This window comes from Parasphingorhabdus sp., from assembly GCF_039968395.1.
Classification (GTDB): Bacteria; Pseudomonadota; Alphaproteobacteria; order Sphingomonadales; family Sphingomonadaceae; genus Parasphingorhabdus.
The window spans coordinates 1-230,012 of sequence record NZ_JBDVPV010000003.1 but is presented as its reverse complement, the minus strand read 5'-3'; the positions used below and the strand labels follow the sequence as shown (position 1 = coordinate 230,012).

Sequence of the window (230,012 nt, the reverse complement as noted above, 5' to 3'; positions counted from 1 at the left end):
ATTGCTCAAGCAGGGGAACGGCACCCAGACGCGCGTTTTTTTCCGCATCTGGCGCTGGAGAACTGGAAGGCAAAATTTTGTTCATGTTCGGACTATTCTATATCTCATATCTGTTCTGGCGCGTGACCGGCCAGGGATCATGTTTGAACGTTGTCAGGGACGGGTGAGGACCAGTAGCGGGGTCGTAATCAAAGAAGATCCCTGAATGATATCCTTGAAAATTCGGCGGGCCTGAGAATCTCCTACAACAACAACATCATTGGCAAAAACCTCAGGATCTTCGTAATTCCCGCGCCGGATGCCTTTCAGATTGTACAGACCAACGAGACGCTGGCCATCCACTTCGCGAAAAATCACGACATCATTCAGCTTTGCGAATTCCGCAGTGCCTCCGGCCGTCGCAACCGCGCGCATCAGTGTCATTCTGCCGATGACAGGATAAAGGCCGGGTCGATCGACCTGGCCATCCACCGTAATCACCTGACTGACGGTTTCTTCAAGATTGACGGTAACTTGCGGGTTTTTGACATATTGTCCCTGCAGTCGCTGCTCAAGCACGCCGGCCAGCTCGCCTGGAGTCAGGCCCGCTGCTTCGACAACCCCGATCAACGGGAAGGACAAACGCCCACTGGCATCAATCTGGACTTCTTTCTGCAGCTGCTCGATGCCAAAGACATCGATTCTCAGCTTGTCAAAAGGGCCAATCAGATAAGACCGATTTGCAGCGAGAAGATCCGCACGCGATGGCGCGGGCAGTTGCTCCGATGAAATAACGGTAACGGACGGACTGTTGCCAATCACCTTACTGCCCGAGCATCCTGCAAGAAAACAAAGAGAAAAAAGACAAATTACAGCCAGACGCATAGAAATTTATTCCACCAGTTTTCGCAATATTTGGACGTTATCAGGTTCGTCGCTTTGCGTTACAGAAGCCGAGTTGAGAGGTAAAGGGAAACTTCGCCAACCCGGGCGCGATGCGCGGCGTTATAACTATTGTTTCTGATCGGCGGATGAACGAGCCAGACGAACCACACAAAAGGCCATGAGCACCATGATCGTCGGCACCCGCAGCGGATAGTCAACGATGCTTGCCATCGCAATTATTGCGATAATAGCAAGGCACATGTCGGTCTGAGAGGTCTTGCGGACAGAGCCGGACGAATAACCCCGCCAAACCGCGATTACCAGCCAGACAAGGAAACCCAAGGCAATCAGAATGCCGCCCAGACCAGCCTCAATGACATATTGCAGCCAGTCGTTATGGGCATTGTTGAGATAGTTGGGTTGCAACAAATCCTTGGTTTCATAAGCACGATACACATTTTCAAAAGAACCAAATCCGGTACCAAAGACCAGATGCTCTTTGGCCATGGACAGCAGCACGGGAAACACGTCGGCGCGCAGATCTTCAAAGAATTTGGCCGATACCAGGCGCCGGATCGCGAGGGAATCGGAGAACAGCAACACCAGCAAGGCAACCAGCGCAACAATTGCGACAATGGTGATTTTGGTGCGATGAGCTGCGATAAACTTTTCAACGGCCGAACCCTTTTGGGAGTCCGGTGTGACATAACCCCGGTAAAACACCATCAATCCTGCTGCAAAAACCGCTGTCGCGCCGACAATGATGCCCAGTCTTGATCCGGTCAGAACAATCAGGGGCAGAAACAGCAACGGACTCAGTGCCGCTGCAATCCGGGCCCATTCAAGATTTCGGTTCGGCATCTGACGAAATGAAACAAAATACCACGCGGCCATCAGCACAGAGCTGGCTAGCAGAACCGCCTGATGGTTACGGTTGGCCAGCAAACCGACGGGTGTATCAGCATTGGTCACGCGATAGAGATAGAGCGCAGACTGTCCCGAACCTGCAAGCTGCAGCGCGCCAAGCAAAGCGCTGAAACTGCCAAGGAGAATCAGCACGCCGACGATGCGCCGGCCATGCTGCGGGGCTTGAATTGCGCACAGCAGCAAAGCTGCGAGCGGTACGCTCAGTGAAAACAGGCTGTTCAGTGTGCGTGAAGGGACCATCGAAATTGGGCGCCACAACTCGCCCATTCCCGCTAGTTCCGCGATTTCGGCTATGGGCTTTCGACTCGGCAGCTGTTCCCAAAATGCCTGCGGCATCGGCAATAGCTGAACGAACATCAAAAGGCCCAGCAATCCAAGTAAAATCAACGGAATTTTGAGCGGTTTCAACTCTTCCCGGGTGGCAACAATCAATGCATAGGCAATGAATCCGAACGCCAGTGGCCGCAATATCACAAGAGATTGTATGTCAGGACGGGAACCACCGCCCATCAGGAACACGATGATCAGAAAACCGGTCAGCGCAAAAAATCGTCCGTTCGGGGACGTCAGGCTGGACAGCAGGCTTTTGATCGACATCGACATCGGTTCTCAATTTACATGGTTGCGACACACAGGCAATTCCCGCCAAGTAGCGGTATATCCCATCGGGTCAACTTATTTTTCCCGACTACAAAGGCAAAAATGTTGTTTAGCAACGCGTAGAATTTCTTACCAGCTTTTGTATGCGGGTTGCGTTAGGAGCATCATTCATCTGATGCGATTGCAACACCCCGAAACTGCGCTTATCGTCGCCGTTGTGAAAGACCGATTTTTATGACTTTGACCCACCTTCAACGCCTTGAAGCGGAGGCTATTCATATCATGCGTGAGGTCGTGGCCGAAACGGATCGGCCCGTCATGCTCTATTCGGTTGGCAAAGACAGCGCCGTCATGCTGCACTTGGCAAAGAAGGCGTTTTTCCCTTCTCCGCCCCCCTTCCCCTTGCTTCATGTCGACACGACATGGAAGTTCAAGGAAATGTATGCACTCCGCGAAAAAGCAGCCAAAAATGCAGGCATGGAGCTTCTCGTCCATCAGAATCCGGAAGCCATCGAACGCGGTATCAACCCGTTTGATCATGGCGCGCTGCACACCGACATCTGGAAAACCGAAGGGCTGAAGCAGGCGCTGGACAAATATAAATTTGATGTCGCGTTCGGCGGTGCCCGGCGAGATGAAGAGAAAAGTCGGGCCAAGGAACGAATTTTTTCGTTCCGGTCTGCCAATCACCGCTGGGACCCAAAAAACCAGCGACCTGAACTCTGGAAATTATACAATGCGCGCAAAACCAATGGTGAAAGCATAAGGGTTTTTCCGCTCTCCAACTGGACGGAGCTGGACATCTGGCAATATATCCATCTTGAGAATATCGAGATTGTCCCGCTCTATTTCTCGGCATCCAGGCCCACGGTGGAACGCGATGGCATGCTGCTGATGGTGGATGACGAACGGTTTAGGCTGGAAGACGGCGAAGAGCCGGTTGATCGTTCGATCCGGTTCCGGACGCTGGGCTGTTATCCGCTCACCGGTGCCGTGGAAAGCGAAGCAACAACACTGCCGGAAATCATCCAGGAAATGCTGCTGACCACCACATCGGAACGACAAGGCCGGGCGATTGATCATGATCAGAGCGCTTCGATGGAAAAGAAAAAGCAGGAGGGCTATTTCTGATGGACAGTCCTGAAAAAGTCTACGAAACCGACGCGCTCATCGCGGAAGATATCAATGCCTATCTTGACCGGCATCAGCACAAGTCGATGCTGCGTTTCATCACCTGTGGATCGGTGGATGATGGCAAATCCACGCTTATTGGGCGGCTACTCTATGACTCGCGGATGATCTTCGAGGATCAGCTGGCGTCGCTTGAAGCAGACAGCAAGAAGCTGGGCACACAGGGGCAGGAAATCGATTTTGCGCTGCTGGTGGACGGACTTGCGGCAGAACGCGAACAGGGCATCACCATCGATGTCGCCTATCGGTTTTTTGCGACCGAAAAACGCAAATTCATCGTCGCCGATACGCCGGGTCACGAGCAATATACACGTAACATGGTGACCGGTGCATCGACCGCAGACCTTGCCATCATCCTGATCGATGCCCGGCAAGGCATTTTGACTCAGACCCGCAGACACAGCTATCTGGCGCATTTGCTGGGAATCAAACATCTGGTCGTGGCGGTGAACAAGATGGATCTCGTCGGCTATGACCAGCAGACCTATGACAGCATCATCGCCGAATATGCGAAATTTGGCGAAGATATCGGAATAGAATCCTTTACCGCTATTCCCATATCGGGCCTCGCAGGTGACAATATTGCCCGGCGCTCGGAAAACATGCCCTGGTATGATGGCCCTTCGCTGGTTGAGCATCTTGAAACTGTAGAAGTTGCGGTGACGGCCAATCAGCAAAAGCCGTTTCGCATGGCCGTGCAGTGGGTCAACCGGCCCAATCTCGACTTTCGGGGCTTCAGCGGACAAATAGCTAGCGGATCCGTAAAACCCGGGGACAGCATTCGGGTTTTGCCATCCGGAAAAACTTCTACCGTCAAAGCCATTGTGACAGCAGATGGGGAACTGGACATGGCCGTCGCCGGCCAGTCGGTCACGCTCACGCTCAAAGATGAAATTGACTGTTCACGCGGCGATGTAATCGCGACTGCAGATGACCCGCCACAAGTGGCCGATCAGTTTGAATCCACCCTTGTCTGGATGGACGAAGACGGCCTGCTTCCGGGCCGGAGTTACTGGATGAAGACCGGCAGCCAGATGGTCAGCGTCACGGTCCAGCCTCCCAAATACCAGATTAACGTCAACAATATGGATCAGCTGGCCGCCAAAACGCTGGAACTGAACGACATTGGTGTGGTGGAAATTTCAACCGACCGACCAATTGTGTTCGAGCCATATGCCGACAATCGTGATCTGGGCGGATACATTCTGATCGACAAGATCAGCAACGCGACCGTTGCAGCCGGAATGCTGCATTTTTGTCTTCGGCGCTCACAAAATGTGCACTGGCAGGATGTCGATATCGACCGCGAGGCTCACGCTTTGCAAAAGCGTCAGGAACCGCGGGTCGTGTGGTTCACAGGCCTGTCCGGTTCTGGCAAATCGACAATTGCAAATATGGTCGAAAAACGGTTGCACGCATCAGGAAAGCACAGCTTTCTGCTCGATGGCGACAATGTCCGCCATGGTCTCAACAAAGATCTGGGCTTTACCGATGCCGATCGCGTTGAAAATATCCGCCGGATCGGCGAGGTCGCCAAGCTGATGGCCGATGCCGGCCTGATTGTTCTCACGGCGTTTATCTCTCCGTTCCGTGCAGAGCGATCTCTTGTCCGTTCAATGCTGCCCGAAGGCGAATTTATCGAAATCTTTGTCGATACGCCCCTGGAAGTGGCCGAAGAACGCGATGTCAAAGGGTTGTACAAAAAGGCTCGCGCTGGCGAATTGAAGAACTTTACAGGCATTGACAGTGACTATGAGATTCCGGTCAATCCGGAATTGCGGATCGACACGACCAAAATGAGTCCCGAAGAAGCCGCAGAGCTGATTGTTGACAAGATAACCGGTGCATGGGCCTATACGATATGACCGATGGCGATCTGGCCTGCAAACTCGCAGAAGATGCGGGCCGTATGTTGGTCCGGCTGAGAGAAGACTCCCGGCTGACCGGCAAGAAACTGGGAAAGGCCGGGGATGAGACGGCAAATGAAATGCTCGTCGCTGCCCTGCGCGAAGCCCGGCCGGATGATGGCCTGCTTTCGGAAGAAAGCAAGGATACCAAAGATCGCCTGACACAGGACCGCGTCTGGATCATTGATCCCGTTGACGGAACCCGTGAATATGGAGAAGCACGTTCCGACTGGGCAGTACATGTCGCGCTGGCTGTTCGGGGTCAGGCTGTTACCGGAGCGGTTTCCCTCCCTGATCTGGGTGTGACTTTACGCAGTGATCGACCTGGAACGGAACCGATCCGTCAGGACCGGTTGCGCATGGTTGTCAGCCGCTCACGTCCGGCCAAAGAAGCGCTGCATGTGGCCAAAAAACTGGATGCAGAACTTATTCCCATGGGCAGCGCCGGAGCGAAATCCATGGCTGTCGTCAGGGGTGAAGCCGACATCTATCTCCATTCCGGCGGTCAATATGAATGGGACAATTGCGCTCCCGTCGCGGTTGCGCAGGCGCACGGCCTGCACTGTTCTCGCATTGACGGTGCACCGCTGATCTATAACCAGAGTGAAACCTGGTTGCCGGATTTGTTGATCTGCCACAAAGAAGACGCCGCACAAATTCTGGCCATTGTCGCTGCGTTATAATCAATCAGTGAAGGCTGCGCTTTCAGGACGCCTGTTCGACACTTGCGCTGCCAGGATTGTCCCGCTCATGTTCAAATTCGGGAACCAGAATTTTCAGTAGCCGGGTGACGTCTTCGGCATCGCGGCTTGTCCTGAAGCTTTGAAGCAGGTTTTGCAAATCACCCCATCCCATATGGCCTTCCCGCGCCATCATGATCCGGTCATGCACGGTCTGCTTGGGATTTTCGCCGATGATCAGCTCTTCATACAGCTTCTCACCAGGCCTCAACCCGACTTCTTCAATTTCTATGTCACCGTCGGGATCATCTTCGCCTCTGACCGTCAAACCGGACAGTCGAACCATCGTTTTGGCGAGATCCATGATACGGACAGATTTACCCATGTCGAGCACAAACACTTCGCCACCCTTGGCCATGCCGCCTGCCTGGATGACCAGTTGTGCCGCCTCGGGGATTGTCATGAAATAGCGCGTTACATCACGGTGCGTGAGGGTGATCGGGCCACCCACAAGAATTTGCTGACGGAACAGCGGTACAACCGAACCACTCGATCCGAGCACATTGCCGAACCGGACCATGGAATATCTGGTGTCCCCATCCTTCTCGGCAAAGGCCTGCACAATCTGTTCGGCCCCGCGCTTGGTCGCCCCCATCACATTTGTCGGGCGCACGGCTTTGTCGGTACTGATCAGAATGAAGTCGTCGACATTTGCTTCGAAAGCTGCGTTCGCGGTTTCATATGTCCCCAGAATATTATTGCGAACGCCCTCGACCGGATTGGCTTCCACAAGCGGGACATGCTTGTACGCAGCAGCGTGGAAAACAGTTTCGGGGCGTTGCTGTTCGAAAACCTCCTGCAACCGGCTGGCATCTGTCACGGATCCCAGGACCGGGATAATTTCAAGATTTGCCGCACGCCCTTCACGCTTTAACTGCTGCAGCTCTTTCTCGATCGAGTAGAGAGAAAATTCGGTCAGTTCGTACATGATGATGCGCCGGGCTCCGGAAATTGCAATTTGCCTGCACAATTCACTGCCAATCGAGCCGCCGGCGCCGGTCACCAGCACGGCCTTGCCAAATATCGTCCGGCCGAGCAGCAATTCATTAGGTGCCACCGGTTCACGCCCGAGAAGATCCTCAATATCCAGTTCCCGGATATCATTGAACGAGACCCGCCCGTCCATAATCTCTTTCATATTGGGCAAAGTCTGAACATGGACTTTGAATTGCTGAATCTGGCCAACAATCTGACGGCGCTTTGACCGGGTAATATTGGGCAGCGCCAGCAATATGTCGGTGATGCCATATTTTTCAATGATCCTGGGTAGCTCATCGCTGAAGAACACCTTGTCTCCATCCAGCTTCTGACCATCCAGTCGCCGGTCATCGTCAACATAGCCGTGCAGCTGCATTGCGGGTTCTGACCGCATCGAGGCCGCCAGTTGCTGGCCAGCGTTACCGGCACCATAGATCAAAACCGATTTAACCTGCCCGCCAAACTGGTTGCGGCCCAGAATGTCGACCATCAGATAACGCGCGGTCATTCTCGCGAAACCAACCAGAATGAAGAAAATTATCGGCTGAATTCCGCCCAGTGTCCTGGGTACACCTGCAACGCCGACAATCGAGAACAGGATGATCATGGGCACCGTATAAATGGCAAACGCACGCACCAGGGTCTTCATCATGCCCGAGCCCGCATAGCGGAATATGGCGCGGTAAACGCCCATCATGTAGAATATCGGGAGCATGAACAGCAGTGCCCCAAGGACCACTTTCTGGATTGCGATATCCCAATAGACCCACACGCCGATCCGCAAGGAATAGGCAATCCAGATTGATTGCACGCACAGGATCATGTCCAGAAAGACGACAATGAGTTGCTTCTGCCATCTCGGGAAATCGGCGATACGACCCAATATCGACACGATGACCGATGTCAGGGGACCGGCATTTCCGGTTTTTGGCTTTGCGAAGCGGCTCATAAGCAAACCGTTAGTGCATTAATATCATGATTTCCAAACTTTTCGATGTAACGAATTCAAAAAATCAGTTTCAGGACCCGATCGGCGCCGTTTCTGCTCGCCGGAACCGTGCGCTTTCTGCTTTCTCCAACCAGAAATTCTGCTATTGACCCGAAAAATGATCCAATCCGTTAAACCACCGGCAATACAGGGCCGAACTGGCGGAACTTGACCCGATCAGTCGAACAGGCCAGAAGCGTCGAGTGGCTTGGCTCTGGCGGGTAACAACATAATATAATCAAAGGACAAACATGAAAATTGCAATGATCGGCTCGGGTTATGTGGGCTTGGTTTCGGGTGCCTGTTTTGCCGATTTCGGACATCAGGTGATCTGCGTGGACAAGGAAAAGTCCAAGATCGACAAGCTCGACAATAATATCATGCCAATTTACGAGCCTGGCCTCGCCGGACTGGTACAGCGCAACGTCGAGGCAGGACGCCTTTCGTTTTCGACCAATCTCGGGGAATCGGTAAACGATTGCGATGCCGTGTTTATCGCCGTGGGCACACCATCGCGGCGCGGCGATGGCCATGCAGATCTCAGCTACGTCTATGCAGCCGCCGAGGAAATTGCAGATGCAGTGACCAAACCAACGGTCATTGTCACGAAATCAACGGTTCCGGTCGGGACTGGAGATGAAGTGGAACTGATCCTCTCCAGGAAACTGCCGGCCGATCAATTTGCCGTCGTTTCCAATCCGGAATTTTTGCGGGAAGGCGCGGCGATCGATGATTTCAAACGCCCGGACCGTATTGTGATAGGTGCAGAAGTCGAGTGGGCAAAAGAGGTCATGAGTGAAATCTACCGCCCGCTGTTTCTCAATCAATCGCCAATCCTGTTTACCGGGCGCCGTACAGCAGAACTGATAAAATATGCTGCCAACGCATTCCTTGCGACGAAGATCACCTTCATCAATGAAATCGCTGACCTGTGCGAGAATGTCGGCGCGGATGTTCAGGAAGTTTCACGTGGCATCGGCCTGGATAATCGCATTGGCGCGAAATTTCTCCACGCCGGACCCGGCTATGGTGGAAGCTGTTTTCCCAAAGATACACTGGCCCTGCTCAAAACGGCACAGGACAATGAAAGCCCGGTTCGTATTGTGGAAGCCGTTGTGCAGGTCAACGATCAGCGCAAGCGTGCAATGGGCCGAAAAGTCATACAGGCGCTTGGCGGCGAGGCCCGTGACAAGAAAATTGCGTTGCTAGGCCTGACGTTCAAACCCAATACAGATGACATGCGCGACGCACCGGCCATTGCCATCGCCCAGACGCTGAATGATGCCGGAGCACAAGTGGTTGCATATGATCCCGAGGGCATGGCCGTTGCCAGCGAAATCATGCCCGACGTTGAAATGACCGAAAGCAGCTATGATGCAGCCAAAGATGCAGATGCAGTGGTGATCGTGACGGAATGGGATGCGTTCCGCGCGCTCGATCTTGAACAACTGAAGGCGACTATGGCAGGCGATGTTCTTGTCGATCTGCGCAATATCTATCACCCGGCGGACGTTGCGAAGACTGGTTTGAGATATACCAGCATCGGCAGAAATGCCTGAAGCGGCGGTCGGCGCATGAAGCTCAAACGAAAATTCGTAGCCAAACCATGGGGGCAGGACAAACTGCCACAGCCTTTTGCCGGGGACAGGTCATCTCGGATCGGAGAAATCTGGTTCGAGCCGCCGACCGGCGTCACGCCCCAGCTAATGGTCAAATATCTGTTTACGAGCGACAAACTATCGATCCAGGTCCATCCCAATGACCGGCAAGCCCGCAGGCAAGGGTTTCCGCACGGCAAAGAAGAATGCTGGTATATTCTTGATGCCGAACCGGATGCGAAGCTCGGGATTGGACTGACCAAATCCGTCAGCACGACCAAGCTTCATGCGGCCGTGGCGTGCGGACAGATGGAAAACCTGATCGACTGGCGACCGGTACAGCCCGGGGATGTCTTTTACGTTCCGGCCGGGACCATCCATGCCATCGGTCCCGGAATCACGCTGGTCGAAATTCAGCAGAATGTCGATGTCACCTATCGCCTTTATGACTATGGTCGGCCTCGTGAACTCCATCTGGAAGAGGCGATCGAAGTTGCAACCCCTGCGCCTTATGATCTGAAACACCAAAGCCGGGCAGAGGCTGACCAATCTGCGAAACTGATTGATGGTCCGCAATTCAGACTGTTCCAGGTTATTGGTGATGATCCGGACATCTTCCATCAAATCCAGGCCTCGGAATGGCATGTCGTCCCGCTGGAAGGTAAAGTGACGGTGCGCGGAAAACTGATTGCGTCCGGTGAATGCGGACTTTGTACCCGCAGCAGCGAAATCGACCTGAAGAAAAATGTCAGGTCGCTTGTCGCTTGCACGATGAAACCAGGGGGGAAATAATGCCTGAAAACGACCTCGTCACCCCCGTCATATTATCAGGCGGCTCGGGCACCCGTTTGTGGCCGGTGTCCACGGCTGACCGCCCCAAGCAATTTTTGAATCTTGTCGGACCATTGAGCCTGTTCCAATTGACACTTCAGCGATGCCAGCAGGATAATCTGTTCGGATCACCGATCATTGTCGGTGGAGCCGGGCATGCGCAGCTCGCCGAAGATCAGATGGATGAAGTCGGATCGGGTCCGATGGCGCATATTCTGGAACCTTGCGCGCGCAACACAGCGCCCGCCATTGCGCTGGCTGCTCTCGCCTGCGAGAATCCCCAAACCCCGATATTGGTGATGCCCAGCGACCATCTGATCAAGGACGTCAATGCATTTCAGAATGCCGTCCGACAATCCCTGCCGCTGGCAAAAGCACGCTGGCTGGTGACATTTGGTATCCAGCCGACGGGCCCGGAAACGGGATATGGCTATATTCAACAGGGTGAAGCCCTGGTCGGCAGCGTCAGCAGTTTTGCCACGCGCAAATTTGTTGAAAAGCCCAATCGTGAATATGCAGAACAAATGCTGAGCGACGGCGGGTATTTCTGGAATGCCGGTATATTCCTTTTTCGCGCTGACAGCTATCTGGCGGCTCTGGAGGAACATAATCCGGAAATGCTCCGCGCCGCGACAAAGGCCATGGAAAACGCAGATCGTACGGGTACGCGCATTTTGCCTGATGAGCAGAGTTTCGCCGATGCACCCTCCGATTCCATAGACTATGCAGTTATGGAAAAAGCTGAGAAAGTGGCGGTGACACCGGTTAATCCGGGATGGTCAGACGTCGGGAGCTGGGATTCCCTGTTTGAAGTGCTAACCGCCGATGAGCAGAATAATGTGTTGGCCGGGGATGTACTTGCCGTCAATTCACACGACAATCTGATTCAGACCGACGGCATTCGCGTCGCCACTTATGGTGTGGACAATCTGATCATCGTTTCCCGCGACGATCAGATCATGATCCTGCCGCGCGGGCAGTCCCAGAACGTCAAGAAGATATTGATGGAAATGAACCGGGACGACTAGATCTCGTCTTCCTGCAATTCAGCAGGCAGCAGATGTTCTTCCGTTTTTTGGGTTGTCAGCAACGTTGGCCAGAACCGGGCGATCAGGAATAATCCGGTTGGCAACAACAGCGTGTTCCATATGTCATGCAGGGCGGCTTCCTTGTACAAGGCGATCGATCGTTCGCTTGGCCCGGCTTGTCGAAAGTCGAGATATTCATTTAAAAATGTGACCGCAAAAGCGGCAATCCAGGGCAGCGGGCTGGCCAGCGATCGTCGCAACAGGATCGCTGTCAACAACTGCACCAAAACCGCGCCATAAATATGGAGAGCATCCTTGTCGAGGTTTAGCAGGCTTTCGAGCCATAATTTCATTTCATACCATTCCATGAGCCTAAACTGGCGCAGCCAGTCATAACCGTCAATGAACGAAACAGAAATTCCAAGGTTATCAGATTTTTAGCCAAATGCTGCTATAGGCATGCGCATGAACGAGACGTCAAATCCCGCACCCCGAGTTGTCGTTATTTTCGGAACCCGGCCGGAAGCAATCAAGTTGTTTCCCGTTGTCAGGGCCTTGTCACATCACGAGGCGCTGGAGACGATTTCCTGTGTCACTGCCCAGCACCGGGAAATGCTCGATCAGGTTCTGCAAATTGCTGAAATCACACCGGAATTTGATCTCGATCTAATGCGGCCGGATCAAAATCTCGACGAACTGACGGCAAGACTGCTCCAGGGAATTGGCGCAACACTTGACCAGGTCAACCCGCAACGGGTTGTCGTGCAGGGCGATACGGCGACAGCCATGTGCGGTGCACTCGCTGCTTATTATCGAAAAATTCCGGTCAGTCACGTGGAAGCCGGTCTGCGAAGCTATGATATTTATCATCCATGGCCGGAAGAGGTAAACCGCAAGATCATCGGTACCATTGCCGATCAGCATTTTGCACCCACCGAAACGTCCGCACAAGCTCTGCGCAAGGAGAACATCGCCGGCAACAAGATACATGTAACCGGAAATACCGTGATCGATGCGCTTCTGGTTACCGCGGAAAAGACCGGAAAACAGCTGGAACTGAACGACGAGCTCAAATCCCTGTTGCACCGTTTCTCCGATCGGAAAATCATTGGCGTCACCAGTCACAGACGCGAAAATTTTGGGGATGGCCTGTCCAATATTGCCGGCGCCTTGCGCGAGATAGCAAATCGCGATGACGTGGCTCTGATTTTTCCGGTTCATCTCAATCCAAATGTCCGTGCGATCATGAGCGAAGCGCTCGGTGGTCTGGACAATGTCGCCATGATCGAACCCCTGGATTATCCCAATTTTGTCGGATTGCTGGATGCAAGCACGTTCATGCTCACCGACAGCGGCGGGGTGCAGGAAGAGGCTCCCGCCCTTGGCAAACCGGTTCTGGTCATGCGCGATACAACAGAACGGCCGGAAGGCGTCGAAGCGGGGACTGCGAAACTGGTCGGTACAGATCGCAAACTCATTGTTTCAGAGGCGCACAAGCTGCTGGACAACAAAGAATATTACGAAAATATGGCCAAAGCGCACAATCCGTTTGGCGATGGCAAGGCCAGTGAACGGATTGCCGACATAATTGCGGCAGGCCTGTCCCGTTAAACTGCGGCTCCCGCGCCAGTCGTTACCGAAATATTTACGATCTTCGGCTATCCCGAAAGGGAGAAATTGCGCCATTTTGCGCCCGGGAGATTGATCCGCCATGCTATCTGAAGAAAAACCTGCCGTCTGTGTGCTCGGCCTGGGGTATATCGGCCTTCCGACAGCGGCTGTAATCGCGCGTTCGGGCAGTCACGTGCTGGGCGTTGATGTGACCCGGCATGTCGTGGACACGATAAATAATGGCAAAATTCATATCGAGGAAGTGGATCTCGACGGGCTCGTGCAGGGTGTGGTTGCGCGCGGCACGTTGCGCGCATCCTTGCAGGTAGAGCCGGCAGATGTATTTGTGATTGCCGTACCGACGCCCTTTGGCGAGAACCATGTTCCAGACACAAGCTTCGTAATGGATGCGGCGACCAATGTTGCCGCGGCGCTGAAAGAAGGCGACACCGTAATACTGGAATCGACCTCGCCCGTAGGTACGACTGAAAAAATGCGGGACCTGATTGCCGAACTGCGGCCAGATCTGAAAATACCCGGCAAGACAGGCGACATTCCCGACATTGCGATTGCCTATTGTCCGGAGCGTGTTCTTCCCGGGAAGATACTCGAAGAGCTGACCAATAATGACCGCTGCATAGGCGGGATTACGCCGCGTTGTGCACGAAAGGCACTGGGCTTTTATCGTCGCTTTGTGCGCGGAGAATGCGTGACCACAACGGCGCGCGCTGCAGAAATGACCAAATTGGTCGAGAACAGCTATCGCGATGTGAACATTGCTTTTGCGAATGAACTTTCAATCGTTTCTGATCAGATGGATCTCGACGTGTGGGAAGTCATCCGTCTGGCCAATCGCCATCCGCGGGTGAATATCTTGCAACCCGGTCCCGGTGTCGGCGGGCATTGCATCGCGGTCGACCCATGGTTCATCATCCATGGCGCGCCCGATCACACGCCGCTCATCCGCATTGCGCGGGAAGTGAACGACGGCAAAATCGATCATGTACTGGAGCAAGCGTCCCGGATGATCGACGAACTTCCCGGTGCTGCGATTGCCTGTTTCGGATTGGCGTTCAAGGCGAATATCGACGACTTTCGTGAAAGCCCTGCTCTCAAAATCGCAGCCAAGCTTGCCAGACGGTACGGTGGGCGGATCAAAATCGTGGAACCCTATGCGAGCGAACTGCCTCCTGCATTTGAAGGTACCGGAGCGACATTGATCGACATCGACCAGGCGCTGGAAAGCTGTCCGGTCATGATCACGCTAACCGATCACGACATGTTCAAATCGATACCTCTGGATGAACGTTCGGAGAAGATCGTGTATGACACGCGCGGCATCTGGCCAGACCAGCCTGACAGCTCGCAAGCGGTCAAGGGCCTCAGACTGGCAGGGTAAATGAGGTTGGCTGGTTAGAGATGTCGGCTGTTTCCGGACCATCGAAATCCGCAAACCATAACAGGCGGATCGGTTAACCTGTCGCTGGAATGGCGGCTGTTTTGACCGCAACATTTGACCGCAATCGAAAGATCATCAGAGCGGACACCGTGTAAATGGTGATGGGGAACGTGTAGTATAGAAAATTGTCATACAACATATAGACCGAACCACCCGAGAAATAGGCTAGAGCAGCGAGCTGATGCGGATGTTCGACCTGCATCTGGAAGAGCAGCAAGAAGCGAATTGCCCCGTAAATCAACACTCCGGCGCCGAGGAAGCCGATTGAGAAGAGAACCTGCATGGGCCAGCTATGTGGCCCTTTGAAACCCAGAGTTTTTTCCGGTCCCATTCTTTGAAACTGATCGATACCATGCCCGGCCAATGGCTGGTTCTTGACCAGTTTCATGGTCGATTTCCAGATCTCAATCCGGCCGCTATCACCTCTCTTGAATTCATCCATCGACTGGGCATAGCCCAATATCCGGGCAAGCCCATATTGTGGAATGGGAACCGGCAGAACAGCAGAGAGGCTCACCGAAAGAGTGAAAGTGATCGCTATGTAGCGGAGGCTGATTTTACGGAAGCGCGGCGCGAAAACCAACAGTCCCGCCGCGGAACCGATAATCGCAAGCAATGCGCCGCGAGACCCGGTCCATATGGCCAGCGTCAATCCGAATATTCCAAATATTATCGCCAGAATCCTGATCGGCTTCTCGCTCCGGCCGGCAATGGCCAGACCTGCCGCAAATGTTGCCAGCCAGAAAAAACCGGTCCAGCGGACGTTCGTCACGCCGGGGACATTTCTGGTCCAGTCATCCGGTGCGGGAGGATAGGCAATATATCCGCACACCCACAGCAAGGCATAGACAAACGTTGCCAATCCCAGCGCAATCCAGAAATTCTCCAGATCGCGGTTCTCGCGCGTTGGAATATCCTGATATATGGCAAGAGAAAAGATGATGTGGATATAGAAAATCAAAAGGCCAACGACGGCTGCAAAGCTGAATATCTGGATGAAAAAGCTGGTATAGGCGACACAGAGCCCCAGGATCAGTGCGGCAATTTTGTCGCCGCTGGAAAACCAGTTCAGCTTGAACAATGTCAGCTTGTTCCTGCGCATGATCGATGAATAGACAAGCAGCTGGATTATCGGCGCAGTAAGCGAATAATCGGCCACAACGATCCGGTATGTCGTCTGAACAGGGCCGAAATCCCATGGCAGAAGAACAGCCAATATCGGCGTCAGTGCCAACAAAAAATAGGCCGGGCGCCGGGATATCGGAGCTTTTCCGTTTTCAGTCTGCATCTTCTACCCCCGCTGCACCATGGCTTGTTGTCAGCAATCAGGCTGACACCGAAATTCACGGTAAAAACGCGATAACATCAACATATTGAAAATAGCTTAAGCAAAATTAACCCTGTTCCGATTTGCAGCCCCGGTCAGTTGCGATATACGGCGCAGACATGACCCAGGAAACATACCGCCCCCGCCGTTCTTGCCTCTATATGCCCGCATCCAATGCGCGCGCGCTGGAAAAGGCAAAAACCCTGCCCGCAGACACGATCATCTTCGATCTCGAAGATGCTGTCGCGCCGGAAGCCAAAAAGGACGCGCGCGATCAGGCCTGTGCGGCTATTGCGTCGGGTGCTTATGGTTCCCGCGAGCTCGTTGTCCGGGTCAATGGAATGGACACGCCTTGGTTTGCCGAAGACATGACGCAGATTTGCGGAAGCGGCGCGAATGCCATTCTGGTTCCCAAAATAGTCGATGCAAAAAATATTGTCGAACTCACCGATTTCATGGAAAATGAAAACACGCATATCGAGATGAAGCTATGGGCGATGATCGAAATGCCGCTGGCGATCCTCAATATCGCGGAGATTGCGGCCATGGCCTTGCAAAATCGGCTGAGCACATTCGTTATGGGATTTAATGATCTGGCGAAAGAGATGCGGGCAGAGCAGGATCGCACGCTTTTTACCCCGGCCATGGCGCAGACGATCATGGCGGCGCGCGCATATGACATGACTGTGCTCGACAGTGTCTATAACGACTTCAACGATCCAGCCGGACTGGAAGCGGAATGTGAGCAAGGGCGGAAATACGGGTTTGACGGAAAAACGCTGATCCATCCCTCGCAAATTGAAATAGCCAACCGGGTCTTTGCGCCGAGCGAAGGCAAAATCGCTGAAGCCCGGGCCATTGTGGCAGCATTTGCGGATCCTGCCAATGCCGGCAAAGGTGTATTGACGGTCGAGGGCAAAATGACCGAAGTCCTCCATCTCCGGCAAGCGGAGCAGACTCTCGCATTGGCCTCGGCCATCGCAGCGCGCGCGTCCATCTGACCGCGCGGGTCAGTGCGTTCAGCCTCGACAAACCGGCAAAAACTGTTTTAAGTGGTCAATTGAAACCAATAGGCGGTGCGGGGAGCAACACGCGCCCAAAGATCGAAATAAAGGGAGAGGCAATCATGGAAGCACTGGAAGCAGCAGCGGGCGAAGTGCCCAAGGAAGAAATCGAGAAACTGTTTCAAGCACAGCGTGATGCGTTTCACGCAGAGCTGCCGGTCAGCTATGAAAGCCGGATGGACCGGATCAACCGAACCGCACAGATGATTATCGACAACAAGGATGCGCTTTGCGAGGCAGTCTCGAACGACTTTGGTCACCGCAGTTCCGTTCAGACGGTGATGACCGATCTGATGTCGGTGGTCGGCCATGCCAAGGATCACAAGAAGAACCTGCGCAAATGGATGCGCCCCGAAAAGCGGAAAATGGACTTTCCGTTGGGCCTGCTCGGCGCCAGCGGTGCCGTGGAATATCAGCCCAAGGGCGTCGTCGGTGTTATCGCGCCTTGGAATTTCCCGATCAATCTGGCTTTTGATCCCGCCATTGGTGCTTTCGGCGCCGGCAATCGCGTGATCATCAAATTTTCCGAATTCTGCCCGGAAACCGGCGAGCTGGTCAAGGAACTGGTCGCCAAATATTTTGCGCCTGAAGAAATGACAGTCATCACCGGCGGTCCGGAAACCGGCAAGGCTTTTTCTGAAATTCCATGGGATCATCTCATCTTCACCGGCGGCGGCGGGATTGCCAAGCATGTCATGGCAGCAGCGGCTAAAAACCTGACCCCTGTCACACTGGAATTGGGCGGGAAATCGCCGACCATCATCGGCCCCGATGCCGATGTTCAAAAATCAACCCAGCGCATTGCCATGGGCAAGATGATGAATGCCGGCCAAATCTGTCTGGCGCCGGATTATCTGATGGTTCCGGCGGACAAGGAAGATGCGGTTGTCGAAGGCATAGCATCCAATGTCGCGGAGCAATATCCAACGCTGATTGCCAATGATGATTATACATCTGTGGTCAACGCGCGACACAAGGAGCGCCTGCAGGGCCTGATCGATGATGCAGTGGCCAAGGGTGCCAAGCAGACCGAGGTTAATCCCGGTGACGAGGATTTCGGCAATACCAACAGCAACAAGATGCCGTTGACCGTGCTGCAAAATGTCAACGAGGACATGCGCGTGATGCAGGAAGAAATTTTCGGACCGGTATTGCCGGTCAAGACCTATCGCAATCTCGATGAAGTCGTCGATTATGTGAATGATCACGATCGTCCGCTGGGACTCTACTATTTCGGAGAAACGGAAGCTGACAAGCGCAAGGTGCTGGATCGGACAATTTCCGGCGGCGTGACTGTCAACGATGTAATTTTTCATATTGCCCAGCATGACCTGCCATTCGGCGGCGTCGGACCTTCCGGCATGGGTGCCTATACCGGCCCCGACGGCTTCAAGGAATTCAGCCACGCCAAAGCAGTGTATCGTCAGCCCAAAATCAACATTGCCAAAATTGCTGGTTTCCTTCCCCCTTATGGCGCGGGTACGGAGAAGACCATGAAACAGCAGATGAAACTCTAACGTCAGGCAAATATGGCAAATTTCCCGCTCGCAGGACTAAAGGTCCTGGATTTCTCGCGTGTCGTCGCGGGTCCTTATGCAACCCGCATGATGTCCGATCTCGGCGCAGAAGTGCTCAAGGTTGAACCACCGGAAGGCGATGTCAGCCGCAAGTTCGTGAAGCGGGAAACCGGTGTGGCCGGCAGCTTTTTGCAGCTGAATATCGGCAAGAAGAATATTTGTATTGATCTGAAAGCCGACGGGGCGACCAGCCTGATTCACAAGCTGGCAGCCGAAGCGGATATTGTCGTGCAAAACTTTCGTCCCGGTATCATGGAAAAATTCGGGATCGGCTGGGATGACCTGTCAAAGGTCAATCCGCGCCTCGTGATGCTGTCGATATCCGGCTATGGTCAAAATGGCCCGGAACGAGAAAAAGCAGCCTATGCGCCCGTGCTTCATGCGGAAACCGGCCTGATCGCTCGTCAGGCGCAGATGAGCGGTGCGCATCCGACCGACATCCAATTCGCGATGGCGGATAGCTACAGCTCTCTGCACGGGATCATCGCCATTTTGTCCGCGCTGCGCACACTCGACCAGACCGGTGAAGGTCAGCATATTGATCTGGCGATGCTCAACGTTTTGCATTCAGCTGATGATTATGCCCATTATGCGCTGGACGACATCTGGCCCAAAGCACCGGAGACGCTGGTCTGGGAAGCGCCGGAAGATCGTCAGGTCCTGATCACGGGCGACATGAAATGGATGTGGCTGTTATTCTCGACCAAAGACGGACTGCAAGATCCAACGCCAGAAGGATCCGACATTCCGACTAAAGTACGCATGCGCCGCGAGGCGATGGAGCATCATATCCGCTCGCAACCCAGCTTTGATGCCCTGACGGCGATGCTGGATCGTCTCAACCTTGCCTGGGGCGAAGTCCATCCCTTCGGGCCTGACGTCTATGATCAACCCAGCATCAAATCACTCGGCACAATTGTGGATGTGACCGACGATGCCGGCCAGGCCCGCCGGACAGTCCAGTCGCCCTATCGCTTTTCGAAATCGCAAAGCGGCATAGACAGCAATGCCAAAATCGCGAAACGCGGCGAACATAATGTCGCCGCGCTTCAGGATTGGCTGGATCTGACAGAGGGCGAAGTCGCCGCTCTGTCAGAGGCCGGAACTTTGCTTAAAGATTAAACCGGAGCCTTGCGGGCCTGACGGCGCTTGAACGATTTTGCGCCGTTATTCCAGTGCTTGGGACCACCACTTTTGGAGCCCGGGCCACCACGGCCGGAGCCGTCGCCCGGACGACCCTTGCGCGAGCTGTGCTTGTTCCGTGGCGGGCCGCCGCGGGTCGGCTTGGCACCGTATTTCTTTGGCTTCTGGCCATAAATCCGCGGCGCGACTTCTTCGCGCGGTGGCTCGTCATAGCCGTCCGGCAGAGCAATCGTTTCCGGCTTCACATTGGTCAGCTTGACCACATCGCGCAAAAACTGCCGTTCGTCCGGCGCAACCAGCGAGTAGGAAATCCCGCTCGCCCCTGCCCGTGCGGTCCGGCCAATGCGGTGAACATATTGTTCCGGGACATTGGGCATGTCGAAATTAATCACATGCGTGATACCATCGACATCGATGCCGCGTGCCGCAATATCGGTGGCGACAAGAATGTTGATCTTGCCCTTTTTGAAATCACCCAGTGCGCGTTCACGCTGCGGCTGGCTTTTATTGCCATGGATCGCGGCAGAATGAATGCCCACGGCCATCAGGTTTTTCACAACCTTGTCGGCCCCATGTTTGGTCTGGGTAAAGACCAGCATGTGATCAGGGTTTTCCTGATTGATGAAATCCTTCAGCAAGCGCTGCTTGTCATTCTGATTGATATAGGTGACTTTCTGATCGACCCGCTCGGCAGTCGTCGATTGCGGGGCCACTGAAACCTGGACCGGGTTGGTCAGGAACTGGTCAGCCAGCTGCGAAATGGTTTTGGGCATGGTCGCCGAGAAGAACAGGCTTTGACGCTGGCGGGGCAACATTGGTACGATCTTTTTCAGCGGTACGATAAAGCCGAGATCAAGCATCTGATCGGCTTCGTCGAGCACCAGAATTTCGACTTTTTCAAGGGTCAGACAACGCTGGTCGATCAAGTCGAGCAAGCGCCCCGGTGTCGCCACCAGAACATCAACGCCGCGCGCCAGAACGCGCTTTTGCTTGTTGATCGGCACACCGCCAAAAGCAGAAGTCACGAAAAGACCCAGACCTTTGGAATAGCCGATCATGCTGTCGGCAATCTGCCGGGCCAGTTCGCGGGTAGGCGCAAGCACCAGCATGCGGCACTCGTTGCGCCCCGCCCGGCGCTTGCTGGCCAGCAAATGATGAATGGCAGGCAGCGAAAAAGCCGCGGTTTTACCCGTGCCGGTCTGCGCAATGCCCAGAATGTCCTTGCCTTGCAGTGCGGGCGGTATCGCCTGCTGCTGGATCGGGGACGGTGTGGTGTAGCCGTTTTCGGCCACGCGTTTTTTAATCGGTTCCGCCAATGCGAAATCAGTAAATTGAGTCAAAAATAATACCTTATAATAAGCAGCCCAATGGCAAAAACACCAGACGCAGAGACATTCGAAAGAATGCTGCGAAAAGGGCAAGTCGTTAAGACGACCCGCGTGATCAGGCTGCCGGAAAAATGAAGCATGGGGCGGTACTACCGAAACAAGTCCGTGATACGGAAAGCTTCTCACGCTGATGTACCGCAAGACGAAACTTCGCCTTTGCTGCAATGCAACATAGAGAAGGTGCTTGGAAAGTCAAGCTTTGTGATTACAGTGGAAACCAGAATCCAACTCCTATCCGGATATATTTATGCTCAAAAATCTTTTCGCGCCGCTTGCTTTGACTGCTCTGGCCATATTCCCCGCCCAGGCGCAGGAAAAAACCGCCGGAATTCATCAACCCGCACTTGAAATTGGCGGGGGTGGACGCCCAGTTGGCGAAGCCTGGTCACGCAGCCCGGTCTATGCCGCCAATGGGATGGCCGCGACCGCACATCCTCTCGCCAGCCAGATCGCGATTGAAATCCTGAAAAAAGGCGGCACAGCTGTTGATGCAGCGATTGCTGCCAATGCGGCGCTTGGCCTGATGGAACCGACCGGCAATGGCATTGGCGGTGATTTGTTTGCGATTATCTGGGATCCGAAGACACAAAAATTATATGGTCTCAATGGGTCGGGCAAAAGCCCGATGGGAACATCATACACAAAATTCATGGAGCAACTGGACGGTCGCAAGACGATTCCCCCATTCGGCCCCCTGCCGGTAACGGTACCGGGCACAGTTGATGGCTGGTTTGAAATGCACGGCAAGTTTGGCAAGCTAAGCATGGCCGACATATTGGCTCCGACGATTTCCTACGCGAAACAAGGCCATCCGGTTGCCCCCGTCATTGGCTATTATTACGCCAGCAACCTCAGGCGGTTCGAACAAAGCCTCGACATGATCGGTGAATTTGACAATGCCCGCGCCACATATTTCGCGAATGGCGCGCCCAAAGCCGGCGAGCTATTCAAAAATCCTGATCTCGCCAATACGCTCGACAAGATTGCCAAGGGCGGCCGCGACGCATTTTACAAGGGCGAGATTGCCCGCACCATGGACGCCTATTTCAAACGCATTGGCGGGAACCTCCGTTATACAGACTTTGCCGCGCATAGCAGCAAATGGGTCGAGCCCGGCTGTGTCAGCTATCGCAAAGGCTACGAACTATGCGAGCTTCCGCCGAACAGTCAGGGCTTCGCCGCCTTGCAGATGACAAATATCCTCAAGAATATCGATCTTGCACGATATCCCCGCGGCAGTGCCGAAGTGTTGCACTACATCACCGAAGCCAAACGACTGGCATTTGAAGATGTCGCGCGCTTTTACGCGGATCCGGATATGTCGCCCGCGCCCCTGAAATGGTTGCTGTCAGATGCATATGGCAAAGAGCGTTTTGCCCTGATCCAGCCGGACAAGGCTTCTCCTGCATTTGGCCCCGGTGAACCCAAGCTCGAAGGCGAAGGCGATACCACTTACCTGACCGTCACTGACAGGGATGGCATGATGGTCTCTCTGATCCAGTCCAATTATCGCGGCATGGGTAGCGGTCTGGTCGCCGACGGTCTCGGTTTCATGTTCCAGGATCGCGGCGAGCTCTATTCGCTCGATCCGGGCCACCCCAATGTCTATGCGCCCGGCAAGCGGCCTTTTCAGACGATCATTCCTGCCTTCATGAAAAAGGATGGCAAACCCTGGATGTCATTCGGACTGATGGGCGGAGGCATGCAGCCGCAGGGCCATGTCCAGATCATGATCAACCTGGTCGACTATGGCATGAACCTGCAGGAAGCCGGCGATGCGGCGCGGCTGAACCATGACGGCGGACGGCAGCCAACCGGTGATCTGGCCGGAACCGGCGCTGATCTTCTGGGCACGCTGAATGTGGAACCGGGGATTTCAGATGCTACTGTCGCACAACTCAAGGCCATGGGTCACAACGTCAAACGTGTAAATAACGGTGCGATGTTCGGCGGTTATCAAGCGATTGTTCACGATCCCGAAACCGGCGTCTATCTTGGCGCGACCGAGATGCGGAAAGATGGCCAGGCGCTGGGATATTAGGGGCAGATAACGCCCGTCTGCCCGGGACTGCAGCCACGTCGCCGGGCGCGCTTCATTCCTGCTGCAATTTGTGATAACCTCCTCTGCAGGGGAGGATCGTACGGGCATGTCTCAATTAGTCCGAATGGGCCAAGGGAGGTTCGGAAACTATCGCATTTTGCGACTGAATTCAGATTTGGTTCCCCATGCGCATCCCGAAGCGCAAATAGTGTTTGCGCTGGATCAGGGCATCGAAGACGTCATCTTTGTGAACAATGAGCCGATCAATCTCACATATCGGACAGCCGTTTTCGCAAATCCGATGGAAAAGCATGCGCACCGGGTGTGCTCGCAGAACTGCGAATATCTGGCGCTTTATTTTCAGAAATCGTGGTTGATTGATATGTTCGGGAATCCCGAACACGGCAGGTCCTTTTTGAAAAACAGTATCTCTGTATCCGATACCATTGCAGAGTTGATCGACTGCCTGGTCAGTTCGGCCAAAGGCAATGCTTCCGAAGATGAAATCAGCCTTTGGGTTGAGAAAATTGCCAATCAGTTGCAGGATCATGTGGTGATCGCGGAAGCCCCGGATACGGAGCGGGACGTAAATCACGCGGTGCGAAAGGTGGAAGATGCAGTTTCCTACATGGCAGACAGCCTGTTGGTTCACCGGGATATCAATCTTGTTGCCCGGGAAATCGGGGTCTCCCGGCCGCAGATGTTCAAACTGTTCCGCTACCACATGAAAACCACTCCAAATATTTCCTGGAATGCGTTGCGGATGGACTATGCCAAACAGCAGTTGGAGGAAGTGGATATCAGCATTGAAGAACTTTCTGCGGAACTTGGCTTTTCGGAAGCCGCGAATTTCTCTCGATTTTTCAAGGATCACTCGGGCTTCAATCCGAGCCAGTTCCGACTTGTTGCAAAAACGGAGTCATTTGTGTGAATTGTTTTTGCGTAGGGCTAGTGATTAAGCCGATATGAGCAACCGGCAAGACATACTGGACGAACTGAGGCGCTTGCTGGCAGAACTAGATGCGCGGAACGAAGCCTTGGCCGCGATCCGAATTGCGGAAGCGATCGAGCTGCTGAACTCCGATCACCCGGAAAATGAAGGCGACCAGAAATAGACCCAATGATATGGTAAACAAGACTGGTCCCGGCCATATTCTCATCTCCACAAGAGACAGAGATCCTCATGCCCAGCGATATGGCCGGCCCTTTCGGTCACAAAGACAATCAGGAACACGAGCAAGTCGACAGGTTGCAACTGGCGAAATTGATCCTCCTGTGCAACGACGAGCGGAACAGTTTCATTCCGGAACATCAATGGGGCGAACCATCGTGGGATATTCTGTTGCGGGTCTACATTTCGCAGAATGAGAAATCCGGTTTTGACAAAGTTCGCAATCCGTCAAAGATGATGCAGCATCGCTATGTTGATCTGTTGATGCAACAGGGTCTGCTCGAAGAAATCTCTCCCCCCAATTCTCCGGACGGACCAACATATGGCCTCTCTTCCCAGGGTTGTAAGGCTTTGGAAGACTGGCTGGATTTCTGCGCTGTCAGCAAGAAATAACTGCTGTGGGGTGTAAATTTCGCTTCAATATGAGCGCGGCAGATCCAGGACATGTTCCGCCAGATAGGACAGAATCAGGTTCGTTGAGATAGGCGCAATCTGATAGAGCCGCGTCTCGCGCCATTTGCGCTCAATGTCATAATCTTCGGCAAAGGCGAAACCGCCATGGGTCTGCATGCAGGCTTCTCCGGCTGCCCATGAAGCTTCGGATGCCAGCATTTTCGCCATATTCGCTTCGGCTGGCATAGGCTCGCCGGCATCGAACAATGCCGCAGCCTTGCGCACCATCAGGTCAGCGGCCTCAGTCTGCGCATAGCTCCTGGCTATAGGAAATTGCACGCCCTGGTTCTGACCAATCGGGCGATCAAAAACTTCGCGTTCTTTGGCATAGTGAGACGCTTTCTCGGTAAACCAGCGCGCGTCGCCAATACATTCGGCGGCGATCAAAACGCGCTCTGCATTCATGCCGTTGAGAATATAGCGCAGGCCCTTGCCTTCTTCGCCAACCAGATTTTCTGCCGGAACCCGAAGGTCATCAAAATAGACTTCGGTTGTGCTGTGATTGATCATCGTGCGGATTGGCTCGATGGTGAGACCATTCCCCTCTGCCGCGCGCATGTCGACAATGAACACCGACAGGCCCTCGGTGCGTTTCAGAAGCTGATCTTGCGGCGTGGTCCGGGCCAGCAATACCATCAGATCGCTATGTTCCGCGCGACTGGTCCAGACTTTCTGCCCATTGATGACATATTCGTCGCCATCCCTCACGGCGGTGGTCTTGAGGCCCAGCGTGTTGGTGCCGCTGCCCGGTTCGGTCACGCCAAAGGCTTGGAGACGCAGTTCACCCGTCGCGATTTTGGGAAGATATTGCTGCTTCTGCTTTGCGTTGCCGTCCCTCAGGATTGTACCCATGATGTACATTTGGGCGTGGCATGCGCTGGCGTTGCAACCGGCCTTGTGAATTTCTTCGAGGATCGCAGCTGCGGCGGTCAGCCCCAGGCCGCTGCCACCATATTCTTCCGGGATCAGCGCAGCCAGGAACCCGGCCTTGGTCAAGGCAGCGACAAACTCCGTCGGATATGCCCGTTCGCGATCCTTTTCGCGCCAGTATCTGCCGGGAAAATCACCGCACAGGGCACGGACGGCCGCGCGCATTTGCAAAATGTCGTCATTGTCAGTCAGCATGAATCAGTTTTCCGTCAGAGCCGTTCGGCATGCCAGCGCAGGTGATCATCCATGAAACTGGAGATAAAAAAATAGCTGTGATCATAGCCTTCGCGTTGATTGAGCGTCAGAGGGATAGAGGCTTTATCGCAGGCGTCGACTAGCAATTCTGGCTTGAGCTGTTCTTCGAGAAAATCATCAGCAAGGCCCTGATCGACAAGAATATCACCGACCCGCGCGCCATCCTCGATCAGTGCGCAAGCATCATATTCCCGCCAGGCAGCCTTGTCCTTGCCAAGATAGCCGCCAAGTGCCTTCTCACCCCAAGGGCATTGCAACGGCGAGACAATCGGCGCGAAAGCAGACACGCTTTTATAGCGATCCGGATTACGCAGAGCGATAGTCAGCGCGCCGTGGCCGCCCATACTGTGTCCGAATATCCCCTGCCGCTTCATATCAGCCGGGAATTGTTTTGCGACGAGCGCAGGCAATTCTGTTTCGACATAGCTGCGCATGCGAAAATTGACGGACCAGATTTCGGTTGTGGCATCGACATAAAAGCCGGCGCCCTTGCCAAAATCATAACCGGCATGATCCGGAACATCCTCGCCTCGCGGCGAGGTATCCGGGGCAATAACAATCAGTCCCAGCTCGCTCGCCAGCCGCCGATACTCGCCCTTGTCCATGACATTGGCATGCGTACAGGTAAGGCCAGAAAGATACCAGAGAAGCGGCAATTTTGCGCCGTCGGCATGCGGAGGCACATATACCGCAAAGGTCATTTCCGTACCGGTTTCGGCGGAGTCATGGGAATAGACACCCTGCACTCCGCCAAAAGCCTTGTTGGTCGATAGTGTTTCCATTGTCCGGAACTCAGCCCATGCGATGCAAAGCGCACAGCTTGTTGCCGTCCGGATCACGCAAATAGGCAAGATACAGGTTCATGCCGGGATTTTCGCGCACGCCCGGTGGGTCTTCGATCGACGTCCCGCCAGCATCTACTCCGGCCGCGTGCCAGGCTTGGGCCTGCTCGGGGTTTTCCATCGCAAATCCCACCGTCATGCCATTGCCCGGCGTCGCGCCTTCTCCGTCAATCGGCGGTGTCACCATGAATATGCCCTCATTGTGCATGTACATGAGCCGACCCTTGGGATCGGATATGGCTTCATTACCGCCCACGGACTGGAACAGCGCATCGTAGAATTTTTTCGAACGGTCAATATCGTTCGACCCCACCATCATATGACTAAACAATTCTTTTCTCCTTTGTTGTTTCAGTAAACCACGACGCTGCGGATGCTTTCTCCCGCATGCATCAAATCAAAACCCTTGTTGATGTCTTCCAGTGGCAGTTTGTGTGTGATCATCGGATCAATCTCAATCTTGCCGTTCATGTACCAGTCGACGATTTTTGGAATGTCGGTGCGTCCGCGCGAGCCGCCAAATGCGGTTCCTTTCCAGACCCGGCCAGTGACCAGCTGGAACGGACGCGTGGCGATTTCCTTGCCCGCTTCCGCGACCCCGATAATCACACTTTCACCCCAGCCGCGATGGCAGGCTTCCAGTGCCGTCCGCATCACATCAGTGTTACCCGTGCAGTCGAACGTATAGTCTGCTCCGCCGCCGGTCATCTCCACCAGATGCGCCACCAGATCACCGCTGACATCATTAGGATTGACGAAATGGGTCATACCGAATTTGCGGCCCCATTCTTCGCGGTCGTTGTTGATATCGACGCCAATAATCTGACTGGCACCAACCATCTTCGCGCCTTGAAGGACGTTCAACCCGATCCCGCCCAGACCAAAGACGATCACCGTGGATCCGGCCTCGACATCCGCGGTATTGATCACGGCTCCGACACCGGTGGTAACCCCGCATCCACAATAGCAGGCGCTTTCAAACGGCGCATCGGTACGAATTTTCGCGGCTGCAATTTCAGGAATCACAACAAAATTGGAAAAAGTGGAACAGCCCATATAGTGATAGATGGTCTCGCCCTTGTAGGATAGCCGACTGGTCCCGTCGGGCATCAGCCCCTCTCCTTGCGTATTGCGTATTGCCGTACACAGGTTGGTTTTCTGGCTGAGGCAGCTTTTGCACTGACGGCATTCAGGAATGTAAGCCGGGATGATATGATCATCGACGGCGACAGAGGTCACGCCTGGTCCGGTTTCCCGAACAATACCGGCGCCTTCATGACCCAATACGCTGGGAAATTTGCCTTCGCTGTCCAGTCCGTCCAGCGTGTAGGCGTCGGTATGACAAATGCCTGTCGCCATGATCTCGACCAGCACTTCGCCTTCCTGCGGGCCTTCCAGATCCAGCTCGACAATCTCCAGCGGTTTTTTGGCTTCAAAAGCGACGGCAGCGCGTGTCTTCATGGGTCGGATTCTCCCTCAACAGTCTTTGGTACCTGCTTGGATCAAATGGCCCGCTTATTCAATGTGACGAATCAGTTTATTTTGATCTAGCCGATGATCCACCATCGCAGGATATAGGCGACCACGCCCAGAACCGAGACGCTCGCCAACCAGATCAGCGCCATCCACCCCAGCCTGTGCCTCAGCGGGGTTTCGTCAGGTGAAGGATGTGATCCGGGCTCCATCAATGATAGCCTTCCGATCCGACTTTGCCGCGAAACACCCAATAAGCCCAAACGGTATAGATCAAAATCAACGGCACCGTGATCACGACACCAACCAGCATGAAGACCTGGCTGCTCTCCGGTACCGCCGCATCCCAGATCGTGATCTGGTTCGGGATGATGTAAGGGAACATGGAAATGCCGAGTCCGATCATACCGAGCAGAAACAATCCCAACGAGATGAGAAATGGCAAAGCTTCCTGTTTCTTCGCCAGCCCGCGAAAAAGAAAATAGGTCAGGATCAGCACCAGCAACGGAACCTGCGACGCAAAAATAATATTCGGCATTGTGAACCAGCGCGTCCAGTATTGCGCTTCGAGAAACGGCGTATAGAGGCTCACCACGGCCATCAAAGCGAGCGTCGCGAACGCTGCCGGTTTTGCCAGGCGATAGGCATGGTCCTGCGCCCCGCCTTCGGTTTTCCAGATCAGCCATGTCGCGCCCAGCAGGGCATAGCCCGCCACCGTGCCGAAACCGGTGAGCAATGTGTAAGGTGTGAACCAGTCAAACCAGCTTCCGGCATAGGCCCGGCCATCGACATCAACCCCTTGCAGCAGCGCGCCCAGCACCATGCCTTGCGAAAAGGCGGCCGCAATGGAACCGCTGGTGAACGCCCAGTCCCAAAACGCGCGGTGATCGGGATCGCGCCAGCGAAATTCAAAGGCCACACCGCGGAATACCAGCCCCAGAAGCATGATGATGATCAGCGGATAGGTGGCGGGCAATATGATCGCATAGGCCAGCGGAAAAGCCGCCATCAGACCGCCCCCGCCAAGCACCAGCCAGGTTTCGTTGCCATCCCAGACCGGCGCGATGCTGTTCATCGCCTGATCGCGCTCATCGCCGACATTGAAGACGGGGAAGAGTATGCCAATGCCCAGATCAAAACCGTCCATCACCACATAGGCGAACACGGCAAAAGCGATGATGAAGGCCCAGATGACAGTTAGATCCATCAGTTTTCTCCTTCCGGTTTGGCGGTCAGTCCTGGCGAACCACTTTGCGCCGGCCCTGGCGCGATACCAGCCGTTCGCACCGGTCCGGTCTCGCTGGATGCCACGCCCTTTTCACCAATGGCGGGCGTTTTGCGCATCAGCCGCATGATGTACCAGGTCCCGGTACCGAACACGGCAAAATAAACGACGATGAATGCGATCAACGAGGCCGCCACGGCCGGTGCCGCAAGCGGAGATGCACTTTCCGCGGTCCGCAGCAGGCCGTAAATGGTGAATGGCTGCCGACCCACTTCGGTCGTGATCCAACCGGCAATCACCGCGACAAATCCGGTCGGTGCCATCAGGATCGCAGCCCGGTGCAAAAGCGGCCAGTCATAAAGCTTTTTGCGCATCCGCGCGAACAAGCTCCACAGTCCCAGCGCCATCATCGCAAAACCGATACCGACCATGATCCGGAACGACCAGAAAACCATGCCTACAGGCGGTTCATCCGCATCCGGAATCGTATCGAGGCCATCCATGGGCGCATCGGGATCATGCTTGAGGATCAATGACCCCAGCTTCGGTATCTCAATCTTGTAGTCGATCCGCTTTTCTGCGCTGTTGGGAATGCCGAACAGGATCAGCGGCGCGCCTTCGGGGTGGCTGTCAAAATGCCCTTCCATGGCCATGATCTTGACCGGTTGATGCTCGAGCGTGTTCAGCCCGTGCATGTCTCCCGCAAAAATCTGAACGGGTGCAACAAAAGCTGCCATCCACATCGCCATGGAAAACATTTTTCGGGCATGCAGGTTGGTCTTGTCCTTCAGCAAATGCCACGCTCCGACCCCGCCTACAACAAAGGCGGTGGTCAGATAGGCGGCAATCACCGTATGTACCAGTCGGTAGGGGAAGCTGGGATTGAACACGATGGGCCACCAGCTTTCGCCGGGCACGAACTGCCCGTTGGCAGCGATCTCGTGTCCGGTGGGTGTCTGCATCCAGCTGTTCACGCTCAATATCCAGAATGCTGAAATAAATGTTCCGATCGCGACCATCATGGTTGCGGTAAAGTGCAGTTTCTTGCCGACCTTGTTCATACCGAACAACATGACGCCGAGAAAACCGGCTTCGAGGAAGAACGCGGTCAGCACTTCATAGGCCATGAGCGGCCCGATCACCGGCCCTGCCCGGTCCGAGAAAACCGACCAGTTGGTGCCAAATTGGTAGGACATGACAATGCCCGACACGACGCCCATGGCAAAGGCGACCGCAAAAATTTTCAACCAATATTTGAACAGGTCCATGTAAATCTGCTTGCCGGTCTTCAGCCACAGGCCCTCGAGCACCGCCAGATAGCTGGCCAGTCCGATTGAAAATGCCGGAAAAATGAAATGGAAACTGACCGTAAAGGCAAACTGTATACGCGCCAGTAAAATGGCATCAAACGATTCAAACATAGTCGAACATTCCCCGCTTGTCAGCCAAAGGCCTGGGTGGATCGCATGTAATCAATGTGAATGGTGACATAGCGACAACAGCGCGCTTCCACAATGAACGGGCGCTTGATAAGGTGCGCCCAGCAGTTGCAGAACGTGCAACTTGCAATTCGCGCGCAAAGGAAACAGACATGCAGGTACTAAAAACTCTCTTATTTATCAGCGCCTTGCTTGCAGCAAATCCGGCATTGGCACAGTTAAAGGGGTTTGAGACCGGTCCCGTATTTAAAGATTTTGGTCCGACTGCGGCGGTCGAAACCAGCGCTCCGCTCGCCAAACATGTGCAGTATAAAATCGCATTTGACGTTGCGAAGAAAGCTGATCCTGCAAAACTGAACCGGACGATCGAAAGCGCGGCCCGATTTATCAACATGCATGTCAAAGCCGGCATTCCCGCAGAGAATATCAGGATCGCGATAGTCGTGCATGGCGGCGCGTCGGGTGATCTCGTCAAACAGGAGATTTACGGTGCGCGCAATGATGGCGCGAACAATGGCAGCGCAGCAGCGATTGCAGTCCTGCAGAAACACGGCGTATCTTTTCACCTGTGCGGGCAAAGTGCAGCAGCATATAGTATCAGCAAGGACGACTTGTTGCCCGGTGTTCTCATGAGCCTTTCGGCGATGACTGCCCATGCGTTGCTGCAACAAGACGGCTACACGCTCAACCCGTTCTAGAAATTTGAAGGCACCGAATAGAATGACAGCCAAAATACGCACCATTGCATTTTGGGTTCTCACCGGCTTGATTGTCGCGGCGTTTCTGTTCGACGCGTATCTCAATCTGACGGGCAATCCCGATCTGCAAAAGGAACTGGCAAAAGTAGGCTGGGGCAACGAACAGTTGCCACTCGGGCTCACGGTGCTCTTCTATTGCGTGATGTTTCTGATCCCCTACACGCGAAAAGTCGGCTTCTTGCTGATGAGTGCACATCTTGCGGGTGCAACGGCGCTGGAAATTGCCTTGGGCAATTATCCTCCCTTTGTGCCGGTGGTGATGCTCGTCATGTTGTGGAGCGGAATGTATCTGAAATATCCGGAAATGTTCCGCATGGCACCAACGGCCCACGACCCTGCTACTCGGGGATAAAATCAACGCCGATAAAGCGCGCCAGCCGGCCCAGTTCGGCGTCGAGCTTCTCCTCTCGCGCCTGTGTCCAGCGCACCCCCTTTTCCGGCCAGAGTTTGCGTAATTTCAACCAGCCCGCCTTGCGGTCTGCCTTCAATTCGATCCGGCCCACCATCCGGTCGCCTTCGAGCAGCGGATAGACATAATAGCCCCATTTGCGTTTGGCCGCCGGGACAAAAATCTCGATGCGATAGTCAAATCCGAACAGGCGCGACAGCCGGGTGCGATCGCGGATGACCGGATCAAACGGACTGAGTATCCGCAGCCGTGATGTGGGTTTAACATTTTCGGCCAGCCGGTTTTCAATATCTGCAGGTGCAAAAGCCTTGAACCAGTCACCCTGCGCCGTTTGCAGTTCAACCGGAACCAGCTCGTCGGCCAAGCCGGTCGTCCACGCCTTGACCTCGGCCGCGCTGGTCGCCGCCCAGAAGCGCTGGATATCGCCAGGCGAACCAAAGCCCAACCGGTCCAGTGCATTCCGGCAAAGCCAGTCTATCTGCTCGGCATCACCCTGCTCGGCCTTGCGATGATGTTCCGGGATAACCCGCTCTGTCAGGTCATAATATTTGATGAAATTTTCGCGGTGAGACGTGGTCAGTTCGCCGGCATACCACATGTGATCCAGCGCCTTTTTGTGTGGTGGCCGCGCCCACATCTCTTTCTTGCCGGTAATCTTGGTATCAAACGCGTGGGTTGAGAGCGCACCTTCGGCCTCTATCCGGGCCTTGATCGCTGCAATCTCTTCGGAAGCCAGTTCGGTTCGATAAAAGTCCGAACGGCTAACGCGTTCCCCCAATCGGCGAAATTGGCGTTGCCACATCGGGTAATAGTCCATTGGCAAGACCGAGGCGTCATGCGTGAAATGTTCAAAGACCATCCGATCTTTCGCCAGCAGTCGGTTCAGCATGGGCTCACGATAATTCTGGTTACGGCTCCACAAAATGTGATGATGCGCCCGGGTCACGTTGCGGATCGTGTCGAGCTGCACGAAACCAAGATTTTTGATGATCTCCAACAGATCAAGCCGACCGGTGGGCGCAGCTGCTAGCCCCTGGCTGTTCAACCACAGACGGCGCGCATCGCGATTGAATATCTTCAGCGCCATAACATCAGATCAAGCGTCCAGTCGTTGCAGTAATCCCACCGCGAAACTGTGCAATGTGTCGTCGCGGGCGCCCATGATCACGATCCGGTCTCCCGGTTCCGCCCATTGGACAATCTGGTCGCCGCAGGTATCTCGATTGGCAATATGCCGCGCATCCGGCCCGTTCCTGATCGCATCCACGACGCTTTCGCTGCCGAGGCTGCGGTCAACCGTACCGCCGAAGTAAACCGGATCGCACAGCAAGACCCTGTCATCCTCGTCGAGCAGATCAGCGAACACTTCGGCCAGTTCCGCACCCATTTTGCGGATCGGTCCAAAACCATGCGGTTGGAAGAATGCAATGATCCGACCGGGAAAGGCTTTCATCGTCTTTAACGTAGCGGCGATCTTGTCCGGGTTATGACCGAAATCATCGATCACGCTGATGTCATTGGCGGTTCCGACAATATCAAACCGGCGCGCCAGTCCGACGAAATCGCCGATCGCTTCGACGCTTTTTTGAACCGGCACTCCTGCCGCCGAAGCCGCAGCAACGGCGGCCAGCGCATTTGCAATATTGTGACGCCCGGGAACCCGCATCGAAACATCGAAACGTTCTCCACCGGCATGCAGGACAAACTGGCTACTGACCGGCGCCTCGACAATATCGGTTGCCCGGAAATCTGCTTCTTCGGAAAATCCAAAGCTGATCGCATCCTCGAGCGTCAGACCATTGACCAAAGTCGCCGTTTCAGCATCGTCACAATTCCAGACGGCATGTCGCGCCTTGCCGGCAAAGTCGCCAAACAGCATGCGCAATTCTTCAAGACTTTTGTGATCAAGGCTGACATTGTTGAGCACAGCGATCTCCGGATCGAACAGCGCTATTGATCCGTCGCTTTCATCGACCTCACTGACCATGATCTCGCCATTACCAACGCGCGAACTTGCAAATGGTGCGTCATCGGCGACGAAATTCTTCATCACCGCGCCATTCATGATCGTCGGATCGCGGCCTGCCTCGGTCAATATCCAGCCAATCATGCCGGTTACGGTCGACTTTCCGCTGGTGCCTCCAATTGCAATGCTGCGCGGGGTAGCATTAAACTGTTCCGCCAGCAGTTCTGCACGTGTCATGCGCTTGCAGCCCAGGGCATTGGCTTTCGCCACATCAGGCACCGTGTCTTCAATCGCAGCCGACGCGATCAATATCTGATCGCCGCTGGTTAGTCCGCTGCCATCCTGTGCAAACAGGCCTATGCCTTTGGCTTGCAGCCATTCGAACTTGGCCGCCAGCCGGCCCTGGTCCAGAGCCCGATCAGATCCGGCAACCGCTGCACCATTTTCTCGCACGATCATCGCCAGCGGCAGCATGCCCGACCCACCGATTCCACAAAAATAATAGGATTTGTCTTTACGCATCATCCCCCGCTATTGCGTCGGCAGCATTTTGGCAATTGCAGAAGGGCAAAAAACAATATGACAAGGACGAGGATCGGAATATGTGCGCCATCGACACCGATCTATCCGGAGGAAGTCGAACAGCTGATCACCCTTGCCGCAGCCAGCCATCCCGATGCCGAACTGGTCTTCCATGAACAGTGTTTTGCGATCGCGGGACATTTTGCCGGCGAAGATGATTTGCGGTCAGCAGCTTTTGTCGAACTCGCCAATGACCCAACCCTTGATGCGATCTGGTTTGCACGTGGCGGCTATGGTGCGGCGCGAATTGCAGACACTATCCTTGAGCGGCTGACTCCAGCGGCCGGGAACAAACTTTATATGGGTTATAGCGACGGCGGCAATTTGCTGGGTGCTCTGTACAAGTCCGGCATTGGTACGCAGGCTCACGGCCCCATGCCGGTAGATATTCGCCGCGACAATGGTGACATCGCGGTCCGCAGAGCACTTGACTGGCTGGTTGACCGGAATCCGGCGGCGCTGGAATCCCATGTCCAGCCGAACCAGAGTTACGCCGCATTCAACCTGATGACACTGGCGATGATGGTCGGCACGCCGCTCTTGCCGGACTTGCGCGGCCATATCCTGATGATCGAGGAAATTGCCGAATATCTCTATGCCTTTGACCGCGCGCTGTTCAACGTCACCAGCCATCTCGCCGACGCCGGTTTGTCGGGACTCTATCTCGGACGGGTCAGCGATGTGCCGGAGAATAACCGCCCCTTCGGCGAGGAAGTGGAAGAGATTGTCAGCCGGTGGTGCGAACACACCAATATCCCCTATCTCGGACGCGCTGATATCGGGCACGACATGGAGAACAAGATTGTGCCTTTCGGGAAGCTTTCTGACTAGGAGGGATCAGGCTGTTCCGGTAAAATACCGCGCAACATCTACCACATCAATCGCCAGTGAAATTCCGTTGATCACCAGATAGAGCAGGATATATTTGCCAAACAGCGTGTCCGCCGGCGCATGCTCGGCACGGCGTTTCATTACCCACAGCCATGCGGGCATCCAGAATACCAGATGCGCGAGACCCAGCAAACGAACATAGCCATATTCCGCATAGAGCATGTTCATCATCGTCGCCGATGCAAAAAAAGCGGCCAATATGACCCAAGGCTCGATACGAAGACCCCATGACTTTTCTGTCCGCTTGAACAGGAAAAAGACGGCTGCCATGTTGACAGCACCAAGGCTGTACATCCAGATTTTCAGCCAGGTGGGCTGAAGCGCAATCGCTTCGCCCAAAGTCGCGGGGTCTATTCCATTCACTCGGCGGGTTCTCCTATCTTGTCCTGGGTGCGCAATTCAAAATCACTGGCATCGTGTCGCTCGTGCAGTTGCGTTTCAGGTTCGCCATATGGACGGTTGACCATCATGCCACGTTTGGCTGCGGGGCGCTCACCAACCAGCGCAGTCCAGCGCTGGACGTTTTTATAGTCCTGCACGGACAGAAATTCACCGGCTTCATAAAGTACGCCGCGTGCGAGCCCACCATACCATGGGAAAATCGCCATGTCTGCGATGCTGTATTCGTCACCGGCAAAATATTCATTCTCCGCAAGGTGACGGTCCAGAACATCCATCTGCCGCTTCACTTCCATGGCATAGCGATTGATGGGATATTCATATTTCTCAGGGGCATAGGCATAGAAATGGCCAAAACCACCGCCCAGAAACGGCGCGCTGCCCATCTGCCAGAACAACCAGTTCATGGCTTCGGTGCGCTTGTAATGATCTGTCGGCAGAAATGCGTTAAACTTCTCTGCGAGATAGACCAGCATCGAACCGGATTCAAACAGGCGCGTCGGCGGACTGGTGCTGTGATCCATCAAAGCCGGGATTTTGCTGTTGGGATTGATCGCAACGAAATCACTGCCAAACTGCTCGCCTTCGCCGATATTGATCAGCCAGGCGTCATATTCCGCCTCCTTGTGACCCGCCTCGAGCAGCTCTTCAAACATCATCGTCACCTTCACCCCGTTGGGTGTGCCAAGCGAGTAAAGCTGAAACGGATGTTTGCCGACGGGAAGTTCCTTTTCCTGTGTCGGCCCGGCAATCGGACGGTTAATATTGGCAAAGCGCCCGCCACTCTCGGAATCCCAGGTCCAGATTTTGGGCGGTACATAAGCTGCGGGCGTATTCATTTCGGAATTCCTTTTTCTTTTCAGCGATTCAGGGCGTGTCAAATGACCGCGAAGATCGCTTATCAAAGAAAGGGAAGGACTGGCAAACATACAATTCTTCTTCCGAGCAAAGAATTTGTCAGCAGTGGTTCGGCGGGATCGGTTGTCGGACGCAAAAGATTCAGGGATGAGGACTGCCTGATCACGTCGCGGCTCAATCAACTGATATCCGATTTTCGATATACATAAAGCGGCAAAGAGACCGGGTGTGTTGAGGGTACCCGGTCTCCTTGCCTATGGGAGCGCTTCGACACATGGAGGCAACCATGATAGCGACCCTGTGCTCCCAATTACTGTTTTGCTCTGCGCAAATATTCTGTTTCATGCTGGCCCCTGTTGCTCGAAGCCATTTGCTCCAACTTTTCAGAAGAAACTTGCAGATGGCCTCTATATTTTCTCTATTTTGCCCGTTTATCCAAAGTCTTATATTCGCGGCTGCAAAAATGTATCAAATGCGTTCCGCGCCAGCGACCGCCCTGCTTCCATCGCGTGATCATGGTCGATCTTCCAGTTCACGCCGCCAAAAATTCTGCTGAATCCGCTTTCTTCTGCGATTTGCGTCAGACTGGACCATTGCCGTCGATGTCCTTTCAGGGAGGGCAAATCTATATGGTCGGGTGACTCCTGCTCCAATCGTATCTGGTCTGATCCGGTCAACAGCTTGATCAATTCGGTTACTGTTGCGCCAATGGCAGAATGCGCGGAGATATAGGAAGGATATTCAGGCGTCGCGATAGCGCTACACCAATCCCGATCCGCCAACACCCGGCTATCGGGGTTGGAATAGCCATCGGCATAGATACGAATTGCCGTCTCGGGCCGCATCACGTCGAAAAAATATTTGCTGTCCCATGCGTGGATCGACGCATCACATTGGGCTGCTCCCAATAGTGCAAAAGCCCGGGCGAGGTTCAGAAAATCCAGTCCGCGGTCTTGCAGGGCCTGAATCGCTATGAGCAAAAAATGACCAGATACTGTCAGACCGCGGGGCCCGCCTTGCCAAAACAATATCGAACGGGTCTGGTCCGCTGTTCTGACGCGGCTGTTTACACCGCCGACACTACGCAACAGATCAAAGTCTTCCGCAAATTCGGGGCTGGCGGGGTTGTGAAAGATTCCAGACCGGAATCGCGATCCGGAATTGACTGTCCACGGCCTGATCTGGCCGTGACCCGGAGAAATACCAAGAGAATACATCCGGGAAGCCAGATCAGGAACCCGGCTTTCATTTGGGCTTGGCGACACCCAGCGCATCACATGGTTCAGTCGGGTATACCGGCCAAGATTATAGTTTGCGAGTCCGGGATCCGAGCCATCAGCCTGCCGCAAGGCCAAAATCTTGTGACCCGCATTTCGCCCCCAGACCACCGCCCGGGATTTGCCGTCGCCATCTTCACGATCGTCCAGGTAGCGCAAGGTTTCTGATTGCAATGACCGTCCAAAAAGGTGCTCCGCCACGGTCGCAAATGCAATGGCATATGATATTTCGGGATCCGCACCAGCCGGACCTTCGCCAAGATCCATCGGATCATCATATTGCCCCTCCAACGCGTTGGTTGCCAGAAATCCCGCGATCATCGGCATTGCAAGACAATAGGCGGCCCTTGGAAGGGCAATTTGCTCGCGACGGACCAGCTGCAAGGCGATATCGATCCAGTGAAAGATGCAGTTTTGATGCTGCGGAGCCAGAACCGGCGTCAGATAGCAGGCCGCACTGCCAAATTCGCCCAAACGACCGGAGAAGGGGTTGGTTGCAAACGGTCCATCCCCTATTTCCGCATAATTTGCATTACGTTCAATGCCCACGCCAAGCTGTGCCATAAATAGCCTTTCCGACCACGCCAGATTTCATGGCTGTTGCACAAGCTTTTGGCGCGTTTCATGTCGAGAAGCTTGCAGATGGCCTTCATATTGACGCTATTATCAGGGCTGAATCGGCATTTATGCGAGGTTTGCCGAGGTGCCGCACATATACAGAAAAATGCAGGTCGCGTGCAAGCAATCCGGCGAGTTGTGTCTATGATTGAACCCATCCTGCAATTGTAATGATTGGCGATATGTATTTTGGTCGCACAGGATTGCAGCAACTTTGGTTGCGAAGAAATTCTGCAATGGTACCGGTCATGAATTGATACCCACATTGTTGACAGGTCAACATTGCAGACAAATCAGGTCGACGTCACTGGTCCGGCGATCGCTGATTTAGGAGAGGGTCGCGGGCCTCTGGCCATGCACCCTCTCCATAAATCGGATCACTTGATTCTGGCAGCAGCGATCCAAATGGCCGGATGTGGTGACGGGATTGGTGTAACGGGGTTGGCGTGACAGGTGTGACGCGATCGGGATTTCATCTTTGCGCAATGTTCTCGCCGATATGATCATTGTGCTATTTCGGTCCAACGCCCGCGTTCCCGATATCACGCGGACGAAGTTTTAATTCGGGCGGAAGTGGTTTCGCCCCGTGTTTGTCATGATTCCGGTATGCCGGCCTTGCGCAAGCCGGAAAGACATCGTTGCAACACGCCTTCCTCCTGAAACGGCTGATACATGGCAAATTTTCGCACATTATATTGCGGATTGATCCGCAATATATGCCGCCCTGCATCCAACGCATCTTCTTCGCGATCCAGTTCGGCATATATGATCGCCAACGTACAATATGCGAAGAAATAATCAGGGTCGAGAACAAGACATTCGCGTGCAGCCGCGATCGCGTCATCATAGCGCCTGAGCAACATCAGTATCGCCGCCAGAATTTCGGGATTACCCGCCTTGTAGAGCGGAGCAAGTCGCATCGCTTTTCTGAGCAACGCTTCGGCTGTCGGCAGTTCGTTGCAATACATTTTGATCGCACCAGCGCAGCCAATGGCATAATTGTTGTTCGGTCCGAATTCGATCGCCCGATTGGCCAATTTGCTTGCAGCTTCAAAGTCCCGCAGCGACACCATAATCAGTGCAAGCAATCCCAGAGTACCGGCATTGGATGGATTAATGGCCAATCCGCGCTCTGCAGCTTTGCGCGCTTCGACCAAAGTGAGAACAGGATTGTCCGACCATCCTCCCAACGCTTCGGCCCAATAAGAATAGCCGATCCAGCTCCAGGCCCCGGCATAATTCGGATCGAGCCTGGCTGCCTCGACAGCAAATTTTCGACCTTGCACAACGCTGGGCTGACGATGGGTGAGGCACAGTTCACGTGCCTTAAGAACAGCTTCCCACGCTTGATAGCTTTTCGTTCCGTCTGCCCATAGTCGCGCATCTTCGCCGTCTGCCAGTTGCACCTGCAAGGCCGTGATAATCTCGCGCGCCATGTCGTCCTGCAAATCAAATATGGACTGCATTTCCCGATCATAGCGTTCCGCCCAGACGTGATTGCCATTTACAGCGTCAATGAGTTGAACCGAAACCCGAAAACGGCCGTCAGAGCACCGAACACTCCCGTCCAGCACATGCTGAACATTCAGGCGCTCGCCAAGGACTTTCACGTCCGACAAGTTCGATGCATGTTCGATTCTGGGAACGCGCCCCACGACAAACAAACGCGGAACCTTTGTCAGTGCCGTGATGATATCTTCGCATATGCCTTCGGTAAAATAGTGGTGCTCGGGATCGTCAGACAGATTTTGAAACGGCAGAATGGCGATTGACGACAATATTGCTGACGAAGCGCCATGATGCAAAGGTGCCGTTGCCGGTTCGTGCAATCCGGTGGGTTGGTTCACCGGGGCAGGTCCGCTGTTGTTCATCACGGGATCAATTGCGGTATCACCCGGCCTCCTATTGGGTTCGGAGGACGATATGGTGGGCGGGATCGCAAATCGAAATCCGCGATTGTGCACGGTCTTCACAAGCCTCTGCAATTTGCCATTGTCGTTCACCGCCTGCCGTACAGACCGGATCCTGCTGTTCACGACAGCTTCCGATACAATTCGACCTCGCCAGACAATCGCATTGATTTCATCTTTTGTGACGACGCGGTTGTGGTTGGAAATCAGGAGCTCCAGCAGAGCATAGACTTGCGGCTGCATTCTTATCGCAACGCCGGCGTGAAACAGCTCTTGCAAATCTGTGTTGAGCTTGAAATCCTCAAATTTGTAGATCATGTCAGATCTGCCCTGAGATGATCGGCCGGGAATAAAGGCCCATGGCAAAAATGGCATTGAACAGCTTCTGAACCTGCCAGTTTTTGGTCGGCAGGAAATACAACCTTCTCCCGCCGGCAGGGCGTCCTCTGGATATTGACCTGCCCTGGATCTCCGTATATTTTTGAAAAACTGCGATCAAGACATGCATCCGACACTATGACCGGAATCTGACAAGCGATAATAGCGGGCGAGCGGCCTGATTGTCGTTGACGACTGCACTCCGCCGAACCGGACCCGTATTTTTCGTTTTCCGCACAGATGATCTGGGAAAAATCTTGACGCTTCCCAAACGATAATAACAGATGCGCCGGCGATGATATGTTCTTTTGCCCGCCAGCATCTCGAACAGCCTTCGCACACCGGCACCAATCACTCTGAAGACCGTGACTGCCAGTATTGCTGTTACGCCGACCGGGATCAACGGGAACAAATAGAAGTGTTTGCGGAAGTACAAGGTCAGCTTTTCGTTTCGGCCCCAGCGAACGTATAAAGCCGCCCAGACAAAGGTTGAGACCAGATAGGGTATTGCAATCAGCAATGATCTGATCGCGATATCAGTCATTGTTCCGCCCAGCGAACATGTGATCTTGCCCGATAGTCAAATCACCCGAGTCCTTCGTGCTGGGAAAAACCGGGATAAAGCATCTGACACACTCCTCAAAAAACTACCCCCTGTCACAATGTGACATGATACAATGCTTGTTTGTGCTCCACCTATTATTACATTTTCGGACAAGGCGCTTGCAGATCATCTGAGCAAAATCTCTAGATGGTCGTTATTTTTTGCATTTTTTCTGGATTTGAACAGACCCGGAGCACAGTGCAGGGCCTTTTTTTCGCCGCTCTCCCGACATCATCGCGATGCGACAGGGCCGAATTTGATCTGATAGCGGGTCTCGGTGAAGAAGCATTGGTCGGAGCATGGTTGCCCGGACTGTTAGAGCTAGATCGCTATGGCGGACACTCGACTGATGCTGTTTCATGACAGCGACGATATTATTGCATATGTCGTTCAAAAAGAATGCTGTATGACAAAGACGTTCATCAGGACCGACAATCGTGCAAATGAACAGGATATTGTACTCATCTCCCTGGACGATCTGCATCATAGTCGGGGTCAATCGGTAATCTACCGGCTATTGTGAGACGAACGGCAAGACTGTATGATCTGGCTATGGATATACTCAACGACATTCTGGATACGCTCGATCTAAAGGGCGCGCTATATTTTCGGACTGATTTTTCAGGTGCTTGGTCAGTAGCCGTCCCGGTACTCGAACAGGCGGCACGCTTTCATCTGGTGGTGCAGGGACAATGCCATGTGAAACTTCCCGGCGAGGAAGCCATTGTGCTAGGTCCAGGCGACCTGATCCTGATACCAAAAGGACAAACCCATATTTTGTCGGATAGTCCTGTCCAGGATGCGCCGCCGCTCGAACAAGTCCTCGAGGCTGTAGAATATAACGGGGATGGCGTTCTGGTTGTCGGAGAAGGCAATGATGTCGCGTCGACGCAGTTAATCTGCGGCCATTTCACATTTCGGAAAAATGCGGATCATCCGATATTGCGATCGCTGCCCGATCATTTGCTGACCACCGCATCGATGCGCGCTCAAAACCCCTGGCTCGACGAGATATTGCGATTGATAAACCGGCAAATGTTCTCGGACAATGTCGGGTCGGACGCATCGGTACGTCGGTTGTCAGAAATCATGTTTATCGAATTACTGCGTGCAGGGATTGAACAGCAGGAAGAAATTGGCGCGTTGCTGAAAGGCTTTCGGGATCCGCAAATCGGACATGCTCTGGAGTTGATGCACCGCGAACCGACCACAACCTGGACGGTTGAATCACTTGCACGGCAAGTGGGAATGTCACGTAGCCGGTTTGCCGAACGGTTTGGTGATCTGGTTGGACAAGGGCCGATGTCCTACCTGACGGACTGGCGGTTGCAAAAAGCGCTGTCGATACTGGATCACAGTAACTGCTCTGTGCAGCAAGTGGCAGCGCAAACCGGCTATCAATCACCGGCAGCATTCACCCGCGCCTTTGCCGGAAAGTTTGGCGTGGCGCCTACTTTATACCGTCAAATGCTATAATAGTTTGCACATCGTCCCAGTCAATTGATATATTATCGCTAACTAACCCCATTGTATTGCCATATCGTCTCACTTGAGAGAAATGCGTTCCAACGACATTGAAGGAACGAAACATCAAACGGACAATGTGACCAATCCAAGGGAGACTTTCAGCGCCCCCTTGCTGAATATCTCTTCCCCCCAACGGTCATAATATTTCGTTCGAGATGAATTCCCTGTCGTCAACTCGCGTGACCATTTTGGTTGCAAATTTATCGGGGCAGATTGCTCCATCACACGACTAAACAAAAAAGGAATTATCCATGTTCAAGAAAGTAACTCTCGCCACCACAATCGCATTGGCAACCTTCGTAGCCACGCCCGCAATGGCAGCTGACGAGTATAACGTATCATCCGGCCTGACCGCGGCGGCGGCCCCGCTTGCCCTGCATGGTGTAGACACGGTTGCATTCATCAATACCGGCAACCGGATTGAAGGGTCGGCAAAATTTGCTGCTGTTCATGACGGTGTTGCTTATTATTTTGCCAGTCAGGCCAATTTGGACACGTTCCAGGCAAACCCGGCTCAATTTTTGCCTCAAAACGGCGGTTTCTGCACCTTTGGTGTTTCTGTCGGCAAGAAATTTGACGGCGACCCACGCTGGGCGGATGTTCGCAATGGCAAACTCTATGTTTTCCTGAGCGAAGATATTTTCAAAGCATATCAGAAAGACCCGGAAGGCGCGATCGCCAAAGCCGAAACCAACTGGAAAACAATTCGTCACACAGCGGCGACAGACCTTTAAAAATTGCGACGGGGTGAGCAGGCAATTGGCTCACCCCGCCTCGCGATAGGAGAATCATCATGGAAACTGCATATACGTATCTTGCCCTCAGTGGCATTCTCACGGTCCTGTTGTGGACACCCTATATCGTTGGACGTTTGTTTGTTTGGGGACCAATGAATTTTCTGACCGGCTATCCGGAAAACTTCCCCAAGGAAGAGCCGGAAACACCATTGTGGATGGATCGTGCGAAACGTGCCCACCTCAACATGGTCGAAACCATGCCGGCATTTGTTGCCGTTGTAGCCGCAGCAGGCCTGCTCGGCGATGCATCAATTGCCGGAACCGTAGGCACATGGGCGAAAGTATTTTTCTTTGCCCGGATTGCACATGCAATTGTCTACACGTTTGGCATTCCAGGTCTCAGAACGCCGGTTTACCTGATCTCCTGGGCATCAATTTTGATGATTGGCGCTCAAATCGTTCTTTGACGGGCGTTCATCATTATTCTCTCGAGACCTGCGAAGCCAATTCAGGCTTTGCAGGTCTTGTATTGGCAGAGGATTGTAACAGCATGTCCGCTTTTGCGCCCGTTGCAGATGCCAATGAGCAGTTAACCGCGGCAGTAACCAGGCGAATCGCAGATCGCTGGAACGATATTCCCCCTTGATAACAGCGCGCTAGCAAAGGCTTGCAGACGGTGTGGCTGACTGCACCTCAAATGATTGTTTGAATATTACGACATGTGAGATTTTGGAGGCCCGAGCCGGAATCGAACCGGCGTGGACGGTTTTGCAAACCGCTGCGTGACCACTCCGCCATCGGGCCTATCCATGGGAGGTCGTGTGCGGGCCGCGAAATGCGTGGCTTTGCACCCAATGTCAACCCTGATTCAGTCGGATTTGTTCTGCGACCGGCCAGACAATTGCGGCCATCATCGATTGCAAATTGCACAATGAACCGAATTTCGCCGCAATCCACCTTGGCGATGCTGCGAAGTGCCGCTAGAAGCGGTTGAAAATTCTCCATACTGTATTGCCTTAATAATACAGAGGTGGCATAGAGAAACAACAAAGGTTCAAAGGTGGTATAGTGGGTCACGAAAACTTCAATGAAATGCGCAAGGCCATGGTCGTCAGCCAATTGCGGACAACAGATGTCAGTGATCCTGCCGTGATTGCCGCGATGAGCCATGTCGCGCGCGAGGATTTTGTTCCCGCAGCATCGCGCAATGTCGCCTATTCTGATCGCGGCGTCAGCGTTGGCGAAGGGCGTTCGCTGAATTCGCCTCTTTCTACCGGCCTGCTGCTGACTGCTGCCGAGCTGACGCCGGACGACAATGTGCTGCTGATCGGCGCCGCGACCGGATATACTGCCGCCGTCATTGCCGATATCGTTGCTGAGGTCGTCGCGGTGGAACAGTCCGGCAAACTGGCGACAAAAGCAAAAGCAAATCTTGCCCAAATGCCCAACGTCACTTTGGAAAAGGGCGATCATGCGAAGGGCGCTCCGCAAAAGGGTCCCTATTCTGCGATTATTCTGGACGGCATCATCGAAGACGTGCCTGCCGCACTGGTCGATCAGCTTGCCACTGACGGACGACTGGTCACCGCGATGGCGGACAATGGCGTGACTCGTCTGGCTCTTGGCCGCAAGGCCGGAGATGTCATTGGTTTTCAATATTTTGCCGATTGCGGGGGCGCGACTTTACCAGGGTTTGAAAAAGCGAAGAGCTTTCATTTCTAGAACCATGCCCAGGCGATCTTCCACGAAAGGGAAAATGATGAACAAGCGCATGCTGATTGCAAGTGCTGCCGTGATAGCCATGTTGCCCGCGCCCGCTTCTGCGGACACATTGCGAGAAGCCTTTATCGCGGCCTACCAGACCAATCCCACTCTTTCCGGAGCTCAGGCCGGGCAGCGTGCGCTGGATGAATCCGTGCCAATCGCCAAAGCCGATGGCTTGCCCAACGCTGGTTCGCAGTTTACCTTTCAGGAAAATTTCCTTCGTAGTGCCAACAGCTTCACCGCGCCGTTGCGGCAGGCTTCAGCAGGCGGCAATTTCGAAGTTCCAATCTACTCGGGTGGCGCGGTAAAAAATGCAGTGCGCGCAGCAAAAACACGGGTTTCTGCCGGGCAGAATGATCTGCGTGGTACCGAATCCAGCCTGTTTAGCAGCGTTGCGGCGGCTTATATGGATGTCATTCGCGACGAAGCAATTGTCCGGTTGAACCGCGCCAATGTTGGTGTTTTGTCAGTCAATCTGGACGCGACGAGCGATCGATTTGAAATTGGCGACCTGACCCGTACAGATGTTGCCCAGTCAGAATCGCGTCTCGAAGTCGCCAAAGGTCAGCTGGAAACCGCACGGGCAACTCTGATTGCCAGCAAGGAAAACTACATTGCTCTGGTTGGTTCGCCTCCCGGCGAGCTTGAGCCGCCGCCGCCATTGCCAAATCTGCCGGACACCCCGGACGCGGCTGTGGATATTGCGCTGCAAAGCAACCCGGACCTGCTGGCCGCAAAAGAGCGCAGCGATGCTGCAGAATTCGATATTAAAACAGCGCGTGCGGCGAGCAAGCCTCGAGTTACCACGTTCGCTCAAGGCAGTTATGTCAATTTCTTCGACACGCTTGGTGGCAGCATTGCCAGTGCCAATTTTGTTCAGGAACAATCGACCGCAGAAGTCGGTGTTCGCGCAACCATCCCAATTTATCAAGGTGGTAGACCGGCAGCACAAATTCGTCAGGCGCAGGCCCGGTCGGGTCAGAGCTATGAGCAACAAATAGCCATTGAACGCAGTGTGATCTCGCAGACAAGAGCGGCTTATTCGAGCTGGCGCGCTTCCGAACGGGTCATCCAGTCATCCGAACGCGCCGTCGCTGCCAGTGCTCTGTCGCTGGAAGGTGTGCGCGCAGAAAACAGCGTGGGCAACCGCACGATTCTGGACATATTGAACGCCGAGCAGGAATTGCTCAACGCGCAGGTCAACCTGGTGACTGCGCGCCGCAACAGCTATGTGGCCGGCTTCTCGCTGCTTGCAGCAATGGGTAGAGCCGAGGCGCGAGATCTCGGACTGGATGGCGGCCCGCTTTATGATCCGCAAGTCAATTACAAGCGGGTCAAGGGCATTATCTACGATTTTCACAGCGATCCAAATCCGGAGCCGCAGGCAACCCGTACGGTGGACACGCCTGCGCAGACTGCGGATGTCGAGCCGTTGCCGGATTCTCCCAACCCCAAATAAGGCTCGGTTCGGGCCACTCGCCGGTTGCCCCAAACATGGTTAATCGGCTAAAGGGCTTCAGTTCACAGTTGTTTGCGCGCCAGCGTGTTGGGGGTTTTGCGATATGTCACAGCAAAATAAAGAGTCTTCCATGGAAGAGATATTGTCGTCGATCAAACGCATAATCGCGGAAGACAAGGCGATTGAAATGGATCGCCCCGCGACAACAGAACCCCGAAAAGATGCGGTCGCGGATCAAGCCGAGGCTCCCGAGGAAGTCACAGCGGCTGATTCGGAAGAAATCGCAGGGGAAGAAGAAATTCTGGAGCTGACCAATGAAGTTACGGAAACAACATCTTCCGCTCGCGGTGTTTTTGGCGACCGCCGAAAGAAAGAGCGGCTGATCAACGATCAGAAACTCGATTCGATGCGTCAGTCGCTTTCGGCTTTGGTCGCCATGGAAGGTGCGAACAGCCCTGCCCCGGTCGAGAAGGTCAATGGCACATCACTGGAAGATCTCACCCGCGAAATGATGCGGCCAATGCTGGAAAACTGGCTCAACGAGAACCTGCCACAGCTGGTTGAAGAACTGGTCGCCGAAGAAATTCGCAGGATCAGCCAGAAATAGAAACCCGCAGATCACCGAATTGAAGCGCTGAATTGATCTGGAACAATTGATCTGCCGCGCGGGCGTGCTACACCCCGCCGATGAAAAACAAAACTCAGGCATCACTCGCGGCCCTCATCCTGACCGGTACGCTTATTTCCGCCCCCCTTGCTTCTGCCCGTCCGATGACAGCAGAAGACCTGGCAACCATGAAAAGGCTCGGCGCGCCAGCGGTTTCGCCCGATGGCAAATGGGCGGCCTTTCAGGTTACGGAAACCGAAGCAGACACATATGATCGCGAAACCGGGTTATATTTACTCGACATCTATATGCCGAATGCCAAACCAGTGCGCATTGCAGACAAAGCCGATGCCAGCGAACACGGCCCGGCTTTTTCGGCAGACGGCAAATCCCTGTTCTATCTGAGTGATGCGAGCGGGAAAGAACAATTGTGGCGGATCAGTATCTCGGCCGCTGGAAAAAATGGAGATCCGGTTCAAGCCAGCGATCTGGCTGCGGATATTGCCGGGTTCAAACTGTCTCCTTCAGGCAAAATGATTGCGGTCTGGGGAGATATCGCCAAAGATTGTGCCACATTTGGCTGCGCGGAATCCGGTGACCGCGCCAAACCGGGGCCAGGTACGGGACGGGAATATGACGAACTTTTCGTGCGACACTGGTCCAGCTGGGAAACACCGGGGAATTACAGCCGCATCTTCGCTTTTGATCTTGTTGATGGAAAAATCTCCGGCAGCGGCAATGCCATGGACGGCGATCTGATTGGCGACAGCCCGTCCAAACCCTTTGGGGGCGGCGAGGAAATTGCCTGGACGCCGGATGATGAAGGCGTGTTCTTCACATTGCGCATAGCAGATGGCAACGAACCGAAATCAACCAATCTCGACATATACGGGACGATGGCGGATGGCACCCGGACGAAGAATTTCACCGAAGCCAATAAAGCAACCGATACGATGCCAGCTTTTTCGCCCGATGGGCAGTCGCTGGCCTGGGCGGCCATGGAACGTCCAAATTACGAATCCGATCGCCTCGTTCTCAAAATTCGCGGCAAGGGTGATAGCGCGACGGGCAAGGATGACATTGAACTGACCGGAAACTGGGATCGATCGGTGGGATCGATCAACTGGGCTGCCGACAGCAAAAGCCTGTACGTTACGGCACAGGACGTGCTGGATCATCCGGTTTTTGAAGTCGATGCGGTGACGGGCAATGTCGAGCGACTGACCGGAGCAGGCAATGCTTCCAACGTGATTGCTCTGGGCGGCGGTGCGATTATCTACACCATGAACAGCCTTCAGGGACCCAGTGACCTGTATCGCCGTGATGCGGACGGACAAGTGACCCGGCTGACCAACGTCAACGGCGCCAGGCTCGCCGAAATTGACACGGTTGAAGTCGAGCGGTTCAAGTTCAAGGGTGCGAACGGCGATGACGTCTGGGGACAGATTATCAAACCATCCAATGCCAAAGGTCAATTGCCGATGGCATTTCTGGTCCATGGCGGTCCGCAGGGCAGCTTTGGAAACAGCTGGTCATCCCGCTGGAACCCGAAGGTCATGGCGGCACAGGGATATGCGGTTGTGACCGTCGATTTCCATGGCAGCGTTGGATATGGTCAGGAATTTACCGACAGCATCAACCAGGATTGGGGCGGCAAACCGCTCGAGGATCTCAAACTTGGTTTTGCAGCAGCACTGAAAACCGACAGTCAGATTGACGGCGAGAAAGCCTGTGCGCTGGGCGCATCTTATGGCGGCTACATGATGAACTGGATTGCCGGCAACTGGCCGGATCGGTTTGATTGCATCATCAATCATGCCGGGATATTCGACTTGCGCAGCTTTGCGTTCAGCACCGAAGAGCTCTGGTTTGACCAGTGGGATCATGGCGGGCCCTGGAAGGACAGGCCCAATGCCGAAAAATGGAACCCGCTGAACCATATCGAAAACTGGAAAACCCCGACATTGTTCATTCATGGCGAAAAGGATTTCCGGATTCCCTACACCCAGTCACTCATGCCATTCACCTATGCGCAAGAGCAGGACATACCTTCAAGACTGCTGATCTTCCCGGATGAAAATCACTGGATTAGAAAAGGCAAGAACAGCGTGCAATGGCACCGCAATGTGTTTGACTGGATGAACAGATGGACGAAAGGCGGGCCCAAGTAATGAGCTATTTTCAGACCGAAGATCGCGACGGTACGATCATCGTCACCCTGACCAACGCGGAGCGCAATACGCTCAATCCCGAGCTGCTTGAAGAAGGCGCGACCTTGCTTCAGGAGCTTGGAAAGAACCCGCCGAGGCAAGGCGTGGTGCTGACCGGCGCGGGCGCGCATTTCACCTGCGGGATGGACACAAAAGTCGCGGCGGCGCTGGACGAAGCGGGCCAGGAACGGGCTGTGGCTGGAATCAACGCTTTTTGTGCGGCATTGCACCGCCTGCCCTGCGCGCTGGTCTGCGCGGTCAATGGCAATGCCATCGGCGCAGGCGGGATTATGATGCTCTGTGCTGACTGGATTTACGCTGCCACGGGAAATTACAAGATCGGATTGCCAGAGGCCAAAGCCGGCCTGCCCTTCCCGCCCGTTCCGCAAGTGGTATTGGACTATTGGCTGGAACCTGCATGGCGCAGGCGTCTGGCGCTCTCCAGCATGTTGCTCGCACCCAATGAAGCAATTGGGGCCGGGATGGTCGAAGCAACGGTCATGGCTGACGATCTGATCGACAAGTCGGTTACCAAGGCACAGGAACTTAGCGATCAACCGGGATTCAAGGCCTGCAAACGGCAATTGCGCGCCCGCGCCAATGCGGAGATTGATGCAATTTTGGCGGGTTGAGAATGTTTTGAACCTCAGGCGCCGGGCGTTTTTTTAGAACCTCAGGCGCCGGGCGCGGGCATCCGCCCGCTTGGCTACGCGCCAATAAGGCGCGGCGGCCGGTTGGCCTTGCCTCGGCTATGCCTCGGTTCGGTGTAATCCAGATAAGTTGCACCAAACCGACGCGAAGCGGAGGCAAGCGCGACCGCGCGCCCGAGCTTATGCGAGGATAGGCAAGCGGGCGGATGCCCGCACCCGGCGCTTGAGGCTAAATAAACAACACCCGGCGCCTGAAGTTCCAAAAAACACCCTGTTGTCACACATCAAAACCAATGCCAAAGACGCCTCATGACACTTGATAAAAATTTCGACCCTGCCAGCATTGAAACCCGCTGGTATGAGCACTGGGAAAAATCCGGCCAGTTCCGCCCTGAACGCGGCGATGCAGAACCTTACACAATCGTCAATCCGCCACCCAATGTCACCGGTTCGCTGCATATTGGCCATGCGCTCGACAATACACTGCAGGACATCATCATCCGTCACGAACGACTGAAGGGCAAGGATGCGCTTTGGGTGGTCGGAATGGATCACGCCGGCATCGCCACCCAGATGGTCGTCGAGCGCCAGATGAACGAGCGCCAGCAGAAGCGCACGGACTATTCGCGCGAGGAATTTGTCGAGAAAGTCTGGGAGTGGAAAGAGGAATCCGGCGGGACGATTACCAAACAGCTGCGGCGACTGGGCTGCTCGATGGACTGGTCCAACGAACGCTTCACCATGGACGAAGGCATGAACGAAGCCGTGCTCAAGGTGTTTGTGGATCTCTATAATGACGGTCTGATCTATCGCGACAAACGCCTGGTCAACTGGGACCCCGCGCTGAAAACCGCGATTTCCGATCTGGAGGTCGAGACGACCGACATGAAGGGCAGCTTCTGGCACTTTAAATATCCGCTCGCCGATGATGCAAAACTCGATGATGGCCGCGACTATATCGAAGTCGCAACGACCCGGCCGGAAACCATGCTCGCCGATATGGCGGTTGCGGTACACCCGTCTGACGAGCGTTACAAAAGCGTGATCGGCAAGGACATCCTGCAACCGATTACCGGCCGCCGCTTCAAGATCGTGGCGGACGAGCATGCCGATCCGGAACTGGGTTCGGGTGCAGTGAAGATTACGCCGGGTCATGATTTCAACGATTTCGAAGTCGGCAAACGCGCCGGCATTGCGGCGGGCGACATGCTCAACATGCTCGATGGCGAGGCCAATGTTTGCCAGACGGCAGATGGCCTGGTGCCCGAAGAATATATCGGATTGCACCGGTTCAAGCGTGATGGCGTTGATGGTGCTCGCGAACTGGTTGTGCAGCGGCTCAAGGAGCAAGGCTTCCTGATCCCGCATGTAACCAAAAACAAGGACGGTGAAGAAGTCGAACATGACGCCGAACCGCGCACCATCGCGACCCCGTTTGGTGATCGTGGCGGTGTGGTGGTGGAACCCTGGCTGACCGACCAATGGTATGTCGATGCGGAAACTTTGGCGCAGCCCGCGATCAAGGCGGTGCGCGAAGGTGATATCGAGATTGTCCCGAAAAGCTGGGAGAAGACCTGGTTCAACTGGATGGAGAATATCCAGCCCTGGTGCGTGTCCCGGCAATTATGGTGGGGTCACCGTATTCCGGCCTGGTTCGACGATAATGGAAAAATATACGTTGCCGAAGATGAAACGGCTGCGCAGGAGCAGGCAGGCGCAGGAGTAGCCCTCACCCGCGACCCCGACGTCCTCGACACATGGTTCTCCTCCGCGCTCTGGCCCTTCGGCACGCTCGGCTGGCCGGAAGAAACCGAAGATCTCAAGCGTCATTATCCTAATGACCTGCTGATCTCCGGCTTTGACATCCTGTTCTTCTGGGACGCCCGCATGGCGATGCAGGGGATCCAGTTCATGAAGGATGTGCCGTGGAAGCGGCTTTATCTGCACGGTCTTGTGCGTGCTCCGGATGGACAGAAAATGTCCAAGTCAAAAGGCAATGTCGTCGATCCGCTCGGGCTGATTGACGAATATGGTGCGGACGCGCTGCGCTTCTTCATGGCGGCGATGGAAAGCCAGGGCCGTGACATCAAGATGGATGACAAACGCGTCGAAGGCTATCGCAATTTCGCGACCAAACTCTGGAACGCCTCCCGTTTCTGTGAAGTGAATGAAATCGGCGCCAGCAAAACTCTGCGCGCGCCGGAAGCCACATTGCCGGTCAATCGCTGGATCATCTCCGAGGTAACCGAAACGCTGGCCACACTCGACAAGGCGCTCGGCGACCTGCGTTTTGATGCGGCGGCCAATGCGATTTATCACTTCACCTGGGACCGGTTTTGTGACTGGTATCTAGAACTGATCAAACCGATTCTTCAAGGCGATGATGCAGCGGCGGCAGACGAAACACGTCTGGTGGCAGGCTGGGTTCTCGACCAGATCATCGTCATGCTGCACCCGTTCATGCCGTTCATTACCGAAGAGCTGTGGCATAAAATGGCGGAAGATCATGGCGGTCGGAACTATGATCTGATCGTCGCCAAATGGCCGGAACCCAAAGCCGAAGTGGACGCGGATGCCAAGGCTGAAGTGGACTGGCTGATCCGTCTGATCTCAGCCACCCGGACCGCAAAAGTGGAACTCAATATTCCGCCGGGGACAAAAATGTCCGCATTTGTCCGCGACGGCGACAGCGCTTTGCAGGACCGGATCGCACGGCAAACTCCGGCGCTGGATCGGGTTGGTCGGTTGGAGAATATCTCTTTCGACCCTGCCCCGGAAGGCGCAACAGCACAGATTGTCATTGATGACGCCACCTATGTGCTGCCGCTCGCAGGTGCTATTGACATTGACGCCGAAAAAGGACGTCTGACCAAGGCGCTGGAAGCTTCCCAAAAGGAAGCCAAAAGCCTGAACGGACGCCTGAGCAATCCGAATTTTGTTGAAAAGGCGAAACCGGAAGCGGTGGACAAGGCGCGTTCCGATCTCGCCGAGAAGGAAGCCGAAGCCGAACGATTGCAGGCTGCACTCGATCGGCTGGGCTAGAATTTCCTAGCTGGAATCGCCGTTGCGCATTTTTTCGGCGCCTTCGCGCATTTTCTGCGCGCCCTCGCGCATTTCCTGTGCACCGCGGCGTAGCTCGGGAATTCTCTCGTATAAATCCTGCGCGCTTAAGGCATTGTCGCCCCATTCATTCTGTCTGGCGGCTTCTTTCTTTCTGAACGCGGGATCATTTTCCAGGCGGTTGGCATAGGCGTCCATCTTGTCGGCACCGCGCATCATACGGTCTGCGCCTTTTTCCATACCAACCGCGCCTTTGGCCATACTGGCATGCACTTTGGCGTGAATTCCTTCAGCAAGCTCTTCGGCCCATTTTTTATCAAATTTCTTGTGATCGTCATGGGCCTGACTGGCGGTCAATGGGGCCAGTACGGCAGTTGCTGCGATCGACAGGGCTGCCAATGCACCGGCATAGCGTTTCTTGAGCATGGGTTTCTCCATTCATGGCGGTCACGCCCGATGCGCAACCTTATGACTACGTACGTAGTCGAACAGATCACACGCACCATCGGCATTCGATCAACCAGCGATGGAAAAAGACAAACGGTGGCGGGAGACTAGCGTCCCTGGCTTCTCCAGCGTTTGACAACACGCTGGATAATATCCTCTTCGCCGCCATGTTCGCGCCAAAGCTCTGAGAAGACCGGATCTTCCGAAGCCGGACGCCGTTCCTCGACCAGTGTATCCAGTGATACACGGATCGGAATGGCAACACCCTCGCCGCAACAGATGATCTCGCGGTTACGCAAAGCCGGAATGGAATCGAGAAAACCGCGCGCACCCTCGGGCATCGCCGCTTTCACAAATGCCTGATCTCGGTCATTGTTCAAACGCATGGAAAGGATGGTACCGCACTGTGACAGCACGCCTTCGGCCAGATCTGAAGGACGCTGGGTAATCAGGCCCAGTGAGACGCCATATTTACGACCCTCTTTGGCGATCCGGCTGAGAATATCGCGCACGCTGCTTTCGCCGGCAATATCGTCGTTGGGAATATAGCGGTGGGCCTCTTCACAAACGAGCAGGATCGGACGCTTGGGTTCGTTCTTTGCCCAGATTGAATAGTCAAATACCAGCCGGCTAAGCACAGCCACAACGGTGGGCGTGATTTCCGAAGGCATGGCAGACACATCGATGATTGAAATCGGTTTGCCTTCTGCGGGAAGGCGGAAAATCTTGGTCAAAAAGTCGGCCATGGTATCGCCGACAAGCATTCCGGAAAACATGAAGCTGTATCGCGGATCGGCCTTGATCTCGTCAATCTTGGTCTTCAGCCGCATATAGGGCGCACTATTGGTCGATTTGTCGAGCTTGCCCATTTCGTTCTGAATGATCGTCGTCAGATCAGAGAGCAGATACGGAACCGGGCTGTCTACGGTCAGCTTGGCGACACCTTGCGCTGCCTGACTCTTGGCTTTCGCTGCCAGCAGGCATTTGGCGAGAATGTCACAATCCGTCTGTTTGGCATCACCGGTAGATTGCACAAAGACTTCGCAATGTTCATTGAAATTCATCAACCAGTAGGGAAGTGCCAGATTGTTGACATCAAACAATTTGCCGTTGCCTTTGAAGGCAGCTGAATATTCTCCGTGAGGGTCAATCATCAAGATGTGACCTTCGGGAGCGAGATCACAGATCTTGTGCAGGATCAGGGCTGCCGATGTCGATTTACCGGTACCGGTAGAACCCAGCAGCGCAAAGTGCTTGCCGAGCATCGCATCAACGTACAAAGCTCCGCGAATATCATCGGTCGGATAGACCATCCCGATTTCAACATTGGCGCGGCCGTCGGAGGCATAGACCTGCTTGAGATCAGCTGTGGTTACCGCGAATACCACTGATCCGGGAACCGGATAACGGGTCACACCGCGGCGGAAATTGTAAATATGTCCGGTCAGGCGCTCTTCATCACCCTCTCCGAGAAAATCAATCTCGGCGATGATCAGGCCAGACTGACCTTCATGAAGCCGCTGGGTACGGATATTGGCGAGCAACCAGGTTGCTCCAACCCGGATTTTCACCTGGCTACCCACCTGCCCAGCCATTTTAACCGTCGCATCAGCGTGATCCGCAAGGCCGGCAAGCACAGTGGCGTCCATCACGACGCGCGAAGAAGAACCAGCAATTTCAATAACTTCACCAATCTGATGACCTTCGGACCGCTGCGGAGTAGCCGTCGTACCGGACGGTGCTTCCGTTACAACAGGCCCGGATTCCTTTTCAGCAGTAGGCAGCGGACGTGCCGCAGGAAAATTGTGAGAACCCATATCAGACATGCTGTCTTCATCCTGTGTTGTTTATCAGACAGGAGAGATAGACTTTTATAGTTAAAGAACATTTACTGGTCCGAAAACTTTATGAACTGCTTTTCGGGGCCAATTCAGGCTGATCACATCTTGCGGAACAGATATCCGGCCGCCCATCCCAGAATGACCGATAGCAATACCGCCAACAGCCCGTAAACAAAGCCGTTTTCCTGCGACAAATTGGTGATGAACCGGCCCATTCCGATTTTCTCTATGGTAATGTCCTTGATTTCTGCAGCTTCGACCCGGCCGTCAATGATCAGAAATGTTTCCGCCGAATATTTGCCCACCGGAACGCTTGCCGGCAGATTTATCCGCGCCTTGTAGAGAACCGAGTCCGTGATTTCGACGCTATTGGGAAGGTTCTTGTACAGCCTGCCCCGAGTATTGAGATCAACCAGACCAGTGATGAAACGATCCAGTTCCTTGTTGTCAATCGCACCGGCTGGGGATAGCTGCAAGTGATCCAGTCCCAGTTCGTAAATATCTGCTGTCTTGTCATCGACAATTTCTTCGAGCGGTTTTGATGATGCCACGGCATAATAGCCCGGCGCAGAACGAAACTCGCTGCTCGCTGCGTTGATCCAGATACCTGCGACCTGCTGCTTTTCGCGCAGCACGATGGATTCTGTCGGTCCTTTCAGGACAACGACAATATCTGCGCCTTCCCGATTTTGCGTCCCGGGCGGATAGGTGATCGCCCCAAATAGCAATAGCTGTGCGCCGTTAAAGTCACCCTGAATGCTAATCTTGTCTTGCGAAACGTCCGGCACGAGAACGGGCGTTGCTGCAGTTGAAACGACCAAAATGCACAATGCGCACATCGCCCTGAACAAATCGCGCAGGGACAAGGATGCGGGACTGTTCACAGCAATTGCACCGTGTAGATTTCATCCGGTTGATATCCCAGCCCCAGAATCATGCGAACGGCGACCAGCAATACCATGATTGCCAAAGCCAGCCGCAGGTATTCCGGCCGCATGCGTTGTGCAAACTTGGCACCCAGCTGGGCACCGGTCACGCTGCCGATCAATAGCAAACCCGCGAGCACGATATCCACGGCCCGGGTTGTCATGCTGTGCATCATGGTCGACGCGATGGTGACAAACAATATCTGGAACAGAGATGTACCCACCACAACCTGGGCGCCCATGCCCAGCAAATACAGCATCGCCGGAACCATGATAAAGCCGCCGCCGACCCCCAGCAGCATAGTCAATATGCCGGTCAATATGCCCAAAACAAAGGGCGCAATCGGGGAAATATAGAGGCCGGACCGGTAAAACCGCCAGCGCATCGGCAAATTGGCAACCAGGGGGTGATGTCGGCGTTTGCGCGCCGGAAGCGGTTTGCCGGAACGCATCGCACGTACACTGGTGATAGATTCCTTTGCCATCATCCCGCCAATACTCCCCAGCATCAGGACATAAAGCACATTGATAACCGTATCGATCTGACCCCATCTTTGCAGAATTTGAAACAGAAAAGTGCCTAGGAACGTGCCGACTATACCGCCCACAACCAGCACCGCGCCCATTTGAAAATCAACGCCTTTCCGGCGCATATGGGCAGCGACACCAGAAATACTGGCACCTGTGACCTGCGTTGATGCCGATGCCGCTGCCACCGTTGGTGGTATGCCATAAAATATCAGCAGCGGTGTTGTCAGGAACCCACCGCCAACGCCAAACATGCCGGACAGGATACCGACAAGCCCACCCAGCAGCACAATGACAAATGCATTGACTGACAAGCTTGCGATAGGAAGGTAAATATCCATGTTTCCAAATGACTAATCCCTTTTGCCCGCAGGATAAAGGGACTTGGCACAAGCAACGCGAAGAAAGTTTGATTGTGCGCTAGTTAGGCCCGATCAACGAAGCTAGAATCCGGCACTTACAGAAACCGTCAGCCCCGAACCCGGAAGCGCAGTTCCGGATACCCGCTGGCGCCAATCCAGCCCAACACGGGCCTGAGTCTCGCCCAGCGGCAATATGACCTTCATGCTTGGCCCGACGTCAATTCTGGACACGCCCTTCTGACCTCCGGCCCAAAGTCCCGGACCCGCGGTGACCTGGCCGATATCAGATTTTACAACGTCGCGCTGAACCGTTGCAGCCGCATCGAAAAAATAGCTTGCCCGATCGCCAAACAGATAACCGCCCTGACCATAGGTTTCGAGAGTGAGTTTTCCAGGCAGCGGATCAGGCCCGGTTCCTCCTGCTGCAAAGATGGCTGCACCGCGAGATCTGGCCCTGTCCAGATTGAAACGTTGCTCCGCATGGATCGTCACCGGAATGCGTCGCAGCGGCTTTACTTTTACACCCAACGCGATCTCTTCTTCGCCGGAAGATGCCAGCGCCGTCGATATTCGCGCCGTCAATGAAAGGTTGCGGCCAGATTGCCCCGCGATCCGCAATGCCAGCTGACCGCCCGCCTGGCTCCCGCCATAGGGTTGCCCCGGCGATTGACCGGGCAGCTGAAAGCCCGCCAGGTCCCGTAGCGACGGATATTGTCCGCTACCTTGCCTGGCAACAAGCCAGGCGTAGCCAGTCAACGCCTTGTCTTCGGATAGACTGTTCTTCGACAAAATCATTTGAGATGGTGGTTCGAGCGAGAGCGGTGTCGTGGACGGCACAGATTGCTCAGCCTGTGCGTGGTTGTCATGATTTACGCCTCCACCCATTCGAGCCGATGCCGGTTGAAGTGCTATATTGCTGCCCACCTGATCCTGCGCTCTGCAACAGCTGCTTTCGAAACGCTTTACGCTGACACGGTTCGCCGGAACTGCAGCCTGCAGCGTGTCCACCCGAAAATTTGTGCGTTTCAGAGGATGAACGTTGCGTTGGTGTTCGGCATCACGCAGTTCACTTTGCGATCGGGCAGCCCGCACCGCTACGTGTTCCACGTCGCCAGCAGAGCTGCCCGGGAGCATTGCCCCTTCCCACAACAGCCGACCCAATAGCCAGCACGCGATGAGGAGCATAAACATCCGAAGCGGGGCACCGTTGCCGGGATTGCGGCTATGTTCAACCATCGCCGCGAGCGGATGGGGAAACACGTTTTAACGTCCGAACTTCCGCAGACAGGGGATGAAAATGCTGCGTTTTTTCCCAGCGCAACGGTGATCCGTCCAGACTGCGCATGTAATGAAGAATCGCCCGGCGGGCCGCCAATATGTTGATCCAGTTGGCAACAGCGGTACGCGGAACCGAGAAAAGTGCCTCCGCCAGTCCATAGAGTTGGAACACGAACCACGCCTTGAGCGCGAGGCGCCAGACCAGAAAGCCGGCATTGCCAATAAGCAGCATTTTGAGTTGCCAGGAGAACGGCTGCGGTTGATACATACCTGCCAATCGGGCAGCTTCCAAAAGACCTGTCAGCACGACCGCAATGTAGCCGATTGCCAGCACCAAAGCCGCGAAACAGGCTTTTCTGTCACGTATCCGCATCCAGTTTTCGCGCCAGCATTGCTTCCACCCCAAACGGTCCCAACCAGATAGCGCGATACCGGTAATCCATCTGCTTTTCTGCCGGATCGCATCTTCCAGATTGTCCGGGAAAAACTCCTGGGTTGCCACAAGTTCGCCTTTTCCGTCCTTCAGTCGCGCAAAAATCCCCCGCGCGCGCCCTTCTGTTAAATGCAGGCCCAGTTCATAATCTTCGGTTATACTGGTGGCATCAAATGGTTTGCTGCCGGTTGTTGCGGCGAGCCTGCCCAGGGCATCACGGGAAAAGGCACTGCCCACACCAGCCGATGGCAGTGAAACACCCAAAGCTTCCCTCAACACCATTTGCTTTCCGTGCAATTCTGCAAATTCATCGCCATAGTGCCCAGCAACCCAACGCGAGTTTATCGCCCGCCTAGGAACCACCGGCAGTTGCACCAGTGACGCGCGATCGCTGAGATGATCGAACAGATCCAGTGCGCCGGGATGCACAAGATCTTCGGCATCCTGCAATATGACGGCTTTGAATCGCAAGGATTCTGAAATTTCATCCTGACATAGAGCCTGCCACAGCCGGTTCAGACAATCGGCTTTCGATGTCGGACCATCCTGATGGCATATGACCAGGCGGACCTTCTCCGTGTCAGCAGAAGCCGCCGCAGCGACACGTACAGTTTCGGGATCATTGGGGTAGCAGCCAATGTAAATCCGGAAGTGCGGATATTCCCATTGCTTCAGACACCGCTTTATCATCGCGCCAATGACCGGTGCTTCCTGCCAGGACGGGACGAAAATCGCCAGCGCTCCCGGCAGCTCGTCCGCTTCTGCGCGATTTAGAGATTCAACCGTGGCTTTCGGATATTTTGAATAGACCGTGTATTTCCGTTTCAGGACGTGCGCTATCCACAGTCCGTCAAATGCAATCTCGTCGAGCGCTCCGATGAGGAAACATATGCTGGCAAACAGCAGCAACTCTTTCAGAAGCAGGTCAACAAACGGAAATAGATAGGCAACCAAAATCGGCAAACTCCCTTTTCGGGAAAAAGCCGACAAACAGCACAATCCCGAACCTGTTCGAATGTGCGCCGGGTCGCGTAGCGGAACCAATGACTGATAAAATCAAAGCTGATGTGCATTTTGTTGCAAACCAGTTTCGATACAGACAATCCTCAACACTATGCTAGTATTTTCAAATCCAGAATTGACCAATGCTTCCATTGTTCAAATAAAGACGTGTCAGAGACTTATCCTTGTTTGATGTTAATGTAAATAATGTTCCTTCGCCCATGTGAATTCAATACTGGACAGCTCGCGCCGATCAGGCCATCACGCAAAAAAGAGCTTAGGAGAAAGCATGAACGCATCACAGGCAGCAGCTGCACCCGTTACCAACACGGGTGAGGCTTTCGGAACCAGTGGCTATCGCAATTACGTCATAATTTCCCTGATGCTTCTTTACACGCTGAACTTCATCGATCGCATATTGATCGGCGTTGTAGCGCAACCCATTATCGAGGAGTTCAAACTGCAGGACTGGCAGTTCGGACTACTCTCCGGTTTTGGCTTTGCGCTGATGTACACAATCATGGGAATTCCGATTGCGCGGCTCGCGGAACGGATGAATCGCGTGCGGATCATTGCTGTCAGCGTCATCCTGTGGTCCTTGATGACCGCATTGTGCGGGGTAGCAGGCAGCTTTATCGCACTGCTGGTGTTTCGCGTCGGCGTCGGCATCGGTGAAGCGGGACTGACTCCCGCCGCAAACTCCATCATTTCAGACTATTTCCCACCTCGCAGCCGGGCCCGGGCAATAGCCATTTATACCATGGGCATAACCCTGGGCGGGGTTTTGGCCAACGGATTTGGTGGCCCGATCACCGAGATGTTCTCGTGGAGGGAAGCCTTTCTGGCGCTCGGCATTCCCGGCGTCTTCTTTGGGTTGCTCTTTCTGTTTACGGTCAAAGAACCACCGCGCGGCTATGCGGATCCGCCGACAACCACGAAAGTGGAGAAGGCCAGCCTAAAGGAAACAATGGCGGAACTATCTTCCAAAAAGACATTCTGGTTCAATATGATCGCTGCGGCTTTTGTGGCTTTTGTCGGCTATGCCGTCAGTAATTTTCAGGTCGCGTTTTTTCAGCGCGCCCACGACATGTCGATTGCCGATGCCGCAACGCAAATCGCTGTGCCGCTGGGCCTGGCGGCATCTTTTGGTGCGTTCGCAACCGGATATCTGACCGAGAAGCTGAGCGGGAAATATCCCAATGCCGTGGCATGGCTGCCCGGCTGGATGCTGATTGCCTGCGTCCCGTTTTACTGGATTGGTTTTACCACGGACAATCTGGGCTTCGCGCTTGCCGTATTGCTGATCGGTGCGACGCTGCACTATGGTTATCTCGGAGCACAATATACGATCTGTCAAGGCGTCGCGAGCCCCCGTTCCCGCGCCACAGCCGTGGCGGTGTTCCTCTTTGTCGTCAATCTGATAGGCTATGGTCTTGGACCGCTGGCGATGGGAATATTGAGCGACATACTCATGTCTGCCGATCTGGCTTCTTCGCAATTTGCCGCCGAACTGACAAGCGACATTTGCAAGGGCAGAGCTGAAGATCTGATTGCATCACTAGGGGATGCCAAGGCGCAGGCCTGTCTCACTGCAAGCGCTGAAGGTCTGCGCTGGGCAATGGTTTACATCGTCAGCATATTCATCCTGACCGGCGCCTTGTACGTCTGGATTTGCAGAGGTTTGCAAGAAGATCTCGTCGCCAAAATGAACTGAGCGAACATGGCCAAACCAGAAAACTGGCAGCTGGTTGCTGCAAACTATCCCGTATCCCTTCTGACACCAACGCGGTTTCAGGACATGGATCCCAACCGCCATCTCAACAATGTCGCCTTTGCCGCGATGTTCGAGAATGCGCGGGTCCGGCTCAATCGCGAGCTGCGGCCGTGGGCGGAACGGCCAAAGAACGAACGCAGCATGATGGCGGCCCTCAACATCAACTATCTGCGCGAGGGTCAATATCCCGATGACGTGACAGTCTGTTCCGGCGTCAGCAGAATCGGCACGTCGAGCTATGTTATTTCCCAGGCGATGTTCCAATATGGAAAGTGTATTGCGACCGCTGATGGCGTGATCGTCTGCCGGACCGATGGCGAAGCCAAACCGCTCCGCAAAGAGGTGGTAGCAGAACTTCAGAAAATGCTGATTAACCGGGACTAAGCTCGATCAGTCGACGAAATTTGCTGCGCGCTTCTGCATGAAGGCCATCACCGCTTCAACCTGATTTGGCGTGCGGCTGACTTTGTCCTGTCCTTCGGACTCCATCATCAGAATCTCGTCTTCATTCCTGTCAGGCAATTCGTTGATCAACTGTTTCGCCAGCTGCACAGCCTGCGGATGCTTGCTCGCAATTTCGGTCGCGATTTCCATGGCTCGGGCATGCGGATCATCAGACAGGTGTGTGACAAATCCCAGTTCCTTGCCTTCCTCACCGGTAAAAATCCGGTTCGTATAGGTCAATTCGCGCAAGATATCATCGCGAACAAAACTGCGCCACGTGGTGTAGCTGCCCATGTCGGGGATCAGTCCCCAGCGCATTTCCATGATCGACATTTTGGCATCGGGTGCGACAACGCGAATGTCGGCTGCGCTGGCAAATTGCAGTCCCCCGCCAATACAGGGACCATGAACGGCCGCAATGACGGGTGCCTTCAGTTTGCGCCAAAGCAAAACGATATGCTGATATTTATTGGCATTGCCAAAGGTCCGCTCGGCCAATGTTTTATTGAGCGGAGACCCCTCACCATCTGCCTTGGTCGCTTCCGCTGCCGAAGCCGCGAAGCTTCCCATATCCAGTCCTGCGCAGAACGCCCGACCCTCGCCGGAAAGGACGATAGCGCGAATTCCATCCATTGCCGCCAGTTTTTCCCCGGCCTCGACAATCGCATCAATCTGTTCCGGGTCGAGGGCATTCATCTTGTCAGGACGGTTGAACCGTACATCGGCAATATGATTTTCGACGGAAATTGTGACGCGTTCTGACATGGTTCTGCTCCGATTGAATTGGATTCGAAATTATTATGGTGCCAGTTTAATCGCTCGGTTAACCAACGGCAACTGGTCATTGCCGAAATACATTCTTTCGCCGCCCTCATCTTTGGCGCCATAAGGTACAAATATGCTAGGCGAACCATAAGCACCGCGCTCAATAGCCTCATCAGTATTGGCGCGGAGCCTGTCCTTCACGGATTGCTCCTGCGTTTTGGCAGCCAGCGCATTGCCATCCATGCCGATCTCGTTGGCAATGGCGATCAGCACGGCCGGATCATCCAGATTGCGCTGATCGGAATAATAAGCCTCGAACGCAGCGGTTGCGAATTTGTATAACGCTGCCTGATCGTCTTCGAGCGCACAACAGGCCCGCATCGCATGGACGGATTTGACTGGATGATGTTCGCTCGGAAAGTTCATGTCTACGCCCGCCAGGGCTGCCCAGTCCTTGAGCACTCGGAAGCTATGGACAAACTTGCGATTGTCGGGATTTTCACGCGCTGCGTAGACGCTTTGATTGACCGCATTGAACACGCCGCCGACCAGAAACGGTTTCCAGATAATCTCGGCGCCCGTGTCGGCGATAATCGGCTGGATATTATGGAAAGCCAGCCGCGTCCACGGACTGGAAAGATCGAAATAAAATTCTACTTGCGTCATTTGTCATCCTTTATCCCGAACAATATCTTTCGCGTTTGTTCGTCATTTTGCGGGTTCCGGTTAATCTTGTCGCGACCAATCGCCATACCGCGGCGCAATCCTTCGCGTTGCTTGAGATTTTCATACCAGCGCTTCACGGAGGGAAATTCTTCCAGTGCGATTTCCTGACGCTTGTAGGTTTGTATCCACGGAAAACAGGACATGTCCGCTATGCTGTAATCCGCTCCCGCCAGATAGTCATGATCCGCAAGACGCCGTTCCATCACACCGAAAAGACGCAGCACTTCGTTTCGATAACGCTCGGTTGCATAGGCAATTCGCTCCGGCGCATAGAGTTTGAAATGGCCATGCTGCCCCATCATCGGACCCAGTCCGCCCATCTGCCACATCAGCCATTCGGTCGCCGCAATCTGTCCGCGCAAATCATGCGGCAGAAACTGCTCCGCCTTGTCCGCCAGATAGAGCAGGATGGCACCCGTCTCGAACACGCTGACCGGATCGCCGCCATCTGCGGGATCATGATCAACAATCGCAGGTATCCGGTTGTTCGGGCTGATCGCCAGAAACTCCGGCTCAAATTGCTCGCCCGCGCCGATATTGATCCATTTGAGCTTGTAGTCGAGCCCACATTCCTCGAGCATGACCGAGATTTTCCAGCCATTGGGCGTCGGAGCAAAATAGAGGTCAATCATGGGTGTGGAAGTTCCGTTTCAATGTTCTTCATGGTCGCCAGCTCTGTTTGCACGAAAAGCAGTGGAGGGGACAGAGGAAATCAGGGAGGATTGTGATGGTGAGCTTATCCGTTGTCGACGCAATAACCGGCATTGCCGCATCAGGGCACTCTCCCGAAAAACGCGCGCATGGCCCTCCGATCTAAAATGGCAATCTGTCGCAGTTTGACGAAATCTCGCTCCCGGAAAACGCTGCCCTGACAAACGGCAACGTGTCTGCCGTGGATCCAGGAACAACACCCCGATGATCAAGGTCGGGATATAGTTTTGATACAATAGTCGATCCGGCCTGACACGCGCGGGCCGCAAAAGCAGCTTGCATGCGCGGCGGTGTATCTTTGTCTTTGCCGCCGGTACCAACAAATGTTGGAACCGCCAGTTTTAGTGTCGGATATCCCATTCTCGCAAAAGCGGTTGCCAAATGCCCCGAAGGCGATTTTTTAAAAGTGCGGTCATAAGTCAACTCTTCGGAAGCAACTTTGGACCTGACGTCTTTGTGACAGGTGTTTTCAATGGATCTGGCAATGGGAAGCGCCTCTTTGGTCATATAATCAGTCAGAACGAACGAAGGATCGGTCCGCTGCACCAGCGACAATGCCAGCATGTTATAAGCCAGCATGGGATCGACCCGATCAGGCGGTCTCGACTCCTGCAATGCGATCAAGGCCTTTGGTGAAAAAAATGGCACACCGGTTGCTACTGCACCAACAATATGGAGATCCGGTGCATAACTGGACGCGTAAGCTGCGGTCGCTATAGCCGCGCCCGCTCCTTGTGATTGCCCGAATAGCACGACCTTGTCTGACACGGGAAAATGGTCGGACTGCACTGCTCGTATGATATCCAGATTGCTATAGGCTTCAGGACGTGTTGCGAGATACGGATGGGTCCCTGCTGTGCCCAATCCCTGATAGTCCGAAGCAACGACAGCAAAGCCTTTCGTCAGCCAAAACTCGATATGATCCCGGTCCTGCCGCTGCCGTCCGTTCCATGAAGGAGCGCAGATATCGGCTATTCCAACCGTACCATGCGTCCAGGCCATTAGCGGCCACCCGTCGCTCGGGGCTTTACCGACTGGCAGGAACAAAGCGCCGGATACGGGAAGCAAATCCTCTCCGTCAATGCCATCTGTTGAGGAATAGAGCAGTCGGAAATTGTGCGCCGCCCCCGGATTGGATTGTTTTTCATTCAATCGCTCTTGCCGCAAAAGCTTTCCCGGCGCTTCCAGAGGGTCATCATATCGGTAAAAGTCCGAGAGATAACTGTCCCCCAAGGTCAAGTTTGATTGCAAAGGAGTGGTTTGGGCAACTTTGTTTTCAGACATTGCAGGCGTGCAAGCGCTTAGAAATAGCACGCACGCGAAGGCGATAATTACTGCCAGGTTTTTCAATTATGAGGATCCATCAATTTGCACAGTCCTTATGCTGTTTCGCAAAATCGAACGAGACAGACTGCCTATTCAGGCAAGGCAATCAGATGGGCGATCATGCGGGTGCCTTCGAAAACGGCAGTATCTTCCACATTGATTCCGTCTGCGACAAAGACAAAATCGAATATGCGGTCCTGATCCACGTCGCTGTGCAGCATCACCAGAAACTTGTCACCGGCACCCGCGGGGTGGTGTATCCGGATTGTGACATTATCGTTCTGGCCAGGGTTCAAATATACATAGCCAGACACAATATCACCATCCGGGCGACCATCGATGACCGGGTGAAGGACGAGCCAGCCCGACTTTTCGATCGTGACTTTGGGAAAGGTGATCGCGGTCGTGTTTGCGCGCAGGGTTGAAACGCTTGTCCCGTCGACGCGCACTTCGGAAACGATCGATGCTCCATTCTCACGGGTCAGGCCCTCAACCTGGATGGCGTTGGCTGCGCCATTGCCCATCGTTATCTGCGGCTTTTTGGATGCTTCCTGCGCCGAAGCGGTCCCGCACAATAGAACCAGGGATGAAACGACAGACAACGCGCGCTTGATATGCATAACCGGAACCTCTCCATTTGTCCCAAGCGCAGACATTACCAGCCGAGACCTGTTGTTTCCGTTTTTTATAATTGGTTCTGTGCACAACACAATAGCCACCCGAAAAGGCCCGGGATGGCGAATTCCGGATTGAAGCTAGGCGACTTGTGGCTGACTTTCCGAGCCATTGCCGCCAAACGAAACAAGCCGTTCGTGAATGGATTTGTTGCGACCGGTTTCCTTGGCCTCGTACAACAACCGGTCAGCGCGGGCGTAGAGATTATTGAACCCCATTCCGGTGAAATCCCGCTCGGGAATCTCGATAATGCCCATGCTCGCGGTCACCGGACGGTCAAGTCCGGGCACCAAATGCGCGACCCGCAGCGGTATTGCGCTGCGCAATGCTTCGGCCTGTTCCACCGGCATTTGTCCGCGGATCATCAAAATAAATTCCTCGCCGCCCAGCCGGACTGCAATCGTATCGCGATTTGTTTCGTTCGTCAGCGCCGATGCGCAGGCCTTGAGAACTTCGTCACCCTTTTGATGCCCGAAATCGTCATTAATCTCCTTGAACTTGTCGAGATCAAGCACGGCAAAGGTGTTAAAGCCCTGTTCGCGCAAGTCCGAAAAACGGGATTCTATCGCACGACGATTGAGCAATCCGGTCAGCGGATCATGATCGACAAGATCTGCCATAACATTTTTTTCTGCACGAACCTTGTCCCGTTCAAGTTTGAGCGTGAGGAAGCGACTGGCTACACCCAGCGTCGTCGCCAGCACCTCAATCTGTGTGGCGAGGAGAAAGATCTCATTGGCATCGACAGTCGGCATTCCGGGTATGATGAAGCTGACCGCGCGAATTGCTCCAACCAGCATAATCGGTCCCAATCCGACAATCAGGTAACGCACCGCAATGCTTCCGGCCCACAGCGCCGATGCAAACATCGAAACGAACAGGAACATCAGCGGGACCGCGAGGAAATAAAAGGCCAGAGACGGAAACTGGCCCAGTGCGTCAATTCCCAACATATGGATGATGGAGATCAGCATGAACGATCCTGACGCAATTTGAACTGCGCGACGAATCCGCTCGGGAAGCTTGCCCGGTTCGATAAAGGTGGTGCTGAACATGGCGCCTGCAAATACCATCGCGGAAAAACTGCCAATTGTCATAACACGTACGACATTGAGATTGGCGTCAAACAGTGTCAGATATAGCCCCGACGTGGTCACCAGCTGCAATGCCATCGCGACTACCAGCGCGGCATGCCAAAGGATGAAAGGTCTACGCAGTACCCGAAAAAAGGTGAAATCAAACATCATCGGCATCAGCATCAGGCCGGTACATAATGCGATCAGTATCAATGCGTTGCGATCGGCCTCACCCACTCCCGGCGGCGTATCCGTCAGCCGCATATAGTCCAGTGTACTGCGCTGGGTTGGCCTTTCGACCATCACCACAATCGAGCGTGTGTCGGGTGTTATCCGCGGCAATGGCACGATGAACTGTCGATCGAAATATGTCGCTTTTAGATCCGTAAAATCGTGATTCTCGATCACCGGAGCCCCGTCTCCAATCGCGGCGACAGCAAGCGAACGAAATTTCGCCACGCGGCTGATCATGAATTTTGGACTGTCCTGACTGGGGTTCAGATCAAAGCGATAGAAATGACGTTCGTGATCCAGATTACCGGTGCGGTCCAGATTGCTTGCGGCCTTTGTACAGTCCCACAAACCGGCCGCAGCGATTGCTGCTTCCACCGGTTTCACGGTTCCGCTCGAGCTGCTGCAACTTGGGGTAAAATCTCGTGCAGACAAGGGGCTGGGCATCATTCCCAGCACAAATGCCAGGAGCAGCGCGATACAACCCGCGCGTCGCTGTCCAAATTCCCTCAACTTCATGCCGAGTTTCGTAATGGAAAATAGCTTCAACGTGGTTAACAGGGGGCCCGAATTGCCGGAATATGGAAATGTGGCCGAAATTGGCAGATTTGCATCAACCGTAGATACAAACAGACCGCAGCCTTGTGATAGATCAATGACCGCTGGCCATAACCGCGGGAATATGGGGGATAGAACCAGCTAACTAAAAAGGAGTTCCCTCAATGCCAAATCAGAAACTGCCCACGCAAATTTTACTGGCAACAGATCTTACCGCCCGAGGCGACCGCCCATTTGAACGCGCCACGATGCTCGCGAAGGATTGGAAAGCCGACAGGACAATATTATTTGTCAGCAGCGCAAAAAAAGAAGTCGATCTGTCAAAAGTGGAAGCACAACTCGTTCAGACATACGGAACAGATGCCGACGATTGCAATCTGGTGATCAATTATGGAAAACCGCCCAAAATCATCGCCGAAACAGCGCTGCAGCTCAAAAGCGATCTAATCATCGTAGGAGCTGCTCGCCATAACAATATCTCGGACTTTTTCCTGGGCACTGCCGTGGATCATCTTGTTCACCATGCAGCTGCACCGGTCTTGATCGTCAAGCAGCGGCCCCGCGCGGACTATCGCCAAATTTTGGTTGCCACAGATTTTTCCGATTTCTCGATCCATGCGCTACACACGGCTCTCCGTCTTTTCCCTGCGGCCCGGATTGAACTCGTTCATGCTTTCCATGTCGCTTATGAAGCATGGCTCAAATCGGATGGCATCGCAGCGGAGATGCGCGCGGAAGCTGAAAAGGAGATGCAGCAGTTCATGGACGGTCTGGAATTGACCGGGGACGATCGGGCGCGGATCACGACACAGCTGATCGAGGGCAATCTCCATCAATCTGTCTATACCCGGCTGGATAACGGCAATGCCGATCTGCTGGTGCTGGGCACTCATGGACGGGGCGGCTTTGTCCAGGCGACAATTGGCAGCCGCGCCAGCGAAATGCTGGGATGGTCACCGGTCGACGTGTTGATGGTTCGAAAACCGGCCTGAACCGGCCTCAGCCTTCGCTCAGGAACTTCTTGATGTTGCGCGCGGCCTGACGGATGCGCTGCTCGTTCTCGACGAGTGCGAGACGGACAAAGCCCTCTCCTTCATCTCCGAATCCGGTTCCGGGCGCGACCGCGACACCGGCTTCTGCAATCAGTCGCTTGGAAAACTCCATGGAACCCAGTTCACGAAACTGTTCGGGAACCGGTGCCCAGGCAAACATGCTGGCCTCGGGTGACGGGATGTCCCAACCGGCGCGGCCGAAGCTTTCGACCATAACGTCGCGGCGGCTCTTGTAGAGCGCCCGGTTCTGGTCGATAATATCCTGAGGCCCATTGAGCGCCGCAGTCGCTGCAACCTGAATCGGCGTGAATGCACCATAATCAAGATAGCTTTTGACCCGTGTCAGTGCGCTGATCAGTTTTTGGTTGCCCACAGCAAAACCCATGCGCCAACCAGGCATCGAATAGGTTTTTGACATGCTGGTAAACTCGACCACACAATCTTTGGCGCCTTCAATCTGGAGCATCGAGGGTGTTGGCTTGTCGCCATAGTAAATTTCGGCATAAGCCAGATCACTGATCACCCAAAGCTTGTGCTCACGCGCGAAGTCTACAACCTTCTGATAAAAATCCAGATCTGCGACATAGGCCGTCGGATTGCTTGGATAGCCCATGACCAGCACCGAGGGTTTGGGTACGGAATAGCTCATCGCATATTCCAGCCGGGTGAAGAAATCCGGACCGGGCGCGGCCGGGATGGACCGGATCGCGGCTCCCGCGATGATGAACCCGAATGTGTGGATCGGATAGGACGGATTGGGCGCGAGCACCACGTCACCTGGAGCGGTTATCGCCTGCGCCAGATTGGCAAGGCCCTCTTTTGATCCCAGGGTCACAACCACTTCCCGGTCGATATCCAGATCAACGTCAAAACGGCGCTTGTAATAATTGGCCTGCGCCAGCCGCAAACCCTTGATCCCTTTCGATGCACTATACCGATGCGCGGTTGGATCATTGGCAACTTCAGACAGTTTGTCGATCACATGCTGCGCCGGTGCGCCGTCAGGATTGCCCATGCCCAGATCAATAATATCTTCACCGCGGGCGCGCGCCTCCGCCTTCATCGCGTTCACTTCAGCGAAGACGTATGGTGGCAGACGTTTTATGCGGTAAAATTCTTCTGACATGACTAGCTTGGTTCCGAGATTCGTTATGCGGAACCGCTGCTTTGCGCAACTTTATCAGGAATGTCGAGAGATTCGCGACAAATAACAATCCTGCCGGAAGATTATCCGATCAGGTTGGTTCCGCGCATGACGCTATGGCTTGTGCTCGACTTTATCCGAGTGGATTTGGTCCGGATCGAGTCCAGAAAATGCCAGGTTGAAGTCGCCTTTTCCGGAGTCAGCGACACGGTCATATAGCCGCGATTTCCAGTATCGGCCCATTGCAACTGGTCGTTTTCAGCGATGACGGCGTTTGCCACCACCACAGGATCCACGCCCAGCGTATAAGCTTCAAAGCCCGGAGACGTAACGCTTTGCCCACCAAATTCAACGCCTGCAGGTCCATCCTCTGTTTCCAGATTAAACGCCCAGCCATTGTGGCTATCACCGGACAAGACGATCAGGTCGGCATCTGCATCCTGCGCACCTGACAGCAGCCGCTGACGCGCTGCCGGATATCCATCCCAGCTGTCGAAATTAATTGGCAGTCCTATTCTGGAAGCCAGTGTCCCTATCGCGATTCTCGCTTTGGCAAAATCGGGTGCGTTGTCCGAAACCCAGTTAGAAGATTCCTGCGGAAGCTTCAGTTCACCCATCAGGCACTGTTGCGCCATGATCTGCCATTTTTTTCCATCCGCACGCGATTTTTTCATCGCCGATGCGAGCCACAGTTCCTGTGCCTCCCCCAGCATAGATCGCTCCGGATCTTGCCATTCCCCATCCCGGAAAGCCACAAGTGCGGCGTTCATATCCGCCTGCCCTTTCAGTGCTGCCTCCAGCTCAGGCGGTTTGCTGCGTCCGCCAATCCGGCTTTCGGTCAGGAACAAAGTCGCCAGATCTCCAATTTCATATTTGCCCCAGCGCTCCGCCATATTCAACTTGTCCGAAACCGGCATCCATTCGCGATAGACTTGCTCGGCCACCCGTTTGCGCACTTCCCAGTCGCCCTCGGTTGCCGGCTGATGGTTTTGGGCACCCGTCACATATGCGTCATTGGCGAATTCATGATCGTCCCACATCGCTATCATCGGGAACACCTGATGTATGCGTTGCAGATCCGGATCGCTGCGATAGGCCGCATAACGCAATCGATAATCCGCCAGCTGCACGATTTCATGGGCCGGATCGAAATTCCGCCCCGGCAATGCTTCTTTTTCCGACGGATATGTGCCGACAGGATATTCGTACAAATAGTCACCAGTATGCACGATCAGATCGAGATCATCCCGCTCGGCAGCGTGCGCATAGGCGTTGAAATACCCAAATGGCAGGTTCGAACACCCGAACACACCGAGATTGAACTTTTCAGTCGGGCCTTCGGGCAATGTCCTGGTGCGACCGGTCACGGACTTGCTCCCGTCAGGCGCAACAAACCGGTAGAAATACCATTGATTTGCCTGCAAATCGGACACGACAAACTTGGCGATATGATCACGCGTTTCAGATGTGGCCACTTCACCGACCGTTTTTGCATCCGAAAAATCTGCCTGCTGTGCGATTTCGACCGTCAGTTTGCCTTCACCGCTGCCGACATGGCGGGTCCACAGCAGAACCGAGTCTTGCGATGGTTCACCGCTGGCAACCCCGTGGGTAAATCCCTTTGCTTTGGACATTGCGGCCGATGCCGGAACGCCCATGGCGCCAATACCAAATGTACCGAGCGCAATAAGCTGTCGGCGGTCAATTTCGATTGTCATTTCTCTATCCCAATATTCCAAGTGCAAGCAGTATAGTAAAAAACAGAACCAGGCTGATGACAGTGAAGACCAGCAGAGCAATCAACCGGAAAAACGCTTCCACCCGCGACAGTCGATAGGCATGCCGCAATTGGCGGTACATGTGGAATGGAGGGTAAAACATGAGCAGGCCGGCCCATATCGAGGACGAAACACCCAGAGCTGCCAGCAAGGCACAGAAAATAAACAGCAACGACATGAAACTGATGGAATAGGTCGTGAAAACGGCATGATCGTAAAAACGATAGCCACGCCGACCAATGGTTGCCAGCCACACAAAGGGCAGCGAAATCGGGATGAGAAGCCAGGCAAATTTATACCCGTTGGCCTGTAGCTTGTAGAGTAGAAGATCCGGATTGGCGTTGACCCTCTTGAACGCATCCCGCAGCCATTTGTCAGCCGACGGCGAGCCTGTGCTCACCTTGCTGTTTTCTGTCAGGGCTGTTCCGTCCTTGATATCTTCCATTCTGGTTTCGAATTCATTCAGCTCTTCTGGCGTATAATTGCCGATCTGTTCATCACCATCGCCGAGGCTGATCGTGGGATAAGGCATGTCTTCCCCGGTGATTGTCGCCAGTATGTTCCGTCCCTTTTTCAGGTCCAGAACCTCTTTCTCGAGCTTGACCCGGTCATCGGCAGAGGCCTCCGAGGCCTGTTCCGCCTTTGCTTTTATCTGCTCATCAATTTGCACCATTTCAGTGACGATCCCGCTATTGACGCTCTGATCAACGATAGATCCGTCATCGCTTCCAAATGGATCGCCAAGGAACGAGAACACAGCAAACATCATGAAGACGGAAAACAGAAACAATGCCATTGGCGAAATGAATCGAGCGCGTTGCCCGTGAATATAACGCCGGGTCAGATCGCCTGGTTTCCAGGCCAGCAAAGGCAAGGTCCGCCAGAATTTTCCTTCGAAATGCAGGACGCCATGAAGGATATCGTGCCAGAATGCACCGATCGAGCGATGCACGTGCAGCGGTTGTCCGCACGCACCGCAATAGTTTCCAGCGACCGTTGCTTCGCAGTTCAGGCAGTTTCCTGACTCACCTTCAATCGCGTCGCCCTGCTCTCCGTCCACGGCTTTCGCAAGCAATCCACCTTCAATTGCGGTTCCCAATGCTTCGATTTCATCCGACATGCTTCGGAGTTTTCGCCAATTCGGGCGATAACGCAAGCGGCTTTTTCAGCACGCCGATCACATATTGAGAAAGAGGTGTTTACATATCCATGGCTTCCGCCACTTCCACGGTGCCGCCACTGTCAAGTGCGGGGCAGCCTTTGGCCATTTCCACCGCCGCATCGATATCGGGTGCTGTGACAAGCGAATAGCCGGAAATGGGGTTGGCTCCTCCATCATCAGCAACGCCGGTTGCAGAGACAGTTTTGGAAGGGCCTGCCGGATTGCCGAAGTCAACCGCATCGTCACCCATACCGCCAAGCCAGCCCATCCATTTTTCCATCACCATGGCACCCTCTTCCGGTGAGGAAGGCGCGCTGCCGCCGTGATATGCAAAGATAAATTTTGGCATTTTCTCTCTCCTGTTGTGAATAATTTCTCAAATAGTGACACTGTCTGCATAGGCGACAAGCTTCACAAAGCTGGACGTCCAGCCGCCCTGGTGATTATCGGCGCTGTCGTCATCGGGCAGCCCGCTGTGGATCATCAAAAAATCCGTTCCGCCATCACCATCGTCCTCGACTGAAAACGTCACCTGGCTCTCATCACCGCGCACGTCATTTTCGTCGTGCCAGGCCCAGGTGAATGTGACCGCCTTGTCCTGTATGACCGAGTACACTTCGCCGGTGACTTTATATTGGTTGCCGTCGGCTCCATGCATTACCGAACCCCAGGAACCCGGGCGGGACAGATCAAGATCATGTTCTCCCAGCTCAATGCCCTCCGGCCCCCACCATTTGGTCAGATGCTCGGTCTGTGTCACAAAAGCAAAAACGCGATCCGGTCGCGCAGCAAAACGCCGCTTCATTTCAAGATCGGCCATGGTTTTTAATGTGCTTTGTCAGAGCAGTTTCCAGCCTGTCGAAGCTGGATTCCCAAAATTCGCGATGACTCATTGTCCAGGCTGAAATCCGGCGCACGGCATCGGGACGCACGGAATAGAGCCGCCGCTGACGATCGACCCGCTGATCAACCAGCCCGGCTTCGCGGAGCAGCTTTAAATGGCGAGAAAAAGCCGGAGAAGAAATCGGGGCTGTTGCGCTGATTTCACCCGCGCTGAGCTCACCCTCGCGCAACAGGCGATCGACAATCGCAAATCGGGTGGGATCGCCCAATGCCGAAAATAAGGGGGCTAATTGTTCCATGACCATCCATTAGATTAACTGATTCGTTATTTAACTTAATCGTTAATCTAATGGAGTCAATGATTTTGATTCCGGTTATGCGGGAACTGGCCTGTCGGTGGTATCGATTCAGTTTGTCGGAGCAGGTATTGCCTGAACGTCAATTTTCTCAAACGTGTGAACGCCAAAATGATAGTCGCGCTGCCACCGCACCACACCTTCAAATTCTCCAAGGTCTGCAATGGTAATCAGGACTGCTTCGCCAGTTTTGGGCGGAAACGGACAGGTAGCCTGGAGCCCCCAGATCGAGAGATTTTCTATGCAGATCTTCTCGATATCACCGTTTTCTCGCTGCATCGGAGCATCAAGCTTGATGTCAAATCTGGCATCGCGAGCATAAGTATTTAGCGAGCTCGACATTGGCTCGTCGATGTCCGTATTTTTCAGCGCGTCCATGGTATCTGGTCCTACCTGTTAGCTCTCAACTTTGTTTTTGATGCGCAATTGCCGCTGCCCATCAGTGTTCGCATATACAAAATGGACCTTAAGAAATTCTTGCTGGCCCGCCGCGCCTGCAGATGAATCAGTCCAACTTGCAATCTGCCATCATATATGTATGATGTTATATCATAACACGAATTACGGAGTTTGTTGAATCAGGGGAGAAATGCCATGCCATCCATCCAGCGCCGCCGCCACAGTCTGAAATTTCTGGCCAAAGGTCCAAGCGCGTTAACCAGCCAGCCCATTTCTCAACTCAACATCACGCCGCTCATCGATGTGCTTCTGGTGTTGCTGGTCATGATGATGCTCTCAATCCCGATCGCGCTCCACAAGGTCTCAATAGATTTACCGACCGGGGGAACGACAGACAAACCCGCAACCATTCACATGCTTCGACTTAATTCTGCCGGCACAGCAATTTGGGACGGGGAAGCCATAACCGACACACAGCTCAAAACGCGTCTGAATGATATCGCGCTCGACCCGGATTTACCCCAATTGCATTTTGCCACAGACGGTCAGACCCGGTACGAGCGCTTCGACAACGTCATCGCCATAATCAAACGATCCGGTGTGCAAAAAATTGGTTTTGTCGGAAACCAGGCCTTTGATCGATGGGATCAGGATCGGTAAATTTTGACAGTCTCTCGGGCACATGGCAAACTTTGGTGAAAGACCGGAGAAAAGCATGATTACCCCTGCCCTTTTCGAGTTTCTGAGAGATCTGGAACAGAATAATGACCGCGAATGGTTCAAGGCGCAAAAGACGCGCTACGAGGCCGAAGTAGTCGATCCGGTTACCGAATTTATTGAAAATATGGCGCCGCGTGTCGCAAAGATCAGCGCACACATCATCGTCGATCCACGCCCCAATGGCGGTAGCCGGTTTCGCATCTATCGCGACACCCGTTTTTCGAAAGACAAAAGTCCCTACAAGACGCAGGTCGGTTGCCAGTTTCGACATGAAGCCGGCAAAGATGCCCATGCACCCGGATTTTATGTGCATTTGTCGCCAGGCGAAGTATTTTTCGGCGGTGGCGTCTGGGGTCCGCAGGGAGAAGCCTTGCGGAATATCCGCCAGCACATTGTCGACAAGCCTGACGAATGGAAGAAAGCAACCGGCAAGCTGGACTTGCGCGGCGATCAACTGGTCCGGGCACCCAAAGGCTTTGATCCCGAACACCCCTTGATCGACGATCTGCGCCGCAAAAGTTTTTTCAGTTTTCAGGATGCCGATGAAGATGCTGTCACAGCAAAGGATTTTGAAAAGACTGTGGAGAAGCAATTCAAAAAAGTGGCTCCGCTCATGAGCTTTGTCGCCAGCGGAATGGGCCTTCCGTTCTGATCTTCAATATTCACAGCAACCAGCCGCGCGCAAAGCTGGTCTAATTTTCGCGGCCAGGCCGATAGCGCCGGGTTGCGACAGCTTCAATATCTTCGCGTTCGAACAATGCAGTCCGCCACTTTTCCGTAACAAAAAGTTTCGCCTGATCCGCATAATGCGGTGAATTCTTGTCCAGTGTGGCATTTCCAAATTGGTGAATGACGCTGGCGCTTTGTTTGCCATCCTTGTCCCATTCCACCATCGCAATCCATGTATCACCCGCAATGGCATGCAGTTTGCCGTCGTCTCGAATTTCTGCAGGATAGATCGCGCGCAATGTGTCAGACGCGCCGCTCACGGGCAGACTAAGATCACCACGAACCAGCCGGTTGACTTCGCCCCATTCCGGATCAATCCGGCCATAATGCGTGTTGAGATATGCCACGGCCTGACGAAAAGCATCGAGCGGGTCCGGGGGCGGTATTTTGGTAAATCGTGCAGTGATTTCGTGAACCACGGTCAATCCGCCAAGCGCTGCATGACGATTTTTGATATCCATCTGGCGATCCCACTCAAGCAAATGTTTCGCCGCCGCCGCCATTTCCGGTTCCGCGCTCCAGTCATGTTCGAGGACCGCCGACAGGACTTTGTCCGCCTGGGATCGCTTGGCATAACCCGTATCAAACTTCATCGCGAGAAGCGTTTCGCGATCGAATTTGGTTGTTCCATCAGTCAATTCCATAATCCGCAAGGAGCGATTGGTCTGATCGGTTTGCAAGCCCATCGATTTAGGAAAATCTGCCGGTTTCAGGTTATCGGGACCATCGGTCGCATCATAAGGCTGGTTGTTCGAATTAAAAATGAAACCGGATTTCGGATTAAGAAGTATCGGAACATTTTCATAAGGACGATAGCCATCCCAGATTAGATCAGACCGGTCACCCGGCATGTCTTTGGTCCAGTCCCAACCTTCAATACGGTCAGGATATTGTCCATTGTGGATGAAGGCGATCGTTCCTTCCCTGTCTGCGTAGACATAGTTGATACTGGGCAACGCGTTCATCGACATTGCCGCATTAAATTCTTCCCAGTTTTTGGCCTTGTTGAGTTTGAGCCGCTGTTCATTCTGGCGCATCTCGCCCATGCCGGCATAGCGGATTGCAAAACTGCCCTTTGCAGACTGAATCACCGGACCATGTTTTGACCGCAACACTTTCCGCTCAGCCGTATAGGCAAACGGCCCGAAGATCTTGATCCGGATCTTCGCGGTCTTGACCTCAAAATCTTCCCATTTTCCATCGAGCCGATACTGGTTTTCATTATCCGGGTTGATCACCAGCTTGTAGACGTCGCTGAGATCCGGGTTGCTGACTGTATTGGCCCAGCCGAGATCCCGGTTAAATCCGTGCAGCACCATCGGTGATCCCGGAAACAGGCCGCCCTGGATATCCAGACCTTCTTCCGAAACCATATGTGCTTCCCACCAGGCAACCGGGCCCTCCATTGGCTGATGCGAATTGATAATCAGACGTGTCGTACCATCGGTTGAGCGCGATGGCGCGACGGCAAAAGCATTTGATCCCCGAGGCGGTGCTCTGCGTGGAGAAACCATCCATGCCGTTTCCCCGGTTCCGGGATCCAGCGCGATTTCGGCCATCCGGTCATCGGAAAACAGCTCCAGCAATGTGCCATCGAGACCATAGAAGAACGGCGTCTTGAACAGCGAACCCGCAATGACATCCTTGCTTGTAAATGGCGCAAGGCCCGGCATGATCTTGTCGGGATTTTCAGATGCGTAGAGGTTCAAGCCCGCGACATAGGCATCTGCAATGGCTTTGACATCGGCCGAAACTTCACTTTCATAATTGGCGTTGACCGTATCCCAGACATCAAAAAGTGCCACGATATAATCTGTCGGTGCACCGTCACCACCCTTGTACCGCGCCAGCAAACCACGGGTCGCGGCAACACTTTCCTGTATGGTCAGAAAATCATCTTCGGCATGGGCATAAGCGACGCCAAAAGTGACATCCGCATCAGTTTTACCAAATATATGTGGCACTCCGAAGTCGTCGCGAATTATCTCTGCATCATATTTCGAAGCATTGGCGGCCAGAATTTCCGATGATGGATTGTCAGGCAGCGGGTCCCACAAAAAAACTGCCGCGACCATCAGTCCAAGAAGCAACAAGACACCGCCCCACTTCAATCCGCGTTTCACCGTCATATGCATGCGCTCTGATCTTGTCTTGTTTTTCGGCAGACGATCATAGCCAATGTTCAGAAGAGTGCAACGCTCCGCGCAGGATGAACCTGCCCGTCAGTTATGTGCTTGTGTCCGCTTTGGGGGCAACGGCGGCCAGAAACTAATTTCTGCCTCTATCATTCGAAAAACAATCTCTTCCAGAAAAGGTCACCAAATCTCAAAGTGCTATCACGATTTGTGCACACTAAACGTGCCGCCCATAAGTGCGCAAAGTTTGCCATCAGAATATACCTGACCTTGCGCCATATCTATCGAACTCCCGGATTTGATTGAACTGGTTACAAACTCAAGCCATTCTCCTTTCCTTGATGCGTGGGCAAAATCCAGATGCAGGCTGACTGTAACAAGACCTGAGATATCTTCGTGACGCATCGCACAAGACAAGCCCATGGCATTATCTGCAATCGCGGAAATCAAACCGCCATGGACAAAGCCGCGACTATTGCAATGCTGCGTGTCAGCTATCAGCCCAATGATCGTTGCATCATCAGTAATCTTTGAACAAAGGGGTTCCCATGGGTCGGTCAGGGGGCTTTTCCGAAAATGTGGATTGAACCCAGCCTTCATGATGGTTGATCCTGCACAAAAACAATCTTGCTGTCAGGATCCGCAATAGTCTCTGCTGCCATTGAGAATGGAACTGAGGTTGTGATAACATCTTGATGAGAAATGTGCCCACAGCGAGCGCATTCGAGTACCGAATCGATTTCTGCGCGCGCATGCACACGGCTGATATTGTAAGTGATCCCCTTCATATACATTTCAAACAGGGGAAGTCCGTCCATGATTTGCACACCCGCGGAGACGCCCGTACAAACTCCACATGGCGCTGTCGAAGCGAGCGCGTGAACAAGCCCGTAGGGTAAATTGGATGCATCAACTGTAACAAGAAATTGATGGTCAACCGGCAAGTCAGGTTCGTATCTCGTCATCACCGCCTCTGCTCCAAGCGCCTTAGCCTGTGCAAGGCGGTCCTGATCAAAATCCAGATAAACGACGCGCTTTGCACCCAATGCCCTCGCTGCCTGTACAGCAAACAAACCGACACTTTGGGCTAGTCCACCAACGATCAAGACATCAGCACCCGGATAATCTCTCAACGGTTCGGCCACGGTCCGATAGCCATCACTGGCATTATCGGAAATCGCTGCTGCAACCGGGAGAGAAACAGTATCAGGGATTTTCACTAGCATCGCATCGGCAAAGGGCACCAAGACATAGTCGCTAAGCCCGCCTCCCCATTCACGCCCGCTCGACTGGGCTAACCCATAGGCGGAGTAGGCAGGAACACTGGTACATGCGTTGGTTAAACCTGTCAGACAATTTGCGCAGGTTCCGCAATTTATCTGAAATGGTACTATTACCCGGTCTCCAGGACTAACGGTGCAAACGTTATCACCCACGTCAGTCACTTCTCCAGCAATTTCATGGCCGAAAGCGAAAGGGCTATCTCGCATCCTTATCGAACCATTGGCTATGTACAAATCAAGATCGCACCGGGTAACGGCCAACGGATGCACAATTGCTTGCCCTGCATTTTCAAGTTGCGGAACGGGAACTTCTTTCCATTCAAAATGGTGTGGACCCAAAAAAGTGAACTGCTGCATCGAGCCAGCGCCAATAGCCATATCGTGTAGACTCCAATATACTTTATTAGTGAAGTATATTGGACGAGACATTAAATTGCAACCCGGCTACTAAACCTCATGTCAGCATCGAAACATAGACTGTATTGGCGATTGCAACTTGCTGCCCATTTTCTGAAAAAACGGGCTGACAAGAATCTACTTTCAAAATCGCAAGTTACGACCGCCCAGATTGGTGTTCTGACGGTGATTGTAAATGGTATCGATGTAACTCAAAAAGACGTGGCGACGGCCTTGGGTCTAAACGAATCTGCCATTACGGCAATGGTCAAACGACTGGACAAAATGAAGCTTGTTGAACGCCGACCGAGCAAAACTGACGGCCGCGCCAAGATATTGCAACTTACTGACGCCGGGCGACATGTTACACAGACTGCCCATCCGCCGTTTAAAGATATTAACGAGCAAATCGAGACTGTTTTAACTGATCAAGAAATCGACAATCTTGCAAATTATCTCAACAAACTGACGGATGCGTTCCAGTGAAAACTGGAAGCCTTCAATACCATTCAAGGAGTTACGTACTCCAACAAATGTTTCCTGGATTTGGTGGTCGCCAGACCAATGTCTGCTTCAGGTGCGAAAGCATGCATTGGGATCGACGTAAATCTCCGGAGCGGAAACGTGAATGTTGCAGCTCATGAAATTGATGTGCAAGGACTGTTGGTACACATCGTGCCACGCACAAACAGCAGACGGCGTCAAAATATCAAAGGACATGGAATGAGTCAGAATATTTATATCCTGGGCGGGCATCAGACCGATTTTGCTGCAAACTGGACGCGCAATGACAAATCGCTGTTCGATCTGTTCTCCGACTCCATTTTGCGCGCGCTGGAAAAGACCAGACTGGATGCCAAAGATATCGAAGTTGGTCATGTCGGCAATTTTGTTGCAGAGCTGTTCACCGGCCAGGGGATGCTTGGCGGCTTTTTCGGGCATGTCCATCCCGACTTTTCAGGGATGCCTTCGTCGCGTCATGAGGGCGCCTGCGCTTCGGGTTCTCTCGCGATACTGGCTGCGATGGCCGACATTGAAAGCGGCCGCTATGATCTGGCCTGTGTGGCCGGTGTGGAATTGATGCGCAATGTGCCAGGGCAGCAAGCCGCGGACAACCTGGGAGCCGCCATCTATGTCGGTGAAGAAGGTCAGACAGCTCAATATATCTGGCCAGCCATGTTCTCTGATCTCGCGGAAGAATATGACCGGCGCTACGGATTGAAATATGATCACCTGAGCGAGATATCGCGGATCAATTTTGAGAATGCGCGCCGCAATCCCAATGCCCAGGCGCGTGGCTGGGAATTTGGCAATCGCAGTTTTACCGAGGATGACGAACAGAACCCGGTCATCGAGGGCTGGATGCGGCGACAGGATTGCGGCCAGGTCACCGATGGTGCGGCAGTCGTTTTTCTGGCATCTGAGAACAAGGCCCGGGAATATGCGAAACAGCACGGCCTTTCGCTCGACAATATCGCACGCATCAAGGGATGGGGCCACACAACCGCGCCGATGAAGATGCAGACCAAACTGGATGAAAGCGCCGGACAGGATTATGTTTTGCCATGGACCCGCAAAGCCATCACCGATGCCTATGCGCGCGCAGATATTGCCGGGCCAGAAGCTCTGGACGCGATTGAAACGCATGACTGTTTTTCGGTGACCGAATATATGGCAATTGAACATTTCGGCATCACAGCACCAGGCGAAGCATGGAAAGCAATTGAAGACGGACGCATAGGCTTTGCCGGCAGCATTCCGGTGAATCCATCTGGCGGCCTGATCGGCATGGGTCATCCGGTCGGGGCAACCGGGGTGCGCATGGTTCTGGACGCAACAAAACAGGTAACAGAAACCGCCGGTGACTATCAGGTCGACGGGGCCCGGAATGTGGGCACGTTTAACGTGGGCGGATCCGGCACCACCAACTGTTCATTTGTCATCGGGACAGGCACTTAACCCACTTCCCCCGAACACGCGGGAGCCATTACCGACTGTCGCCAACCAATATAAACGGAGCCCAGGCATTTGGGTGGGCAAGATGATCGTCGCTTCTGTCCAGACTCGTATCGGCTTTCAATTCCTGCACTGCCTGACGCAGGGCATCAGCGCGCGACCTGACTTCACCGGCTTGTTCCAGTTCAATCGCCCGGACGGTAATGCGCGCCGCTACATCATCACGAACGGGCCAGTGCGAAACCAGCAGGTTTTTGGTGCCGGCATAGAAAAAAGCTTGCGCCAATCCGGAAAGACCCGGTGCACCATCGCGACCATCCGAAGCCGCCGTATTACAGGCCGACAACACAACCCATTCCGCATCGATCCGCAATCGAGTTATCTCAGATGCTGTCAGCAACCCGTCATCATCCGGCAAAATGGATGCCGGTGGTGTCAGGACCAGCGCGGGTTCGGTCAGAAAATCAAGTTCCCCTGCGACCAAACCATGCGTCGCCAGAACAACGATTTCAGAGTTGAGGTCAGCTGAACGAAAAGCTGGTTCGGTAGCGCGATCTGCCAAGTAAAGGGCCTGTTCGTTCCCACCCAACAATGCGGACAGCTTTTTTAGCTCTCCGGCCGTCCCGGGTAACCGGCTCAGCTTTCTGACCCTGTCCAGTTGCACCGATGCATTGCCGCTTTCCGGATCAATACTAAACACATTGCGAAGTTGAAGGCCGCTACTGTTTCTCCGCCCCGGCTGGACCGATCTACGGACCCCGCGTCCCTCAAGCAGTGGGTCGCCAAAACCCAGAAATTTCTTTCGGTCGGGCGTTACAGAGCTCGTTTGACGCCCACGCGACTGGATAAGTGATTGCAAAGACGGTATGGTTGCGAGAGCGAAATCATCAATGAGCCAATGTGTCTGACGAAGGCCAGCGGCGCTGGAATCATCTCCTCCCACAGGCTGCTCGCTCACGAGAATGGCCAATGGCAAACTGGACAGCGAACCGCCTGCCGCAACAAAAATTTGTTTTACGCCTTTCAATTCATCTGAAAACGGAGCGATTAACTCCATATAGAGTGCATGCGCCAGTTTGCGATCGAAGGACAGATATCCACGCCCGTCTTTCTCCCAACGGTCCCAAGTATCATTCTGGACTTCGACTGAAAAACCCGCGTCATACAACAAGCGCTGAACTGTCGCATCCATGCGATCACGTGCCCAGTCGCTGCGATGCCAATGCAGCCCGCTAGCGGTGACCAACATCGCATGCGTTCCAAACGCTCCTGGCTGCAACAGTAGTACCGCTTCATTTGAGCCGAGTGATTTGATGGCCTTTGTCGCTGCAACAGGCTCTGGTCGCAACAACTCAAAAAAATCCGGTGCTTCATTCCATAACTGTTCATCGACTGCATCCATAGTCACAGCAAGTTTTTGTTGCAGGGACGTTCTTTCGGTCAATTGTTCGCTGGCTGCTGTTGCGCCCCCGGACAAAAGCATAACACGTTCAAGCTCAGCCAGTTCCCACTGTCGCGACAAAGTTTCGCGTTGAGCAACCAATGTGCCCAAACGCGATGATCGCTCCGTTGCCGTGCGCCGTGCAGCAGCAGCACCAAATGCTTTGTTTGCCGGCGATTGCAACGCGTGTTGCATTGCGGGAAAAGCTTTGCTGTGTACATTTTGGGGATCACGCTTTCCTGCAATCCAAAGACTATCAAGATAAAGGGTTTGGACTTCGCTTTCGCTTGCAAGATTGCGTTCGCTTTGAAGCGTACTGCCTATATTGAATCCCAAGGCGTTGCGCCGCACATTCGCGCGGGTTACCGCAGTCTCCGCAATGGCAAGTGCAGATGCATCCTCCTGCCGCAATAAAGTGCGCCATAGTTTCTGCAGAGCGCGCCGCGCAACCGGATGATCCTGGCCATAAATTTTCGCATATATTTCCACGGCAAGTTTCTGGTCTTGTTCCGCTTCATCAAAACGCTCTTCGGCAACCGCCAGATCCGCTCGGTTTAGCAAGGCGACAGCTATTTCATAATCTGATTTTTGCCTGCTCGAAAAAACAAGCCTGATCTGTTCGGAAATCAACGGTTTTGCCGCTTCGATTTGACCGGCTTTCAACAGGGCAATCGCAAAATTTCCAATGCCGGCAATCTGCCTTGGGTGACCCGCTTCAAAATGTTTCTCGTTTTTCTCCACAACTTCGGCATGCAATGGAATGGCATCCTCCAACTTGCCGTTCGTCCCCAACATGAAAGCGTAATTGTTGATACTGTTTATCAGGCCCAAATCATCTGGTGCGAAACTGCTTCTTGCCAAAGCAAGCGTTGATCTCAGCAACACTTCCGCGTCATCGCCCCGGTTAAGATCCGCAAGCGCGAGGGCGTACCGTTCGCGCACGGCAATCGTGTCCGAATGATCAATTCCCTTCAATTGCTGAATCCGGTCGGCCAGATCGTTCAGCAATCTCGCGCTGATCAATGTATCTCCTGCCAGTCCGGTGACATAGGCCAGAGTGTCCAGCTGCGCTATCGTCTTGAAGTGATCAGCACCCAAATTCCGGCATCCGGAATAAACAGCGGCGGCGATATGACTTCGTGATGCGTCATAATTTGAATTGGTCAGCAACATCTCAGCGTGAAATCCTGCCGCTTCTCCAAACTGCCTGCTAAGGATACCGAATGTTGTCTGGGTGGCACTTACAACTTCCAGTGAGCTTTCAATAGCTACATCGGGTTTGGCAAACATGGATGCCTGCCCCCGAACATTGAGAAGTTCCTCATAGTCCTCGATCAACCATCGATGTTCCTCCGCAGTTGCCGTGGTTGCAGGCTGAAGGATCGTAAACGCCGAAACATCAGCACCATTGTCACGAAAGGGAAACTGAGCGCATTGCGCATCAGCAGGCGGGAGTTCCACATCAGGCTCGAGTGATGCATTTGTGACATCGCGACCCAGTAATTCACCGATGGTCATATTCTTCAGATCGTTGCGGGGAGATTGACCTATCGCCGAACCAGGCACAGCAGCCACAGCGACCACCCCCAGCCAGCATAGCAATCTATTCGCGAAAACAATCGTCATTTTGCCAGCTACTCCAATATGTTCGCTTGCAAGGATCATATGGTTGGCGAGAAAGGTTTCAAGCACGAATTCTTAGCACAGGTCCGTATGAAGGACGCAGGACAAACACTGAACACGCCCGAATGCGGAGGATTCATGAGCGATTCAATGGACAGTTTGTTGATGAACGAGCTGCCAAAAAGCTTTCAACATTCGATTCTTCAATGATCCTCTCGCCCTTCCCAAGCATTTTTGCCAGTCGCTCCGGCGCTCGACACCACATATTGTCTCCCCAAATCAGGAGAGATTCATGGCCGCTGAAACCACCACCGAGACCAAACGCAGTTTTTGCCGCTTTTGCCACGCCAGTTGCGCGATGCTGGTGGAGGTTGAAGATGACAAGATCATATCTGTAAAAGGTGACAAGGAAGATCACCTCTTTCACGGCTATACCTGCATCAAGGGCCGTCAGATGACGGACATGCACAATCTCGATACGCGCATGATCACCAGCAAGATCCGCCAGCCCGATGGCAGCTTCAAGGATATTGCCACTGCCGATGCGCTGAAACTCGCCGGCGAGACGATGAAGAAAATGGTCGAGGAGCATGGCCCCCACAGTATTGCGGTATATTGCGGGACCAATGCGTTTCAGAACAGCGCTGTGCTGGGTACATCCTATGCGTTTGCGCAGGGTGTTGGATCGCGGAACTGGTATACCAGTGTCACCGTCGACCAGCCGGCCAAGGTCTTCACCACTGCGCGCTACGGCACATGGATGGGCGGCGGCAATGCCTTCACGGAATCTGATGTTGCAATGTTTGTCGGCAATAACCCGATTGTGTCCCACTATTCCGGCGGCATGCCAACGTCCTCGCCTTCGCGCGGTCTGCGCGATGCACTGGACAAGGGTCTGAAACTGATCGTTGCCGATCCGCGGGTTAACGAAATGGGCAAGCTCGCCCACATCCATCTGCCCGTCAAACCGGGTGAAGACCCTGCCCTGCTCGCCGGTATGCTCAACGTAATCTTTGCAGAGAATCTGTACGATCAGAATTTCGTCGCTGCCAATGTCGATGGCGTCGCGGAACTGGAAGCGGCGGTCAAGCCGATGACTCCGGATATCGCTGCGAAGCGCGCAGGCGTGGACAAGGATCAGCTAATCGCCGCCGCGCGGATGTTTGCAGGCGCCAACAAGGGCCGGGTGGTGACCGGGACGGGTCCGGAAATGGCTGGGAATGGAACGCTGACCGAATATCTGGTTGCTGCCCTCAATATCCTGTGCGCCCGTTTCAATCAGGAAGGCGAGAAAGTTTCCGCACCCATGGTGTTTAACCCACTTATGGGAGGCCCGAAAAAGGCCCAGGTCGCACCCAAGATGCCAACATTTGGCGATGGTTTCGCCAAGTCTCGAATTCGCGGCCTTGGCGTATTGGGCAAAGAAATGCCTTGCAACGTGTTGGCCGATGAAATTCTCACACCCGGTGAAGGTCAGATCAAGGCCTTCATATCTATTGGCGGCAACCCTGAAATCGCTTTTCCGGATCAACAGAAAGTCCGGCGCGCACTGGAAGAATGCGAACTTTACATCCAGGTCGATCCGTGGATGTCGGCCAGTGCGAAGCGCGCTGATATCATCCTTGCCCCAAGCATGTGTCTGGAGCGCGAAGACATTAACAATGTGTCCGATGCCTTTTGTGAAGAGGCCTATGCCCATTATACCGAGGCCATGGTTCCGCCGCCCGGCGACACGATGGACGAATATGAAATGCTCTGGTGGCTCGCCAAGCATATGGGCATCGAAATGAACTATCCCGGCGGCGCGGCATCAATGGACGCATGCCCGGACAAGGTCACCATCCTCGACCTGATATCGGAAGGGTCACTCGTCAAACCCAGCGAAGCCAAAGCAGATGCAGCAGCGCTCGAACGCAAGGGCGCGGCGATTACCTACGCCGATCGGCATCCGGTGGTCGGACCCGCTGATCCTGATGCGACAGAGAAATTTGATCTTAACGCCGGAGAAATGCCGAGCGAATTCCTGGACTATGCAAGCAATGATCCGGTTGAAAACGGCTTTGATTTCCGCCTGATCTCGCGCCGGTCCAAACATCGCTACAACAGCAATGGACATACCTTCCCCAAACTGGTCGAAAAAATGCCGACCAATCCGGCGTTTTTCAATCCAGACGATCTGGCTGCTGCGGGCATCGAAGATGGTGCAATCATCGAGATCACTTCACCGACTGCATCGATATTCGGGATGGCAAAGGCCGACGAAAAAGTGCGCAGCGGCGTCATCTCGATGAGCCATGCCTTTGGCGATTCCGAGGCCGGCAAAGATGACGTGATGACCAAGGGCGGTTCAACCAACCGGTTGATTGTCGACGACAAATGGCTCGATCCGATTACAGGTCAGGCTATGCAAAGTGCGATACCGGTGCGGGTATCAGCTGCATGACCGGCTAAGAAAAAGCTATTTGGGCGCAATCACGAAACTGTGCGGAATGTAGAGCAATACATCCTGTTCACTGATCTGGGTCCAGCTGAGCTCGGCGTGCAGCCCTTTTATCTCGATTCCGTAGTCGCTGCCAAAATAGGAAGCGTAGCGCCTGGCTTCGGTCGCTATGGCCTGCACAACCTGGTTGCGATACTGATCCGGGTTGCGGATCGCGAGCTCTATGCTGCCGCTCTCGATGTAGGATCTGCCATTTTTCGGAACTGAGCTCACATAAGCCTGAATTTTCGCCTCTGCACCGTCCTCTGACTTTGTTGCTGCGCTGATCGGAACTTTTGCGTAAATTGCAATCCGGCTCGTATCTGGCCGTCGCCCGCTTCCGATCGACAGATCTTCCACATTCTCAAGCGTAACCGGCAGCAGATTATAGTCTCCTGCAACCAATTCGATTCCATTTGATCGTGCCAGTCGAATGGCTTCCCGCATCATTGTGTAGACTTCGGTTCTGCGCTGATCCCGGTCGCGAGAATCAGAGCTCACATATAGTGGCTGAACGAAAAAATCTGCAGTCCGCCTTAGGCCGATTGCGGATTGTTCATCGTCATAATAGTCATAGTCCGACCGCTGAGCCGTGACGATAACAACGTTGCCGTCCTGCGACCATGCGATGCTCGGAAGGCAAAGCGAGATCGCGGCGAGAACCAGAATTCCTATTTTCGTTACAGTCATTTGCCTAATCCCCCTTTGTTACCGGAGAGACTACCGCTTCTTCGTTGGCGGTCAAAATATAAATTTGAATTTCGTTTCTGATTGAGCATTGCATCCCGCCCTCGCCCTGCTAGCCTTGGTGAAGATATTGAAATCAAAGGGCACAACATGACAGAGACGATCATCCACGGTGAAGCACAAGACCGGTTTGACGGCATCCGCAATCTCATGGCGGCGAACGTGGACAGCGGTGCAGATACAGGTCTGTCCTTCACGGCCACGATCGAAGGGGAAACCGTCGTTGATCTCTGGGGTGGATGGGCCGATGCCGAGAAAACCCGCCCGTGGGAGCGCGATACCATCGCCAATGTCTATTCCACAACAAAGACGATGACCGCCCTCACCGCGCTGCTGGTTGCCGACCGTGGTGATCTCGACTTTGACAAGCCCGTTGCCCACTACTGGCCGGAATTTGCGCAGGCGGGAAAAGAAAAAATTACCGTAGCGCATCTGATGAGCCATGCATCTGGACTGTCGGGCTGGGAAGAACCGCTGCAAGGTAAGGACCTGTACGACTGGGACAAGGCCACATCGCTTCTGGCCGCGCAGGCCCCGTGGTGGGAACCGGGAACCCTGCCCGGCTATCACGCTATCACCCAGGGCTATCTGGTTGGCGAAGTCGTCCGCCGCGTAACGGGGAAATCGCTGGGTACCGTTTTCCGCGAGGAAATTGCGGAGCCCCTGGACGCAGATTTTCATATCGGATTGCCAGTTGAACATGATCACCGCGTTGCCGATTTGATCCCCCCGGAGACTGGAGTGGGCGAAGGCGATTTTTCCAACGACATACAGCGCAAGACTTTCACCAACCCGGTCATCGATCCGCTGGTAACGCGAACCCGGGAATGGCGCGGAGCGGAAATTCCGGCTGCGGGTGGCACAGGCAATGCCCGCTCGGTCGCAGAAATTCACGCACTGCTGGCAAATGGCGGTGTGGCCAAGGGAAAGCGAATTCTGTCAGAGGAAGGATGCCGCAAAGCCCTTGAACCACAGATCGAAGGCAATGATCTGGTATTGATGGACCTGCCGATCAAATATGGCATGGGCTTTGGCCTGCCGGGAGAAATGATCCCCCTGCCCAATCCCAACACAATATTCTGGGGCGGCTATGGCGGATCCCTCATTGTCATCGACATGGATGCCCGTGCGACTTTCTCTTACGTCATGAACAAGATGAACAACGGCCTGACCGGTGATACACGGTCTTTCAGTCTGCTTGTAGCCATGTGGGGCGCGATGGCCGCGGGATAATAGTCGGAATAGGCAAAAACGGGGGTAGCGGGAAATGACGGACAGGCGAGGTGAACCTTTTTTCTTTTACATGTCGGTCATATTGCTGCTGCTCGTCATCGGCGGTTTTGGATCCACATTGATCACAACAACTGATGCTGTCCTCTCGCGGCCACCTGTGGTGCATGTGCACGGTATGATTTTCATGAGCTGGTTCCTGCTCTATCTGCTGCAAACCAGACTGATCGGCAGCCGGAATTTTGTCCTTCACAAAAGACTCGGGCAGTTAAGCATCGTGCTGGTGTCAGCGATGATTGTGACTGGTTATCTCGTAACGCGCATTGCGTTTGCAACACCTGGCTGGAGCATTTCAGGACTGCCACCGGAGAGTTCAACAATTTTCCCGGCATCTGACATAGTCTTTTTTGTGATTGCCTTTACGCTCGGGCTGGCGTTTCGGGCCAATGCAGCCGCACATAAGCGCTTCATGCTGCTCACTGGCCTGCTCATCATGGACCCCGCGATTGCGCGGCTTGTGATCAACGGACTGGACGGCCCGCTTCCGTTGATCCTGCTGATAGAGCTTGGACTCTACGTTTCGATATTCGTCTATGACCTTCGAAAATATCGACGCATTCACTGGGCGACATTGATCGGGTTCACGCTTTTTGTGGCAACAACCTTTTTGCGCATGACGCAGGGCGAGCAAACATGGTGGCTATCAGTTTCCAGCAAGCTGTTCGGATGATCCGCGCTGGCCGGATTCATTCATCTGCAAAATCCGGTCACTATTGATCAGTTGCCAGAGTTGGATCACCGCGATAAGTCTTTAGTCCAATGGGAGTATGGATTTGAATGATGCAACGGTGAGCGAGCCGTCGTCGGCTCATGCAGGGGGATCGCCGGACACGGGTTTTGGCACCAAAAGCTATCGCAAATATGTGCTGGGCATGTTGCTCACCGTCTATATTTTCAACTTCATAGATCGCACGATCATCAACATTCTGACGGAGCCGATCAAGGAATCGTTCGGCGTTGAAGACTGGCAGATGGGGCTGCTGGGTGGTCCTGCCTTTGCGATCCTCTACACTTTTGTCGGCATTCCCATAGCGCGTTTCTCGGAGAAACGTCACCGGGTCTGGATCATTGCGGGTTCAATCGCGCTTTGGAGCCTGATGACGGCGCTGTGTGGTTTTGCGACCAGCTTTATAGCGCTGTTCATTTTCCGGATCGGTGTAAGTATCGGAGAGGCAGGCTGTTCACCGCCAGCCAATTCGATCATCGCCGATTATTTCATCCCCAAAGAACGTTCCACCGCCGTTTCCGTGTACGCACTCGGCATCCCGCTCGGAGGGATGGTTGCATATGTCTTCGGCGGCTTCATTGTGGACAGCCTGGACGGACCTACAGTCGCGGCAATGCTGAATAGCTGGAACTGGACATGGGCCGCCAATGCACTGGACTGGCAGAATATCGAGGGCTGGCGCGTGGCTTTTGTGGTGGTTGGCGTGCCCGGCATCATCGTTGCCATGTTCGTCAAAATGACGATCAAGGAACCGCCGCGCGGCTATACCGATCCTCCCGAAATGCAAGGCAAGGAACATGTTGGCTTTGCTGAAGTATTGAAGATCCTGAAGACCAAGCCAGCCTATTGGCATGTCACAATGGGTGTAACGATCGCGTCATTCGTCAACTATGGCATCGGCCAGTTTTTGGTATCCTTCCTGATCCGCACACATGAAATGTCACTATTCGATGCATCAGTGAAAATCGCAATGGCGCTGGCGGTCATGGCCTCCATCGGGACCTACATGTCCGGCTTTCTGGCGGACAAATATGCCGACCGGTTTCCCAAGGCACTGGCATTGATTCCGATGTTCGCTCTGATCGGGGTGATTCCGATGCATATTACCGGATATCTGGTTGATGATTTATGGCTAGCCGTTCCGCTTTTGATGATTGGCCAGATGCTGCTTTATACGTATCTCTGCCCGCTCTATGCGGTGCCCAGCGGAGTCGTTGACAGCCGGATGCGCGCCACCGCAGTGGCCGTGACTTTGTTCATTGTAAACTTGCTGGGATATGGCCTTGGCCCGCCGCTGATCGGAGCGTTGTCGACAATATTGAACTCGACTTTCCTGTCAGGCCTTGATCCGACATTGACGCTGGAAGCCTGCAAAGCAGACAATCTTGCAGCCAATGTGCAAGCCGCTTGCGATTCTGCCAATGCCGATGGGCTTCAGTGGTCCATGGTTATTTTCAAGGCGCTTTATGTCTGGTCGGTTTTCCACTTTTACATGGCCAGCCGCACTATTCAGCGCGACATGGGCCGGGACTGATTTCACCAAGCCCGGCGAGTTGACAGAATGATATCGGTTCGCGGGCGGTCACGTGTTGCAATCTATCATAATTGCCAATCGACATTGCCCGGATGATCGGGCCAGTCTTCCCGTCGGCAACGGAGATCAATATCATGTCCATGGAAGCAGACTATATTGAGCGGATGAAGCGCTTGATGAACTGGGAAGCCTCACGCCAGGCACCGCCAGAGGGCTTTCCGCATCTTCCCGATATGCCGGCCGGGCGCTACACCAGTCAGGAATATTACGATCTCGAACAGCAATATCTCTGGAAAAAGACCTGGCTTTTTGCGGCCCATATCGATGAAGTTCCAGACCCCGGCTGCTTTATGAAGTGGGAAAATATCGGCGATCCGATCATCATCATTCATGGCATGGATGGCGAAGTGCGGGCCTTTTACAATACCTGCCGTCATCGCGGTGCACCGGTTGTGACCGAAGAAAAAGGCAAGGCCCCTCGCCTGATGTGCGGATATCACAACTGGACGTACAAAACCGACGGCAGTCTGATCGGCGTTCCCGAGAAACAGGATTTCGGGCCGGAATTTGACATGTCCTGCCGCAGCCTGATCCCGGTTCGCTGTGAGCGACTGGGCAATTTGATCTTTGTGAATTTTGATTCGGAAGCCATGCCGCTGAAGCAATGGTTGGGACCGGTCTGGGATGAATGGGAAGAATTCGGCTTTGACCGGATCAAACTGGCTGCGCGCCATTCCTTTGATCTCGAATGCAACTGGAAGGTGGCGATGGAGGCCAATATGGAGGTCTATCACGTGCCCTTCATCCACCCCGAAACCGTAGCTCCGCTGGTTGACAGCAAACGCAATGTCAACACAATCTATCCCAATGGTCACGCCCGGATGCTGGCCCCGCCGCCGCAAACAACCGACCGCGAGCATGTCCGGGCTGTCGATTCCCCGCCGGAATGGCAGCAGATCGACACTGTCGGTGAGTTTGGAAGGACCTGCACCCAGAGCTATACGATGTTCCCGAACTGGGTGTCACCGCTGAGTAACTATTTCGTGCCGCCGCTCATTTTTTGGCCAACCGGACTGAATACAACCCGGCTTGAACTGGTAACGATGGCTCTGGATTGGGGAGACGGACCTGCGCCGGATTTGTGGACTGTTCCGGACGACAGCCAACCGAACGGCCGGGCCATGTCACCGATCATTCTCGAAGACACGCAATTTGGCGAGATGATCCAGAAATCGATGGAAAGTGACGGGTTCAAAAGTGTACCGCTCAGCTATCAGGAGGCCCGCATCTACAGTTTCCACCAGACCTGCGACAAAATGATCGGACTGAACCGGGTTCCGGAACATCTGGCGGTGGATCAGGTTATCGGTGAAGACTGGGTCTATCCCAACGATCCTCGTGTAGCCGAGATGGAGCGGGCAGAAGCGGCGGAGTAAAAGGGTGCCCCGGCCGACCAGGGGGGATCGTCGGCCGGGGCGTTCAGGAATTACCGATGGAGATCAAACCGGTCGAGATTCATGACCTTGTCCCACGCCGCAACAAAGTCGGTAACGAACTTGGTCTGGGCATCGCTGGCGCCATATATTTCGGCCAGATTGCGCAAAATGGAATTGGAACCGAAGACAAGATCATTGCGGGTACCTTTCCATTTGACCTCACCCGTCTTGCGATCACGGCCTTCGAAATGGCTTTCCGTTTCGGACGTCGCTTTCCATTGTGTTCCCATATCAAGCAGGTTGACAAAAAAGTCATTGGTCAGCTGACCCGGGCGATCCGTCAGGACACCATGATCAGAACCGTCAGCATTGGCTGCCAGTGCCCGCATTCCGCCGACTAGTGCGGTCATCTCCGGAGCGGTCAGCGTCAGCAGAGCCGCACGGTCTACCAGGGAATCTTCGGCAGGACGCCGGCTGTCGACATTCAGATGATTGCGGAAACCATCTGCTTTTGGCTCCAGCACGTCAAAGGAATCCACATCTGTTTCATCCTGAGAAGCATCGGTTCTGCCCGGAGTGAATGGCACGGTGATCGCTGTCCCTGCGTCCTGAGCTGCCTTTTCAATTGCAGCACATCCGCCGAGCACGATCAAATCTGCAATCGACACGTCACCGGTGAAGTCCGACTGGATGGATTCCAAAGTGACCAGCACTTTGCCCAGTTCAGACGGATTATTCACTTCCCAGTCTTTTTGCGGTGCCAGCCGGATCCGGGCGCCATTGGCACCCCCGCGCTTGTCACTTCCGCGGAAAGTTGAGGCAGAAGCCCATGCTGTCCTGACCAGTTCCTGGACGGTCAGACCGGAGTCCAGAATCGTCGTTTTCAAGGACGCAATATCCTGGTCACTGAGCGGTTTGCCGGTCGCAGCAGGAATTGGATCCTGCCAGATCATCGTTTCTTCCGGCACTTCAGCACCGATATAACGAGACTTTGGCCCCATGTCGCGGTGGGTTAGCTTGTACCAGGCCCGGGCATAGGCATCGGCAAACTCTTTCGGATTCTCATGGAAGTTCTTGGAAATCGGATCATAGATCGGATCCATCTTGAGAGCCATGTCCGCCGTGGTCATCATCAATGGTTCAGTGCGCGAACCATCATGAGCCGCTGGCGGTTGATCCGCATTCGAAGCAGCCGTCGGAGTCCATTGCTGGTGCCCGCTGGGACTGGTTGTCAGTTCCCAGTCATAGCCAAGCAGCACATCAAAATACCCGTTGTCCCACTGGATCGGGTTCACGGTCCATGCCCCTTCGAAGCCCGCGGTTGTGGTATCGCCGCCACTGCCGGAGCCATGTGTGTTCAGCCAGCCAAAGCCCTGAGCTTCCATCGCGCCGCCTTCCGGTTCGCGGCCGACATTGTCTTCCGGCCCGGCACCATGGCCTTTACCGAACGTGTGACCGCCGGCGACCAGTGCGACTGTTTCGTAGTCGTTCATCGCCATCCGGGCAAAGGTATCGCGAATGTCATGCGCCGATGCGAGTGGGTCAGGATTGCCATTTGGTCCTTCCGGATTGACATAGATCAGTCCCATCTGCACCGCGCCGAGCGGTGCGGCGAGTTCGCGTTCACCGCTATAGCGCTCGTCACCCAGCCATTCGGTTTCCGGACCCCAGTAGATATCCTCTTCCGGTTCATGGACATCTTCGCGCCCACCGCTGAAACCAAATGTCTTGAAGCCCATTGATTCCATCGCAACATTGCCGGCCAGGATCATCAGATCGGCCCAGGAAAGCTTGCGTCCATATTTCTGTTTAATCGGCCAGAGCAGACGGCGCGCCTTGTCGAGATTGCCATTATCAGGCCAGCTGTTCAGCGGGGCAAAGCGCTGTGTCCCGGTGGAAGAACCGCCGCGTCCGTCAAAAGTACGATAGGTTCCCGCGCTGTGCCAGGCCATGCGTACAAAGAGCCCGCCATAATGGCCATAATCCGCCGGCCACCAGTCTTGCGAGTCGGTCATCAAATTGGTCAGGTCGGTTTTCAATGCCGCAAAGTCGATGCTCTCGAATTCCGCTGCATAGTCAAAATCCTCATCCATCGGATCGATCAGTGGAGAATTCTGGTTCAAAACCCTGAGGTTAAGCTGGTTCGGCCACCATTTCTGGTTCGCGGATTGTCCGGTGGACTTGTGGCTATTGTCACCATGCATGACAGGGCATTTGTTGGCGTTCGACATGACAGTTGATCCTTTTACGTTGTGATGTTCTGACAATAGGGCATGACTATAAATAGATATAGTCAATTATATTCTTCAGAGACATCGAACAAATCGATATATCGCCAAGCAGCCGGTATATTGCGACTTCAATATCTAGCCGGTCTTCTGCAGCGAATGATATGTCATAAGTTTCGACAGGGTCTGGTCTTTCGTCTTCCCCTTCCCTAAATGCACGAGCATGCATTTTCTGGATCAAGCCAAAATCTATGTGAGCTCGGGCGCGGGCGGGCCTGGCGCTGTCAGTTTTCGGCGTGAGAAATATATTCAATATGGCGGCCCTGACGGCGGCAATGGCGGCAAGGGCGGCGACATCATCTTTCGTGCAGTCGAAGGCCTGAACACGCTCATCGACTTTCGCTATGCGCAGCATTTGCGGGCACAGCGCGGCAAGGGCGGAGCCGGACGCAACCGGACCGGCGCGGGCGGCGCCGACCGGATCATCAATGTGCCGGTGGGAACGCAGGTTTTGTCGGAAGACAAAGAGCATGTACTGCTGGACCTGACCCGCGAAGGGCAGGAAGAGCTTTTTCTGGAAGGTTCGATAGGCGGTCGCGGCAATGCGAGCTACAAAAGTTCTACCAATCGCGCACCGCGCCAGCATCAACCCGGTGAACCCGGTGAAGAAATGGCGGTCTGGCTGCGGCTCAAACTGATCGCGGATGCCGGGCTGGTGGGACTGCCCAATGCCGGCAAATCCACACTGATCAATTTTGTCAGCAACAGCAAAGCCAAAGTTGGCGCATATCCGTTCACGACAATCCATCCCCAACTGGGTGTGGTACAGCATCGGGCCCGCGAATTTGTCCTCGCTGATATTCCGGGCCTGATCGACGGCGCGGCAGATGGCGCCGGAATTGGTGATCGATTTCTGGGACATATCGAACGCTGCAAAGTCTTGCTGCACCTCATTGATGCGACCGGCGATGATCCCGTACTGGCCTGGAAAACAGTGACCAAAGAACTCGAACAATATGGCGGCGGTCTGTCCGAAAAACCCCAGATACTGGCGCTTAACAAGGCTGATTTACTGGACGACGAATTGATGGCAGACATTGCCAAAGACCTGCAGGCCGCAGGGGCGACGGATATCCTGCCTCTGTCAGGCGCGACGGGAAAAGGCATGGACGATGTACTTGATGCCGTGCTGGAAGCGGTCGGCACGAACAGTTCGATAGAAACCAGTGATCAATCGGGTACATCCGCCGATGATGAAGAACCTGAAAAAGACTGGTCTCCGCTGTGAGCAAGGAATCTTCCGAGATTCTCGTCGTCAAAATCGGATCCTCGCTTCTGATTGGAGAAGAGGGACAAGTCCGGCGCGACTGGCTGGAAACACTGGTGGCGGACATTGCCGAACTGACTGGTCAGGGCCACTCAGTAATAGTCGTATCCTCTGGCGCAATAGCGCTTGGTGCGCGCCAGCTGAAACTGGAACAAGGCGGCCGGGCCAATCTGGCAGATGCCCAGGCAGCAGCTTCGATCGGCCAAATTGCGCTGAGCAGCCTGTGGTCGGAATTATTGGGCGATCAACAGCTCACAGCGGCACAGATGCTCCTTACCCTTGATGATATGGAGGACCGCAAACGGTATCTCAATGCATCCGCCACGCTGGAACGATTGATCGAAAGAAAGGCGGTTCCCGTCATCAACGAGAATGACAGTGTTGCCACCGACGAAATCCGCTTCGGCGACAATGACAGGCTGGCCGCGCGGGTCGCGCAGGCCGCATCGGCAGACCGGGTCATATTGCTCTCCGATATAGACGGTCTGTACGATCGCCGCTCCGGCAGTGAGACAGAAGGCCAGTTTATCGACCTGGTTGAGAGAATCGACGAGAATATCTTGGCCATGGCCGATGACAGTTCCTCCTCCGGCATGGGATCCGGAGGAATGATTTCCAAGCTGGAAGCCGCCCGCATTGCAAACCTGGCGGGTATCGAACTGGCGATTATATCGGGCCGCGAAGATCATCCGCTGCGGCGCTATGCGTCGACCGGGGTCGGCACGATGTTCAAGGCCAGTCGCTCGGAAAATGCACGGAAAAGCTGGCTTGGCGGACGATTGACTTCGAACGGAACGATTATGGTGGATGCTGGAGCCGTCGAAGCTTTGCGCAGCGGAAGCAGTCTGCTGGCTGCAGGAATCATCTCTCTCGATGGACAATTTGTTCGCAGCGATGTCGTTGACATTGCGGATCCTGACGGGACCGTAATTGCCCGCGGTCTGGCGGAATATGATGCGCTTGATTGCGCCAAGATTGTCGGGCGGCATAGCTCCGAACTCGAAGCCCTGCTCGGCTATGCGCCGCGCAGTGCAGTCGTCCACCGCAACCAGATGGTGTTGGTATGATCATGCGCTTGACCGACTAATCTGATGCGGACGAAGCAGACACTGGCCCTGACGGGTGCGACCGGTTTTGTCGGAGAGCATTTGCTCAACCTGGCCATCCGTGCCGGGTTTCCGGTACGGGCGCTGACCCGGCGGCGGCAGGATGACAGGCCAAATGTTACCTGGGTAGATGGCGCGCTCGACAATCGCGACAGCCTCGACGAGCTCTGCTCTGCTGCAGACGTGGTCATTCATATTGCCGGCGTGGTCAACGCTCCGGATCGGGCAGGATTTGAAGCTGGCAACGTCGCCGGTACACTCGCCATGGTAGAGGCGGCAAAAAAGGCGGATTGCAAAAGATTCATTCACGTCTCGTCGCTCGCGGCCACGCAGCCAGAGCTCTCAATCTATGGGGACACGAAGGCGAAAGCCGAGAAGATCGTCGCCTCCAGCGGTCTGGACTGGACGATTGTGCGTCCTCCGGCAGTCTATGGCCCTGGTGATGGCGAGATGCTCGATATTTTCAAAATGGCCCAATATGGCGTGGTGACGCTGCCGCCGGATGCAGATGGCGTGCTTTCGATCATTCATGTCGATGATCTGACCCGGGCGCTGATGACACTTATTCCGGTCCATGAAGAGCTGACCGCGCGGATATTCGAAGTAGACGATGGCCAGGTCGGAGGCTGGACCCAGACCGATTTTGCCAAAGCGGTTGGCCGGGCCGTCGGAAAACGGGTTCGACCGGTTGCAACTCCGAGACTTCTGCTTGAATTGGCGGCGAAAGCTGACCGTCTGGTGCGCAAGGACAAAGCCAAACTAACCGCCGATCGGGTCAGTTATTTCTGTCATGATGACTGGACGATTGATCCCGTAAAACGCCCGCCCCACCAGCTCTGGGTTCCCAAAATGGATACGGAAAAGGGTCTGAAAGACACCGCTCAATGGTATCGGCTCAATGACTGGCTCTAAAGCCATGGTCTGTCAGACCAAAGTTTTAGCCTGATTATTTCATTAGCTGCCATCAGCTGGAGAACCGTGCATAATCCCACGCCTTGGGAGAGTGTATATGCAGGACAATCTGGCTGTACGTGACGACGTACCAACGCACAGTTTCGATATTTATTCCGAACCGTCGATCAAGGTTGATGTGCATGAATCTTTTCGGGCCCTGCAACAGGCAGCCCCTCCCTTGTTCTGGACTCCCGAAAACGGCGGGCACTGGATTGTGACCAGCAGTGACATGATGATTGATCTGTTGCGCAAGCCCAATGTCTTTTCCAACCAGAATTTTTCAATTCCCCACGTCGAAAATGTACCCAAGACAATCCCGTTGTCTCTCGATCCGCCCGAGCATCGCCCCTACCGCCAATTGCTACGGCCGTTTTTCGAGAAAAAGGCAATGGCTCCACTGGAAGAGCGCATCCAGCATTGGGCGGACCGCCTGATTGGTGGAGTGAAAGCGGGCGGCGAATGTGAGTTTGTGGATGCAGTTGGTTCCCGTTTTCCGGTCTCCGTGTTCATGGAAATGCTGGGCCTGCCACTGGAACGTTTTGAGGAATTCCGAGCCCTTGTCAGCGAGAATTTCGAACTTGCCGGGACGGACGGCGTCGCAGCCGTGCAGATGAAGATCGTCGCAATATTGGCGGAATTTGTGAAAGAACGGCAGGCAAATCCGCAGGAAGACATGATGAGCCACATCATCCGTTCGGATGTTGATGGCCGCGAGCTTTCTTTCGAAGAATTGCTCTCTATTGCGCATCTGCTTTTCCTCGCGGGCCTCGATACGGTCGTGAATGCGCTGAGCTTTGGCATGAAACATCTTGCCGGGGATGCCGCACTTCAGCAACGCATTATCAATGACCCCGGCTGCATTCCGGATGTCACCGAGGAACTGCTGCGGCGCTATTCCTTCATCAACCTGCCGCGCTTTATTGCAGAAGATACCGAATTGGGTGGTCAGCACTTGAAACAGGGCGAAATGATCATCTGTCCGCTGGCGATGATTGGCTGGGACGAAAAGCTGAATGACGATCCCATGGCTGTCTCGGTTGACCGGAAAAACTACAGACACGGAGCGTTTGGATCGGGTATTCACACCTGTCTTGGCCTGCATCTGGCCCGGATGGAGTTGCATATCTTCTATGAAACCTGGTTTCGCCAGATCGGTCAGTTTCGGCTACACCCGGACAAAACTCCTGGCGCTATGCGGGGCAGCGTGGTGTGGGCGATCGAGGACCTGTGGCTGGACTGGAGCCAGTCAGCCTAGGTCAACGGACCTGTAAACTGTTCAACCAGATAGAAAAACAGGGTGAGGGTTAGTCCCAGCAGAAAAACACGATAGGCCCAGCCCAGATAGAGAAATTTTTTCCTGCCCAGCACCAGTCCCATTTGATGGATGTCCCGCAACATCGCGCGATAGACGGTTTCCTGATTTTCAAATTCTGTCGTCAATACCCGGTGGATATATTCTCCCTCTTCCATATCCGAAAAGCCGCCGAAAAATAACATGTTGGTCGCGCCGTCTTTTTTGGGCGCGGTGACCGGCATAACCGCGAGCACGGCAAACACAGCGGAAGTAAAAGCGAATATCGCCAGAATTGTCAGCGGCAAAGAAAGGCCTCCGGACTGGCTCTGACCCACCGCAAGTGTGAAAACGATGAATGTTGCCCCCAGCAGCATATTGGCTTTGTTATCCGCCATCAGGCTAAGCTGGACGTGATGCTGCTGTGTTGCCCTCAGAGCAATAACGGCATCATCTGGCCACTTTCTGCTTTCTTCCATCATTCCCCCCAAAAATTTCCGGCTGGCAATGACATAAAGCACCTATTTGAGCAAGCTGCTGCCGTGTTTCCGCCTTATTCGCTTGCCAATGGGTCGGTTCAGTTGGCAAAGACCAAGCTGAACAATTCAGGAAGAACAATATGGCAAGTCGCGAAGAAATCATGGGCAAAGTCGAGAGCCTGATCGGACCATTTAACAACAAGGGCGTCGAGCTAAAGGACGCAACAACCTTTGCGGGCGATCTGGAATGGGACAGCCTGACGGTTATGGATTTTGTGGCAGCGGTCGAGGATGAATTCGACATCATCATCACCATGAACATGCAGGCAGAGATTGAAACCGTAGGCCAGCTGGCAGACGCTGTTGCCAAGTTGATGGATAGCTGATCTCGAATGACCGACTTGTTATCCAAATTTGATCCGCTCATCCAGGAACGCGAAACGCTTTTGGCGACCGGTGTGAAAGACCCGTTCTCGCTGGTTATGGAACAGGTACTCTCGCCCACAGTCGCGATTTGCGATGGCCGTGAAACCATCCTGCTTGGCACCTATAACTATATGGGCATGACGTTTGATGACGACGTCCAGCTGGCAGGCCAGCAAGCGCTGAAGGATTTTGGTTCCGGCACGACCGGCAGCCGTGTGCTCAACGGCACCTACAGCCCGCACAAGGATTGCGAAGAAGCACTGAAGGAATTTTATGCCATGGATCATGCCATGGTCTTTTCCACCGGCTATCAGGCCAATCTCGGGATTATCTCGACCCTTGCCGGCAAGGGTGACTATGTCATTCTGGATATCGACAGCCACGCATCGATTTATGACGGTTGTGCGATGGGAAATGCCGAGATCGTCGCGTTCCGCCACAATGACGTTGAAGCGCTGGAAAAACGCCTGAAACGCTTGCCCGCAGAAGCTGGCAAGCTGGTCGTTCTTGAAGGTGTGTATTCGATGCTCGGTGATGTCGCGCCGCTCAAGGAAATGATCCGGATCTGCAAGGAAAACGGGGCAATGACACTTGTCGACGAGGCTCACAGCATGGGCTTTATCGGTGAAAATGGCCGCGGCGTTGTCGAAGATCAGGGAGTGATTGACGACGTTGATTTCGTCATCGGTACCTTCTCAAAAAGCGTCGGCACGGTTGGCGGGTTCTGTGTCTCCAACCATCCGAAATTTGAAATCATGCGGCTGGTTTGCCGGCCCTATGTGTTCACCGCATCTCTGCCGCCCAGTGTGATGGCCACCGCCGCAACCAGCATTCGCAAGCTGATGCACAGCGGCAACAAGCGCGCGCATCTTTGGGAGAACAGCAAGAAACTGCACAAAGGCCTGCGCGATCTTGGCTTTGAACTCGGCACGCCCGAAGCCCAAAGCGCGATCATCGCGGTTATCATGCCCGACCTCGAACGCGGCGCGATGATGTGGCAGGCTTTGTTGCAAGAAGGTCTCTACGTCAATCTGGCACGTCCGCCAGCGACGCCGGCCAACATGACGTTGCTGCGCTGTTCGCTCTGTGCGGAACATACCAGCGAGCAGGTCGATCAGATCCTCGGCATGTTTGAAGCTGCTGGCAAAGCAGTTGGAGCGATCTAGGCTAAAGGACACGGCATCAGCTTGACCAACACAATTCTCATCGAACAACGCGGGCCCATCGAGATTCTCTCGCTCAATCGACCCGACAAGCTTAACACGATGAACGAAGACATGATCTTCGAGCTGCAGGATTATTTCCGCGAATTGCAAGGCCGCGAAGATGTTCGTGTCGTCCTGTTCCGGGCAGAAGGCCGGGCTTTCTGTGCCGGCCTCGATATCGGGGCATGGAAAAATGACGGCTCACGCGGGCAGATTCAGCATATCTGGCGCACCCAGCGGAACATCGCCACGGTCATGCAGTTGATGCGGCAATGCCCGCAGCCTGTTATCGCACTCGCCCAGGGCGCAGCCTGTGGCGGCGGTTTCTCGTTACTGCTCGCCAGCGATGTCCGATTTGGCGCACCCGATCTCAAAATGAATGCCGCATACATCAAGATTGGCCTTGGGGGATGCGACATGGGTTCCAGCTATTTCCTGCCCCGCCTTGTCGGATCGTCACTCGCATCCGAGCTAATCCTGACCGGCCGTTTCATCCATGCAGAACGGGCCGAAAAAACAGGCCTGATCAGCGAAGTGGTGGATCAGGACAAGCTGCTGTCCACCGGCCTCGCGCTCGCCGACGAAATGCTCGACACCGCACCGATGGGGCTGCGTCTGTCGAAAGATGCCCTTAACCGCAATATCGACGCGCAAAGCTTCGAAGCCGCCATGGCTATCGAAGATCGTCAGCAGGTGATGCTGAGCATGACCGAAGACAGTCGCGAAGCCGCCAAGGCATTTTTTGCGAAGCGCAAACCGGATTACAAGGACCGGTAGTGCAATCGGACCTCCTGCGATTGAAAGAACACGGAGCTTGTTTGATCAAAGGCGGCGCTGATCCATTTCTGGATGCATTCGAAAGTCTTCTTCCACCCGAGCACGATGAACGCCCCGGTCTCCGCCTGCGCGGAGATTGCGATTTACAGCAACTTCTATGCGCCAGATCAGAGTTCAGCCAGTCAATTTTTCCGAGTGAAATATCGGATTACCAGCCGGTCCGCGCCATATTATTTAACAAGTCTCCTGAGAATAACTGGTCATTGGGCTGGCATCAGGATCGCACGGTTGCTGTCAACTCGCGGGAGAATGTCGCGGGATTTGGTCCTTGGACCGTCAAAAACAATATCATTCATGCCGAACCCCCGTTCAGCTATTTTCAAAACATGATAACGATACGGGTGCATCTGGACTCTGTTACACAACATAATGCGCCTCTACGCGTGGCCTTGGGATCACATTTGCTTGGCAAAGTCGAGCAAGACCAGTTAGATTTGGTCATCCAAAATTCTCGAATTCACGACTGTCTTGCCGCGAGAGGAGATGTATGGGTCTATGCAACTCCCATATTACACTGCTCTGAAAAATCCTCTTCATCCAACTGTCGGAGGGTATTGCAGGTAGACTATTCTGACCAGATTTTGCCTGCACCCCTCGATTGGGCTGGCTTGGTCTGAACTACGAACATCACCTTTCCCGATGTTCGGTACCTTCGCCGGCGGTTATGAACATGGCAGTTGCAGACCCCTCCACATCTGCCGTGTGCCAGACGCCAGGTGCGTTGACTGCATATTCGCCGCTAATCAGGTCTGTCCGCTTGTGGGAACCGTCTTCCATTTCTTGAATCAGTGCCATCGCCCCTGCGGTGCAAAGCACCATCTCGGCTCCCCGGGGATGCATTTCCCAGACATCCCAATTCTCGGTAAACGTGTACATGGAGACCAGGCGGCCTTCCACGCCATCACCGCCATGGCGTTCGCCATAGCCAGCATACCATGACAAATCACCGGTCATTTCCGGCTCAATTTCCGCCGTGGCTCCGAGACCAAGATGCACCGGGTTTTTCGCAAGTTTATGCGCCATTCCAACGTCCCTCCATGTTATCGCGAAGAGCCTACTATTTAATCGCCCCACCCGCAATCAACCGCGGCAATAGTGTTCGATTATGTTTTCGTCAGAAGAACGGTACAACACGCTCATAGCGAGGTCACTGAAGTGTGTCAGTGTCTTTCGGGCGAAGCCGTGTCAATTCATCTCGGACTTCGTCAATCCGCTGCGCCATGTCGCCATAGCGAGCAATTTTTTGTCCGCAATCGCCGCAGAAAACAAACGCTTCGGGATCAAAATCGTCGGGGAGAACAATATGGACACTGTGGCAATTCGCACAAAATAGAAATCCATCGCGCCTACGCCGCCTGGACCAATGAAAGTCATAGGGATTTACACCATGCCGCTTGAGAAGCTCTGCCGAATGTCGGCGACTGATCCAGAACGCGATGATTCCGTAACCCATGAAGAAACTAATCAGAGCAGCATCACTATCGAAAAATGCTGCCGGGGCGTAAAACAGACGATTGAGCTCCCATCCCGCCAGAATGACGAAACCCCAGATAATCGCCGCTATCCAGAAATCGAGATTCTTGCCTTTGAATGCCGCCAAAGGGATGTTGAAGCTCATTTAATCGCCCCACCCGCAATCAGCCGCGGCAGCATCGTTATTGCACCAACAATCGGCCATTTGCGCTGCCAGGGTTTGATGACATAGTCGGTCCCCGCATGGCGATTGATTTTCCAGGCCAGATAGTCAATTCCGCCAGCATAGGTTCCCGACGCCTTTGCGAGCCGCGCGAGGGTCAGCAGCTTGCCGTTGCGGCGGAGTTTTTTCCAGCGCTTCTCTGCCACCGGTGCGGTGAGAATCGAAGCATCCGACGGATGGTGTTGCTGCAACGTGGCCATGGTGGCCTGACCGAATTGTTCATACCGCCCCAGGTCGGCGTCAACGACCGAACCCGAACGGTTGCTGCGTTCCGCACGAAGTTCAGCACCATAGGTCAGCGCAAAGCCGTGATGGTATATCCGAACCGGCGTCTGCGGCTGTGTTCCGAGTACCGGAATCGTCAGTTCGAACAAGGTGATGGACGCGCTTTCGATTGCCTTGACAGCTTTGGTTCGCGCATCTTTCCCTGCGCACCAGACCAATCGGGATGGCTGCGCAAAACGGGCCCAGACACTCACGGCACTGGCATCCGGACGGTTGAGCCGGGCAAAATCCTCTTCGCTCAGAACGGCAATCTTGGCCACCAACCCGTCATGCTCGGCCGGGAATACATTGGGCGGGAGCAGCTTGTTCGCACTGACAAGCCAGCTCTTTCCATAAGCGGCTTCATAGCTCGAAACGATCAGATAAAAGTCGAGCATCTGCCCATCCAGCTCGGTCGTCCGCAAGCAGGAGCCATAAAACAGAACCGCACGGGACGCTTCGCCATATTCGCTGGCAATAGCCGTAGCAAAAGCCGCTACGCGCGGGTCAACCGGCTGGGACAGTTCGTTTTCAACAAGTTTCTGTAGTGGGCTCACGCCAGCTGAATAGCCTATGCGGCGAGGCGAAGGAAGGAGACAGGCTCGGTTGATTTGAGCACAATCGGCCGCCCTTCCTGAGCGCTGAACAATTCGCCGTCCATGACGACGTTGCTGTCCTTGCCTTCAATCCGGATCAAATCACCCTGTTCCAGGTGAATACCCGGCTGGCTGACCTTTCCGAGACGACCAAAAATGACGGCAAAGGCAAAGCGCAGAATCGCTCCGGCTTTCTGATCAATTGCCATAAATTGCATTCGCCCAAGGCCCGGCTTGTCGCGGTTCGCCCGGCGCATCAGCAACAGTTTTTCGAGCGTGGTGACAATGAGCACCGCAAAATTGCCCTGAAACTGACCATCACGCATCAGTGATATCCGAACCGGAGGTGGTCGGTTGGGCAGGAATTTCGCCCGGATGCCAAACAGCGCCGAAGCCAGTGCAGCAAATACCGTCAGCACATGGGATACGACATTGGGCAGACCGAGTGGATATATCTTGTGGCGGCAATAGAGGATGAATTCAGACAATCCGGCGCCGCCCAGGAACATGCCCAATACGACCTTGCTGCCTTCTTCTCCATCGGACAATGCTATCAATTCACGTGCGACAAGATGTTCGTGCAGATCATGTTTGGCCATCTCGACAATCCGTTCCAGCGCCTTGAGCGGGTCGCCCTCTGCGCCAAGGTCCAGCGCGATCAGGTTGGTTTTTCCATTTGGCAGCACCGCGACCGGAGGCGGAGTGTCGCCAAAATGACCGCCATGATATAATTCGGTCAGCGCAGCCTGAACCGTGCCATCACCGCCATTGATCACCAGAACTTTGGGTTTGACCCGTGCTATGGTTTCCAGCGCCTTGGCAATTTCGTCAACAGCATCGACCTCATAATGAAAAACGTCACTGGTTTTCACACAATAGGAGCGCACTGACGGAAGAATTTCCCGGTTTCCTGTCGAATTGGGATTCGAAAGCAGCGCAACATTGGTCATTAACTATTGTCCATTTTCCAGGCGGCACAATCCATCCATCAACGATATTTCATCTTGATGTTGATGGACTTGACTTCGTTACCGACGACAAATTTCGTCTTTTTGTAACTGGGCTTGCCGAGGTTAAAAATACTGATGCTGGGGTTGTTAGACATTCCCCCGCCATCACCGAAAATATCTGTCTTTCCGTTGTTGTTAATGTCGTGCCGGATCGCGACCGCATAAGTTCCAGCTTCGGTGATCGGCAGACAAAACTGCATGTTCCCGGTCTGGGCAGGGACATCTACGCGATGAAGCCAGGCACCTGTCTTGAGCCACTCGGATTTGATTCCGCGATAGGTTTGTACGCGCATATTGCCTGTGGCGGCTTTCACGCCGCTGACTTTTACGAGCACAGCCGGGCCGTTGCCGCTCCGGCATTTGCCAAGATCATTGCCAATTTTCTGGCCGCCAGCATAAGCCGGGGCAGACAATGACAAAATGGCTATTGAAAGGGCAGATACTGCTGCAATTTTCAACATGACGAGAATACTCCTAGACGTTATACACCCACCTGAACTCCGGTGGGTGGTAGAATCAGCCCCCTGAATAGATTTAGGCATGCCTTGGATTTACGGCAGAAACATGGTGAGAGGGCGACGATAAGTTGAAATTGTTCAGTTCCACCGATCGTTACATCGCCAGGCTGATCGCTTTGCCCCTTTTTGGGACACTGGTGATTGCCGCCATGTTGCTTGTTCTGGAAAAGATGTTGCGGCTTTTTGATTTTGTCGCTGCCGAAGGCGGGCCGGTCAGTGTAGTCTGGCGAATGCTCGCCAATCTGATCCCGGAATATCTGTCTCTCGGTATTCCGATCGGTCTTCTTCTCGGGATATTGCTGGCATTCCGACGGTTGGCACTGAGCTCGGAACTCGACGTTTTCCGGGCGGTTGGCCAGGGATATGGCCGGTTACTGAGAGTGCCATATATGTACGCAGTAGCCTTGATGCTGGTCAATCTGGCTCTGGTCGGCTTTGTCCAGCCTCTCTCCCGCTATTATTACGAAGAATTGCGTTTCGAGCTGCGCTCCGGGGCGTTGGGTGCCTCGATCAAGGTTGGTGAATTCACCAATCTCGGCAAGCGCATGACCATGCGGATTGAGGAAAGTCAGGACAATGGCACAAAATTGAGCGGCATGTTTGTCCGGGCCGAAGACAAGGATGGTCAAATTGTGTCGGTCACTGCCAAAAACGGCCAGTTTCTGGCGACGGACGACCCGGATACAATCATATTGCGGCTCGCAAACGGTGTTCTCATTCATGATGCACCCAACTACGACCAACCCCGCATTTTAAGCTTCAGCAGCCATGACTTGCCGATTGATCTTCCGGATATTGCGGCATTCCGGCAGCGCGGCGGAGAGAATTTGGAATATACCATACCCGAACTGGTTCGGGTCGGCCTTGACGAAAGCCGGCCGGTCATGGAGCGCAACCAGACGCGCGCGAACTTTCACTTTCGGCTGGTTGAGGTCGTGATGATGTTGCTGATGCCTTTGCTTGCGCTGGCGCTTGCCATTCCCCCCAAACGATCAAATTCGGCGCTGGGGGTGTTCTTGTCGATCATCATGATTGTGACCTATCACAAGGTCAATCAATATGGTGAGGATGTCGGAGCACTCGGCATCATTGACCCGATTATAGCTCTGTGGGTGCCATTCTTTCTGTTCGCTGCTTTGATATTGTGGATGTATCACATGGTCGCCCATGTTCCGGGCGGACAACCGATCGGAGCACTCGAGAAAGGATTCTCGAAATTTGGTGGCGTGTTCAAGGGATTGCTCAACTTCAACCGCAAGCGGGCGAATGTGAAATGACAATACAGACTAATTTTTCTGTCGCTTTTGAAGGGCAAAATTTGTGAATTTTTTCCCGTCCCGCACACTCGCGCTGTACATGGTAAAAATGTTCCTGATCCGCGTGTTCAGCGTGGCAGCCTTGCTCGTGGTCGTGCTGACATCACTCGATCTGCTCGGTCAAAGTGGCCGGATTTTCGCTTATCCCGGCAATGGCGAAGCGGAACTGTGGACATACACGTCTCTCAGAACGCCGCAGATCATTGCCTTTGCGCTTCCATTCTCGGTCCTTCTCGGCACCTTGATTACGCTCGCGACACTGAACCAGAACAGTGAAGTCGTCTCCATGAAGGCGGGAGGATTGTCTGCCCACCAGATTCTCGCACCGCTGATCATCGCGAGTATGGCGGTGGCGATATTCTCGTTCCTGTTCAACGAAGTCGTTGTCGCACCGGCAACCGCGCGTCTGTCAGCTTGGGAAAAGGTCGAATTTGGCCCGATACCGGAAACCAGTGACGTCCGGACGCGAGTCTGGGTTCGAGATGGAGACAATCTCGTTAACGCAAAAACCGTGATCGGCACGGGTTCATCTGTGCTGCTGAAGGACGTCACCGTCTATAATCGTTCCGAGAACGGATTGCGCAGCCTGATGCAGGGCAAGGAAGCCCGGTTCACCGGCACGGACTGGACCGTCACCGACGTCACCAGATTTGATGTGGCAACCGGAACCGAAGAAGCGCTGGACAGCGTTCAGATTGGCAATGACCTGACACCGGATCAATTTACGCTTTCTGATGTCAGCGCGGATTCTCTTTCCTATCTGAATCTGCGAACAGCAATCAAGCAGCTGAAGGAAGCGGGGCGACCGACTGCGAAGCTGGAAGCCAGCCTATACCACAAGATTTCAGGGCCTTTGTCGGTCATCCTCATGCCGCTGCTGGGTGCGGTTGCGGCATTCGGGTTGGCGCGATCAGGACAGTTATTCTTGCGCGCGGTGATCGGCATGGCTTTGGGATTCATGTATTTTGTTGCCGATAATTTCTCATTGGCGATGGGAAATATCGGAGCTTATCCCCCAATTCTCGCGGCATGGGCGCCGTTCCTGCTGTTTTTCCTAATCGGTGAAACCGTGCTTGTGCGGACCGAAGAATAGACGATCCAGAAACGCCCGGCTCAAGCCGGATTTTTGTGGGAAGAACCGCGCACAAGACCGATAATCAGTCCCCACAGGCTATCATGATTGCCTTTCGAATAGGACGACCCCTCGGGCAGTTCCCTGATGATCCTGCGATGGGCTTCCCCCAATGCATGATATGGCAAGCCGGGCAATAAATGATGAAGCGCGTGATAGCGCAGACCCACGGGCGCCCACAGGGCCGGCAATGTTGCCGGAGGCGGGACATTCACGCTGTCGAGATATTGCGCCGTCACCGTCATCTCTTCTCCGTCATTTTCCCACAAATGCGCAACCAGAGTGCGGATCTGGTTCAAAACAACGCTGCCAGACATAATTGCCAGAAAAATCAAAAACGCGCGCAACGGAATGATATTCGCCGCGACAAGAGCAAGCAGACTGATTGCCCAAATACTTGCTGCAATCTCGCTCACCAGCCAGCGCTTGCGAAGATCACCTTCCGGATTTTTGCGGCGGAACTCGGGATTGATGATCAATCCGGAATAACGCTCCACCACGATTTTCCGTAGCGGCGGAATGACAAAGGAAAGCGGCGTCAGCACAGCATAACGAAACAGCAAGGCGATGGGAGCCAGCGATGCGACAACGACAAACAGCGGCACCGTCCATGGCTTCATCAGTGCCAGCGGTAAATATTCCGGGTCTTCGATCGTACCGTATTTTCTGGTTCGATGATGAATGCTGTGAACGCCCTCATACATGAAGGACGGGATCAGCATCGGGACGCCGAACAGGGCGTTCCAGGCGAAATGAAAGCCCGGGAGGGCATTGCGGCGAACATGAGTCAACTCGTGGATGAAACTGCCCGCGCGATAAAGCGCCAATATCGCTACTATGCCAAATATCACCGCAAACAAGGCTGTCGGCGCGATCACGGCACCGATCAGCGCGCCATAGCCTGTCACGACGGAAAGCAGGAAATCTGTCCAGTAAATGGATGCCTTTGCTCCATGTAAATCACGTGTGACTTTCGCCGCGGTGCGGATCAGGTCGTTGTCTTCCGGCGCGCGCGTACGTTCGGTGACTACCGATCCGTCAGTTGCGTGCCTGGAGTCGTCCTCGGCAGAGGAATATATGCTATCCATAACTTCCTGTCTTCGTTGTCACCATGCTTCGTTATCGGGCGCCTAGAGCAAGACTTCGTGGCAAGATGATGGCCCGAATATGTTGGCTGCAGCCTGACGCGGCACCAACACGGCCTTGACATCACCGCGTTTCTAAAGCCAGAGCCTGCCTGAACAAAAAGGATCAAACCGCTCGTGGGAACGCAGAACATAGTCATTCAGCCGGTCACTTCCAAGTCCGAGACAAAGATATTTGTGGAAACCGCCTACCGACTGAATGTGGACGATCCGAATTGGGTGCCGCCGCTGAAAACTGAAGTCTACGCATTGCTTAATCCCAAAAAGAACCCGTTTTTCGAGCATGCGACGGTACAATTGTTTCTCGCGTTCGAAAATGGCCAGGCGGTTGGGCGGATCAGTGCCCATATTGACCATCTCGCCCTGACCCAGCCAGTTGAACAGGGCATGGGAGCCGGAACCGGCAACTGGGGTATGCTCGAAGCGCAAAATGCCGATATTGCAGCCGCGCTGATCGAGGCCGCCGAACAATGGCTGAAAGATCAGGGCATGCACCGGGTACTGGCCCCGCTCAGCCTCTCGGTCTGGGATGAACCGGGCCTGCTGACACAAGGTCATGATCATCCGCCAACGCTGATGATGGGTCACAACAAAGCGGAGTACCAAGATTGGATTGAAGGGCTGCAATATGAAACCGTCAAGCAACTTTTCACGTATGACTTGCCGGTAAAGGACGGATTCCCGCCCTTGATCGGCAAGATAGTTGCCTCCGCCGAGCGCAATTCCAAACTCAAAATCCGTAAAGTCGACAAGAAGCATTTCGATCGGGATGCCAAGATCATCCTGAGCATTTTGAACGATGCCTGGTCTGACAATTGGGGCTTTGTGCCATTCACGGATGCCGAAATTGACTATGCCGGCAAGAAGTTCAAAACAATCGTGTATGAAGAACTGATCATGATTGCGGAAATTGAAAATGAACCCGTTGCATTCATGCTCACTCTGCCGGACCTCAATGAGGCAACAAAAGAAATGGGCGGCAAGCTGTTTCCATTCAACTGGCTCAAGCTCCTCTGGTGGTTGAAATTTCCCAAATCGAGTACGATGCGGGTTCCGTTGATGGGCGTAAAAAAGGAATTGCAGGCCAGCCGCCTGGCCAGCCAGATGGTTTTCATGATGATCGAGTATATTCGCCGCAACGCCGTTGCAAATTTTGGCACGGAACGCGGAGAAATCGGCTGGATATTGGAAGATAATCAGGGGATGGTCGCAATTGCCGAAGCCATCGAAGCCAAGATCAATCGGGTCTACACGCTCTATCAAAAAGAAATCTAGTCGTCGTCCAATCGAAATACCGGGAGCAAGGAATTCCGTCACCCCCGGCATTATCTCGCTAAGGTTCAGCTGGAGGCTTCACCTGGAGCAGCATATTCTATGCCGTTTTCAGCGATATCCTCGCGGTCGATCCGCTCGTGAATCCAGTCAGCGACTTTCTGCCCGTAGCGGGTTACGGAGTGCATGTTAAAGAAGTGCATGAACCCTAGAACCAGAATCGCAACACCCACTTTCCAGGCAAGAAAACGAATGACCTCTACCGCGGTTTGCGGTTCATCCGCAAAGCTCAATGCAATGGAGATGAAACCCAGATTGACGAGATAGAATCCAACGACGAGCAAATGATTGACCGAAGTAGCCAGCTCCTCATCATGGCCGAAACACCGGACAAGAAACACCAGACCGTTGCTGGACAACGTATGAGCGACCCACACGGTCATGCCAATGGCGAGAATGAGATAGAGAGCATAAGCGATTAACGTCATGATAAACCTCCATTATTCTTTTCTTCTTTTAATTCTGTAAATACCGAAATCAGATGATAAGAGAAATTGTCGTCATAGATGATACCTTTCTTCAGTTTTTCTGGGAAGAACCTGGGACAAACCGGGCGACTTTGGAGCCCAGTTTCATTAACGCAATCAAAGTAGATTTCTTGAGCCCACGGACCTGTTGATACCAGCCAGTCAATGTTGAAATAAACTCATGCATTCTGCCGATCCGATGGCGGACGTGCTCAGGCACATCACCTCGATCCGCCATCCGATCACTCAGTTCGGCCAACCGACCAATGATGGGATCTATTTCACGCCTCTTGCGTTCGGCCACGATGGCCATGAACATATCCCACAAATCAAGTTCAGCAACAAAGTGATCACGGCGGTCACCGACCACATGAGTACGCCGCACAATTTTATATCCTTGCAGCTCTTTCAGTGCGGTCGAAACGTTGGAGCGTGCGAGGCTCAGAGCCTCGCATATCTCTTCTGCATGCAACGGACGATCGGACAGATAGAGTAGCGCGTGAATTTGCGAAACGGATCGATTGACACCCCAATGGCTACCCATTTCTCCCCAATGGAGAATATATTCCTGCGCTTCTGGTATCTGAATCACACTCATGGTTCGACTCGGCATCTTTCTAGTTTTCTGTAATTACAGAAATAGAAGAATAACACTGTTTGTCAATTGGTATTGTCATTTTATCCCATTGGATTTCTCCACCTGGAAAAGTTGGTCTGTTGAAAATCTACTTAGAGGAGTGCCGCGACCAAGCCTATTCTCGGGAAAGCCGCGCTGCTTCATCTCTGATGATTTTACCGATCCCCCGATCCCACAGATCATTGTGACCGCCGTTTTTGATCGGAAAAGCGGTTTTTGGCTGTTCAGCGCGATCAAATAATAGCTGGCCAATCTCAAAACTGATGACTTCGTCAGCCGTGCCGTGGATCCAGACCAGTGGCATATCTATTCCCGCGATCAAATCGACGTTGCGAAAGCTGTCTTTCATCAATAGACGAACCGGGAAATAGGGGAACTGCCGGGCCGCGATATCATCAGTGCCGGTGAACGGCGCCTCCAGTATCATCCCCGCCGCATCCTTCTCCGCCGCGAGCCGCGTCGCAGAACCACTGCCGATGGACTGTCCGGCAATGATGATCCGTTTCGGTTCGATACCATGTTCAATCAACCAGTCATAATTTGCACGTGCGGTCTGATGAAAATTGCCTTCTGATATTTCTCCGCCATTGCCGCCATATCCGGGATAGCCCACTGCCAGCACGCCAGCACCGTCTGCGGCCATTTGCTGATACAAGGGAATGCGGTGAAAGACGGATCCGGCATTGCCGTGGAAGTGGAGGATTACCGGCTTTTCTGGAGCAGATGGTGGCTGCCAGAGCGAAACCAGTGGTTCGAAATCGTCGGAATCTATCGATATTCTCTCAAAACCAGCAGCAGAAAGTACGGCATCGGACGAAACTGCCTGGTCCGGAAAATACATGAGATTGCGCTGAAAACTGTAGATCAGCAGGAGAAGGACAAGATACAGCCCGCCCATACCGGCCAGCGCGATAACGGCTATCCGGATCAAAGGTCGAGTTCGATCCAGGTTGGCGCGTGGTCGCTGGCTTTTTCACGCCCGCGATGATCCTTGTCGACACCGCAGCGGGACAAGCGATCCGCCGCAAGTGGGCTGAGCAACAGGTGATCAATGCGAAATCCCTGATCCCGTTGCCAGCCGCCGCTACGATAATCCCAGTAGGTCCAGATATTACCGGCCGGATAGCTGACGCCCAGAGCGTCAGTCCAGCCGTCATTCAATATGCGCTGATAGCCCTCGCGACTTTCCGGTTGCATCAGGGCATCGCTCGCCATCGCTTTGACCGAGAACACGTCATTGTCGCGCGGTATTACATTATAATCGCCGGCAAGCACCGCAGGAATTTCTTCCTGCCAGATTTCCGCTGCACGGTCGCGTAACCGCTTCATCCAGCGCAGTTTGAAATCAAATTTGGGACCGGGCAATGGATTGCCATTGGGGAGGTAGATGCTCGCCACCCGTACGTCAGTTCCATCAGGACTTTTGACATTGGCTTCGAGATAGCGGCTATGCTCATCCTCAGGCTCGCCGTCGAGCCCGCGTTTGGTTTCTACCGGCTCCTGATCCCGCGTCAGGATCGCGACACCGTTGAAGCTTTTCTGTCCATGCCAGATCGCACCATAGCCGATTTTCTCAAATTCGGCCGCGGGGAATCCAGCGTCCTGCGTTTTGATTTCCTGCAGACAGGCGACATCAGGCTTGGTTTCTTCAAGCCATTCGAGCAGGCGCGGCAAGCGCGCCTTGATCCCGTTAATGTTGAAACTGGCTATCCGCACAATCGATTAGACGGAAAAGCTGGAACCGCAGCCGCAGCCAGAAGCGGCATTGGGATTGGTTACCTGAAATGCATTGCCACCGAGTGACTCGACAAAATCAACGGCACTGCCGCGGACAAGATCCAGGCTGATCTCGTCGACTACCAGGGTCACCCCCGCTTCTTCGACCGAGGTGTCATCGGATTCGATGCCGTCGGATAATTCAAATCGATATTGAAAGCCGGAACAGCCACCACCATCGACAGCGAGCCGCAATATCGCTGGCTTTTTCTGCTTTTCAGCGATCAATGCAACGCGCTTCGCCGCATTGGGCGTCAAGATGATGTCTTGCTGGGTCATTTCGGCTGTATCAGTCATATCCAATAGATAGGGACACTGGTCCGGATAGTCAAAAGGGGCGACACGCTTTTCAGCATTGTCGGCCCCTTTCAGCACCCTCTCCCAAAGGTGTTCGGTAATTTCGTTATATTGCTTACTCCGCAGGACCGCCCAGCGCAACACCGGGAACAGATTTCTGCGCGATCAGGAAGTCATTGGACTGCATGAATGGAACCGGATTGACTGCCTGCCCTGCAATACGCACTTCATAATGCAGATGGCTACCGGTCGAACGGCCGGTGGATCCCATGAAACCAATCAGATCGCCGCTTTTCACGCGGGCATTTGGTTTGACATTGAGGCGGGACATATGTCCGTAACGTGTCTGGATTTCATTGCCGTGGTTGATTTCGATATATTTGCCATATCCACGGACCCATTGGGCGCGACCGACAATGCCATCAGCAGTCGCATAAATGGGAGTGCCCACTGGTCCTGCCATATCAATGCCTTTGTGCCGCGCGCGGCGACCACGGAATGGGTCGGCACGGAATCCAAATGAACTGGTGAGTTTGAAATTTTCGACAGGCTTGCGGGAAGGAATGGTCAGACGGGCGGGGGCGTTTTTGCCTTCACCGGACCAACTGTTGAACAAGAGACGGAAAGCTGGATCTTCTTCACCCAGAACAGATGAACTCGGAGCGCCGACCATTTTGTCCTTGATTGCATCAAGCGGTACCGCTGAACCTGATTCGTCTTCCGCGGCCAGAGCTGCGGGAGAAAAGGAAAGCACCGAAGCGGCAAACGCCACGGCTGTGATCCTGGTCACAACTCTTTTAAACAAATCTACTACACTGTCGGTCATCAAATGATCGACTCCTGTTACTGATGAACCAAAGTTCAAATTTCTGGCAGAATTTCCGCCCCCGGTAATTGATTACACGTGTAAATTCATAATGCTTAACTATTCAATACCAAGATAATATTCCCGCGTTAAACCGGCTGCATGGCGCGCTGAGTCGTTAAATGGCGGCTTTAACCCGCCTTTGAAGTGGGTTTTTACAAGATTTTTCCAATGGCTGTGCGGATCGGATTTTCGATTCTTGCACACCCATTCGAACCATTTCGTTCCATAGGACACATGGACGATTTCATCATGGTAAATCCGGTTCAGCACCTTTGCCGTTTGTGGATCTCCCTGTTCCCTGAAGCGATCTACGGTGGCCAATGTTATGTCCAGTCCGCGCGCCTCCAACACCATCGGAACAATCGCCAACCGCGCCGAGCTGTCATGCGCCGTGTCTCTTGCCGCATCCCATAGCCCGTCATGTGCCGGCAATTGCCCGTAGAAACTGCCCATTTCGCGCAATCGGCGGTCAAGAAGCACAAAATGCATTGCCTCTTCGGCTCCAACCCGGAACCAGTCATCACAAAATTCGGCCGGAAACTGCGATCCGAACCGCGCAATCATGTCAAACGCCAGATCAATAGCCACAAATTCTATATGCGCCAAAGCGTGAATCAGCGCGATCCGCTTTGTTACAGACGTCCCTTTGCCCCGCCGCGGCATTTTCCCCGGACGCAGCAATTCCGGCCGGTTCGGCCTCGCCGGAACATCTGGAATATCGTCAACAAACTCGTGCGTTAACTGTCCCTTGCGCCAGGCTCTTGTCGCTTCACGTGCCGCCATGACCTTGCGCGCCGGCACCGGCGAGCGCACCACATGGCGTGCAGCCAGCCCCACGGACACAGCATTTTCCGGCAATTCTGTCATTATACTCTCAGGCAGTTTGCGCGGCGGCCAGAACCTCGTCTGCATGGTCTTTGACTTTTACTTTGGGCCAGGCTTGTAAAACCACACCATCCGGACCGATCAGGAAGGTGGAACGGATGATTCCCATGAAGGTTTTACCGTACATTTTCTTTTCAGCCCAAACGCCAATTTTCTCAAGAAACTCAGTGCTTTCATCCGATGCGATATCGACTGTCAGTTCTTGTTTGGTGATAAAATTCTGTTGCCGCTTTGGGCTGTCAGCAGACATTCCAAGAACGGCAGTATCTGCCTGTGCGAATTGTGGCAACAAAGCCGAGAAATCTCTGGATTCAGTGGTACAACCGGGCGTACTGGCCTTGGGATAAAAAAACAGCACCAGTTTCTTGCCGCGATAGTCCGACAATTTGACCGTAGAGCCATCTGGTGCAGTCAGGTCCATATCCGGCAATGTATCGCCAACTTCAATCATTTCATATCTCCTAGAATTTCATCCCAAACGTTCGTGGGGATCCGGCCGCAAGTGCCGATTCCATTCCTCAATAACGCATTGTCTCGCCCCATCATACCCGTTCAAAAGGGCATTCCAGTCACTTTGTCCAGCCGACTTGGCAATCAGTTCCCGGCTTGCTTCCGGGGGATAATTGCAATCTGGAGACATAAGACGGAGCGCAACCAGCAAACGTGTCATCAATTCGTGCGCTGCAACCAGTTCTTGATCGAGATGTTCTGCTGCGGCCAATTTGCGTGCTGCCTTGCCGAGTTGCGGGTAGAGTGCTTCTCCGGTTTTCAATTGCAGAAAGTGGACAATAAACTCCCAATCCACCAGTCCACCTTCCATCAACTTGGTATCCAGTGGCCCCTGTGGCGGCTTGTGCTTGACAATATCCAGGCGCATCTTGCGCACTTCCTTGCGGAGCGTCTCTGGCTCGCGCACTTTGCGGAGCACATCTCGAATGTCTTTTTGCAGAACATCCCGTGCCTTCTCGCTGCCGTAAACCGGTCTTGCGCGGGTCAGAGCCATATGTTCCCAGGTCCAGGCACTGTCATTCTGATATTTGCGGAAGCTTTCAAAGCTGACCGCCATCGGGCCCTGTGCGCCCGACGGTCGCAGTCGGGTATCGACTTCATATAACGGTCCCGCTGCCGTCGGAACGGACAATGCCGTCACGATACGCGTTGTCAGCCGATTGAAATATTGAGTCCCGCCCAGTGGCCGATCGCCGTCCGATTCCATACTATGGTCGCCGGTAAACAAGAAAATCAGGTCGAGATCTGAAGCATGGGTCAAAGCTTCCCCGCCGAGACGGCCCAAAGCGAGGATCACAAGTTCGCTATCCGGAACCTTGCCATGTACGGCTTCAAACTCGGCGATCGTCGCATCCGTCAGAACCTGTATCGCCGCCTCTGCTACCCGCGCATAGCCGGCCGCGACATCGAGCGGATCATGATGTCCTTCAATCAATTGTGTGCCCAGAGCAAAGCGCTTCTCGCCCACCCGCGCTCTCACCCGATCCAGAAGCATCTGATAGTCATCACCCGCTTCGGTTCGGGCAAATTCTGTCGACAAGGCTCCAACATCGGGCGGGAGATCCAGCGCCGTTGCGTCGATCAATCCTTCAAAATATTCGGTCCGGCGAGACAAGGCGTCCGCCAGCGTTGGCGCATGGCTCAATATCCGTCCCAGCATGTCCCGCAGCCCCGGACGGGCTTCCAGCATGCGAAAGAAATTTATCGCAGTCGGAAGTTTGTCAATGAGGCTATCCAGCCGGACAAGCGCCTTTTCAGGATTGGGCGATCCGGCAATTGTCTGGATCAGTTCCGGGAGTACGGCCTCAAAAGATTCCAGCGCTGCAGCAGAGCGCAACGCAACCACCTTGCCACTTCGCCAGCGCTGAATTGTACGCGCAAACTGAGCGGGATCAGGCACATCAAGACCCGCGCATACCGCCTCCAGCTTTTGCGCATCCACGGGCATTTTCTGGCTTTCGTCCGCATCAATGAGATCATCATAAATCGTGCCCACCACTTCGACATGTGGTTGCAACAGCGCCAGCAGCGCCGCGCCATCATTCAATCCGTGCAACCGAGCTACCCGATCGAGACTGGATATATCTTCGGGCAAACTGTGCGTCTGTTGATCATTGACCATCTGCAGGCGATGTTCGATGACCCGGTACAACTCATAAGCCTTGCCGAGCTGATCCGCCTTTTGCGCGTCGATATGTCCCGCTTGCGCCAGTACAGCCAGCGCATCCCGCGTTGCTGGTGTACGAAGCTCCGGCTCACGCCCCCCAAAAATCAACTGGTGCATCTGGGCGTAAAATTCCGCCTCCCGGATTCCGCCGCGCCCTTTCTTCAGATCAAATCCCGGTCCAAATTCCTGGCCTGCCCTGAAATGATCACGAATCTGTTCGGATACCGCGCCAATGTTTCGGATGGCACCATAATCCAGAGAACGCCGCCAGATGAAAGGATGAATGGTCTCGAGAAATTCGCGGCCCAGTTCGCAATCGCCCGCTGCAGCGCGGGACCGGATAAACGCAGCTTGCTCCCAGGCCAGCGCGCTGGATTCATAATAGCTGATCGCTGCTTCGACCGGCAGCGCGACAGGGCTGACTTCAGGTGATGGACGCAACCGCATGTCGACGCGAAAGACATAACCGTCGGCATCTCGGGCATTGAGAGCATCGACCAGCCCTTGTCCGATTCTGCGCGCGGCATCGCTGGGCTCTTCTCGGCCCCGGATCGGAATTTTGTCGGGATTGTAGATAAATATCGGATCGATATCGGAGGAATAGTTTAGCTCGCGGCTCCCATGTTTGCCCAGTCCGATAATCGAAAAGCCTTCAAGCGCCGCATCGGGATAGCGTTCCGCATAAATGTCCGCGAGCGCTTCATCCAATGCGCGATCCGCAAAATCGGACAATCTTGTGATCACTTCAGTCAAGCTCAACTGGCCAGCCAGATCACCAATCCCCAGCACCAAAGCAAGTGCGCGTTTTTCGCGGCGCAGCTTCTGGCGGACATTTGCGGCCCCGGCTCCGCATTCATCGGCAAATGCAAATGCGGCTGCGAGATTTTCTTCTGCGAGCAAAGCGCGAAGCTCGGGCTGAACCTCCATTGCCATAGCCAGATAAGGCGCATGCGCCGTGGCTCTTTCCAGAGCATCTCCAAGACTGGTCAAAGGTGTCAAGCTATCGGTCACCCCAGATATTTACCCCGGAAACCAGCTGCATACTCTGCAAAATTCCCTTTTGAAATCGCATCCCGCATGCCCGCCATCAACGACTGATAATAGGCAATATTATGTTCTGTCATCAACATCGCGCCGAGAATTTCCTTGGCCCGGATCAGGTGGTGAAGATACGCGCGGCTGTAAGTCTGGCAGACCGCACAAGCGCAGCTATTGTCCAGAGGTTCCAGATCTTCCGCAAATTTTGCATTGCGGATATTGATCGGCCCAAAAGCGGTAAAGGCCTGACCATTACGGCCTGATCTGCTGGGCAAAACACAATCAAACATATCTACGCCGCGTTCGACCGCACCCACCAGGTCGTCCGGCTTGCCCACACCCATCAGGTAGCGCGGTTTGTCCGAAGGTAGCTGGTCCGGGGCATAATCGAGCACGCCAAACATGGCTTCCTGACCTTCCCCAACAGCCAGTCCCCCGATCGCATAACCATCAAAACCAATATCGATCAGGGCCTCTGCTGAAGCCTGTCTGATATTCTGATTCAGCGAACCCTGCTGTATTCCGAACAGGGCTGCACGAGACGCATGTTCCTCACCACTGTCAAATCCATCGCGAGATCTTTTCGCCCAGCGCATCGATCTTTCCATCGAAGCGACGGCCTCCTCGCGGGTTGCTCCGTTCTTGGTACATTCGTCGAATGCCATGACGATATCGCTGCCGAGAAGACGCTGAATTTCCATTGAACGTTCCGGGGTCAACATGTGGCGGGATCCGTCGAGATGACTCTGGAATTCGACGCCGTCTTCGCTCATTTTTGTGAGTTCAGACAAACTCATCACCTGATAGCCGCCGCTGTCGGTGAGGATCGGTCGGTCCCAGTTCATGAATTTGTGCAGGCCGCCGAGCCGCGCCATCCGTTCAGCACCCGGCCGCAGCATGAGATGATAAGTATTGCCAAGGATGATATCGGCGCCGGTATTGCGCACCGCTTCCGGTTTCATCGCCTTCACCGTTGCGGCAGTTCCCACTGGCATGAAAGCGGGTGTCCGGATCTCGCCGCGCTGCATGGCGATCTTTCCGGTACGCGCTTTCCCATCAACGGCGGCTATGGAAAAACTGAAACGGTCGGTCATATTTTTGATCCCGGAAACAATATTATGATGGAATTACAGCGAATTTTGCGTTTTGTGCCTGATAGTGTAGTTAACGTCGCGCCCTGTCCGAATCCCTCTTTATCTGTGCAGGATATAGGCAATTTTTCAAAGACCAAATCTGGAGCATATTATGACCAAGACAAGTAAACTCGGATCAGCAGCAACCGCATTGATCGCGGCAGCCGCACTTTCTGCCTGTTCAGGCGGAGCCGGTGAAGCCACAGAAGGCGCTGAAGCCACAGAAGCAGAAACAACAGAAGTTGCCGCTGCTGAAAAAGAAAAATGTTTCGGAATCGCCAAAGCCGGCGCAAATGACTGTGCTGCCGGAGAAGGCACCAGCTGTGCGGGAACGTCGGTTGTCGACTATCAGGGTAATGCCTGGAAATATACTGACGCCGGTGAGTGTGAGCCCCAAGGTGGTTCGCTGACCGAAGTGGCTGACAATGATCCGCCAGTTCCGGTTGCTGCAGAAGGCTAAGCCGAACCAACAACAATTATCAAAGGGCGGTTCTTCGGGGCCGCCCTTTTTTTTGTCCGGCAATGACAGTCAGGCGGGATGATCCGGATGACGATAGACAAAACGAAACGGCCTCAGATTCTGGACCGCCACAGGCTGAAAATCGATCTGCGCGAGGCCGGGCTCACCAATGTCAAGCCGATCAACCTCCTTTTCCCAGTTTCGCAAGACATTGTGATCCGACGATGTAAAAATTTGCGCTTTGCGGTTTTCGGTCAGCACAGAGCTGACCCGGTTGATGACATGCCCCGGCGCGAAAGGCATACGCCCCAGATTGATCAATTGCCGCAGACCGGCGTAGCGAAGCATTTTCCAGAAAACTGACAATGGAGTTGCATTTGCTTCCCTGGCCCTTCCATGGATGATCGATTGCCCGTCTTTCAGCGACACATGGAACCCGATCGCATTGTCCCTTCGCGCGAACAGGTCAAAGTCGGCCAATTCGGCATTCAACCCGAGATATTCGTTGTTATACGCCACGACCGTACTGGTGTCATTCCACAGTCTGACACAAAGCGTGCCCCATTCCGGACGCAAGGCCATGGCCAATGGCAGGGCAACCGCCGCATCACTTATCGTTTCCCCCGGCTTCTGACTGGCGAGTATGAAAAACTGCAACTCATGATGCGGCCCCATGCTGGCTTCACGGAAATCTGCGATAATAAATCCAGCAGCCACTCGTCCCGAAACGTGGAGCACAGGATAGAGATCCTCGCCTGTCAGAAACTCATCCACACAAGCGGGATCAGCGTGCCCAAAGATCAACAGGCCTTCCCCGTCATACACGTGATAAGGTCTGGGCGCCGGGCCAGTCGACAGAGAAACCTCACCGTCAATGGGATTATCGGCAAAAACAGGATGGTCATGTGTCATAGAGAATTCGCATCTCTTGCAACGGAAATTACCTTGGCAAAATCCCGACTCGATACCGCACCGCGAACCAGTATCGGGCCAATCAGGAAGGCAGGCGTTCCCTTCAGGTTGAGCGCAAATGCCTGCAGACTGTTGGTGTCTAGTTGACTCTCGATGTCCTTGTGATGGGTTTTCAGATCCCGGAGCAAACGGTCCCAGGTTCCCCCGGATTGCTCTACCGCCATGCGCAGCTGCCGGTCAGACAAGCCGGCCCGTCGCATCAATATGTCATATACTGCCGGATAGATCCCCTGATAGTCCGATGCGAGTGCTATTCGTCCAGCGCGCTCCGAAGCCGGACCGAAAATGGGCCAGTCCCGATAAACCATATTGCAGCGGCCGTCTTCCTCGACTGCCTGTTGTAGCGCAGGATGTGCTTTTCGGCACGCGGTGCAATTAAAATCATTGAACGAAACAATGGTTACATCGGCACCGGCCACAAGCTTGCGCGGAGACTGGTTATCCGCGCGTATCTCCCTGACCGTCGCATTGTCCCCGACATTCTCTCCCACGGAGCGAGAATTTCTCAATATGGTCGCAGCTGCCAAACCGACAACGGACACACCGGCAAGCTGGATGAGTGATCTGCGATCGAGTTTCTTTGCGGGCTTGGCCATGGTTGTGACGTCAATGGATAAGGGTTGAAAGATCAGGAAACAAGTCTTGAGAGAAAATCATCGGCCTCAGCGCGGTGGCAGCAAAAGGCTTGAATCACCGTAACTGTAGAATCGATAGTCACTGGCAATGGCATGCGCATAGACCTGCTGCATCCTCTCCAACCCCATCAATGCGCTGACCAGCATGAAGAGAGTTGATTTGGGCAAGTGAAAGTTCGTCATCAGGCCGTCTATCGCCTTGAACCGGTAGCCAGGTGTAATGAAGATGTCTGTGTCACCTTCAAATGGTTGAATGATGCCATCGTCACCTGTGGCGCTTTCCAGCAGCCGCAAACTGGTTGTGCCCACGGAAATGACACGACCACCCTTCTCTCTTGCCCGATTTAACCGATCCGCCATGGCGGGCTCGATTCGACCCCATTCGCTGTGCATCTGGTGATCCGCGGTTTCATCGACTTTGACCGGAAGAAATGTTCCGGCCCCAACATGCAGTGTCAGCGTCTCGGTCGCAATTTCTGCGTTTGCCAATCCCGCCATCAGACGGTCCGTGAAATGCAGAGCCGCAGTTGGAGCGGCCACCGCTCCGTCTTCGCGGGCAAACATGGTCTGATAATCTTCCGCATCGCGCTCATCAATATCCCGCTTGCGCGCAATATAAGGAGGCAAAGGCATCGTCCCTGCCCGTTCCAGCAACAGCTCGACAGGTTCGTCACCCAGAAAATTCAACAGAAAACTGCCATCTTCATATTGCTGTTCGGCCACCGCACATACATCGGCACCAAAATCGATCTGGTCACCGATTTTCAACCGTTTTGCATTTCGCACAAAAGCCTGCCAGCGCCGCAGATCCTGCCGCTTGTGCAGCGTCGCACCGATGGTCGCATCACCGCGCTTGCCAGTCAGCTGGGCGGGAATGACCCGTGTGTCGTTGAACACCAAAACATCTCCTGGAGACAGGAGCGTGGGCAAATCGCTGACGACATGATCAGCAAGTAGATCGCCTCCCGCGAGCAGCAATTTTGCGCTGTCCCTGGGAACTGCGGGGCGGAGCGCGATATTTTCCTGCGGGAGCGCAAAATCGAACAGATCAACGCGCATGGATCAGGTCACGGATTGATCGGGGCGTTCAGATCGTCAATGGTAATTTCTTGTTCCGCCGTACCCGATTGCGACGATGGAGCCGGCGGTCCCTTGCCATCTATCGCGACGGATGCTTGCAGGATACGACTGGGATTCTGTGGCGGCTCACCGCGCTGAATTGAATCAACATATTGCATGCCGGCGGTAACCCGTCCGAACGCCGTATAGTTGTTGTCGAGCGAAAACCGTGGATAGAAAACTATGAAAAACTGGCTATTTGCGCTGTCCTCACTTTGAGCGCGCGCCATCGATACTACGCCGCGCAGATGCGGAAACTTGTTAAATTCAGCCTTCAAGTCGGGCAGCTCCGAGCCGCCGGCTCCTGTTCCCAATGGATCGCCTGTCTGTGCCATAAAACCGTCGATAACCCGGTGAAAAATTATTCCGTCATAAAAACCCTGTCGGGCCAGCGTTTTGACACGCTCGACATGATTGGGTGCAATCGCCGGAAATAACTGTATCGTTACCCGCCCGCCAGTCGACAGATCCAGATGCAGGATATTTTCTTCAGCCGGGACAGAAACCGGTGCTTCGGCCGGTTCTGCAGTATCCTGAGCAATGGCCGGGCCAGCTACAAAAAGGGCTGCGGCCATTGTGGACAAAAGTTTACGCAACATGGTCATATTCGCTCGATTCTGATCTTGTATAACAATCTTCGCTCACGCCTTTGAAGCAAAGCGCCTTTCGCTGCAATGAATTGCTTGCAACAATGGCTATTGCTCTCCCTTGAGTCCGATCTTTTCGACACGGGCTACAATTTCGTCGCGGACAAGCGGCGTCACGAACTTGTGAATCTCGCCGCCAAACATAGCGATTTCTTTTACCAGACGCGAGGCAATGGGCTGGAGCGAGACGTCGGCCATCAGAAACACGGTCTCGATCTGATCGTTCAGCTGCTGGTTCATACCGGCCATCTGATATTCATATTCAAAGTCGGCAACCGCCCTGAGCCCGCGCACAATTACGTTTGCACCCTGCTTTTCCGCAAATTTCATCAAAAGCGCATCAAATGCGACGACCTCGACCGCATCACCCAGTTCAGCCGTTTCACGGCGCACCATGTCCAGACGCTCTTCCAGCGTGAACATCGGTGACTTGGATGGATTGGTGGTCACACCAATTACCAGTTTATCGACCAGCCGCGTTCCGCGCTGGATAATATCCATATGGCCCAACGTGATGGGATCAAATGTTCCCGGATAGACACCAACTCTCATGTTCATCACCCCTTGGTTGCGGTCATTATCGATCCCGCTCCACTGTATATTCGGCAATGGCACGGAGCAGATTTGCTTCTTCCCCGTAACCATTAAGATGCGACTTGGCCTGGTCAACCAGCATATTCGCCTGTTCTTTGGCCCGGCCCAGTCCCATCAAGGTCAGAAAGGTCTGCTTTCCAGCCTTTTCATCTTTGTGCAAAGCCTTGCCGGCCAGTTCTGCATCACCCTCCACATCCAGAATATCATCGGCAATCTGAAACGCCAAACCCAGATCATGCGCATAGCCACGTAATCCCGTACGCCCCTCGATTGGGACGCGTCCCAATATCGCGCCAACTTCCACGCAAGCAGCGATAAGTGCACCGGTTTTCAGCTGCTGCAGCCGGGTTACGGTCGACAAATCGAACGTGCTTGTTTCTGCCGCCAGATCCATCATCTGACCGCCAGCCATTCCCGATGGCCCCGCTGCCTTGGCAAGACAGGAAACCATTTCAGCCCGGACAAACGGATCCGGGTGCGTATGCTCGTCAGCGAGCAAGTCAAAAGCCAGGGCATGCAACGCATCGCCAGCCAGTACGGCTTCGGCTTCTCCAAACGCGACATGGGTTGTCGGTTTGCCGCGCCGCAAGTCATCATCGTCCATGCAAGGCAAATCATCATGCACAAGGGAATAGACATGCAGGGCTTCCAGCGCAGTGGCTGCCTTCAAGGCGCTGTTTTCTTCTACGTTGAACAATTTTGAGGTCGCGGTGACCAGCAGCGGTCGCAGACGTTTTCCTCCACCAATTGCGGCATGGCGCATGGCGTTGAACAACGCCGCACGCGGATCATCCGGGACAGCCAGCAACAAATCGAATTGCGCGTCGACGGCATCGGCGACCCGCCTCATTTCCTGCTGAAGATCGAGATTGTTATTGGCCGCCACGGACGCCGTCAGTCCGCATCAAGGGCGGTAACGCCTTTGGGATTACCATCACGATCGAGCGTGATTTTCTCAATCTTCGCTTGTGCTGCCTCCAGCCGCTGCTGGCAAAGACCGCGCAACTTTTCGCCCTGACTGTATAGCTCTATCGACTTGTCCAGCGGAACGTCGCCGCTTTCCAGTTTTCGGACAATCTGCTCCAGTTGCCGAAGGGCATCTTCAAAATTCAGGTCGCTGCTTTCGGTGGCGCTGTCATCTGTGGTTTCACTCATGGTCAATCCAATGACGGTGGTTTCAGTTCCGGTCAAGAGCCGGATCGTGCAAACTTGTGCGGTCGGCAGGAAAATCGGGGCTGGCTGGCCATTTATGACGATCACGACTAAGCAGGGGGAAAGTCGGGGAGAGAAACGCATGTTCATCGGTCATTTCGCGCCTGCAATTGTCGCTGCCACACATCCAAAAGCGCCCGGACTTGGCACTCTGTTTGTCGCCGGGCAGCTCGTCGACTTTGCATTTTTTGGTCTGGCGCTGGCCGGTATCGAGAAATTTCGCATCACGCCGGGGATGACGGCAATGAACCCGCTTGACCTCTATCACATGCCCTACACGCACAGTCTTTTGGGGAGCGGGGTCTGGGCACTGGCATTTGGATTGCTGATCTGGCTGGTAACCCGCAATCGTACGGGCGCTATCATCGCAGGCGCGGTTGTTTTGTCTCACTGGCTACTCGATTTACTGGTTCACGCACCGGATCTGACGCTGACCGGATCACCGCCAAAACTGGGTCTGGGCTTATGGAATTACCCGGCCATCGAAATGCCGCTGGAGATACTCATTACATTCGGCGCCCTTGCCTTTTTTGTCGCCCGGACGCGTTCGACTTCTCCGCGATCCCGGCTGGCCCTCGTCCTTCTGACCGTATTGCTGATCGCTTTTCAGCTGTTTAACTGGTTCGCACCCGAGCCCGAAGCGGCGGACGCAACCATGATGATCTCCGCGCTCGTCGCTTTCGCACTGGCCGCGGTAGCGGCTGGATCTGTAGGCCGCACGCGGACATTGAAAACAGCCTGAACAGGCAGAAGGACCAGAATGACTCAATTTGTAATTGCCTATATTGCCGCTGCGATCATCTTCGGTATCCTCGACTTTCTGTGGCTCAGCAATATGTCGACCAATCTCTATCGGCCGGTAATCGGCGAAATCATGGCAGATCAGTTCAACAAGGGGCCGGCCATGGCTTTCTATGCCATCTACCTGTTTGGTGTCGTCTGGTTCGGCGTACGCCCGGCGCTCGCCAGTGGAGCCTGGACATCGGCCCTGCTCAATGGTGCTCTTTTCGGTTTTATTGCTTACGCCACATTTGATCTGACCAGCCAGGCCATTCTCAAAGTGTGGTCGACCAGGATTACCTTGATTGATATGGCCTGGGGTGCTTTCGCAACCGGTACCACCGCGGCGCTGACGGCATATTTGATCCTGCGGTTTGTGAAAGCATAATCAGAACACGACCGGGAGAGATCGTACCATAATGCAAACCAACAAGCCGACAGTAGCGGTTATCGGAACCGGAATTGCCGGGCTGTCCGCGGCATGGCTGCTCAAGGACAAATATCGGGTAACGGTGTTCGAGAGTCAGTCCCGGGCCGGCATGGGTGTTCATACGATCGACTGGACAAACCGCGGTATGGAAAGCAGGATTGACGTCCCTCTGCGCATTTTCACCCGCGGCTATTACCAGCATTTGCTCGCCCTTTATGAACATGTCGGAGTTGAAGTTCTGGCTACCGACCATGCGGGCGCCTTTGCCGACGGGAATGGCGATATGCTGTTTCACTACGGCAATATCCGGATTGCCGGGATAAACATCTCATATCCCAAGGGACGCCACGCATTCAGTCCCAACGCCTGGAAAATCGGCCTGCAAAGCAAGCGTTTCTTCGCCAGAGCCCGGCAGGATATGGCCAGTTCTGATCAATTATCCGATTTGACCTTTGGCGAATATCTGAAACAATCCGGTGCGGGACAGGAGTTCACCGATAGTGTGCTGCTGCCGATGATGTCGGTTACTTGTACCTGTGACTACCAGGCGGTGCGGGATTATCCTGCGGATATCATGCTCGGCTATCTCACCAGCGGGGTACAGGAAATGGGCATAATGAGCGCGGCAAATGGTGTCGATGATATTGTCCCGCGCCTGCTCAACGGGGTTCAACTGCTCACCAACAGTCCCGTCGCCGAAATCAAGGCAGAAGCAGATAAACTCAAGGTGACGGTGTCGGGCGGAGACAGCCAGAATTTTGACCATGTCGTGATCGCCGCTCAGGCCCAGCAAGCCGCAAAAATGCTGTCGGGTTTTGATGCGCAAAGGAAATTGCTGGAAACCGTGCCGTTTGAATCATCGCAAATGAGCGTGCACACTGACCAGGCGTTGCTGCCTGCACCCGCTGAAACCCTGTCTCCGGTCAGCTACCATATTCCTGATGATCAAGACCGGGCCGAAGTGACCGTCAACCTGACCCGGACCATTGCTCGCCTTGGACGGCAAGACACGGTTTTTCAGACCTGGAACCCGATCCGTGAACCAGACCCGGCAAAGGAACTGGCCCGCGTCAGTTTCACGCGGCCAACCGTCAATTTTTCCAGCAGACAGGCGATGGCCGGGTTGCGCGATTTTCATCATCAACAGGGGAATCGTCTTTGGTTCTGCGGATCTTATGTAGCGGACAAAATCCCGTTGCTCGATGCAGCCGTGGATTCTTCAGTCGCTGTGGCAAGGCAACTTGGGGTCGAGGCCCCATGGAAATCCGGCACGGCGGCTTAAGCCCAGCTCGTGTCCGAATTTCATGACCTCGGCGAAATATCCCTCAATCAGGACGATCAGGCCTGGGGGAATTTGGGATATTGGAGAGACGAAACCGAATATTCCGCTGCCTGTCGTGCGCTGGCACTCTTGCTCGGCGATGCTGCCGAGCTGGACGCAAACTCCATCGTAATGGATGCTGGATTTGGTTGTGGTGACCAGTTGCTGTTATGGCGCGATCACTACAAGGTCGCACAGATTTTCGGGATAAACTTTTCTAAAAGTCAGACCGAATTTGCGAAAGCGCGTTTGCAAAAATCCGACCCGGGTCCTGGGCAGAATCCTGCTCCATCGGCACTGCAATATGGTGACGCTACCGACCCGCGTGCCTGGGCGTTCGAATATCCCGGCGGCAAACCCGATCGGGTAGTTGCGCTCGACTGCGCCTATCATTTTCCCGGCAGGACCGACTTCTGGAAATTGTCTGCGAGATACCTGCAGTCCGAGGGCAAGGTGACGGTTACCGACTTCATGCTCGCCAAAGACCATCAACCCTCGTCCCTCAACCACCGCTTGTTGTTGTGGATGCTGACCAGGTCACAAATCCCTGCTGGCAATATGGTCACCGAAGAAAAATATATCGTTCAGATGCAGCAGGCCGGATTTGAACATATCAACATATTGGACATCAGCGAACGGGTCATGCCGGGCTTTGGCAAATGGTGGCGCGGATATCGCGATGGACCCGGCGGTCAGCAAATGCGTTGGCGCAGCCGCCTGAAATACGGAGTCACTGCGCGGTTCCTGGACTGGGCCTGGCGAAAGAATGTCTTGCGCTATTGCCTGATCAGCGGAACGAAGCCCTAGCCCGCCGCTGCCAGCTGTTCCGCAATCTGTCCGAGACGCTCCTTGCCGAAATACATTTCGCCATCAACGTACATCGTCGGTATTCCGAAGGCGCCGCGCTCAACCGCTTTCTCGGTATTGTCCATCAGTTGTTGTTTGATGGCCGGGTCTTGTGTTTTCTCCAGCAACGCTTTGGCATCATAGCCTGCATCGTTCAGGATGTTACCGAGCACTTCTATGTCGGTCATGTCGAGGCCCTGCTCCCAGACTCCGGGTTGAAGTGCTTCCACCAACCCGGCTCGTTCACCCGGATCCACAGCCAGCAGCAGCCGCTGCAGGGTCACGGTGTTGAATGGGAATTTGGGGTTCATCTTGAATTTGGTCAGGCCGTGACGGGCAATGAACCGGTTCATCTCGAGCATGGCATATTCGTTTTTGCCTTTGACCTGCGCATCCCGGACAAAGGGAGGTGCATTGCCGCTCAGCTTGTGCATGCCGCCAAGAAAGACCGGCGTGATCGCAATATCAGCTCCGTGTTTTTCAGCCACAGCCTTGAGTGGCTGCCAAATCAAATAGGCATTCGGACTTACGAAATCGAAAATCAGTTCAATGGTCTTGCTCATCGGCGTCTTGCTCCCGGTGCTGCTCATGCATGTTCTGTTTGTTCAGATCATGAAACCATTATTTGCGGCGAGGGGCAAAGCAATTCGTCAACCCGGCGGACGAACCAGTCTATTTCACATATTTGGCGGCCGCTTTGGCGATACCGCCGTTGGAATGGGCGACATCCTTTACCACCGCTCCGCGCCAGCCAAATTTCACGCCAAGCTTTTGGGCCTGCAATCGGCCCGCTTCGAGGAACGACGCGCCGCGATTGAAACGATGTTCGCCCTGCAACATGGCTTCGGGCGTACGCCGCAAGCTGCTGTGGCTCATATCGATATCCTTGTCACCGAGCAAAATGATCATGTCTTTTTGAACCGCCATCTTGATCCGGTCGCTGTCGAGCGCAGCGTCTTTCAGACCATAGGGATCCTTGAAGCCATAAGGATAGAGCTGCTCCGCATCGGGCATTGTGTACCACCCGGCATTGGCAGCGAGATAGCGTTTCACCCGCGCGTCCGGCTTGTAGTACAGAAAGCGATGAACAAATTGTGATCCGGCTGAATGGCCAAATAATGTATATTGCGTCTGCTCGCTGCCCAACGCCTTTACCGCATGATCGAACAGGGGTTCAATTGCCGAAAATGTCCATTTTTCTTCTTCGCGCAGATAATAGTCATCTCCTTTTTTTCCAAACACATAACCCAGATTATATCGCCGTGATCCGGAAAAATCCCTTTTGGCAAATTCCGGGCCGATCACGACAAATCCATATTGCTGGGCATAAGGCACCCACTCCAGCAGATAGCGCGCAGAGTTGCGCTGCGCTCCGTGCATCATGAACATGATCGGTGCCTTTTTTACATCCACACCCTTGGGGACATAGGCCCAGACTGGAATCGGTTTTCCGGCCCAGCCATCAAACATGAAACGCGAAACTTCCCCCGCTGTGTAGGGCGCAGCCTTGAACTGGCGGTGCGAAACAAATTTCCTGTCACCGGCATTTTTGGGTACGCGATATTCAGGAATATCGCCTCCCGATTCTGCTGCCACTGCCGACGGTTGAACCAGCATCATCGCAGTCACGATCAGGCTCATAAAAATCCGGAACATATTTCTCTCCCTGTTGACCCGAACGTCCTAACAAAGCGCCTGACCAGCCGCCAATGCGAAATTCGCGGCGCGTGTTGAATATTTGGAATGATGACACTCCTGCAAAAGACCTATATTCGGACTAGGCGAATTTGACGCTGGTCGCTAAAGGACTGCCATGACTCAGACAGCATCGCGCACCGCCGAAATCATCACCCCCGAAATTGTTGCCGAACATGGCCTCAATGAGGAAGAATATAGCCGCATCCTGAATGCGCTCGGCCGCGAGCCGAACATCACCGAACTCGGGATATTCTCGGTCATGTGGTCAGAGCATTGCTCTTACAAATCATCACGACTGCACCTGAAAAAACTGCCGACAACCGGACCTCAGGTCATTTGCGGGCCGGGCGAAAATGCCGGAGTCATCGACATTGGTAAAGGGCCTGACGGCAAAAACATGGCAGCCATCTTCAAGATGGAGAGCCATAATCATCCCAGTTATATCGAACCCTATCAAGGCGCAGCAACCGGCGTAGGCGGAATTCTCCGCGATGTCTTCACGATGGGCGCACGGCCAGTGGCTAATCTCAACGCTCTGCGCTTTGGCCGTCCTGAACATCCCAAGATGAAGCATCTGGTCAAGGGCGTCGTCGCAGGCATTGGCGGTTATGGCAATTGCGTTGGCGTACCGACAGTGGGCGGCGAAACCAATTTTCACGAAGCTTATGACGGCAATATCATCGTCAACGCAATGACGGTCGGCGTCGCGGATGCGGACAAGATTTTCTATTCGGCGGCCAGTGGCATTGGCAATCCGATTGTCTATGTCGGTTCGAAAACCGGCCGCGACGGCATTCACGGCGCGACCATGGCCAGCGCGGAATTTGACGATGACAGCGATGAGAAACGCCCCACCGTTCAGGTTGGCGATCCTTTTACCGAGAAACTGCTGATCGAGGCCTGTTTGGAACTGATGGCCAGCGACGCGATTGTCGCGATTCAGGATATGGGTGCCGCCGGACTGACCAGCTCCGCAGTCGAAATGGCAACCAATGGCGAAGTCGGAATTGTTCTCGACATGGACAAGGTCCCATGCCGCGAAACCGAAATGACGGCTTACGAGATGATGCTGTCCGAGAGTCAGGAACGCATGCTGATGGTGCTGAAACCCGGCCGCGAGGAAATGGCTGAGGCGATCTTCACCAAATGGGAACTGGATTTTGCGGTTATCGGCGAAGTCACGGACACTCGCCGCATGGTGCTGAACCACAAGGGCGAGACGGTGTGCGATATTCCGCTGGGTCCGCTCGCCGATGATGCGCCGCTCTATGACCGGCCGCATCTGACTCAGGAAGAATATAAGGCGCATTTCAATGTCCAGCCGCTCGGCGATATCCCCGAGAGCACGGATATTGGTGCAGACCTGCTCAAGATGATGGCCAGCCCCGCCCTCGCCTCGCGCCGCTGGATTTGGGAACAATATGACAGTCAGGTGGGCGCAGATACGGTTCAGCGTTCCGGCGGCGATGCAGCAGTTGTGCGCATTCACGGCACCAACAAGGGCCTCGCCATCACCACCGATTGCACGCCGCGCTATTGCAAGGCCGACCCGGTCGAAGGCGGCAAACAGGCGATCGCCGAAGCCTATCGCAATCTGACCGCTGTTGGGGCAAAGCCCCTGGCGACCACCGACTGCATGAATTTCGGCAATCCCGAAAAGCCGCATATCATGGCGCAATTTGTTGGCTGTATTGAAGGCATGGCGGAAGCCTGCGAAGCGCTCGACATGCCGATCGTATCGGGCAATGTCAGCCTGTATAACGAGACCACTGGCGCAGATGGCGTGAGCCATGCGATTTTGCCGACACCAGCTATTGGGGCCGTGGGGCTGATTGATGATCTCGACAAGATGATGACGATTGGGTTTAAGGATGAAGACCACGCCATAGTCGTGCTGGGCACAACTCCTCTTGAGAACATGGACGAAGATGAAACATTGGGCGAGCTGGGCGATGAACTGGGACAATCGCTCTGGTTACGTGAAATCACCGGAACAGATGCCGGAACACCCCCGTCCGTCAATCTGGAGAAAGAACAGCTAGTTGGTGATTTTGTCAGAGAACTCATAGCCCAGAAGAAAGTAAGCGCCGTGCATGATGTCTCGGATGGCGGTGCAGCAGTTGCACTGGCTGAAATGGCACTTGCCGGGGGCATAGGGGCATCGGTGCTAACAATGGGTCTGACACCAAAAGACGCCTTTGCAGAGGATCAAGGCAGATACATAGTCACTTTCCCCTGGTCTGATCGGGACAGTTGGGCAAAATTCGAAAACGAAGCCAAGCAGGTTGGAATTGTTGCTTCCTGGATCGGCGGGACCGGAGGAGAATCCATCTCCTGGACAGACGGGGAAGACACACCCGTCGCAAATGTCCCCCTCGCCGACCTCCGTGAAGCCAGTGACAGTTTCTTTCGCGACTGGATGGTGGACTAGGCACCCGCCCCTCCATGACCACAGCCTATTCCGGAACACCGCTCGCCAGGAAGCTATCGCTCAAAGACGGAATGACCATCTGGTTTGACGCCATGCCTGAAAGTGTCCGCGCGGAAATTGATGACTATGGTCTGACATTGCTCGAACAATCCCAACCATCCAGAGGCCTGAACGCCGCCCATATTTTCTGCGTCGAACGCGCCATCATGGAAGCGCATCTCACGGCGTTGCGCGAGCTGATTGATCCTGCGGGTCAGGTCTGGGTGAGCTGGCCGAAAAAGGCCTCGAAGGTCGAAACCGACATTACCGAAGACACGATACGCAGCGTCTGTCTGCCGATGGGCTTTGTCGACATCAAGGTCTGTGCCGTGGATGCGGTGTGGTCGGGATTGAAACTCGTGATCCGCAAGGAATTGCGGTAGCTAACGGAAAAACTCAGGTCAGCATGTCGTAAGGATCGATGCCCTCTGACCGGAACTGTTCATGCGCTTGCCGGTAATAGGTCGGTGCTTCGATGTTCATCGACCGGCGCGCCTCATCCAGCGGCATTGCGAGAAACGCGGTAATGTCAATCTCGCTGACCCGCGGACAGGCCTTGCCCATTTTTTGGGCCTGACGGATCGCCTTGAAAACCGGTGCATCGCTTTTCACGGTCTTCTTCATGTTCCAGCCGCCGGCATAGGCGATGAACAGATTGGCAAAGGCCGGGTTCTGACCATAGGTGAAGGCCAGTACACATTGCTCGCCCAGCGCATCGCGACCATAGCCGGTCAGCACATGAAGCAAATCGTGCGTGTCACGTTGGCGATTGGCATACCATTCCACCTGGTCACCAAAACGGCGCGGCATAAACTTGTCGAACTCCGCTTCGAGACCGGCGGCGCTCAGGCCTTCCTTTTCCATAAAGTCACAATAGGCATGTGCCACGCTGCCTTCGGGCATGGTGCGCAAGAGATCGTGATTGTCGAGCAGATCTGGAAGATGCGGTTCCGCAGCGCGGATCGCACGGCCCTTGTCGCTGGCCATATAGTCTTCGGCATCTTTCAGAAATCCGGGACGGGGAAGAGACTGGAAAATGTGGAAAACATGTTCCGTATTTTCCTTGTCCTTGATCAGCTCCCGAAAATGATGAAGCGCCTTGAGCGGACGAATCCGGGCAGGCTCCCGATCGGGATGAAAGAAGACGGGCTCTGCCGCCGGTTGTGCAGCCGCTTTGTCAGCGGTAAAATCATGTGCCATTTCCATATTTGGGTCTCTAAACGCTACTTACATTGCTGTCAATAGAAGAAATATGCTTTCCTGTCGACAGCCCAGCGGCTATCCGAAGGCGTCACATCACTCAGTTCTGGAAACGTACCCATGAAGCCACATGAAACCCTGCCCTATACCGAATTACCCGACTATTCGGACGCGGAACGGATTGAGCGCAGCGTAGCATTTTATGAGGCGCTGAAGACCCGGCGGACATGTCGTTATTTTTCAGATGAACCGGTTCCGCGCGCAGTTATCGAGAATGCTTTGCTGGCCGCAGGCACCGCGCCGAACGGCGCCAATCACCAGCCCTGGCATTTTGCCGTGATTGAATCTGCAGACAAAAAATCGGCGTTGCGCGACGCAGCGGAGCAGGAAGAACAGGAATTTTATGACAGCAAGGCCAGCGATGAATGGCTCGAAGCGCTCGGTCCGCTCGGCACGGATGCGGACAAGCCGTTTCTCGAAATTGCACCCTATCTGATTGTGATCTTCGGTCAACGCAAGGGCGGCATGTTCCCCGGCGAGATGAAGCAGAATTATTATGTCAACGAAAGCGTCGGCATTGCGACCGGCATGCTGATCACCGCGCTGCACGATGCCGGCTTGGCAACCCTGACCCACACGCCCAATCCGATGAAATTCCTCAACCAGATTTGCGACCGTCCGCCAAATGAAAAACCGATGATGGTCCTGGTAGCAGGCAAGCCCGCCGATGGGGCGACAATTCCCAAACATGCCACATTCAAGAAACCGCTGGACCAGATTGCCAGCTGGCTGTAGCGGCTCAATAATACAGTAAGGAGCTTCGCATGGCTACAGCGGTTCATCGCTATCTCGAACTGGATGCCCTGCGCGGTTTCGCGGTCATGGGCATTTTGGCGATCAATATTGCCGCCTTCGCCCAACCGGAAATGGCCTTCATCAATCCCTTGGTCTCTGTTCATACGAGCATGGTGGACATCCACAGCTGGGCCGCCAATTTCATATTGTTTGACGGCAAGATGCGCGGGTTGTTTTCCCTGTTGTTCGGAGCCAGCACCGCATTGGTTATCGACCGGGCCATCGCGACAGGCCAATCCGCTGCCAAAGTCCATTTCTCCCGCATGTTCTGGTTGGCGATATTCGGATTGGCGCATTTTTTCCTGATCTGGTTTGGCGACATATTGTTTCTCTATGCCGGAACCGGTTGTGCGCTTTACTTCTTCCGCGACTGGAGCGCCGAACGTTTGTTGAAATGGGGTTTTTTGAGTTATGTTATCGCTTCGGTCTTCCTGACGATTGGCATGGCCACGATGATTTACCTTCAATATCAGGCGGGACTACCAGGCGCAGCACCCGAAACGCTGGAAGAACTTGATACGATTATCACCGATCTGGGTGGCACTCCGGCAGATATTGTTGCCCAGACCCAGATCCACTTGGGAAGCTTTGCCGAGATATTGAGAGACAAGCTCGACAATCAATGGTTCACTCCGGTCAAAAACCTGCTGCTCGTTCCTTTTGAAACACTGCCCCTGATGATGATCGGCATGGGGCTTTACAAAAATGGCTTTCTTCTCGGGCAGTCTGATCCGGCCACCTACCGGCGCATCGGAGTGCAGGCGACCGCCCCGGGTCTTGCCTTGACCACAGTCCTGGTGGGTATCGCCTATGCCAAAAATTTCGACATGATCTGGATGATGAACATTTCCCAGGCCTGGACAATGCTTCCCCGGCTGCTGATCATCATTGGCTATATCGCGCTGCTGGTGATGCTGATCCAAAGGTTTGCTGCCAACCCGTTGTTGCACCGGGTTGCCGCCGCCGGGCGAGTCGCTTTTTCCAACTATCTCGGAACCTCGCTGGCGATGACATTCATCTTTTACGGCTGGGGACTGGGCCTGTTCGAACAATATGGCCGGCTGGAACTCAATCTGTTCGTGCTCAGCGCATGGGGTACGATGCTGTTCTGGTCCAAACCATGGCTCTTGCGTTTCCGCTATGGGCCGCTGGAATGGCTCTGGCGATCCCTGGCACGTGTGGAACCTCAATCAATGCGCATTCGCGGATAACAAACGCTATTTGCTCCCTTCGCTTTCGTCTTCCGCATCCAGAAACGAAAAATCGAATTGTGATGTCAAATGGGCTCGCAAATCAAAATCTTGTACAATGGTGCCGGGTTTTTCATCCGCATCAATATTCCCCAGCGGCTGACCAGACTCGTTATAAGTATGACTCTTGATCCTGTCGTCAGCAGTGTGGCGATAGATCACACAAAATCTCGGAGTTTCGATTCCCTTGAACAAATGGTGCATCACCATCGCTTCGGCTTCGATTTCAATAGTTTCATCGTCCGAGAGATCGAAAGGAAATCTGCGGTCTCGATACACCCGCATCAGTGTTGACACGTCGAAAATTTCCTTTTCAGTGCAATAACCATTATTCGTTTTGATCATTGAATCGTTTCCGATGAACACAACATGCCGTTTCCCTATGGCTACAAAACTGCCACCGCCACTGTCCTGCGGAGACTGCGATGTCTCTCCTGCCCAGACGATTTCCCAGTCGGCAAGAATACCAGCAGGAATTGATCCAAAAAACTCCAATGACGGAGTAGCACCCGGTACCTGCAGTGCATTTCCCGAAACACCTCCCGGAAGTGTATCCAGATAGGCGGGCATATCGACCCCATTCTCCGTCCAGTCCGACTCCTTCGGACCTGTCGGCGTGAACGCCCGTTCATATTCGGCAACCATAAAAGAGTTGAACTCTTCAAGGTGTGGCGCCAGTTCCGCTTGCATTAACTGCCAAAATTCCGCGATCGTCGGATCCTGAGACACCGCGTGCGAATCCGACTCCTTGGGCTGGACCTCTGGCAGCGCAAAACCCGGTGCAGAGAACAACAACAATCCTGCCAAAAAGAATGATTTTTTCATATCCACTGACTAGCGCTTAATCTTCCAAAAGGCCAATAAATGGCCAGCAACATAAACACAGTCACAAAATCGTCTTTTTGCTATTGCGATCTATTCTCATTAGCTATATACGAGTCGCATTGGAGCAAGATATGGTTGTATGTGTCTGCAATGCGATAAAGGAAAAAGACCTGCGGGCCGCGGTTCGCAGCGGTTCCGAGAAGCCGTCGGACGTCTATGCAGAGCTTGGCCGGAAACCGAAATGCGGGCAATGCCTGTCGTTCGCGCAAACCATTATCAAATCCGAAGTTGCGACCGCTTAGCATTCTCTTTAGCAACGCATTGAAATAATTACATTTTCTATCGATGCTGCCCTTTCGCTTCCATCGTGATTACGCTATAGCCGTGCCTATTGAAACACAGGCAACTCGGAAGGAAGCTGTCATGAAGGGCGATGCCAAAGTCATCGAATATCTCAACGAAGCTCTGAAAAACGAGCTTACCGCGATCAACCAGTATTTTCTCCACAGCAAAATGCTGGGTGACTGGGGCGTCAGCAAGCTGGCCAAATTTGAATATGAAGAATCCATCGACGAGATGAAACATGCTGACAAGCTGGCAGAGCGGATTCTGTTCCTCGACGGCCTGCCGAATTTCCAGCTGCTCGGGCGACTGAAAATCGGTGAAAATGTCGAAGAAATTCTGAAAGCGGATCTGGCGCTGGAGCACGAAGCGTTGCCGCCGCTCAAGGACGCCATCGAGCATTGTGAAAAGGTCCGCGACTATGTCAGCCGCGATCTGTTCGCTGAAATCCTCGAGAGCGAAGAAGAACATGTCGATACGCTTGAACAGCAGTTTGACCTGATCGAGCGCATGGGCATTGAAAACTATATCCAGCTACAGTCGGGTGCGGCTGAATAACCTGATTTTCCGAATTTTCGGAACGGCTTAAAACCCGCTGGCGCGGCGGCCAAATCCGTTGGCCTGTCGTTGGATCACCGGGCTGGATTCCCGGTCCAGATCAGCCAGGGTTTCTTCGAACATCGGCCGCAAGGCGACGATAGGCTCCAGCAGCTCTTCGGGCGACTGGTGATATTCGACATATTTGCGGGCCGTCAGTTCGATTGTTTCAGCAGCGGAAGACAGTTTTACTGCACCAAACTGCGCCGCTTCACCTTTGAGTGTATGGGCCGGGATGACCATTTTGGCTGCATCACGTTCGCGCATCGCCGCTTCAATTTTGGCGACAGACTGCGTTCCATCTTCGCGGAAATAACCGAGAATACGGACAAAATCTGGCCCCAACGCGCTGCGCGTCTCGGTATAAACCGTCCAATCTATGAGTTCGCTTTCAAGCTCCACCGCAAAAATTGCCCTTTTCTTCCTCTAGTCAGAGGTCTGGTCCTAGGCAGCAAGATAGAACGCATTATGTAAAAACCTGGTTAATCATCTTAAACAATGTTGATCTGTGGCGCCTTCTGCATCACTTAAAGCTTTCAAAACGGCTAGCTTTTTTCGTGATACGGATTTTTGGGAGCACGAATGATCAGACGCACCGGGACCCCCCCAAAGCCAAGGTTTTTGCGAATGCCATTGACCAGATAGCGGCGGTAACTTTCCGGCAGGCTATCCACGCGCGTCCCAAAAATAACAAAGGACGGCGGACGGGTCTTGGCCTGAGTAATGTAGCGCAGCTTGATCCGTTTGCCGCCGGGTGCAGGTGGCGGGTTATCTTCGATGGCATCTTCAAACCAGCGGTTAAGCTTTCCGGTTGGCACGCGCTGAGACCAGACCCGGCGTGTCCTGAACGCCGCCTGCATCAGTTGATCAATCCCCTTGCCGGTGAATGCCGACACGGCGATCAGGGGCACATCGCGCACCTGAGCCAGACCATCGTCCAAAGCCGCCCGAATCCCATTGAACAATTTGCTCGGGCCTTCAGCCACATCCCATTTGTTGATCGCGATCACGAGGCAGCGACCTTCCTGAATCGCCTGATCGGCAATGCGTAAATCCTGTGCCTCCAAGCCTTTGGTGGCATCCAGCAGCAAGACCACAACTTCGGCAAAATCAATCGCCCGCTTGGCATCCGCGACAGACAGTTTTTCCAGCTTGTCATTGACCTTGGCCCGCTTGCGCATGCCTGCTGTATCAATCAGATGAACCGTACGGTCAGGATCAATGCCATCCAGCACATCTTCCTCGGAAAGATTCTCATCGTGCCAGATCCAGTCGACGGTGATGCTGTCCCGGGTTATCCCGGCTTCGGGTCCGGTAATCAGACGATCTTCATCCAGCATCTTGTTGATCAGGGTTGACTTGCCGGCATTGGGACGGCCGACAATTGCGAGTTTGAGCGGCGCATTGTCATCAACGGGCTCGTCATCTGCAGCCGCTTCAAATGCTTCGACATAGGGTCGGATCGCCTGGAAGAGGTCAGCCACACCTTCTCCATGTTCTGCGCTAACGGGGATCGGATCACCAAAACCCAGCGAATAGCTTTCCAATATTCCCGATTCCGCACTATTGCCTTCCGCCTTGTTGACCAACAGCACGACGGGGGTTTTCGAGCTGCGCAACCAGCGGGCAATTTCCTCATCCAGAGGTGTCAGTCCCGCGCGACCGTCAATCACGAACAGCGCCAGCTCTGCACCGGCAACCGCCATCTCCGTTTGTTGCCGCATCCGGCCGGGGAGACTCTTTGCATCCTCGTCCTCATAACCGGCTGTATCAATAATATTGAAATCAAGGCCCAGCAGATGGGCCGCGCCTTCACGCCGGTCACGGGTGACGCCCGGCCGATCATCGACCAACGCCAGCTTCTTGCCAACCAGCCGGTTGAACAACGTGGACTTCCCGACATTGGGCCGCCCGATGATTGCAATATTGGGCAGCATGTCGCTGGTTCCCGTTCCTTTTGCCGATCCTTACCGGAAAGCTGAAATTCGGCCGCTATCGTCCAGTACGTAAAGCATCCCGCCGGCTACGACCGGAGGCAGCGATACACCGTTGTCCAATTCAAACAGAGTTGTGCTCGATCCCTCTCCGGGAGAGATAGACACGACATCACCTTCGGTACTGGCAACGATCAGGCGATTGCCGGCCAGTACAGGCCCCGTCCAGTTAATCGGATTTTTCTTCTTCTTCGGGTTGCGGTAAGCGCCGAGCTGACTGATCCAGCGCACCTTGCCTGTAGGTCTGGCGATACAGAGCAATTTCGCATCATCGGTCAGCACAAAGACCCATTCACCCGCGACGACCGGTGTCGCGATACCAGCGATGTTAAGTTCCCAGATTCGCTGTCCGGTCACCAGTTCATAAGCCGCCATGCGGCCGCCCTGTCCGAGTGCAAAAACGCGTCCGCGATCAATCACCGGATCCGCGTCAATGTCCGACAAGGTCGCCACCGAGGTCGAGATACTGGTACGTGCCAGCGCATCGTTCCACAAGTTACGGCCATTTTCGTAGCGATAAGCGGTGAGTTCACCCGATGAATAACCGGCAATCACAGTCCCCTGAGCAGCTGCCGGGGCGGCGACCCCGAATATTCCGGCCAGACCGACCGTGCCGGCTTCATTCCATTGCACCGAACCATCGGTCTGATTAAGCGCATAAATCTGGTTGTCCTGTGTCATGACATAGACATTGTTGTTGGACAGCGTCGGCGCACCGCGAAGCGGACCTGCGGGCCGCACTTTCCATGCCTCGCTGCCATCACTTGCATTCAGGGCAACCACATCACCCACACCGTTCGTGGCATAGACCATGGTTCCCGCAGCACTTACGCCGCCTCCGAACACAGACGAAGAGCCATCGCCTTTGACTTCAATACGCATCGACCATGTCTTGGCACCCGTGGCAGCATCAAAGGCGTGCACCACGGCATCGGTGTCGATGGCGTACAACCGGCCATTGGACACCACCGGAGCCGCTGCCAGACGCGCTCTTTTTGATGTGCCGCTGATATTGGCTGTCCATACTCTGGTCGGAGAAGCTCCAAGCGCGACATGTCCAATCGACTTGCCGGCATTGCCGCCGGATTGCGCCCAATCAGGATTTGCACTGGGTGCAGGCAGAATAACCGAAATACCCGCCAGCGCCGGATCAACCGCAGCGCCGCTTTCACCGGTCAGGATATTGGTTCTCTTGCCGAGTGTTGGCGTGCTTTTTTTGCTGTCGCCACCACCGCCGCCCAAGACTCCGCAACCGGACAGAAGGCTTAGAGCAATCAGGCCCGCGCATATTTTCGCGACATATTGTTTCCTGGACGTCGGCATTATTCTGTTTCTCCTTCGCCGCTAGCGGCGCCATCCCCATCTTCTGAAATCACGGCATCAATCCCCTGCACGCCTGCCATTTGCAGAGCGCGTGAGCGAATTGTTGGTGGTACGGTTTCATCCTGCGCCAATTGCGCAAAAAGCGGCCCGGCCAGGTCTGCCTTGTCCATCTCGAGATAGGCAATCGCGACCATTTCGCCAGCACTGCCAAACCAAGGATTACCAGGCACGGCCAGCGGCTTCAACCGGTCAATAACTTGCTGTGATTCAAGCGAATCAAATTCGGTTGCGGTTTGACGAATAAGGGCCAGATCGCGGAAAGGCTGAGGCAGGTCTGCATCTGCGGCGACTTTCTTGTAGCCTTCAATAGCCTTGGCGGGATCGTTTTTTTCCAGCGCAATATTGGCCTGCATCAGTTGCGCGGCAGCACGATATCCGTCCTGTTTCGTATCTTCCAGGGGCTTCAGAGCAGCCGACGCGCCGTCCATATTATTCTGGCTGATGCTGTCCACAGCGGCGACATATTCCTCGCTGCGCAGTCCAGCTTCTTCTGTCTCGCTATTGCTATAGAATATCCAGCCGGCCAGCGAAGCCAGTCCAGCCACGATGACCAGACCGATCCAGACGCCGTAACGGCTGGCGAAATTCTGCAGATCCGCCTGACGAACCGCGTCATCCACTTCGCGCATGAAAACCTCTTCACCGCGATCGGTTTCTTCTTCGGGTTTCTTCTTGTCGTCCTTTGCCAAAGCGGCTTCCTTCAAACATTAGCTCGCGACGGAATTAATCCGCCTGAAATATCTCGCCTGTTCTTTAACGTCGGCGTGGCAAATGTCCAAGCCAATCGTCCATTTCCAGAAGCTGAACATTAATTTAATCGGAGATGAATATGGGTTATTTCTTCGGTTGATACAGTTGATCGGGGCCCGGAAAGCTGCGGTCGCGAACATCGCCCGCATATTTCTCCGCAGCTTGCTCGATTTGTTGGGAAATATTGTGATAGCGTTTCACAAAGCGCGCGGTACGTTCAAACATGCCCAGCATGTCTTCAGTCACCAGAACCTGCCCGTCACATCGCGCAGATGCGCCAATTCCGATGACAGGAATATCGACGGACTGGGTCGCGGCAATTGCGATTGGTTCAAGCACCCCTTCAGCGACCATGGCAAAAGCCCCGGCATCTGCCACGGCCTTCGCGTCTGCCAGGATTTTTTCATGCTCTTCCTGGCTGCGACCACGTGCCGCATAGCCACCAAGCGCATTCACGGCCTGGGGCGTGAGACCAATATGGCCCATGACAGGGATCCCGCGCTGCGACAGGAACGCAATTGTTTCGGCCATGGTTTGACCGCCTTCCAGCTTGACCGCAGCACAGCCGGTTTCCGACATGATCCGACTGGCCGATTCAAAGGCCTGCTGCGGAGACTGTTCGTACGATCCAAATGGCATGTCGACAACGACAAGACTGTGATAGCTTCCCCGGACGACCGCCGCACCGTGATTGCACATCATGTCCAGCGTCACAGACAATGTCGACGGCAGTCCATAAATCACCTGTCCAAGAGAATCGCCAACCAGCAGCATGTCGCAATGCGCGTCCAGCAACTGTGCTGTTCGTGCGGTATAGGCAGTCAGCATGACCAGCGGATCTTCTGTTTTGCCTTCAAATTTCCGGCGCTGGATGACCGGAACCGTCAAGCGTTTGCGTGGCTGGGGCGTCGGGTTTGCCCGACTGGTCGAGGTATCGAGTTTAAAGGTTGTAGACATGCGCATTCTAATAACCGCGGTTCGGCGATAAGACCAGCCCGACGTAAAAAGGCCGACAAGCCATTTGCCTTTTTCCGGAAAGTGCGTCATCAATAGCGGGTCTCACGACTCCATCTGCAAATCCATCAATTTTCCCGGGAATTTCTTATGCCTGTGGCAAGCAGCCCGCGTTCGCGCGGGTCGCAATCCATTCTGTTGTTCGTGGCCTTCATCGTGTTTGTCGACATGATGGGGATTGGTCTCATTTTGCCGGTCATGCCATCACTGATCGGCGGGTTGAGCGGCGCGTCAATTGACCGTGCCGCAGAAATCGGCGGCTGGTTGCTGTTCGCCTATGCCACCATGCAGTTCCTGTTTGCTCCGATCATTGGCGGATTGAGTGATCGTTTTGGTCGGCGACCGGTGCTGCTCGTCACCCTGTTTCTGCTCGGCCTCGACTATGCGATCATGGCCTGGGCACCGGATCTTGTCTGGCTGTTTATCGGCCGCATCATTTCCGGAATCATGGGTGCCAGCTGGGCCGCCGCCAATAGCTGTGTTGCTGATGTTGCAAGACCAGAAGAACGCGGCAAATTTTTCGGTATTCTCGGCGGTGCTGGTGCTTTCGGTTTCGTCATGGGTCCCGGATTGGGCGGATTGCTGGGACAATATGGAGAACGCCTGCCATTTGTCGCTGCGTCCATACTCGCGTTGCTCGGTGCAGCGATCGGCTTTTTCATCCTGAAAGAAACGCTCCCAAAAGCCAAACAGCGTCGTTTCTCGATCACGAGAGCCAATCCCATGGGCAGCATCATCCAGATGTCCAGAACGCCATTGGTCATCGGCTTTCTGCTGGCCATCTTTGTTCTGCAACTGGCCGCGCAGGCCCAAATCGCCGTCTGGGCTTACTGGTTGATTGAACGATTCAATTGGGACGTGCTGCAAATCGGCATCAGCGTCGCAATGTACGGCATATTGTTAGCCATCGTGCAAGGCGTTCTGACCGGACCCGTCATCACGCAATTGGGGGAACGCAAAACCGCATTCTTCAGCCTGATGTTCGGAATTCCTGCCTATTTGTGCTTCGCTTTCGCGCCCGATGACCTGTTTGTATATGTCGGCATTGTGATCGGTGCAGCCAGTGGTTTTGCCTTTCCCGCGATGCAGCAGATGATGAGCACGCGTATCGCCGAAGATGCGCAAGGCGAATTGCAGGGTGCGGTCGCAAGCATGATCAGCCTGACATCGATATTCGGTCCTGTCATGATGACCGCCGTGTTCGGAGCTTATGCCGACGATCAGGGCCTCTATTTCCCCGGCGCACCTTTCATTGTCGGTGCCTGCCTGATGGTTGTCTCGGTCGGGATTTACGCGATCACCGTTCGGCGCTACTATCTGCCACCTGCCTAGGGAGTAGTTTCATGGCCTCTGATCCCCGTCTGACCGAGTTGATGCACGACGCCCTGTCAGGCCGCGACGGGATTGAACCCAAAAAAATGTTCGGTGGCACATGCTGGATGCTCAACGGAAATATGCTTTGCGGCGACGGTACCGGACAGTTCATGTTTCGAGTCGGCAAGGAACAGGAACCCGAACTCCTGTCCCTGCCGGGCACGGAGCCGGTAATATTCAGCGGCCGGAAAATGGGCGGGATAATCTGGGTCGACGAGAAACAGGCGCTGGAAGATGGCCTCGATCACTGGATCGCAATTGCCCGGAACTTTGTCGGAAGCTTGCCGCCTAAATAAACCGTTTGTTACTCGGCGGGTTCAGGCTTTAGCGCCGCGACTGCCTGCAGAGGATTGTCACTGAACAGACCGTCCACACCTGCCGCCACAAAGCGGCGCACTTCGCTTTCCAGATCACCCGCGCCTGCCGGACTGACACCGCTGACAAAATCAGTTGGCAAAAAGTAATTTTCGCGGCGGAACGTCCAGGGGTGAACCTCCAGCCCAGCCCTGTGCGCCGCGGTAACCAGCCCGGTTTCCTTGTCCAGACGCCCCAACGCATCCCGGCTGATCACCATGGATTTGGACGGACCAATGCCGCTGGCATATTGTGCGATGTCTGCCAGACCATCAGGTTTCACCATATCGGCATAGCGGAGTGCCGGCTGATCAGGCGGACCGCCCTCACCGGCAACCAGCTGAACCAATCGCACTTTGGTATTGAGTTTCAACAGCTTGAGATTGTCGACTTCGAAGGACTGGATAAAAACCGGATCATCGCGACCATCATACCCATATTTAGTCAACAGACTGAGCAGCGGCTTGTCATGCGGCAATCCGATACCGGCGAAATAGCCGGGATGTTTGGTTTCAGGATAGACACCGATCCTGTTGCCCGTCTCTGCCTGATGCAGTTTCAGCAAGTCCAGCACTTCTTCAAACGTTGGAATCTGAAACTGGCCATCAAAAGCGGTATTGGCATCGCGCAGTTCGGGCAGGCGTTCCTTCGCGAGTAAAGTCTTCAGTTCTGCCAGCGTGAAATCTTCAGTAAACCAGCCGGTAAATTCCGTGCCATCGATTGTTTTGGTGGTTTTCCGATCAGCAAATTCCGGCCGATCCGCGACATCTGTGGTGCCACTAATCTCATTTTCATGGCGCGCGACCAATATGCCATCTTTGGTCAGCACCAGATCGGGTTCGATAAAATCCGCGCCTTGTTCAATCGCCAGTTCATAGGCGGCCAGCGTATGTTCGGGGCGTTCGCCGCTGGCCCCTCGATGGGCAATGATAATCGGCGCATCTCCGTTTAATGTCGGCATATTCTGCATTTCCTCCGGCGCTGTGCCACAACTGCTCATTGCTGCACTGAGCAAGACCAACAGACTCAGACGCAGCAACATCAGACGGTCACTTCCACGCCTTTCCAAAAGGCAATGCGGTCCTTGATCTCCGCCGCAGCATCTTTCGGTTCGGGATAGTACCAGGCGGCATTGCTATTGGTTTCACCATCCACAACCAGAGAATGATAGGAAGCTGTACCTTTCCACGGACAGAAACTGGTGTGGTCACTGGCGGTCAGCAAATCGCTCTTCACAGCGTCACTCGGGAAATAGTGATTGCCCTCGACTACAACTGTATCATCGCTTTCCGCAATGACCGCGCCATTCCATTTCGCCTGCACCATTATCTGCTCCTGCTTCGGATGATCCACACCGGCAATGTCACAATGACCAGCGGTGTCCAGATCCATATCGCCTCTGACTGTAACACTTTGAGGCCGCGGTCACTCAAAAAATTTGCAACACCGATGGGCGAAACTGCGATGGGGGTGGATGACGCAAAATGGCGTACATCGCTCCATGGCCAGAACAGGGCAGCGCCAAGGCCGCCATTTGTCAGCGTATCGAGCAGGCCGTGCGAGGCCATCGCAACAAACAGAAACAGCCCAGCGGCGAGATATTTTTCGGGACGGATCAGGGCCGTCGCAACCAGGGCGCTGATCGCAGCAAATAACAGACTATGTGTCGCCCCGCGATGACCCCAGCTGGCGGCATAGTCGATTCCGTAACCAAAGCCGATCACATCAGCATCGGGCAGCATCGCAAAAGCAATGCCAGTCACAATAACCGGAACAGACAGGCGTTCGCGCCCCAGCATCAGCGCACCCGCAATCGGGATGGCCGCATGGGACATGATCGTAGGCATTAGCTGTTGCGGGCCGCTAGACCTGCTGCTTCGTAATCCGCTGCTTTAAATCCGACCACCAGTTCGTCACCATGTTCGAGTACCGGCCGTTTGATCATGCTGGGATTTTCGACCATCAACATGATCGCGGTATCTTCGTTGACGTTTTCCTTGACCATGTCGGGCAGTTTTTTGAACGTTGTCCCGCGCTTGTTGAGCAGCGGTTCCCAGCCCACCTGCATCACCCAAAGTTCAAGCATATCTTTGGTAACACCCGATTTCTTATAGTCATGGAAGACATAATTTATGCCGTTTTTTTCCATCCAGTTACGCGCTTTCTTGATCGTGTCGCAATTGGAAATGCCGTACATTTTGGTTTCACCAAAAGTTGTTGATTTGTCAGCCATGATACTCACCCTGTTTTCTGGTCATTCGCGCAATCGTCCACGGGCGCGGTGTTTGAGGAACGGAGATAGCTACAAATTGCGGCGGTGCAAGAGACAATCGTGCGCTACGTCGCTGCCGCTGATCGGTTAAATCCGCTTTCCAATCGTCACAACCGGCTGCGTTTCATAGCCCAGAGCCTTGTAAAATCCGATGGCCTGTGCGTTGTCTTCGCGAACCATCAACTGGACTTTCGGGGCATTTCGGTGTTTCAACCAGTCTTCAGCGGCGCCCATCATGATCCGCCCCAATCCATCACGACGATGTTTCGGCGCCACCGCCAGATAATAGACCCAGCCGCGATGGCCGTCAAAACCCACCATGATGCTGGCGATTAAGGCGCCCTCTCTGCGGGCCAGCAATATATCCGATGTCTCAGTCGCCAGTGCCAACTGATAATCGGCCTTGGGATCATTCCACGGACGGGTCAGATCGCACGCTTTCCAAAGCGCGATAACATTGTCCACATCGGACTCGCTGGCGGTTGATATCTCCATCGCTGTTCCAGGTCTATGCCTTCACATAACCTTCCGGCAACTGGCGGATATCATGGTCCGGATCAAACCAGGGCGCACTGTCGGATCGCCAGATATGGGCATCGGCCTGCCGGGTAATCTCTGTATCCATACAGCCCATACGCAGCAGAACCATGCCGGCCTCCTTCCGCTCGGCGATCAGTTGAGACCCGCAATTGGTGCAGAAATAGCGGTTCTTGCCGGGAGAGGATTCAAACTTGTTGAGCTTGTCTTCGCCGCTGGTCCACCTGAAGGCCGCAGGGTTGATCGGCATGACACTGGAGAAAGCCGCGCTATGGGCTTTGCGGCAGGTCTGGCAGTGACAGTGGATGATCAGTCCGGGATCACAATCCGCTTCATATTGGACCGATCCACACAAACAGCTTCCGTTCAGCATGTTCTTTTCCTTCAGATATCAACAACAATCTTGCCAAAATGCGCGCCGGATTCCTGGTGGCGGAAAGCATCGCCGAGATCGGCAAGCGGGAAATGCTTGTCAAGGATCGGTTTGATACCATTGGCATTGATCGCGGCAATCATCTCCTGTTGCTGCGCGCGGCTGCCCACAGTCAGCCCCTGTACGCGCAGGTTTTTGGCCATCAATATGGCCGTCTGCACGGGTCCGGCAAATCCCGTCAACACACCGATCAGCGCAATATGCCCGCCAATGCGTGTGGCCATCATTGACTGGTCGAGCGTTCCCGGCCCGCCAATTTCGACGACGCAGTCCACGCCCTTGCCGCCCGTCAGTTCGAGCACTTTCGGCCCCCAGGCTTCGATTTCCTTGTAATTGATCAGATGATCTGCACCCAGTGTCTTGAGCCGGTCCAGCTTTTCATTGGACGAAGATGTCGCAATCACTGTTGCACCAGCGGCCTTCGCAAATTGCAGAGCAAAAATTGATACGCCGCCCGTACCCTGCACCAGCACGGTATCACCCGGCTTCACACAGTCATCGACAAAGAGCGCGCGCCATGCGGTGAGGCCGGCGCAGGTCAATGTCGCCGATTCAGCCGCGCTATATCCTGCTGGAGCATGAGTCCAGGAAGTGGCCGCACCAACCACCTGCTCACAGGCATATCCGTCAATCCCGTCGCCTGGAACGCGTGCAAAGCCACCTTCCGGCGGCGTACCGTCGATCCAGTCCGGGAAAAAAGTCGAGACCACCGCATCACCGGCTTTGAACTCGGTCACCCCCTCGCCCACCGCCGTTACTTCACCCGCGCCGTCTGACATGGGTATGCGGTTTTCGGCCGTGGGGAGCATACCTTTGACGACGGCATAATCGTGATAGTTGAGGGAACTGGCTTGCAATCGCACTGCGATTTCACCGGGACCGGGAGCTGCCGGGTCAGGGAGATCAACGAGCTTGAGGTTGTCGAGCGAGGCTGGAGTGTCGAGCTGGATGGCTTTCATGGTTGGTCCTTTAATATGGCATCTTGTCACACCGTTCGTCCTGAGCTTGTCGAAGGACAATCGGGCATGATCTCAGTTCGTTTTCCGAGACCGAGCCAATTGCGAAATCAATTCCCAGTCACCTGCAATCAATGCCTGTTTTTTCGCTCGAGACCAACCCTTTATCTGTCGCTCGGCGGCCAATGCTTCTTCTCGTGTAGGGAACGTCTCGCTCCAGACCAGTTCGACCGGATGACGTCTTTGGGTGTATCCCGCAACCAATCCTGATTGATGAGCGGCGATCCGGTGTTCCAGATTATCGGTATGACCAACATAGAAATGCCCGTCACTACATTTCAACATATACGCCCAGAATGCCATGGGACTATCCTACCCTGCAATCATCCTTCGACAAGCTCAGGACGAACGGAAATGGGGGATTGTCCTGAACTGCAAAGTTCTCGTCAGTTTCTTGTGATCGTTAAAGTCAATTCTGAGCAGGGGAGAGTCGTCAACTATAAAAACCGTTCGTCCTGAGCTTGTCGAAGGATGAATTCGAGATGGTCCGGCAAGATTTTATCGAAATCCATATTCGCGGATAGCGCAACAGCTCCTCACACCGACGAATAATTCCGGCTTCACTCCCACTCAATCGTCCCCGGCGGTTTGCTGGTATAATCGTAAACCACCCGGTTAATCCCCTTAACCTCGTTGACAATCCGCGTCGAAACGCGGGTCAGGAAGCTGGCGTCGAACGGATAGACATCTGCGGTCATGCCGTCGGTGCTGGTGACCGCGCGCAGGCCGCAGACATTGTCATATGTCCGGCCATCGCCCATCACGCCGACTGTTTTGACGGGCAGCAGCACCGCGAAAGCCTGCCAGATCGCGTCGTATAATCCGGCATTGCGGATTTCTTCGAGATAGATGGCATCAGCCTTGCGCAGGATATCGCAGCGTTCCTTGGTCACTTCACCGGGAATGCGGATCGCGAGGCCGGGTCCGGGGAACGGATGGCGGCCGACGAAAATCTCGGGCAGTCCCAGTTCACGCCCCAGCGCGCGGACTTCATCCTTGAATAGCTCGCGCAGCGGCTCGACCAGTTGCATGTTCATGCGTTCCGGCAAGCCGCCGACATTATGGTGTGACTTGATCGTGACGCTTGGTCCGCCGGTAAAGCTCACACTTTCAATCACATCCGGATAAAGCGTGCCCTGCGCGAGGAAATCTGCACCGCCGACTTTCTTCGCCTCAATCTCGAACACGTCAATGAAGGTTTTGCCGATAAACTTGCGTTTCTTTTCGGGATCCGTCTCACCCTTCAGGCCATTAAGGAACAGCGTTTCGACATCGAGATGCACGAGCGGAATGTTGTAGTGCCCCTTGAACAGGCTGACCACCTGATCGGCCTCACCCATCCGCATCAGGCCATGGTCGACGAAGACACAGGTCAGTTGCTCGCCAATCGCTTCGTGGATCAGCACCGCGGCCACCGCGCTGTCGACGCCGCCGGACAGACCGCAGATGACTTTGCCGTCTCCGACCTGCTCGCGAATTTCCTTGATCTTGGCCGCCTTGAATTCCGCCATTGTCCAGTCACCGGCACAGCCGCAGACATGACGAACGAAATTGGCGATCATCTTGCCGCCGTCGGGCGTGTGCACGACCTCGGGGTGAAACTGCGTGCCATAATAGCGGCGCTCGTCATCCGCGATCAGCGCAAAGGGCGCGCCGTCGGTGGTGGCGACGATGCGGAAGCCCGGTGCGAATTCGGTGACCTTGTCGCCGTGGCTCATCCACACCTGATGCTTCTCGCCTTCTTTCCAGAGGCCGTCGAACAGAACGCATTGTTCGGAAATCTCGATAAACGCCCGCCCGAATTCGCCGCTGTCACCGGATTCAACCGTGCCGCCGAGCTGATGGGTCATGACCTGCTGGCCATAGCAGATGCCCAGGATCGGCAGGCCGGATTCGAAAATGATATCCGGTGCCCGCGGACTGTCCGCTTCGGGGACTCCTGCCGGTGATCCGGAAAGGATAATGCCCTTGGGTTTGAGCCGCTTGAATGCCTCTTCCGCGGCGTTGAACGGAGCGATTTCCGAATAGACCCCCGCTTCACGGACCCGGCGGGCAATAAGCTGCGTGACCTGAGAGCCGAAATCGACGATCAGAATGGTTTCTTCATGAGCTATGGACATGGGTTAGGCGCTTAATGGCCGGGAAGATGAGAGTCCATATTTTTTGGGAGGATAGAGGTTTTTTTATACCCCTCTCCAATCTTCACAACCACGCCAGTAAATTCTCGATCTGGACCCGCTGTTCTCCGCCGGCTCCCGGTGCAATTGTGGCAACCACCTGTTTCGCTTCATTCGACTGGCCATTGGCGGCAAACGCATTCGCCAGATGCCATTGAATTTCGAGATTGCCTGGCGCTGATGCAGCTGCCTCCCGAATGAGCTGCAAGGCGCGTGCCTTGTCCTTGCGCGTCTGCAGCAGAATCCAGCCCAGCGTATCCTTCACCATCGGATCGTCCGGAGCCAGCGTCAGCGCTTCTTCGGCCAGCTTCACAGCCTGATTCCCGCGCGACAGGTTCAGCTGCGCCATCGCGGCATTGTTAAGCAACATCACTTTCTGGGGGTGCGGGCGGGCGAGCAGGCGGTCATAAATTTTGACCGTACGGTTCCAGTCCTGCGCAATAATCGCCTGTTCGGCTTGAAACACAGCATTGGTGGCAGGGTCCTTTTTCAAAGCCGCGGCGCGCTGAGAATAGGTCGCCGCGTTTTCCTGCCCGGCCCTGGACGCCAGTTTCGCGGCCTGTTCCAGAACCTCAACCGGTGCTGTCACCATATCCGCAACCGGCGAGATGGCCTGCCAAGCTTCGGCATGATTGCCAGCCGCCGAAAGCGCACCGGACAAGGTCATCACGGATTCCGCATCACCGGGGCTCCGGGACAAATAGCGGTTCAGCTTGTCAATCGCCTGCTCGTGATTGCCCCGCCGTACATCCAGTATCCCGGCGAGACGCAGAGCGGGCGGGACTTCACTGATATCCGCCTTGGTGTTGAGCAGGCGTTCGTAGGCAGCATCGCTTTTGCCTTTGTCAAAGTCCATTTTGGCGAGATGATAAGTGGCCCAGGGATGAGTGGGCGATGCTGACAGAACCGCCTCGAAGCTCTTTTGCGCCGCACTCTGATCGCCAAGATCGTTCAGGGTTACTCCGCGCAAATATTCGGCCACGACATTGTCCGCGCGAATTTCTCTTAATCTGGTGAAAGTTGCCAGCGCTGATTTTCCATCCGCTTTTGCAAGCGAAATCCGGCCGGACAAAAGCAGTGCTTCCATACTGTCGGGCGCCCGTTCCAAAGCCAGATCGGCGTGACGCGTCGCCGCATCAAGGTCACCCAGTTCCAGCCTGCGATTGCCGCGAATCCAGTTCAGCTCGGGATCACCGGGATCTGACTTCAGCGCCTCTGACAGCACGGCCTCGGCTTCTTCCATCCTCTCCAGCCCCAGCAAGGCCATGGCCTCGATCGATCGCAGTTGCGCGCTGTTCAGCTCCTGCGAATTGACCACGAGTTCCAGTGCCTCGTCGTTCCGCCCATTCAGCAGCAGCGCCTTGCCCAGCAGCGGTTGCACACGTTCCCGATAGGACGCCTGTCCTTCCAGTTTGCCGAGCGCCGTTTCAGCTCCAAGGCCATCGCCCAGCTCGATCATCACCTTGGCAAATAAAAGGTTCGTCTCCGGGTCACTGCTGTTCTCGCGAAGGGCCGTCATCAGGTGAATACGGGCGGACAGATAGTCCTGACCCGCAATGGCCGCACGCGCGTCTTTCACCGGGTGTTCGGATCCTGCTGAACAGGCGGCCAGCGCGCCGACAGCGATCAACTGGACAATTATTTTGCCCGCAATCGGGAAAAGTGGGACCTTTTTCATGCCAGGAAACTAGCAAGAATGTCTTTCATTTTGGCTAACGTCAATCGGTGTTTTTCCCGGTTTTACGGTGGAAGCCCGTATGTTGAAATAGTGTCGGAAATTTTAACGTTATTGCCGCATGAACAATGATGGTTAACATTTATCTGCTTGCTTTTTAATCATTATTTATGACTGGCATATCTATTGCATTTCTTTTTGCCGGATTGCTTTGCAAGCACTGATATTCAACCTTCAACCGGATATCAGCTTCGCAAATCAGGGATGGAAGGAAACAGAAACGTGAAGAAAACATTGATCATCACCGGCATCGCAGCAACGCTGGCCGCCCAGTCACCGGCACAGGCAGCGATCTATGATTATAACGCCTATATCAACAACGGGATCGGTAATGCGACGGTGACTGTCAATTCGACCGCAGGCACTGCGACCTACAAAGGACGCAACATTGATCTGACCGTAACCAGCGACAAGCTGAAGGGTTTCACCGGCGCCACGCGCAATACCACTTACCTGGCGAGCGATATCAGCGGGACATTTACCCGTTATGGCCGGACATATAACGCCTATCAATCAACCCGCCCCAAATATACGCAGATTGCGCTGAGCGGCAATTCCAACTTTCTTTGGACCTACGGCCGTGACCGTTGGGGTCGCACGTTCGATTTCGATGGCAAGGGCAAACTGCGCTACACCGGTTCAACCGGCGGCAGCACTGGCGGAACTCCGGTTCCGGCTCCCGGCGTTCTCGGATTGCTCGGACTGGGTGTTGCAGGTCTGGCATTTGGCCGTCGCCGCAAGGCCCTGAAAGCCAAAGCAGCCGCCTGATCGGACTGACACAACTTGCAAAAAAGGGCGGTGGAAACACCGCCCTTTTTTATGCGCCCGAAGGACCTGCCATATCCCGAAGTTCTGTCTTCAAAATCTTGCCGATATGACTGCGCGGGAGCTCATCAATCAATCGCAGTTCGGACAATCGCTGGGTTTTACCGAGATCGGCATTGGTTTCCGCCTTGAGCGCTTCCAGGTCCAGCGTAACGCCCGGTTCAGGCACGACAAAGCCGAGCGGTGTCTCACCCCATTGTTTTGACGCGATGCCGATCACGGCTGCATCTGCCACGCCCGGTTGCTCCATCAACGCTTCTTCGAGGTCGCGCGGATAGATATTGAAACCGCCAGAGATGATCATGTCCTTGGACCGGCCCATCAGCGTGATAAAACCCTCCGCATCGACCTGACCGATATCACCCATGCGCTGCCAGCGATCGCCATTGGCATCATACCAGCTGGCCTCTTCGGTTTTTTCCGGCTGGTTCTGATAGCCGCTCATCATGGTTTGCGAGCGTCCGACCAGTTCACCCATTTCACCGGGCGGCAAAGGCTTGAGATCTTCGTCAACGGTAATTACCTCGCTGCCGCCCCAGGCGATGCCCACGGTATGCAATTTGTCGGGATGGGCATGGGCCAGCAGTATGCAGACCACCCCGCCCTCGGTCATCGAATAAATCTCGATCAACCCGCCGGGCATGCGCTCCAGCACCTCTGCTTTGAGCTCCGCCGAGAAAGGTGCGCTGGTGCAATATTTGTGGGTGAAGGTCGACAAGTCGTAATTATCGAACCCTTCGAAATCCATAAGTCTTTGATATTGAACGGGAACCAGCATGGTATGGGTAGCGCGATGGTGCTGCGCGAGATCCAGCCAGCGCTGGCAATCAAACTTGCGCATCAATACTGCCGTACCGCCATAAGCCATGGTGGCGACAAAAATTCCAAGCGTGGTATTGGAGTAAAGCGGGGTCGAAAACAGCGACACCTGACCCGGTTTGCCATAGCCCGAATTTTCGCCCACCGCCATCTGGTACCAGCGCATCTGGCGGCTGTGGACTATGCCCTTGGGCGTGCCGGTGGTGCCGCTGGAATAAATGATATTATAGGGATCTTCGGGACCGACGTCGGGATCAGTGGGCATCGCACCTTCGTCCGCCATCCAGTCGAACAAAAACGGCGCGTCGTCCTTGGCGGCATCCATCATGATATGATTGAGCGGCGGCAGGTCGAGTCCGCTGTCCAGCATCTCGGCACGTTTGGGGCCATCAATAAACCAGTGCATCGCTCCGCTATCCCGTGCCATATTGGCCAGCTGTTTAGGCGTCGCAGAAGTGGTGAGCGGCGCAGCGCATCCACCCGCGACAATCGCACCAAGATAGACCAGAGCGTAGCGGATGGTCGTGGTACCAAGAATCGCCGCCGCCTGTCCTTTTTGCAGCCCGTCGGCCTGCATTTGCGCGGCAATGCGATTGACCAAAGCCGCCGTTTCAGCCCATGTCAGCTTCTCTTCGCCATCGTCCAGAGCAATACGATCCGGCTGGTTCACGGCATGTGCGTTGATGAGATCGGCAAGGTCGCCGAAAGGCTGTTCGAGATAGGTGATGGGATCGAGAGTCATAATAGAATACTCAATTTTCTGGCTTCTCAAGCAGATTGAATAGCCATTTTTGTAACTTTGTGCGCTTGTCAGCGGCCACCTTTAGCCAATCTTCCTTGTCCTTTAGCGGCGGCACATATTTCTCATCACCGTCGCTCAACTCGATTTGTCGCCCGACTTCACCTTCTCTCGCAGGCCGCTCTTTTGAATTGCCATGTTCCATCATGTGGGCCATATGCTGCAAGCCGCCGGTACACAAAAACTCGCTGTCGAAATTTTCTGCTCGTTCCGAGGCATTTTTCTGATCCAGCCTTGTGACGATACGAATGATTTGCTGTTTGTTCTCGATACTGGTCTTTCGCGCATATTCCAGGATCGGGTAGTTTTGTGACATAATATTGTTGAGCCGGTCTGACGGCGCGGTGTGATCTGAACATCGCGCACCGTCGATATCGAAGACCACTGTGGTGTAAATCAGCATCGCTGCAGCCGTTTGTCGTGCCTGATCAAGCCTAGGGTCAGCTTGTTGCCCCAAAGCCGCCCACAAGATGCGCGCGTAGGTGAAATTGATAAACGCCGACGGTGAGTTGATGCTGCGATCCCTTAACCACAGCAGGTCCTCACTCGCCGTTTCCTTGCTGTCCGCGGAGGCAAGTAGCACGTTAATGTCATTATATTTTCGCTTACCCAACAGGTTGTCGAGACGGGTAATTCTTGAGAGTTTCTCCGTCCCGACCACAACTAAATTGGGTGGATCGGAATGTGCGGGCTGACCAGAAGCGAGCAACACCGAAAGCAAAAGCATATTATTCTCCGGTCTAATTCAATCAGGAATGTTGCTGGGTCTTTCCAACGCCGCTCGGCTATCACTCGAAAGACGAGCTTGACAGTTTTGGCTATTGATAATGTCGGCTATCATCACCCTGCCACCAGCTTCACAAACGTACTCTCGACCCAGCCGCTCTTGCAGGGGCCGTCATAATTGCGTTTGGAACGGACGGGAGAAGATACGCCGCAATCGGTTGCTTCGGCGCCCTCTGCGGGCGTGTCCGCATAGACGATGCCGAACCATTGCTGGTCATGGCTGCGGGCGCAGATATGGACCAGCTGGCCCGAGACAAGCCCATCCTTGCGCTTGGCGCTGTCAAACGGCGCTATAAGCACGCCGAGATCGCCGCTACGCAGTCCGGAAACCCGGCCCATCGCCTGACAGGCATCAAAGCGCGGTCCGCCCTCACCAATCCGCACCGGGCGTTCGTCCGGATTGGAGCCAACCCGCTCGGTCCGTCCGGTCGGATTGACGACATCGGTCTGGGCTTCCTCCAGATCATCGCTGACCTTGGTCGTTTCCGAGCAGGCCATGACAGTCAGGCATAAAATCGAGGCAGCAAGTACAGTTCTGATCATGAGTGGGGTCTAGCCTAAAAGCAGCGGCTTTGGGAAGACGGGAAAATGTTGAAGTGTTCGGTTGAACCAAACACCGCTCGTGGTGAGCCTGTCGAACCATGGAATTCGGATCATTTTTTCCTTCCTGCGCCAGCCGCGGAGCGAGCGGTTGGGGGTTAGAGAAGAGTTTTTTTAACCTCTGGCGCCGGGCGTTGTTTATTTAACCTCTACACCCCGCCTGTTCCGGGCTGCACGGTCTTGTCACTCCCCTACAAAACAATCTGCGTCTGGGTCACCACCGCCACCAATGTTCCGTCTTCCAGCGTGATCCGGGTTTGCCAGACCGATTGGCGGCGGCCGACTTTCAGGGGTGTTGCCTCGCCATAGACCAGTTGCCCTTCCGGTGCAGCATTCAGAAAATTGGTCTTGCTCTCCGACGTTGTGGTCCCGTTTGATCCCTCCGGTAAATTGGCGAACCCGCCAAAAGCGCCCAGAACATCGGCAAATGTCATCACCGCGCCACCATGGATTGACGGCGTTCCGCGACCATTGCCGGCGGTGCAGATATCTGGCCGGACCAGCATCTGGCCATTGATTTTCTCTTTGGCCATATGTGTAATTTCAATGCCCATGGTTTTGGCGAATGGGACCATATCGGCGGGGTTCGTCATCAGCTTTTCTCCATATTGGATGAAGCTTTAGGACAGCATTTGAACCGCGAGAAGCAGCGCATTGGATAGTTCACTCGCAAATATAATTAATCCATTGATATAAAAGGATTTTAATATCTCCAAATCCAACAATTTTCTTGGGTTTCACGGTCCCCGGGTCTAAAAGGAAAGGATGAGTGAAAACACAGAAAATGACAGCCCCGAAACAGGGGACGATCAACCGTCCAATGCGTCCAATCAGAATGAATATGGCGCGGATTCCATCAAGGTCCTGAAAGGACTGGATGCCGTCCGGAAACGGCCCGGAATGTACATTGGTGACACCGATGACGGCTCCGGCCTCCACCACATGGTGTTCGAGGTTTCGGACAACGCAATTGACGAAGCCCTGGCCGGGCATTGTGATCTCATTCTGATCACGCTCAATCCTGACGGCAGTGTTTCGGTCGAAGATAATGGCCGCGGCATCCCGGTGGGCATGCACAAGGAAGAGGGCGTATCGGCGGCGGAAGTCATCATGACCCAGCTTCACGCGGGCGGAAAGTTTGAGAACACCTCGGACGACAATGCCTACAAGGTCTCTGGCGGCTTGCACGGCGTAGGCGTTTCCGTGGTCAACGCCCTGTCCGAATGGCTGGAACTCAATATCTGGCGCGATGGCAAAGAGCATAATATGCGCTTTGAATTTGGCGATGCCGTGCGTTCGCTGGACGTGATCGGCGATGCCCCTCCTGCGGATAATGAAACCGGTGTCAAAAAGGGCACGCGGGTAACGTTCTTCCCCTCACCCGAGACCTTCAAGATTACCGAATTTGATTTCGAAAAGCTCGAGCATCGCTATCGCGAACTCGCGTTCCTCAACAGCGGGGTTCATATCCTGCTGCGTGACGAAAGGCATGAAGAGGCGAAAGAGATTGATCTCTATTATGAAGGCGGCATCGCGGCCTTTGTCCAGTTTCTCGACCGCAACAAGACCGCTCTGGTTCCTGATCCGATTGCCATCAGCGGTACCCGCGACGATGTCACCATCGATGTCGCGCTGGAGTGGAATGATAGCTACTATGAAAACGTCCTGTGTTTCACCAACAACATCCCGCAGCGCGATGGCGGTACCCATCTGGCAGCCTTCCGCTCGGCGCTGACGCGGACGCTCAATAACTATGCAGAAAGCTCCGGTGCGCTGAAGAAGGAAAAGGTCAAGCTGACCGGTGATGACATGCGCGAAGGCCTGACCGCTATTGTATCGGTCAAGCTGCCCGATCCAAAGTTCAGTTCACAGACCAAGGACAAGCTGGTTTCCTCCGAAGTGCGCCAGCCGCTGGAGAGCCTGATGGCCGACAAGCTGGCCGAGTGGCTCGAAGAAAATCCTGCCAATGCCGGCATGGTCATCCAGAAGGTAATAGACGCCGCGGCTGCCCGTGAAGCCGCCAAAAAAGCGCGCGAACTCACTCGGCGCAAGGGCGCAATGGATATTGCCTCCCTGCCCGGCAAGCTTGCCGATTGCCGCGAGCGCGATGCATCGAAATGCGAATTGTTTCTGGTCGAAGGCGATTCTGCTGGTGGTTCCGCAAAGCAAGGTCGCGACAGCCAGTATCAGGCGATACTTCCGCTCAAGGGCAAGATCCTCAACGTGGAACGTGCGCGTTTTGACCGAATGCTGTCCAGCAAGGAAGTCGGCACGCTGATCCAGGCCATGGGTACGGGTATTGGCCGCGAGGATTTCGATATCGAGAAACTGCGCTATCACAAGATTGTGATCATGACCGACGCCGATGTCGACGGCGCCCACATCCGTACCTTGCTGCTGACATTTTTCTATCGTCAGATGCCGGAAATCGTTGAAGGCGGGCATCTTTATATCGCCCAGCCACCGCTCTACAAGGTTGGCAAGGGCAAGAGCGAGGTCTATCTGAAAGACGACAATGCACTCGATCACTATCTCGTTGATGCGGGGCTTTCAGGGATGATCTTGCAAACCGCAGAAGGCGCCCGTTCTGGCGAGGACTTGCGCGGTCTGATCGAACATGCACGGCGCATGCGCAGCCTGATGGCCTATGTTCCGCGACGCTATGACAGCACCATTGTCGAAGGCATGGCCCTCACCGGTGCGCTCAACCCTTCGCATGGTCCAACCGAACGACAGGCCGCAGTTGACGCCGCAGCGTCCTGGATGGACGCAGTAGATGAAGAAGGCAGCTGGTCCGGCCGCGTCTCCGAAGAAGGCGGATATCTGTTTGACCGGTTGTGGCGCGGCGTGACCGACCATCACATCATCGAGCCAAAATTCCTTGAAAGCGCGGAGGCACGCAAGTTGCACCGCCTCGCCAGCGAAGAAACCGCGACCTATGCTTCCGGCAGCCGGCTGGTCAAAGGCGCGGCGGATGACGGTGATACAAGTGATGGCAGTGAAGGCACGCTGATCACCCGGCCGTCAGAGCTGCTCGAAACCGTTCTGGCCGCAGGCCGCAAAGGTATCGCCATTTCCCGCTATAAAGGCCTGGGCGAGATGAATGCCGAACAATTGTGGGAAACCACGCTTGATCCGGAAGTACGGTCCTTGCTGCAGGTGACTGTGGAACAGGCCGACGTGACCGACGAGATATTCACTAAGCTGATGGGTGATGTCGTCGAACCGCGGCGCGAGTTCATTGTAGATAACGCACTAAACGTTGCCAATCTGGACGTATAGACACAGGGAAAACCAACGTCCGCTATGGGTGCAATGGCGGACGTTGGAATATCACACAGAATTTTTGCAGTTGCGGCTGATCGTCCAATCTGTATTATTGATATAATACAGCATAGGAATTCAACATGCGCGATATTCTGATCATATTCTGGATACTCGGAGCAATCTCTCCGGCATCGGCTCAAAATATCAAACTCGATATAGATATTTCACAGGCCGAGCGCTTGCTGGAAATCACATGTTCAAACATTGAAATTGATCCGGGGGAATGGTCTGATTCTGAGCCATTGCAGGCGCAGCTGGCTCATCATCGAGAATTTGCCGAACGTTTTTCATTTGAAAATTATATCATCGGCCTGAATCATATTTCACGCTGCGAAACTCCTTCTTCCGACCCATTCAGATTTTCCGCACTGGTGAAAAAGCGGACCGAAATGCGCAATGCCATCACATTCTTGTCACAAAACCGAGAGCAGTTAACCGCGCGCGTTATCGAACTTCTTCAACCATATGTCCCGGAGGGTTATGCATTTGAAGGAAAAGTGGTGCTGGCCGGAGCCAGCTTCTCTTGTGGCGGATTTCAGAACAAGGGTATCTTCTTTGTCGATATTCCTTGCCTGGCAGCGGATATTGAAGGTGAATATGAGGCCATTACCCGGTTGATCGCTCATGAAACCTATCATGCAATGCAAAACGACTTTGCTTATCTGCAGTCACCGGGGTTGAGCAAAGTCAAATCATTGGCTGCAAGCTATGATTTCATGTTTGAACGACTGGCTTTGGAAGGATCAGCATCTCATATAGGCGATATGCGCGAAATCAAGGGATCCGCGAGGTACAGTAACTTTTCTCGATCTTTGGCGCGCAGAAACTACCGTCACCTAGATTATAATTTCCGTCTGTTTGACTATATGATTGAAGCTATCAATCGCAGTCCGGCCGATATTGGAAAACGGTTTCCGGAAATATATGGATTAGCCTTCGATGGTTCCTTTGGCGAACATTCCTATTTTGTGGGACAGCAGATGACGGCGGAGATCGAACATAGTTTCGGTGCATCGGCGATACCCTGTTTATTCAAACTGCCATTTGAAAACTATGTGCTGGCATATGATTTTGCGCTTCAAGACGGTAAAAACCTCAAGAAGTCGGCTCAATTTTCTGCGGAAACCATAAAGATTGCGAATGACCGTGGGAAAACCAGGACGAGTGAACCGGGTTTTCGATCTTGTATCACTTCCAAATAGTAGTCTGTCTTTGGTATCTCCGGTCGGAATGTTGCAGACTTGGTTGAAATCCGCTTCAATCACGGTGATTTCGTCAAACCTGAAAGTTATGTCAAAAGCCAAAAGACACCATGCCTCACCAGACACACACAATAACCATCACCACCAACGGCCCATCGCTCACTGAATTCACCCGCGAGACCGCTAACTGGATCGGCACCCAGGCGATCACCGCCGGCTTGCTCACGCTCTTTTGCCGGCACACATCCGCATCTCTCCTGATTCAGGAGAATGCCGCGCCCGAAGTACAGGATGATCTGATAGCGGCGTTCCAACGCTTCGCGCCAGAGGGGCCGCATTATCTGCATGACAGCGAGGGACCGGATGACATGCCGGCCCATATCAAAGCAGCGCTGACCCAGACGCATCTGTCAATTCCGGTGGTCGATGGCCGTCTCGCGCTCGGCACGTGGCAGGGCATATATCTGTTCGAGCATCGCCGCCAGGCGCATCAGCGGCAGATTGTGATGCATCTCACCGGTGATTAGGCGCGACCCGCCCGCCATCGCAATATCGGCCGGACACTCGCCCAGAACAGCGCCAGATAGCCCCCTGTGCGCAGAGCAAGGCCGATGTCCGGGTTAAACAGGGCGATAGCCGGCACCGGTGCGCCGTTCACCTGCGGGATTGTAATCAGCAGCAGCCACGCCAAAGCCAGCAATGCCAGTGAAGGCAATACCAGCCGCAGCAGCACGGCACCGGACAGTGGCTGACCCTTCAAGCTGACAAGACTTTTGCGGATCAGGAAAAATCCGACGATCACGCTGATCATAAACAGCGGTATCAGACAAATAATGAAATAACCGATCCGTGACACCATGTCCGGGCTCGCGGGTGAGACCGGAAGGCCCATGACCATGTTGCCCACGCCCAGCGTCAATGTCGCAACGTCGCGATTGCCGAAACTGCTGTTCGCATTGGCCAGCACAACAAATCCGAACTTCTTTTCCGGCGAGAAACCGGCCACAGCCTCATAACCCGGATTACTGCCGGTATGAAAAATCAGGCGGTGATCCTCAAAAGCACGCGTAAACCAGCCCAAAGCATAATGCGGGCCGGGACCAGTCTCTTCGGAAGTCAGCATTTCGGCCTGCAAGCCTTCGGCGACCAGCTGATTATCGTTGTTGATGAAACTGATCAGATATGTGGCGAGATCGCTGCTCGAACTGCTGACCCCGCCTTGCGCCAGCACCGCCCGGCCTGCTTCGCTGGTGTAGACCAGCGGCCGGGTCAACCAGTATCGATGACCTTGCGCAGCATCCTGTTGGCTCGCCGTCGCCATTGTCACCAGACTGCGGGACATGCCGGCAGTCTCAAATATCCGCTTTTTCAGTATCTCTTCGTACGATTGCCCTTCGATCGCCTCGAGCAACGTTCCGAGTATCTGATAATTGGCATTCGAATATTCATAGAGTGCACCGGGTTCCGATTGCAGCTTCTGCCCGGCCAGTTCCCGGACCGCCAGTTCCATTGCGTCAGCTCCATCACTCCCGCCATCCTGATTGCGATTGCCTTTGAACATCGACAGACCGCTGCGATGACTGAGCAAATGACGCACGGTAATAGTATCAGAGCGTGCTTTGGATATCGTACGAAACCAGGGCAGATGCTTGACCACCGGATCATCCAGTCCGATCCGTTGCTCGCTCGCCAGTTGCAGGATAGCCGTAGCGGCAAACGTCTTGCTGATCGAACCGGTCTGAAACATGGTCTTTTCACTGACCGGGTCGCCACCTTCCCCAGTCACACCAAATCCTCTGGCATGGACCAGCGCGCCGTCTTCGATCAGCGCGATCGCAACTCCTGGTATTGCAAGCGCTTCCATCCGCTCTTCGACAAAGGTATCAATCTCCGCGATGCGTTCAGCGGTCATTGGCTGTGGTTTCGCCAGTGCCGGAATGCCTGCCCCGAAAATCAGCGATGCACAGAACAGCGCTTTCATGGTCCAGTGCTTAAACATGGTTTCCCCCTCGCCTGTGCGTGCATTTAAGCCAGAACGACAACAGATTTGCAAGGCGATGCCAAATTCAGTCCCGGCTCCGCGCACGCCGCAGGGCCAACTCGTTCTGGATATCCAACAATTGTTGTTCCGTCATCGAAAAGCGCGTCGTATAATAGAGCGCGACAAGCATCAGCGGCACCACGCCAATTCCGATTGCCCAGAGCAATCCATCCAAAACCGCCTGATCCACTTCGCCCGGCGCCATCCCCTCTTTCAAGCCGATCATGTCCAGCGCAAAGCCGCCGAACAGCGGGCCGGTTGCATTACCGAGCTTGGATGTGAAGGCGAACACGGCGTTGAACCCGCCTTCCTGACGCTTGCCCGACCGCACTTCATGTTCATCGGTCAGATCTGCCGTAATCGAATAAGCAGACGTGATCCGCAATATGAAAAAATACATGAAAAGCATGTTCTGCATGGTCAGCGACCAAAAGATGACCGGGTGACCATTGGGCGGCAAAATGTCCAGTAATCGAAGCGGGTACATCCAGCTGATATCGATCAGCATGCAGATAACGGCGAGGGAGACGATGCGATGTTTCGGCAGGCGATGGCTAATCGGTTTCAGGGTAAGCAGCGCCAGAGGGACTGCCATGACTACTGAGAGACCCAATATCAGCCCTGTCTCCTCCGCATCGATCCCCCAATAATAGGTCCAGATGATTATATTCAGTGCCACAGCAATGCCGTAGGACGCAGAGGCAGCGATGTCATAATAGAGCAGATTGCGAAAGTTGACGCTCTGGAAGGTCGTCAGAAAGTCCTGCCACATGCCGCGCAGCCCCTTGCTGGTCGGCATTTTCTGGATCGCTACTTGCGTGTTTCCGATATATTTCCAGGTGCCGCCGATCGTGATGATCGACAGGCCCCAAACCAATCCCGCGGATATCCAGCCATAGACGGTATAGTTTTCAACAATGAACCGACCATCCTCGCCGCCTGTGTCCGTGAACAAAAAATAGAGGCTGAACGCAGGTAGCAACAACGCCATCAGAAACATGATTCCGGTGCGCATCCCCAGCAGACGGCTGCGTTCGTGATAATTTTGGGTCATTTCCGCAACCAGAGCCAGATGCGGGATCGCAAATAGCGTCAGCATCGTTCGAATCCACAGGGAACAGATCAACAGCCAGCCGCCGAGCAAACTTGAACTGGCGACAATAAATTCCGGCGGACTGAACAGTGCGATGAAGCCCAGGCCCAGCGGAAAGGCGCCCAATATCATGAACGGATGGCGGCGTCCCCAGCGACTGCGAAACCGGTCGGACCAGGTACCAACTATGGGATCGGAAACGCCGTCCCACAATATACTGATGAAAAGCGCAATGCCGGTAATCGAACCGCTCAAGCCCAGAACCTGCGTGTAGAAAAGCAGAACGAACATGATATATGCGGCTTCCTTGACCGCATAAACTGCCCCACCCGTTCCAAAAGCGATCCGGTTGTTAAGCGACAGACTCAACAGCCGTGACCCGGAATCAGGGTCGAAAAACTACGATATTGGTGAATCATGGGGCCAATGTCCTCGGACTGGTTCAAGCAGCGTGTGCTGCAGGCGTTCTTGGCGAGTCCGCGAACAGGCTGGGCGTCAGCCACGAAGAAATATTGCGGGTCAGGGCGGGTTCACCCTCGACAAACAAATCGCCCGACTTGATGGCTTCCTTGTAGGTACTGTCTCCCATCCAGACATCGTGCATCGTCACGATGGAACAGGTAAAATAGACATCAACATCCTTGCCCGGGTCTTTCAGACAAAGATCAACCTTTTCGCCATTGATCAGCAGCCACCAGTTTTTCTGTTCTTCCACATCCGTGAAGTGGAACCGGATCACCGATTGATCGCCGATCAGCTTTGCAGGGTCTATGCTACGCTCGAGGTAGAACATCAGAAACTCCACATCAATGTCCGGACCGAGCACCGTGTGGCGTGCCCAGCACAAACCCCATTCACCCAGTTTGATCAGCACTGGGAGCAAGGCCTCGCAGGCTTCTGTCGGATAATATTCAAAACCCTTTTGACCCTGAAGCTTGCGGCGGACAATCATGCCCTGCTCCTCCAGCGACTTGAGCCGACTGGTCAGCAAGGCAGGAGAAATGTCACCAAGACCGCGTTGTAACTCGTTAAACCGCCGGCTGCCAACAAGCAGCTCGCGGATAATCAATATCGTCCATTTCTCGCCGAGTATCTCGGTTGCTTTGGCAATCGGGCAAAATTGACCATATTTCATTCACTCATCCCCTCGTCGACAGGTTCTTTTCGACCTAAGTTCAACTTCTGTAGCGGGATACTCTATACTTTGTAGCGCTTTGCTTCAATCCGTGAACTAAACGGAGTGATTTCTTCACCCTATTGGTTTTCCTGTCGCCGGATGATCCGGCTCACACTTAAAGGAGAATGACAATGCCACTCGTAACAATCGACGTCATCAAGGACGTTTTTACTCCAACACAAAAGCAGGAAATCATAAGCCGTGTCACCGACACCATGGTTGCCATTGAAGGGGAAGCTCTTCGTCCCGTAACCTGGGTCCGCATTCAGGAAGTGGAACAAGGTGACTGGGGTATTGGCGGGCAGATGCTGAAAGCTGCCGATGTTCATGCTATGGCCGGAGCCGATGCAAAAGCGGCATGATCGGGTGCAATAAAATCGGGGGCAGGATCGATAGAGGTACCTGCCCCTGAAAATCAGGAGGCAACATAATGACAATAGAATCTATGGTTGAAGAAGCGGCCGAACTCGGGTCCATTTTTGCAAAGCACTCTGCCCGACAGGAGCAGGATGATGCATTCGTTTTTGACAATTACAAAACCCTCAAAGATCACAAAATCTTCTCCGGACAGGTACCGGCGGAATTTGGAGGTCGCGGTCTGTCACATCGTGAAATGAGTGCTTTTCTGCGCCGATTGGCAAAAGACTGTCCTTCGACCGCACTGGCTGTGGCGATGCACCAGCATCTGGTCAGCGCTGCGCGGAAAAATCATGAAGCCGGTAATCCCGGCCAGGCTCTGCTTGAAAAAGTCGCTGGCGGCGAACTGGTACTTGTCAGTACCGGTGCCAATGACTGGCTGGAATCCAACGGTGAAGCCACCCGCGTTGAGGGCGGATATCAGATCAATGCGATCAAACCATTTGGCAGCGGATCACCATGTGGCGATCTGGCAGTCACGTCCTGTGCCTTTGATTGCCCGGACGACGGACCTTCTGTTTTGCACTTTCCGCTCAGCCTTAAAAGCGAGGGCGTCGAATTTCTGGATGACTGGAAAGCCATGGGCATGCGTGCCACAGGGTCACAAACGCTTCGGTTCAACAACGTCTTCGTCCCCGATGCTGCCGTTGGACTGAAACGTCCGCGCGGTCCTTTTCATGGTGCCTTCAGTGTGATCGTCACCGTCGCCATGCCGTTGATCATGTCGGTTTACACCGGAGTTGCGGAAGCCGCTGCGGAGATTGCCCGTGAACGCGCCGCCAAAAGAGCCGGTGATCCCGTTACGCCGTTTCTGGTCGGTGAAATGGAAAATGCACTGACCACCGCTCAGTTGGCTGTCGATTCAATGGTCGATCTCTGCGATGATCTTGCATTCACCCCCAGTCCGAAACTGGCAAGTCAGATTCTTGCACGCAAAACCATCTGCGCCAATCATGTCATCCTGGTTTGCGAAAAAGCGCTCGAAGCCAGCGGTGGAGGCGGATTTATGCGCGGCGCAGGAATAGAGCGACTGTTGCGTGATGCGCATGCAGGACAATTTCATCCCTTGCCCGAAAAACGTCAGCAGCAGTTTACTGGCCGGGTCGCAATGGGACTGGAACCAGTTGCTGGCTGATCAGAAGACTATCGCTTTTTGGCGATCTTCAACTTGTCCTGCTTCGCGCGTTTCTTGATTGATTCTTCGCTTCGGGTCAGAGCCTTGCTGATCGCCTTGAGCGTCATGCCCTTTTTGGCAAAAGCATGCAGCTTCTGGATCTCTTCGGAGTTCCAGGGCTGTTTGTGGCGTTCGAAATGTTCTTTCATATCGGCGTCCTAGCTAATCACTCACGCTCCGTCCAATCCGTTCCACTTTTGAGAGTTTGGATTCCCGGCACTGGCTCATTATACGGTCATGATTATTTTCAATGAAGGATCTTCCATGACCGAAACAAATCCCGAACTGTTCGACCTGCGCATGTCTGACAAGGCCCAGCCCCTGATGGCGGCGGTCAAAAAGCATCTCGAAGACAATGTCGCGCCGATTACCGAGGAATTTTTCGCGCTCAACAACGAAAAGGAAGATCGCTGGACATGGCATCCACGCCAGCTGGAATTGCTGGAGGGCGCGAAAACCAAAGCCAAGGAATCGGGATTGTGGAATTTCTTTCTTCCCAATGCAGAGACCGGACAGGGACTCAATAATCTGGACTATGCATATATAGCCGCAGAGCTGGGCAAGTTTCCGCTGGGATCGGAATCCCTGAATTGCAGCGCGCCGGATACTGGTAACATGGAAGTGCTGGAGCGTGTCGGCACTCCCGAGCAACAGGAAAAATGGCTGGAGCCTCTGTTGAACGGGGAGATTCGCTCAGCCTATGTGATGACGGAACCCAATGTTGCTTCGTCAGATGCGAAGAATATCAGCACCACGGCGGTCCTCGAAGGAGACGAATGGGTCATCAACGGTGAAAAGTTCTACATTTCCGGTGCCGGAGACCCGCGCTGCAAGATCCTGATCGTGATGGTGAAGACCAGCCCGGATGCCCCTGCCCATCTCCAGCAGTCGCAAATTCTGGTCCCCAAGGATACGCCCGGTGTCGAAGTTCTGGGTCCCATGCACGTCTTTGGCGAAGATCATGCTCCGCAGGGTCACATGCACATGCGGTTCGACAATGTTCGCGTCCCGAAGGAGAATATACTGCTCGGCGAAGGGCGGGGTTTTGAAATCTCGCAAGTGCGCCTGGGACCGGGACGGATCCACCATTGCATGCGTTCTCTCGGCAAGGCGGAACAGGCACTGGAACTGATGATAAAGCGCGGTGGCTCAAGAGAAGCATTTGGCAAAAAACTCATCAAGCTCGGCAAGAATGTCGAACTTGTTTCCCGTGCACGTATTGAAATCAATGCCATGCGCCTGTCGGTACTCCAGGCGGCCAAGGCAATGGATGTGCTCGGCAACAAGGAAGCCCGCGTTTATGTCAGCGCGGTAAAAGCCATGGTGCCGGAAAAAGTCTGCACGATTATTGATCAGGCAATCCAGATGCACGGTGCCGCAGGGATGTCGCAATGGTTCCCGCTGGCGGGTCTATATGCCGACATGCGCCATTTGCGCTTTGCCGATGGTCCGGATGAAGTGCATCACATGGTTGTAGGCCGGGCGGAAATCCAGAAACATGACCTTTGGTGATTTTGTCCGGGGCTGAACTGCCTCAGGCTTTCCAGCATCCTGCCAAATGATCATCGGCCATGCCGATAGCCTGCATGTAGGCATAAATGATCGTGCTGCCGACAAAACTCATGCCACGTTTCTTGAGCGATTTGGAAATGGCGTCGCTGACCGGTGACGTCGCGGCCATGTCTGCGAAACTCTTCGGCCTGTTAACCGGCGGCGGGCCGTCCAGATGGTTCCAAAGCCACTGGTCGAAACTGCCAAATTCCTTTTGCATTTCGAGAAACACCAGAGCGTTTTTGCGCACGCTGTAAATTTTCAGCTTGTTGCGAATAATGCCTGCATCTTCTCGCAGCGCCTCCAGTTCTGCATCCGCCATTTTCGCGCAGCGTTCGATGTCAAATCCGTGAAATGCCCGGCGATAGCCATCACGTTTTCGCAGAACAGTTTCCCAACTCAATCCCGCCTGCGCACCTTCCAGGACCAGGTTTTCGAACAGCAATCTGTCATCGTGAACGGGGACACCCCATTCATTATCGTGATAATCGCCGTAAAATTCCTTGCCGGCCTGCCCCCCGAAACAACGGGTTTTGCCATCAGCGCCTATAGTTCCCATGGAACAAGAATAAGCCGCTACGACCGTTTTGGGAAGCGTGAGATTGAGATTATTCGGCCGGCTGAATATCCTGTGCACGGCCCTCTTCGGGTGCCCACCAGCCGATACGCCGCTTCATCCCGTTAATCGCTTTGGGGACCGGTGCGTTACGATCCATCCACTCGGCATATTCCTTATAGACCGGGTCCTCGAGCAAATGTTTTTCTTCGGTCTTGGCTCGCCAGTAATAGACGCCGCTCACGGCTGCCATAATCACTGCATTGCGGATCATGTCGATATAGCTGCCGCCCATCGTCAGGAACGGCAGTGATGCCGACCACCAATATGCGTTTTTGGCGACATAAGCAGGGTGCTTGGTCCAGGAATAAGGGCCATGCGTCAATATGCCGCGATGCGTCAGATTGGAAAAGCGCAAGCCAAATGCAACGGTAGCCCAAGCATAGAGCGCGGTGAGGATCACCAATATACTGCCCCAGATCCACAGCAGGATTTCATTTCCCTGGAACCAGTAATCCCAACCCGCGGTATCCACTTCATAGTGCAATGGCCCGCCGGGATACATGAGGGCAAATGGGGGATAGCAGATCAGCGCAGCGACCCAGCCGCCGAGATAAGGGTTGGCAGTGCGGATATGGGCATCGAGCGGTTTCATTGTGAGCAGATAACCGACCGTCGCAAACTGGACATCCACAACAAACATCGCAACTATCAGCCAATGCGCGATAGCCACCGGATCACCGGCGATCTCCGCAAAGTCCAGTCGGACAAAATCACCAAAACCACCCGGTACAATCGAGATCATGAACGCGAGGAAAAAACCCTTCACAGCCCAGGCGCGGAGATGGTGATAAATCTGTTCCGGATCAAAACCGCTGCGCATCCGGATTAGAAACTGCCCCAGGTGCCAGGCCCCGTCGCGCGGTTCCACAAGATATCGATCGAGCCAGAGAACATAAGGAATCGACGTTGCAATCAGCCAGGGAGCAACGTTTTCCATCATCTGCATCGAGAACTGATATTGCCCGGTCCAGTACCAGCGACCGATACAGTAAACGAGCGCAATTAAAGCCCATGTTGCCCAAAGCCCGACCAGCTTAACGATACTGATATCCATTGTCTCTTTGAGCGGTTTCGGGTTTTTCCAGTCAATACCGGTAGAGGCCCGTAAATGAACCTTGTCGTTGAGCAGTGACCAGATCACCATTGGCAGGGCGCAAGCCGCACACGCAGCGAGCGCAGAATAAGGTCCATCCATGCCATATTGACGCGCGATCAGGATCCAGGCGCAAAGACCCAGCAGCCCGGCGATGCCGACCCCGGACGAGACGGCAGATTCCGGGCGCGGATCATCGCTGGCTGTTTTTCGTCCGAACATGCCACTGACTTTAACCAAAAATGGTAAGCAAGCTGTGAACACGGGGGAACAGGTCGGAAAAACCTAGAAAATTCGACTGTTAACGACTATGTCAACGGCATTCACCAACTGGATCTCAAATCTTTATGCACACAGGAAAAATCATGAAAACTCTTGGCCTGACGACAGCGGTGTCCGTAGCTCTGGTAGCATGTACCAATAGTGATGATGCGCAGGCCACGGATGGCACCTCTGACGAGACTCTCGCCCTTGCAGATATTTCGCCGGTGGATCGCAAGCCATTCGAACGGACAGAAGTCGCCAGTTTTGACGAACCATGGGCGATGACGTTTCTCCCGGACGGACGGATGCTGGTCACCGAAAAAGCGGGCAAGCTGTTCCTCGTCGATCAAAATGGCGAGAAATCGGAAGTAATAAATGTTCCGGAAGTCGCATATGGCGGACAGGGTGGATTTGGAGACGTGATCCTCGCCCCGGATTTCGCGACGAGCGGAAAGATTTATTTGAGCTGGGTCGAAGCCGGCGAAGATGACACATTTGGTGCGGTTGCGGGAAGTGCCACACTGGATATCGCCAATGACAATCTGGCGCTGCAGGATCTGAAAACCATCTGGACCCAAACGCCCAAAGTCACCGGCAAGGGCCACTATTCCCATCGCCTGGTTTTCTCCCCCGATGGCAAATATCTGTTCATCGGCTCAGGCGAGCGCCAGAAATTTGATCCTTCTCAGGACATGAGCAGCAATATGGGCAAAATTGTGCGGCTCTATCCCGACGGCAGTGTCCCCAAGGATAATCCATTTGTCGATCAGGAGGGCGCGCTTCCCGAGATCTGGTCGCTGGGTCACCGCAACATACTTGGCATTGCATTCGATTCCAGTGGCAAGCTGTGGAACAACGAAATGGGTCCCCGGGATGGCGATGAACTCAATCTGGTTCAGCGTGGGTCCAACTATGGCTATCCCATCGTATCTCAGGGCGTCCACTATGATGGCAAGGATATTCCCAATCATGAAACACGTCCGGAATTTGATGCGCCCGATGTTGCCTGGGTCCCTACCATAGCTCCTGCCGGACTGGTCTTTTATTCGGGCGAGATGTTCCCGGCCTGGAAAGACAGTGCCTTTATCGGCGGCCTGGCCAGCGAAGCGATTATTCGTGTCAGCTTTGACGGCGACCAAGCAAAAGAAGCAGAGCGCTATCCAATGGGCGCGCGGATTCGGGAATTGGAACAGGGACCGGATGGCGCTCTGTGGGTTCTGGAAGACGGCGAAGGTGGCAAGCTGCTCAAGCTGACCGCCGCAAAATAGGCTTCAGCCAATCAAGAAAACCAATCAGGACGCAACGGTTGTTGTGCCTGAAAGGTCGCTCAGGAACTGACGAACCCTCTTTGCATTGGCGCCGAGGTCGTGCACGCCGACCCGCGAAACCGATCGCATGTCGATAATGCTGGCATTGCCATTTTCCGCTGCACGTGCGCGAATAACGACATCATCTTTGAACCGGAACAGTGATATTGTTGCCGTCGCTTCGAGGTGACCCGCTGCAGCATCCACATTGACGATTTCCCACCCGCGATCTTCGGCCAATCGTTTCGCCTTTTCGATCACGTCTGCCACTGGCTGATCAATGCGCACGGAACGCACATCAGAATAGGCATCCTGATGCAAGGTTGCCCAACGCTGACGCGGGTTCATTCCCTGCATATCGCTGTCATCCGCGCCCGGGATATTGTCCCAGTTGTCAGCTCGGATTTTCAAAGCGGAAAACGCAGGCGGATCCGCCAGATCTGTGGTGATGTCATGAATGGCGGGCAAACTGCGCGCGGTCATCATGTAGCTTGCAATATAACCTATGAAGCCAAGTGAAATGATCAGGCCCAGACCCAGAAACGGCCAGCGGGTCTTGCGCGATTTCCGACGGTCGAGAATGATGCCGATAATTCCTATCACCAGCGCGATCAACGCGGCCAATGCTGTCCATGGCAGTGCGCTCAGGCCGGCTTGCCAGCCCCACAGACCAATACCGCTCCCAAAGGCAGAGCCAAAAAACGCTATCACGGCGCCAATCGCCAATATCAGCACAATCCATCCCTTGGGATCTCTGCGCAGAGATCCAAGTTTGCCGGCAACTGCTGGCGTATCGGTAACAGGTTCGGATGCCGGTTGATTGTCCACTATGATAACTCCCTTGTACGAAAGCCTTTTAGCCGCTGCGTTCAAATTGTGCAATCAAGTCGGCGCCCGGAAAACGCTTCGCGGTCGACAGCGGCGGCCAATGCAGTTACATGCCCTTTTTCTGTCGCCTTACGTGAAGCAGTTTCCATGATCAGCATCATTCCTCTTGTCGAAATTGACCCCGCTTTGGTCGAAGACCTTCTCGACGCTGCCTTTGGCCCGGGCCGCACGGATCGCACGGCGTATAAGGTACGCGAAGGAATGGACATATTGGAAGGGCTCAGCGTTGCTGCTGTCGATTCATCAGAGAACGAACTGCTGGGTAGCCTGCAGTGCTGGCCCGTCGCCCTGACGGATGAGGCCGGCAAGCAGCACCCGATGATCATGGTCGGTCCTGTAGCCGTACATCCTGATTGTCAGGGAAAAGGTGTCGGGCAATCGATGTTGACCGCGTTGCTCAAGGAATTGCACGAAGGGGAGAATCTGCCGCTCGTGATGATCGGTGATCCGGCTTACTATGACCGCTTTTTTGATTTTTCTCCGGCACGAACAAAAGGCTGGACTTTACCGGGCCCCTGGGAACCGGAACGCTTGCTGGTCCGGGCGCATGACCAGACGCCATTGCCGGAAAAAGGCAAGTTGGGACCATGGGTTCGTCCGGTAAAGCACTGAGCCCGGTAGCAAAACCAGGATTTACAAACACGGCGTCCCGCAATAGGCCTGTTCCATGCCTTATGCACCGCCACCGGAACTGGCTTCCCTGTCGCTTTCTCAAATAGCCGAAATGGCTGCAGCACAAAAACTGCCGCCCGTCGAGCAGTGGGATCCACATGAAACCGGTGACAGCGAGATGCGGATTGCCGGGGATGGCAGCTGGTATCACCAGGGCGATCCAATTAGCCGTCCGGCCATGGTTCGTGCATTTTCTACGCTGCTGCGGCGCGAGTCCGATGGCAGTTACGCTCTGGTCACTCCCTATCAGAGATTGCGAATTGCGGTTGAGGATGTGCCGTTTGTAGCAGTGGAAGTGGAATGCGAGGGAACCGGCGTACAGCGTCAGCTCGCATTTCGATTGAACACCGATCATCTGGTGATCGCCAGTGCAGAAAATCCCATCAGGTTTCCAAACAGCGAGACAGCACCCCAGCCTTATCTGACAGTCCGGTCCGGACTGGAGGCTGTGATTGCCCGGCCGGTCTATTATGAGCTGGCCAATCATGCTCTGGATGATGATCTGGATCCTTTTGGGATCTGGAGCAACGGCGCATTTTTCGAGATTGTTCGCCCATCATGACAAGTCAAACCCAGGACCTGCGAGCACGTCTGTCCGTTGCGCTGCACGAGGGCCATGCCAGCGATCTGAAACACAAACTGTCGGACGAGCGCGATTTTGTGCAGGACCTCGACAGTTTGCGAAATGCAGCGGTGCTGATCGCAATCACTGATCGACCGGATCCGGGCGTGATATTTGTGCAGCGCCCCGACCATATGCGAAACCATCCCGGACAAGTGGCATTTCCCGGTGGAAAAATTGATCCTGAAGACAAAAATGCAGTGCATGCGGCGCTGCGAGAAGCACAGGAAGAAGTCAGCCTTGATCCTGCACATGTCGATATAATCGGTGAAACGGATCGCTATCATTCCGGCAGCGGGTACAATATCCAGCCGGTGCTGGGTGTTATTCCTCCCGATCTTTCTCTGGTGCCCTGTCCGGAGGAAGTGGAAGACTGGTTTGAAGCCCCGCTTGAGTTCATCCTCGACCCCAAAAATCAAGCCGCGCATGTCGGTGAATGGCGCGGCGTTCGGCGCGAATATTATCAGATCAACTGGCAGGGTCGGCGGATCTGGGGCATTACTGCCGGTATATTGGTAAACTTGTCGAAACGACTGGGATGGGCGTCATGAAACTGCCCTCAGCGCCCTGGAACCAGAGCAATTCTCTAAAACAGCTGATCGCTGCCCTTGATCCTTCGAATGAAAAAATACGGTTTGTCGGCGGGGCCGTACGCGATACGCTGCTGGGAATACCGGTTCGCGATATCGACCTCGCCACCAGTTTGGAACCCGGCGAGGTTATCGCACTGCTAAAGGCGGCTGCAATCAAGGCTATCCCGACCGGAATTGATCATGGCACGATAACCGCGGTGACCCAAGATGGTCCCGTCGAAATCACCACGTTGCGGCGTGATGTGTCCACCGATGGACGAAGGGCGACGGTTCGCTTTACCAGCGATTGGAAAGAAGATGCTGCCCGGCGCGATTTCACCATCAACGCTCTTTCAGCCGACCCCGAAACACTGGAGGTGTTCGACTATTTCAATGGCCTGGCAGATCTCGAAGCCAGGCAGATTCGTTTCATCGGATCTGCCGCTGACCGGATTGCCGAGGATCATTTGCGGATCATGCGCTACTTCCGCTTTCTTGCGCGCTTCGGGCAGGATCGGGTTGAGCATGAAGCATATGGTGCCTGTATCGCCGCCGCTGCGAGCCTGAAATCACTGTCACGCGAACGCATTGCCGATGAACTGATGAAATTACTGGGCACGGAAAACCCTGCATTTGCGGTTGGCAAGATGCTTGATGCCGGAATTTTCGGGCACATATTCTCGGAGACGGATGGCAATGCCAGTGCCATTTTGGAGCGACTGCTGGAACGGGAGAGAGAATGTGACATCCCGCCCTTTGCTTTGCGCCGACTGGTCGCACTGTTACCCAAAGACGGTGACAAAGCCCTCAAGATTGTAACGTTGCTGCGCTTCTCAAAGAAAATGCGGCGCGCGGTCACTGACAGACTGGCAGAGGCACAACCTGACCCGCAAAATATCCTGGCGCTGGCCTACCGCCATGGCGCACAAGCAGCGAGCGACATGATATTGTTGTTTGCCAATGACCAGGACGTAGCTGCAAGCCTGTCGAAGCTGCAGGATTGGGAAAAACCCGTTTTACCACTAACCGGAGGCGACCTGGTGACCATGGGTCTGCAACGCGGACCGATCGTGGCGGAGACTTTGTCAAAGGTCGAAGAAGCGTGGATAAAAAAAGGCTTCCCCGGTGAGGGGGAAGCCCTTGAATTAGCCAGACTGCTGGTCCGCGAAGCTAGCGCTCGCTGAACCCGTCAGTAATATCAGGCAAGCGCCGGTTGCGCAGTCGTCAAAGTTTTGCGACGGCGCATCGCACCGCCAACAAGACCGAAACCGAGGATCATCATCGCCCAGGTTGCCGGCTCGGGAACCGACGAGGTGATGTCCAGAACGACGTTGTCCAGCAAAGGACCAACATTGTCCGCGTCGGGAGACGCAAACCGGAAAGAAAAGGATCCTGCAGTTGCCGCCGTAAAGAACAGCGAGCGCGTGGAGAACGGATCACCGCCATCAGCCGTGGCCGAGAAGCCATAGAAGTCGCCAGCCAGTCGGGTCGTCATTGCGTCAATCACATTGTCAGCACCGAAATAGTTAACACCTGCATTCAACAATGTAACGTCATCGTTGAAGTTGAAATCGGCAAACCAGTTGTCGGTCGCGCCATTGCGCTGATTTCCGCCAATATCGAAAGACAATCGAACGGTATCACCGACAGCGTAGGAAAAAGAGTTGATGCTCTGCAAAATACCCGGCCCTGGAGTTCCATCCAGATCGATACAGGAACCGGAACATGTAATGCCGAAATCGCCGCTGGCGACCAGATCCGTTGCTCCGCCCCCGACTGAGTTAAAATTCGCAAATCCGACATAGTTCAAAGCGGTGTTCCCACCGTTTTCACCGTCGAAATTGTCTGAAAAAACGACAGTAGCGCTTGCCGGCGCAGCCGTTAGGGCGGTCAGAGCCAGGCCCAAGATTATTTTCCGCATAAATACCCCTTTTTGCCGAAAGATCGGCGTTACAAGACTTGTTCAAAACGGAAAACAATTGCTCACGACCCCTCGCAATCAACCGTTGCAAGAGAAATGGCCAAAAATCACCAAAAAGTCAATTTTTTAGTAGGATTTTGTTAACCATGTTACATCCTGTCTCATTCCCGGACACGGGATGACTGAGGATCAGGAGATCAATCAAACTTGCCGGTCTTCGGGAATCCCGTCGGCGGCAGTCGCCCAGCCGCCCCTCGCGCAACCCGCCACATGGTGAGATCATTTTCAGTTCTCGTCCGGCCGCTGTCTCCGCCCATCGCCCAGCTCAAACCTTCTTCCAGTTTGAACACAGTTGCATCTGACAGACCACCATCCTTGTAGCGTTGCAGCATAACGCCCTGCCCTTTGGCCATTTCCGGCATCTCAGATAGCGCAAAAACCACGAGTTTGCGGTTTTCGCCAATCGCTGCGACATGATCTGCATCCCCCGGGACCGGCCGTGCTACCAAAAGTCGCGCGTCGCCTTTGAGATTGACAACTTGCCGGCCTTTTTTGGTCTCCGCCACGACATCCGAGATATTGGTGATGAAGCCCCTGCCCCAGGTCGAAGCGATCAGCAATTTGCCCTTCGGATCAGCCACGATCAACGTAACCGGCTCTGTTCCGGGTTCCATATCAACCATCGAGGCTACCGGCTCGCCGAAACCGCGTGCGCCCGGCAATTTATCTGCACCGATGGTGTAGAATCGGCCATTGTCACAGCACATCAGCAATTTGTCAGTCGTCTGGGCGTGGAAGGCAAATTTGTGCCCATCGCCTTCCTTGAACTTGAAATTGTCCGGTTGCGTGAGATCGGCATGGCCCTTCATCGCCTTGATCCAGCCGCGCTGGGACATGATCACGGTTACCGGCTCCTTCTCGATCATCGCCTCGAGCGGGATTTCACGTGCCGGTGCCGCTTCAACCAGCATTGTCCGCCGTTTGCCAATATCGGTATCTTCAGCATAAAGCTTGCGCAATTCGGCAAGATCCTTTTTCAGGCGAGTCTTCTGTCGTGCAGGACTGGCGATCAGTTTTTCAAGCCCTTCGCGCTCTTCCAGCAACTTGTCCCGCTCGGCGATCAATTCCATTTCTTCGAGCTTGCGCAAACTGCGCAGACGCATGTTGAGAATGGCTTCGGCCTGACGGTCTGTAAGGTTGAACTCGTCCATCAGCATCGGCTTGGGTTCGTCATTATTGCGGATAATCTCGATGACGCGGTCGAGATTGAGATAAGCGATTATATAGCCGCCGAGCAGTTCCAGCCGCGCATCAATCTTGTCGAGTCGATGTTGCGAACGCCGCACAAGGACTTCGATCTGATGCACAACCCATTGTTTCAGAACTTCGCGGATACCCATCACCTTGGGCGTGCGATCCTTGTCCAGTACGTTCATGTTGAGCGAGAAACGGTTCTCCAGATCACTCAACCGGAACAGTGCATTCATCATGTCGTCGGCATCGACCGCACGGCTTTTGGGTTCCAGAACAATGCGAACTTCTTCGTCAGATTCATCGCGGATATCCGCAAGGATCGGAAGTTTTTTGTCAGCAATAATCTGGGCGATCTGTTCGATCAGCTTGCCCTTTTGCACTTGATAGGGAATTTCGGTGACGACAATCTGCCAGGCACCGCGGCCTTCAGCCTCTTCCTTTTCCCATTTGGCCCGCAACCGCATCGCGCCGCGACCGCTTTCATAGGCCGCGTCAATTACCGACTTCGGATCAACAAGCGTTCCGCCGGTCGCAAAATCCGGACCTTTGACAATTTCCATGATTTCCGAATGCTCCGCTTTGGGAGAATCGATCAAAAGTGTCGCGGCATCGATAATCTCGGCGACGTTGTGCGATGGAATACTGGTTGCCATGCCGACCGCAATCCCGCTCGCACCATTGGCCAGCAGGTTGGGGAACAGACCGGGCATCACTTCGGGCTCTTCATCCTCGCCATTATAGGTTGGCTTGAAGTCGACCGTGCCTTCATCAAGGCCATGCATGAGTTCGATTGCGGTTCGCGTCAGACGCGCTTCGGTATAGCGATAGGCTGCGGCATTATCGCCATCGATATTGCCGAAGTTCCCCTGCCCGTCGACCAGCGGATAGCGCAGCGAGAATGTCTGGGCGAGCCGCACCATCGCATCATAAACCGACTGATCTCCATGGGGATGATATTTACCGATCACATCACCCACAACGCGTGCGCATTTCTTGTAGCCCTGCGACGGGTCAAGCTTCAGCAGCCGCATCGCCCAGAGAAGCCTTCGGTGGACCGGTTTCAGTCCGTCACGAAGGTCCGGAAGAGACCGGGCCGTGATCGTTGACATCGCATAAATCAGGTAACGCTCCGAGAGCGCCGCATCAAAGGGCGCGTCAACTATGGCGTCAAATTCATCTTCGGGAGCCGCGTCTGGGGCATCGGTAACATCACTCATGCAAGGAGCGATAGCAGGCTCGATTCTCCGTGGGTAGTGAGAAGTTTGAACCAAAGTATATTATCCGTTATTGTCAGCCCATGTCCTGTTTCAAAACTGCTCTTTTCAGTTCGGCCTTGTTCAGCGTTGCGCCTTTGTCAGGTGCTGTAGCCGCTTCATCATGGCATCTTGCGCTCGCTCATGACCGTGAAGGCAATGTTCAATCCGGAACGCATGAGAATTTGATCGCCGGCATTCGGAACGGGTGCCAGTTGCGTGTGGCTTGGGGGACGAGACGAACGACGGATCCAAGTCAGACCATTGAACATATCGCTTCTCCCGTTTGGGTTTCTGTCCAAAACGGACGCGAGGTAGAAGTCCAGCTTTCGGATTTCGTCATCAATTTGGGCGTACTCGGCAAACCAGCCGCCGATCACCCCCGCCGCGCGCCGTTCGGAGGAACAGAAAAAGCGGTAAACTGGCGCGCCAATCTCAAAACCGACGGGACGTTTGATGCGGTTTGGTATGATGCAGAAAATGGTAATTTTATCGCCCGCGTTCCCCAACGGCATCAGATGAAGTGGTTCACCGACTGTACACCGAAAACCTCGGAGCCGCTATTTCCTCTAACGGACTAACTCTGCCACTCTTTGGGTAAAACAACCCCCTCCCGCTCATTGTCCCAGATGATCGCCATGATCCACCAGCGGCCCGAGCAGTCGGGTCCGTCATTCCATAAATGGATCATGTTGACCCCGCGAAACTGGATGTCTGGATGTTCGGGCGTCTCGCGCGCCTCGTATGTGGAATACACATGGGCAATCTGTCCGAAGATATCGGTTTTTCGGCCAATCTCGATTTCATAAAAAGAGCGGCCGGCGAGCAACGGAATTGTTGCCTCGACAAACCCGTCATAGTCAAATGTATATGCAACCGGTTCGCCAGCTTCAATTCTGGTTCGCGTGATCAGAGCGCGGGGATGATAGATTTCGCGGTCGCGTTCCCAGTCCTGTCCACCAGACGGGCCCGAGATGCACTCATAAAGCGTGGTCATCACTTCATCGATTGTCGCGTACTTGCTCATGATACATCTCCCTTATGCGGATCAATTGGTGCGGAATCTGGAAAGAAAATGACAGCGCTGTCTATACGAAATCTCTTAAAAGCTCAGTTCGTCGTACGTATATAACGTTTTGTCGTTGACCAGATAATGTTATCTCATTACTTATTTGATCCCCCAACGTGGAGAGGAGAATATCATGCGAACAGCATTGACAGCAGTTTCCCTGTTATCCCTGAGTCTGGCTGCCTGTAGCGGTGCCGGAGAACATGCGGCGCAATATGACCTGGCAGAAGCTGAAATGGCAGAGTCTGCCGGTGATGCTGCTGCATCTGCGGCAGAGCCAATGGGTAGTCCTATTGATCAGGCGCCCGGCGCAATACCGGTTAGCAAACCACAAATTGCCTATAGTTATGATTTCGGCTTTCGGCTTCCTGCCGCAGAAATATCAAAAGTACAGCAAGCCCATATCACACTGTGCAACAGCGTTCCGGAGAATGGCTGCCAGATTCTCAACATGTCGAACAGTGGCGGTGAAGGTGATTATGCCAATGGACAATTGCATCTTCAGGTTGCCGCCCCCAAGGCGCGTGACTTCGGTACAAAGCTGGCCAGTGCGATCGATGAAAGTGGCGGAAGTCAGATTTCTTCGTCCATCACCGGAGAAGATCTGTCGAAAAAGATTGTCGATACGGAAGCCCGACTGCGAAGCCGGGAATTGCTGTCAAAACGTCTGACAGACCTGCTCGCTACCCGCAAAGGCACGGTTGCGGAACTGGTGGAAGCCGAGCGAGCGGTCACGCAGGTCAATGAAGAAATCGACCGGGCACGAAGCTGGCTGACGGAAATGCGGGGCCGGGTTGCCTACAGCACCGTGATGGTCAACTATCAATCCGGCGCGCCGGGGTCCGGCGGTTTCATGCGCCCCATTCGAGATGCACTGGGTGGATTGTCATCGTCTTTGGGGTCTTCGGTTGCAGTTGTCATCACGCTGATTGCAATGCTGGCCCCCTGGCTGCTGCTTATCGGATTGGGTGTATATCTGCGCCGCCGGTTCAAGTCTGCAAACCGGACATTTTTTGGGCGAGCCATCGAAGATAATGGCGATGTCATCTCGCAACAGGATTGATTGCGCGACCTGTCGCTTTCGCTTATAGCGAACACGCTTTGCCCCGATCTGTCGGAGTCCGTTTGATTCGACAATCGGGGCATCATTTTTTTCGCTTCTCTCAGCGAGTAGGAACCAGCTATGTCCCGTCGTCGCCAGATCTATGAAGGCAAGGCCAAAATTCTTTATGAAGGCCCCGAACCCGGTACCATCATCCAGTATTTCAAAGATGATGCCACGGCTTTCAACGCCGAGAAAAAGGGCACAATCAACGGCAAGGGCGTGATCAACAATCGCGTCAGCGAGCACATCTTTACATTGCTCGGCCATATTGGAATTCCAAGCCATTTCATCCGTCGTCTCAACATGCGTGAACAACTGGTGAAACAGGTGGAGATCGTTCCAATCGAAGTGATCGTGCGAAATGTCGCTGCTGGTTCCCTGACCAAGCGTCTCGGGATTGAGGAAGGCACACCGCTTCCTCACACATTGCTCGAATATTGCTACAAAGACGACGCTTTGGGTGATCCCTTGATCGCAGAAGAGCATATTGCGTGTTTCGGATGGGCGACCCAGGATGAGATGCAGGACATTTCGTCGATGGCGATTCGGATTAACGACTTCATGGCCGGCATGTTTGCCGGAATCGGTATCAAGCTGGTTGACTTCAAGCTCGAATTCGGACGCCTGTTTGACGGTGACTTTTCGAGGATAATATTGGCTGACGAAATCAGTCCTGACGGGTGTCGACTGTGGGACATCGAGACCAACGAGAAGCTTGATAAAGACCGGTTCCGTAGGGATCTTGGCGGAGAAGCCGAAGCTTATCAGGAAGTTGCCCGTCGATTGGGCCTGTTCCCGGAAGGCGGCCTCAGCGAAGTCCTCGACCTGGATAGTGAACGAAAGAAGCGCGGAAAGTAACCATAGTTTTTCGGCTGGCTTTTAGACCAGGCGTTGCATGACCTCTGGCGGGGGCAAGCAAAAAGCTCGGATGGTTTACGCGAAATTAACCAGCTGAATGATAGCAGTGCCCTCATATGGAACTCATGTGAGGAATTTTTCCAATGCGCCTTTTGATCTTGTTAGCCAGTACATCGATGCTCGCCGCTTGCGGTGGAGCCGGCCCTCAATCCGCAGGTAGTGCCGCACCTGGAGGCAGCACCGGTGGCGGTGGAACTGGCGGCGGAGGAACCGGATCAACGCACACGTTCGTCAACCCGACGGAACAGAAAAACTATCGCGCAGTTGGTGGTACTCACAGCTATCAATATTCCGTGGAAGAAGCTGGCACGCCAGGTGCACGCCAGGGATCACAGCTTTATCAAGGCGATGCAACCACGGTCCGCAACACAAACCTCACGATCGACTATAATCCGCGCGATGCCATTTTTAATGTCAGTTTCAGCAATGGTCTGGCCGGCACAGCCGGTGCCAGCCGCTTTCAGGATCCCGTCCATCGCACCGATTTCGGTGGAGCGGTTGAGCCACAATTCGGTACACCGGACCTGCAGTCAGCGCAATTTGGTCTTCAGGGCATCAATTATCTGGAGTCGGGATCTTCTGCAAATCTGTTCCAGACATCTCCAACCGAATTTATTTTCGATCTGATAGATTCGGCTTCACCGGGTAGTTATGACTCGACAACATTCTTCTACCAGACGCCGGGCACGGAAACACAATATGTGACCTTTGCGGGCTATCTCCGCAATACGGTTGGTTTGGTCAATCAGGAAATTGAACTGCCAGACGGCTCTACGACTGAAATTCTGACCCAGACCAATACATTTGAACGCGGCGCATTTGCATATGGTGAACTGTCTGCAAATGATCAGGTTCCGACAACGGGAACAGGATCATTCGACGGATCGATGCTTGCGACCATGGTATTCAACGATCAACCCGATGCCACAGGAAATTTTGATACCTATTTTCAATGGATCGCTGGTCGGGCCACGACCGATGTTGATTTCGGCGCCAACACCTTTGCTCTTTCACTGGATGGAACAGTAGGTGCCCCATTTACGGATGGAACGAGCGGACAGCATAGCGTTCTTGAAAATGCACAATTCCGCGCTACCGGTGCCGGCCAGATTGATCTGGTTGCGGCGGGCGGTTTTTTTGGACAGTTTAACGAGGCTTGGTTTGTCAATCCGGGCGGCGCACGTCTTGATCTCGTCATTGCCGGCTCCAGCATTGACGGCGCTTTCTACGGACCTGGTGCCGAAGAAATCGGCGGCGGCTTTCGTGTCGTGGGTGGAACACCTGATGAACGTATCGACATTCTGGGAACATTTGTCGGCCAGCGTCCCTGAGCCAGAACCAGGAAAGGCGGTTCGCGGCGATGAAGGTTTGCTCCTCATCAACTGTTATGGTGGCGTTTCTGGCCGCAGCACCGGCGTGTGCCGCTGCAGATGCATCTGCAGGCGCAGCAGTGCCAATTGCGGTGCAGCAAACGAAGCCTGCTTGTGACGAAAGCGGAAACTGCCGGTTTCAGGTGACACCCCAACAACTGCTCGTCAAAGCAGAGCAGCTTGTGCGTGAAAAGAAATATGATGCGGCCGCTCCACTTGTTGCGGCGCTCGGACAGGTTCCGGAAATGCAGATGCAGCAACAGTTTCTGGCTGGCTATATCGCCGTGGAAACCGGCGATCTGAAGGGCGCAATCCAAACTTTCCGGACGATGCTGGAACAGGATCCCGGCCAGACCCGTGTTCGCCTCGAACTCGCGCGGGCCTATCTTCTGACTGGCAAGGAATCGAATGCGGACTATCATTTCCGTCTCGCCCAGAGTGACGAGAACCTGCCAGACCCGATCGCCCGGACTATTCGCAACACGCGGAGCATCCTCAGAGATCAGCGAATCTGGAGGTTCAGTTTTGATTTTGGGTTCGCACCCGACACAAACATAAACGGCGCTACTGATGCGGAACAGATTGATGTCAATTTTGGTCCGGTGAAAATTCCGTTGCAGCTTAACGACAATGCCCGTGAACGATCCGGGGTAGGTCAAACAGCAGGGTTTTCCGGTGGAGTCAGACTTAAAGCTGCCAAAAACCTAGCTTTTCTGTTTGATGCCGACAGTAAGATCGTCAACTACAAAGGCAAGGCCGCAGATGATATTGTGACACAAATTGCGATCGGCCCGGAACTTCGCGTTGCCAGCTATTCCAGCTTGTCTTTTCAGGCTGTGGGACAGCAGCGCTGGTATGGCGGACGTCTCGCTACGCGCGAATATGGCGGACGCATCGGATTTCAGACAGCACTCAGCCAGGGACAGCGCGTCGGTATAGAACTTGATGGGCGTCGCGCGGATTCAAAATTCAGCAACGCCTATAGCGGCTGGCAACTTGGCGGAAACGCAACCTATGAACATCTGGTCGGCAAATCGTTGATCGCCTCCGCAAGCCTCTTCGTTCGCCGTGATCTTTTGAATACAGACAGTTTTTCCAGCGTGAACTACGGTGCCAATCTTGGTATCGGAGGCGAGCTGCCTTATGGACTGAATGCCGGTGTCTCGGCCAGCATCAGCCGCTCCGTTTTTGATGCAGCCAATAGCTTCTACTCCGATGAAAAACGTCGTGAATGGAGAAGCTTCGCGCGGGCCTATATCGGTACAAGACAATTCAAGCTGCTCGGCTTTTCACCGTCGATCGACTATAATTTTTCGCGCGTGGACAGCAATTACGACCTGTACCAGATGAACCGCCACAGAGTGAATTTCAAAATGGCGAAATTTTTCTAATAATCTGCAACATTTTTCAATATCGGACGAAAGTCTTTCTCGCTCCCTCTTGCTCCTTTTGGCGACGGCGCTATAGGACAACAGAATAGCTCCGATCATCTGAAAAGTGAGTTCCATGAAACTGAAAATTTTTGTGACGTTGAAAAACGGGGTTCTGGATCCGCAAGGAAAAGCCATTCATCACGCCCTGGAGAGTCTTGATTTTCAAGGCGTCAATGATGTCCGGGCGGGTAAACTGATCGAACTCGATGTCGACGACAATATGTCCGATGCGGACATCACAAAAATGTGCGAGAAACTTCTGGCCAATACGGTGATCGAGAATTTCGAAATCGAAAAAGTGACGGATGCGGAACCGGCAGAATGAATTCAGCCGTCATTGTATTCCCCGGGTCCAACTGCGATCGCGATATGGCGGTCGCACTGGAAACAGTATCGGGAAACACGCCGCATATGGTCTGGCACGGTGAAACAGATTTACCCGACAATCTGGACATAATTGCAATACCCGGTGGATTTTCATACGGGGATTATCTGCGGTCAGGAGCAATGGCTGCGCGTTCCAACATCGTCGACTCCATTCTCGATGCCGCGGCAAAAGGCGTAAAAGTTCTGGGCGTCTGCAACGGGTTTCAAATTTTGACCGAAATCGGTCTGCTTCCCGGCGCATTGATGCGCAACAGCCAGATTAACTTTATCTGCAAAGATGCCCCGCTGTCAGTTGAAAATAATCAGAACAGCTTCGCATCAGGTTATGAAGCCGGAGAACAACTGGTCATTCCTGTTGCCCATCATGATGGAAATTATTTTGCCGACGATGCGACGTTGGATTCGCTCGAAAATGGCGGACAGGTAGTTTTTCGCTACCGCGAAAGCATTAATGGTTCAGCCAGAAACATCGCCGGGATCATGAATGAGGACGGAAATGTTCTGGGCATGATGCCTCATCCCGAGCGGGCAATAGACCACAAGCACGGCGGAGTTGATGGTCGCCGGCTGTTTGAAGCACTGCTCAGCTAACCCTGGTCAATCAATATTTTGAGAAGATTTCTTTGCGCGCAAAGATGCCGTTTTTGTACGTCTGCAGGACATAAAAAAAGGGCCAGTCCGAAGACCAGCCCTCTTTTTTAGGTGATGCTATCAGCTGCCGGAGCCAGGACCATATTGAATGGTCACGTTCCGGTTTTGAGGCTCACGAACACCGTCTGCGGTTTCTACGCGAGGACGCGATTCACCGAAGGCTTCACTGGAGATCGCGCCGCCGTTGATGCCACGTGATTCGAGATAAGCCCGAACCGAAGCGTTACGACGTTGAGACAAGCCGACATTGTAGCTGGCAGAACCAGATTTATCAGCATTACCAGCAAGCATAACCGCTGCGTTACCGCAATCGCCATATGCAGTTACCGCATTGTCCAGAACCGTAGCTGCCTCAGGAGTGATGTCTGACTGATCCCAGTCAAAGAACACAATGTAAGGGCCAGGCGCACACACAGCGGCCGGTGGAGGCGGTGGTGGTGGTGGAGGCGGTGGTGGCGGTGGAGGTGGTGGTGGTGCTTCGCCGCCGAAGTTGTAGATCAAGCTACCCAGAATGGAGTGCGAGCGCATGCGCGTAGCGACATCCTGTCCGAGTGAATCAACGAGGTCTACTTTATCCGCATTGTAATAGCGATATTTCAAACCAACATCCCAGCTATCGCTCAAAGGAGCGCGAACTGCTGCGATGACCTGCCAGGCGAATCCGGTGTCGGAATCGTCGAGGAAGGCGTTCGCAAGAATGTTTGTAACTTCAGTACGGGCAACACCAACGCCGCCGCCAACTGAACCTTGGATGCCATCATCGTCACCAAAATCCAGCAAACCGTTCAGCATGAAGCTGAGAGAGTTGACTTCGCCGTTAATTGCCGAAGTGCCGGTAAATGGTCTTGAAGTTGGGCCAGTGCCGCCGCTGTCAACACCAGGTGCGCCAACTTGAATTTGTGTGGCTGCTGCAGACTTGTAGGCTACTTCTGATTCCAGACGAAACCCGCCGAAATCGTAACCAACAATCCCACCGATATCATAACCGGTATCGTGGTCGACTTCAGCTGCATCCGTAGCGGCACCAATGTCTGAAGTAATGTCTTCAACGAGCATCGCGCCGCCTTCTACGCCCACATACCACTGGCCATCACGGGCCAGAGCAGGTGAAGCGAGCGCCGTGGAGGCAAGCGCCAATCCTATGGCAAGCTTCCGCATTTATATTCCCCTTCTCATTTAGGTTCTAAAATTCACGGCGCTTTGTAACCCTTCATCCAATTCAGTGCAAGCCGACAAATCCCATAACTGTTGCGAAAATGTCGCCATTTTCGTCATTTAGATCAAAAAGCGACTGCCTTTGGCCCGTCCGAAGGCAGCGAATTGCAAATTTTCGACTCAAAAAGCGAAAGATCGTCAAGTTTCAGGCAAAATAGCATGTGTTTGCAACGCAGTAAGAATCGAATCAATCGCTGTACGTGCTTCACTGTCAATTGCGGTTCCCCCGGTCGCTCCGGCCACGAAACCTGACATTTGCCATGCATCGTTACGAAAAATCGCCTTCACTCCGCTCGAGCTGATGGCGACTCGCATAAACTCGACTGGCACGATGAAACTCCATCCGTTCTGGGTCCATGCCGCAATCTCGCCATCATGGCCCACCCAATCGCCAATCGCACCGGTATCAACCAGCCAGCATTGGCCATCTTCTGCGGACAATACTGAAGGATCACTGGATATCTCCTCGACGACCGGATCGATGAGAAAATCAACCAATGTAATGGCCTTGTTGTGAAAAAGCTCTTTGTGGACCTGACCCGTCGCCAAAAGCGGCAGCGCAAACCGCGCTGTTTGGTAATCTGTCATTCAACTTCCTCCATTGATGCCTAGGAATGCCCAAGTTTGATTATTGTCACGCGGAAACGCGACATCACGCCAGGGATACTGATATGATCAATGGATCAGACCATCCATATCGACCGATCTGGCTTACTTCAAAGGTCAGACTTATTGTCCCGGAACTGATATATTGCGTAACATCGGCAGCTGAAATTTCGAACTGAGGTGCCGAAACCTCCTCTACCGCTACCAGTTGCGACCCTTCATCAAGCCAGATAGAAATCCGGTAGCGCTCATCGTCTTCAGCACGCGGCGCATCTACGCCATCCAGCCACAAAAGGCCGGCGCGGGATCTTCTGGTCCAACCAAGAGTCAGATCTCCGGTCGAACCGAATGAGCGGGAGGGATGCACCGGAGACCATGGCTTCAATGCCCGCCCCGAATATGCCAGAGACGCGATCACTGGTTCATCATCATCTCTGCCCACTACGGCAATGCTGACCGGCTGAAAGATAGAATAAAATCGAGACCCGATTTCAACCAGTGAACCGGATTCAAGAAGTATGAAATCTTCATCAGCCTCGTGCCGCTCGATTTCAATTTCGGTTCCACCAAGCCCTCTCAAAAGTCGCGATATGCGATACCGGTTATTGCCCAAAGGCAGCGCGCTACCAAACTGGATGATTTCAGCACCTATTGAGGCCAGGTTCTGACCTGCCAATAGCTGCGCATCACTGGCGTCATGCAAATTCATTTCTGGATTGTGGAGAACGATATCCAGTTTGCTCACTTCATCGACGAGCAGCGGGCTTGCACCGGCCAAAATATCTTCACATGTCCCCAACAGAGCGGGGGATGGCACAGGAGCAATCCATTGTGACGATTCTCCTTCGTCGTCCACCGTATATAACTGCGCATTGCGCCAGCCGGTTTCGCCAGCCGCCACCGCAAATAGCCGTGGAGAATCAGATATTTGCTCCGGAGATTCCAACGCAAAAGGCAAATCCACAAGGGCGGCACGCGTCGGACCGGCCAACGCATCAGGTTCCTGTACCGCACGTCCTTGATCGGCTGAGTTTTCCTGGTCTGGCAGTCGACCTCCAAATCGTGATAGCGCCAGTTCTATTGCACCGCCTTTGAATTCCCATCCACGCACACGCCAGGTATCAGGCCAATTCGGTAGCACAACCAGGGATCCTGGTTTCGCGAAGTTTGAAACCGGCACAATGTGCGCGCTTGCCGAAACCCGGTTCTGATAAGCAGCCCAAAGACCGGTATCAGCCAGAGATCTGGCATCTGCAGCGGGCAGAACCGCAGGAAAATCGAGATGTTTGACCATTCTGCTTTTCCCGGATCGAAAAGCATTTTGCAGACTGGTTTGATAGTCTCGGTCAGGATCGTAGTAACGCAAGGCAAGCTGCCGGGGAACCTGAGCCTCGGAACGGCTCTGCATTTCAGGTCGACTCAGATCCTGACCATCAGTCTGGTGGGCTATGTGTTGCTCCTCGAATATTGTCTTTGCCAGCTCCTCTTCCAACTGGTGGAGCGCGTGATGTCCGGTCCCGACATCCTGAAATGACATGGGCATGGCCCGCATTAACGGCAGGATGGCGGCTCGCCGATCCGGCCCCGCACCGGCAAAGCCGGACAAGGTCCGATTGATGTCCGATGAAATGCTGTCATTCGAGAGGTCCGCCAGAATATCCGCAACAATGACGTCCTGATCATCTGCGATCACTTCAAATGTGAGTGACGGAATGCGGTTTCCGTAATCCGCCAGGTCCATGTCTTCAAATACCGCCACTGCCAAGCCTCGAAATGCCGGCGAAGCGCCATCTGCTTCTGCTGCTTCAATCAGATCATCTGCCAGCTGATCTTCCTGGCCAGTGTGTATCTGAAACCCGGTCGGAGTTTTGAAATCACCGGCGGACCCCCTGAATATTTTCCCATCCGCCCAGATCCGTCCGACGGAATAAATGGGGCGACTGGACAGCGCGACAGCGAAACAGGCTGAATAGGCATAAGTCGTGCTGCCCGGCTTGCCCTTCCCGCTGCTTTCAGTCTGTTTTGTTTCCTTGATATCCGTCGCCCAGATTACGGTTCCTGCAACCCGCATGCGTCCATAAATACGAGGAATCTGAGAGCCATAGCTGGATGTTTGTACGGTAAGGTCCTGAATCCTTGGCCCTTCTCTGCCTGCAGGCTTGAACAACAGGTTCTGATCCAGGGTCTGTCCCAAAACAGCACCGAGAGCGCCGCCTATTGGCCCACCAATTGCGCTGCCCACCGCCGTCAGCACCAACGTCGCCATTTATTCCTCCAACAATCTGAAAATCGCCAGTAGTTCTCCGAGCCTGCCCGCTCTTGAAAACACGACTTTGCGCAAACCGGCATGCGCATGAACCATCCCGCCTGCGGCCCCGATAATCATGTGCAACTGCAACGGCGCCGGGCGGGTCAACATGATATCTCCGTCTCGCCAGCGGCGCGGGGACTGCCCTCCATATTCGCCGATGCGCGTCAGCCCGATGCCAGACATGAACCGTTCTACTTGCTTCACAGTGCCGCCTCGCAGCGCGTAGCCGTTCGGCGCTTCGCAACGGATTCCGGCAGCCGCAAGGCTAAGCCAGCACAGTCCAATGCAATCAATGCCGTGTACGGGATCCCGGCCATGCAACCGATAGCGCGTGCCACATAAACGCCGGGCTTCACCGGCCACAATTTGCGCCCGCGGGGTCTGTAAACTCATGCGCCGGGATATCTGGTCAGCAGATCATTCCCCGGCAAATGGGGTTCACCGCGAAAGTTCACGACATTGTTAAACCGGTCGCGGCAGGTGGCGAACATTTTGTTGCATCCGGCCGTCAGTAGGGCGCGGTCACCGGATTTCACTTCGCCGCGAGGCTGATCCGCCAGCAGAATGTGATTGCCGCTGCCGCTCATGATCGCAAAGCTCAATCCGCAATTCTCGCCGGTCAGCCATCTCAGTTCGCCAAATCCATAGAGCGCAGCCTCGCCGGCAAGAGCCTCAAATTCCAGCCCGTCACCATCCACTGCAGCCAATATGCAATGCTGCTGATGCCGGTGCAGACTGATCTTGCAGCCCTTGCCCCCGAAATCGGCTCGGCACGAGGGGGAAGTCAAAGGAGCAACTGGTTCATCCAGCGCCGATGTTGGTCCAAGCATTTCCACGCGAAAGCGGTTTTCAGATTGCACAACTTCTGAAAATTCACCGCTAATCAGGTGCACAATCTCATTTTCAGGATTGGCCCAATCGATCAGCAGTATCTCCAGACGGGCCCCGTTCCAACGGCCGGACAACAGGTCACTTTCGGTAATTGCCGCGCTCGTCATCACGCCTTCGACTTCAACATTATTATAATCAAGATCGTCGGTCAGCGCGATTGTAGAGGGCACCATACCGGGTGCGGCACGGTAGGTGAAATCGTCAATGCTGACATCGCGGTCGTGTGATACAAAGCCGAATGCAACGCCATCTTCTCGCTCCAGCCGCCAAGCAAACGCCCGCGTCGTCACTTGCTGGTCAAGCCAATCAAGACTCATGACGCTTCTTTCACTTCGACAAGCGGCACCACCGGGATCTCACCAGCCTGAAACGTGGCACAATTGATGTCCAGCCTGTCCTCTCCAAACCGGACGGGCACGTCGAACAGAAAGCCGGCAGTGATTCTTGCACCATCCGGGGGCGGCTGCGAAAATTCAATCTGTCCCAATTCCGCCAAGGTCCAGTCATTGACCTCCACCCCGTCTATCGCGACAACAATCGTGTCGTTCTCCGGACGCGTAATCTGGCGCACTTGCGGCTCTTCACTGTCTGCGTCATAGTTTTTGATCAGCGGAAAAAGCGTCAGCTGATCATCACCAATCCCGATCAGTTGATCCAGCGCCGTGGGAGAACCTGACATGCCGTTTGAACTGAAATCACTTGGATCGCGCACGCGAAACGCCTTGGCGGCACCGCGGCGTGCACGGAAAAAGCCCAGCAAAATTCCAACCTCTTCTTCACTGCGCACACCCGGACCGACATCAAATTCCAGCCGGGCATCGACCCAATTGCTGTTGCGTGTTTCATGGCCAGACAGGCTGGTCGTGATGCCTGTCGAAAATAACGGCGACACACGCGCGCCCAGCCCAATGGCCAAAGGAAATTGTACGTCGTCAAATGCGTTCACATCTTCATCCTCTTCTCCAAAGTAGACAAAACCGTCACGGGCAATCTGGGGCAGTGCCCAGACAAATCTGGTTTCGATACCGCGCGCGGCGGCGGCATCCAGGGCATCTACCATGTTGCGCCAGATGAACCTGTCGTTCGCTGCGAGAACGAAGCCCGAAAAATAATGCTGCTGGTCGATTGGATAGCCCAATCGTGCGGTGGCAGCGGTAGCACCGCGAACTGTTGATGCATGATCGCCGGCAATGACCCAGTCATAATCCTCCAGCTGCAGGATATCGAATGCAGGGCTGGACCAGCCCACGGGCAAGTTCGCCCGCACAGCTTCAGGTGCCTCTACATCCACAATCGTGGGCAGATAGGCCAGAAGCAGAGTTTCCACTGCGACACCCCCGGCTTCATCCATGACCGCCGCAATCAAATCAGCGGTCGATTGCGCAAGCAGGACACCCGCGATATCCAGCATGTCCTGCTGTTCCTGTGTTTTTGGTCCCTTGATGTCTGAAATGGAGACACTGGTCTCGCCAAAGGCAGCAGTGGCGGCGTCATCATAAAGGCAGATCCGACCGTCGGTCATGATCCACCACCAGGGTTCACCCACCTGAAACCGGATCGCGGCACCGGCATCACGGGCAATGGCGGTAAACGCCCGTGCAACAGCTTGCAAATAGGACATGGCTCCGGAATTGGCCGGCGACAATAATGCAGATGGAGGCTCCCAACCGGTCAGCGCGGGTTCGCCATTTTCCGCGCGCTGCTTCCAGTCGTTCCAGCAATGGGCATCGAACAATTCATAGGAAAGTGAAAGGATCACCTCGTCGCCCAACTCCATGGCGCGGGTGATAAAATCACGGTGCCAGGACACACAAGGCTGGTTGATCGCGGCAAATTCTTCATGTTCCTGCGGCGCGGAAAGGCTGACATACAAGCCTTCTCCCAATGTTCCGAGCCTGAAATAGTGGCTCATGCCAAGATAATGGTTGATCGTGCCGCGATATCCCAGCGCCCGGATTGATCTCAACAGTCTTTCAGGTGTCTGGTTGAAACTGTCGTCATAAGCGGTTGCCATGGCCAGGCCATGTTCCGGGACAATTATATCGCCAATCTCGAGAACAGCGCCGTCGCCGTCAGTTGAAATCTCATTCATCTCGACCCAGCCTTGCATGGGTGTTTCGTAACGCGTTCCCAACGCATCATAAGCCGGTGGAACGATGGAAATGAACAGTCGGTCGATGTTGGCAGGATCGACGGGATCTGCTTCACCAGGCAAAAGAAAGCCGCCATCAAGCGCCGAAAACTCCAAAGATATGTAAGCATCTTCTGACGTGCCGCTGGCATAGTTCCACAATCGAACATACCATGATCTTGAATTGCCCTGCGCATCATGGCCTTCGATTGTCAGGGTTGGCCCATGAACCGAGTCGAGCGGCATGATCCCGGAAGATCTCCAGCGGAACCGCAAGCTGAGGCGGCTGTAGTCTGTCAGTGTTTCATAGGCGAGCAAGGGATGATCGAGTCCGTCCGCACTGTCCCAGATCAGACCCGCCAGTTCGTCGCTGTTGTAGAATATGGCATCAACCCGAAGCGCATCCGGCGCTGTGGTGACGACAGATGCCATCATCGGACGCGGAAAGTTTACAGTCCAGAATCTCGGATCAAAGCGCTGTATTGTACTGCTACGCTGCGAAGTTCTCTGGTCGGCAAGCCAAAAGCCCATTTCAGTCGTCCTGTTCTGTTGTCTGCGGTTCTAGAGCGACCGGCTTGCCAGCGCGTTGCGGACCACCCGCGCAACCTGTCGGCTCGATCGCCGCATCTGATCCGGCGCGCTCCCGCGTCCATTGTCCGAAATATTGATGGTCAGTTGCAGACTGGGCTGGCGGGTAGATGGTTCCAGGTTTTCGATACGCCCAGAGGATGCGGGAACAAACAGTTCCGGGCCTTGTTCGCCCACCTGGTAGGCCCGACCCTGTGTTACCGGCCCACCGGTGGCTCTTCCCGGCATACCCAATACCGCGCCCAGAACTGCGTTTCCGATTCCGGAAAAACCGCCATTCCCATCGCTTTCGCCGCTGCCGAGCAGCCGGGCCAGTCCGCTGCTAATCGCAGCATTGGCGATTTCAGCTATGACAGCCAGCGCCGTGCGCTTTAAATCTTCAAAGTCGAGCGATCCTTGCCGGATGGCGCGGCTGAGCGTGCCTTGCAGTGCAGAGCCAGCCTTTTCCAGGCCGTCGGAAAACGGGCCGTCAAGTTGGGCTTTCATGTCCGCAACATCCTTCGCGAAACTGATTGTGTCTGCACGCACACGCACGGTCAGCTGTTCGATCTCATCATCCATCAGGGCAGTCTTTCTTCATTTGTTCCAGATTTTCCCGGTTGATCGGTACAATATCCGCCGACCCGCAACTTGCCTCCGTCCAGGCCATGAACACAGCGTGCAGTTCAGCAGGCGTGGACGACCAGAACTGTTCGGGTGACCAGCCAAATATTGCGCTGATTAATCCGGACAACCGGAACATCGCGCCGCGAAAATCGTCACGCATCCGGGGGTTGGCTGACACCGGCGGCATGACCTTGCAATATCTGCTTCAAGACGGTTTTGAGCGCCGGGGTTGTTCCACTCAGGCCGAGGCTGACAATGGCCTCGTCAAACTGCTTCCGGGTCAAATGCTCCGGCCGGTCCTTGACCAGATACCAAAACAGGGTTGTTATCTCGGAGAGTTTCAATTGCCCGTCAGCGGCCCGGCCAACCAGAGCCAGCAACGATCCAAGTTCCTCTTCCACTGCGACCAGTCCGCCAAAACTTGGCCGCAACACGATCTCGTAGCCTCCGATTTTCAGTGATGTTTCACCGCGCACAATGTTTGCCGGATCAGACATTCACAATTGCTCCGGAACTTTCGAGACTCAAAGTGTAGCTGCGTTCTCCATTATAGTCGCCGCTATAATCCAGCCTGGTCACCAGAAAATCACCTTGCAGGATTTCACCGCCCTCAAAGCTCAATTGATAGGCATCAATCAGACCGTTCAGCGCATGATCTCTGATACGGGTCTCTGCATCCGATCCTGTGAACACGCCGGCGCCGGAAACGGAAACAGACCGAACGCCAGCGCCCGACAATAATTGCCGCCATCCGCCACTATCCTTGTTTGTAATCGCGACCGGTTCACCGTTTACCGACATGTGCGTCGTCCGCAGACCCGCCATTGTGGTGTAATTTGCTGGACTTTCTCCGTCGCTGATTTTCAGAAGGAAGGCACTGCCTTTTTCTGCTGTCATGTTAAAATTCCTTTATGGTGTTGGGGGCTCAGATCTGTTGTCCGGATTGTCTAGGATTGCAGGCATCGCGCACGATATTCGACAATTCCGAACCATGGTCCGGTTGCGCTTCGCACGATCCGTGTCCGGCGAAATCGGAAGGTGACGATCGTCCAGTCCTGCGGTTCTTCGATTCCATCGGCCAGCGCCTCTTCGACCAGCGCCATGACCCGATGCAGTCGCGCGGCAGAACTGCCGGTGTCATGCACTGTGAGCCCGAGGGTCAGCGCGCGCCCAACTCCCGTTTTGTGGCTCCAGTCCAGCGAAGCCCCGGTCGTCAGAGCAATATAGGGAAAGACTGCGCGCGGAGGCGGACCGTCAAAAACTCCGCTGATTTCTGCAACCAGCGGCTGATGATTTTCGAGCGAGGCGACAAGACTTTGCTGAACAGCTTGCAGTGCACTGCTCACCGAACACCCCGCATCAGAAATCCGATGTCCCGCAAGCTGCTGTTACGGACGCGTTCACCGATAACATCCGACCCGATGACCATCAGATCATCGCCGCGTTTCCGGACCACAATATATTCGGGAAGATCTTCCGACAGGACAGCTTCAGTCGCATCCAGTTTGCGCGTGACCTGAACGGCCGCAAGATTTTCGCCCCGTGCCTGCAGGCTCTTGACCAATTTGTCGGTCATCTTGTTTCCTCCGCAATCAAGGTTGTTTTCGGTACTGGCCTGAACTCGGCAGTCGCCGTCCGCACGATCAACCGGCGCGCATTCCACACAATATGATCTCCAGGTAAAATCTCTTCAGCCAGACGCAGCACAAATTGCCATACCGGCATTGCAGCACGGCTTTCTGCACGTTCGTCCGGCATCGAGCTGTGAGCTTCTGCCCCAGCCCAAAAATCGCCAATAGATTCGAATTCACCCGACGCCGACCCCGCCCCGTCACGCACGGCCGTCGGCCTTTCGATTAGAATGCGCTCGTGTAATTTTCCGGCAAATTCCGGCCTGATGTTTTTCGGCATGTCAGCCCATCCTCATCCGGCGATAAGGACGCCAAAGTGCGGAAACGGCATGCGGCAGCTGATGAACATCGTTGCTGTCACGATTGGCATAAAAATAGCCAGTCATTCGAACGATGCCCTGACGCAACATGGTCGGCACTTCCTCCCAGTCCGCAACCAGCCCGGCCGCATAACTCACCCGAACGCGCGATACTGACACAGCAGTTTGCAGCCGTATCCAGCCTTGGCCATCGCTATCAATATCAACGATATAATCGTCAGATGACAATTCTTGCGTCAGTCCGTCAGCTGCAACAGATTCAACCAGATCGATTGCCTGGACCGGCAAACGGCTTAGTTTCTGCCAGACGTTTTTCACCGGTAACATGTCCTGGGCCATGCGTGCGACAAGCAGTTGCCGAGTAAAACTCTCACAAAGCAGACTGGCACTGCCCGCCATTTCCGCGATCGCCGGATCATCCTCGTCATGATCGAGCCGCAGGAAGGCCTTTATCTCGTCTATGAGATCGGCCGGAATATCCGGCAAATCGTCTATCGGAATACTCACAATGGGTATCCTTTCCATCGGCTTTCAAGTTACAAAAGTGATGCACCCGTGCCAGTCTGTTGGGGGAGCATGCAGGCACGGGCGCGGCCGTCGAAGCGGCAAAACCTTCAGACTAGCTGGCGCTGAACTGCATCAGTTTAATGGCCTCGCTGTTCATCACCTGTCCGCCGACACGTTTGGTCGCGTAGAAATGCACAAAGGGTTTGTTGGTGAACGGGTCTCGCAAAATGCTGGTCGCACTGCGTTCGGCGATCAAATAGCCTGCCCGGAAGTTGCCGAATGCAATGGATAGAGAATCTGCTGCAATGTCCGGCATGTCTTCTGCTTCCACAACCGGATAACCCAGCAAAGTACCAGGTTGGCCCTGAGCCAGAGAAGATTGCCACAGAAATGCGCCATCCGCTGTCTTGAATTTGCGTATGCGCGCCAGAGTGCTACTGTTCATGACAAAACTGGCGCCCTGACGATAGGCAGGCTTCAACGCATGGACCAGATCAACCAGCGCATCTTCGCCGTCACTGCCTGCAAAACTGCCGCTCGATCCCGAAGCAACATATTGCAGCGAACTGAAATCACGAGCGTCATCCGGTTCGTCAGTCACGATGCTGTTCAGAAATCCCAGCGGTTGATTGACCCCCGACCCATTTACAAAGGCAGCCCCTTCCGACCGGGCAAATTCCCGTGCAATCTCGTCTGACAGCCAGACCTCGACATCAAATACCGCGTCATCCAGCATCGCCTGCGAAGCCGCCGGATTGGCATAAAGTTCACCGGCGGGCGGAGCGATCTCGTTGAAATTCGGGGTGTCGGTTTCGGGGCGCGCTGCCGTTTCGCTGACCCAGCCTGAAGGCGTGCCGCCATCGGTAACCAGCTTGCGATAGCCGGCGCTACCGGTTTGGACGACCGTTGCAATCGACCGGATCGGAGATATGTCCTTCAATGTGCGCCCGATCAATGCATCGATCTCTTGTGGTACTGCGAAGCCGCCTTCCGGCCCGGAGGTCCCGGAGAAGCTCTTCAGCTCAATCCCGCGATGGTCGCCGCGGCGCAGATATTTTTCGGTAAAGTCACGGCGTTGCGAAGACAAAGACAGTCCCTTCGTGCCATCCAGCACCGGCCGGGCGGAAGCCCGCGAGATATCTGCCATCTGGGATTTCAAGCCATCGACATCGGTTCGCAATCCGGCAATCGCGTTATCCTGTTCGCTTGGATGCGCCGCCTGGGTAGTTGCATCAAAGCTGGCTTCCAGCGGGTCTGCCTTGATCTCGAGACAGGTCGAAATTTTTTCGGGGGAGAGTGTCATGTTTTTCCTTTCTTCTGGGCAATATAAAGCCGCCCGTTGCGGGGCGACACGGCGTGGTTTCATGTTTGCAGTGCAGTTACGGTTGCAAGTTGCTGCATCGGGGATGTGACCAGCGATATCTCGGCAACATCCAGATCAAGCAGCTCACGCGGATTGCGGCCAGTAGACTCGCGGACCCGGTATCCGAAGCTCAGGCCAGTTCTGATCCGGCTGGACAGCATCTTCGATGCGCTGCGTCCGGCACCTGTTGCACCGGACACAGTTCCGATCACCCGCAATCCCCGCGCATCTTCTCTGGCATAAGTGATTGTTCCGATCCGGTGTTCGGGGCTGTGTTGCCACAACAGCGGTATGGTCTGGCCATGTGGCAAGTCTCCAAATGCACCAGGTCGAATAATATCGCCGCCTTTGTCGAGATGATTGAAGATCGCGGCATAACCGGCAAAGCGAGTGACGTTCATGTCACCAGATCACCCAGCCCCAGGCGCACAGCAATTCCGATTAACAGCAAAGCGAAGAAGGCCCGGACAATCCACGTCACAGCAGCCTTCCAGGCGCTGGCCTTCGCGTCGCGCCACGCCCGCAATAACTCGCGCAGCTGGTCAATATCATCCTGCGCCGTCGGGTCGGCGAGGCCCAACCGGTCCAGCACCCGTTCGGCGCCGCTGTCGGTGGCTTCCTCTACAATCGCACGCAACGTCACCAGCTCCGCGCCATCGCCCTCCGCCTGCTCGATCAGGCGCGCAAGCATTTCTTCCTTTTGCATATTTGTTTGTCCTTTGTTTATAAACCTCAAGCGCCGGGCGCGGGCATCCGCCCGCTTGGCTATCCTCGCATAAGCTCGGGCGCGCGGTCGCGCTTGCCTCCGCTTCGCGTCGGTTTGGCGCAATCTAAAGAGAGGTCGCCGAACGGAGCGCAGCGAGACAAGACCGACCGGCGCTTGCGGTCTAAAAGAGACTCATTCCCAATTCTCTGAGGCAAATCACCATTGACTATCGTTCCTGACTGACAACAATGGTCCAATGAAACGATTAGCTATCGGCGGCCTTTCAATCCTACTTTTGGGAGCATATGTATATGCCGATGCCACTGATTTTTTCCGTATCGATGGATGTCTGGATAGCGGTGGCAGCTGGCACTATGACGAGCGTGTCTGTAGCATGACAGACAGTTACCAAGGCCCGCGATAACCCCTCACTCAATTCCCAGCATCGCCCTTTTCTCTTCCGGTGACAGAAAATCCGCTTCACAAACCTGTTTCCACAATCGCTCCCGATCTTCGGACAGGGCCGGGATCTGATCGCGGTCAATGTTCAAATCAAGGTCAGGCCACCAGTCTTGCAGCCCGCGGGACAAGCCTTCCAGTAACTTGCCGGCGAGCGGCAGAATCGTCAGCCGCCAAAGCGCGCGATTGGCTTCCCGGTAATTGGCATAGCTATTGTCGCCCGGCAGACCGAGCAGCATCGGCGGGACGCCAAAGGCCAGAGCGATTTCCCGCGCCGCCGCCGCTTTCAGGGCTACAAAATCCATGTCCGCCGGGGACATGCTCATCGATTGCCAGGACAGTCCGCCTTCAAGCAACATCGGGCGTCCGGCATTGCCCGTACCCGCAAAACTGGCTTCCATCTCTGCCTTCAGACGGTCAAACTGATCGGGAGACAGTACCGATCCATCTGCTCCGGGATCGTAAACCAGAGCACCGGAAGGCCGGGCCGCATTGTCGAGCAAAGCCTTGTTCCAGACTGTCGCAGCATTGTGCACGGCAACCGCCCTGGACGCGGCCCCGAGACAGCCCAGCCCATAGTGATCATCCGTTGGATGGAAAGCTTTGATGTGAATGATCGTGTTTCGCCCCCCGGATTCTTCGGCAGCGAAACGGGTCTGATTTTCTCCGGCACGATAAACATAGGCAGCAGGCCAGCCTTTGGCGTCTGGCTCGATAGTGATCCGGTCCGGCCGCAACGCAAACAGCTCTGCGGGCTGGTGATCAATATCACCCGACAGCCCCTCCAGGACCTGGACATAGGCATTGCCATGCAGCAACAAATGCGCAGCGATTGTTTCCAGCAGCGGCTGGCCCGCACTGGTGGTCTGCAACAAGGCTTCCACCGAACCATTAACCGGCACGATCGGAGCCCCGCCCACACCTTCCGAAACGATACGGACTGCGCGCTGTGCAATCGCATTCTCGATATAGGCTTCGCGCACCGATGCCTCATAGGAGAACGGCGCAGTGCCCGAAAGAAACGCACCACCATATGTGCCGATATAACTCCGCCCCAAGGGCGCATGTGTGTGTCCGCTGCTGCCTTTCAGCGCCAGCGCTATTCTGTTCCAGAATGTCATCTATTTTCCTAACTCACCGTCCGAACATGGGGTGACTGTGATGGTTTGAGCATCAGTTCCGTCAGCGCATAAACCAGCGCATCTGCACGGTCCGGTGATCGGCCGGGACCTTCATAGGTTCCGCCTACCAGCAGGCCGCACAGTTCGTCCTCAAGCCGTGCAAAGCATTCGGCATGATGAACCCTGCCCGCCTCATAAAGCGCAGCCACGGGTTCCGCTCTCGCCACTTTGCCGCGGGAGGCGTGGACCAGTCTGACCGGCAAGGCAATATTGGCCGCATGCAGGACCGATTTCACCATCGCTCCGCCCTGATTGGCTTCCGCGATCACGCGGTCTGCCGTCCAATTCCGGGCTGCATCCGACACCGCCCGCGCCCAGGTTTCGGGACTGGCGTGTGCAATGCTGCAATCCGCGAGAACCAAAGCCTTCGCATCCCGCTCCGAGCCAACAAGACCCGCGACAATTATGCCGCAAGCATCACCCGTTGCAGAGGCAGGCGGGTCGACTCCGATGACGACACGAACCGGCACACCCGGATTCACCGACCGACAGGACTCGATCATTTCCCGGGTCCACAGCGCGCCTTCCAATTCTTCAATCAACTCGCCATCAAGCTCCTGCCGTCCGAGACGCGTTCCGCCATAATCACTTAGCATCGCAGTCAAAAAAGCCTCCGGCAGATTGAGAACATTGTCCAATGTCCGCCCGCGAGTAACTGAAACCGATGCCTCTCTGACCAGGGCGCGCACCAGAGGCACGGGACGCGGCGTGGTCGTCGCGACGATCTGCGGTCGCTCACCCAGGCGCATGCCCATTTTCAGATTGTCCCAGGTCGCCCGGGCCTGACCGTTGTTGTTTAGCCATTTGGCAATTTCATCACACCAGGCATGACTATGCGAAGGCCCGCGCAGGCCCTCTGGATCTGCAGCCGAGAACAGTCGCGCCTCGGCCCCGTTATTCCAGCGCAATCGCTTCAACGAAGGTTCCCAGACCGGAATATCTCGGGACGGTGCAATGGATAGTAATCCACTCTCTCCTTCAATCATCACCGCTCTGGTTTCCGCGAAACTGGCTCCGATCAGCGCAAACCGGGCGGTACCATCACACTCGGCGATAGAGCGGACCCATTCCGCACCGGCCCGGGTTTTGCCAAATCCTCTTCCTGCCATGATCAGCCAGGTTGCCCATTTGCCGTCTGGAGCAATCTGCTCTTCACGTGCCCATCGCGACCAGTCCGACAGATAGGCGAGCTGGTCCAACTCATTCAGGCTGTTCAGATAATATTCCTGTTCCTCAACCTCGCCATCGGCAAATTGCCGGGCGCTCCAGATATTGGTCATCCGTCAGCCAGCATTGCCGGAAAGCGGTTCGTTTCCCGGTTTGTTGGCGTCATTCTCGCGCGCCCGGCGACGTTGTAATCTCTCGCGCATGGCATTCAGCTTCGCATCGATCCGCGCCCGGACTTCGACCGCACTTTCGGACTGTTGTGTCTCAGTTGCCCTTGTCATCGCGACAGTCTCCTTGTGCAGCGCCAGCAGCCTGAGCGCGGTGGCATCATTATACTGCTTGATCGTGCCGACATGTTTTCCACCATGAAAAACAGGGACGTCCACCCCGCGTCGCGCACGCACGAGCAATTCCATTTCCAGTAACTCGAACCCGGAGGCCAGAGCCGCCCGCCATTCCTCGGCAAATCCGTTATCCTTGTCACGCCAAAGATACAGCGTTGATCTGGAGAGTTTCGCCTTTCTCGCAGAATGGGCGACACAGGACGTCGCCGCCAGCTCCGCCAGAAAAATCTGCTTTTGACTTTCCTGCCAGGCTTGCAGCGGCGTGTTTCGGGATTGTCGATCCCTTTCGGGATTGCGCCCGGAACTTTCCATTTGTTCGCTTGTCATAACATCCCGTCGTTCGGCCGCCAAAATAGCCGGCACAAAAAAGGCCGCAGCACCTGACCTGCACACCCACTTGAAAAGATGGCTTGCTGTCAGAGCCGTCCGACCCGAATCACATTTTCTCGATGTTCCGTATATGTACCTAAATAGCGTGACGATGTCAAGTATTTTTACCTATTTGGCTAGATTTGCTTTGAAATCTGCGCTTATCAACACTTTTTCGGTGATATATTCTGCCGCCATATCCGCCAGTTCACGACCGAGATGCCAGTCCAGAATCTGCATATCCGGGATGATCGGCGGATTGACCAGGATATCATCACCACTGAGCATCTCTTTGGATGCCATCCGACTGGCCACAACCATCGATCGGGACATGATTTCGACAATCGAAGGAAACTCGGCTTCCCGCTTGCGCCGCATCATGACATCACGGAGCAAGGTCCACCGTCCCCTGACATCATCATATTCTACATCTGTGCGCCAGACCTCATTGGGGTCACCCAGCGATACGACAATATTGGGGCCGGCTTTCAGATCGTGCATGACCTTGACCGGGACATTGTCCAATACCCCCCCGTCGACCAGTATATTGCCTTCGCGATCAATGAACGGAGGCAAAATTGTCGGCAGGGAGCCGGAAGCCCGAACGCATTCCCAAAGCGGACCGCGCCGGTGAATATGCAGTCCATTGGTTGACAGGTTGGTGGAGACGCCAAAAAAATTGATGGGCTGATCAGCAATGTCCCGGGTGCCATAGCGCGTGCGCAACTCGCTATCGAAGACCGTTGGGTCAAGCAGCGAATAGAGCGGCAGCGTCAATCGGCGCATTGCCTTGGCCTGAATGAACATCGCTTCCATCTGGTCGAGCGTTTCTGCAACGGACATGCCCCGGGCAATTGCACCGCCCATCGCAGCGCCCGCGCTGGCACCGCCGATAAAATCAATGGGAATATCAGCCTGTCGCAGCGCTTGAACCACGCCCAGATGCGCACAACCCAGTGCACCGCCACCAGCGAGAACAAGACCAATTGCGCGTCCGGTCAGGAACCGCGCCACCTTGTTGAAGTCTCCATCTTGATCAAGCGCCATATGATGGTGCAATTTGGGCTGACGCGGATCAATCCACGCCGCGCTATGGGATATGGTTTTGCTGGCCTTGTCCCGGACGAGCAACAAAGTGCGATGATCCTCGCTGATCCAGCGCAGTGCTTTTTCCTCTGCCTGGTTCGTGTCCGGTGTCGCCATTCCGGGGCGCCCAACCATGACAAGTGCATCAGCATTCCGGCAAATCTGGTCGCTCCATTTTTCTGGCCCGCTCCCATCGACCAGAACATAGGCGCCCTTTGCTTCCTGTTCCGCGAGCCACGCCTGATATGCGGCTCCGTCTGCAGCCTCGCTCGTGGCGCGGTCGAGTGCGACCACAGCGGTATCATCCGGGATCACCGCTTCAAATGCCGCGGCCAATCGCGAAACAAACCCGTCGGGAAGCTGCGAGTCCCCGGCAGGCAACAAAGCAATGACGCGCGGCGTGGTGGTCGACCCGGATGAAATTCGGGCAGTGGCAGCAGCAAGACGCTCCGACACCAGTTTAAGCATGGCTTCATTCAATGACGGATGCGTGTGAGTTATGTCATCAAATGCACGCCGCGAAACTTTCAGTACGGCCGAATCCCGGGTCGCCAGGACATCAGCCGTCCGTTTTCCTCCCGCGAAAAACGCCAGCTCTCCAATCGCTTCACCAGCTTCGATATAGGCGACAACGTGAACCTTGTTTACCACGACGCGAAAACGACCCGACTCCACAAAATACAGGGCATCGGCATCCTCGCCCTGCTCGACGAGCAATTCTCCGCCAGACACCGGCCTGATTTCAGAAACCGCGGCCAGCGCCTCAAGTGCATCGGGCGGAACATCCGCAAAAAGTGCATGGCGGGACAGATCGGGAGAGATTTGCGCAGCCCCCGACGTCGCATCACCGGATTTGAGATCCTCTGACATGCCACTCCTCAACAGGTGCGACCCCGTTGAAGCCATTATTGATAATTTGCACCAATAAGCAATGTTTTTCGAAGCTTGCCAGTCATTTGACCATCAATTTACCAAACTCTCAACTTCCCTAAAAAGCGCAGATTATACCGCGATTGGGAGCAACCTTGTTGGCCAGCATTTCCAGATAGGCACTTTGCAATGCTTCCTCTCCGGACAGATACTCCACCAAAAGATGGCCATCGACGCCGGCAACAAAGTTTGCAAACTGCGCGTCGACCCGCGCGCGGAACTCCACTGGCCCGATTTCCTTCATCAGTGTTTCCGCCGCGGTCGGGGCAAAAAACAGAACCGGCGCTGGCCCTTTCAAGTCGCTGGCACCGGAACGTTCCGATATATGGGTTGCGCCGACTAGCGAACTGAATTTCAGATTTTGATCCCAGAAGTCATGTATCTGGGTCAGCAATTTGCTGTTTCCCGCAAAATCCACGGATACGATTTGCTGTGCGGCATCTGCGCTTCCAAGAGCGTCATATGTGAGAACCTGGTCATACAGGCCGGTATCATTGACAAAATCGGCATTGCCCGGTGATGTCAGTCCGATGCGTTTTACGGCGGGACTAAGATTTTTGGCGACCATGGCAAGGCCCAGTGCGGTTTTTGAAGATGCGCTGGTCAACAGCAATGCTTCTGCACCGTACCAGTCCGACTGACGCATAAAATCCTCAATCAAAAAACTGGTCGTGAAAAGGGGCTGATACAGCGCGCGTTCGGCTTCGCCGGTGCCGGCATCCGTTCCCAGTCGGTTATATTGATTGTAGATAATTGCCAGACCCTGGCGATGCGCGGCAGTATCGACAAAACCTGCAGCCGTGACATTGCCCGGCGCGACCACCAGATGGCTTGCCATCGGCAGATAACCGTAGATTCTTTCGCCTACGGCGATTTCGGAATTTTGGGATGCGACAACTTTTGCAAAGCCCCAAACCGGTACAATTCCTGCTTCATCATCGCCGGTCGGGAAAAAATTCCAGTATCCGAAACCATCACCAACGGCGGCATAAGTAATGTTATTTGCAGTCAGCGCATATTTTTCGATTTCCAGCAGAATCTCTCCATCGGCCAGGTCAGGAATAGCGCTGTGATGCCATTGGCTTTTCGGCAAATCCGATTTCTGAACCCAAAGGCTGCTGACTTGATCACTCATTCTAAACTGCTCCACTTCGCAAATTACGGCGTCGATTGATCCGTTACGCCGGTCACCATAAGCCGTGCAATCCATTTGGCAAAAGCATTTGCGAAATCCGGAGCTCATCGCAAAAGCATTTGCCAAAAGAGTCGGGGCTGCTAATCCGGGCGCAACAACAGAATATTTCTGCGCGTAACCGCGTGGTCGGGGAGAATATCAGTGAGCACAGCACCAGTTTCTGCACTAGAAGCCGCCATCCAGCCAGTCACCAATGTATCGGATTTCATCTGGGGCGGGTCCTGGAACGGAGAACCCGTTATTGCGATTGCAGGCCAGCCCATTCCGCCGATGGTCATTATATTGCTGGGCGCCGGCATCTATTTCATGATTGGCCTGCGCGGCTATCCCATCCGCAGATTATTCCCTGCCCTGGCAGGACTGTTCAAGAAACCGGAAACCAAGGGTGCCGGAGAAATTTCTCCGTTTGCGGCGCTTTCTACGGCGCTGTCGGGGCAAGTGGGTACCGGTAATCTTGCTGGCGTCGCCACGGCCATTACCCTGGGTGGTCCGGGCGCGATATTCTGGATGTGGGTCACTGCACTTTTCGGCATGGCGCTTGCCTTTGCGGAAGGTTCTCTCGCCGTGCGCTTTCGCGAAAAAACCGAAGAGGGCACATATCGCGGCGGCCCGATGACCTATATTAGCATCGGCCTGGGGCCCAAATGGACATGGCTTGCCGTATTATTCTGTCTGGGAGCGCTATTTTCTGCACTGGTCACCGGCAACGGAATTCAAGCGAACAGCCTCGGAGATTCAGCCAATGAACTGTTCGGCATCGAGGAATGGATTGGCGGCGCAGTAGCAGCGGTAGCGGTTTTCGCAGTCATTATCGGCGGCATCAAGTCTATCGGTAAAGTTGCTGAAACCATCGTTCCTTGGATGGCAGCTGCCTATCTGCTGATGGCTTTCATCGCACTGATGATCAACTTGCCTTATCTGCCTGAAACCTTCTCGCGGATCTTCGCCGGAGCCTTTGGCTATGATGCGGCGGCAGGCGGTTTTCTGGGAGCGATGATCATGATCGCCATTCGTGCCGGCGTGGCGCGCGGATTGTTTTCCAATGAAGCGGGTCAGGGTTCCACACCAATCGCCCATGCGGTTGCCCAGACAAACGATCCTGCCGCACAAGGCCGCTTTGCGATGATGGGTACGTTCATCGATACCGTGGTTATCTGTACGATGACCGCGCTGGTAATGCTGACTGTCGCGGGAGACTTCACGGCCACCGATGCCAACGGAGTTCAGCAAGCCGTTGAACATGCATGGCAGTCCGATCTCAATGGCTTTGCGATGACGTCAGGTGCCTATGCTGCAGCATTCCCGTGGCAGCTATTTGGCATTCCGATCGGGACACTGGTGGTTTCGATCGCATTGATCCTGTTCGTGTTTACGACCTTGCTGACCTGGAGCTATTATGGCGAACGCGCCATCACCTACCTCTATGACTTGCTTCCCGGAGCTACACTCAGCGGAGAGAAGAAACTTCATTTCGCGTGGCGGGTGCTCTGGTGCGTGGTGATATTCTTCGGCTCATTCGCGCCGCTGCAACTGGTTTGGCGCCTGGGTGACATTTCCAATGCTGTCATGACGTTACCCAATATCGTCGCCCTGATCGCCTTGTCCGGTGTGGTATTCGCGCTGGCGAAAGGCAACCGGACAGCAGGAACGGATCATGGCCGGGAAACGCCCAAGGAATTGATGGATGATGTGTCTGGTGCGCCGGGGCATTGATATTTTAACCTCAGGCGCCGGGCGCGGGCATCCGCCCGCTTGGCTATCCTCGCATCAACTCGGGCGCGCGGTCGCGCTTGCCTCGGCTGCGCCTCGGTATGGCGAATACTGTCCTGACAGAAAATCCAACCGAGCGGAGCGAGGCAAGGTCGCCAAAATCAAATGGCGTCCGCCGGGCCTTATGGCGCGTAGCCAAGGGCACGGATGTGCCCGTCCGGCGCTTGAGGGATAAAAAAACGCAATGCTAAAACGTCTCTATGAATGGATGCTGGAAAAAGCCGGACATCCCCAGGCAACGAAATGGTTGTCGGGAATCAGTTTCGCTGAATCGAGCTTCTTCCCGATCCCGCCCGACGTCATGCTCGCTCCGATGTGCCTCGCCAGACCGGAACGGGCGTTCTGGTATGCCACTATCTGCACAATATCTTCGGTATTGGGAGCCGTCCTCGGATATGCGATCGGATTCTTCCTGTTCGAAACCATCGGCATTGCGATCCTTGAATTCTATGGTCTGGCTGACAAATTTGATCTGTTTGCCCAAAATTTCAACGAACAAGGCTGGATCGTTGTGCTGCTCGCAGGCTTCACGCCGCTGCCGTTCAAAGTCATCACCATTGCGGCCGGCAGCACCGCCATGCCAATCTACATTTTGATTGCAGCAGCAATCATTGCCCGCTCGGCACGCTTTTTCCTTGTCGCGGCCCTGCTCCGGTTCTTCGGACCTCCGATGAAAGAGTGGATCGACAAGAACTTTGCCATCGCAACGACCCTGGGCGGCGTGTTGTTTGTCGGCGGGTTCGTTGCAGTGAAGTGGCTGATCTGAAGTTTTTTCTTCTGTCCACAAGCAAAATATTTCTAGCGATATTTCCGACAGTTGCTTAAACGCAGATGATGAGCACAAGACAGGTTTCAGAAAGCAACGATCCGATAATCGAGGATATAAGCCAACTCATCGAACCGATGGCCGGTGGCGAGAAACCCAAAGAAGATTGGCGCATCGGCACCGAGCATGAAAAATTCGTCTATTGCACGGAAGACTTTCACGCCCCGAGCTATGAAGAACCGGGCGGTATAAAAGACCTGCTGCTCGCACTCGAAGAATTTGGCTGGGAACCGGTATTAGAGAATGGAAAAGTCATCGCCATGTCGGGAGACGATGGCACTGTGAGCCTGGAACCGGCGGGTCAGCTGGAACTGTCGGGCGCGCCGCTGGAAAACCTGCACCAGACCTGCAACGAAACCGGACGTCACCTGACGCAGGTCAAGGCTATTGGCGAAAAAACCGGCAAGGCTTTTCTGGGCATGGGCATGTGGCCGGACAAGACCCGTGAAGAGCTGCCGATCATGCCCAAGGGCCGCTATGGCATCATGCTCAACCACATGCCGCGAGTCGGCAATCTCGGCCTCGACATGATGCTGCGCACCTGCACGATTCAGGTTAATCTGGATTATAGCAGCGAAGCCGACATGGCACAGAAATTTCGCGTAGGCTTGGCGTTGCAGCCGCTCGCCACCGCTTTGTTTGCCAGTTCGCCCTTTACCGAAGGCAAGCCTAATGGCTTTGAAAGCTTTCGCAGCCATATCTGGTCGGATACCGATCCGCACCGGACAGGCATGCTGCCGTTCGTTTTCGAAGATGGCTTCGGCTATGAGCGTTATGCGCAATATATGCTGGATGTGCCGATGTATTTCGTCTTCCGTGACGGCAAATATATTGACGCCGCAGGGCTCAGCTTTCGAGATTTCCTGAAGGGCGATCTCTCTGTTCTACCCGGAGAGAAACCCACCATGGCGGACTGGAATGACCATCTGTCCACCGCCTTCCCCGAAGTCCGGCTGAAAAGCTTTCTCGAAATGCGCGGTGCCGATGGCGGACCGTGGCACCGGATTTGCGCATTGCCCGCCTTCTGGGTGGGATTGCTTTATGATCAGACCGCTCTGGATGCCGCCTGGGACCGGGTAAAGGGCTGGTCGATGGAAGAACGCGAAGCGCTACGCAACGCCGTTCCGAAGCAAGGACTGGATACGCCTATTCCCAATGGCGGAAAGCTGATCGATCTGGCCGGTGAAATACTTGACATTGCATCCGCCGGACTATCTGCCCGGGCGCGCATGAATACCAGCGGAGACAATGAAACCGGATTCCTCGACCCGCTGCGTGATGTCGTCGCAAAGGGAAAATCCCCGGCCGCACAATTGCTCGATCTGTATCACGGCGAGTGGAATGGCGATCTGACCAGGATTTATCCGGAAATGAGTTTTTAGAAACCGGAAAATTCTAGCCCTGCATGAAATCAAAGCCTGGCTGGGCTGCGTCCTCATCAGCAACTTCGTTTGCCTGCTCCGCACCTTCCAGATTGGCCAGCGTCAGCCCCAGTAGGCGCACCCCGTTTTCGACCGGCATTATAGCGGCCAGCAGTTCGCGGCCCATATCGGCAAACTCCGCCTTGTTCTCCACATAATGATCGCGCGATTGCGAGCGGGTGATTTGCCGGAAATCGGCATATTTGGCTTTCAGGGTGACGGTCCGGCCGCGCGCTTCCGATTTTTCAATGCTGTTCCAGACAATGTCGATAATCTTCTCCATCGCGTCTTGCAGGTCAGCTTCGCTCACCAGATCGGTTCCATAAGTACGCTCACCGCCAACGGATTTGCGGATACGGTTGGGTTTGACCTCCCGGTGGTCAACCCCGCGAGAAGCGCGAAACAGATAACCCGCCGACTTCCCGAAATGCTGGCGCAAAAACTCCTCGGACTGCGCGCGCAGATCGGCGCCGGTATGTATATCCAGCTTCGCCATCCGCTCGGCGGTTTTCGGCCCAACTCCGAAAAAGCGGCGGACCGGCAACTGGGCGACAAAGGCAGCGCCCTGATGCGGTTTGATTACACACATGCCGTCCGGCTTGTTCTGGTCAGATGCGATCTTGGCAATAAACTTGTTATAGCTGACCCCGGCACTGGCCGTCAGCTGTGTCTGCTTCAATATTTCCGCGCGGATCATTTCGGCAATGCGGGTCGCATTGCCGATGCCCATTTTGTCATGCGTGACATCAATATAGGCTTCATCCAGCGAAAGTGGCTCTACCAGATCGCTGTGCATCCGGAATATCTCGCGGATTTGTCGGGACACCTGTTTGTAAACATCAAAACGATGCTTCACAAAAATCAGATCGGGGCAACGCCGTTTCGCGGTGACCGAAGGCATGGCAGAGCGGACGCCAAATTCCCGGGCTTCGTAGCTGGCAGCAGCCACCACCCCGCGTTCGGATGACCCGCCTACAGCAACTGGTTTGCCCTGTAGTTCGGGGTGATCCCGCTGCTCGACGCTCGCAAAAAATGCATCCATGTCGATATGGATGATCTTGCGTTGCTGCAGATCGGGGACGGAGTCGCTCATTGGGCAAGCCTAGCGCGTGTTTGCCTTTTTGTGGAGCTATCTACATCTGTTCGGCAAAAGATTTACGAACCTGTTCCATTGTTGCATCGTCTGCAGCGATGCGCAGTGTTGCGGGGAAACTGGCCCGCATGCCGCAACTCATGAAGTCCAGAACACCGCTGTCCTTTTCATAATCTGGTCTGCCATTTTTATAGACCTCGAGCCGGCCGTCCATGATCCGAAAAATCGGTATGACCGGGCCTTCGGACACCGGAACATACCATCCGGTATCTGTATCCAGATAGAGCTTTTCCGCACGCAGGTTGCACAAATGCGCATTGGCCCCAACGGCGGAACCGGCAATGCTATTGAGACCGTCGTCATCACGCTGAACGAGGATTTGGGTCATCGATGATCCCGCGAGTACCGGCGCTATTTTGCGATATAGATCGCTGTCCCGATAATCGCCGGGAAGCGCCAGCACTTCGTCTGTAAACAGCGCATCCTGCCCTTTCCGCAACCAGTTTGTCTCTCCGAGCATGCCGAGCAATCGCCCCTTGCGCTCGCTGTAACTGCTGCGAATGCAGTCAATCGCATATTCCTCGGCATTGCACTTATTGCGCTGTTTCAGCCAGGCAAGCTGACTTTTGCGGACTTTCGCTTCCATTGCCTTCGCGCGCTTGTACAAGGTTGCTACATCGCGGTCGAGCTGGCGCAAGCCATCAGCATATTCCCCGCAAATTTCTTCCTCCACCTTGCTGCGTGCATCAGAACAATCGAAAGATGGATTGGATGCTATGACCTGCTGATCCGACGAAGCTTCCAGCAGGGCGGATGCTTCCGCTGGCGATACGGAGACGTATGCCGCTCCGCCGCGAAGCACCAGATCCCCCTGAAAGTTCGCACCGCGCAGGTCCGGCAACTGGTCGGGATCGACGATGGTCTCGTCGAATATGGCACCTTCTACGTCGATACTGAAAAGCCCAAAGCTGTGCAGAGTTGCGCCGCTAAAATCGGTACCGCGCGCGCTCATCGGATCTCCGCCCTGATAAACCGGACAACCGTCAGGGACCGTGATTCCGCAATCAAAAATGAAACCCTGCAGGTTTGCGCGATCAACAATCCAACCTGCGATTCCGCCTTCGAACCAGCCGCCAGTAAATTTGCCACGGCCGAGCTGTGCATCGCGCATATTCGCGCCGGTTAAATCAGCATTGTGAAATCGCACATGACTGATATCCGCATGACTGAAGTCCGAATTCCTCAAATTGGTTCGCACAAAAGCCGGGGCCTGAATGGTCGCGCCGGCCCAGTTGGATTCCGACAGATCAGCATCGACAAAACAGGTTGGCCGCAATCTGTATCCTGAAAAATCCCAGCTTTTGAACTGCCCGCCAGTGATGATGGTGGCTTCGATGCCAGGTCTGTTGACAGTTTCGCGCAATTCTTCCGGCGTGTTTAATTCCTCGCCTTTGATATTGGCCAGTTTTACGCCGCGCCGCCCCGCGATATCCTGACCATCCCGTTCAGCGGCAATCACAAGATCGTTGCACGTCAGCGGCGGCGGTGTGGCGCGGATGGGCGCCGAGGAAAGAAGTGCAAATGCGACGATGGCTAGAATTATTGTTCGCAACGCTTGCCCTTTCGCTTTACCGACGCCGATCATTATCAATTCTGCTATAGCCTCATCCTGCTTTCCTTGCCATAGCGCGTCGGTGTCAAAGTCTGCCCTTCCTTTCCCGCTTGGCCGCAAGGAGCTGATCATCCTGATGGCCAGCCTGATGTCGCTCAACGCGCTGGCAATCGATATCATGTTGCCGGCACTGGGATTGATATCGGATGACTTCGCCCTGCCCGGCACCAATGACCGGCAATGGGTCATCTCATCCTATATATACGGCATGGCATTCGGATCGATCATCTACGGTTCGCTCGCGGATCGTTATGGCCGCAAACCGGTATTGCTGATCACAATGGCGATTTACGTCCTGTTCGGCGTGATCTGCGCAATTGCACCGGATTATGACCTGATGTTGCTGGCGCGTTTCGTACAGGGGCTGGCGGCATCGGCCATGGGCGTGCTGGTCAACAGCATCATCCGGGATCGCTATGAAGGCGACGCAATGGCGCGCAATATGTCGACAATCATGATGGTATTCATGATCGTTCCGATCACCGCCCCGCTGCTCGGTCAGCTGGTGCTTCTGGTCGCTCCTTGGCGAGCCATTTTTCTGGTGCTGTCGCTCGCCGGACTGGGCATGTTCCTGTGGGCTCTGACAAGATTGCCCGAGACTCTGCATCCTGATGACAAGACACCGATCAACGCACGCTCTGTCGCGAGTGCCTGGAAACAAGTAGTGTTCCATCGCAATGCATTTGGGCATGTTATGGCCAGCGGCCTGATGATGGCTCCGCTTTTCGCCTATATCGCATCTGCCCAGCAGATTTTTGTCGATCTGTTCGATGCCGGCGAACTGTTTGTCTATATTTTCGCGCTGAACGCTGCCGCGATGTCGCTGGGGAATTTTGTCAATTCGCGGATTGTTATGCGATTTGGCGCGCGGCGGGTCTCGCAAACCGCATTGTTGTTTTTCATTTTGATCGCGATGCTGATGTGGCTCTTCACCGCCTTGAGCCTGATTAATCTGGTGATATTCACCATGCTGATGGTGCCGGCGATGGGCATGGTCGGATTTACCGGTGCGAATTTCAGTTCCATCGCCATGCAGCCATTTGGCGCCGTTGCCGGCGTTGCCTCGTCATTTCAGAATTTTACCCGGACCAGTGTTTCCGTAACCATTGGAGCTGCCGTCGGATTGCAGTTTGACGGGTCGATCCTGCCGTTATCCATCGGTTATGTTGTTTGCGGAATCAGTGCGTTTCTGATTATATTATGGGCCGAACATGGCCAGTTGTTCCGGCGCATTCATTCTGGCGTCAGCAACACCGGGCTACGACCGGGTGAACAGACAGGGAAGTGACGTGTTGATGGCGAACAAAGCTGGACTAAAAATTTCCGTGATTGCCGGACTGACTTTCCTCGCGGGCCCTGCCCTGGCGTCCGGTTCGATCAATGGCCAATGGGTTACCCAGGAAGGTGACGCGATCATCAAGATTGGTCCCTGCGGAAAAACCATTTGCGGCCGGATTGCCAAATATCTCGTCACACCTCCCAATGGGGTCGGGCAGCGCGACATCAACAATCCAAACAAGAAGCTGCGCAACCGCAAACTTCTGGGCACAGCTGTGCTGACGGGATTCAAACTGGACGGAGATGTCTGGCGCGGCCGGATTTACGATCCCAAAACCGGAAAAAGCTATCGTTCTGAAGTCAGCCTGCAGTCTGCGTCAAAACTGAAGGTCAAAGGCTGTATTGCCTTTTTCTGTCAGGGTCAAAACTGGACGCGGGCGGAGTAATTTTTACCTCAGGCGGAGTCTTTTTTTGACCTCAGGCGCCGGGCGCGGGCATCCGCCCGCTTGGCTATCCTCGCATAAGCTCGGGCACGCGGTCGCGCTTGCCTCGCTGCGCTCGGTTCTGCGCTCTCTCGATAGTTTACACCAAACCGAGGCGTAGCCGAGGCAAGGCCGACTGGCCGCCGCGCCTTATTGGCGCGTAGCCAAGGCGACGGATGTCGCCGCCCGGCGCTTGAGGTCAAAAAAAAAGAGAATCCCTCCCCCTCTCTCATTCCATCTCCTCAATCCATTCACTCAGCAGCGCCACACCCTCCTCATGAACGGTAGACCGCCCGACCTCCGGCATTGCAATTCCGGGCTCCAGGCTTTTTAACCGGTACATCATGATGCTGACATCCGGATCACCCGGCGCAATTGAAAACAGATGTCCGCCGCTGCCCCGCCCGGCGGCAATCGGACGTTTGTTGATCCCGTAGCGCACGGGGCGCTTCTCTTCATAGGTCAGAAACAGACCGCTGTTACTCGCCGACCCTTCGGCGTTGTGACAATGAGCGCAATTGACATCGAGATAGGCACGCGCGCGCTGATCGAGGGTTCCGGTTCCGGTTCTGCGCCAGACCGGCATCGGATATTGCACTTCTGGTTGTTCGGCGATCACGCCGTATTCGACCAGAGTTCGCAGCTGCATACCGTCATCCAGATTGCGCCCCTTTGGCCCGATCGGCATCACGCCATCGGACAGTGAATGGCATTCCTTGCACTGGTTCTTGTTGGGAACGGCATAGCTGATCTCTCGGATATTTCCCGACGGATCGGTAAAGGTCACGGGTATGCGTTTGCCGGCGACCTTTAAAGTAGCTTCGGTCTGATCAGCATTCCAGACATAGGGCAGCGCCAGCCAGCCGTCGGCCCGATGCAACAGCACGCGTGTTTCCAGCAGGCGGAGTTCACCATCAATTTCATAGCCAAAGCTCTTGATCAGCGCCGAACCAACCGGAAAATCAAACAGACCATCTCCGTTGGTCTTCGCCTGTTTGCCGGGCGGTATGTATATGAAGCGGTATTTCTCAGCATAGTCGCTGAACAAGGGCGAGTTCAGTTGATAGGGGACAACCCGTTCATTTGGCTGCCAGCCGGCTTCGTCTTTGAAAAAACCAAATTCCGAAAGGCTGCGCGGTAGTCCCTCGGAAAGGATCACGGCATCTGCAACCGGTGCAACTTTGGAACCACCAGAACCGGAAACACCGGCACCGGAAAAGAGAGCCAGCCCAACAATGGCGCAGGCTGAAAGAAGCAAGCGCATTATCTGATCGCAGCTTCCATCGATTCCGGCAGGATGATGGGTTTGAGCTGGCGACCGTCAAACACGTCGGGCGCATCATCCGCGCGAATAGCTGGCCGCGCTTCTGTCAGCGGCTGGCCCGGACGTGTCAGTCCCAATGTCAGCACCGCCACTCCATCAGCGAGAACCAGTTTTTCTCCGGTCCCATCCTCGACAATCGGGGGTATCGCACCGCCAAATGCAGCTTTCAGCATATCGCCGCCTGCAAAGGCCGGCGCATAGCCTGCGCGGCCGTGCTTGTTCTCGAACACCCGCACTCCAATTGGCTTGGGATTGTAATTGGGGTCATTTTGTTTCTGTGTATAGGAAACAATCAGAACATTGGCTGTGCCATTTTCCGCGATGATATTGTCAAACACTTCCACTTCATAATGCGACATCACCATGATCCCCATGCCAGTGGGAACACCCGCGACGATATTGCCTTCGGGCGCAAAATTCTTCGTGTTGTTGTCGACTACGATATTGTCAAACACCCGCACTTCGCGGCCACCCTGTTTGGGAATGTTGGGCAGGTCAAACACCAGGATACCGCCGGTATTGTTGACCGCGATATTGTTATACACATCCGCGCCGACGCTATTCTCGATCTCGATACCGGCAACATTGTAATTGGCCACCGAATTGCGAACAATGATATTTTCGGACTGGCCAACATAAATACCGGCGTCGGATGATCCGGTAGTTGTCACAGAATCGACCAGAACGTTGGTGCTCTCCACAGGATAGATGGCATATGCGCCGTTTTCCGGATGAGGGCCGCGTGTCCATTCAACCCGAAGCTTGTAATAGACAATATTGTTCGCACCCTTGGACTTGATCCCGTCACCTTTGCTGTCTTCAATCGCGAAATCCCGCAGCACGACATCATCAGATGTCACCAGCAGGCCTTCACCGGCGCCCAGTTGTCCGGAAAAATTCAGTACCGACTGATCCATGCCCTGTCCCTTGAGCGTGACGTTGTCGACGTCCAGCGACAGGCCATCCGTCAGATCAAACCGCCCCGCACCCAATTCAACGACATCGCCGGGTTCCGCAAGAATCAGTGCTTCCTGCAATCGCTCCTGGGCTTCGGCTCCTGCTTCGACGGTGATGGTTTTTGCGAAGGCTGGCATGCTCAGGCACAGCGCGGTCATTGCGATCAGTGTTCGGATCATCATATTCTCCCTATTCCGCCGCTTCCAGCTCCGGCTCATTCCCGGCGCTGGCGCTGTTCGGCCCATAGAATCGCAACACCCCGTCATCGACCGGGTCATTTTGCAGGATCTTCTTGTCGAAAAGATAATCCTGATTCAGTTTCCAGGGCATGGTTGTGCTGTTGCGCGGCAGATCATTGAGCGCCCGCTTGATATAGCCGGACGAGAAATCAAACAGCTCTTCCTGTTCCAGATCGGCGCTTCCATCAGCGCCCAATACCGGATTGACGATCCGTGTGCTGGTCGCATCCATGTGGTTGAGCAGACGGCAGGTATATTCCGACACGATATCAGCTTTCAATGTCCAGCTGGCGTTAAGATATCCAAACACGATCGACATATTGGGAATGTCGGAGAACATGCAGCCTTTGTAATAAAAATGATCGGGCCAGTTCACTGGCTTGCCGTCCACTTCAAAGGCAACCTTGCCCGCAACGGCCATCTTCAATCCCGTGGCCGTAACGATGATATCGGCATCCAGGGTCTCACCGGATTTCAACTTGATGCCATTTTCAGTGACCGTATCGATATGCCCGGTTTTCAGTTCGGCGCTGCCATTGGCGATCGCCTTGAACATGTCATTGTCGGGCACCAGACACAGTCGCTGCTCCCAGGGACCATAAGGCGGTGTGTAATCTGCCTTGTTATATTTATCGCCAAGTTCTTTCTTGAGCGGCTTCTCGAGCTTCTGGATCACCTTTTCCGGCTTGTCCCGCGCCATTTTGAAAGAGATGTCCTGCATTTTGACATTCTTGAACCGGGTGATGGCATAGGCCCATTTGTCAGGCATGATCTTGCGGAGGCCATTGGCCAGCCAGTCTTTTGCCGGTCGGCCAAAATACCAGGTCGGCGTGCGCTGGAGCATCGTCACATGCGCCGTTTTTTCCGCCATTACCGGCAGGATCGTTACCGCCGTTGCCCCGCTGCCAATAATCACAGCTTTCTTGTCTGCATAGTCATAATCCGCAGGCCAGAACTGGGGATGCAGTACGTCGCCCTTGAAATTCTGCAAGCCTTCTATCTGCGCATCATAGGGATTGTCATAATCGTAATAACCCGCGCCCATATACAGAAAATTCGCATGCATGGTAACCTTGCTGCCATCGGACTTCTCGGCAGTTATCTTCCAGCGCGCATCCTCGCTCGACCAGCTGGCGGAGAGCACCTTGTGTCCAAAATGGATGTGCTTTTCCAGATCATGCTTGGCTTTAATCCGATGGAGATATTTGATAATCGACGGGCCATCCGCAATGGCTTTTTGCTCGGTCCAGGGTTCAAAGGTGAAACCCAATGTGTGCATATCGCTGTCCGAGCGGATGCCGGGATATTGAAACAGGTTCCAGGTCCCGCCAATATCATCGCGGCGCTCGACCAGCGCAAAGCTCTTGCCCGGACATTTGTCACGCAAATGTACCGCCATGCCAATGCCCGATATGCCCGCACCAACGATCAGCACATCCACTGATTCTACGTCCTTGCCAGCTTGATTTCCGCTTTTTTCAGCGATTTGTGTAGCCATTGCCGTCTCTCCCAGCTTTTGGCAGGTTATGCCACCCGGGGAGCAAGGTTGCAATTAGCAATTTAATTGGACGGTTAAGGACTATGGCTTCCGCTTTCGAAACAGGTTAAATATCCACGATGACCGCGATAAAAAGCATTCCGATCACGAGGAACGCGATCCCTGATCACAAGGCGACCGCGATCAAAACAGCCGTAGCCAATGCCGCATCGATTCCCACGGAAAACGCAACCTCCCGTCTTGCGAACGTGGAAGACGCTGCAATCTTCCACGAGTTTCTCAGTGACCCGCAAATTCATGCGCCAATCTATACATTGCCGCGCCCGCTCACCGTCGAAACGGTGCGCGCGTTTATCGCCGACCATCAGCGACAGCGCGAACAGGGAACGGGCCTCCTGTTCTTCAACTTCGACGAGCAGGGTCAGATCGGCGGCTATAGTGACATCTGCATCTGGCCGCATTGGGCGGCCGGCGAACTGGGCGGTGCGGTCCATCCCGATCGTCAGGGCAAGGGGCGCGGGATCGAGGGTGCGCGGCAGAATTTTGGCTGGATGTTCGGCGTGCTGGGTCTCGAGCTGATTTGCGAGACCGCCTCGCTCGAAAACCACCGGACAGCACATCTGCTCGACGGGCTTGGCTTCCGGCGCAAGGGTGAAATCATCAGCAAACGTGCAGATGGAACCACCCGTCCCTCACTGGTGTGGGAAATGACGCGGGACGAGTGGCTGGCAACCACCGCTTAACACCCGGCAAAAGCTATGATAGCAGCGCGGTATCGAAACCTTCATCCTCTTGCTCTGCCTTGCTCTGGCAGGATCGTCCCTGGCGCTTTTGCTGCGCAGCGACCTGCTGTTCATCCGCAACGACACGAACCGCGTACAGGCTAAAATCATCCGCCACCACCGCATGCGCGACGACGGCGCAACCATGTACAGCGCAATATTCCTTGTCCCCGACGGTCGCGGCGGCTTCATCCAGGTCCGCGACCAGCTCTACACGCCTTTTCCCAAGCCGGTTATCGGCGAGATAGTCGAAGTTGTCCACCCGCAAGGCTATCCCGAAAAGGCCGGTATTCCCCACCCGTGGTTCCGGGCTCTGATGTACGGAGGTCTCAGTTATGTAATTGTAATGGTTGGACTTGAGATTACCGGGTTGGGGTAGAGCAATATCTTCATAGCTTCATGTTGAGATTTTAATGTTGGTCAGTTGGATTGAATATAGAGCCGTCGCTGCGGATTTGGCTGATTTCGTTCGTCGGCCAAGCATGTCTGAACAACAAATGTCTTTCGGCAGACCTGCATTCCTGGTTGTTGCGATTGTGTTATCCATCGATATTGCGATGACTCTGTCACTGATTGTGTTGGAAACCGGATTGGAAGCGAACGGTTATGAACCTCCGACACTAATCGAATTCAACTATTCGTTTCCGCTTGAAATATTCCTGACATTGGTAGCCGCGCCAGTACTAGAGGAAGCCCTGTTTCGCGGATGGCTGACTGGGTACAGGCGAGATATTCGTTTCGCTGCATTTGCAGTAGGATCGCTCATTTTGGTCAGTCTGTTTAACCGGGCTGGTATTGTTGCCGTCAATCTGGTCGCTCTGGTTTTCTTGATCGTCGTTGCTGTAAACTGGTATACGCAGCGTGGTCTTTCGGATGAGATAACTCCATACTTTCGCAAGAACTTCCACTGGTTCGTGTGGGGCAGTTCACTGTTGTTTGGGCTATCTCATCTCACAAACTATTCTGATGCCACTTTCGGCCTGGATTGGTTGTACATTGCATCACAGATGCTGGGCGGCCTTTTGCTTGCTTATACGCGAGTCCGAGTTGGTCTTTGGGCGGCGATCCTCCATCACGCTGCGTTTAACACACTGTTCTTCTACGCCATCTAACCAATTTTCTAACGCCCGCTTTCGGGATGAAGCGGGCATTTGCCGCTCGTCCGCTATGCGCACAAAAGCGGATGCCGATATCGACACCCAAAGAGACTTCCGTTTTCATCCCTTGATTTGTTTGAACACCCGCGGGTCGACACTCGCCGCCGAGAGCAGGCCGCCGATCATCGCTCCGGGAAGGCCGGGACTCGTGACATCCTGTCCGGTCAGGTAGAGACCCGGGACGGGCGTCTTGGCGCGAAGTGCATCGCACATAACACGTTCCGGTGTTACATCGAGGCCGTAAAAGGCGCCCTTTCTGTGACCAGTGAAGGTTACTGTGGACAAGGGTGTAGCCAGTTCGCGATATACGACCAGCTCGGCGAGATCGGGAAAAAACCGCGCGAATTGTGCCATCAGCGTCTCTTCAACCCTGTGCTTGAAATCCGCATAGTCTTTGCCGCGACTGCCGATCGGCTGGTCGGCCCATTGTTCGACGGCAGCCCAGTCGGCCCAAACCAGGAACTGGCCCATATGTTTCTGTCGTGGCCCCGGATCATGGTCGGGGTTTTTAAGCGACCCAAAGGAAGCGGTCATATGGGGCGGTACCCCGTCGGGCGCTGTCATCCAGACGACATCAACGTCGCCGGTCGGGTATATCCAGTGATTGGCCCTGGTAGCACCCGCCGCTTCGATATCGCCTTCAAACCCGATGAATAACGTGAAGTGCGCGATACTGGACGGGAGGTTACGGATCTCCGTTTTCCATTCTTTCGGTCCGCAATCTTCAGGCAGCAGCGTATCAATGGTTTCACGCGCTCCGATATTGGACATCACCACTTTCGCCCGTATCTCCTCGCCGTCACCGGTTCGAACTCCCACAACGTGATCATCCTTTATGATCAGACTTTCGACGCATATGCCCGCCCGGGTTTCGCCGCCATTTTTGGAGATTGTCGGGATGATATGCTCGGCAAATGCGGCGCTTCCGCCGACGGGATACCAGGATCCGCTGGTGAGATAGGAAGCCGAAATCAGCGCATGCATTGCAAAGCTGGCCTTGCCAGGGCGTCCGCCATGATCGCCCCATTGTGCCGCCATAGCTGCGGCCAGTTCCGGATTGTCAGTCAGACCGTCGATCACCTCTTTAGTGGTCCGGCCACACCATTTCGCAATCGCTTTGCGGTTCCACCAGTCCAGCATGTCGCCAACCAGTTCCGGCATCGCGCGCGTTGGGAAGATCTTGTATAACGCTTCTCGCCCTTCGCGCAGCGCCCGGGTCCAGCCCTCGATTGCCTCCGCCTCTTCAGGAAAGCGGTCCTTCAGATCTCTCTCCTGCGCTTCATACGGCCGGGATAGTGCAAGCGGCTCGGACGATCCGATGTGGAGATGATCGTACACAGCCCCCAATGAAACGAATTTCATGGGCGTGTCGCAGATCCAGTCGAGCAGATCGCGCATGGGGTCTCCCGGCGCCACCATACTCAAATAGTGAATGCCAACGTCCCAGGAAAAGCCCTCCCTCGAAAAACTGTGTGTCAGACCGCCAAGGATATGATGTTGCTCGAGCAAGAGCACCTTGTGTCCAAGCTTGGACAACGAAGCGGCTGCGGCCATGCCTCCTATTCCGGAGCCGATGACGATAACGTCCCAAATATCTGTTTGTGCATCTGTCATTATGTCGTCCTCAAGGATTTTTGTCGAGTTTTGTACTGCGTGAAATCGCCTCTTCAGCGGCAAAATCATGCGATGCGACGATTGTCAGATCAGGCAGTAACTGCCGCAGCCGACGGATTTTGGCGAAGGTCGCGAGAAGCGTTTTCTTGTCGCCAATGCCGGGGACAATATCTTGTTCGAGCAATCCAGTTTCGTATGTCAGGTCGCCCACCAGCAGCACCGGATCCCATCCCTCCTGCCGGATCAGCAGGGACATCGAACCCGGAGTATGTCCGGGAGTTGGCAACAGGATCATCGAACTATCACCCGCGACGTCGTAGATGCCGTCAAACTCTTCGAACAACGGATCGTCCGTCGGACCAAACGAAATTTGCTGCCACTTCGCGGACGGGATCTCCAGATGCTCTCGAAGAATCCACTCATGTTCCGGATGCGGGCTGGAAAGGATTTTCCATTCACGCTCGCTGACCAGCAGATCGGCTTGCGGAAGCCGGGCGATACCTCCGGCATGATCAAAATGGAGATGCGAGATAACCGCTTTGCGAATATCACTGGCAGGAATGCCAGCCCTCTCCAGAACATGGTCGATGCGATGGATTTCGGTCAGGTGAAACCGAAAAATTCTCGGCAACAAAAAGCGGCCGACCGCTTGTTTGATGTACCGTTTTTCGGAAATGATCGCCGGATCAATTCCTGTGTCGAACAGCAGCAATCCGTCGCGATGCGCGATTAAGAAACACTGCACGGGCAAGGATACCCATTGTCTCCCGAAAAAGACCCACCATAGTTTTGGCAGCCTGCTGCCATAGCGGTGTTCTGCATGCTGCTCTGCCTGCCCGCAGTCCAGCACCCGGATCGACTCAATTTGTCGATTGAGTTCATGGTTCTCGGCCGCTCCAACGGTTTGTGCTTGCATCATACGGACCTCCCTGGATTCTCGAGAAATCTATGGTCAGATCACCGGGTTCCAGCTTTCCGGCCGGACAAGGAATTTCGGTGACCTTGCAAACACTTAAGCAGGCGGGTCATTGGGAGCATTGATCTTTGTCAAATATTGTCGAAAATTCAGTTTTGATCTTTGTCATGCAGAGACGAGAACAGATTTTGATCAGAAATATTCTGCCCTGCCAAAATCATTTGGTTCACAAAAGATGGTTGAGATAAGCGCTATTTGGCTAAATTGGATTCTTGCGCCAGAGCTGTCGACTTGGAAAAATCCCATTCACCTAGAGCTTTGAAGAATGCAAAAGTTTCTTCATCATGCTCTTTTACCCACCCCTCGGTCCATGCGCCGGAGCGAGCAACCACGATATTATTGGCTTCGTCGATATAGAGCGTCTGCCCGTTTGCTCCGGTCGCCTCGAACGTTCCATCGGGATAGGTCCACCATTGCCACGCGTAACCGCGATTTGGGTTGGGGTGAACTTTGCCGGGCTGCAAATGTGGTTCCTTGGATCTTGTTGCTTTGCCTACCCAATCAGGAGGTAATAACTGTTCCCCGTTCCAAGCACCATTTTGTTCGATGAACTGACCAAATTTTGCCCAGTCGAGCAGGCTGGCATTGAAGAAGGCGCCGCCAATTTCAACGCCGTCCCTGCCCGGAGCATCGAGAACCCAACCGGCATCATGAACCATGCCCAAGGGCTGCCATAGCTTCTCTTCCAAATATACCGACGCGGGTTTTCCGGTCACGCGGCGAACGAGTTCCAGTAAGATCTGTGTTTCGGCTGTGTTGTAGTTAAAAACCGTACCCGGTTTGACGGCACGAGGATAAGAGACGGCAATATCAAAGGCAGGTTTCTTCCCGGTAACGACGCTGTCAGTCACGAATTGGACTGTGTCTTTCGCGTTTTCGGGTCCATCGGGATCAAACCGGACGCCAGAAGACATCTCCAGCGCCTGCTTGATTGTGACTCCATCATAGGCTGTACCTGCAAGTTCGGGAAGGTAATCTGTAAGCGGGTCCTCCACATTTTTGATCAAATTCTCTCCGACAGCAAAGCCAACCAATGTCGAGGTAAAGGACTTTATCAGAGAGAATGTCGCGAGATGCGTTCCCGAAGTCGCCCCGCGATCATATTTTTCATAAACTAATTTCCCTTTGTGAAGGATTATCAACCCCGATGTTTCCATATCGGTGAAAAGGTCACTCAGCGTGCGGGCGCGCCCCGCATACTCAAAGGAGAAACCGTCCAGCTGTCCTTCAACCCGCTCGAAAGGCTGGCCATCTCCTTTTCTCACAGTCCGGGTCGGAAATACCTCGCTTGCATTTTGATAGAACCAGTCCCTGTTCTCTGGTTCAAAAGCATCTGCTCTAGTCGTTATGTCGTATGGAAAGGGGACAATTTGGGTGTAAGCAAATACGGCTACACCAGCTCCTACAATGGCAGCGAATAAGGTGATGATTACCGTGCGTTTCATATCAAACTTTCTATAAGTCTCGCGTGCGTTTGAAAATTGTAAGGTATCGGAGTCTCTTGGTGATTTCGAAAAACCTGCTTGGCAATGCATTGAGTCCAATTTCAGGATAATGCAAATGTAATTCTAATGTCCGCTTTCGGGATATAGCAGCCACAATGCTAGCGTCCGCCATGGGTGCAAAAGCGGACGTTGGAATTTTGGACTAGAATTGGTTTGCTCATTGCCGTGAAAATCAAATATCGTGATTGTGAGCATGTGACCGCCATTCTGACCGTCCGTGCGCCAACTAGATTGCCAATCCACCTGGCGGAACATCCGGCTTGATGTCACTCTGGTGACGAGGCCCTGGCCTGTTGAAGGTCCCGGGCCTCTTCACTTTTGAAAACATCGGCACTCTCATGTCGGCAATCATGCCTTTGGCGGATCATTCCAATCCTGTGTATTTTGACATGGTTGCGGTTGTAAGATCAGAACCGTTTGGTGAGTTTGAGCAGTCCGCCATATCCTTGAAGGTCGCCGAACTCGGCGAACGCGTCTGCGGAGAGAGACCATCCTTGCCCGAAGCTATGTTCGATGCCGCTTTCAACAACATATTGGTTGCGGATATCTTCACCTGTAGTGATGAAGCTGGTGGATCCGCTGTTGTTGAGGAATGAGGAGTTGAACCCGATCAGCGTATCTCCAACATAATGATAGCCGGAAAGTCCTGCACGGATACGGGTTTTTTCGGTCCATTGATGGTTCATCGTCAAGCCATAGCCGAAGGTGGTGCGATCGAAATTACCTTTGTCGGTCACGAAGGCAGTGGTGCCATCTCCCACGGTCATGCCGCTTTGATAGACATTGTCCCAGGCGACCATGATATGCGGCTTGATCAGCCAGTCCTTCTCGCCAATGCCATCAAAGGTCAGGCGGACGCCGGCCCCGATATAATGGATATCCGCTGTGCCTGTTTGCGTCGCTGCATATCCAAGCGTGGGCAGAACAACATTCATGTTGATATCGTTCGTGCCCGTCGCAAAGGAGACCATGCCGTCGACATGGGCATTGAGACCGCTGTCCGATTTGTTCATCGGCGCACTGGCAACGGCAGCAGCCCGGAACACCTTGATGGTGGACGTATCGGGCGCCAGCACGTTTTCTTCGGTTTCGATGTCGGCATAGCCCAGCGCAAAGCCGAAGGTGACATCGCCCAGTTCCATACCCGACACACCCGCCGCCAGTTCATAGCTGGTCGCGCTATAATCCGGATTGGACAATGTGCCGTCCTGGTTGTGATTGACATATTGGATATTGCCCCAGACATATTTACCGCCCTGCTTCGCTTGAGGTGCATATCCGCCGCCGCCAAGGGCCGCCGTCTCAACCGGCTGCGTCGGCTGAGACGTTGTGCCAGCAGACAGGCGGCTGAGGAACAGGTTTTGCGAAGAGCGGAACACTTCCAGTCCGGCAATCGACGCTTCGGGCCGCAGTTCGGTAAGCGCGCGTTCAAGAACCGGCAGATCCTCGATCAAGGCGATGCCCAGCGCGACCGACTGCAGGTCATCGCTCAACGTATCGGTCGTCAGGCTGGCCGTGATATCGGCCGCCGAAGAGATATCATCTGGATCAACCAGCTCATCGCCTATATCATTAAACGTCGGCACCAGCAGCACATCAAAATTATCGGCATCATAGATAATTTCCTGTGTCAGCAGCACACCGTCGGTAATCAATCCGGTCACGCTGTCGAACGTGCCGTCGAGACCGGTCTGCCCATCGATCAGACGCAGCGTATCATAGATAAAGCCGGTCTGGGTGAGCGCCAGCGTGCCATCAAGGGTCACCAGACCCGATACGATCAACTGATCATAGGTTTCTGCATTGACGCTGTTAAGTCCCAATATGCCGTCCGCACTCTGGGCAAAATTGCCGGTGATATTAAACGCGCCAACGCCTTCTGCATTAATCCCCAGCGTTCCGTTATTGGAGAGATTGCCGACCAGCGTTGCTCCGTCCGCCACCTGCACACTGGCCCCATTTGCGATTGTGACACTGGTCGATTCCAGTGCCCCCAGCCAGATATTCTCACCGGCATTAAAGTTGGTCTGGGCAAGACCGCTATGCGTGCCTTCGAGGATATAGCCGCCATTGTTGAAGTTGAAGATTTCAAATTCGGCTATACCGTCCGTATCTGCGCCGCTACCGCTGATCAGACTTCCTACCGCATTGAAGTTCAGCGTATCTGTATCTTCGCCGCCGCGCATCTCACCGACGCTGCCGCCGTCAAAATTGAGGATATCATCGCCGGCACCCAGCAACGCCGCGCCGTTTAGCGCGCTGCCATCCGCCAGGTTCAGGATATCATCCCCTTCACCGGTCATGACTGTGTCGTTTATCTCGCCGCCATCTTCCAGGGTCAGCACATCATCACCTTCGAACGTCGAGACCGGACCGTTGACAATGCCGGCAATGCCCAGCACGTCATTTGATGTGCTGCTGCCGGTTCGGGTCATGGTCGCGATACCGAAATTGCCGCCAGTCACGGTCTGGCCTGCTGCAAGGTTCAGCCGGGTGCCATTCTCTGCAAAGGTGGCGATACCGTTATCTCCGCCGGTGACGTCACCGGCAATATCCAGCACCAATTCGCCAATGCCAGCATCGGCATAAATGCCGTTAACGCCGCCAGTAACCGCGCCCGCATTGGTCAGCGTCACCGAACCGCCGCTCACGCCACCCTGAATTACGATCCCGCTGCCGGTGCTGCCATTTACCGCGCCACTGGTAGTAACGGTCGTAACGCCCGATCCCAGATTATTCGCGAAGATACCGTTAATGCCGCCGCTCGCATCGCCTGCGACAATCTCCAGATCGGTGCCGCTGGCTGCATTGGTCGCGCTGATACCCGCCTGTGTGATCCCGGTGACATCAACAGCCGCGATGGTCAGGCTGCCGCTGCCATTATTTTGCACCACAATACCGTTTGTACGACCCGATACGCTGTCGCTCGCACTCACATCCATATCGCTACCCGAACCGGTTGCATTTATACCTGTACCGTCCGTGCCGGTCACTGCGGCCGCGCTGACGCTGGTGGTGCCTGTGCCGGTGTTTGTTGCATACATGCCGTAAAGGCCGCCGGTCACCAGATCGCTTGCGGTTACGCTCAGCTCGGTGCCCGCGCCGCTGGCGAAGATGCCATTGCC

The 230,012-nt window shown here is 54.4% G+C and carries 226 protein-coding genes and 1 tRNA gene (1 of these 227 running past the window's edge); 91 read left to right on the top strand and 136 right to left on the bottom strand.

The window, feature by feature from the left end:
- The 3 genes from ABJI30_RS09080 to ABJI30_RS09070 all read right to left on the bottom strand — a co-directional run.
- Positions 1-85: the 5' portion of a polysaccharide biosynthesis tyrosine autokinase gene (locus ABJI30_RS09080; protein ID WP_348015863.1), read on the bottom strand. 2,111 nt of this gene lie to the left of the window's left edge; the window shows 85 of its 2,196 coding nt (coding positions 1-85); the start codon lies at positions 83-85; its stop codon lies beyond the left edge, outside the window.
- A gap of 68 nt (positions 86-153) precedes the next feature.
- Positions 154-801, bottom strand: a complete 648-nt coding sequence (locus ABJI30_RS09075; protein WP_348015862.1) for a polysaccharide biosynthesis/export family protein — start codon at positions 799-801, stop codon at positions 154-156.
- A 189-nt stretch (positions 802-990) separates the two neighbouring features.
- Complete coding sequence (locus ABJI30_RS09070) at positions 991-2,388, bottom strand: O-antigen ligase family protein (protein WP_348015861.1); 1,398 nt, start codon at positions 2,386-2,388, stop codon at positions 991-993.
- A gap of 237 nt (positions 2,389-2,625) precedes the next feature.
- On the opposite strand from ABJI30_RS09070, the gene cysD reads away from it, so the two are divergent.
- The 3 genes from cysD to ABJI30_RS09055 are packed head-to-tail and all read left to right on the top strand — an operon-like array spanning position 2,626 to position 6,172.
- Positions 2,626-3,522, top strand: coding sequence for a sulfate adenylyltransferase subunit CysD (gene cysD, locus ABJI30_RS09065; RefSeq protein WP_348015860.1), 897 nt, complete (start codon positions 2,626-2,628; stop codon positions 3,520-3,522).
- Complete coding sequence (gene cysN, locus ABJI30_RS09060; protein ID WP_348015859.1) at positions 3,522-5,447, top strand: sulfate adenylyltransferase subunit CysN; 1,926 nt, start codon at positions 3,522-3,524, stop codon at positions 5,445-5,447. The genes cysD and cysN overlap by 1 nt, the downstream gene beginning before the upstream one ends.
- Complete coding sequence (locus ABJI30_RS09055; RefSeq protein WP_348025485.1) at positions 5,429-6,172, top strand: 3'(2'),5'-bisphosphate nucleotidase CysQ; 744 nt, start codon at positions 5,429-5,431, stop codon at positions 6,170-6,172. Before cysN ends, ABJI30_RS09055 begins: the two co-directional genes overlap by 19 nt.
- Positions 6,173-6,194: 22 nt before the next feature.
- On the opposite strand, the gene ABJI30_RS09050 is transcribed toward ABJI30_RS09055, so the two are convergent.
- Positions 6,195-8,156, bottom strand: a complete 1,962-nt coding sequence (locus ABJI30_RS09050; protein WP_348015857.1) for a nucleoside-diphosphate sugar epimerase/dehydratase — start codon at positions 8,154-8,156, stop codon at positions 6,195-6,197.
- Positions 8,157-8,446: 290 nt separating this feature from the next.
- On the opposite strand from ABJI30_RS09050, the gene ABJI30_RS09045 reads away from it, so the two are divergent.
- From ABJI30_RS09045 to ABJI30_RS09035, 3 genes are read left to right on the top strand one after another with little or no spacing between them, the layout of a single operon-like run.
- Positions 8,447-9,754, top strand: a complete 1,308-nt coding sequence (locus ABJI30_RS09045) for a UDP-glucose/GDP-mannose dehydrogenase family protein (protein ID WP_348015856.1) — start codon at positions 8,447-8,449, stop codon at positions 9,752-9,754.
- Between the two features lie 15 nt (positions 9,755-9,769).
- Positions 9,770-10,585, top strand: coding sequence for a class I mannose-6-phosphate isomerase (locus ABJI30_RS09040; RefSeq protein ID WP_348015855.1), 816 nt, complete (start codon positions 9,770-9,772; stop codon positions 10,583-10,585).
- On the top strand, positions 10,585-11,652 hold the full coding sequence (locus tag ABJI30_RS09035) for a mannose-1-phosphate guanylyltransferase/mannose-6-phosphate isomerase (protein WP_348015854.1): 1,068 nt from the start codon (positions 10,585-10,587) through the stop codon (positions 11,650-11,652). The genes ABJI30_RS09040 and ABJI30_RS09035 overlap by 1 nt, the downstream gene beginning before the upstream one ends.
- Here ABJI30_RS09035 and ABJI30_RS09030 read toward each other — a convergent pair.
- Positions 11,649-12,005, bottom strand: a complete 357-nt coding sequence (locus tag ABJI30_RS09030; RefSeq protein ID WP_348025486.1) for a hypothetical protein — start codon at positions 12,003-12,005, stop codon at positions 11,649-11,651. The two genes, ABJI30_RS09035 and ABJI30_RS09030, sit on opposite strands and share 4 nt — an antisense overlap.
- A 112-nt stretch (positions 12,006-12,117) precedes the next feature.
- Here ABJI30_RS09030 and wecB point away from each other — a divergent pair, with 112 nt between their 5' ends.
- Both wecB and wecC read left to right on the top strand, forming a co-directional pair.
- Positions 12,118-13,263 carry a UDP-N-acetylglucosamine 2-epimerase (non-hydrolyzing) gene (gene wecB / locus ABJI30_RS09025; protein WP_348015852.1) on the top strand — a complete coding sequence of 382 codons (1,146 nt, stop codon included), beginning with the start codon at positions 12,118-12,120 and terminating at the stop codon, positions 13,261-13,263.
- 100 nt (positions 13,264-13,363) lie between these two features.
- Positions 13,364-14,662: a UDP-N-acetyl-D-mannosamine dehydrogenase gene (gene wecC / locus ABJI30_RS09020; RefSeq protein WP_348015851.1), complete on the top strand. Its 1,299-nt coding sequence runs from the start codon at positions 13,364-13,366 to the stop codon at positions 14,660-14,662.
- Positions 14,663-14,735: 73 nt separating this feature from the next.
- Here the strand turns inward: wecC and ABJI30_RS09015 are convergent, their stop codons facing one another.
- Positions 14,736-16,010 (bottom strand): O-antigen ligase family protein, encoded by a 1,275-nt coding sequence (locus ABJI30_RS09015; RefSeq protein ID WP_348015850.1) that lies wholly within the window; start codon positions 16,008-16,010, stop codon positions 14,736-14,738.
- Positions 16,011-16,168: 158 nt separating this feature from the next.
- On the opposite strand from ABJI30_RS09015, the gene ABJI30_RS09010 reads away from it, so the two are divergent.
- The 3 genes from ABJI30_RS09010 (at position 16,169) to ABJI30_RS09000 (ending at position 19,812) form a co-directional block, all read left to right on the top strand.
- Positions 16,169-17,050, top strand: a complete 882-nt coding sequence (locus tag ABJI30_RS09010; RefSeq protein WP_348015849.1) for a CoA ester lyase — start codon at positions 16,169-16,171, stop codon at positions 17,048-17,050.
- Between the two features lie 125 nt (positions 17,051-17,175).
- Positions 17,176-18,630: a coniferyl aldehyde dehydrogenase gene (locus ABJI30_RS09005; RefSeq protein WP_348015848.1), complete on the top strand. Its 1,455-nt coding sequence runs from the start codon at positions 17,176-17,178 to the stop codon at positions 18,628-18,630.
- Positions 18,631-18,642: 12 nt separating this feature from the next.
- Positions 18,643-19,812 carry a CaiB/BaiF CoA-transferase family protein gene (locus tag ABJI30_RS09000; protein WP_348015847.1) on the top strand — a complete coding sequence of 390 codons (1,170 nt, stop codon included), beginning with the start codon at positions 18,643-18,645 and terminating at the stop codon, positions 19,810-19,812.
- Here the strand turns inward: ABJI30_RS09000 and ABJI30_RS08995 are convergent.
- The gene (locus ABJI30_RS08995) at positions 19,809-21,173 is read right to left on the bottom strand and encodes a DEAD/DEAH box helicase (RefSeq protein ID WP_348015846.1); all 1,365 of its coding nucleotides are present in this window, start codon (positions 21,171-21,173) and stop codon (positions 19,809-19,811) included. The two genes, ABJI30_RS09000 and ABJI30_RS08995, sit on opposite strands and share 4 nt — an antisense overlap.
- A gap of 295 nt (positions 21,174-21,468) precedes the next feature.
- Here ABJI30_RS08995 and ggt point away from each other — a divergent pair, with 295 nt between their 5' ends.
- From ggt to ABJI30_RS08975, 4 genes are all read left to right on the top strand, one after another.
- Entirely contained in the window at positions 21,469-23,262 is a 1,794-nt protein-coding gene (gene ggt / locus ABJI30_RS08990) for a gamma-glutamyltransferase (protein ID WP_348015845.1), read from the top strand.
- 106 nt (positions 23,263-23,368) lie between these two features.
- On the top strand, positions 23,369-24,193 hold the full coding sequence (locus ABJI30_RS08985) for an AraC family transcriptional regulator (RefSeq protein ID WP_348025487.1): 825 nt from the start codon (positions 23,369-23,371) through the stop codon (positions 24,191-24,193).
- Positions 24,194-24,227: 34 nt separating this feature from the next.
- Positions 24,228-24,377 carry a hypothetical protein gene (locus ABJI30_RS08980; protein WP_348015843.1) on the top strand — a complete coding sequence of 50 codons (150 nt, stop codon included), beginning with the start codon at positions 24,228-24,230 and terminating at the stop codon, positions 24,375-24,377.
- 68 nt (positions 24,378-24,445) lie between these two features.
- The gene (locus ABJI30_RS08975) at positions 24,446-24,826 is read left to right on the top strand and encodes a hypothetical protein (protein WP_348015842.1); all 381 of its coding nucleotides are present in this window, start codon (positions 24,446-24,448) and stop codon (positions 24,824-24,826) included.
- A 24-nt stretch (positions 24,827-24,850) separates the two neighbouring features.
- On the opposite strand, the gene ABJI30_RS08970 is transcribed toward ABJI30_RS08975, so the two are convergent.
- The 7 genes from ABJI30_RS08970 to ABJI30_RS08940 form a co-directional block, all read right to left on the bottom strand.
- Positions 24,851-26,011: an acyl-CoA dehydrogenase family protein gene (locus ABJI30_RS08970; protein ID WP_348015841.1), complete on the bottom strand. Its 1,161-nt coding sequence runs from the start codon at positions 26,009-26,011 to the stop codon at positions 24,851-24,853.
- Between the two features lie 14 nt (positions 26,012-26,025).
- Complete coding sequence (gene fghA / locus ABJI30_RS08965; RefSeq protein ID WP_348015840.1) at positions 26,026-26,853, bottom strand: S-formylglutathione hydrolase; 828 nt, start codon at positions 26,851-26,853, stop codon at positions 26,026-26,028.
- 10 nt (positions 26,854-26,863) lie between these two features.
- Complete coding sequence (locus ABJI30_RS08960) at positions 26,864-27,244, bottom strand: VOC family protein (RefSeq protein WP_348015839.1); 381 nt, start codon at positions 27,242-27,244, stop codon at positions 26,864-26,866.
- Positions 27,245-27,264: 20 nt separating this feature from the next.
- Positions 27,265-28,374, bottom strand: coding sequence for an S-(hydroxymethyl)glutathione dehydrogenase/class III alcohol dehydrogenase (locus ABJI30_RS08955; RefSeq protein ID WP_348015838.1), 1,110 nt, complete (start codon positions 28,372-28,374; stop codon positions 27,265-27,267).
- An 86-nt stretch (positions 28,375-28,460) separates the two neighbouring features.
- The gene (locus ABJI30_RS08950; protein ID WP_348015837.1) at positions 28,461-28,598 is read right to left on the bottom strand and encodes a DUF2474 domain-containing protein; all 138 of its coding nucleotides are present in this window, start codon (positions 28,596-28,598) and stop codon (positions 28,461-28,463) included.
- On the bottom strand, positions 28,598-29,593 hold the full coding sequence (gene cydB / locus ABJI30_RS08945; protein ID WP_348015836.1) for a cytochrome d ubiquinol oxidase subunit II: 996 nt from the start codon (positions 29,591-29,593) through the stop codon (positions 28,598-28,600). Before cydB ends, ABJI30_RS08950 begins: the two co-directional genes overlap by 1 nt.
- The gene (locus ABJI30_RS08940) at positions 29,593-31,032 is read right to left on the bottom strand and encodes a cytochrome ubiquinol oxidase subunit I (RefSeq protein ID WP_348015835.1); all 1,440 of its coding nucleotides are present in this window, start codon (positions 31,030-31,032) and stop codon (positions 29,593-29,595) included. The genes cydB and ABJI30_RS08940 overlap by 1 nt, the downstream gene beginning before the upstream one ends.
- 170 nt (positions 31,033-31,202) lie before the next feature.
- Between ABJI30_RS08940 and ABJI30_RS08935 the strand changes: the two genes are divergently transcribed.
- Positions 31,203-31,748 (top strand): DsrE family protein, encoded by a 546-nt coding sequence (locus ABJI30_RS08935; protein ID WP_348015834.1) that lies wholly within the window; start codon positions 31,203-31,205, stop codon positions 31,746-31,748.
- Positions 31,749-31,770: 22 nt separating this feature from the next.
- A complete protein-coding gene (locus ABJI30_RS08930) occupies positions 31,771-32,160 on the top strand; it encodes a hypothetical protein (protein ID WP_348015833.1) in 390 nt (129 codons plus the stop codon).
- Here ABJI30_RS08930 and ABJI30_RS08925 read toward each other — a convergent pair.
- A complete protein-coding gene (locus ABJI30_RS08925; RefSeq protein WP_348015832.1) occupies positions 32,147-33,304 on the bottom strand; it encodes a crosslink repair DNA glycosylase YcaQ family protein in 1,158 nt (385 codons plus the stop codon). The genes ABJI30_RS08930 and ABJI30_RS08925 overlap by 14 nt on opposite strands.
- A gap of 9 nt (positions 33,305-33,313) precedes the next feature.
- Complete coding sequence (locus ABJI30_RS08920) at positions 33,314-34,705, bottom strand: Mur ligase family protein (protein WP_348015831.1); 1,392 nt, start codon at positions 34,703-34,705, stop codon at positions 33,314-33,316.
- 57 nt (positions 34,706-34,762) lie between these two features.
- Between ABJI30_RS08920 and ABJI30_RS08915 the strand changes: the two genes are divergently transcribed.
- Positions 34,763-35,596: an LD-carboxypeptidase gene (locus ABJI30_RS08915; protein WP_348015830.1), complete on the top strand. Its 834-nt coding sequence runs from the start codon at positions 34,763-34,765 to the stop codon at positions 35,594-35,596.
- 6 nt (positions 35,597-35,602) lie between these two features.
- On the opposite strand, the gene ABJI30_RS08910 is transcribed toward ABJI30_RS08915, so the two are convergent.
- The 5 genes from ABJI30_RS08910 to ABJI30_RS08890 form a co-directional block, all read right to left on the bottom strand.
- A complete protein-coding gene (locus tag ABJI30_RS08910; RefSeq protein WP_348015829.1) occupies positions 35,603-36,019 on the bottom strand; it encodes a hypothetical protein in 417 nt (138 codons plus the stop codon).
- Positions 36,016-36,894 (bottom strand): glutathione-dependent disulfide-bond oxidoreductase, encoded by an 879-nt coding sequence (yghU, locus tag ABJI30_RS08905; RefSeq protein ID WP_348015828.1) that lies wholly within the window; start codon positions 36,892-36,894, stop codon positions 36,016-36,018. The genes ABJI30_RS08910 and yghU overlap by 4 nt, the downstream gene beginning before the upstream one ends.
- Before the next feature lie 462 nt (positions 36,895-37,356).
- Positions 37,357-38,754 (bottom strand): vanadium-dependent haloperoxidase, encoded by a 1,398-nt coding sequence (locus ABJI30_RS08900; RefSeq protein ID WP_348015827.1) that lies wholly within the window; start codon positions 38,752-38,754, stop codon positions 37,357-37,359.
- A gap of 647 nt (positions 38,755-39,401) precedes the next feature.
- Positions 39,402-41,036, bottom strand: coding sequence for a winged helix-turn-helix domain-containing protein (locus ABJI30_RS08895; protein ID WP_348015826.1), 1,635 nt, complete (start codon positions 41,034-41,036; stop codon positions 39,402-39,404).
- 196 nt (positions 41,037-41,232) lie between these two features.
- On the bottom strand, positions 41,233-41,640 hold the full coding sequence (locus ABJI30_RS08890) for a hypothetical protein (protein WP_348015825.1): 408 nt from the start codon (positions 41,638-41,640) through the stop codon (positions 41,233-41,235).
- A gap of 391 nt (positions 41,641-42,031) precedes the next feature.
- On the opposite strand from ABJI30_RS08890, the gene ABJI30_RS08885 reads away from it, so the two are divergent.
- The 4 genes from ABJI30_RS08885 (at position 42,032) to ABJI30_RS08870 (ending at position 44,431) form a co-directional block, all read left to right on the top strand.
- Positions 42,032-42,223 carry a hypothetical protein gene (locus ABJI30_RS08885; protein WP_348015824.1) on the top strand — a complete coding sequence of 64 codons (192 nt, stop codon included), beginning with the start codon at positions 42,032-42,034 and terminating at the stop codon, positions 42,221-42,223.
- A 29-nt stretch (positions 42,224-42,252) separates the two neighbouring features.
- On the top strand, positions 42,253-43,176 hold the full coding sequence (locus tag ABJI30_RS08880) for an AraC family transcriptional regulator (RefSeq protein WP_348015823.1): 924 nt from the start codon (positions 42,253-42,255) through the stop codon (positions 43,174-43,176).
- A 302-nt stretch (positions 43,177-43,478) separates the two neighbouring features.
- The gene (locus ABJI30_RS08875) at positions 43,479-43,961 is read left to right on the top strand and encodes a YHS domain-containing (seleno)protein (protein WP_348015822.1); all 483 of its coding nucleotides are present in this window, start codon (positions 43,479-43,481) and stop codon (positions 43,959-43,961) included.
- A 59-nt stretch (positions 43,962-44,020) separates the two neighbouring features.
- A complete protein-coding gene (locus ABJI30_RS08870) occupies positions 44,021-44,431 on the top strand; it encodes an MAPEG family protein (protein WP_348015821.1) in 411 nt (136 codons plus the stop codon).
- Between the two features lie 263 nt (positions 44,432-44,694).
- On the opposite strand, the gene ABJI30_RS08865 is transcribed toward ABJI30_RS08870, so the two are convergent.
- A tRNA-Cys gene (locus ABJI30_RS08865) sits at positions 44,695-44,768 on the bottom strand.
- A gap of 264 nt (positions 44,769-45,032) precedes the next feature.
- Between ABJI30_RS08865 and ABJI30_RS08860 the strand changes: the two genes are divergently transcribed.
- The 6 genes from ABJI30_RS08860 to ABJI30_RS08835 all read left to right on the top strand — a co-directional run bounded on the left by ABJI30_RS08860 (position 45,033) and on the right by ABJI30_RS08835 (position 53,696).
- Complete coding sequence (locus ABJI30_RS08860; RefSeq protein ID WP_348015820.1) at positions 45,033-45,686, top strand: protein-L-isoaspartate O-methyltransferase; 654 nt, start codon at positions 45,033-45,035, stop codon at positions 45,684-45,686.
- 34 nt (positions 45,687-45,720) lie between these two features.
- Positions 45,721-47,187 carry a TolC family outer membrane protein gene (locus ABJI30_RS08855; protein ID WP_348015819.1) on the top strand — a complete coding sequence of 489 codons (1,467 nt, stop codon included), beginning with the start codon at positions 45,721-45,723 and terminating at the stop codon, positions 47,185-47,187.
- Between the two features lie 103 nt (positions 47,188-47,290).
- Positions 47,291-47,794 carry a DUF2497 domain-containing protein gene (locus ABJI30_RS08850; RefSeq protein ID WP_348015818.1) on the top strand — a complete coding sequence of 168 codons (504 nt, stop codon included), beginning with the start codon at positions 47,291-47,293 and terminating at the stop codon, positions 47,792-47,794.
- 80 nt (positions 47,795-47,874) lie between these two features.
- A complete protein-coding gene (locus tag ABJI30_RS08845) occupies positions 47,875-49,965 on the top strand; it encodes a S9 family peptidase (RefSeq protein ID WP_348015817.1) in 2,091 nt (696 codons plus the stop codon).
- Positions 49,965-50,636 (top strand): enoyl-CoA hydratase/isomerase family protein, encoded by a 672-nt coding sequence (locus ABJI30_RS08840; protein WP_348015816.1) that lies wholly within the window; start codon positions 49,965-49,967, stop codon positions 50,634-50,636. Before ABJI30_RS08845 ends, ABJI30_RS08840 begins: the two co-directional genes overlap by 1 nt.
- A 327-nt stretch (positions 50,637-50,963) precedes the next feature.
- Positions 50,964-53,696, top strand: a complete 2,733-nt coding sequence (locus tag ABJI30_RS08835) for a valine--tRNA ligase (protein ID WP_348015815.1) — start codon at positions 50,964-50,966, stop codon at positions 53,694-53,696.
- A 6-nt stretch (positions 53,697-53,702) separates the two neighbouring features.
- Here ABJI30_RS08835 and ABJI30_RS08830 read toward each other — a convergent pair whose 3' ends face one another.
- The 6 genes from ABJI30_RS08830 to ABJI30_RS08805 all read right to left on the bottom strand — a co-directional run bounded on the left by ABJI30_RS08830 (position 53,703) and on the right by ABJI30_RS08805 (position 60,483).
- Positions 53,703-54,140, bottom strand: coding sequence for a hypothetical protein (locus ABJI30_RS08830; protein WP_348015814.1), 438 nt, complete (start codon positions 54,138-54,140; stop codon positions 53,703-53,705).
- A 128-nt stretch (positions 54,141-54,268) separates the two neighbouring features.
- On the bottom strand, positions 54,269-55,810 hold the full coding sequence (locus ABJI30_RS08825) for a DUF87 domain-containing protein (protein ID WP_348015910.1): 1,542 nt from the start codon (positions 55,808-55,810) through the stop codon (positions 54,269-54,271).
- A 290-nt stretch (positions 55,811-56,100) separates the two neighbouring features.
- Positions 56,101-56,841, bottom strand: a complete 741-nt coding sequence (locus tag ABJI30_RS08820; protein ID WP_348015909.1) for a TIGR02186 family protein — start codon at positions 56,839-56,841, stop codon at positions 56,101-56,103.
- A gap of 41 nt (positions 56,842-56,882) precedes the next feature.
- Entirely contained in the window at positions 56,883-57,797 is a 915-nt protein-coding gene (locus tag ABJI30_RS08815; protein WP_348015813.1) for a sulfite exporter TauE/SafE family protein, read from the bottom strand.
- Positions 57,798-57,899: 102 nt separating this feature from the next.
- A complete protein-coding gene (locus ABJI30_RS08810; protein ID WP_348025488.1) occupies positions 57,900-59,078 on the bottom strand; it encodes a hypothetical protein in 1,179 nt (392 codons plus the stop codon).
- Complete coding sequence (locus ABJI30_RS08805; RefSeq protein WP_348015811.1) at positions 59,047-60,483, bottom strand: glycosyl transferase family protein; 1,437 nt, start codon at positions 60,481-60,483, stop codon at positions 59,047-59,049. The genes ABJI30_RS08810 and ABJI30_RS08805 overlap by 32 nt, the downstream gene beginning before the upstream one ends.
- A 337-nt stretch (positions 60,484-60,820) precedes the next feature.
- On the opposite strand from ABJI30_RS08805, the gene ABJI30_RS08800 reads away from it, so the two are divergent.
- Together ABJI30_RS08800 and ABJI30_RS08795 are read left to right on the top strand one after the other, a co-directional pair.
- A complete protein-coding gene (locus ABJI30_RS08800) occupies positions 60,821-62,245 on the top strand; it encodes an MFS transporter (RefSeq protein WP_348015810.1) in 1,425 nt (474 codons plus the stop codon).
- 6 nt (positions 62,246-62,251) lie between these two features.
- A complete protein-coding gene (locus ABJI30_RS08795; protein ID WP_348015809.1) occupies positions 62,252-62,689 on the top strand; it encodes an acyl-CoA thioesterase in 438 nt (145 codons plus the stop codon).
- A 6-nt stretch (positions 62,690-62,695) separates the two neighbouring features.
- Here the strand turns inward: ABJI30_RS08795 and ABJI30_RS08790 are convergent, their stop codons facing one another.
- The 6 genes from ABJI30_RS08790 to ABJI30_RS08765 all read right to left on the bottom strand — a co-directional run bounded on the left by ABJI30_RS08790 (position 62,696) and on the right by ABJI30_RS08765 (position 68,778).
- The gene (locus tag ABJI30_RS08790; protein ID WP_348015808.1) at positions 62,696-63,514 is read right to left on the bottom strand and encodes a crotonase/enoyl-CoA hydratase family protein; all 819 of its coding nucleotides are present in this window, start codon (positions 63,512-63,514) and stop codon (positions 62,696-62,698) included.
- Positions 63,515-63,547: 33 nt separating this feature from the next.
- Entirely contained in the window at positions 63,548-64,180 is a 633-nt protein-coding gene (locus ABJI30_RS08785) for a 2-hydroxychromene-2-carboxylate isomerase (RefSeq protein WP_348015807.1), read from the bottom strand.
- Positions 64,177-64,872, bottom strand: coding sequence for a glutathione binding-like protein (locus tag ABJI30_RS08780; RefSeq protein WP_348015806.1), 696 nt, complete (start codon positions 64,870-64,872; stop codon positions 64,177-64,179). The genes ABJI30_RS08785 and ABJI30_RS08780 overlap by 4 nt, the downstream gene beginning before the upstream one ends.
- 181 nt (positions 64,873-65,053) lie before the next feature.
- A complete protein-coding gene (locus tag ABJI30_RS08775; protein WP_348025357.1) occupies positions 65,054-66,235 on the bottom strand; it encodes an alpha/beta fold hydrolase in 1,182 nt (393 codons plus the stop codon).
- Positions 66,236-66,366: 131 nt separating this feature from the next.
- Positions 66,367-66,897, bottom strand: a complete 531-nt coding sequence (locus tag ABJI30_RS08770; protein WP_348015804.1) for a hypothetical protein — start codon at positions 66,895-66,897, stop codon at positions 66,367-66,369.
- 135 nt (positions 66,898-67,032) lie between these two features.
- Positions 67,033-68,778: a diguanylate cyclase gene (locus ABJI30_RS08765; protein WP_348015803.1), complete on the bottom strand. Its 1,746-nt coding sequence runs from the start codon at positions 68,776-68,778 to the stop codon at positions 67,033-67,035.
- A 203-nt stretch (positions 68,779-68,981) separates the two neighbouring features.
- On the opposite strand from ABJI30_RS08765, the gene ABJI30_RS08760 reads away from it, so the two are divergent.
- The gene (locus tag ABJI30_RS08760) at positions 68,982-69,809 is read left to right on the top strand and encodes a universal stress protein (protein ID WP_348015802.1); all 828 of its coding nucleotides are present in this window, start codon (positions 68,982-68,984) and stop codon (positions 69,807-69,809) included.
- Positions 69,810-69,816: 7 nt separating this feature from the next.
- Here the strand turns inward: ABJI30_RS08760 and ABJI30_RS08755 are convergent, their stop codons facing one another.
- From ABJI30_RS08755 to ABJI30_RS08725, 7 genes are all read right to left on the bottom strand, one after another.
- Positions 69,817-70,995, bottom strand: coding sequence for an LL-diaminopimelate aminotransferase (locus tag ABJI30_RS08755; RefSeq protein WP_348015801.1), 1,179 nt, complete (start codon positions 70,993-70,995; stop codon positions 69,817-69,819).
- A gap of 101 nt (positions 70,996-71,096) precedes the next feature.
- Positions 71,097-72,731, bottom strand: a complete 1,635-nt coding sequence (locus tag ABJI30_RS08750; RefSeq protein WP_348015800.1) for an alkaline phosphatase D family protein — start codon at positions 72,729-72,731, stop codon at positions 71,097-71,099.
- Positions 72,732-72,735: 4 nt separating this feature from the next.
- Positions 72,736-73,911, bottom strand: coding sequence for a DUF3667 domain-containing protein (locus ABJI30_RS08745; RefSeq protein WP_348015799.1), 1,176 nt, complete (start codon positions 73,909-73,911; stop codon positions 72,736-72,738).
- A 79-nt stretch (positions 73,912-73,990) separates the two neighbouring features.
- Complete coding sequence (locus ABJI30_RS08740; RefSeq protein WP_348015798.1) at positions 73,991-74,302, bottom strand: hypothetical protein; 312 nt, start codon at positions 74,300-74,302, stop codon at positions 73,991-73,993.
- Positions 74,303-74,329: 27 nt separating this feature from the next.
- The gene (locus ABJI30_RS08735; RefSeq protein WP_348015797.1) at positions 74,330-74,773 is read right to left on the bottom strand and encodes an SRPBCC domain-containing protein; all 444 of its coding nucleotides are present in this window, start codon (positions 74,771-74,773) and stop codon (positions 74,330-74,332) included.
- A complete protein-coding gene (locus ABJI30_RS08730) occupies positions 74,760-75,095 on the bottom strand; it encodes a metalloregulator ArsR/SmtB family transcription factor (RefSeq protein ID WP_348015796.1) in 336 nt (111 codons plus the stop codon). The genes ABJI30_RS08735 and ABJI30_RS08730 overlap by 14 nt, the downstream gene beginning before the upstream one ends.
- Positions 75,096-75,203: 108 nt before the next feature.
- A complete protein-coding gene (locus ABJI30_RS08725) occupies positions 75,204-75,530 on the bottom strand; it encodes a hypothetical protein (RefSeq protein ID WP_348015795.1) in 327 nt (108 codons plus the stop codon).
- Between the two features lie 216 nt (positions 75,531-75,746).
- Between ABJI30_RS08725 and ABJI30_RS08720 the strand changes: the two genes are divergently transcribed.
- The gene (locus ABJI30_RS08720; protein WP_348015794.1) at positions 75,747-76,211 is read left to right on the top strand and encodes a biopolymer transporter ExbD; all 465 of its coding nucleotides are present in this window, start codon (positions 75,747-75,749) and stop codon (positions 76,209-76,211) included.
- A gap of 55 nt (positions 76,212-76,266) precedes the next feature.
- The gene (locus ABJI30_RS08715) at positions 76,267-76,923 is read left to right on the top strand and encodes a DUF2461 domain-containing protein (protein WP_348015793.1); all 657 of its coding nucleotides are present in this window, start codon (positions 76,267-76,269) and stop codon (positions 76,921-76,923) included.
- A gap of 40 nt (positions 76,924-76,963) precedes the next feature.
- Here the strand turns inward: ABJI30_RS08715 and ABJI30_RS08710 are convergent, their stop codons facing one another.
- The 3 genes from ABJI30_RS08710 to ABJI30_RS08700 all read right to left on the bottom strand — a co-directional run bounded on the left by ABJI30_RS08710 (position 76,964) and on the right by ABJI30_RS08700 (position 80,796).
- On the bottom strand, positions 76,964-79,129 hold the full coding sequence (locus ABJI30_RS08710; protein WP_348015792.1) for an acylase: 2,166 nt from the start codon (positions 79,127-79,129) through the stop codon (positions 76,964-76,966).
- A gap of 207 nt (positions 79,130-79,336) precedes the next feature.
- Entirely contained in the window at positions 79,337-79,735 is a 399-nt protein-coding gene (locus ABJI30_RS08705; RefSeq protein WP_348015791.1) for a PaaI family thioesterase, read from the bottom strand.
- A complete protein-coding gene (locus ABJI30_RS08700; protein WP_348015790.1) occupies positions 79,732-80,796 on the bottom strand; it encodes an alcohol dehydrogenase catalytic domain-containing protein in 1,065 nt (354 codons plus the stop codon). Before ABJI30_RS08700 ends, ABJI30_RS08705 begins: the two co-directional genes overlap by 4 nt.
- A gap of 78 nt (positions 80,797-80,874) precedes the next feature.
- Here ABJI30_RS08700 and ABJI30_RS08695 point away from each other — a divergent pair, with 78 nt between their 5' ends.
- Together ABJI30_RS08695 and ABJI30_RS08690 are read left to right on the top strand one after the other, a co-directional pair.
- Positions 80,875-81,300 carry a MarR family winged helix-turn-helix transcriptional regulator gene (locus ABJI30_RS08695; protein ID WP_348015789.1) on the top strand — a complete coding sequence of 142 codons (426 nt, stop codon included), beginning with the start codon at positions 80,875-80,877 and terminating at the stop codon, positions 81,298-81,300.
- A gap of 237 nt (positions 81,301-81,537) precedes the next feature.
- Entirely contained in the window at positions 81,538-82,773 is a 1,236-nt protein-coding gene (locus tag ABJI30_RS08690) for an acetyl-CoA acetyltransferase (protein ID WP_348015788.1), read from the top strand.
- A 28-nt stretch (positions 82,774-82,801) separates the two neighbouring features.
- Here the strand turns inward: ABJI30_RS08690 and ABJI30_RS08685 are convergent, their stop codons facing one another.
- Positions 82,802-85,837, bottom strand: coding sequence for a CHAT domain-containing tetratricopeptide repeat protein (locus ABJI30_RS08685; protein WP_348025489.1), 3,036 nt, complete (start codon positions 85,835-85,837; stop codon positions 82,802-82,804).
- 289 nt (positions 85,838-86,126) lie between these two features.
- Between ABJI30_RS08685 and ABJI30_RS08680 the strand changes: the two genes are divergently transcribed.
- A complete protein-coding gene (locus ABJI30_RS08680; RefSeq protein WP_348015786.1) occupies positions 86,127-88,277 on the top strand; it encodes a molybdopterin-dependent oxidoreductase in 2,151 nt (716 codons plus the stop codon).
- A 15-nt stretch (positions 88,278-88,292) separates the two neighbouring features.
- Here the strand turns inward: ABJI30_RS08680 and ABJI30_RS08675 are convergent, their stop codons facing one another.
- The gene (locus ABJI30_RS08675; protein WP_348015785.1) at positions 88,293-89,003 is read right to left on the bottom strand and encodes a hypothetical protein; all 711 of its coding nucleotides are present in this window, start codon (positions 89,001-89,003) and stop codon (positions 88,293-88,295) included.
- Between the two features lie 147 nt (positions 89,004-89,150).
- Between ABJI30_RS08675 and ABJI30_RS08670 the strand changes: the two genes are divergently transcribed.
- From ABJI30_RS08670 to ABJI30_RS08655, 4 genes are all read left to right on the top strand, one after another.
- Positions 89,151-90,293 (top strand): serine hydrolase domain-containing protein, encoded by a 1,143-nt coding sequence (locus ABJI30_RS08670; protein ID WP_348015784.1) that lies wholly within the window; start codon positions 89,151-89,153, stop codon positions 90,291-90,293.
- Between the two features lie 34 nt (positions 90,294-90,327).
- On the top strand, positions 90,328-91,020 hold the full coding sequence (locus tag ABJI30_RS08665; RefSeq protein ID WP_348015783.1) for a hypothetical protein: 693 nt from the start codon (positions 90,328-90,330) through the stop codon (positions 91,018-91,020).
- Positions 91,021-91,117: 97 nt separating this feature from the next.
- The gene (locus tag ABJI30_RS08660; protein WP_348015782.1) at positions 91,118-92,611 is read left to right on the top strand and encodes an MFS transporter; all 1,494 of its coding nucleotides are present in this window, start codon (positions 91,118-91,120) and stop codon (positions 92,609-92,611) included.
- A gap of 134 nt (positions 92,612-92,745) precedes the next feature.
- Positions 92,746-94,047, top strand: coding sequence for an SRPBCC family protein (locus ABJI30_RS08655; protein ID WP_348025490.1), 1,302 nt, complete (start codon positions 92,746-92,748; stop codon positions 94,045-94,047).
- 50 nt (positions 94,048-94,097) lie between these two features.
- On the opposite strand, the gene katG is transcribed toward ABJI30_RS08655, so the two are convergent.
- On the bottom strand, positions 94,098-96,278 hold the full coding sequence (gene katG / locus ABJI30_RS08650) for a catalase/peroxidase HPI (protein WP_348015780.1): 2,181 nt from the start codon (positions 96,276-96,278) through the stop codon (positions 94,098-94,100).
- Between the two features lie 220 nt (positions 96,279-96,498).
- Here katG and obgE point away from each other — a divergent pair, with 220 nt between their 5' ends.
- The 4 genes from obgE (at position 96,499) to ABJI30_RS08630 (ending at position 100,917) form a co-directional block, all read left to right on the top strand.
- On the top strand, positions 96,499-97,563 hold the full coding sequence (gene obgE, locus ABJI30_RS08645) for a GTPase ObgE (RefSeq protein ID WP_348015779.1): 1,065 nt from the start codon (positions 96,499-96,501) through the stop codon (positions 97,561-97,563).
- On the top strand, positions 97,560-98,669 hold the full coding sequence (gene proB, locus ABJI30_RS08640; protein ID WP_348015778.1) for a glutamate 5-kinase: 1,110 nt from the start codon (positions 97,560-97,562) through the stop codon (positions 98,667-98,669). The genes obgE and proB overlap by 4 nt, the downstream gene beginning before the upstream one ends.
- A gap of 24 nt (positions 98,670-98,693) precedes the next feature.
- The gene (locus ABJI30_RS08635; protein WP_348015777.1) at positions 98,694-99,620 is read left to right on the top strand and encodes an NAD(P)-dependent oxidoreductase; all 927 of its coding nucleotides are present in this window, start codon (positions 98,694-98,696) and stop codon (positions 99,618-99,620) included.
- Positions 99,621-99,717: 97 nt separating this feature from the next.
- Positions 99,718-100,917, top strand: a complete 1,200-nt coding sequence (locus tag ABJI30_RS08630) for a cytochrome P450 (RefSeq protein ID WP_348015776.1) — start codon at positions 99,718-99,720, stop codon at positions 100,915-100,917.
- On the opposite strand, the gene ABJI30_RS08625 is transcribed toward ABJI30_RS08630, so the two are convergent.
- Positions 100,914-101,435 carry a Pycsar system effector family protein gene (locus ABJI30_RS08625; protein ID WP_348015775.1) on the bottom strand — a complete coding sequence of 174 codons (522 nt, stop codon included), beginning with the start codon at positions 101,433-101,435 and terminating at the stop codon, positions 100,914-100,916. The genes ABJI30_RS08630 and ABJI30_RS08625 overlap by 4 nt on opposite strands.
- Before the next feature lie 137 nt (positions 101,436-101,572).
- Here ABJI30_RS08625 and ABJI30_RS08620 point away from each other — a divergent pair, with 137 nt between their 5' ends.
- Genes ABJI30_RS08620 through ABJI30_RS08605 form a run of 4 tightly spaced genes read left to right on the top strand, consistent with a single transcriptional unit; the run spans position 101,573 to position 104,517 of the window.
- On the top strand, positions 101,573-101,818 hold the full coding sequence (locus ABJI30_RS08620) for an acyl carrier protein (RefSeq protein ID WP_348015774.1): 246 nt from the start codon (positions 101,573-101,575) through the stop codon (positions 101,816-101,818).
- A 6-nt stretch (positions 101,819-101,824) separates the two neighbouring features.
- Positions 101,825-103,024, top strand: coding sequence for an aminotransferase class I/II-fold pyridoxal phosphate-dependent enzyme (locus ABJI30_RS08615; RefSeq protein ID WP_348015773.1), 1,200 nt, complete (start codon positions 101,825-101,827; stop codon positions 103,022-103,024).
- A gap of 21 nt (positions 103,025-103,045) precedes the next feature.
- Positions 103,046-103,840, top strand: coding sequence for an enoyl-CoA hydratase/isomerase family protein (locus tag ABJI30_RS08610; protein WP_348015772.1), 795 nt, complete (start codon positions 103,046-103,048; stop codon positions 103,838-103,840).
- Positions 103,841-103,881: 41 nt separating this feature from the next.
- On the top strand, positions 103,882-104,517 hold the full coding sequence (locus tag ABJI30_RS08605) for a phytanoyl-CoA dioxygenase family protein (protein WP_348015771.1): 636 nt from the start codon (positions 103,882-103,884) through the stop codon (positions 104,515-104,517).
- Positions 104,518-104,527: 10 nt separating this feature from the next.
- Here the strand turns inward: ABJI30_RS08605 and ABJI30_RS08600 are convergent, their stop codons facing one another.
- The 5 genes from ABJI30_RS08600 to ABJI30_RS08580 all read right to left on the bottom strand — a co-directional run bounded on the left by ABJI30_RS08600 (position 104,528) and on the right by ABJI30_RS08580 (position 107,927).
- The gene (locus ABJI30_RS08600; protein WP_348015770.1) at positions 104,528-104,923 is read right to left on the bottom strand and encodes a cupin; all 396 of its coding nucleotides are present in this window, start codon (positions 104,921-104,923) and stop codon (positions 104,528-104,530) included.
- A 124-nt stretch (positions 104,924-105,047) separates the two neighbouring features.
- Positions 105,048-105,518, bottom strand: a complete 471-nt coding sequence (locus tag ABJI30_RS08595) for a hypothetical protein (RefSeq protein WP_348015769.1) — start codon at positions 105,516-105,518, stop codon at positions 105,048-105,050.
- Entirely contained in the window at positions 105,515-106,417 is a 903-nt protein-coding gene (locus ABJI30_RS08590) for a hypothetical protein (RefSeq protein WP_348015768.1), read from the bottom strand. Before ABJI30_RS08590 ends, ABJI30_RS08595 begins: the two co-directional genes overlap by 4 nt.
- Positions 106,418-106,431: 14 nt before the next feature.
- On the bottom strand, positions 106,432-107,406 hold the full coding sequence (locus ABJI30_RS08585) for a diacylglycerol kinase family protein (protein WP_348015767.1): 975 nt from the start codon (positions 107,404-107,406) through the stop codon (positions 106,432-106,434).
- 38 nt (positions 107,407-107,444) lie between these two features.
- The gene (locus ABJI30_RS08580) at positions 107,445-107,927 is read right to left on the bottom strand and encodes a DUF2141 domain-containing protein (protein ID WP_348015766.1); all 483 of its coding nucleotides are present in this window, start codon (positions 107,925-107,927) and stop codon (positions 107,445-107,447) included.
- Positions 107,928-108,058: 131 nt separating this feature from the next.
- Between ABJI30_RS08580 and lptF the strand changes: the two genes are divergently transcribed.
- Both lptF and lptG read left to right on the top strand, forming a co-directional pair.
- Positions 108,059-109,261 carry an LPS export ABC transporter permease LptF gene (lptF, locus tag ABJI30_RS08575; RefSeq protein ID WP_348015765.1) on the top strand — a complete coding sequence of 401 codons (1,203 nt, stop codon included), beginning with the start codon at positions 108,059-108,061 and terminating at the stop codon, positions 109,259-109,261.
- 43 nt (positions 109,262-109,304) lie between these two features.
- Positions 109,305-110,393, top strand: a complete 1,089-nt coding sequence (gene lptG, locus ABJI30_RS08570) for an LPS export ABC transporter permease LptG (RefSeq protein WP_348015764.1) — start codon at positions 109,305-109,307, stop codon at positions 110,391-110,393.
- Positions 110,394-110,413: 20 nt separating this feature from the next.
- Here lptG and ABJI30_RS08565 read toward each other — a convergent pair whose 3' ends face one another.
- A complete protein-coding gene (locus tag ABJI30_RS08565) occupies positions 110,414-111,520 on the bottom strand; it encodes a fatty acid desaturase (protein WP_348015763.1) in 1,107 nt (368 codons plus the stop codon).
- Positions 111,521-111,694: 174 nt separating this feature from the next.
- On the opposite strand from ABJI30_RS08565, the gene ABJI30_RS08560 reads away from it, so the two are divergent.
- Positions 111,695-112,852, top strand: coding sequence for an N-acetyltransferase (locus ABJI30_RS08560; protein ID WP_348015762.1), 1,158 nt, complete (start codon positions 111,695-111,697; stop codon positions 112,850-112,852).
- 65 nt (positions 112,853-112,917) lie between these two features.
- Here ABJI30_RS08560 and ABJI30_RS08555 read toward each other — a convergent pair whose 3' ends face one another.
- From ABJI30_RS08555 to tgt, 10 genes are all read right to left on the bottom strand, one after another.
- Positions 112,918-113,337: a hypothetical protein gene (locus tag ABJI30_RS08555; RefSeq protein ID WP_348015761.1), complete on the bottom strand. Its 420-nt coding sequence runs from the start codon at positions 113,335-113,337 to the stop codon at positions 112,918-112,920.
- Positions 113,338-113,428: 91 nt separating this feature from the next.
- A complete protein-coding gene (locus ABJI30_RS08550) occupies positions 113,429-113,974 on the bottom strand; it encodes a MarR family transcriptional regulator (protein ID WP_348015760.1) in 546 nt (181 codons plus the stop codon).
- Positions 113,975-114,128: 154 nt separating this feature from the next.
- The gene (locus ABJI30_RS08545; RefSeq protein ID WP_348015759.1) at positions 114,129-114,944 is read right to left on the bottom strand and encodes an alpha/beta hydrolase; all 816 of its coding nucleotides are present in this window, start codon (positions 114,942-114,944) and stop codon (positions 114,129-114,131) included.
- Complete coding sequence (xth, locus tag ABJI30_RS08540; protein ID WP_348015758.1) at positions 114,941-115,729, bottom strand: exodeoxyribonuclease III; 789 nt, start codon at positions 115,727-115,729, stop codon at positions 114,941-114,943. The genes ABJI30_RS08545 and xth overlap by 4 nt, the downstream gene beginning before the upstream one ends.
- Before the next feature lie 6 nt (positions 115,730-115,735).
- On the bottom strand, positions 115,736-116,068 hold the full coding sequence (gene erpA / locus ABJI30_RS08535) for an iron-sulfur cluster insertion protein ErpA (protein WP_348015908.1): 333 nt from the start codon (positions 116,066-116,068) through the stop codon (positions 115,736-115,738).
- 133 nt (positions 116,069-116,201) lie between these two features.
- Positions 116,202-116,912: a M23 family metallopeptidase gene (locus ABJI30_RS08530; RefSeq protein ID WP_348015757.1), complete on the bottom strand. Its 711-nt coding sequence runs from the start codon at positions 116,910-116,912 to the stop codon at positions 116,202-116,204.
- 99 nt (positions 116,913-117,011) lie between these two features.
- Positions 117,012-117,821, bottom strand: coding sequence for a ferritin-like domain-containing protein (locus ABJI30_RS08525; protein ID WP_348015756.1), 810 nt, complete (start codon positions 117,819-117,821; stop codon positions 117,012-117,014).
- A gap of 7 nt (positions 117,822-117,828) precedes the next feature.
- A complete protein-coding gene (locus ABJI30_RS08520; RefSeq protein ID WP_348015755.1) occupies positions 117,829-118,290 on the bottom strand; it encodes a peroxiredoxin in 462 nt (153 codons plus the stop codon).
- A gap of 18 nt (positions 118,291-118,308) precedes the next feature.
- The gene (locus tag ABJI30_RS08515; RefSeq protein ID WP_348015754.1) at positions 118,309-121,026 is read right to left on the bottom strand and encodes a bifunctional [glutamine synthetase] adenylyltransferase/[glutamine synthetase]-adenylyl-L-tyrosine phosphorylase; all 2,718 of its coding nucleotides are present in this window, start codon (positions 121,024-121,026) and stop codon (positions 118,309-118,311) included.
- A complete protein-coding gene (gene tgt, locus ABJI30_RS08510) occupies positions 121,023-122,147 on the bottom strand; it encodes a tRNA guanosine(34) transglycosylase Tgt (protein WP_348015753.1) in 1,125 nt (374 codons plus the stop codon). The genes ABJI30_RS08515 and tgt overlap by 4 nt, the downstream gene beginning before the upstream one ends.
- A gap of 151 nt (positions 122,148-122,298) precedes the next feature.
- Here tgt and ABJI30_RS08505 point away from each other — a divergent pair, with 151 nt between their 5' ends.
- Positions 122,299-122,646, top strand: a complete 348-nt coding sequence (locus ABJI30_RS08505) for a DUF2282 domain-containing protein (protein WP_348015752.1) — start codon at positions 122,299-122,301, stop codon at positions 122,644-122,646.
- Between the two features lie 69 nt (positions 122,647-122,715).
- On the opposite strand, the gene ABJI30_RS08500 is transcribed toward ABJI30_RS08505, so the two are convergent.
- The 7 genes from ABJI30_RS08500 to ABJI30_RS08470 all read right to left on the bottom strand — a co-directional run bounded on the left by ABJI30_RS08500 (position 122,716) and on the right by ABJI30_RS08470 (position 127,768).
- On the bottom strand, positions 122,716-123,558 hold the full coding sequence (locus ABJI30_RS08500) for a hypothetical protein (RefSeq protein WP_348015751.1): 843 nt from the start codon (positions 123,556-123,558) through the stop codon (positions 122,716-122,718).
- Positions 123,555-124,214 carry a thioredoxin domain-containing protein gene (locus tag ABJI30_RS08495; protein ID WP_348015750.1) on the bottom strand — a complete coding sequence of 220 codons (660 nt, stop codon included), beginning with the start codon at positions 124,212-124,214 and terminating at the stop codon, positions 123,555-123,557. The genes ABJI30_RS08500 and ABJI30_RS08495 overlap by 4 nt, the downstream gene beginning before the upstream one ends.
- Before the next feature lie 66 nt (positions 124,215-124,280).
- Entirely contained in the window at positions 124,281-125,312 is a 1,032-nt protein-coding gene (gene queA / locus ABJI30_RS08490) for a tRNA preQ1(34) S-adenosylmethionine ribosyltransferase-isomerase QueA (RefSeq protein ID WP_348015749.1), read from the bottom strand.
- Between the two features lie 8 nt (positions 125,313-125,320).
- The gene (locus ABJI30_RS08485; protein WP_348015748.1) at positions 125,321-125,971 is read right to left on the bottom strand and encodes a peptidylprolyl isomerase; all 651 of its coding nucleotides are present in this window, start codon (positions 125,969-125,971) and stop codon (positions 125,321-125,323) included.
- 96 nt (positions 125,972-126,067) lie between these two features.
- A complete protein-coding gene (gene coaD, locus ABJI30_RS08480) occupies positions 126,068-126,571 on the bottom strand; it encodes a pantetheine-phosphate adenylyltransferase (RefSeq protein ID WP_348015907.1) in 504 nt (167 codons plus the stop codon).
- Between the two features lie 25 nt (positions 126,572-126,596).
- A complete protein-coding gene (locus tag ABJI30_RS08475; protein WP_348015906.1) occupies positions 126,597-127,463 on the bottom strand; it encodes a farnesyl diphosphate synthase in 867 nt (288 codons plus the stop codon).
- 44 nt (positions 127,464-127,507) lie between these two features.
- Entirely contained in the window at positions 127,508-127,768 is a 261-nt protein-coding gene (locus ABJI30_RS08470) for an exodeoxyribonuclease VII small subunit (RefSeq protein WP_348015747.1), read from the bottom strand.
- Here ABJI30_RS08470 and ABJI30_RS08465 point away from each other — a divergent pair.
- Genes ABJI30_RS08465 through ABJI30_RS08450 form a run of 4 tightly spaced genes read left to right on the top strand, consistent with a single transcriptional unit; the run spans position 127,767 to position 131,163 of the window.
- Positions 127,767-128,567: a hypothetical protein gene (locus tag ABJI30_RS08465; protein WP_348025491.1), complete on the top strand. Its 801-nt coding sequence runs from the start codon at positions 127,767-127,769 to the stop codon at positions 128,565-128,567. The two genes, ABJI30_RS08470 and ABJI30_RS08465, sit on opposite strands and share 2 nt — an antisense overlap.
- Positions 128,568-128,585: 18 nt before the next feature.
- A complete protein-coding gene (locus ABJI30_RS08460; RefSeq protein ID WP_348015745.1) occupies positions 128,586-128,993 on the top strand; it encodes a DUF2177 family protein in 408 nt (135 codons plus the stop codon).
- A 31-nt stretch (positions 128,994-129,024) separates the two neighbouring features.
- Positions 129,025-130,317, top strand: a complete 1,293-nt coding sequence (locus tag ABJI30_RS08455) for an FAD-dependent oxidoreductase (RefSeq protein WP_348015744.1) — start codon at positions 129,025-129,027, stop codon at positions 130,315-130,317.
- A gap of 9 nt (positions 130,318-130,326) precedes the next feature.
- Positions 130,327-131,163, top strand: a complete 837-nt coding sequence (locus ABJI30_RS08450; protein WP_348015743.1) for a class I SAM-dependent methyltransferase — start codon at positions 130,327-130,329, stop codon at positions 131,161-131,163.
- Here the strand turns inward: ABJI30_RS08450 and ABJI30_RS08445 are convergent.
- Both ABJI30_RS08445 and ABJI30_RS08440 read right to left on the bottom strand, forming a co-directional pair.
- Complete coding sequence (locus ABJI30_RS08445) at positions 131,160-131,765, bottom strand: 2-hydroxychromene-2-carboxylate isomerase (protein ID WP_348015742.1); 606 nt, start codon at positions 131,763-131,765, stop codon at positions 131,160-131,162. The genes ABJI30_RS08450 and ABJI30_RS08445 overlap by 4 nt on opposite strands.
- A 109-nt stretch (positions 131,766-131,874) precedes the next feature.
- Positions 131,875-132,858, bottom strand: coding sequence for a hypothetical protein (locus tag ABJI30_RS08440; RefSeq protein WP_348015741.1), 984 nt, complete (start codon positions 132,856-132,858; stop codon positions 131,875-131,877).
- Positions 132,859-133,015: 157 nt separating this feature from the next.
- Here ABJI30_RS08440 and purL point away from each other — a divergent pair, with 157 nt between their 5' ends.
- Both purL and ABJI30_RS08430 read left to right on the top strand, forming a co-directional pair.
- Complete coding sequence (purL, locus tag ABJI30_RS08435) at positions 133,016-135,331, top strand: phosphoribosylformylglycinamidine synthase subunit PurL (protein WP_348015740.1); 2,316 nt, start codon at positions 133,016-133,018, stop codon at positions 135,329-135,331.
- Positions 135,332-135,345: 14 nt separating this feature from the next.
- The gene (locus ABJI30_RS08430; protein ID WP_348015739.1) at positions 135,346-135,753 is read left to right on the top strand and encodes a hypothetical protein; all 408 of its coding nucleotides are present in this window, start codon (positions 135,346-135,348) and stop codon (positions 135,751-135,753) included.
- A 13-nt stretch (positions 135,754-135,766) separates the two neighbouring features.
- On the opposite strand, the gene ABJI30_RS08425 is transcribed toward ABJI30_RS08430, so the two are convergent.
- Positions 135,767-136,576 carry a Coq4 family protein gene (locus ABJI30_RS08425; protein WP_348015738.1) on the bottom strand — a complete coding sequence of 270 codons (810 nt, stop codon included), beginning with the start codon at positions 136,574-136,576 and terminating at the stop codon, positions 135,767-135,769.
- 114 nt (positions 136,577-136,690) lie between these two features.
- Between ABJI30_RS08425 and ABJI30_RS08420 the strand changes: the two genes are divergently transcribed.
- On the top strand, positions 136,691-137,365 hold the full coding sequence (locus tag ABJI30_RS08420) for a nitroreductase family protein (protein WP_348015737.1): 675 nt from the start codon (positions 136,691-136,693) through the stop codon (positions 137,363-137,365).
- A 29-nt stretch (positions 137,366-137,394) separates the two neighbouring features.
- Positions 137,395-138,636: a DUF418 domain-containing protein gene (locus tag ABJI30_RS08415; RefSeq protein ID WP_348015736.1), complete on the top strand. Its 1,242-nt coding sequence runs from the start codon at positions 137,395-137,397 to the stop codon at positions 138,634-138,636.
- A 6-nt stretch (positions 138,637-138,642) separates the two neighbouring features.
- Here the strand turns inward: ABJI30_RS08415 and ABJI30_RS08410 are convergent, their stop codons facing one another.
- Complete coding sequence (locus ABJI30_RS08410) at positions 138,643-139,506, bottom strand: hypothetical protein (protein ID WP_348025492.1); 864 nt, start codon at positions 139,504-139,506, stop codon at positions 138,643-138,645.
- A 125-nt stretch (positions 139,507-139,631) separates the two neighbouring features.
- Here ABJI30_RS08410 and ABJI30_RS08405 point away from each other — a divergent pair, with 125 nt between their 5' ends.
- Together ABJI30_RS08405 and bfr are read left to right on the top strand one after the other, a co-directional pair.
- On the top strand, positions 139,632-139,802 hold the full coding sequence (locus ABJI30_RS08405; RefSeq protein ID WP_348015905.1) for a (2Fe-2S)-binding protein: 171 nt from the start codon (positions 139,632-139,634) through the stop codon (positions 139,800-139,802).
- A 121-nt stretch (positions 139,803-139,923) separates the two neighbouring features.
- Complete coding sequence (bfr, locus tag ABJI30_RS08400; protein WP_348015734.1) at positions 139,924-140,400, top strand: bacterioferritin; 477 nt, start codon at positions 139,924-139,926, stop codon at positions 140,398-140,400.
- 27 nt (positions 140,401-140,427) lie between these two features.
- On the opposite strand, the gene ABJI30_RS08395 is transcribed toward bfr, so the two are convergent.
- From ABJI30_RS08395 to panB, 5 genes are all read right to left on the bottom strand, one after another.
- A complete protein-coding gene (locus tag ABJI30_RS08395) occupies positions 140,428-140,841 on the bottom strand; it encodes an Hpt domain-containing protein (protein WP_348015733.1) in 414 nt (137 codons plus the stop codon).
- A gap of 143 nt (positions 140,842-140,984) precedes the next feature.
- The gene (gene der, locus ABJI30_RS08390; protein ID WP_348015732.1) at positions 140,985-142,376 is read right to left on the bottom strand and encodes a ribosome biogenesis GTPase Der; all 1,392 of its coding nucleotides are present in this window, start codon (positions 142,374-142,376) and stop codon (positions 140,985-140,987) included.
- Between the two features lie 30 nt (positions 142,377-142,406).
- Complete coding sequence (locus ABJI30_RS08385) at positions 142,407-143,756, bottom strand: PQQ-binding-like beta-propeller repeat protein (protein ID WP_348015731.1); 1,350 nt, start codon at positions 143,754-143,756, stop codon at positions 142,407-142,409.
- Positions 143,756-144,505: a tetratricopeptide repeat protein gene (locus ABJI30_RS08380; RefSeq protein WP_348015730.1), complete on the bottom strand. Its 750-nt coding sequence runs from the start codon at positions 144,503-144,505 to the stop codon at positions 143,756-143,758. The genes ABJI30_RS08385 and ABJI30_RS08380 overlap by 1 nt, the downstream gene beginning before the upstream one ends.
- A gap of 145 nt (positions 144,506-144,650) precedes the next feature.
- On the bottom strand, positions 144,651-145,523 hold the full coding sequence (panB, locus tag ABJI30_RS08375; protein ID WP_348015904.1) for a 3-methyl-2-oxobutanoate hydroxymethyltransferase: 873 nt from the start codon (positions 145,521-145,523) through the stop codon (positions 144,651-144,653).
- A gap of 147 nt (positions 145,524-145,670) precedes the next feature.
- Here panB and ABJI30_RS08370 point away from each other — a divergent pair, with 147 nt between their 5' ends.
- Positions 145,671-146,912 carry a TCR/Tet family MFS transporter gene (locus ABJI30_RS08370; RefSeq protein WP_348015729.1) on the top strand — a complete coding sequence of 414 codons (1,242 nt, stop codon included), beginning with the start codon at positions 145,671-145,673 and terminating at the stop codon, positions 146,910-146,912.
- Positions 146,913-146,923: 11 nt separating this feature from the next.
- A complete protein-coding gene (locus tag ABJI30_RS08365) occupies positions 146,924-147,250 on the top strand; it encodes a TfoX/Sxy family protein (protein WP_348015728.1) in 327 nt (108 codons plus the stop codon).
- Positions 147,251-147,258: 8 nt separating this feature from the next.
- On the opposite strand, the gene ABJI30_RS08360 is transcribed toward ABJI30_RS08365, so the two are convergent.
- From ABJI30_RS08360 to ABJI30_RS08315, 10 genes are all read right to left on the bottom strand, one after another.
- On the bottom strand, positions 147,259-148,269 hold the full coding sequence (locus ABJI30_RS08360; RefSeq protein WP_348025356.1) for a glycerophosphodiester phosphodiesterase: 1,011 nt from the start codon (positions 148,267-148,269) through the stop codon (positions 147,259-147,261).
- Between the two features lie 80 nt (positions 148,270-148,349).
- Entirely contained in the window at positions 148,350-148,634 is a 285-nt protein-coding gene (locus ABJI30_RS08355; protein ID WP_348015727.1) for a DUF427 domain-containing protein, read from the bottom strand.
- Positions 148,634-149,155: a metal-dependent hydrolase gene (locus tag ABJI30_RS08350; RefSeq protein WP_348015726.1), complete on the bottom strand. Its 522-nt coding sequence runs from the start codon at positions 149,153-149,155 to the stop codon at positions 148,634-148,636. The genes ABJI30_RS08355 and ABJI30_RS08350 overlap by 1 nt, the downstream gene beginning before the upstream one ends.
- On the bottom strand, positions 149,155-149,541 hold the full coding sequence (locus ABJI30_RS08345; protein ID WP_348015725.1) for an ArsC family reductase: 387 nt from the start codon (positions 149,539-149,541) through the stop codon (positions 149,155-149,157). Before ABJI30_RS08345 ends, ABJI30_RS08350 begins: the two co-directional genes overlap by 1 nt.
- Positions 149,542-149,667: 126 nt before the next feature.
- Positions 149,668-150,075 carry a GNAT family acetyltransferase gene (locus tag ABJI30_RS08340; protein ID WP_348015724.1) on the bottom strand — a complete coding sequence of 136 codons (408 nt, stop codon included), beginning with the start codon at positions 150,073-150,075 and terminating at the stop codon, positions 149,668-149,670.
- Positions 150,076-150,088: 13 nt separating this feature from the next.
- Positions 150,089-150,490, bottom strand: coding sequence for a GFA family protein (locus ABJI30_RS08335; protein WP_348015723.1), 402 nt, complete (start codon positions 150,488-150,490; stop codon positions 150,089-150,091).
- Positions 150,491-150,501: 11 nt separating this feature from the next.
- Positions 150,502-151,509: an NAD(P)-dependent alcohol dehydrogenase gene (locus ABJI30_RS08330; protein ID WP_348015722.1), complete on the bottom strand. Its 1,008-nt coding sequence runs from the start codon at positions 151,507-151,509 to the stop codon at positions 150,502-150,504.
- Positions 151,510-151,581: 72 nt separating this feature from the next.
- The gene (locus ABJI30_RS08325; RefSeq protein ID WP_348015721.1) at positions 151,582-151,869 is read right to left on the bottom strand and encodes a GIY-YIG nuclease family protein; all 288 of its coding nucleotides are present in this window, start codon (positions 151,867-151,869) and stop codon (positions 151,582-151,584) included.
- Between the two features lie 257 nt (positions 151,870-152,126).
- On the bottom strand, positions 152,127-153,686 hold the full coding sequence (gene guaA, locus ABJI30_RS08320; protein ID WP_348025355.1) for a glutamine-hydrolyzing GMP synthase: 1,560 nt from the start codon (positions 153,684-153,686) through the stop codon (positions 152,127-152,129).
- 82 nt (positions 153,687-153,768) lie between these two features.
- Entirely contained in the window at positions 153,769-155,421 is a 1,653-nt protein-coding gene (locus ABJI30_RS08315) for a tetratricopeptide repeat protein (RefSeq protein ID WP_348015719.1), read from the bottom strand.
- A gap of 279 nt (positions 155,422-155,700) precedes the next feature.
- Between ABJI30_RS08315 and ABJI30_RS08310 the strand changes: the two genes are divergently transcribed.
- Positions 155,701-156,246 carry a PEP-CTERM sorting domain-containing protein gene (locus ABJI30_RS08310; protein WP_348015718.1) on the top strand — a complete coding sequence of 182 codons (546 nt, stop codon included), beginning with the start codon at positions 155,701-155,703 and terminating at the stop codon, positions 156,244-156,246.
- 49 nt (positions 156,247-156,295) lie between these two features.
- Here ABJI30_RS08310 and ABJI30_RS08305 read toward each other — a convergent pair whose 3' ends face one another.
- The 4 genes from ABJI30_RS08305 to ABJI30_RS08290 all read right to left on the bottom strand — a co-directional run bounded on the left by ABJI30_RS08305 (position 156,296) and on the right by ABJI30_RS08290 (position 159,900).
- On the bottom strand, positions 156,296-157,864 hold the full coding sequence (locus tag ABJI30_RS08305) for a class I adenylate-forming enzyme family protein (RefSeq protein WP_348015717.1): 1,569 nt from the start codon (positions 157,862-157,864) through the stop codon (positions 156,296-156,298).
- A 10-nt stretch (positions 157,865-157,874) separates the two neighbouring features.
- Complete coding sequence (locus tag ABJI30_RS08300) at positions 157,875-158,648, bottom strand: hypothetical protein (RefSeq protein WP_348015716.1); 774 nt, start codon at positions 158,646-158,648, stop codon at positions 157,875-157,877.
- A 113-nt stretch (positions 158,649-158,761) separates the two neighbouring features.
- Positions 158,762-159,250, bottom strand: a complete 489-nt coding sequence (locus ABJI30_RS08295; protein ID WP_348015715.1) for a hypothetical protein — start codon at positions 159,248-159,250, stop codon at positions 158,762-158,764.
- A 248-nt stretch (positions 159,251-159,498) separates the two neighbouring features.
- Positions 159,499-159,900, bottom strand: coding sequence for a PaaI family thioesterase (locus tag ABJI30_RS08290; protein WP_348015714.1), 402 nt, complete (start codon positions 159,898-159,900; stop codon positions 159,499-159,501).
- A 172-nt stretch (positions 159,901-160,072) separates the two neighbouring features.
- On the opposite strand from ABJI30_RS08290, the gene gyrB reads away from it, so the two are divergent.
- The 3 genes from gyrB (at position 160,073) to ABJI30_RS08275 (ending at position 164,363) form a co-directional block, all read left to right on the top strand.
- Complete coding sequence (gene gyrB / locus ABJI30_RS08285) at positions 160,073-162,589, top strand: DNA topoisomerase (ATP-hydrolyzing) subunit B (protein WP_348015713.1); 2,517 nt, start codon at positions 160,073-160,075, stop codon at positions 162,587-162,589.
- A 125-nt stretch (positions 162,590-162,714) separates the two neighbouring features.
- A complete protein-coding gene (locus ABJI30_RS08280) occupies positions 162,715-163,836 on the top strand; it encodes a DUF5700 domain-containing putative Zn-dependent protease (RefSeq protein ID WP_348015712.1) in 1,122 nt (373 codons plus the stop codon).
- A 110-nt stretch (positions 163,837-163,946) separates the two neighbouring features.
- Positions 163,947-164,363 carry a secondary thiamine-phosphate synthase enzyme YjbQ gene (locus ABJI30_RS08275; RefSeq protein ID WP_348015711.1) on the top strand — a complete coding sequence of 139 codons (417 nt, stop codon included), beginning with the start codon at positions 163,947-163,949 and terminating at the stop codon, positions 164,361-164,363.
- Here ABJI30_RS08275 and ABJI30_RS08270 read toward each other — a convergent pair.
- The 3 genes from ABJI30_RS08270 to ABJI30_RS08260 all read right to left on the bottom strand — a co-directional run bounded on the left by ABJI30_RS08270 (position 164,360) and on the right by ABJI30_RS08260 (position 168,105).
- Complete coding sequence (locus ABJI30_RS08270) at positions 164,360-165,835, bottom strand: serine hydrolase domain-containing protein (protein ID WP_348015710.1); 1,476 nt, start codon at positions 165,833-165,835, stop codon at positions 164,360-164,362. The two genes, ABJI30_RS08275 and ABJI30_RS08270, sit on opposite strands and share 4 nt — an antisense overlap.
- Positions 165,836-165,902: 67 nt before the next feature.
- Positions 165,903-167,339: an MFS transporter gene (locus ABJI30_RS08265; protein WP_348015709.1), complete on the bottom strand. Its 1,437-nt coding sequence runs from the start codon at positions 167,337-167,339 to the stop codon at positions 165,903-165,905.
- Positions 167,340-167,412: 73 nt separating this feature from the next.
- Positions 167,413-168,105, bottom strand: coding sequence for a winged helix-turn-helix transcriptional regulator (locus ABJI30_RS08260; protein WP_348015708.1), 693 nt, complete (start codon positions 168,103-168,105; stop codon positions 167,413-167,415).
- A gap of 173 nt (positions 168,106-168,278) precedes the next feature.
- Here ABJI30_RS08260 and ABJI30_RS08255 point away from each other — a divergent pair, with 173 nt between their 5' ends.
- Positions 168,279-168,509, top strand: coding sequence for a tautomerase family protein (locus ABJI30_RS08255; RefSeq protein ID WP_348015707.1), 231 nt, complete (start codon positions 168,279-168,281; stop codon positions 168,507-168,509).
- Between the two features lie 68 nt (positions 168,510-168,577).
- Complete coding sequence (locus ABJI30_RS08250) at positions 168,578-169,699, top strand: acyl-CoA dehydrogenase family protein (RefSeq protein WP_348015706.1); 1,122 nt, start codon at positions 168,578-168,580, stop codon at positions 169,697-169,699.
- Positions 169,700-169,707: 8 nt separating this feature from the next.
- Here the strand turns inward: ABJI30_RS08250 and ABJI30_RS08245 are convergent, their stop codons facing one another.
- Positions 169,708-169,887 (bottom strand): hypothetical protein, encoded by a 180-nt coding sequence (locus tag ABJI30_RS08245; protein ID WP_348015705.1) that lies wholly within the window; start codon positions 169,885-169,887, stop codon positions 169,708-169,710.
- Positions 169,888-170,002: 115 nt separating this feature from the next.
- Between ABJI30_RS08245 and ABJI30_RS08240 the strand changes: the two genes are divergently transcribed.
- Positions 170,003-171,250, top strand: coding sequence for an acyl-CoA dehydrogenase family protein (locus tag ABJI30_RS08240; protein WP_348015704.1), 1,248 nt, complete (start codon positions 170,003-170,005; stop codon positions 171,248-171,250).
- Positions 171,251-171,272: 22 nt separating this feature from the next.
- Here the strand turns inward: ABJI30_RS08240 and ABJI30_RS08235 are convergent, their stop codons facing one another.
- The gene (locus tag ABJI30_RS08235) at positions 171,273-171,848 is read right to left on the bottom strand and encodes a DNA-3-methyladenine glycosylase I (RefSeq protein ID WP_348015703.1); all 576 of its coding nucleotides are present in this window, start codon (positions 171,846-171,848) and stop codon (positions 171,273-171,275) included.
- A 49-nt stretch (positions 171,849-171,897) separates the two neighbouring features.
- Entirely contained in the window at positions 171,898-173,223 is a 1,326-nt protein-coding gene (locus ABJI30_RS08230; RefSeq protein WP_348015902.1) for a protein-S-isoprenylcysteine methyltransferase, read from the bottom strand.
- A gap of 143 nt (positions 173,224-173,366) precedes the next feature.
- Between ABJI30_RS08230 and ABJI30_RS08225 the strand changes: the two genes are divergently transcribed.
- Entirely contained in the window at positions 173,367-174,533 is a 1,167-nt protein-coding gene (locus ABJI30_RS08225; RefSeq protein WP_348015702.1) for a PQQ-dependent sugar dehydrogenase, read from the top strand.
- Between the two features lie 24 nt (positions 174,534-174,557).
- On the opposite strand, the gene ABJI30_RS08220 is transcribed toward ABJI30_RS08225, so the two are convergent.
- Positions 174,558-175,400, bottom strand: coding sequence for a DUF1499 domain-containing protein (locus tag ABJI30_RS08220; RefSeq protein WP_348015701.1), 843 nt, complete (start codon positions 175,398-175,400; stop codon positions 174,558-174,560).
- 147 nt (positions 175,401-175,547) lie between these two features.
- Between ABJI30_RS08220 and ABJI30_RS08215 the strand changes: the two genes are divergently transcribed.
- Genes ABJI30_RS08215 through ABJI30_RS08200 form a run of 4 tightly spaced genes read left to right on the top strand, consistent with a single transcriptional unit; the run spans position 175,548 to position 178,510 of the window.
- Positions 175,548-176,072 (top strand): N-acetyltransferase, encoded by a 525-nt coding sequence (locus ABJI30_RS08215; RefSeq protein ID WP_348015700.1) that lies wholly within the window; start codon positions 175,548-175,550, stop codon positions 176,070-176,072.
- Between the two features lie 55 nt (positions 176,073-176,127).
- Complete coding sequence (locus tag ABJI30_RS08210; RefSeq protein ID WP_348015699.1) at positions 176,128-176,694, top strand: DUF1285 domain-containing protein; 567 nt, start codon at positions 176,128-176,130, stop codon at positions 176,692-176,694.
- Positions 176,691-177,305, top strand: a complete 615-nt coding sequence (locus ABJI30_RS08205; protein WP_348015698.1) for a CoA pyrophosphatase — start codon at positions 176,691-176,693, stop codon at positions 177,303-177,305. The genes ABJI30_RS08210 and ABJI30_RS08205 overlap by 4 nt, the downstream gene beginning before the upstream one ends.
- Positions 177,302-178,510: a CCA tRNA nucleotidyltransferase gene (locus tag ABJI30_RS08200; protein ID WP_348015697.1), complete on the top strand. Its 1,209-nt coding sequence runs from the start codon at positions 177,302-177,304 to the stop codon at positions 178,508-178,510. Before ABJI30_RS08205 ends, ABJI30_RS08200 begins: the two co-directional genes overlap by 4 nt.
- Positions 178,511-178,524: 14 nt before the next feature.
- Here the strand turns inward: ABJI30_RS08200 and ABJI30_RS08195 are convergent, their stop codons facing one another.
- Together ABJI30_RS08195 and parC are read right to left on the bottom strand one after the other, a co-directional pair.
- Positions 178,525-179,247 (bottom strand): PEPxxWA-CTERM sorting domain-containing protein, encoded by a 723-nt coding sequence (locus ABJI30_RS08195; RefSeq protein WP_348015696.1) that lies wholly within the window; start codon positions 179,245-179,247, stop codon positions 178,525-178,527.
- Positions 179,248-179,444: 197 nt separating this feature from the next.
- Positions 179,445-181,718: a DNA topoisomerase IV subunit A gene (parC, locus tag ABJI30_RS08190; RefSeq protein WP_348015695.1), complete on the bottom strand. Its 2,274-nt coding sequence runs from the start codon at positions 181,716-181,718 to the stop codon at positions 179,445-179,447.
- Between the two features lie 80 nt (positions 181,719-181,798).
- Here parC and ABJI30_RS08185 point away from each other — a divergent pair, with 80 nt between their 5' ends.
- Entirely contained in the window at positions 181,799-182,335 is a 537-nt protein-coding gene (locus ABJI30_RS08185) for a hypothetical protein (RefSeq protein ID WP_348015694.1), read from the top strand.
- Here the strand turns inward: ABJI30_RS08185 and ABJI30_RS08180 are convergent.
- Positions 182,332-182,781 (bottom strand): hypothetical protein, encoded by a 450-nt coding sequence (locus tag ABJI30_RS08180; protein WP_348015693.1) that lies wholly within the window; start codon positions 182,779-182,781, stop codon positions 182,332-182,334. The genes ABJI30_RS08185 and ABJI30_RS08180 overlap by 4 nt on opposite strands.
- Before the next feature lie 175 nt (positions 182,782-182,956).
- On the opposite strand from ABJI30_RS08180, the gene ABJI30_RS08175 reads away from it, so the two are divergent.
- From ABJI30_RS08175 to purQ, 6 genes are all read left to right on the top strand, one after another.
- The gene (locus ABJI30_RS08175; protein ID WP_348015692.1) at positions 182,957-183,886 is read left to right on the top strand and encodes a DUF4349 domain-containing protein; all 930 of its coding nucleotides are present in this window, start codon (positions 182,957-182,959) and stop codon (positions 183,884-183,886) included.
- A 120-nt stretch (positions 183,887-184,006) separates the two neighbouring features.
- On the top strand, positions 184,007-184,786 hold the full coding sequence (gene purC, locus ABJI30_RS08170; RefSeq protein ID WP_348015691.1) for a phosphoribosylaminoimidazolesuccinocarboxamide synthase: 780 nt from the start codon (positions 184,007-184,009) through the stop codon (positions 184,784-184,786).
- 143 nt (positions 184,787-184,929) lie between these two features.
- Positions 184,930-186,177, top strand: a complete 1,248-nt coding sequence (locus tag ABJI30_RS08165) for a hypothetical protein (protein ID WP_348015690.1) — start codon at positions 184,930-184,932, stop codon at positions 186,175-186,177.
- 29 nt (positions 186,178-186,206) lie between these two features.
- Entirely contained in the window at positions 186,207-187,607 is a 1,401-nt protein-coding gene (locus ABJI30_RS08160; protein WP_348025493.1) for a surface lipoprotein assembly modifier, read from the top strand.
- A gap of 115 nt (positions 187,608-187,722) precedes the next feature.
- Positions 187,723-187,974, top strand: a complete 252-nt coding sequence (gene purS / locus ABJI30_RS08155) for a phosphoribosylformylglycinamidine synthase subunit PurS (protein ID WP_348015688.1) — start codon at positions 187,723-187,725, stop codon at positions 187,972-187,974.
- Entirely contained in the window at positions 187,971-188,627 is a 657-nt protein-coding gene (purQ, locus tag ABJI30_RS08150; protein WP_348015687.1) for a phosphoribosylformylglycinamidine synthase subunit PurQ, read from the top strand. Before purS ends, purQ begins: the two co-directional genes overlap by 4 nt.
- Before the next feature lie 120 nt (positions 188,628-188,747).
- Here the strand turns inward: purQ and ABJI30_RS08145 are convergent, their stop codons facing one another.
- From ABJI30_RS08145 to ABJI30_RS08065, 17 genes are all read right to left on the bottom strand, one after another.
- On the bottom strand, positions 188,748-189,845 hold the full coding sequence (locus ABJI30_RS08145) for an OmpA family protein (RefSeq protein WP_348025354.1): 1,098 nt from the start codon (positions 189,843-189,845) through the stop codon (positions 188,748-188,750).
- A 195-nt stretch (positions 189,846-190,040) separates the two neighbouring features.
- Complete coding sequence (locus ABJI30_RS08140; RefSeq protein WP_348015685.1) at positions 190,041-190,490, bottom strand: DUF2793 domain-containing protein; 450 nt, start codon at positions 190,488-190,490, stop codon at positions 190,041-190,043.
- Positions 190,491-190,554: 64 nt separating this feature from the next.
- Positions 190,555-192,774 carry a phage tail protein gene (locus ABJI30_RS08135; protein WP_348015684.1) on the bottom strand — a complete coding sequence of 740 codons (2,220 nt, stop codon included), beginning with the start codon at positions 192,772-192,774 and terminating at the stop codon, positions 190,555-190,557.
- Complete coding sequence (locus tag ABJI30_RS08130; protein ID WP_348015683.1) at positions 192,775-193,212, bottom strand: peptidoglycan endopeptidase; 438 nt, start codon at positions 193,210-193,212, stop codon at positions 192,775-192,777.
- Positions 193,209-194,027 carry a DUF2163 domain-containing protein gene (locus ABJI30_RS08125; protein ID WP_348015682.1) on the bottom strand — a complete coding sequence of 273 codons (819 nt, stop codon included), beginning with the start codon at positions 194,025-194,027 and terminating at the stop codon, positions 193,209-193,211. Before ABJI30_RS08125 ends, ABJI30_RS08130 begins: the two co-directional genes overlap by 4 nt.
- A complete protein-coding gene (locus tag ABJI30_RS08120) occupies positions 194,024-196,372 on the bottom strand; it encodes a DUF2460 domain-containing protein (protein WP_348015681.1) in 2,349 nt (782 codons plus the stop codon). Before ABJI30_RS08120 ends, ABJI30_RS08125 begins: the two co-directional genes overlap by 4 nt.
- Before the next feature lie 30 nt (positions 196,373-196,402).
- Complete coding sequence (locus ABJI30_RS08115) at positions 196,403-196,990, bottom strand: tail tape measure protein (protein WP_348015680.1); 588 nt, start codon at positions 196,988-196,990, stop codon at positions 196,403-196,405.
- Positions 196,983-197,195, bottom strand: coding sequence for a phage tail assembly chaperone (locus ABJI30_RS08110; RefSeq protein WP_348015679.1), 213 nt, complete (start codon positions 197,193-197,195; stop codon positions 196,983-196,985). The genes ABJI30_RS08115 and ABJI30_RS08110 overlap by 8 nt, the downstream gene beginning before the upstream one ends.
- A complete protein-coding gene (locus ABJI30_RS08105; protein ID WP_348015678.1) occupies positions 197,188-197,532 on the bottom strand; it encodes a gene transfer agent family protein in 345 nt (114 codons plus the stop codon). The genes ABJI30_RS08110 and ABJI30_RS08105 overlap by 8 nt, the downstream gene beginning before the upstream one ends.
- Positions 197,525-197,932 carry a phage tail protein gene (locus ABJI30_RS08100; protein ID WP_348015677.1) on the bottom strand — a complete coding sequence of 136 codons (408 nt, stop codon included), beginning with the start codon at positions 197,930-197,932 and terminating at the stop codon, positions 197,525-197,527. The genes ABJI30_RS08105 and ABJI30_RS08100 overlap by 8 nt, the downstream gene beginning before the upstream one ends.
- Before the next feature lie 50 nt (positions 197,933-197,982).
- Complete coding sequence (locus ABJI30_RS08095) at positions 197,983-198,381, bottom strand: DUF3168 domain-containing protein (RefSeq protein ID WP_348015676.1); 399 nt, start codon at positions 198,379-198,381, stop codon at positions 197,983-197,985.
- Positions 198,378-198,611: a hypothetical protein gene (locus ABJI30_RS08090; protein WP_348015675.1), complete on the bottom strand. Its 234-nt coding sequence runs from the start codon at positions 198,609-198,611 to the stop codon at positions 198,378-198,380. Before ABJI30_RS08090 ends, ABJI30_RS08095 begins: the two co-directional genes overlap by 4 nt.
- The gene (locus ABJI30_RS08085) at positions 198,608-198,946 is read right to left on the bottom strand and encodes a hypothetical protein (protein WP_348015674.1); all 339 of its coding nucleotides are present in this window, start codon (positions 198,944-198,946) and stop codon (positions 198,608-198,610) included. The genes ABJI30_RS08090 and ABJI30_RS08085 overlap by 4 nt, the downstream gene beginning before the upstream one ends.
- A 1-nt stretch (position 198,947) precedes the next feature.
- Positions 198,948-199,493, bottom strand: coding sequence for a hypothetical protein (locus ABJI30_RS08080; protein WP_348015673.1), 546 nt, complete (start codon positions 199,491-199,493; stop codon positions 198,948-198,950).
- 112 nt (positions 199,494-199,605) lie between these two features.
- Positions 199,606-200,796 carry a phage major capsid protein gene (locus ABJI30_RS08075; RefSeq protein WP_348015672.1) on the bottom strand — a complete coding sequence of 397 codons (1,191 nt, stop codon included), beginning with the start codon at positions 200,794-200,796 and terminating at the stop codon, positions 199,606-199,608.
- A 59-nt stretch (positions 200,797-200,855) separates the two neighbouring features.
- Entirely contained in the window at positions 200,856-201,257 is a 402-nt protein-coding gene (locus ABJI30_RS08070) for an HK97 family phage prohead protease (protein ID WP_348015671.1), read from the bottom strand.
- Positions 201,254-201,562 (bottom strand): DUF6127 family protein, encoded by a 309-nt coding sequence (locus ABJI30_RS08065; RefSeq protein ID WP_348015670.1) that lies wholly within the window; start codon positions 201,560-201,562, stop codon positions 201,254-201,256. Before ABJI30_RS08065 ends, ABJI30_RS08070 begins: the two co-directional genes overlap by 4 nt.
- Positions 201,563-201,818: 256 nt before the next feature.
- On the opposite strand from ABJI30_RS08065, the gene ABJI30_RS08060 reads away from it, so the two are divergent.
- Positions 201,819-201,986, top strand: a complete 168-nt coding sequence (locus tag ABJI30_RS08060) for a hypothetical protein (protein WP_348015669.1) — start codon at positions 201,819-201,821, stop codon at positions 201,984-201,986.
- Positions 201,987-201,990: 4 nt separating this feature from the next.
- Here the strand turns inward: ABJI30_RS08060 and ABJI30_RS08055 are convergent, their stop codons facing one another.
- The 5 genes from ABJI30_RS08055 to ABJI30_RS08035 form a co-directional block, all read right to left on the bottom strand.
- Positions 201,991-203,142 (bottom strand): phage portal protein, encoded by a 1,152-nt coding sequence (locus ABJI30_RS08055; RefSeq protein ID WP_348015668.1) that lies wholly within the window; start codon positions 203,140-203,142, stop codon positions 201,991-201,993.
- Between the two features lie 8 nt (positions 203,143-203,150).
- Positions 203,151-204,482 carry a terminase family protein gene (locus ABJI30_RS08050; RefSeq protein WP_348015667.1) on the bottom strand — a complete coding sequence of 444 codons (1,332 nt, stop codon included), beginning with the start codon at positions 204,480-204,482 and terminating at the stop codon, positions 203,151-203,153.
- A gap of 3 nt (positions 204,483-204,485) precedes the next feature.
- Complete coding sequence (locus ABJI30_RS08045; RefSeq protein WP_348015666.1) at positions 204,486-205,040, bottom strand: hypothetical protein; 555 nt, start codon at positions 205,038-205,040, stop codon at positions 204,486-204,488.
- Between the two features lie 171 nt (positions 205,041-205,211).
- Positions 205,212-207,038, bottom strand: coding sequence for a patatin-like phospholipase family protein (locus ABJI30_RS08040; RefSeq protein ID WP_348015665.1), 1,827 nt, complete (start codon positions 207,036-207,038; stop codon positions 205,212-205,214).
- Between the two features lie 118 nt (positions 207,039-207,156).
- A complete protein-coding gene (locus ABJI30_RS08035; protein ID WP_348015664.1) occupies positions 207,157-208,233 on the bottom strand; it encodes a DUF2855 family protein in 1,077 nt (358 codons plus the stop codon).
- A 201-nt stretch (positions 208,234-208,434) separates the two neighbouring features.
- Here ABJI30_RS08035 and ABJI30_RS08030 point away from each other — a divergent pair, with 201 nt between their 5' ends.
- The 3 genes from ABJI30_RS08030 to ABJI30_RS08020 all read left to right on the top strand — a co-directional run bounded on the left by ABJI30_RS08030 (position 208,435) and on the right by ABJI30_RS08020 (position 212,271).
- Positions 208,435-210,006, top strand: a complete 1,572-nt coding sequence (locus ABJI30_RS08030) for an alanine/glycine:cation symporter family protein (protein ID WP_348015663.1) — start codon at positions 208,435-208,437, stop codon at positions 210,004-210,006.
- Between the two features lie 241 nt (positions 210,007-210,247).
- Positions 210,248-210,829, top strand: coding sequence for a YqaA family protein (locus tag ABJI30_RS08025; protein WP_348015662.1), 582 nt, complete (start codon positions 210,248-210,250; stop codon positions 210,827-210,829).
- 68 nt (positions 210,830-210,897) lie between these two features.
- On the top strand, positions 210,898-212,271 hold the full coding sequence (locus ABJI30_RS08020) for a glutamate--cysteine ligase (RefSeq protein WP_348015901.1): 1,374 nt from the start codon (positions 210,898-210,900) through the stop codon (positions 212,269-212,271).
- Positions 212,272-212,284: 13 nt separating this feature from the next.
- Here ABJI30_RS08020 and dinB read toward each other — a convergent pair whose 3' ends face one another.
- Together dinB and ABJI30_RS08010 are read right to left on the bottom strand one after the other, a co-directional pair.
- Positions 212,285-213,403, bottom strand: a complete 1,119-nt coding sequence (gene dinB, locus ABJI30_RS08015; protein WP_348015661.1) for a DNA polymerase IV — start codon at positions 213,401-213,403, stop codon at positions 212,285-212,287.
- A 40-nt stretch (positions 213,404-213,443) separates the two neighbouring features.
- Positions 213,444-215,048 carry a pentapeptide repeat-containing protein gene (locus tag ABJI30_RS08010; protein ID WP_348015660.1) on the bottom strand — a complete coding sequence of 535 codons (1,605 nt, stop codon included), beginning with the start codon at positions 215,046-215,048 and terminating at the stop codon, positions 213,444-213,446.
- 49 nt (positions 215,049-215,097) lie between these two features.
- Here ABJI30_RS08010 and ABJI30_RS08005 point away from each other — a divergent pair, with 49 nt between their 5' ends.
- The gene (locus ABJI30_RS08005) at positions 215,098-216,363 is read left to right on the top strand and encodes a multidrug effflux MFS transporter (protein ID WP_348015659.1); all 1,266 of its coding nucleotides are present in this window, start codon (positions 215,098-215,100) and stop codon (positions 216,361-216,363) included.
- Positions 216,364-216,370: 7 nt separating this feature from the next.
- A complete protein-coding gene (locus tag ABJI30_RS08000; RefSeq protein ID WP_348015658.1) occupies positions 216,371-216,799 on the top strand; it encodes a DUF2147 domain-containing protein in 429 nt (142 codons plus the stop codon).
- A 265-nt stretch (positions 216,800-217,064) separates the two neighbouring features.
- Here ABJI30_RS08000 and ABJI30_RS07995 read toward each other — a convergent pair whose 3' ends face one another.
- The 3 genes from ABJI30_RS07995 to ABJI30_RS07985 are packed head-to-tail and all read right to left on the bottom strand — an operon-like array spanning position 217,065 to position 220,853.
- Positions 217,065-218,099, bottom strand: coding sequence for an SO2930 family diheme c-type cytochrome (locus ABJI30_RS07995; protein WP_348015657.1), 1,035 nt, complete (start codon positions 218,097-218,099; stop codon positions 217,065-217,067).
- Complete coding sequence (locus ABJI30_RS07990; RefSeq protein ID WP_348015656.1) at positions 218,099-219,295, bottom strand: parallel beta-helix domain-containing protein; 1,197 nt, start codon at positions 219,293-219,295, stop codon at positions 218,099-218,101. Before ABJI30_RS07990 ends, ABJI30_RS07995 begins: the two co-directional genes overlap by 1 nt.
- A 10-nt stretch (positions 219,296-219,305) precedes the next feature.
- Positions 219,306-220,853 carry an NAD(P)/FAD-dependent oxidoreductase gene (locus ABJI30_RS07985; RefSeq protein ID WP_348015655.1) on the bottom strand — a complete coding sequence of 516 codons (1,548 nt, stop codon included), beginning with the start codon at positions 220,851-220,853 and terminating at the stop codon, positions 219,306-219,308.
- A gap of 119 nt (positions 220,854-220,972) precedes the next feature.
- Between ABJI30_RS07985 and ABJI30_RS07980 the strand changes: the two genes are divergently transcribed.
- Positions 220,973-221,596 (top strand): GNAT family protein, encoded by a 624-nt coding sequence (locus ABJI30_RS07980; protein WP_348015654.1) that lies wholly within the window; start codon positions 220,973-220,975, stop codon positions 221,594-221,596.
- Between the two features lie 13 nt (positions 221,597-221,609).
- Here ABJI30_RS07980 and ABJI30_RS07975 read toward each other — a convergent pair whose 3' ends face one another.
- Positions 221,610-221,933 carry a hypothetical protein gene (locus ABJI30_RS07975; protein ID WP_348033131.1) on the bottom strand — a complete coding sequence of 108 codons (324 nt, stop codon included), beginning with the start codon at positions 221,931-221,933 and terminating at the stop codon, positions 221,610-221,612.
- A gap of 184 nt (positions 221,934-222,117) precedes the next feature.
- Here ABJI30_RS07975 and ABJI30_RS07970 point away from each other — a divergent pair, with 184 nt between their 5' ends.
- On the top strand, positions 222,118-222,747 hold the full coding sequence (locus ABJI30_RS07970) for a CPBP family glutamic-type intramembrane protease (RefSeq protein ID WP_348015652.1): 630 nt from the start codon (positions 222,118-222,120) through the stop codon (positions 222,745-222,747).
- A gap of 105 nt (positions 222,748-222,852) precedes the next feature.
- Here the strand turns inward: ABJI30_RS07970 and ABJI30_RS07965 are convergent, their stop codons facing one another.
- The 4 genes from ABJI30_RS07965 to ABJI30_RS07950 form a co-directional block, all read right to left on the bottom strand.
- Entirely contained in the window at positions 222,853-224,406 is a 1,554-nt protein-coding gene (locus tag ABJI30_RS07965) for an NAD(P)/FAD-dependent oxidoreductase (protein ID WP_348015651.1), read from the bottom strand.
- 10 nt (positions 224,407-224,416) lie between these two features.
- Positions 224,417-225,325 carry an N-acyl homoserine lactonase family protein gene (locus ABJI30_RS07960; RefSeq protein ID WP_348015650.1) on the bottom strand — a complete coding sequence of 303 codons (909 nt, stop codon included), beginning with the start codon at positions 225,323-225,325 and terminating at the stop codon, positions 224,417-224,419.
- A 248-nt stretch (positions 225,326-225,573) separates the two neighbouring features.
- Positions 225,574-226,827, bottom strand: a complete 1,254-nt coding sequence (locus ABJI30_RS07955) for a serine hydrolase (protein WP_348015649.1) — start codon at positions 226,825-226,827, stop codon at positions 225,574-225,576.
- Between the two features lie 467 nt (positions 226,828-227,294).
- Positions 227,295-230,012, bottom strand: a 2,718-nt coding sequence (locus ABJI30_RS07950) for an autotransporter domain-containing protein (protein WP_348015648.1), incomplete at its 5' end; no start/stop codon positions are given.

Bases quoted from the DNA above. Each gene is read 5' to 3' on its own strand.
- ABJI30_RS08315 (WP_348015719.1), bottom strand. From the start codon at position 155,421: ATGAAAAAGGTCCCACTTTTCCCGATTGCGGGCAAAATAATTGTCCAG.
- ABJI30_RS08225 (WP_348015702.1), top strand. From the start codon at position 173,367: ATGAAAACTCTTGGCCTGACGACAGCGGTGTCCGTAGCTCTGGTAGCA.
- ABJI30_RS08345 (WP_348015725.1), bottom strand. From the start codon at position 149,541: ATGGCTGACAAATCAACAACTTTTGGTGAAACCAAAATGTACGGCATT.
- ABJI30_RS08025 (WP_348015662.1), top strand. From the start codon at position 210,248: ATGCTAAAACGTCTCTATGAATGGATGCTGGAAAAAGCCGGACATCCC.
- ABJI30_RS08940 (WP_348015835.1), bottom strand. From the start codon at position 31,032: ATGTTTGAATCGTTTGATGCCATTTTACTGGCGCGTATACAGTTTGCC.
- ABJI30_RS08845 (WP_348015817.1), top strand. From the start codon at position 47,875: ATGAAAAACAAAACTCAGGCATCACTCGCGGCCCTCATCCTGACCGGT.
- ABJI30_RS08485 (WP_348015748.1), bottom strand. From the start codon at position 125,971: ATGTTGCGTAAACTTTTGTCCACAATGGCCGCAGCCCTTTTTGTAGCT.
- ABJI30_RS08665 (WP_348015783.1), top strand. From the start codon at position 90,328: ATGACGGACAGGCGAGGTGAACCTTTTTTCTTTTACATGTCGGTCATA.
- ABJI30_RS07995 (WP_348015657.1), bottom strand. From the start codon at position 218,099: ATGCGCTTGCTTCTTTCAGCCTGCGCCATTGTTGGGCTGGCTCTCTTT.
- ABJI30_RS08530 (WP_348015757.1), bottom strand. From the start codon at position 116,912: ATGACCGACAGTGTAGTAGATTTGTTTAAAAGAGTTGTGACCAGGATC.
- purS (WP_348015688.1), top strand. From the start codon at position 187,723: ATGAAACTGAAAATTTTTGTGACGTTGAAAAACGGGGTTCTGGATCCG.
- ABJI30_RS08280 (WP_348015712.1), top strand. From the start codon at position 162,715: ATGCGCGATATTCTGATCATATTCTGGATACTCGGAGCAATCTCTCCG.
- ABJI30_RS08620 (WP_348015774.1), top strand. From the start codon at position 101,573: ATGGCAAGTCGCGAAGAAATCATGGGCAAAGTCGAGAGCCTGATCGGA.
- ABJI30_RS08385 (WP_348015731.1), bottom strand. From the start codon at position 143,756: ATGCCGACGTCCAGGAAACAATATGTCGCGAAAATATGCGCGGGCCTG.
- ABJI30_RS08735 (WP_348015797.1), bottom strand. From the start codon at position 74,773: ATGGCCGATCTTGAAATGAAGCGGCGTTTTGCTGCGCGACCGGATCGC.
- ABJI30_RS08290 (WP_348015714.1), bottom strand. From the start codon at position 159,900: ATGACGAACCCCGCCGATATGGTCCCATTCGCCAAAACCATGGGCATT.
- ABJI30_RS07985 (WP_348015655.1), bottom strand. From the start codon at position 220,853: ATGGCTACACAAATCGCTGAAAAAAGCGGAAATCAAGCTGGCAAGGAC.
- ABJI30_RS08935 (WP_348015834.1), top strand. From the start codon at position 31,203: ATGCAGGTACTAAAAACTCTCTTATTTATCAGCGCCTTGCTTGCAGCA.
- ABJI30_RS08110 (WP_348015679.1), bottom strand. From the start codon at position 197,195: ATGCGTGACGATTTTCGCGGCGCGATGTTCCGGTTGTCCGGATTAATC.
- ABJI30_RS08100 (WP_348015677.1), bottom strand. From the start codon at position 197,932: ATGACAGCAGAAAAAGGCAGTGCCTTCCTTCTGAAAATCAGCGACGGA.
- ABJI30_RS08980 (WP_348015843.1), top strand. From the start codon at position 24,228: ATGAGCAACCGGCAAGACATACTGGACGAACTGAGGCGCTTGCTGGCA.
- ABJI30_RS08895 (WP_348015826.1), bottom strand. From the start codon at position 41,036: ATGATCTACAAATTTGAGGATTTCAAGCTCAACACAGATTTGCAAGAG.
- ABJI30_RS08820 (WP_348015909.1), bottom strand. From the start codon at position 56,841: ATGTGCGCATTGTGCATTTTGGTCGTTTCAACTGCAGCAACGCCCGTT.
- ABJI30_RS08125 (WP_348015682.1), bottom strand. From the start codon at position 194,027: ATGAGTCTTGATTGGCTTGACCAGCAAGTGACGACGCGGGCGTTTGCT.
- ABJI30_RS08250 (WP_348015706.1), top strand. From the start codon at position 168,578: ATGACAATAGAATCTATGGTTGAAGAAGCGGCCGAACTCGGGTCCATT.
- ABJI30_RS08420 (WP_348015737.1), top strand. From the start codon at position 136,691: ATGAAGCCACATGAAACCCTGCCCTATACCGAATTACCCGACTATTCG.
- ABJI30_RS08700 (WP_348015790.1), bottom strand. From the start codon at position 80,796: ATGGCTATTGGCGCTGGCTCGATGCAGCAGTTCACTTTTTTGGGTCCA.
- ABJI30_RS08045 (WP_348015666.1), bottom strand. From the start codon at position 205,040: ATGACAAGCGAACAAATGGAAAGTTCCGGGCGCAATCCCGAAAGGGAT.
- gyrB (WP_348015713.1), top strand. From the start codon at position 160,073: ATGAGTGAAAACACAGAAAATGACAGCCCCGAAACAGGGGACGATCAA.
- ABJI30_RS08325 (WP_348015721.1), bottom strand. From the start codon at position 151,869: ATGGCATTCTGGGCGTATATGTTGAAATGTAGTGACGGGCATTTCTAT.
- ABJI30_RS08460 (WP_348015745.1), top strand. From the start codon at position 128,586: ATGACTCAATTTGTAATTGCCTATATTGCCGCTGCGATCATCTTCGGT.
- ABJI30_RS08795 (WP_348015809.1), top strand. From the start codon at position 62,252: ATGGCCAAACCAGAAAACTGGCAGCTGGTTGCTGCAAACTATCCCGTA.
- ABJI30_RS08725 (WP_348015795.1), bottom strand. From the start codon at position 75,530: ATGGACGCGCTGAAAAATACGGACATCGACGAGCCAATGTCGAGCTCG.
- ABJI30_RS08880 (WP_348015823.1), top strand. From the start codon at position 42,253: ATGGATATACTCAACGACATTCTGGATACGCTCGATCTAAAGGGCGCG.
- ABJI30_RS07980 (WP_348015654.1), top strand. From the start codon at position 220,973: ATGACCGCGATAAAAAGCATTCCGATCACGAGGAACGCGATCCCTGAT.
- ABJI30_RS08090 (WP_348015675.1), bottom strand. From the start codon at position 198,611: ATGACCGACAAATTGGTCAAGAGCCTGCAGGCACGGGGCGAAAATCTT.
- ABJI30_RS08730 (WP_348015796.1), bottom strand. From the start codon at position 75,095: ATGGAACAATTAGCCCCCTTATTTTCGGCATTGGGCGATCCCACCCGA.
- ABJI30_RS08500 (WP_348015751.1), bottom strand. From the start codon at position 123,558: ATGACACATGACCATCCTGTTTTTGCCGATAATCCCATTGACGGTGAG.
- katG (WP_348015780.1), bottom strand. From the start codon at position 96,278: ATGTCGAACGCCAACAAATGCCCTGTCATGCATGGTGACAATAGCCAC.
- ABJI30_RS08230 (WP_348015902.1), bottom strand. From the start codon at position 173,223: ATGTTCGGACGAAAAACAGCCAGCGATGATCCGCGCCCGGAATCTGCC.
- parC (WP_348015695.1), bottom strand. From the start codon at position 181,718: ATGAGTGATGTTACCGATGCCCCAGACGCGGCTCCCGAAGATGAATTT.
- ABJI30_RS07960 (WP_348015650.1), bottom strand. From the start codon at position 225,325: ATGATGCAAGCACAAACCGTTGGAGCGGCCGAGAACCATGAACTCAAT.
- ABJI30_RS08585 (WP_348015767.1), bottom strand. From the start codon at position 107,406: ATGACCAATGTTGCGCTGCTTTCGAATCCCAATTCGACAGGAAACCGG.
- ABJI30_RS08305 (WP_348015717.1), bottom strand. From the start codon at position 157,864: ATGACTCTCGATCCCATCACCTATCTCGAACAGCCTTTCGGCGACCTT.
- ABJI30_RS08470 (WP_348015747.1), bottom strand. From the start codon at position 127,768: ATGAGTGAAACCACAGATGACAGCGCCACCGAAAGCAGCGACCTGAAT.
- ABJI30_RS08235 (WP_348015703.1), bottom strand. From the start codon at position 171,848: ATGGGAACTATAGGCGCTGATGGCAAAACCCGTTGTTTCGGGGGGCAG.
- ABJI30_RS08920 (WP_348015831.1), bottom strand. From the start codon at position 34,705: ATGCGTAAAGACAAATCCTATTATTTTTGTGGAATCGGTGGGTCGGGC.
- ABJI30_RS08705 (WP_348015791.1), bottom strand. From the start codon at position 79,735: ATGAAGGCTGGGTTCAATCCACATTTTCGGAAAAGCCCCCTGACCGAC.
- ABJI30_RS08685 (WP_348025489.1), bottom strand. From the start codon at position 85,837: ATGACGATTGTTTTCGCGAATAGATTGCTATGCTGGCTGGGGGTGGTC.
- ABJI30_RS08105 (WP_348015678.1), bottom strand. From the start codon at position 197,532: ATGTCTGATCCGGCAAACATTGTGCGCGGTGAAACATCACTGAAAATC.
- ABJI30_RS08765 (WP_348015803.1), bottom strand. From the start codon at position 68,778: ATGAAGTTGAGGGAATTTGGACAGCGACGCGCGGGTTGTATCGCGCTG.
- ABJI30_RS08840 (WP_348015816.1), top strand. From the start codon at position 49,965: ATGAGCTATTTTCAGACCGAAGATCGCGACGGTACGATCATCGTCACC.
- ABJI30_RS08635 (WP_348015777.1), top strand. From the start codon at position 98,694: ATGCGGACGAAGCAGACACTGGCCCTGACGGGTGCGACCGGTTTTGTC.
- wecB (WP_348015852.1), top strand. From the start codon at position 12,118: ATGAACGAGACGTCAAATCCCGCACCCCGAGTTGTCGTTATTTTCGGA.
- ABJI30_RS08760 (WP_348015802.1), top strand. From the start codon at position 68,982: ATGCCAAATCAGAAACTGCCCACGCAAATTTTACTGGCAACAGATCTT.
- queA (WP_348015749.1), bottom strand. From the start codon at position 125,312: ATGCGCGTTGATCTGTTCGATTTTGCGCTCCCGCAGGAAAATATCGCG.
- ABJI30_RS08855 (WP_348015819.1), top strand. From the start codon at position 45,721: ATGATGAACAAGCGCATGCTGATTGCAAGTGCTGCCGTGATAGCCATG.
- bfr (WP_348015734.1), top strand. From the start codon at position 139,924: ATGAAGGGCGATGCCAAAGTCATCGAATATCTCAACGAAGCTCTGAAA.
- ABJI30_RS09030 (WP_348025486.1), bottom strand. From the start codon at position 12,005: ATGAAATTATGGCTCGAAAGCCTGCTAAACCTCGACAAGGATGCTCTC.
- ABJI30_RS08455 (WP_348015744.1), top strand. From the start codon at position 129,025: ATGCAAACCAACAAGCCGACAGTAGCGGTTATCGGAACCGGAATTGCC.
- ABJI30_RS08660 (WP_348015782.1), top strand. From the start codon at position 91,118: ATGGATTTGAATGATGCAACGGTGAGCGAGCCGTCGTCGGCTCATGCA.
- ABJI30_RS08625 (WP_348015775.1), bottom strand. From the start codon at position 101,435: ATGATGGAAGAAAGCAGAAAGTGGCCAGATGATGCCGTTATTGCTCTG.
- fghA (WP_348015840.1), bottom strand. From the start codon at position 26,853: ATGGAAACACTATCGACCAACAAGGCTTTTGGCGGAGTGCAGGGTGTC.
- ABJI30_RS08680 (WP_348015786.1), top strand. From the start codon at position 86,127: ATGGCCGCTGAAACCACCACCGAGACCAAACGCAGTTTTTGCCGCTTT.
- ABJI30_RS08075 (WP_348015672.1), bottom strand. From the start codon at position 200,796: ATGACACTCTCCCCCGAAAAAATTTCGACCTGTCTCGAGATCAAGGCA.
- ABJI30_RS08145 (WP_348025354.1), bottom strand. From the start codon at position 189,845: ATGCGGAAGCTTGCCATAGGATTGGCGCTTGCCTCCACGGCGCTCGCT.
- ABJI30_RS08785 (WP_348015807.1), bottom strand. From the start codon at position 64,180: ATGACGCAAGTAGAATTTTATTTCGATCTTTCCAGTCCGTGGACGCGG.
- ABJI30_RS08070 (WP_348015671.1), bottom strand. From the start codon at position 201,257: ATGAACGTCACTCGCTTTGCCGGTTATGCCGCGATCTTCAATCATCTC.
- ABJI30_RS08330 (WP_348015722.1), bottom strand. From the start codon at position 151,509: ATGAAAGCCATCCAGCTCGACACTCCAGCCTCGCTCGACAACCTCAAG.
- wecC (WP_348015851.1), top strand. From the start codon at position 13,364: ATGCTATCTGAAGAAAAACCTGCCGTCTGTGTGCTCGGCCTGGGGTAT.
- ggt (WP_348015845.1), top strand. From the start codon at position 21,469: ATGCTCAAAAATCTTTTCGCGCCGCTTGCTTTGACTGCTCTGGCCATA.
- ABJI30_RS08405 (WP_348015905.1), top strand. From the start codon at position 139,632: ATGGTTGTATGTGTCTGCAATGCGATAAAGGAAAAAGACCTGCGGGCC.
- ABJI30_RS08670 (WP_348015784.1), top strand. From the start codon at position 89,151: ATGACAGAGACGATCATCCACGGTGAAGCACAAGACCGGTTTGACGGC.
- ABJI30_RS08255 (WP_348015707.1), top strand. From the start codon at position 168,279: ATGCCACTCGTAACAATCGACGTCATCAAGGACGTTTTTACTCCAACA.
- purC (WP_348015691.1), top strand. From the start codon at position 184,007: ATGTCCCGTCGTCGCCAGATCTATGAAGGCAAGGCCAAAATTCTTTAT.
- ABJI30_RS08340 (WP_348015724.1), bottom strand. From the start codon at position 150,075: ATGGAGATATCAACCGCCAGCGAGTCCGATGTGGACAATGTTATCGCG.
- ABJI30_RS08505 (WP_348015752.1), top strand. From the start codon at position 122,299: ATGACCAAGACAAGTAAACTCGGATCAGCAGCAACCGCATTGATCGCG.
- ABJI30_RS08750 (WP_348015800.1), bottom strand. From the start codon at position 72,731: ATGACAATCGAAATTGACCGCCGACAGCTTATTGCGCTCGGTACATTT.
- ABJI30_RS08350 (WP_348015726.1), bottom strand. From the start codon at position 149,155: ATGCCTACGATCATGTCCCATGCGGCCATCCCGATTGCGGGTGCGCTG.
- ABJI30_RS08465 (WP_348025491.1), top strand. From the start codon at position 127,767: ATGGTCAATCCAATGACGGTGGTTTCAGTTCCGGTCAAGAGCCGGATC.
- ABJI30_RS08565 (WP_348015763.1), bottom strand. From the start codon at position 111,520: ATGGATAGCATATATTCCTCTGCCGAGGACGACTCCAGGCACGCAACT.
- ABJI30_RS08985 (WP_348025487.1), top strand. From the start codon at position 23,369: ATGTCTCAATTAGTCCGAATGGGCCAAGGGAGGTTCGGAAACTATCGC.
- cysN (WP_348015859.1), top strand. From the start codon at position 3,522: ATGGACAGTCCTGAAAAAGTCTACGAAACCGACGCGCTCATCGCGGAA.
- ABJI30_RS08335 (WP_348015723.1), bottom strand. From the start codon at position 150,490: ATGCTGAACGGAAGCTGTTTGTGTGGATCGGTCCAATATGAAGCGGAT.
- ABJI30_RS08780 (WP_348015806.1), bottom strand. From the start codon at position 64,872: ATGATTGACCTCTATTTTGCTCCGACGCCCAATGGCTGGAAAATCTCG.
- ABJI30_RS08775 (WP_348025357.1), bottom strand. From the start codon at position 66,235: ATGTCTGAAAACAAAGTTGCCCAAACCACTCCTTTGCAATCAAACTTG.
- ABJI30_RS08715 (WP_348015793.1), top strand. From the start codon at position 76,267: ATGATTACCCCTGCCCTTTTCGAGTTTCTGAGAGATCTGGAACAGAAT.
- ABJI30_RS08595 (WP_348015769.1), bottom strand. From the start codon at position 105,518: ATGAGCTTCAACATCCCTTTGGCGGCATTCAAAGGCAAGAATCTCGAT.
- ABJI30_RS08240 (WP_348015704.1), top strand. From the start codon at position 170,003: ATGACCGAAACAAATCCCGAACTGTTCGACCTGCGCATGTCTGACAAG.
- ABJI30_RS08140 (WP_348015685.1), bottom strand. From the start codon at position 190,490: ATGACAGATTACCAAACAGCGCGGTTTGCGCTGCCGCTTTTGGCGACG.
- ABJI30_RS08600 (WP_348015770.1), bottom strand. From the start codon at position 104,923: ATGGCGCATAAACTTGCGAAAAACCCGGTGCATCTTGGTCTCGGAGCC.
- ABJI30_RS08050 (WP_348015667.1), bottom strand. From the start codon at position 204,482: ATGACCAATATCTGGAGCGCCCGGCAATTTGCCGATGGCGAGGTTGAG.
- ABJI30_RS08085 (WP_348015674.1), bottom strand. From the start codon at position 198,946: ATGCCGAAAAACATCAGGCCGGAATTTGCCGGAAAATTACACGAGCGC.
- ABJI30_RS08580 (WP_348015766.1), bottom strand. From the start codon at position 107,927: ATGTTGAAAATTGCAGCAGTATCTGCCCTTTCAATAGCCATTTTGTCA.
- ABJI30_RS09040 (WP_348015855.1), top strand. From the start codon at position 9,770: ATGAAGCTCAAACGAAAATTCGTAGCCAAACCATGGGGGCAGGACAAA.
- ABJI30_RS09035 (WP_348015854.1), top strand. From the start codon at position 10,585: ATGCCTGAAAACGACCTCGTCACCCCCGTCATATTATCAGGCGGCTCG.
- panB (WP_348015904.1), bottom strand. From the start codon at position 145,523: ATGTCTACAACCTTTAAACTCGATACCTCGACCAGTCGGGCAAACCCG.
- ABJI30_RS08710 (WP_348015792.1), bottom strand. From the start codon at position 79,129: ATGACGGTGAAACGCGGATTGAAGTGGGGCGGTGTCTTGTTGCTTCTT.
- ABJI30_RS09000 (WP_348015847.1), top strand. From the start codon at position 18,643: ATGGCAAATTTCCCGCTCGCAGGACTAAAGGTCCTGGATTTCTCGCGT.
- ABJI30_RS08065 (WP_348015670.1), bottom strand. From the start codon at position 201,562: ATGCAAAAGGAAGAAATGCTTGCGCGCCTGATCGAGCAGGCGGAGGGC.
- ABJI30_RS08675 (WP_348015785.1), bottom strand. From the start codon at position 89,003: ATGACTGTAACGAAAATAGGAATTCTGGTTCTCGCCGCGATCTCGCTT.
- ABJI30_RS08245 (WP_348015705.1), bottom strand. From the start codon at position 169,887: ATGAAAGAACATTTCGAACGCCACAAACAGCCCTGGAACTCCGAAGAG.
- ABJI30_RS08060 (WP_348015669.1), top strand. From the start codon at position 201,819: ATGAAACGATTAGCTATCGGCGGCCTTTCAATCCTACTTTTGGGAGCA.
- ABJI30_RS08195 (WP_348015696.1), bottom strand. From the start codon at position 179,247: ATGCGGAAAATAATCTTGGGCCTGGCTCTGACCGCCCTAACGGCTGCG.
- ABJI30_RS08790 (WP_348015808.1), bottom strand. From the start codon at position 63,514: ATGTCAGAACGCGTCACAATTTCCGTCGAAAATCATATTGCCGATGTA.
- ABJI30_RS08800 (WP_348015810.1), top strand. From the start codon at position 60,821: ATGAACGCATCACAGGCAGCAGCTGCACCCGTTACCAACACGGGTGAG.
- ABJI30_RS08165 (WP_348015690.1), top strand. From the start codon at position 184,930: ATGCGCCTTTTGATCTTGTTAGCCAGTACATCGATGCTCGCCGCTTGC.
- ABJI30_RS08520 (WP_348015755.1), bottom strand. From the start codon at position 118,290: ATGATTGAAGTTGGCGATACATTGCCGGATATGGACCTGACTGCACCA.
- ABJI30_RS08275 (WP_348015711.1), top strand. From the start codon at position 163,947: ATGCCTCACCAGACACACACAATAACCATCACCACCAACGGCCCATCG.
- ABJI30_RS08835 (WP_348015815.1), top strand. From the start codon at position 50,964: ATGACACTTGATAAAAATTTCGACCCTGCCAGCATTGAAACCCGCTGG.
- der (WP_348015732.1), bottom strand. From the start codon at position 142,376: ATGCTGCCCAATATTGCAATCATCGGGCGGCCCAATGTCGGGAAGTCC.
- ABJI30_RS08890 (WP_348015825.1), bottom strand. From the start codon at position 41,640: ATGACTGATATCGCGATCAGATCATTGCTGATTGCAATACCCTATCTG.
- ABJI30_RS08655 (WP_348025490.1), top strand. From the start codon at position 92,746: ATGTCCATGGAAGCAGACTATATTGAGCGGATGAAGCGCTTGATGAAC.
- ABJI30_RS08270 (WP_348015710.1), bottom strand. From the start codon at position 165,835: ATGTTTAAGCACTGGACCATGAAAGCGCTGTTCTGTGCATCGCTGATT.
- ABJI30_RS08630 (WP_348015776.1), top strand. From the start codon at position 99,718: ATGCAGGACAATCTGGCTGTACGTGACGACGTACCAACGCACAGTTTC.
- ABJI30_RS08925 (WP_348015832.1), bottom strand. From the start codon at position 33,304: ATGGCGCTGAAGATATTCAATCGCGATGCGCGCCGTCTGTGGTTGAAC.
- ABJI30_RS08900 (WP_348015827.1), bottom strand. From the start codon at position 38,754: ATGGCACAGCTTGGCGTGGGCATTGAACGTAATGCAAATTATGCGGAA.
- purQ (WP_348015687.1), top strand. From the start codon at position 187,971: ATGAATTCAGCCGTCATTGTATTCCCCGGGTCCAACTGCGATCGCGAT.
- ABJI30_RS08055 (WP_348015668.1), bottom strand. From the start codon at position 203,142: ATGACATTCTGGAACAGAATAGCGCTGGCGCTGAAAGGCAGCAGCGGA.
- ABJI30_RS08850 (WP_348015818.1), top strand. From the start codon at position 47,291: ATGTCACAGCAAAATAAAGAGTCTTCCATGGAAGAGATATTGTCGTCG.
- ABJI30_RS08215 (WP_348015700.1), top strand. From the start codon at position 175,548: ATGATCAGCATCATTCCTCTTGTCGAAATTGACCCCGCTTTGGTCGAA.
- ABJI30_RS08720 (WP_348015794.1), top strand. From the start codon at position 75,747: ATGCCATCCATCCAGCGCCGCCGCCACAGTCTGAAATTTCTGGCCAAA.
- ABJI30_RS08830 (WP_348015814.1), bottom strand. From the start codon at position 54,140: ATGCTCAAGAAACGCTATGCCGGTGCATTGGCAGCCCTGTCGATCGCA.
- erpA (WP_348015908.1), bottom strand. From the start codon at position 116,068: ATGACCCAGCAAGACATCATCTTGACGCCCAATGCGGCGAAGCGCGTT.
- ABJI30_RS07965 (WP_348015651.1), bottom strand. From the start codon at position 224,406: ATGACAGATGCACAAACAGATATTTGGGACGTTATCGTCATCGGCTCC.
- ABJI30_RS08185 (WP_348015694.1), top strand. From the start codon at position 181,799: ATGTCCTGTTTCAAAACTGCTCTTTTCAGTTCGGCCTTGTTCAGCGTT.
- ABJI30_RS08175 (WP_348015692.1), top strand. From the start codon at position 182,957: ATGCGAACAGCATTGACAGCAGTTTCCCTGTTATCCCTGAGTCTGGCT.
- ABJI30_RS09005 (WP_348015848.1), top strand. From the start codon at position 17,176: ATGGAAGCACTGGAAGCAGCAGCGGGCGAAGTGCCCAAGGAAGAAATC.
- ABJI30_RS08035 (WP_348015664.1), bottom strand. From the start codon at position 208,233: ATGAGTGATCAAGTCAGCAGCCTTTGGGTTCAGAAATCGGATTTGCCG.
- ABJI30_RS08425 (WP_348015738.1), bottom strand. From the start codon at position 136,576: ATGGAAATGGCACATGATTTTACCGCTGACAAAGCGGCTGCACAACCG.
- cydB (WP_348015836.1), bottom strand. From the start codon at position 29,593: ATGGATCTAACTGTCATCTGGGCCTTCATCATCGCTTTTGCCGTGTTC.
- purL (WP_348015740.1), top strand. From the start codon at position 133,016: ATGACTCAGACAGCATCGCGCACCGCCGAAATCATCACCCCCGAAATT.
- ABJI30_RS08615 (WP_348015773.1), top strand. From the start codon at position 101,825: ATGACCGACTTGTTATCCAAATTTGATCCGCTCATCCAGGAACGCGAA.
- ABJI30_RS08825 (WP_348015910.1), bottom strand. From the start codon at position 55,810: ATGGACGCCACTGTGCTTGCCGGCCTTGCGGATCACGCTGATGCGACG.
- ABJI30_RS08260 (WP_348015708.1), bottom strand. From the start codon at position 168,105: ATGAAATATGGTCAATTTTGCCCGATTGCCAAAGCAACCGAGATACTC.
- ABJI30_RS09070 (WP_348015861.1), bottom strand. From the start codon at position 2,388: ATGTCGATCAAAAGCCTGCTGTCCAGCCTGACGTCCCCGAACGGACGA.
- ABJI30_RS08000 (WP_348015658.1), top strand. From the start codon at position 216,371: ATGGCGAACAAAGCTGGACTAAAAATTTCCGTGATTGCCGGACTGACT.
- ABJI30_RS08300 (WP_348015716.1), bottom strand. From the start codon at position 158,648: ATGCTTTTGCTTTCGGTGTTGCTCGCTTCTGGTCAGCCCGCACATTCC.
- ABJI30_RS08770 (WP_348015804.1), bottom strand. From the start codon at position 66,897: ATGCATATCAAGCGCGCGTTGTCTGTCGTTTCATCCCTGGTTCTATTG.
- ABJI30_RS09045 (WP_348015856.1), top strand. From the start codon at position 8,447: ATGAAAATTGCAATGATCGGCTCGGGTTATGTGGGCTTGGTTTCGGGT.
- ABJI30_RS08180 (WP_348015693.1), bottom strand. From the start codon at position 182,781: ATGAGCAAGTACGCGACAATCGATGAAGTGATGACCACGCTTTATGAG.
- ABJI30_RS08295 (WP_348015715.1), bottom strand. From the start codon at position 159,250: ATGATCAGAACTGTACTTGCTGCCTCGATTTTATGCCTGACTGTCATG.
- ABJI30_RS08120 (WP_348015681.1), bottom strand. From the start codon at position 196,372: ATGGGCTTTTGGCTTGCCGACCAGAGAACTTCGCAGCGTAGCAGTACA.
- ABJI30_RS08365 (WP_348015728.1), top strand. From the start codon at position 146,924: ATGGCCTCTGATCCCCGTCTGACCGAGTTGATGCACGACGCCCTGTCA.
- ABJI30_RS08115 (WP_348015680.1), bottom strand. From the start codon at position 196,990: ATGGATGATGAGATCGAACAGCTGACCGTGCGTGTGCGTGCAGACACA.
- ABJI30_RS08695 (WP_348015789.1), top strand. From the start codon at position 80,875: ATGTCAGCATCGAAACATAGACTGTATTGGCGATTGCAACTTGCTGCC.
- ABJI30_RS08020 (WP_348015901.1), top strand. From the start codon at position 210,898: ATGAGCACAAGACAGGTTTCAGAAAGCAACGATCCGATAATCGAGGAT.
- ABJI30_RS08870 (WP_348015821.1), top strand. From the start codon at position 44,021: ATGGAAACTGCATATACGTATCTTGCCCTCAGTGGCATTCTCACGGTC.
- ABJI30_RS09015 (WP_348015850.1), bottom strand. From the start codon at position 16,010: ATGCAGACTGAAAACGGAAAAGCTCCGATATCCCGGCGCCCGGCCTAT.
- ABJI30_RS08200 (WP_348015697.1), top strand. From the start codon at position 177,302: ATGAAACTGCCCTCAGCGCCCTGGAACCAGAGCAATTCTCTAAAACAG.
- dinB (WP_348015661.1), bottom strand. From the start codon at position 213,403: ATGAGCGACTCCGTCCCCGATCTGCAGCAACGCAAGATCATCCATATC.
- ABJI30_RS08915 (WP_348015830.1), top strand. From the start codon at position 34,763: ATGACAAGGACGAGGATCGGAATATGTGCGCCATCGACACCGATCTAT.
- ABJI30_RS08495 (WP_348015750.1), bottom strand. From the start codon at position 124,214: ATGGCCAAGCCCGCAAAGAAACTCGATCGCAGATCACTCATCCAGCTT.
- ABJI30_RS08415 (WP_348015736.1), top strand. From the start codon at position 137,395: ATGGCTACAGCGGTTCATCGCTATCTCGAACTGGATGCCCTGCGCGGT.
- ABJI30_RS08370 (WP_348015729.1), top strand. From the start codon at position 145,671: ATGCCTGTGGCAAGCAGCCCGCGTTCGCGCGGGTCGCAATCCATTCTG.
- yghU (WP_348015828.1), bottom strand. From the start codon at position 36,894: ATGAATACGCCCGCAGCTTATGTACCGCCCAAAATCTGGACCTGGGAT.
- ABJI30_RS07990 (WP_348015656.1), bottom strand. From the start codon at position 219,295: ATGATCCGAACACTGATCGCAATGACCGCGCTGTGCCTGAGCATGCCA.
- ABJI30_RS08930 (WP_348015833.1), top strand. From the start codon at position 31,771: ATGACAGCCAAAATACGCACCATTGCATTTTGGGTTCTCACCGGCTTG.
- ABJI30_RS08010 (WP_348015660.1), bottom strand. From the start codon at position 215,048: ATGATCGGCGTCGGTAAAGCGAAAGGGCAAGCGTTGCGAACAATAATT.
- ABJI30_RS09050 (WP_348015857.1), bottom strand. From the start codon at position 8,156: ATGAGCCGCTTCGCAAAGCCAAAAACCGGAAATGCCGGTCCCCTGACA.
- ABJI30_RS07970 (WP_348015652.1), top strand. From the start codon at position 222,118: ATGTCTGAACAACAAATGTCTTTCGGCAGACCTGCATTCCTGGTTGTT.
- ABJI30_RS08445 (WP_348015742.1), bottom strand. From the start codon at position 131,765: ATGAGCAAGACCATTGAACTGATTTTCGATTTCGTAAGTCCGAATGCC.
- ABJI30_RS08355 (WP_348015727.1), bottom strand. From the start codon at position 148,634: ATGGTGCAGGCGAAATGGAATGGCGCGGTCATTGCGGAAAGCGATGAT.
- coaD (WP_348015907.1), bottom strand. From the start codon at position 126,571: ATGAGAGTTGGTGTCTATCCGGGAACATTTGATCCCATCACGTTGGGC.
- ABJI30_RS08740 (WP_348015798.1), bottom strand. From the start codon at position 74,302: ATGCCAAAATTTATCTTTGCATATCACGGCGGCAGCGCGCCTTCCTCA.
- ABJI30_RS08555 (WP_348015761.1), bottom strand. From the start codon at position 113,337: ATGACGTTAATCGCTTATGCTCTCTATCTCATTCTCGCCATTGGCATG.
- ABJI30_RS08430 (WP_348015739.1), top strand. From the start codon at position 135,346: ATGACCACAGCCTATTCCGGAACACCGCTCGCCAGGAAGCTATCGCTC.
- ABJI30_RS08440 (WP_348015741.1), bottom strand. From the start codon at position 132,858: ATGTTCCGGATTTTTATGAGCCTGATCGTGACTGCGATGATGCTGGTT.
- ABJI30_RS08970 (WP_348015841.1), bottom strand. From the start codon at position 26,011: ATGCTGACTGACAATGACGACATTTTGCAAATGCGCGCGGCCGTCCGT.
- ABJI30_RS08040 (WP_348015665.1), bottom strand. From the start codon at position 207,038: ATGTCAGAGGATCTCAAATCCGGTGATGCGACGTCGGGGGCTGCGCAA.
- ABJI30_RS08130 (WP_348015683.1), bottom strand. From the start codon at position 193,212: ATGAGTTTACAGACCCCGCGGGCGCAAATTGTGGCCGGTGAAGCCCGG.
- cysD (WP_348015860.1), top strand. From the start codon at position 2,626: ATGACTTTGACCCACCTTCAACGCCTTGAAGCGGAGGCTATTCATATC.
- ABJI30_RS08160 (WP_348025493.1), top strand. From the start codon at position 186,207: ATGAAGGTTTGCTCCTCATCAACTGTTATGGTGGCGTTTCTGGCCGCA.
- ABJI30_RS08475 (WP_348015906.1), bottom strand. From the start codon at position 127,463: ATGAGGCGGGTCGCCGATGCCGTCGACGCGCAATTCGATTTGTTGCTG.
- ABJI30_RS08135 (WP_348015684.1), bottom strand. From the start codon at position 192,774: ATGGCGACGTTGGTGCTGACGGCGGTGGGCAGCGCAATTGGTGGGCCA.
- ABJI30_RS08210 (WP_348015699.1), top strand. From the start codon at position 176,128: ATGCCTTATGCACCGCCACCGGAACTGGCTTCCCTGTCGCTTTCTCAA.
- ABJI30_RS08875 (WP_348015822.1), top strand. From the start codon at position 43,479: ATGTTCAAGAAAGTAACTCTCGCCACCACAATCGCATTGGCAACCTTC.
- ABJI30_RS08755 (WP_348015801.1), bottom strand. From the start codon at position 70,995: ATGTCAGAAGAATTTTACCGCATAAAACGTCTGCCACCATACGTCTTC.
- ABJI30_RS08955 (WP_348015838.1), bottom strand. From the start codon at position 28,374: ATGAAGACACGCGCTGCCGTCGCTTTTGAAGCCAAAAAACCGCTGGAG.
- obgE (WP_348015779.1), top strand. From the start codon at position 96,499: ATGCATTTTCTGGATCAAGCCAAAATCTATGTGAGCTCGGGCGCGGGC.
- ABJI30_RS08950 (WP_348015837.1), bottom strand. From the start codon at position 28,598: ATGGAGCCCGGATCACATCCTTCACCTGACGAAACCCCGCTGAGGCAC.
- ABJI30_RS08360 (WP_348025356.1), bottom strand. From the start codon at position 148,269: ATGCCGACATTAAACGGAGATGCGCCGATTATCATTGCCCATCGAGGG.
- ABJI30_RS08745 (WP_348015799.1), bottom strand. From the start codon at position 73,911: ATGTCGGATGAAATCGAAGCATTGGGAACCGCAATTGAAGGTGGATTG.
- ABJI30_RS08550 (WP_348015760.1), bottom strand. From the start codon at position 113,974: ATGAGTGTGATTCAGATACCAGAAGCGCAGGAATATATTCTCCATTGG.
- ABJI30_RS09010 (WP_348015849.1), top strand. From the start codon at position 16,169: ATGACCCAGGAAACATACCGCCCCCGCCGTTCTTGCCTCTATATGCCC.
- ABJI30_RS08205 (WP_348015698.1), top strand. From the start codon at position 176,691: ATGACAAGTCAAACCCAGGACCTGCGAGCACGTCTGTCCGTTGCGCTG.
- ABJI30_RS08975 (WP_348015842.1), top strand. From the start codon at position 24,446: ATGCCCAGCGATATGGCCGGCCCTTTCGGTCACAAAGACAATCAGGAA.
- ABJI30_RS08815 (WP_348015813.1), bottom strand. From the start codon at position 57,797: ATGGATATTTACCTTCCTATCGCAAGCTTGTCAGTCAATGCATTTGTC.
- tgt (WP_348015753.1), bottom strand. From the start codon at position 122,147: ATGACCGACCGTTTCAGTTTTTCCATAGCCGCCGTTGATGGGAAAGCG.
- ABJI30_RS08885 (WP_348015824.1), top strand. From the start codon at position 42,032: ATGGCGGACACTCGACTGATGCTGTTTCATGACAGCGACGATATTATT.
- guaA (WP_348025355.1), bottom strand. From the start codon at position 153,686: ATGTCCATAGCTCATGAAGAAACCATTCTGATCGTCGATTTCGGCTCT.
- ABJI30_RS08525 (WP_348015756.1), bottom strand. From the start codon at position 117,821: ATGACAGAATTGCCGGAAAATGCTGTGTCCGTGGGGCTGGCTGCACGC.
- ABJI30_RS07955 (WP_348015649.1), bottom strand. From the start codon at position 226,827: ATGAAACGCACGGTAATCATCACCTTATTCGCTGCCATTGTAGGAGCT.
- ABJI30_RS09055 (WP_348025485.1), top strand. From the start codon at position 5,429: ATGGGCCTATACGATATGACCGATGGCGATCTGGCCTGCAAACTCGCA.
- ABJI30_RS08690 (WP_348015788.1), top strand. From the start codon at position 81,538: ATGAGTCAGAATATTTATATCCTGGGCGGGCATCAGACCGATTTTGCT.